190 protein-coding genes, 8 tRNA genes, 1 other RNA gene and 2 pseudogenes are annotated in these 220,695 nt (G+C 64.4%); 68 read left to right on the top strand and 133 right to left on the bottom strand.

The features are described from left to right. Position 1: 1 nt before the first annotated feature. The 9 genes from K3181_RS14170 (at position 2) to phoB (ending at position 8,837) form a co-directional block, all read left to right on the top strand. Positions 2-76, top strand: a tRNA-Glu gene (locus K3181_RS14170). Positions 77-139: 63 nt separating this feature from the next. Beyond that, a complete protein-coding gene (locus K3181_RS14165; RefSeq protein ID WP_221603762.1) occupies positions 140-1,327 on the top strand; it encodes an ATP-binding protein in 1,188 nt (395 codons plus the stop codon). Between the two features lie 130 nt (positions 1,328-1,457). Then, on the top strand, positions 1,458-2,798 hold the full coding sequence (locus K3181_RS14160) for an OprO/OprP family phosphate-selective porin (RefSeq protein ID WP_221603761.1): 1,341 nt from the start codon (positions 1,458-1,460) through the stop codon (positions 2,796-2,798). A gap of 120 nt (positions 2,799-2,918) precedes the next feature. Continuing rightward, a complete protein-coding gene (locus K3181_RS14155; RefSeq protein ID WP_221603760.1) occupies positions 2,919-3,965 on the top strand; it encodes a substrate-binding domain-containing protein in 1,047 nt (348 codons plus the stop codon). Between the two features lie 16 nt (positions 3,966-3,981). Next, complete coding sequence (gene pstC / locus K3181_RS14150) at positions 3,982-5,367, top strand: phosphate ABC transporter permease subunit PstC (protein ID WP_221603759.1); 1,386 nt, start codon at positions 3,982-3,984, stop codon at positions 5,365-5,367. Next, positions 5,360-6,610, top strand: coding sequence for a phosphate ABC transporter permease PstA (gene pstA, locus K3181_RS14145; protein ID WP_221603758.1), 1,251 nt, complete (start codon positions 5,360-5,362; stop codon positions 6,608-6,610). The genes pstC and pstA overlap by 8 nt, the downstream gene beginning before the upstream one ends. Before the next feature lie 38 nt (positions 6,611-6,648). After that, entirely contained in the window at positions 6,649-7,395 is a 747-nt protein-coding gene (pstB, locus tag K3181_RS14140; protein ID WP_221603782.1) for a phosphate ABC transporter ATP-binding protein PstB, read from the top strand. Between the two features lie 13 nt (positions 7,396-7,408). Beyond that, the gene (gene phoU / locus K3181_RS14135; protein WP_221603757.1) at positions 7,409-8,080 is read left to right on the top strand and encodes a phosphate signaling complex protein PhoU; all 672 of its coding nucleotides are present in this window, start codon (positions 7,409-7,411) and stop codon (positions 8,078-8,080) included. Between the two features lie 70 nt (positions 8,081-8,150). After that, positions 8,151-8,837 (top strand): phosphate regulon transcriptional regulator PhoB, encoded by a 687-nt coding sequence (phoB, locus tag K3181_RS14130; protein ID WP_221603756.1) that lies wholly within the window; start codon positions 8,151-8,153, stop codon positions 8,835-8,837. Between the two features lies 1 nt (position 8,838). Here the strand turns inward: phoB and K3181_RS14125 are convergent, their stop codons facing one another. Genes K3181_RS14125 through K3181_RS14105 form a run of 5 tightly spaced genes read right to left on the bottom strand, consistent with a single transcriptional unit; the run spans position 8,839 to position 16,510 of the window. After that, positions 8,839-9,528 (bottom strand): extensin-like domain-containing protein, encoded by a 690-nt coding sequence (locus K3181_RS14125; protein WP_345725513.1) that lies wholly within the window; start codon positions 9,526-9,528, stop codon positions 8,839-8,841. A gap of 32 nt (positions 9,529-9,560) precedes the next feature. Further along, a complete protein-coding gene (locus K3181_RS14120) occupies positions 9,561-10,196 on the bottom strand; it encodes a LysE family translocator (protein WP_221603754.1) in 636 nt (211 codons plus the stop codon). An 11-nt stretch (positions 10,197-10,207) separates the two neighbouring features. After that, the gene (locus tag K3181_RS14115) at positions 10,208-13,807 is read right to left on the bottom strand and encodes an error-prone DNA polymerase (RefSeq protein WP_221603753.1); all 3,600 of its coding nucleotides are present in this window, start codon (positions 13,805-13,807) and stop codon (positions 10,208-10,210) included. A gap of 4 nt (positions 13,808-13,811) precedes the next feature. Beyond that, positions 13,812-15,269, bottom strand: a complete 1,458-nt coding sequence (locus K3181_RS14110; RefSeq protein ID WP_221603752.1) for a UdgX family uracil-DNA binding protein — start codon at positions 15,267-15,269, stop codon at positions 13,812-13,814. After that, positions 15,266-16,510: a putative DNA modification/repair radical SAM protein gene (locus K3181_RS14105; protein ID WP_221603751.1), complete on the bottom strand. Its 1,245-nt coding sequence runs from the start codon at positions 16,508-16,510 to the stop codon at positions 15,266-15,268. The genes K3181_RS14110 and K3181_RS14105 overlap by 4 nt, the downstream gene beginning before the upstream one ends. A 192-nt stretch (positions 16,511-16,702) precedes the next feature. Here K3181_RS14105 and K3181_RS14100 point away from each other — a divergent pair, with 192 nt between their 5' ends. Beyond that, on the top strand, positions 16,703-17,050 hold the full coding sequence (locus tag K3181_RS14100) for a PilZ domain-containing protein (RefSeq protein ID WP_221603750.1): 348 nt from the start codon (positions 16,703-16,705) through the stop codon (positions 17,048-17,050). On the opposite strand, the gene K3181_RS14095 is transcribed toward K3181_RS14100, so the two are convergent. Next, positions 17,047-18,552: a DUF6504 family protein gene (locus K3181_RS14095; RefSeq protein WP_221603781.1), complete on the bottom strand. Its 1,506-nt coding sequence runs from the start codon at positions 18,550-18,552 to the stop codon at positions 17,047-17,049. The genes K3181_RS14100 and K3181_RS14095 overlap by 4 nt on opposite strands. Positions 18,553-18,614: 62 nt before the next feature. Beyond that, positions 18,615-19,397 carry a hypothetical protein gene (locus tag K3181_RS14090; RefSeq protein ID WP_221603749.1) on the bottom strand — a complete coding sequence of 261 codons (783 nt, stop codon included), beginning with the start codon at positions 19,395-19,397 and terminating at the stop codon, positions 18,615-18,617. A gap of 149 nt (positions 19,398-19,546) precedes the next feature. Here K3181_RS14090 and K3181_RS14085 point away from each other — a divergent pair, with 149 nt between their 5' ends. Then, positions 19,547-20,032, top strand: a complete 486-nt coding sequence (locus K3181_RS14085; RefSeq protein ID WP_221603748.1) for a pyridoxamine 5'-phosphate oxidase family protein — start codon at positions 19,547-19,549, stop codon at positions 20,030-20,032. A 76-nt stretch (positions 20,033-20,108) separates the two neighbouring features. On the opposite strand, the gene K3181_RS14080 is transcribed toward K3181_RS14085, so the two are convergent. Next, entirely contained in the window at positions 20,109-21,677 is a 1,569-nt protein-coding gene (locus tag K3181_RS14080) for an amino acid permease (RefSeq protein WP_221603747.1), read from the bottom strand. 104 nt (positions 21,678-21,781) lie between these two features. Beyond that, a complete protein-coding gene (locus tag K3181_RS14075; protein ID WP_221603746.1) occupies positions 21,782-23,212 on the bottom strand; it encodes a sodium-dependent transporter in 1,431 nt (476 codons plus the stop codon). A gap of 128 nt (positions 23,213-23,340) precedes the next feature. On the opposite strand from K3181_RS14075, the gene panB reads away from it, so the two are divergent. Then, entirely contained in the window at positions 23,341-24,213 is an 873-nt protein-coding gene (gene panB, locus K3181_RS14070) for a 3-methyl-2-oxobutanoate hydroxymethyltransferase (protein WP_221603745.1), read from the top strand. 17 nt (positions 24,214-24,230) lie between these two features. Further along, positions 24,231-25,298 (top strand): DUF475 domain-containing protein, encoded by a 1,068-nt coding sequence (locus K3181_RS14065; protein ID WP_247715161.1) that lies wholly within the window; start codon positions 24,231-24,233, stop codon positions 25,296-25,298. Here the strand turns inward: K3181_RS14065 and K3181_RS14060 are convergent. From K3181_RS14060 to K3181_RS14030, 7 genes are all read right to left on the bottom strand, one after another. Continuing rightward, positions 25,231-26,232 (bottom strand): bile acid:sodium symporter family protein, encoded by a 1,002-nt coding sequence (locus K3181_RS14060; protein WP_221603744.1) that lies wholly within the window; start codon positions 26,230-26,232, stop codon positions 25,231-25,233. The two genes, K3181_RS14065 and K3181_RS14060, sit on opposite strands and share 68 nt — an antisense overlap. Before the next feature lie 41 nt (positions 26,233-26,273). Further along, a complete protein-coding gene (locus K3181_RS14055) occupies positions 26,274-28,034 on the bottom strand; it encodes a tetratricopeptide repeat protein (protein WP_221603743.1) in 1,761 nt (586 codons plus the stop codon). Next, positions 28,018-29,385: a PEP-CTERM-box response regulator transcription factor gene (gene prsR, locus K3181_RS14050; protein WP_221603742.1), complete on the bottom strand. Its 1,368-nt coding sequence runs from the start codon at positions 29,383-29,385 to the stop codon at positions 28,018-28,020. The genes K3181_RS14055 and prsR overlap by 17 nt, the downstream gene beginning before the upstream one ends. After that, positions 29,385-31,493 carry an XrtA/PEP-CTERM system histidine kinase PrsK gene (prsK, locus tag K3181_RS14045; protein ID WP_221603741.1) on the bottom strand — a complete coding sequence of 703 codons (2,109 nt, stop codon included), beginning with the start codon at positions 31,491-31,493 and terminating at the stop codon, positions 29,385-29,387. The genes prsR and prsK overlap by 1 nt, the downstream gene beginning before the upstream one ends. Continuing rightward, entirely contained in the window at positions 31,493-32,878 is a 1,386-nt protein-coding gene (locus K3181_RS14040) for a TIGR03013 family XrtA/PEP-CTERM system glycosyltransferase (protein WP_221603740.1), read from the bottom strand. The genes prsK and K3181_RS14040 overlap by 1 nt, the downstream gene beginning before the upstream one ends. Before the next feature lie 137 nt (positions 32,879-33,015). Continuing rightward, positions 33,016-33,309, bottom strand: a complete 294-nt coding sequence (locus tag K3181_RS14035) for a hypothetical protein (protein WP_221603739.1) — start codon at positions 33,307-33,309, stop codon at positions 33,016-33,018. Between the two features lie 83 nt (positions 33,310-33,392). Further along, positions 33,393-34,775, bottom strand: coding sequence for a helix-turn-helix domain-containing protein (locus K3181_RS14030; protein WP_221603738.1), 1,383 nt, complete (start codon positions 34,773-34,775; stop codon positions 33,393-33,395). 148 nt (positions 34,776-34,923) lie between these two features. On the opposite strand from K3181_RS14030, the gene K3181_RS14025 reads away from it, so the two are divergent. Continuing rightward, positions 34,924-36,522 (top strand): isocitrate lyase, encoded by a 1,599-nt coding sequence (locus tag K3181_RS14025; RefSeq protein ID WP_221603737.1) that lies wholly within the window; start codon positions 34,924-34,926, stop codon positions 36,520-36,522. Between the two features lie 19 nt (positions 36,523-36,541). Further along, positions 36,542-36,730 (top strand): hypothetical protein, encoded by a 189-nt coding sequence (locus K3181_RS14020; protein ID WP_370034073.1) that lies wholly within the window; start codon positions 36,542-36,544, stop codon positions 36,728-36,730. Positions 36,731-36,814: 84 nt separating this feature from the next. On the opposite strand, the gene K3181_RS14015 is transcribed toward K3181_RS14020, so the two are convergent. The 3 genes from K3181_RS14015 to K3181_RS14005 all read right to left on the bottom strand — a co-directional run bounded on the left by K3181_RS14015 (position 36,815) and on the right by K3181_RS14005 (position 40,933). Further along, positions 36,815-38,140, bottom strand: coding sequence for an amidohydrolase (locus K3181_RS14015; RefSeq protein WP_221603736.1), 1,326 nt, complete (start codon positions 38,138-38,140; stop codon positions 36,815-36,817). A 122-nt stretch (positions 38,141-38,262) separates the two neighbouring features. After that, positions 38,263-40,062 carry an SLC13 family permease gene (locus tag K3181_RS14010; protein WP_221603735.1) on the bottom strand — a complete coding sequence of 600 codons (1,800 nt, stop codon included), beginning with the start codon at positions 40,060-40,062 and terminating at the stop codon, positions 38,263-38,265. Between the two features lie 277 nt (positions 40,063-40,339). Next, positions 40,340-40,933 (bottom strand): hypothetical protein, encoded by a 594-nt coding sequence (locus K3181_RS14005; RefSeq protein WP_221603734.1) that lies wholly within the window; start codon positions 40,931-40,933, stop codon positions 40,340-40,342. 203 nt (positions 40,934-41,136) lie between these two features. Between K3181_RS14005 and K3181_RS14000 the strand changes: the two genes are divergently transcribed. Then, the gene (locus K3181_RS14000; protein ID WP_221603733.1) at positions 41,137-41,826 is read left to right on the top strand and encodes a winged helix-turn-helix transcriptional regulator; all 690 of its coding nucleotides are present in this window, start codon (positions 41,137-41,139) and stop codon (positions 41,824-41,826) included. A gap of 95 nt (positions 41,827-41,921) precedes the next feature. Here K3181_RS14000 and K3181_RS13995 read toward each other — a convergent pair whose 3' ends face one another. From K3181_RS13995 to efp, 6 genes are all read right to left on the bottom strand, one after another. After that, the gene (locus tag K3181_RS13995; RefSeq protein ID WP_221603732.1) at positions 41,922-42,218 is read right to left on the bottom strand and encodes a hypothetical protein; all 297 of its coding nucleotides are present in this window, start codon (positions 42,216-42,218) and stop codon (positions 41,922-41,924) included. Positions 42,219-42,389: 171 nt separating this feature from the next. Continuing rightward, positions 42,390-42,474: transfer RNA gene (locus K3181_RS13990), tRNA-Leu, on the bottom strand. Positions 42,475-42,540: 66 nt separating this feature from the next. Beyond that, on the bottom strand, positions 42,541-42,876 hold the full coding sequence (locus K3181_RS13985; RefSeq protein ID WP_221603731.1) for a hypothetical protein: 336 nt from the start codon (positions 42,874-42,876) through the stop codon (positions 42,541-42,543). Positions 42,877-42,969: 93 nt separating this feature from the next. Then, on the bottom strand, positions 42,970-43,791 hold the full coding sequence (locus K3181_RS13980; protein WP_221603730.1) for an inositol monophosphatase family protein: 822 nt from the start codon (positions 43,789-43,791) through the stop codon (positions 42,970-42,972). A gap of 10 nt (positions 43,792-43,801) precedes the next feature. Next, a complete protein-coding gene (locus tag K3181_RS13975; protein WP_221603729.1) occupies positions 43,802-44,152 on the bottom strand; it encodes a hypothetical protein in 351 nt (116 codons plus the stop codon). A 4-nt stretch (positions 44,153-44,156) separates the two neighbouring features. After that, entirely contained in the window at positions 44,157-44,720 is a 564-nt protein-coding gene (gene efp / locus K3181_RS13970) for an elongation factor P (RefSeq protein ID WP_221603728.1), read from the bottom strand. Positions 44,721-44,861: 141 nt separating this feature from the next. Here efp and K3181_RS13965 point away from each other — a divergent pair, with 141 nt between their 5' ends. Then, positions 44,862-45,230 (top strand): elongation factor P, encoded by a 369-nt coding sequence (locus K3181_RS13965; protein WP_221603727.1) that lies wholly within the window; start codon positions 44,862-44,864, stop codon positions 45,228-45,230. Between the two features lie 4 nt (positions 45,231-45,234). On the opposite strand, the gene K3181_RS13960 is transcribed toward K3181_RS13965, so the two are convergent. Genes K3181_RS13960 through thiE form a run of 3 tightly spaced genes read right to left on the bottom strand, consistent with a single transcriptional unit; the run spans position 45,235 to position 47,833 of the window. Continuing rightward, a complete protein-coding gene (locus K3181_RS13960) occupies positions 45,235-45,897 on the bottom strand; it encodes a M23 family metallopeptidase (protein WP_221603726.1) in 663 nt (220 codons plus the stop codon). Between the two features lie 17 nt (positions 45,898-45,914). Then, positions 45,915-47,144, bottom strand: coding sequence for a L,D-transpeptidase family protein (locus tag K3181_RS13955; RefSeq protein ID WP_221603725.1), 1,230 nt, complete (start codon positions 47,142-47,144; stop codon positions 45,915-45,917). A 53-nt stretch (positions 47,145-47,197) separates the two neighbouring features. Beyond that, positions 47,198-47,833 carry a thiamine phosphate synthase gene (gene thiE / locus K3181_RS13950; RefSeq protein WP_221603724.1) on the bottom strand — a complete coding sequence of 212 codons (636 nt, stop codon included), beginning with the start codon at positions 47,831-47,833 and terminating at the stop codon, positions 47,198-47,200. 81 nt (positions 47,834-47,914) lie between these two features. Between thiE and K3181_RS13945 the strand changes: the two genes are divergently transcribed. Further along, complete coding sequence (locus K3181_RS13945; RefSeq protein WP_221603783.1) at positions 47,915-48,304, top strand: hypothetical protein; 390 nt, start codon at positions 47,915-47,917, stop codon at positions 48,302-48,304. Positions 48,305-48,307: 3 nt separating this feature from the next. On the opposite strand, the gene K3181_RS13940 is transcribed toward K3181_RS13945, so the two are convergent. The 8 genes from K3181_RS13940 to tkt all read right to left on the bottom strand — a co-directional run bounded on the left by K3181_RS13940 (position 48,308) and on the right by tkt (position 57,932). Further along, entirely contained in the window at positions 48,308-49,195 is an 888-nt protein-coding gene (locus tag K3181_RS13940; RefSeq protein ID WP_221603723.1) for a fructose bisphosphate aldolase, read from the bottom strand. A 107-nt stretch (positions 49,196-49,302) separates the two neighbouring features. Continuing rightward, positions 49,303-50,649, bottom strand: a complete 1,347-nt coding sequence (locus K3181_RS13935; protein WP_221603722.1) for a tryptophan 7-halogenase — start codon at positions 50,647-50,649, stop codon at positions 49,303-49,305. Then, on the bottom strand, positions 50,646-52,169 hold the full coding sequence (locus K3181_RS13930) for a tryptophan halogenase family protein (protein WP_221603721.1): 1,524 nt from the start codon (positions 52,167-52,169) through the stop codon (positions 50,646-50,648). The genes K3181_RS13935 and K3181_RS13930 overlap by 4 nt, the downstream gene beginning before the upstream one ends. A gap of 12 nt (positions 52,170-52,181) precedes the next feature. Then, positions 52,182-53,261 carry a serine hydrolase domain-containing protein gene (locus K3181_RS13925; RefSeq protein ID WP_221603720.1) on the bottom strand — a complete coding sequence of 360 codons (1,080 nt, stop codon included), beginning with the start codon at positions 53,259-53,261 and terminating at the stop codon, positions 52,182-52,184. A 5-nt stretch (positions 53,262-53,266) separates the two neighbouring features. Then, entirely contained in the window at positions 53,267-53,722 is a 456-nt protein-coding gene (locus K3181_RS13920; RefSeq protein WP_221603719.1) for a PaaI family thioesterase, read from the bottom strand. Next, entirely contained in the window at positions 53,719-54,918 is a 1,200-nt protein-coding gene (locus K3181_RS13915) for a phosphoglycerate kinase (RefSeq protein WP_221603718.1), read from the bottom strand. The genes K3181_RS13920 and K3181_RS13915 overlap by 4 nt, the downstream gene beginning before the upstream one ends. A 10-nt stretch (positions 54,919-54,928) precedes the next feature. After that, positions 54,929-55,936, bottom strand: a complete 1,008-nt coding sequence (gene gap, locus K3181_RS13910) for a type I glyceraldehyde-3-phosphate dehydrogenase (protein ID WP_221603717.1) — start codon at positions 55,934-55,936, stop codon at positions 54,929-54,931. 16 nt (positions 55,937-55,952) lie between these two features. Continuing rightward, positions 55,953-57,932, bottom strand: a complete 1,980-nt coding sequence (tkt, locus tag K3181_RS13905) for a transketolase (RefSeq protein ID WP_221603716.1) — start codon at positions 57,930-57,932, stop codon at positions 55,953-55,955. A 179-nt stretch (positions 57,933-58,111) separates the two neighbouring features. Here tkt and K3181_RS13900 point away from each other — a divergent pair, with 179 nt between their 5' ends. From K3181_RS13900 to K3181_RS13875, 7 genes are all read left to right on the top strand, one after another. Continuing rightward, entirely contained in the window at positions 58,112-58,318 is a 207-nt protein-coding gene (locus K3181_RS13900; protein WP_221603715.1) for a hypothetical protein, read from the top strand. Next, positions 58,315-58,638 (top strand): cell division protein ZapA, encoded by a 324-nt coding sequence (locus tag K3181_RS13895; RefSeq protein WP_221603714.1) that lies wholly within the window; start codon positions 58,315-58,317, stop codon positions 58,636-58,638. The genes K3181_RS13900 and K3181_RS13895 overlap by 4 nt, the downstream gene beginning before the upstream one ends. Positions 58,639-58,649: 11 nt before the next feature. Next, positions 58,650-58,818: non-coding RNA, 6S RNA (ssrS, locus tag K3181_RS15860), on the top strand. A 63-nt stretch (positions 58,819-58,881) separates the two neighbouring features. Further along, complete coding sequence (locus tag K3181_RS13890; RefSeq protein ID WP_345725512.1) at positions 58,882-59,454, top strand: 5-formyltetrahydrofolate cyclo-ligase; 573 nt, start codon at positions 58,882-58,884, stop codon at positions 59,452-59,454. Then, positions 59,451-59,666 carry a DUF2842 domain-containing protein gene (locus K3181_RS13885; protein WP_221603712.1) on the top strand — a complete coding sequence of 72 codons (216 nt, stop codon included), beginning with the start codon at positions 59,451-59,453 and terminating at the stop codon, positions 59,664-59,666. The genes K3181_RS13890 and K3181_RS13885 overlap by 4 nt, the downstream gene beginning before the upstream one ends. Before the next feature lie 52 nt (positions 59,667-59,718). Continuing rightward, on the top strand, positions 59,719-61,143 hold the full coding sequence (locus tag K3181_RS13880) for an MFS transporter (protein WP_221603711.1): 1,425 nt from the start codon (positions 59,719-59,721) through the stop codon (positions 61,141-61,143). A gap of 4 nt (positions 61,144-61,147) precedes the next feature. Continuing rightward, complete coding sequence (locus K3181_RS13875; RefSeq protein ID WP_221603710.1) at positions 61,148-62,227, top strand: MBL fold metallo-hydrolase; 1,080 nt, start codon at positions 61,148-61,150, stop codon at positions 62,225-62,227. An 11-nt stretch (positions 62,228-62,238) separates the two neighbouring features. On the opposite strand, the gene K3181_RS13870 is transcribed toward K3181_RS13875, so the two are convergent. Then, positions 62,239-62,315: transfer RNA gene (locus K3181_RS13870), tRNA-Asp, on the bottom strand. 182 nt (positions 62,316-62,497) lie between these two features. Between K3181_RS13870 and K3181_RS15755 the strand changes: the two genes are divergently transcribed. Beyond that, on the top strand, positions 62,498-62,632 hold the full coding sequence (locus K3181_RS15755; RefSeq protein ID WP_282099818.1) for a hypothetical protein: 135 nt from the start codon (positions 62,498-62,500) through the stop codon (positions 62,630-62,632). A gap of 42 nt (positions 62,633-62,674) precedes the next feature. On the opposite strand, the gene K3181_RS13865 is transcribed toward K3181_RS15755, so the two are convergent. From K3181_RS13865 to thyA, 5 genes are all read right to left on the bottom strand, one after another. Next, positions 62,675-63,262: a YdeI/OmpD-associated family protein gene (locus K3181_RS13865; RefSeq protein ID WP_221603709.1), complete on the bottom strand. Its 588-nt coding sequence runs from the start codon at positions 63,260-63,262 to the stop codon at positions 62,675-62,677. A 34-nt stretch (positions 63,263-63,296) separates the two neighbouring features. Further along, the gene (locus tag K3181_RS13860) at positions 63,297-64,598 is read right to left on the bottom strand and encodes a dihydrolipoamide acetyltransferase family protein (RefSeq protein ID WP_221603708.1); all 1,302 of its coding nucleotides are present in this window, start codon (positions 64,596-64,598) and stop codon (positions 63,297-63,299) included. 5 nt (positions 64,599-64,603) lie between these two features. Then, positions 64,604-65,602 carry an alpha-ketoacid dehydrogenase subunit beta gene (locus K3181_RS13855; protein ID WP_221603778.1) on the bottom strand — a complete coding sequence of 333 codons (999 nt, stop codon included), beginning with the start codon at positions 65,600-65,602 and terminating at the stop codon, positions 64,604-64,606. 56 nt (positions 65,603-65,658) lie between these two features. Then, a complete protein-coding gene (locus K3181_RS13850) occupies positions 65,659-66,960 on the bottom strand; it encodes a 3-methyl-2-oxobutanoate dehydrogenase (2-methylpropanoyl-transferring) subunit alpha (protein WP_221603707.1) in 1,302 nt (433 codons plus the stop codon). A gap of 79 nt (positions 66,961-67,039) precedes the next feature. After that, positions 67,040-68,014, bottom strand: coding sequence for a thymidylate synthase (gene thyA / locus K3181_RS13845; protein WP_221603706.1), 975 nt, complete (start codon positions 68,012-68,014; stop codon positions 67,040-67,042). A 107-nt stretch (positions 68,015-68,121) separates the two neighbouring features. Here thyA and K3181_RS13840 point away from each other — a divergent pair. After that, positions 68,122-68,198 (top strand) — tRNA-Pro (locus tag K3181_RS13840). Between the two features lie 96 nt (positions 68,199-68,294). On the opposite strand, the gene K3181_RS13835 is transcribed toward K3181_RS13840, so the two are convergent. The 13 genes from K3181_RS13835 to K3181_RS13775 all read right to left on the bottom strand — a co-directional run bounded on the left by K3181_RS13835 (position 68,295) and on the right by K3181_RS13775 (position 81,001). Then, a complete protein-coding gene (locus K3181_RS13835) occupies positions 68,295-69,437 on the bottom strand; it encodes a DSD1 family PLP-dependent enzyme (RefSeq protein ID WP_247715160.1) in 1,143 nt (380 codons plus the stop codon). Next, the gene (locus K3181_RS13830) at positions 69,437-70,864 is read right to left on the bottom strand and encodes a D-arabinono-1,4-lactone oxidase (protein ID WP_345725511.1); all 1,428 of its coding nucleotides are present in this window, start codon (positions 70,862-70,864) and stop codon (positions 69,437-69,439) included. Before K3181_RS13830 ends, K3181_RS13835 begins: the two co-directional genes overlap by 1 nt. Positions 70,865-70,892: 28 nt before the next feature. Further along, complete coding sequence (gene hemN, locus K3181_RS13825; protein ID WP_221603775.1) at positions 70,893-72,206, bottom strand: oxygen-independent coproporphyrinogen III oxidase; 1,314 nt, start codon at positions 72,204-72,206, stop codon at positions 70,893-70,895. A 31-nt stretch (positions 72,207-72,237) separates the two neighbouring features. Then, complete coding sequence (locus K3181_RS13820; RefSeq protein WP_221603705.1) at positions 72,238-72,447, bottom strand: hypothetical protein; 210 nt, start codon at positions 72,445-72,447, stop codon at positions 72,238-72,240. Next, positions 72,444-72,596 (bottom strand): cbb3-type cytochrome oxidase assembly protein CcoS, encoded by a 153-nt coding sequence (gene ccoS / locus K3181_RS13815; RefSeq protein WP_221603704.1) that lies wholly within the window; start codon positions 72,594-72,596, stop codon positions 72,444-72,446. Before ccoS ends, K3181_RS13820 begins: the two co-directional genes overlap by 4 nt. Continuing rightward, the gene (locus tag K3181_RS13810) at positions 72,593-74,716 is read right to left on the bottom strand and encodes a heavy metal translocating P-type ATPase (RefSeq protein WP_221603703.1); all 2,124 of its coding nucleotides are present in this window, start codon (positions 74,714-74,716) and stop codon (positions 72,593-72,595) included. The genes ccoS and K3181_RS13810 overlap by 4 nt, the downstream gene beginning before the upstream one ends. Next, positions 74,713-75,159, bottom strand: a complete 447-nt coding sequence (locus K3181_RS13805) for a FixH family protein (protein ID WP_221603702.1) — start codon at positions 75,157-75,159, stop codon at positions 74,713-74,715. Before K3181_RS13805 ends, K3181_RS13810 begins: the two co-directional genes overlap by 4 nt. Before the next feature lies 1 nt (position 75,160). Next, a complete protein-coding gene (gene ccoG, locus K3181_RS13800; protein WP_221603701.1) occupies positions 75,161-76,741 on the bottom strand; it encodes a cytochrome c oxidase accessory protein CcoG in 1,581 nt (526 codons plus the stop codon). Continuing rightward, positions 76,728-77,651 (bottom strand): cytochrome-c oxidase, cbb3-type subunit III, encoded by a 924-nt coding sequence (gene ccoP / locus K3181_RS13795; protein ID WP_221603700.1) that lies wholly within the window; start codon positions 77,649-77,651, stop codon positions 76,728-76,730. The genes ccoG and ccoP overlap by 14 nt, the downstream gene beginning before the upstream one ends. Further along, positions 77,641-77,805, bottom strand: coding sequence for a cbb3-type cytochrome c oxidase subunit 3 (locus tag K3181_RS13790; protein WP_221603699.1), 165 nt, complete (start codon positions 77,803-77,805; stop codon positions 77,641-77,643). Before K3181_RS13790 ends, ccoP begins: the two co-directional genes overlap by 11 nt. After that, on the bottom strand, positions 77,802-78,548 hold the full coding sequence (gene ccoO, locus K3181_RS13785; RefSeq protein WP_221603698.1) for a cytochrome-c oxidase, cbb3-type subunit II: 747 nt from the start codon (positions 78,546-78,548) through the stop codon (positions 77,802-77,804). The genes K3181_RS13790 and ccoO overlap by 4 nt, the downstream gene beginning before the upstream one ends. Positions 78,549-78,556: 8 nt before the next feature. Then, complete coding sequence (gene ccoN / locus K3181_RS13780; protein WP_221603697.1) at positions 78,557-80,218, bottom strand: cytochrome-c oxidase, cbb3-type subunit I; 1,662 nt, start codon at positions 80,216-80,218, stop codon at positions 78,557-78,559. 81 nt (positions 80,219-80,299) lie between these two features. After that, the gene (locus tag K3181_RS13775) at positions 80,300-81,001 is read right to left on the bottom strand and encodes a helix-turn-helix domain-containing protein (RefSeq protein ID WP_221603696.1); all 702 of its coding nucleotides are present in this window, start codon (positions 80,999-81,001) and stop codon (positions 80,300-80,302) included. Between the two features lie 143 nt (positions 81,002-81,144). Between K3181_RS13775 and K3181_RS13770 the strand changes: the two genes are divergently transcribed. Further along, positions 81,145-81,816, top strand: coding sequence for an OmpW/AlkL family protein (locus tag K3181_RS13770; RefSeq protein WP_221603695.1), 672 nt, complete (start codon positions 81,145-81,147; stop codon positions 81,814-81,816). 63 nt (positions 81,817-81,879) lie between these two features. Here K3181_RS13770 and K3181_RS13765 read toward each other — a convergent pair whose 3' ends face one another. Beyond that, positions 81,880-83,844, bottom strand: a complete 1,965-nt coding sequence (locus K3181_RS13765) for a TonB-dependent receptor (RefSeq protein ID WP_247715159.1) — start codon at positions 83,842-83,844, stop codon at positions 81,880-81,882. A 154-nt stretch (positions 83,845-83,998) separates the two neighbouring features. Here K3181_RS13765 and acs point away from each other — a divergent pair, with 154 nt between their 5' ends. The 4 genes from acs to K3181_RS13745 all read left to right on the top strand — a co-directional run bounded on the left by acs (position 83,999) and on the right by K3181_RS13745 (position 88,543). Continuing rightward, positions 83,999-85,948 carry an acetate--CoA ligase gene (acs, locus tag K3181_RS13760; RefSeq protein WP_221603693.1) on the top strand — a complete coding sequence of 650 codons (1,950 nt, stop codon included), beginning with the start codon at positions 83,999-84,001 and terminating at the stop codon, positions 85,946-85,948. An 89-nt stretch (positions 85,949-86,037) separates the two neighbouring features. Beyond that, positions 86,038-87,237 (top strand): sensor domain-containing diguanylate cyclase, encoded by a 1,200-nt coding sequence (locus K3181_RS13755; RefSeq protein ID WP_221603692.1) that lies wholly within the window; start codon positions 86,038-86,040, stop codon positions 87,235-87,237. Between the two features lie 39 nt (positions 87,238-87,276). Then, complete coding sequence (locus tag K3181_RS13750) at positions 87,277-87,750, top strand: low molecular weight protein-tyrosine-phosphatase (protein ID WP_221603691.1); 474 nt, start codon at positions 87,277-87,279, stop codon at positions 87,748-87,750. After that, positions 87,737-88,543, top strand: coding sequence for a fructosamine kinase family protein (locus K3181_RS13745; protein WP_221603690.1), 807 nt, complete (start codon positions 87,737-87,739; stop codon positions 88,541-88,543). Before K3181_RS13750 ends, K3181_RS13745 begins: the two co-directional genes overlap by 14 nt. Here the strand turns inward: K3181_RS13745 and recG are convergent. Next, positions 88,540-90,603 (bottom strand): ATP-dependent DNA helicase RecG, encoded by a 2,064-nt coding sequence (recG, locus tag K3181_RS13740; RefSeq protein WP_221603689.1) that lies wholly within the window; start codon positions 90,601-90,603, stop codon positions 88,540-88,542. The two genes, K3181_RS13745 and recG, sit on opposite strands and share 4 nt — an antisense overlap. Positions 90,604-90,742: 139 nt before the next feature. Here recG and K3181_RS13735 point away from each other — a divergent pair, with 139 nt between their 5' ends. Together K3181_RS13735 and mfd are read left to right on the top strand one after the other, a co-directional pair. After that, the gene (locus K3181_RS13735; protein ID WP_221603688.1) at positions 90,743-91,021 is read left to right on the top strand and encodes an FAD assembly factor SdhE; all 279 of its coding nucleotides are present in this window, start codon (positions 90,743-90,745) and stop codon (positions 91,019-91,021) included. 116 nt (positions 91,022-91,137) lie between these two features. Continuing rightward, the gene (mfd, locus tag K3181_RS13730) at positions 91,138-94,629 is read left to right on the top strand and encodes a transcription-repair coupling factor (RefSeq protein ID WP_221603687.1); all 3,492 of its coding nucleotides are present in this window, start codon (positions 91,138-91,140) and stop codon (positions 94,627-94,629) included. Here the strand turns inward: mfd and K3181_RS13725 are convergent. Then, on the bottom strand, positions 94,626-95,939 hold the full coding sequence (locus tag K3181_RS13725; RefSeq protein WP_247715158.1) for a bifunctional diguanylate cyclase/phosphodiesterase: 1,314 nt from the start codon (positions 95,937-95,939) through the stop codon (positions 94,626-94,628). The genes mfd and K3181_RS13725 overlap by 4 nt on opposite strands. A gap of 137 nt (positions 95,940-96,076) precedes the next feature. Here K3181_RS13725 and K3181_RS13720 point away from each other — a divergent pair, with 137 nt between their 5' ends. Together K3181_RS13720 and K3181_RS13715 are read left to right on the top strand one after the other, a co-directional pair. Continuing rightward, entirely contained in the window at positions 96,077-96,859 is a 783-nt protein-coding gene (locus tag K3181_RS13720; RefSeq protein WP_221603685.1) for an NAD kinase, read from the top strand. A 97-nt stretch (positions 96,860-96,956) separates the two neighbouring features. Beyond that, positions 96,957-97,031: transfer RNA gene (locus tag K3181_RS13715), tRNA-Asn, on the top strand. Positions 97,032-97,037: 6 nt separating this feature from the next. Here the strand turns inward: K3181_RS13715 and K3181_RS13710 are convergent. Next, positions 97,038-97,778, bottom strand: a complete 741-nt coding sequence (locus K3181_RS13710) for a sulfite exporter TauE/SafE family protein (protein ID WP_221603684.1) — start codon at positions 97,776-97,778, stop codon at positions 97,038-97,040. 64 nt (positions 97,779-97,842) lie between these two features. Here K3181_RS13710 and K3181_RS13705 point away from each other — a divergent pair, with 64 nt between their 5' ends. Next, complete coding sequence (locus K3181_RS13705; RefSeq protein ID WP_221603683.1) at positions 97,843-98,460, top strand: GNAT family N-acetyltransferase; 618 nt, start codon at positions 97,843-97,845, stop codon at positions 98,458-98,460. Positions 98,461-98,481: 21 nt separating this feature from the next. Here the strand turns inward: K3181_RS13705 and secA are convergent, their stop codons facing one another. Both secA and K3181_RS13695 read right to left on the bottom strand, forming a co-directional pair. After that, entirely contained in the window at positions 98,482-101,235 is a 2,754-nt protein-coding gene (gene secA / locus K3181_RS13700) for a preprotein translocase subunit SecA (RefSeq protein ID WP_221603682.1), read from the bottom strand. Positions 101,236-101,334: 99 nt separating this feature from the next. After that, positions 101,335-101,604: a hypothetical protein gene (locus K3181_RS13695; protein ID WP_221603681.1), complete on the bottom strand. Its 270-nt coding sequence runs from the start codon at positions 101,602-101,604 to the stop codon at positions 101,335-101,337. 150 nt (positions 101,605-101,754) lie between these two features. Here K3181_RS13695 and K3181_RS13690 point away from each other — a divergent pair, with 150 nt between their 5' ends. Continuing rightward, complete coding sequence (locus tag K3181_RS13690; protein WP_345725510.1) at positions 101,755-103,797, top strand: spermine/spermidine synthase domain-containing protein; 2,043 nt, start codon at positions 101,755-101,757, stop codon at positions 103,795-103,797. Positions 103,798-103,890: 93 nt separating this feature from the next. Here K3181_RS13690 and K3181_RS13685 read toward each other — a convergent pair whose 3' ends face one another. Then, positions 103,891-104,325, bottom strand: a complete 435-nt coding sequence (locus K3181_RS13685) for an energy transducer TonB (RefSeq protein WP_221603680.1) — start codon at positions 104,323-104,325, stop codon at positions 103,891-103,893. Positions 104,326-104,400: 75 nt separating this feature from the next. Between K3181_RS13685 and argJ the strand changes: the two genes are divergently transcribed. Both argJ and K3181_RS13675 read left to right on the top strand, forming a co-directional pair. Continuing rightward, positions 104,401-105,627, top strand: coding sequence for a bifunctional glutamate N-acetyltransferase/amino-acid acetyltransferase ArgJ (gene argJ / locus K3181_RS13680; protein ID WP_221603679.1), 1,227 nt, complete (start codon positions 104,401-104,403; stop codon positions 105,625-105,627). Positions 105,628-105,680: 53 nt separating this feature from the next. Next, positions 105,681-106,448 (top strand): inositol monophosphatase family protein, encoded by a 768-nt coding sequence (locus tag K3181_RS13675; protein ID WP_221603773.1) that lies wholly within the window; start codon positions 105,681-105,683, stop codon positions 106,446-106,448. Here K3181_RS13675 and trxA read toward each other — a convergent pair. The 9 genes from trxA to K3181_RS13630 form a co-directional block, all read right to left on the bottom strand. After that, positions 106,445-106,765: a thioredoxin gene (trxA, locus tag K3181_RS13670; RefSeq protein WP_221603678.1), complete on the bottom strand. Its 321-nt coding sequence runs from the start codon at positions 106,763-106,765 to the stop codon at positions 106,445-106,447. The two genes, K3181_RS13675 and trxA, sit on opposite strands and share 4 nt — an antisense overlap. A gap of 50 nt (positions 106,766-106,815) precedes the next feature. Then, positions 106,816-110,301, bottom strand: coding sequence for a double-strand break repair helicase AddA (gene addA, locus K3181_RS13665; protein ID WP_221603677.1), 3,486 nt, complete (start codon positions 110,299-110,301; stop codon positions 106,816-106,818). Further along, the gene (addB, locus tag K3181_RS13660; RefSeq protein ID WP_221603676.1) at positions 110,298-113,309 is read right to left on the bottom strand and encodes a double-strand break repair protein AddB; all 3,012 of its coding nucleotides are present in this window, start codon (positions 113,307-113,309) and stop codon (positions 110,298-110,300) included. Before addB ends, addA begins: the two co-directional genes overlap by 4 nt. Then, positions 113,302-114,024: a nucleotidyltransferase family protein gene (locus tag K3181_RS13655; RefSeq protein ID WP_221603675.1), complete on the bottom strand. Its 723-nt coding sequence runs from the start codon at positions 114,022-114,024 to the stop codon at positions 113,302-113,304. Before K3181_RS13655 ends, addB begins: the two co-directional genes overlap by 8 nt. Continuing rightward, positions 114,021-115,010 (bottom strand): aminoglycoside phosphotransferase family protein, encoded by a 990-nt coding sequence (locus K3181_RS13650; protein ID WP_221603674.1) that lies wholly within the window; start codon positions 115,008-115,010, stop codon positions 114,021-114,023. Before K3181_RS13650 ends, K3181_RS13655 begins: the two co-directional genes overlap by 4 nt. Then, positions 115,007-115,444, bottom strand: coding sequence for a tRNA (adenosine(37)-N6)-threonylcarbamoyltransferase complex ATPase subunit type 1 TsaE (gene tsaE, locus K3181_RS13645; protein ID WP_221603673.1), 438 nt, complete (start codon positions 115,442-115,444; stop codon positions 115,007-115,009). The genes K3181_RS13650 and tsaE overlap by 4 nt, the downstream gene beginning before the upstream one ends. Then, positions 115,441-117,786 carry a sensor histidine kinase gene (locus K3181_RS13640; protein WP_221603672.1) on the bottom strand — a complete coding sequence of 782 codons (2,346 nt, stop codon included), beginning with the start codon at positions 117,784-117,786 and terminating at the stop codon, positions 115,441-115,443. Before K3181_RS13640 ends, tsaE begins: the two co-directional genes overlap by 4 nt. Before the next feature lie 83 nt (positions 117,787-117,869). Next, a complete protein-coding gene (gene ahcY, locus K3181_RS13635; RefSeq protein ID WP_221603671.1) occupies positions 117,870-119,276 on the bottom strand; it encodes an adenosylhomocysteinase in 1,407 nt (468 codons plus the stop codon). 127 nt (positions 119,277-119,403) lie between these two features. Next, on the bottom strand, positions 119,404-119,868 hold the full coding sequence (locus K3181_RS13630) for an S-adenosyl-L-homocysteine hydrolase (RefSeq protein WP_221603670.1): 465 nt from the start codon (positions 119,866-119,868) through the stop codon (positions 119,404-119,406). Positions 119,869-120,043: 175 nt separating this feature from the next. On the opposite strand from K3181_RS13630, the gene K3181_RS13625 reads away from it, so the two are divergent. After that, positions 120,044-120,523, top strand: a complete 480-nt coding sequence (locus K3181_RS13625) for a peroxiredoxin (RefSeq protein ID WP_221603669.1) — start codon at positions 120,044-120,046, stop codon at positions 120,521-120,523. A gap of 123 nt (positions 120,524-120,646) precedes the next feature. Here K3181_RS13625 and folE read toward each other — a convergent pair whose 3' ends face one another. The 3 genes from folE to K3181_RS13610 are packed head-to-tail and all read right to left on the bottom strand — an operon-like array spanning position 120,647 to position 123,307. Then, the gene (folE, locus tag K3181_RS13620; RefSeq protein WP_221603668.1) at positions 120,647-121,258 is read right to left on the bottom strand and encodes a GTP cyclohydrolase I FolE; all 612 of its coding nucleotides are present in this window, start codon (positions 121,256-121,258) and stop codon (positions 120,647-120,649) included. Then, positions 121,255-122,796, bottom strand: coding sequence for a phospholipase D-like domain-containing protein (locus K3181_RS13615; RefSeq protein WP_345725509.1), 1,542 nt, complete (start codon positions 122,794-122,796; stop codon positions 121,255-121,257). Before K3181_RS13615 ends, folE begins: the two co-directional genes overlap by 4 nt. Positions 122,797-122,815: 19 nt before the next feature. After that, positions 122,816-123,307, bottom strand: a complete 492-nt coding sequence (locus K3181_RS13610; protein WP_221603667.1) for a hemerythrin domain-containing protein — start codon at positions 123,305-123,307, stop codon at positions 122,816-122,818. Between the two features lie 92 nt (positions 123,308-123,399). On the opposite strand from K3181_RS13610, the gene K3181_RS13605 reads away from it, so the two are divergent. Next, the gene (locus K3181_RS13605) at positions 123,400-123,795 is read left to right on the top strand and encodes a metallopeptidase family protein (protein WP_221603666.1); all 396 of its coding nucleotides are present in this window, start codon (positions 123,400-123,402) and stop codon (positions 123,793-123,795) included. 80 nt (positions 123,796-123,875) lie between these two features. Here K3181_RS13605 and K3181_RS13600 read toward each other — a convergent pair. Continuing rightward, positions 123,876-123,952 (bottom strand) — tRNA-Arg (locus tag K3181_RS13600). A 50-nt stretch (positions 123,953-124,002) separates the two neighbouring features. Then, entirely contained in the window at positions 124,003-124,419 is a 417-nt protein-coding gene (locus tag K3181_RS13595) for a (deoxy)nucleoside triphosphate pyrophosphohydrolase (protein WP_282099816.1), read from the bottom strand. Positions 124,420-124,509: 90 nt separating this feature from the next. Here K3181_RS13595 and K3181_RS13590 point away from each other — a divergent pair, with 90 nt between their 5' ends. Both K3181_RS13590 and K3181_RS13585 read left to right on the top strand, forming a co-directional pair. Further along, on the top strand, positions 124,510-124,689 hold the full coding sequence (locus K3181_RS13590) for a Flp family type IVb pilin (RefSeq protein WP_221603665.1): 180 nt from the start codon (positions 124,510-124,512) through the stop codon (positions 124,687-124,689). 124 nt (positions 124,690-124,813) lie between these two features. After that, the gene (locus tag K3181_RS13585; protein ID WP_221603664.1) at positions 124,814-124,984 is read left to right on the top strand and encodes a Flp family type IVb pilin; all 171 of its coding nucleotides are present in this window, start codon (positions 124,814-124,816) and stop codon (positions 124,982-124,984) included. Between the two features lie 78 nt (positions 124,985-125,062). Here K3181_RS13585 and K3181_RS13580 read toward each other — a convergent pair whose 3' ends face one another. The 5 genes from K3181_RS13580 to K3181_RS15750 all read right to left on the bottom strand — a co-directional run bounded on the left by K3181_RS13580 (position 125,063) and on the right by K3181_RS15750 (position 130,487). Continuing rightward, positions 125,063-126,541, bottom strand: coding sequence for a M48 family metalloprotease (locus tag K3181_RS13580; RefSeq protein WP_221603663.1), 1,479 nt, complete (start codon positions 126,539-126,541; stop codon positions 125,063-125,065). A 123-nt stretch (positions 126,542-126,664) separates the two neighbouring features. Next, the gene (locus tag K3181_RS13575; RefSeq protein ID WP_221603662.1) at positions 126,665-127,609 is read right to left on the bottom strand and encodes an acetyl-CoA carboxylase carboxyltransferase subunit alpha; all 945 of its coding nucleotides are present in this window, start codon (positions 127,607-127,609) and stop codon (positions 126,665-126,667) included. A gap of 10 nt (positions 127,610-127,619) precedes the next feature. Further along, positions 127,620-128,510 (bottom strand): tyrosine recombinase, encoded by an 891-nt coding sequence (locus K3181_RS13570; RefSeq protein ID WP_345725507.1) that lies wholly within the window; start codon positions 128,508-128,510, stop codon positions 127,620-127,622. Position 128,511: 1 nt separating this feature from the next. Continuing rightward, on the bottom strand, positions 128,512-130,356 hold the full coding sequence (locus K3181_RS13565) for a hypothetical protein (RefSeq protein WP_221603661.1): 1,845 nt from the start codon (positions 130,354-130,356) through the stop codon (positions 128,512-128,514). Further along, entirely contained in the window at positions 130,353-130,487 is a 135-nt protein-coding gene (locus tag K3181_RS15750) for a hypothetical protein (protein WP_282099815.1), read from the bottom strand. Before K3181_RS15750 ends, K3181_RS13565 begins: the two co-directional genes overlap by 4 nt. 75 nt (positions 130,488-130,562) lie before the next feature. Between K3181_RS15750 and K3181_RS13560 the strand changes: the two genes are divergently transcribed. The 5 genes from K3181_RS13560 to K3181_RS13540 all read left to right on the top strand — a co-directional run bounded on the left by K3181_RS13560 (position 130,563) and on the right by K3181_RS13540 (position 134,972). Beyond that, positions 130,563-131,129, top strand: a complete 567-nt coding sequence (locus K3181_RS13560; protein WP_221603660.1) for a shikimate kinase — start codon at positions 130,563-130,565, stop codon at positions 131,127-131,129. After that, positions 131,120-132,229: a 3-dehydroquinate synthase gene (gene aroB / locus K3181_RS13555; RefSeq protein WP_221603659.1), complete on the top strand. Its 1,110-nt coding sequence runs from the start codon at positions 131,120-131,122 to the stop codon at positions 132,227-132,229. The genes K3181_RS13560 and aroB overlap by 10 nt, the downstream gene beginning before the upstream one ends. 117 nt (positions 132,230-132,346) lie before the next feature. Further along, entirely contained in the window at positions 132,347-133,747 is a 1,401-nt protein-coding gene (locus K3181_RS13550) for a peptide MFS transporter (RefSeq protein WP_221603658.1), read from the top strand. Beyond that, positions 133,744-134,514 carry a cyclase family protein gene (locus K3181_RS13545; protein ID WP_221603657.1) on the top strand — a complete coding sequence of 257 codons (771 nt, stop codon included), beginning with the start codon at positions 133,744-133,746 and terminating at the stop codon, positions 134,512-134,514. The genes K3181_RS13550 and K3181_RS13545 overlap by 4 nt, the downstream gene beginning before the upstream one ends. Before the next feature lie 2 nt (positions 134,515-134,516). Further along, positions 134,517-134,972 (top strand): GNAT family N-acetyltransferase, encoded by a 456-nt coding sequence (locus K3181_RS13540; protein ID WP_221603656.1) that lies wholly within the window; start codon positions 134,517-134,519, stop codon positions 134,970-134,972. 9 nt (positions 134,973-134,981) lie between these two features. Here the strand turns inward: K3181_RS13540 and K3181_RS13535 are convergent, their stop codons facing one another. From K3181_RS13535 to K3181_RS13490, 10 genes are all read right to left on the bottom strand, one after another. After that, positions 134,982-137,033 carry an acetyl-CoA carboxylase biotin carboxylase subunit gene (locus K3181_RS13535; protein WP_221603655.1) on the bottom strand — a complete coding sequence of 684 codons (2,052 nt, stop codon included), beginning with the start codon at positions 137,031-137,033 and terminating at the stop codon, positions 134,982-134,984. A gap of 122 nt (positions 137,034-137,155) precedes the next feature. Next, positions 137,156-138,166, bottom strand: a complete 1,011-nt coding sequence (gene bioB / locus K3181_RS13530) for a biotin synthase BioB (RefSeq protein ID WP_221603654.1) — start codon at positions 138,164-138,166, stop codon at positions 137,156-137,158. Between the two features lie 228 nt (positions 138,167-138,394). Further along, positions 138,395-140,551, bottom strand: a complete 2,157-nt coding sequence (scpA, locus tag K3181_RS13525) for a methylmalonyl-CoA mutase (RefSeq protein WP_221603653.1) — start codon at positions 140,549-140,551, stop codon at positions 138,395-138,397. Between the two features lie 49 nt (positions 140,552-140,600). Beyond that, positions 140,601-141,386 (bottom strand): enoyl-CoA hydratase-related protein, encoded by a 786-nt coding sequence (locus tag K3181_RS13520; RefSeq protein ID WP_221603652.1) that lies wholly within the window; start codon positions 141,384-141,386, stop codon positions 140,601-140,603. Positions 141,387-141,484: 98 nt separating this feature from the next. Then, entirely contained in the window at positions 141,485-142,096 is a 612-nt protein-coding gene (locus K3181_RS13515) for a glutathione S-transferase family protein (protein ID WP_221603651.1), read from the bottom strand. A gap of 14 nt (positions 142,097-142,110) precedes the next feature. After that, positions 142,111-142,275 (bottom strand): hypothetical protein, encoded by a 165-nt coding sequence (locus K3181_RS13510; protein ID WP_221603650.1) that lies wholly within the window; start codon positions 142,273-142,275, stop codon positions 142,111-142,113. A 14-nt stretch (positions 142,276-142,289) separates the two neighbouring features. Further along, on the bottom strand, positions 142,290-142,739 hold the full coding sequence (gene mce, locus K3181_RS13505) for a methylmalonyl-CoA epimerase (RefSeq protein WP_221603649.1): 450 nt from the start codon (positions 142,737-142,739) through the stop codon (positions 142,290-142,292). 4 nt (positions 142,740-142,743) lie between these two features. Further along, on the bottom strand, positions 142,744-142,983 hold the full coding sequence (locus tag K3181_RS13500) for a hypothetical protein (protein WP_221603648.1): 240 nt from the start codon (positions 142,981-142,983) through the stop codon (positions 142,744-142,746). Further along, positions 142,980-144,512: an acyl-CoA carboxylase subunit beta gene (locus K3181_RS13495; RefSeq protein WP_221603647.1), complete on the bottom strand. Its 1,533-nt coding sequence runs from the start codon at positions 144,510-144,512 to the stop codon at positions 142,980-142,982. The genes K3181_RS13500 and K3181_RS13495 overlap by 4 nt, the downstream gene beginning before the upstream one ends. 66 nt (positions 144,513-144,578) lie before the next feature. Then, entirely contained in the window at positions 144,579-145,316 is a 738-nt protein-coding gene (locus K3181_RS13490) for a TlyA family RNA methyltransferase (protein ID WP_221603646.1), read from the bottom strand. A 34-nt stretch (positions 145,317-145,350) separates the two neighbouring features. Between K3181_RS13490 and K3181_RS13485 the strand changes: the two genes are divergently transcribed. Further along, positions 145,351-145,899: a hypothetical protein gene (locus tag K3181_RS13485; protein ID WP_221603645.1), complete on the top strand. Its 549-nt coding sequence runs from the start codon at positions 145,351-145,353 to the stop codon at positions 145,897-145,899. 514 nt (positions 145,900-146,413) lie between these two features. Beyond that, positions 146,414-147,496, top strand: coding sequence for a branched-chain amino acid aminotransferase (locus K3181_RS13480; RefSeq protein ID WP_221603644.1), 1,083 nt, complete (start codon positions 146,414-146,416; stop codon positions 147,494-147,496). 363 nt (positions 147,497-147,859) lie between these two features. Here K3181_RS13480 and K3181_RS13475 read toward each other — a convergent pair whose 3' ends face one another. The 4 genes from K3181_RS13475 to K3181_RS13460 form a co-directional block, all read right to left on the bottom strand. Further along, positions 147,860-148,723 carry a DMT family transporter gene (locus K3181_RS13475; RefSeq protein ID WP_247715156.1) on the bottom strand — a complete coding sequence of 288 codons (864 nt, stop codon included), beginning with the start codon at positions 148,721-148,723 and terminating at the stop codon, positions 147,860-147,862. A gap of 26 nt (positions 148,724-148,749) precedes the next feature. Continuing rightward, complete coding sequence (locus K3181_RS13470) at positions 148,750-150,819, bottom strand: NAD(+) synthase (RefSeq protein ID WP_221603769.1); 2,070 nt, start codon at positions 150,817-150,819, stop codon at positions 148,750-148,752. 277 nt (positions 150,820-151,096) lie between these two features. Continuing rightward, positions 151,097-152,113: a sensor histidine kinase gene (locus tag K3181_RS13465; protein WP_221603642.1), complete on the bottom strand. Its 1,017-nt coding sequence runs from the start codon at positions 152,111-152,113 to the stop codon at positions 151,097-151,099. A gap of 136 nt (positions 152,114-152,249) precedes the next feature. Beyond that, on the bottom strand, positions 152,250-153,251 hold the full coding sequence (locus tag K3181_RS13460; protein WP_221603641.1) for a DNA topoisomerase IB: 1,002 nt from the start codon (positions 153,249-153,251) through the stop codon (positions 152,250-152,252). Between the two features lie 93 nt (positions 153,252-153,344). Between K3181_RS13460 and yghU the strand changes: the two genes are divergently transcribed. The 3 genes from yghU (at position 153,345) to K3181_RS13445 (ending at position 155,769) form a co-directional block, all read left to right on the top strand. Further along, complete coding sequence (gene yghU / locus K3181_RS13455) at positions 153,345-154,196, top strand: glutathione-dependent disulfide-bond oxidoreductase (RefSeq protein WP_221603640.1); 852 nt, start codon at positions 153,345-153,347, stop codon at positions 154,194-154,196. Between the two features lie 74 nt (positions 154,197-154,270). Continuing rightward, complete coding sequence (locus K3181_RS13450) at positions 154,271-155,680, top strand: MFS transporter (protein WP_221603639.1); 1,410 nt, start codon at positions 154,271-154,273, stop codon at positions 155,678-155,680. 14 nt (positions 155,681-155,694) lie between these two features. Then, a tRNA-Gln gene (locus tag K3181_RS13445) sits at positions 155,695-155,769 on the top strand. A gap of 74 nt (positions 155,770-155,843) precedes the next feature. On the opposite strand, the gene K3181_RS13440 is transcribed toward K3181_RS13445, so the two are convergent. Then, the gene (locus K3181_RS13440) at positions 155,844-157,829 is read right to left on the bottom strand and encodes a putative bifunctional diguanylate cyclase/phosphodiesterase (protein WP_221603638.1); all 1,986 of its coding nucleotides are present in this window, start codon (positions 157,827-157,829) and stop codon (positions 155,844-155,846) included. Between the two features lie 170 nt (positions 157,830-157,999). On the opposite strand from K3181_RS13440, the gene K3181_RS13435 reads away from it, so the two are divergent. Together K3181_RS13435 and K3181_RS13430 are read left to right on the top strand one after the other, a co-directional pair. Beyond that, entirely contained in the window at positions 158,000-159,505 is a 1,506-nt protein-coding gene (locus tag K3181_RS13435; protein WP_221603637.1) for an acetyl-CoA acetyltransferase, read from the top strand. A gap of 313 nt (positions 159,506-159,818) precedes the next feature. Continuing rightward, positions 159,819-160,607, top strand: coding sequence for an N-acetylmuramidase domain-containing protein (locus K3181_RS13430; RefSeq protein WP_221603636.1), 789 nt, complete (start codon positions 159,819-159,821; stop codon positions 160,605-160,607). 60 nt (positions 160,608-160,667) lie between these two features. Here K3181_RS13430 and K3181_RS13425 read toward each other — a convergent pair whose 3' ends face one another. Next, a complete protein-coding gene (locus K3181_RS13425; RefSeq protein WP_221603635.1) occupies positions 160,668-162,728 on the bottom strand; it encodes a putative bifunctional diguanylate cyclase/phosphodiesterase in 2,061 nt (686 codons plus the stop codon). 582 nt (positions 162,729-163,310) lie between these two features. On the opposite strand from K3181_RS13425, the gene K3181_RS13420 reads away from it, so the two are divergent. Next, positions 163,311-163,868: an ECF-type sigma factor gene (locus tag K3181_RS13420; RefSeq protein ID WP_221603634.1), complete on the top strand. Its 558-nt coding sequence runs from the start codon at positions 163,311-163,313 to the stop codon at positions 163,866-163,868. Next, entirely contained in the window at positions 163,865-166,210 is a 2,346-nt protein-coding gene (locus K3181_RS13415; protein ID WP_221603633.1) for a serine/threonine-protein kinase, read from the top strand. Before K3181_RS13420 ends, K3181_RS13415 begins: the two co-directional genes overlap by 4 nt. Before the next feature lie 22 nt (positions 166,211-166,232). On the opposite strand, the gene K3181_RS13410 is transcribed toward K3181_RS13415, so the two are convergent. The 6 genes from K3181_RS13410 to K3181_RS13385 are packed head-to-tail and all read right to left on the bottom strand — an operon-like array spanning position 166,233 to position 175,632. Then, positions 166,233-167,174 carry a porin family protein gene (locus tag K3181_RS13410; protein WP_221603632.1) on the bottom strand — a complete coding sequence of 314 codons (942 nt, stop codon included), beginning with the start codon at positions 167,172-167,174 and terminating at the stop codon, positions 166,233-166,235. Next, the gene (locus K3181_RS13405) at positions 167,171-171,220 is read right to left on the bottom strand and encodes a hypothetical protein (RefSeq protein WP_221603631.1); all 4,050 of its coding nucleotides are present in this window, start codon (positions 171,218-171,220) and stop codon (positions 167,171-167,173) included. Before K3181_RS13405 ends, K3181_RS13410 begins: the two co-directional genes overlap by 4 nt. A gap of 47 nt (positions 171,221-171,267) precedes the next feature. Further along, complete coding sequence (locus K3181_RS13400; RefSeq protein WP_221603630.1) at positions 171,268-172,170, bottom strand: hypothetical protein; 903 nt, start codon at positions 172,168-172,170, stop codon at positions 171,268-171,270. A 52-nt stretch (positions 172,171-172,222) separates the two neighbouring features. Next, positions 172,223-172,423, bottom strand: a complete 201-nt coding sequence (locus tag K3181_RS13395; RefSeq protein ID WP_221603629.1) for a hypothetical protein — start codon at positions 172,421-172,423, stop codon at positions 172,223-172,225. Beyond that, positions 172,424-173,500, bottom strand: a complete 1,077-nt coding sequence (locus K3181_RS13390) for a PepSY-associated TM helix domain-containing protein (RefSeq protein WP_221603628.1) — start codon at positions 173,498-173,500, stop codon at positions 172,424-172,426. Next, on the bottom strand, positions 173,500-175,632 hold the full coding sequence (locus K3181_RS13385) for a TonB-dependent receptor (protein WP_221603627.1): 2,133 nt from the start codon (positions 175,630-175,632) through the stop codon (positions 173,500-173,502). Before K3181_RS13385 ends, K3181_RS13390 begins: the two co-directional genes overlap by 1 nt. A gap of 263 nt (positions 175,633-175,895) precedes the next feature. Here K3181_RS13385 and K3181_RS13380 point away from each other — a divergent pair, with 263 nt between their 5' ends. Next, positions 175,896-176,591: an Ig-like domain-containing protein gene (locus tag K3181_RS13380; RefSeq protein ID WP_221603626.1), complete on the top strand. Its 696-nt coding sequence runs from the start codon at positions 175,896-175,898 to the stop codon at positions 176,589-176,591. On the opposite strand, the gene K3181_RS13375 is transcribed toward K3181_RS13380, so the two are convergent. From K3181_RS13375 to K3181_RS13355, 5 genes are all read right to left on the bottom strand, one after another. Beyond that, positions 176,588-177,304: an NlpC/P60 family protein gene (locus tag K3181_RS13375; RefSeq protein ID WP_221603625.1), complete on the bottom strand. Its 717-nt coding sequence runs from the start codon at positions 177,302-177,304 to the stop codon at positions 176,588-176,590. The two genes, K3181_RS13380 and K3181_RS13375, sit on opposite strands and share 4 nt — an antisense overlap. A 28-nt stretch (positions 177,305-177,332) precedes the next feature. Further along, positions 177,333-178,505 (bottom strand): ComEC/Rec2 family competence protein, encoded by a 1,173-nt coding sequence (locus K3181_RS13370; RefSeq protein ID WP_221603624.1) that lies wholly within the window; start codon positions 178,503-178,505, stop codon positions 177,333-177,335. Between the two features lie 19 nt (positions 178,506-178,524). After that, a complete protein-coding gene (locus K3181_RS13365) occupies positions 178,525-180,408 on the bottom strand; it encodes a S8 family serine peptidase (RefSeq protein ID WP_221603623.1) in 1,884 nt (627 codons plus the stop codon). Positions 180,409-180,411: 3 nt separating this feature from the next. Then, positions 180,412-181,518, bottom strand: coding sequence for a patatin-like phospholipase family protein (locus K3181_RS13360; RefSeq protein WP_221603622.1), 1,107 nt, complete (start codon positions 181,516-181,518; stop codon positions 180,412-180,414). A gap of 1,268 nt (positions 181,519-182,786) precedes the next feature. After that, the gene (locus tag K3181_RS13355; RefSeq protein WP_221603621.1) at positions 182,787-183,920 is read right to left on the bottom strand and encodes an adenylate/guanylate cyclase domain-containing protein; all 1,134 of its coding nucleotides are present in this window, start codon (positions 183,918-183,920) and stop codon (positions 182,787-182,789) included. Between the two features lie 1,034 nt (positions 183,921-184,954). On the opposite strand from K3181_RS13355, the gene K3181_RS13350 reads away from it, so the two are divergent. Then, positions 184,955-185,368, top strand: a complete 414-nt coding sequence (locus K3181_RS13350) for a Ros/MucR family transcriptional regulator (protein ID WP_221603620.1) — start codon at positions 184,955-184,957, stop codon at positions 185,366-185,368. A 471-nt stretch (positions 185,369-185,839) separates the two neighbouring features. On the opposite strand, the gene K3181_RS13345 is transcribed toward K3181_RS13350, so the two are convergent. The 3 genes from K3181_RS13345 to K3181_RS13335 form a co-directional block, all read right to left on the bottom strand. Then, a complete protein-coding gene (locus tag K3181_RS13345; RefSeq protein ID WP_221603619.1) occupies positions 185,840-186,787 on the bottom strand; it encodes a tyrosine-type recombinase/integrase in 948 nt (315 codons plus the stop codon). 75 nt (positions 186,788-186,862) lie between these two features. Beyond that, positions 186,863-187,159 carry a hypothetical protein gene (locus tag K3181_RS13340; protein WP_221603618.1) on the bottom strand — a complete coding sequence of 99 codons (297 nt, stop codon included), beginning with the start codon at positions 187,157-187,159 and terminating at the stop codon, positions 186,863-186,865. Between the two features lie 1,173 nt (positions 187,160-188,332). Next, on the bottom strand, positions 188,333-188,650 hold the full coding sequence (locus tag K3181_RS13335; RefSeq protein ID WP_221603617.1) for a hypothetical protein: 318 nt from the start codon (positions 188,648-188,650) through the stop codon (positions 188,333-188,335). 189 nt (positions 188,651-188,839) lie between these two features. Here K3181_RS13335 and K3181_RS13330 point away from each other — a divergent pair, with 189 nt between their 5' ends. Both K3181_RS13330 and K3181_RS13325 read left to right on the top strand, forming a co-directional pair. After that, entirely contained in the window at positions 188,840-189,583 is a 744-nt protein-coding gene (locus K3181_RS13330; protein ID WP_221603616.1) for a recombinase family protein, read from the top strand. A gap of 91 nt (positions 189,584-189,674) precedes the next feature. Further along, entirely contained in the window at positions 189,675-190,202 is a 528-nt protein-coding gene (locus K3181_RS13325) for a hypothetical protein (protein WP_221603615.1), read from the top strand. A 5-nt stretch (positions 190,203-190,207) separates the two neighbouring features. On the opposite strand, the gene K3181_RS13320 is transcribed toward K3181_RS13325, so the two are convergent. The 4 genes from K3181_RS13320 to K3181_RS13305 form a co-directional block, all read right to left on the bottom strand. Next, entirely contained in the window at positions 190,208-190,408 is a 201-nt protein-coding gene (locus K3181_RS13320; RefSeq protein ID WP_425594555.1) for a DUF6961 family protein, read from the bottom strand. A gap of 194 nt (positions 190,409-190,602) precedes the next feature. After that, the gene (locus K3181_RS13315; protein ID WP_221603613.1) at positions 190,603-191,355 is read right to left on the bottom strand and encodes a hypothetical protein; all 753 of its coding nucleotides are present in this window, start codon (positions 191,353-191,355) and stop codon (positions 190,603-190,605) included. 238 nt (positions 191,356-191,593) lie between these two features. Further along, on the bottom strand, positions 191,594-192,319 hold the full coding sequence (locus tag K3181_RS13310; protein ID WP_221603612.1) for an excalibur calcium-binding domain-containing protein: 726 nt from the start codon (positions 192,317-192,319) through the stop codon (positions 191,594-191,596). A gap of 616 nt (positions 192,320-192,935) precedes the next feature. After that, positions 192,936-193,238, bottom strand: a complete 303-nt coding sequence (locus K3181_RS13305) for a hypothetical protein (RefSeq protein WP_221603611.1) — start codon at positions 193,236-193,238, stop codon at positions 192,936-192,938. A 739-nt stretch (positions 193,239-193,977) separates the two neighbouring features. Between K3181_RS13305 and K3181_RS13300 the strand changes: the two genes are divergently transcribed. Beyond that, positions 193,978-194,400, top strand: coding sequence for a hypothetical protein (locus K3181_RS13300; RefSeq protein ID WP_247715155.1), 423 nt, complete (start codon positions 193,978-193,980; stop codon positions 194,398-194,400). 274 nt (positions 194,401-194,674) lie between these two features. Next, on the top strand, positions 194,675-195,223 hold the full coding sequence (locus K3181_RS13295) for a recombinase family protein (RefSeq protein ID WP_221603610.1): 549 nt from the start codon (positions 194,675-194,677) through the stop codon (positions 195,221-195,223). 321 nt (positions 195,224-195,544) lie between these two features. Here K3181_RS13295 and K3181_RS13290 read toward each other — a convergent pair whose 3' ends face one another. The 11 genes from K3181_RS13290 to aspS form a co-directional block, all read right to left on the bottom strand. Beyond that, complete coding sequence (locus K3181_RS13290) at positions 195,545-196,825, bottom strand: hypothetical protein (RefSeq protein WP_221603609.1); 1,281 nt, start codon at positions 196,823-196,825, stop codon at positions 195,545-195,547. A gap of 526 nt (positions 196,826-197,351) precedes the next feature. Next, complete coding sequence (locus tag K3181_RS13285) at positions 197,352-197,864, bottom strand: PIN domain-containing protein (protein ID WP_221603608.1); 513 nt, start codon at positions 197,862-197,864, stop codon at positions 197,352-197,354. Further along, entirely contained in the window at positions 197,861-198,610 is a 750-nt protein-coding gene (locus tag K3181_RS13280) for a hypothetical protein (protein WP_221603607.1), read from the bottom strand. The genes K3181_RS13285 and K3181_RS13280 overlap by 4 nt, the downstream gene beginning before the upstream one ends. A gap of 93 nt (positions 198,611-198,703) precedes the next feature. Next, the gene (locus tag K3181_RS13275; protein ID WP_221603606.1) at positions 198,704-199,081 is read right to left on the bottom strand and encodes a hypothetical protein; all 378 of its coding nucleotides are present in this window, start codon (positions 199,079-199,081) and stop codon (positions 198,704-198,706) included. A gap of 153 nt (positions 199,082-199,234) precedes the next feature. Continuing rightward, positions 199,235-199,311, bottom strand: a tRNA-Met gene (locus K3181_RS13270). A gap of 80 nt (positions 199,312-199,391) precedes the next feature. After that, a complete protein-coding gene (locus tag K3181_RS13265) occupies positions 199,392-200,018 on the bottom strand; it encodes a cyclic nucleotide-binding domain-containing protein (protein ID WP_221603605.1) in 627 nt (208 codons plus the stop codon). A gap of 85 nt (positions 200,019-200,103) precedes the next feature. Continuing rightward, a complete protein-coding gene (locus tag K3181_RS13260; RefSeq protein ID WP_345725506.1) occupies positions 200,104-200,634 on the bottom strand; it encodes a 2'-5' RNA ligase family protein in 531 nt (176 codons plus the stop codon). Beyond that, positions 200,631-201,602: an endolytic transglycosylase MltG gene (mltG, locus tag K3181_RS13255; RefSeq protein WP_221603603.1), complete on the bottom strand. Its 972-nt coding sequence runs from the start codon at positions 201,600-201,602 to the stop codon at positions 200,631-200,633. Before mltG ends, K3181_RS13260 begins: the two co-directional genes overlap by 4 nt. A 1-nt stretch (position 201,603) precedes the next feature. Beyond that, a complete protein-coding gene (fabF, locus tag K3181_RS13250; protein ID WP_221603602.1) occupies positions 201,604-202,863 on the bottom strand; it encodes a beta-ketoacyl-ACP synthase II in 1,260 nt (419 codons plus the stop codon). 93 nt (positions 202,864-202,956) lie between these two features. After that, complete coding sequence (locus tag K3181_RS13245) at positions 202,957-203,193, bottom strand: acyl carrier protein (RefSeq protein WP_006834437.1); 237 nt, start codon at positions 203,191-203,193, stop codon at positions 202,957-202,959. Positions 203,194-203,316: 123 nt separating this feature from the next. Further along, positions 203,317-205,134: an aspartate--tRNA ligase gene (gene aspS / locus K3181_RS13240; RefSeq protein ID WP_221603601.1), complete on the bottom strand. Its 1,818-nt coding sequence runs from the start codon at positions 205,132-205,134 to the stop codon at positions 203,317-203,319. A 181-nt stretch (positions 205,135-205,315) separates the two neighbouring features. Between aspS and rnd the strand changes: the two genes are divergently transcribed. Beyond that, positions 205,316-206,518: a ribonuclease D gene (rnd, locus tag K3181_RS13235; protein ID WP_221603600.1), complete on the top strand. Its 1,203-nt coding sequence runs from the start codon at positions 205,316-205,318 to the stop codon at positions 206,516-206,518. A gap of 7 nt (positions 206,519-206,525) precedes the next feature. Beyond that, positions 206,526-207,422 (top strand): LysR substrate-binding domain-containing protein, encoded by an 897-nt coding sequence (locus K3181_RS13230; RefSeq protein ID WP_221603599.1) that lies wholly within the window; start codon positions 206,526-206,528, stop codon positions 207,420-207,422. A gap of 12 nt (positions 207,423-207,434) precedes the next feature. On the opposite strand, the gene K3181_RS13225 is transcribed toward K3181_RS13230, so the two are convergent. The 5 genes and pseudogenes from K3181_RS13225 to K3181_RS13205 all read right to left on the bottom strand — a co-directional run bounded on the left by K3181_RS13225 (position 207,435) and on the right by K3181_RS13205 (position 210,592). Further along, entirely contained in the window at positions 207,435-208,175 is a 741-nt protein-coding gene (locus K3181_RS13225; protein WP_221603598.1) for a hypothetical protein, read from the bottom strand. Positions 208,176-208,255: 80 nt separating this feature from the next. Next, positions 208,256-208,750: a hypothetical protein gene (locus tag K3181_RS13220; protein WP_221603597.1), complete on the bottom strand. Its 495-nt coding sequence runs from the start codon at positions 208,748-208,750 to the stop codon at positions 208,256-208,258. A 486-nt stretch (positions 208,751-209,236) separates the two neighbouring features. After that, a pseudogene (locus K3181_RS13215) lies at positions 209,237-209,494 on the bottom strand (CDP-alcohol phosphatidyltransferase family protein); the annotation flags it as partial. A gap of 112 nt (positions 209,495-209,606) precedes the next feature. Next, a pseudogene (locus K3181_RS13210) lies at positions 209,607-209,846 on the bottom strand (heavy metal translocating P-type ATPase); the annotation flags it as partial. 20 nt (positions 209,847-209,866) lie between these two features. Further along, entirely contained in the window at positions 209,867-210,592 is a 726-nt protein-coding gene (locus K3181_RS13205) for an alpha/beta fold hydrolase (protein WP_221603596.1), read from the bottom strand. A gap of 293 nt (positions 210,593-210,885) precedes the next feature. Here K3181_RS13205 and K3181_RS13200 point away from each other — a divergent pair, with 293 nt between their 5' ends. Continuing rightward, positions 210,886-212,145, top strand: a complete 1,260-nt coding sequence (locus K3181_RS13200; RefSeq protein ID WP_221603595.1) for an MFS transporter — start codon at positions 210,886-210,888, stop codon at positions 212,143-212,145. Positions 212,146-212,231: 86 nt separating this feature from the next. On the opposite strand, the gene K3181_RS13195 is transcribed toward K3181_RS13200, so the two are convergent. After that, on the bottom strand, positions 212,232-212,579 hold the full coding sequence (locus K3181_RS13195; RefSeq protein ID WP_221603594.1) for a hypothetical protein: 348 nt from the start codon (positions 212,577-212,579) through the stop codon (positions 212,232-212,234). Positions 212,580-212,634: 55 nt separating this feature from the next. Next, a complete protein-coding gene (locus K3181_RS13190; RefSeq protein WP_221603593.1) occupies positions 212,635-218,682 on the bottom strand; it encodes an autotransporter outer membrane beta-barrel domain-containing protein in 6,048 nt (2,015 codons plus the stop codon). A gap of 345 nt (positions 218,683-219,027) precedes the next feature. On the opposite strand from K3181_RS13190, the gene K3181_RS13185 reads away from it, so the two are divergent. Further along, entirely contained in the window at positions 219,028-220,581 is a 1,554-nt protein-coding gene (locus K3181_RS13185; RefSeq protein WP_221603592.1) for a winged helix-turn-helix domain-containing protein, read from the top strand. Positions 220,582-220,695: the final 114 nt, after the last annotated feature.

Genomic DNA, 220,695 nt, shown 5'->3' with positions numbered 1-220,695 from the left:
TGGCCCGTTCGTCTAGCGGTTAGGACGCGGCCCTTTCACGGCTGAAACACGGGTTCGATTCCCGTACGGGTCACCACTTCCTCGCATGTCATGAAAAGCAGGTGGCGCGCCGCGGCGCGCCTCGCTAAGCCGCCCCGCAATGACCGAGCGTAGCTTTCCCTGGTCCGGATTCGTGCTGGCGCTGGTCGCCTGCGTCACCCTCGCGACGCTGGGCACCGACTTCCTCCTCGTCGCCCTCGTCCTGCTTGTCTGGTCGGGTTCGCTCTATCTCGTCGCCGGACGCCCTGCCGAAGCCCGGTCCGCCCCCACAGGGCCGGCCTTCTCGCGCGACAGCATGGCCGACCTGTTCGAACATTCGGAAACCCCGGTCGTCATCACCGAGCGCGACCGCGTGATCATCGCCAATCTCGCGGCGCGCAAGCTGCTCGGCGCCCATATCCTCGGCCAGGACGTGCGCATGGCGCTCCGCCAGCCCGAAGCGATCCGCCTGCTCGAGCGCGGCAGCGATGGCGGCGCGGTGGTCCGGGGCCTCGCGCGGCGGACCGACATCTGGCGCATCAACCGCAAGACCTTGCCCGGCGAGCTCGCGGTGATCGAGTTCGTCAACCGCACGGCCGAGGCGGACATCGCCCGCGCGCATACCGATTTCGTCGCCAATGCCAGCCACGAGCTGCGCACCCCCCTCGCCTCCATCATCGGCTATGTCGAGACGCTGCGCGAAGATGTCGAGAACCTCGATCCGAAGATGGCCGACAAGTTCCTCGCCACGATCCAGCGCGAGGCCAAGCGGCTGCAGGACCTGGTCAGCGACCTGATGTCGCTGTCGCGGATCGAGGCTGAAAAACACGATCTCCCGAGCGAGCATCTCGACCTCGGCAAGCTGGTCGAGCGGGCCGCGCACGATGTCGCGGCGGGTGAGCGCACGGCGCGGCTCGACTACGAGGCCACGGGCGAATTCGTCGTCCAGGGCGACCATCAACAACTCGAACAGCTCGTCCGCAATCTCGTCGACAATGCCTTCAAATACGGGGGGTCAGAAGAGACCGTGACCGTCCGCCTGCATCCGCGCGGCGAATCGCGCGTCCGCCTTACTGTCACCGACCGCGGCGACGGGATCGCGCCCGAACATATCCCGCATCTTACCCGCCGCTTCTATCGCACCGACCCGGGCCGTAGCCGCGCTTCGGGGGGCACCGGGCTGGGCCTCGCAATCGTCAAGCATATCGTCGAGCGCCATCGCGGACGGCTCGATATCGAGAGCACGCTCGGCGAAGGGACGCGGGTCACCGTCACTCTGCCGGTCGACAGCGAAGAGCGTCCCGAATAGGATTTCCCCTGCCTGCCCACAGCTTATCCACAGCTGGGAAATGCCTGCGGGGCGAATGTCACAATAGTGTAATTTGCCGGTCATAGTGGCGTCGCCAGCACGTAACCTCACGTTCAAAGGATTCGTAACGATGACCCGCACCTACCGCCTTTCCGTGGCGGCGGCCGCGCTTTGCTGCACCATGGCAACCCCGCTGTTCGCCCAGGACGTCACTGTCTCGGCCGATGAACTGGCCGCAATGCGCGCCCAGCTTTCGGCGATGAACGCCCGTATCGACCAGCTCGAGGGCGAACTTGCCAGTGCCAAGGCTGCCAACGAAGCGCAGGACACCGCAATCGCCGCCCAGGCCGAAGCGACCTCCGCCAAGCCCACCCCGGTCGGCGAACTCGCCAAGAAGGACGGCTGGAGCTTCAAGCCCCGCGGCCGTCTGATGTTCGATGCCGGCTTCACCAACGCTCCCGATTCGACCGGCGCCAGCGAAGGCTTCGGCAACGAGGTCCGCCGCGCCCGTCTCGGCGCCTCGGGCGACATACCGGGCGGCTTCGGCTACAAGTTCGAACTCGATTTCGCCGGCAACGAGGTCGAGGCGGCCGACGCCTACCTGTCCTATGCAGACGGACCGGTCGAAGTGATCGTCGGCCATCACAACAACTTCCAGTCGCTCGAAGAGCTCACCAGCAGCCTCCACACGACCTTCATCGAGCGCGCGGCCTTCACCGACGCCTTCGGTTTCGAACGCCGCATCGGTGCCTCGATCCAGTACGCCGATGGCCCGATCCTCGCCCAGGCCGGTGTCTTTACCGACAATTTCGACGACACTTCGAGCAAGAACCGCGGCGCCGACGCGCGCGTCGTGTTCATGCCCAAGATCGGCGACACCCAGCTGCACTTCGGTGGCTCGGTCCATTACAACGACCTCGACGATCCCGCCGCGACGGTCCGCTATCGCCAGCGCCCGCTGGTCCACTTCACCTCGCAGCGTTTCATCGACACCGGCAGCATGGGTGCCGACAGCGAGACCGGCTACGGCCTCGAAGCCGCCGCCATCTCGGGCCGCTTCCATGCTGCAGGCGAAGCTTACTGGCAGTCGGTCGACATGCCGGCGACCTCGAACGATCCGACCTTCTTCGGCGGCTATGTCGAAGCGGGCGTGTTCCTCACCGACGACACGCGTGGTTACAAGGGCGGCAAGTTCGACCGCACCAAGCCGGTCAAGCCGGTCGGCAAGGGCGGCTTCGGTTCGCTCCAGTTCAACCTGCGCTACGACTATCTCGACCTCAACGATGCGGGGATCGTCGGCGGGAAGCAGGACGGCTATTTCGCCTCGCTGATCTGGAAGCCGACCGACTACACCGCCCTCGCGGTCAACTATGGTCGCCTGCAGTACACCGATACCATCATTCCGACGGCGACTGGCGACACCAGCTATGGCGTCGATGCCTTCGGTGTTCGCGCACAGGTCGATTTCTGATCCGGTCTGCGCTAGGGGCCGGTGAAATCCGGCCCCCGGCAACGCAGGTCAAACTCTTGTCGCAAGCATGTAACATTGAGGCGCTTTGGCGCCGCTAGCTATCAACCCAAGAGGCTTACCATGACCAAGTTCAAATCCCTCGTCTTCGCTGCCGTTTCGTCCGCTGCTCTCGCCGCTTGCGGCAGCGCCGGGGGCGACGCCGCCTCGCGCGATTCTATCCGCGCCGTCGGTTCGTCGACCGTCTTCCCCTTCGCCAAAGCCGTTTCGGAAGCTTTCGTACGCGCCAATCCCGACTTCAAGTCGCCGATCATCGAATCGACCGGTACCGGCGGCGGCATGAAGCTGTTCTGCGCCGGCGTCGGCGCCGAAACGCCCGACATGGCCAATGCCTCGCGCCGGATGAAGGCAAGCGAATTCGCCGACTGCCAGGCCAATGGCGTGACCGACGTGATCGAGATCCAGGTCGGCCTCGACGGCATCGCCTTCGCTTCGACCAAGGGCGGCATCACCATGAACCTCACCCCGCAGCACATCTACGAGGCACTCGCCGCCAAGCCCTATGGCAAGGACCAGACCGCCAAGACCTGGTCTGACGTCGACCCCTCGCTGCCCAACGATCCGATCCTCGTCTACGGTCCGCCCAGCACCTCGGGCACCCGTGACGCGCTCAAGGAGCTGATCCTCGAAGCCGGTTGCAAGAGTGACCCGGAGATGAAGGCGCTCAAGGAAACCGACGAGGACAAGTACAGCCAGATCTGCACCGAAGTGCGTTCGGACGGCGCCTATGTCGACCAGGGGGAGCAGGACAATCTGATCGTCCAGAAGATCGAAGGCAATCCCAAGGCCGTCGGCGTCTTCGGCTACAGCTACCTCGAAGAGAACCTCGACAAGCTCCAGGACCTTCCGATCAACGGTGTCGAAGCCACCTACGAGAACATCTCGAGCTTCGCCTACCCGGGTGCCCGTCCGCTCTACGTCTACGTCAAAAAGGCGCACCTCGCTGCGATCCCGGGGCTGAAGGAATATCTCGCCCAGTGGACCAAGATGTGGGCAAAGGGTGGCGATCTGGCCAAGATCGGCCTTGTGGCTTCGCCCGATGACGTTATGGCGACCAGCCAGAAAGCCGCCACCGAGTACACGACCCTCGACGGCAGCACCCTCAAGTAAGGCCAGAATGTAACGCATGTCGCCAGCCATCCTGTTCCTCCTGGCCCTCGGGCTCGGGCTCGCCGGATGGTTGGCGGCTCGCGCGCGTGCATGGACCTTCCGGCGCGAAAGCGCCGACGGTCGGCTGCCCAGCCTGCCGACCTATCACGCGTGGTACGTTGCGCTGTGGATCGTGCTGCCGATGGCAGCCTTCATCGCCCTGTGGAGCGCGATCGCGCCCGGCCTCGTCACCCAGCAGGTGCTCGCCGCCCCGGCTGCGGCCGAACTGCCCGAATTCGGCTTCCAGCGCCAGACGATGCTCAACGAAGCACGGGCAGTCGCTACCGGCGCATCGAATGCAGTCTTCAATCCGCAGGCGGCTGCGCTCGTCGAACCCTACCGCGAGGCGCTGTCACACTACAATGTCATAGGCATCGTGGTGGCGCTGCTGATCGCCTTTCTCGGCGGCACCTTCGCCTTCCTCCGGCTCAAGCCCGATTTCGCCGCCCGCACGCGGGTCGAACGGATCGTGATGGCGATCCTCCTCGGCGCCTCGCTGGTGGCGATCCTGACTACCATCGGCATTTTCGCCAGCCTCGTGTTCGAAACCGTGCGCTTCTTCGGCATGGTTTCGCCGCTCGACTTCCTCTTCGGCACGCATTGGGGGCCCGACCCCATGGCCAATGCTGCCAATCCCGACGCCAGTCGCTACGGCGCCATACCGCTGTTCTGGGGAACGCTGTTCATCGGCGCGATCATCGCCATGGTGGTGGCCATTCCGCTCGGATTGATGAGCGCGATCTACCTCACACAATATGCAAATCCGGCCTTGCGCAAGTGGATCAAGCCGGCGCTCGAGATCCTCGCCGGCGTGCCGACCGTGGTCTACGGCTATTTCGCCGCGCTCACCATCGCGCCCGCGATCCGCGATCTCGCACTGTCGCTCGGCGCAGCCAATCCCTCCAGCGAGAGCGCGCTCGCCGCGGGCCTTGTCATGGGGGTGATGATCATTCCCTTCGTTTCCTCGATGGCCGACGACAGCATTGCCGCGGTGCCGCAGGCGATGCGCGATGGCAGCCTGGCGATGGGCGCGACCAAGAGCGAGACTATCCGCCGCGTGCTCGTCCCCGCCGCCCTGCCGGGGATCGTCGCCGGCATCATGCTCGCGGTCAGCCGCGCAATCGGCGAGACCATGATCGTGGTGATGGCCGCCTCCACCGCAGCCAATCTTTCGGCCAACCCGCTCGAGGCGATGACCACGGTCACCGTCCAGATCGTCGCCATGCTGACCGGCGAAGGCAGCTTCGACCATCCCGCGACGCTCAGCGCCTTCGCGCTCGGTTTCGTGCTCTTCATGGTCACCCTTGGCCTCAACTTCGTCGCGCTGCGTGTCGTCAAAAGGTATCGCGAAGCTTATGAGTGAGCGCATCGCCCCCACGCGCACCCCCGCCTTCGAGGCCCGGCTGAAGAAGCGCTATGCCGCAGAACGACGCTTCAGGGCGCTCGGCCTGGGCGCGATCCTGTTCTCGGTCGCCGTGCTGGTCTTCCTGCTCGGCACCATGGCGCTGAACGGGCTCGGCGGCTTCCAGCGCGTCGAGCTGGAAATCCCCATCGACTTCACCGAAGCGGGCATTGCCGCCGATCCGGCGACGATGCAGCAGCCGGGCGCAGTGCAATCGCTCGAGGCGCAGGGCCTGCGGGAAGTGGTCCAGTTCTTCGCGCAGCAGGAACTTGGCGAAGAGGCGGCTCCCGAGTTGGGCGGACAGGCGTGGCGCGATGTCGCCGCCGCCATCATGGCCGATCCGTCGATCCTGCGCGAAACGGTAACCTTCTCGCTGCCCGCCTCGGCCGATCTCGCCTCGGGCTACGAGGGCGAAGGTTCGCCCGAGATGCAGGCACTTGCCCAGCGACTCTACGCCGAAGGGCAAATCGCCAAGAATTTCGACCCCGGCTTCCTCTCGCGCTCGGATGCCACCAATCCGCAGCAAGTGGGGATCTGGGGCGCGCTCAAGGGCTCGATGCTGACCATGCTGGTGACGCTGCTGCTGGCCTTCCCGATCGGGGTGCTTGCCGCGCTCTACCTCGAGGAATACGCGCCCAAGAACCGTTGGACCGACATGATCGAACTGTCGATCAACAACCTCGCCGCGGTGCCTTCGATCATCTTCGGCCTGCTCGGCCTGGCGGTGTTCCTGACGCTGTTTCCCAATCTCCGCTCCGCCCCGGTCATCGGCGGGATGACGCTGGCGTTGATGACCATGCCGGTGATCGTCATCGCCGGGCGCAATGCCATCAAGGCGGTGCCGCCGAGCATTCGCGACGGCGCGCTGGCGATCGGCGCGTCGCCCGTCCAGGTTGTGTTCCACCACGTCCTGCCGCTTGCCCTGCCCGGCATTCTCACCGGCACCATCATCGGCATGGCGCGCGCGCTGGGCGAGACCGCCCCGCTGTTGATGATCGGCATGCGCGCCTTCGTCGCCACCCCGCCGGAGGGATTCACTTCGCCCGCGACGGTGCTCCCGATGCAGATCTTCCTGTGGTCGGATGAAATCGATCGCGGTTTCGTCGAACGCACCAGCGCGGCGATCATCGTGCTATTGCTGTTCCTGCTCGTCATGAACGGGCTCGCAATCTACCTGCGTAACAAATTCGAGAAAACCTGGTGACCTTAGTCCACGACAACCTCGAGCAGACCGAAGCCAAGATGAGCGCCAAGGACGTCTCCGTGTTCTACGGAGACAAGAAGGCCATCGATGGCGTGTCGATCGACATCCCGACCGAATATGTCACTGCCTTCATCGGCCCCTCTGGCTGCGGCAAGTCGACCTTCCTGCGCACGCTCAACCGGATGAACGACACCATCCCGTCGGCACGCGTCGAAGGCGCCATCGAACTCGACGGGCAGGATATCTACCGTTCGGGCATGGACGTGGTGCAACTCCGCGCGCGCGTCGGCATGGTGTTCCAGAAGCCCAATCCTTTCCCCAAGTCGATCTACGAGAACATCTCCTACGGCCCCAAAATCCATGGCCTCGCCGAGGGCAAGGACGAACTCGACGCGATCGTCGAGAAGTCGCTCCGGCGCGCCGGCCTGTGGGAAGAGGTCAAGGACCGCCTGCAGGACAGCGGTACCGCGCTTTCGGGCGGCCAGCAGCAGCGCCTCTGCATCGCCCGCGCGATCGCGGTCGATCCCGAAGTGATCCTGATGGACGAACCCTGTTCGGCGCTCGATCCGATCGCTACCGCCAAGATCGAGGAACTGATCGCCGAGCTCAACGGCCGCTATGCCATCGTCATCGTGACCCACTCGATGCAGCAGGCCGCCCGCGTCAGCCAGCGTACCGCCTTCTTCCACCTCGGGAAAATGGTGGAATATGGCCGGACTTCTGACATATTTACCAATCCGCTCGAACAGCGCACCCAGGATTACATCACGGGACGCTACGGATAAGGCCATGAATTCTATGCACGAACATACCGTAAAGGCCTTCGACGAAGACATCACCCGCCTGCGCGGCCTGATCGCCGAAATGGGCGGCCTGTCCGAGGCCGCGATCGCCCAGGCGCTCGAGGCGCTGGTCAAGGGCGACGACGATCTCGCCGACAAGGTGGTCAAGGGCGACAAGCGCATCGACGCGCTCGAAAGCGAGATCGACAAGCTCGCCGTGCGCATCATCGCGCTGCGCGCGCCGATGGCCGACGACCTTCGCGAGGTCATCGCCGCGCTCAAGATCGCCGGCGTGGTCGAACGCATCGGCGACTATTCGAAGAACATCGCCAAGGCGAGCAAGGAAATCGGCCCCAACCGCAAGCAGTTCGAGCCGCTCACGCTGCTGCCCGCCATGGCCGACGTCGCCGCCGAAATGGTCCATGACGTGCTCACCGCCTACGCCGCGCGCGATGCCGAACTGGCGCGCGAAGTGATCGCGGCGGACGAGAAGGTCGACGCCTTCTACAACTCGATTTTCCGCAACCTCGTCAGCCATATGGTCGAAAACCCCTCGACCATTTCGAGCGCGGCACAAATGCTGTTTATTGCGCGCAATCTCGAACGCATCGGCGACCATGCTACCAATGTTGCCGAAATGGTGCATTTCGCGGCAACCGGCACTTATCCGGTCGACGACGACGGCTGACACAAAACTGTAGCGCGGGGGTCATAAAGCCTTGTCGACCGAGACGGACAATTCCCGGAAAGGCAAGGACTTGCACGCTGCGAAACTGCTTCTGGTAGAGGACGATCCCGCCCTCTCCGAACTGCTCGAATATCGCTTCGCCAACGAAGGCTACCAGGTTCGCACCACCGCCGATGGCGACGAGGCGCTGCTGCTGGCGGCCGAGGACGTGCCCGATCTCGTCATCCTCGACTGGATGATCGAAGGTACCAGCGGGATCGAGGTCTGTCGCCGCCTGCGCCGCGACAAGGATACCGCGCACGTCCCGATCATCATGCTGACCGCGCGCGAAGCGGAGGACGACCGTGTCCGCGGGCTCGACACCGGCGCCGACGACTATCTGACCAAGCCCTTCTCCCCGCGCGAACTGCTCGCGCGCGTAGCGGCGGTTATGCGCCGCATCCGCCCGGCGCTGGCCGGCGAGAGCATCGAGGTCGGCGACATCACGCTCGACCCGGTGGCGCACAAGGTATCGCGCCGCGGCCGCACGCTGCAGCTCGGCCCCACCGAATACCGCCTGCTCAAGTTCTTCATGGAGAGCCCCGGTCGCGTGTTCAGCCGCGGGCAGCTGCTCGACGGCGTCTGGGGCACCGAGAGCGAGATCGAACTGCGCACGGTCGACGTCCATATCCGCCGCCTGCGCAAGGCGATCGAGATCGAGGGCGCGAAGGACCCTGTCCGCACCGTCCGCAGCGCAGGCTATTCGCTCGAGGCCTGAGCTAGCGACACACGCCGCGCCAGCGCGGACTCATGTCGAGATGCAGATGGTCGGCATGCGCCGCGTTGTAGTCGGGCGAAAGGACCGTGGCGAAGCTGTTGCATGCGCCGTCGCGCACCGCGTGCAGGAACCGTGCCTTCGGACCCTCGCCGTCCCAGTCCCGTAGCACGCTGATGCGCGTTCCGTCCTCGAGCACGAAACCGGCAATGTCGATGGCGTTGGCCGTCGCATGTTCGCTCCAGGGCCCCGTGTCGCGGCCATAAAGGCGGCGGCAGGAATAGGCACCGAGGTGCTCGATCCGGGCGATCGGCGATCCGAAGCTAGTCTGCGCCGCCGGCTCCAGCACGTCGCGTTGCCACAGCAGCAGCGCAATCGAGGCGGGGCAGGTGACCGCTGGAGTGTCGGGCGCCAGCGGGAATTCTCCGAGTCGCGTCCGGTCCTCGCGCCGGCAGGCCCCTTCGCCGACGGGATCGAGCACCTGATGGGCGATGCTGCTGCGGTCGAGCACGGCGCGGCATGCCGGCACATCGTCGCGCAGCGCCAGCAGCTTGGCCTCGGTCGCCCATCCGGGCGGATCGCGCAGGTCGAGCGGTGCCCAGGGATCGTGCTCGGGATGCTCGGCAAGCCAGACCCTCCCGATGAGCAGTATGGCAAGCAGAACGAGCAGCAGCGCGGCGCGCCTGTCGGCCACGAAGGTTCCGATATGCCGCGATATGGCCGGTCTCACACTCCGCGCTCCAGGAGCTCTGCGAGGACCAGCACCGCAATCAGCAGGAACAGCGTGCCGATGACGCGGTCGATCCAGCGGCGCGCGGCGGCACGCTGCATCACGCGTGCAAGGCTCTGTCCCGCGCCGATGTAGAGTGCCCCGACCACGAGGTCGATCACCAGCGCCACCGCCGCGAGGACGAGGATCTGCCAGCCCACGGGCGCGGAGGCGTCGACGAAGGGCGGGATGATCGCGACCATGTAGATCAGCGACTTGGGATTGCCGATGGCGACGAATATCCCGTCGCGAAAGGCATGGTGCGAGGGCTCGCGGGGCGGCCTCGCCGGATCGTCGAGCGGGTGGAAGGAATGACGGATCGCGGCCACGCCGAGCCAGGCGAGATAGGCGATGCCCGCTAGCGCCAGCAGGTGGAAGGCGAACGGATAGGCCTTCGCCAGCGTCCCGAGCCCGAAGGCCGCGAGCAGCCACCAGGCGATGTAGCCGATCTGCATTCCGAGCAGTGCCGCCCAGCCCGATCGCGCCCCGCGCCAGATCGCCTGTCCCATGACGAACAGCATCGACTGACCCGGGACCAGGCTGGTGGTAGCGGTCACCAACGCGAAGGCGGCGAGTTTCTCGGCATCGATCATGCGGCCAGCCCCTAGTGGAAGTCGCGGCTCGGGGGAATGATCCGCACGTCGCGCGGATGCCCGCCGGCACTCGGCCCGAACCATCCGCACTCGCGATTGCCCGGCGGCGGTTCCTCCCACGGCTCGACCGGGCGATATGGGTCTGCGGTGCCGTCCTGCAGAGTGCCGCGCGGCCCGGACTTGGCCGGCAGCGGTGAGACAACATGGTCGGCGCGCGCCACCGGTGCGTTGAGCATGTCGTCCGACAGGCGGTAGAGCTGGTGCGAGGCATCCTCCATGTGATGCGCGATGACGTGGATCACCTCGTCATCGTATTCGACGCGGCCGCGTACCTCCATCAGCCGTGAACCCATCACCACACGGCGTTGTTTTTCCTTGAGATCGGGCCAGACGACGAGGTTGACCACCCCGGTCTCGTCCTCGAGCGTGATGAAGCACACGCCCTTGGCGCTGCCCGGCTGCTGGCGGATGAGTACCACCCCCGCGACGTTGACGGTCGAACGGAACTTGCGGCTGCGCAGATCGCAGGCGCGCACGAAACCGCGCTCGGTCAGATCGTCGCGCAGGAAGGACATCGGATGCGCCTTCAGACTCAGGCGGGTGGTCTGGTAATCCGCCACGACCTCTTCCGAATGCGGCATGATCGGCAGCGCGGCGGGAGAGGTTTCGGCGCCTTCGTCGCGCTGCGCCGCAGCGGCGAAGAGCGGCAGGTCGGGGCTGGCGATCAGGCTGCGCGCATCCCACAGCGCCTGGCGCCGCCCCAGCCCGATCGAACCGAAGCAGTCGGCACTCGCGAGCCGCTCGACCTGCGAAGGCGCAATGCGGGCACGGTCGCGCACCGCCGTGACGTCATCGTAAGGTCCGTTGGCCTCGCGCTCGGCGATCAGCTTCGCCGCCACGTTTTCGGGCAATCCGTCGACCTGGCGCAGGCCGAGCCGCAGCGCCATCGTCCCCTCGACATCTTCCAGCGTACAATCCCAGTCGGACAGATTGGCGTCGGCGGGGAGCACCGTGACGCCATGATCCGCTGCATCGCGCACGATCTGCGCCGGGGCATAGAAGCCCATCGGCTGCGAATTGAGCAGCGCGCAGGCGAAGGCCGCCGGATAGTGGCACTTCATCCAGCTCGAGATATAGACGAGATGCGCGAAACTGGCCGCGTGGCTTTCGGGAAAGCCGTATTCGCCGAACCCCTTGATCTGGTCGAAGCAACGCTCGGCAAATGCGGGATCGTACCCCCGCGCGATCATGCGTCCGACCATCATCTCCTGGTGTTCGTGCACCATCCCGCGACTGCGGAAAGTGGCCATCGCCTTGCGCAACCGGTTGGCCTCCACGGGCGAGAACTTGGCCGCGTCGATGGCGATCTTCATCGCCTGCTCCTGGAAGATCGGCACGCCATAGGTCCGCTTGAGGATCGAGGAGAGCTCGTCCGTCGGGCCATGCTCGGGAGATGGCGAAGGCAGGCTGAAATCGGTCCTACCCTCGCGCGCGCGGCGGCGCTGCTTGAGATAGGGATGAACCATGTCGCCCTGGATCGGCCCCGGGCGGACGATCGCCACCTGGACTACCAGATCGTAGAATTCGCGCGGCCTGAGCCGGGGCAGCATGTTCATCTGCGCGCGGCTTTCGACCTGGAACACGCCCAGCGAATCGCCCTTGCAGAGCATGTCGTAGACGGCGGGATCCTCGCGCGGGACGGTGGCCAGATCGTAGCTCTGCCCATGGTGGTCCTCGAGCAGTTTCAGTCCCTTTCGGATACAGGTGAGCATTCCGAGGGCGAGCACGTCCACCTTGAGAATGCCGAGATCGTCGATGTCGTCCTTGTCCCATTCGATGAAACTACGATCGGGCATCGCGCCATTGCCGATCGGCACGGTTTCGGTCAGCGGGCCGTCGGTGAGGATGAAGCCCCCGACATGCTGGCTGAGATGGCGGGGCATGCCGATCATCTGCTCGGTCAGCCTGAGCACGCGGCGCAGATGCGGATCGGCCAGGTCGAGACCCGTTTCCTCGCGAATGTGCCGCTCATCGATATTCTTGCCCCACGAGCCCCATACGGTGCGGGCGAGAACCGCCGTGACATCCTCCGACAGGCCCATCGCCTTGCCCACCTCGCGGATCGCCATGCGGGGGCGGTAATGGATCACCGTCGCGCACAGACCGGCGCGGTGGCGACCGTAGTGTTCGTAAATGTGCTGGATCACTTCCTCGCGCCGCTCATGCTCGAAATCGACGTCGATATCGGGCGGCTCGCGGCGCTCCTTCGAGATGAAGCGGTCGAACAGAAGCTGGTGCTTGGCCGGATCCACCGAGGTAATGCCGAGGCAGAAGCACACCGCCGAATTGGCCGCCGATCCCCGGCCCTGGCACAGGATATCCCTGCTGCGCGCGAAATCGACGATGTCCTTGATCGTGAGGAAATAGGGCGCCAGCTCGAGTTCCCCGATAAGCTTCAGCTCGCGCTTGAGCGTCTTCTTCACAGCAGGCGGCAAGCCTTTGGGGTATCGATCTTTCTTGGCTCCCGACCAGACCTGCTGTTCGAGATAGCGCTGCGGGCTCAGATTGTCGGGATAGATCTCTTGCGGATATTCGTATCGAAGTTCGTCGAGACTGAAATTACAGGCATCGGCCACTTCGCGCGTCGCGGCGATGGCATGCGGCCAGCGTTCGAACAGTTTCACCATGGTTTCGGGAGGCTTGAGGTAGCGCTCGCCATTGCCGTGGAGCAGGTGCCCGGCGGCGGCGACGGTGGTCCTGTGCCGGATCGCGGTCATCACGTCTTGCAGCGGGCGCTTGTCGGGCGTGGCATAATGCACGTCGTTGGTGGCGAGGAGTGAAAGGCTATTGGCCTTCGCCAGAGCATCGAGGCGGGTGATCCGGGCAATGTCGTCGCCGATGTAGAGGTAGCTCGCGGCGATATGGCGCAATGTCGGGAGCGCGGCAGCGAGATGCGGGAGGATCTCCTCGAAGGTCCCGGTGAAGTCAGTCCTTTCCTCCACGTCACCCCGGCCCCCGAGCCGGGGTCCCACTTCTTCCGGCACGGCGCTGGAAGGAAAGCGGGACCCCGGATCAAGTCCGGGGTGACGGAAGAGAATGACGTTGTTTTCGACTTGAATGGTGAATGGCTGGTCCAGGTCGCGCGGCGGGAGCAGGATCAGCTGCACGTCCTCGGCATGCGCGGCGAGCATGGCGAAATCGATGTCGCAGGCGCCCTTGTCCTGCCATCCCCCGTCGAGCCTCCGCATGCGCCCTGCCGAAATCAGCTGACAAAGCCGGCCATAGGCAGCGCGATCGCGGGGGTAAGCGAGGAAGACCAGACCTTCGACCGTTTCTATCCTGCATCCAATAAGTGGTTTCAGCTTAAGTTTTTTTGCTTCCGTATGGATGCGCACCACACCCGCCATGCTGTTGGCGTCGGCAACCCCTATCGCATCGTAGCCGAGCGCCCGCGCTCGCAGCACGAGATCGACCGCATCGGAGGCGCCGCGCAGGAAGCTGAAGCAGGAGACGAGCCCGAGTTCGACAAAGCGTGCTCGCTGGGGCGGCGCGATGCTGTCGGAATCGAGCTCGATCGTCCGCTTGGGGATCTGATGGTCGTTTTCGGGCATTGGCTCACCCGGCGAGTTCCGCAAGTCGCTCGCGTACCGCGGCAAGGTCGGCATCGAACAACCGCGTCTGCTCCTCGCGCGCCGCGCCCTCGAGCCGCAGCAGGTACGAGGGATGCGCGGTGACCCACAGCTCGCTGCCGTCCTCGAGCGCGATCGGCGCGCCGCGGACCCGAGAGATGCTCACCGTCTTGCCGAGCAGACTGCGCGCCGCGCTCGCCCCCATGGCGAGCACCAGCTTCGGCCCGACGATCGCGCGCTCGCTCTCGATCCACCAGCGGCAGGTGTCGATTTCCTTCGCGCCCGGATTCTGGTGCAGCCGCCGCTTGCCGCGCTGGACATATTTGAAATGCTTCACCGCATTGGTGACATAGGCGGCGCGGCGATCGATCCCGGCCTTTTCCAGATGCGCATCGAGCAATTGCCCTGCGGGGCCGACGAAGGGCCGCCCCGCCTGGTCTTCCTGGTCGCCCGGCTGTTCGCCGACGATCATCAGTGCGGCATCCTGCGGCCCCTCGCCCATCACCGCATGGTTGTCGAGCTGGCCGATGGGGCATTTGCGGCAGGCACGGATCGCCTTGTCGATCGCCGCGAGCGTGTCGGGCCGCTCCTCGAATTCGAGCGCCCCCTTCTCGACCATGGCGCTCTCGCGCTTCTGCGCCCCCGCGACCAGCCCAGGGATGAGCGCGGCCTCGGGCATGTCCTTCCAGTATTTCCTCGGCATCTCCTTGAGCATCGCGCCGACCTTCAATCGCGCAGGATTGAAGATCGAAGCGTAATAGCCGCGCCAGAGCTCCTCCATCGGATCGCCGCCGGGCGCGTCGCTGCGTTGCGCGGGCGGGCCTTCGGACATGGTCGCGCCGTCCCAGTGGAGGCTCCCGCGCGGAGTCAGGATCGACCAGCGCATATTGGCGAAGCGGCGCATGAAGAAGCCGGCATTGGCGCGCAGGATGTGATGCTCGGGCTCGAACCAGGCGACGTAGTGCTCGCGCGTCTCGCTCTCCTCGTCCCCGGCCTCGACGAGGCGGAAGCGGACGAAGGCGTGCATCTTGTGGCTGTCGCGCCGCACCGCCTTGTCGAGCTCCTCCGCCCGCCGCACGTCGGGATCGGCCTTGTCCTCCATGATGCGCGGGGTCGCCTGCAAGCGCCACAGCAGGCGATAGAGCAGCCCGAAGCGCTCGGGGTCCGAATGGAGGATGGCGTTGCGCGCAAGGCTGACGAAGCGCTTGCTGGCGCGCACCGGGCGGGCATCCGCGGTGGGCAAGGGCAAAGGCTGCTCACCGGGCGCGGCCGCGGCAGCGAACAGATCGCCGCTGCCGCCGGGCTCGACCCAGGCGATATGTTCGGGCGCGACCCCGCACTGGACCAGCGCTCGTGCGGCTTCGCGCCAGAAGTCGAAATCGTCGGGCTCGGGCAGGTTCACCACGTAGTGGCTCGCGAGCCGGGTCTGCGGAAGCGTGCTCATGCCGCGAACAGCTCGAGCTGCTCGGTCTTCGGCGCGAGCAGGCTCCTCAGGTCGGCGCGGTCGGTCAGCGTGATGGGCCGCCAATCGACGGTGCAGATGAACGGCCGCACCTTGGTGACCGACTGGGTGAGCAGCGCGACATCGTCGAGCCGGAGCGCGCGGTGGCGACGGCTGGCGAGGATCCTGCCCACCGCTGTCACCCCGAGCCCGGGCACGCGCAGCAATTGCTCCTTGCTCGCGCGGTTGACGTCGACCGGGAAAGCCTCGCGGAATTTCAGGGCCCAGGCGAGCTTGGGATCGATGTCGAGCGGCAGGTTCCCGTCAGCCTCGGTGGCCTGCATCACTTCGGCGGGCTTGTAGCCGTAGAAGCGCATCAGCCAGTCGGACTGGTAGAGCCGGTGCTCGCGGATCAGCGGCGGGCGCTTCAAGGGCAGCACCGCGCTGGCATCGGGGATCGGCGAGAAGGCGCTGTAATAGACCCGCCGCAACCCGAAGCTGTCGTAGAGCCGGCTGGCCTTGCCGACGATATCGACATCGGTCGCGGCATCGGCCCCGACGATCATCTGCGTCGACTGGCCCGCGGGGGCGAAGCGCGGGGCGTGCTTGAACCTTTTGTGCGCGTCCTTGAGCTCGGTTATGTCGTTCTTGACCCGTCCCATCGCGCCTTCGATCTGGCGCGCGTCCTTGTCGGGCGCGAGACGGGTGAGCCCGCTGTCGGTCGGCAGTTCGACATTGATCGAGACACGGTCGGCATAGAGCCCCGCTTGGTGGACGATTTCGGCATCCGCCTCGGGGATGGCCTTGAGGTGGATGTAGCCGCGAAAATCGTGTTCTTCCCGCAGGATACGGGCGACTTCTACGAGCTGTTCCATCGTGTGGTTCGAGCTCTTGACGATGCCCGAGGAGAGGAACAGCCCCTCGATATAATTGCGCCGGTAGAAGGCCAGCGTGAGGTCGACCACCTCCTGCGGGCTGAACCGCGCGCGCGCCACATTCGAGCTCTTGCGGTTGACGCAGTAGTGGCAGTCGAACACGCAATGGTTGGTCAACAGTATCTTGAGCAGCGAGATACACCGCCCATCGGGCGCATAGGCGTGGCAGATGCCCATCCCCTCGGTCGACCCCAGCCCCTTCCCGCCGAGCGAGTTGCGCCTGGCCGTCCCCGAAGAGGCGCAGGAGGCATCGTATTTCGCCGCATCGGCGAGAATCTCGAGCTTCTGCAGAGTGGTGAGAACAGCCATATGTTCTTTATATGTTCCACCTCCCCTCCTGCCAATATCGAATGATGCATCGGACGGGAATTTGCGATGGTTTCCGCCCCGTTTACCTTGTGCAGGAAATCGCGCTTAACCCTCAAGCGCCCAAGACCGTGCGATACAAGAGGACGCACAGTGGGATTGTTCCAGAAAAAGCAGGTCGCTTCCCAACCAGAGATGCGCAGCGCCAAACGTCATCCGGTCGACTGCCCGGCCAGCCTTACGCTGCTCGGTCGCGAATGCGAGGGAAGGCTTTCGGACCTTTCGGAAACCGGTGCCCGCTTCGACACGCCAACACCACCTGCCAAGGGCGTATCGGGCCTCCTCTCGTGGCGCGGCCACGAGTTCTTCGGCAAGGTTGTCTGGTCCAACGAAGATGGCTGCGGGATCGCGTTCGAGCGCCCGCTTCCCGCGTCGATCCTCCAGGATTCGGTTCACCGGATAGAGAAGGCGACGGGCCCGGCCGCCAAGTTCGGCAATATCCCGATCGCCACGCGTGGTCGGCGCGGGCTCGTCGCGAGCTAGGCGTACAATCCCTGCAGGTACCAGTCGGGTACCCCGCCGCGCCCGTCGCCGATGAGGCCTTGGCGGTAGATCCAGTAGCGGCGTCCCTGTCCGTCCTCTATCCGGTAATAGTCGCGCAGCCGCGCGGCGCCGCGCTCGCGCCACCATTCGGGGGCGATGCGTTCGGGGCCCTCCACCCGCGCAACATCGTGCACCTCGCCGCGCCAGCGGAAGCGCTGCGGATAGCCGTCTGGGGTAGCATAGAGCACCGCGATCTTCTCGGGCTTGTCGAGCAATTTCCGAGGCCTGGAATGGAATTCCAATAGTCCTTGCGAAGTCGGTTCGGGCTCCAGCGGAGGCTGCCAGCGCTGCGCCCGTTCGGGGAGATGGCTGGCGTAGGGGACCGGCCGGCTGACCGCCTTCGCACCGAGCCGCACGATCAGCCGGTCGATGCAGCCGGCCAAGCTGGTGCCGTGGCTTTCGGCGCGCGCCTCGATATCGTTTTGGTCGAGCGCCAGCGGCTCGGCCCAGCTCGCGCGCAGGCGCAGCATCTCGATCCCGAAACCGGCATCGACATCGTCGAGTCGCGCAGCGAAGAGGCGCAACATGTGCGCCGGATCGCGCGTGGCGGCGGCCAGTTCGAGCCGCCGGACAACGACCTCGCCATCGACCCGCCACAGGCCCAGTTCGAGCCGCCGGGCGCCCTGCCCCTGCGCTTCGAGTTCGCGCGCCATGTCCCTGGCGAGATCGGCGACCACTCGGTCGAGCAGCTGCCGGTGACGGATTGGTTCGAGCAGCCGCCGCTGCACCAATGGCACGGCCTCTTGGATCACCGGCAGCAGCGGCTCGGACACACGGCCGAGCAATTGGTCGAGCCGGATCAGAGGATTGGCGGTGCGCAATTTGCGGTTGCGGAAACGCCGCTGGATCGCGTCGCGCCCGATGCCGGCGATGTCGCCGATCCGCTTGAGGCCGAGCCGGCGCAGCACGGTGACGACGTCCTGGTCGAGCCGCAGCGCCGCCACCGGCAGTTCGGCCAAAACACGCATGATCCCGGCACGCCCCTCCACGATCGCGCGCTCGGGGCCGTAATGCGCCAGCGCCCAGGCCGCCCCGGCAGTCGGAGCGATGGCCGCGCGCAGGGCCAGTCCGCGCTGTGCGAAGGCGGCGTGGACGTCGGCCAGCAGCGCCTCCTCGCCGCCGAACAGGTGCGCGACGGCGGTGACATCGACCAGCAGCCCCTCGGGTGCATCGAGCGCGGACCACGGCCCCCAGCGCTGTGCCCAGAGAGCAAGCTGTTCGAGGAAGGCGAGATCGCCCGCCGGGTCTGCGGGGGCGGTAGCGATCTCGGGGCACAATGCACGTGCATCGGCGAGCATCATGCCCTTGCGCGCACCCGCGGCCGCTGCGGGGCGATCGACCGCTTCGATCCGCGGGCCGTGCGCGGTGTCGGCGATCAGCACCAGCGGCCCCGCAGCGGGCACCCCGCCCCGCTCCGCTATCGTCAGGTGCCAGCGATCCATCGCCAGCGCTGGAAGCCAGAGCGAAAGGATGCGGCGCGGCCGCGCCTCTGTCACTTCCACGCTCACGCCCGGCGCGGCGACCGCCTGAGGCGCAATCCCGCCGTCCAGCCCGCCACCGCCTCGTCGGCCTCGCGCTGCGCCTTGCTCGCTACGAGCCTGCCGGCTTCCTCGCCCAGGGTCCATTCGCCCGGCGCATGCGCGCGGGCGCGGAACAGCTCCGCCCGCCAGCGCGGCGGACCGGGGGCCTGGGCATTCCAGCGCGGTGCAGACGACGGCATCGAGGCGACCTCCCACCGCATCCGTGCCGAGGAGAGATCGCGCGCGGCATCGAGCCGGACGAGGAACAGCGGCACGCCGTGCTTCTCGCTCGCCAGCGTCAACCGGCGCGAGGCGGTGAAATCGAGCGCCCGGGGATTGCCCGCGATCTCTCCCACGACGAAGGCAAGGTCGCGGCAGCGCAGCCCCTCCTCGAGCGCGAAGAGCGCATCCTCCGCCTTTTCGGCCAGCACATGGATCACCCGTGCCGGGAGGTCCCCGGGCAGTCCGGCACGATAGGGACGCCCCCCGCGTCGCGCGGCCTCGCGCGTCTGGACCCACAGCACGCTGCGCGGATGCCGCACCTCGCCGGCGTCTTGCTGAGGGAGGCTGCGCCAGTCGTCGAGCGCCAGCGCCAGCGCGGCACCCGCCCCCGCTCCATCGCGCGAGGAGGCGAAAATCTCGCTATGCAGTGCCGGCCCCTGTCGCGCCGCCAGACCGGGGCGCCAGCGCGCGCTGCGCCGCGCGGAAAGCGCGGCAAGGTCTTCGAAGGCCGCGAGCGGCAGTGAGGCGAGATCGGGTGAAGGCATAGGGGGAACGACTTTTCTGTTCCCATTATGTTCCATTTGAGCGCGATTCGCAATTCGTCCTTCGCCGCCCTCGCCCCGACGTATCGCGCGGAACGGCAGGAGGCCCTCAGCCGTTTGAAAATCAAACGCAATTCGAAAGGCTCTGACCCATGAAATATTCGCAAGGCAACCCCGACGCGCTCAAGCAGAAGTTCTGGCAGGCGCTGGCCGACTCGCCCTTCCTGTTCCTCGAACTCGATGGACGCTCCAACACCTCGGTGCCGATGACCGCCCAGCTCGACAAGGATGCGAACAGCGCGATCTGGTTCTTCACGCAGAAGAAGTCGGACTTCGCCCAGCTGGGTAAGGTCAAGGCGAGCTTCGCCGGCAAGGACCACGATATCTTCGCCCGCTTCGACGGCACGCTGTCGGTCGAGACCAGCCAAGAGCGCTTCGACCAGTTCTGGAACAATTTCGTCGAGGCCTGGTACGATGGCGGCAAGGACGATCCCGACATCCTGTTCCTGCGCATGGACTTGGGCGATGCGGAGATCTGGAGCGGCGACTTGGGCCTGCTCAACACCGCCAAGATGGCGCTCGGCATGCATGTCCATGACGAGGCCGAGAAACGCCATGTCGAAGCAGTGGACATCTGATCCGACGAATGGCGCAAAAAAATGAAAAGGGCCGCCCCACCGGGAGCGGCCCTTTCCTATTGCCCCATTCGGGATTTCACTCGGGCGCCATCGGCACCATGGTCTCCTGGCCGGCGACATCGTCGACAACCTCGACAATGCCCTTGCCGAGATGGCTGCGGCTGCGGCTGTAGGCAAAGTAGATCACCACGCCGAGCGCGCCCCAGCCGGGCAGGAACAGCATCGCCGCAGTCGGCAGGTTGAAGAACAACAGCACGCAGCCGATGATCGTCGCGGGTGCGACGAGCCACACCAGCGGCACCCGGAAATGCCGCCTGCGCGCGGGATCCTTCACCCTCAGCACCATCACCGCGATCGCCACCATTGCGAAGGCGTAGAGCGTCCCGGCATTCGATATGTCGGCGAGCTGCCCGACCGGGAAGAAGGCCGCCCCGATGGCAACCGCGAGCCCGGTAATGATGGTCACGATATGCGGGGTGTGGAAGCGCGGATGCACCCGGCTCAGGCGTTCGGGCAGCAGCCCGTCGCGGCTCATCACGAAAAAGATGCGCGTCTGCCCGAAAATCAGCACCAGGATCACCGAGGGAAGCGCGACGAAAGCTGCGAGCCCGATCGCGTTGCCGACCGCGGTGAAGCCCAGCACCTTGAGGACATGCGCCAGCGGCTCGTTCGAGCAGACCAGCGCATCGGCGAATTGCGGCAGCGCGCACTGGCGCGCCAGTTCGGGCGATCCCGCCTCGAGTGGGAGGCCCATCGCATCCATGAGCGGCTGGCCGCCGAGCGTCCCGATCGCACCCGCCGCGACGAGGATGTAGAACACCGTGCAGAACAACAGCGAACCGACCAGGCCGATCGGTACGTTACGCTGCGGGTCCTTGGTCTCCTCGGCGGCGGTGGAGACTGCGTCGAAGCCGACATAGGCGAAGAACATCGTCGCCGCGGCACCGACCGCACCGACCCCGGTGCCCCAGCCGCCGAAGATGCCGGCGGGGAGGAAGGGGTTGAAGTGGCTGGTGTCGAATTCGGCGCTGGTCAGGGTCAGCGCAACGAAGGCGGTCAGCGCAGTGACCTTGATCATGACCAGCACGGCATTGACCTTGGCGCTCTCGCTCGTGCCGATCACCAGAAGGCCGGTGACGAGCAGCGCGATGAGCAATGCGGGCAGGTTGATCAAACCGCCTTCAACGCCCCCCAGGGCGAGCGGACCGGCGCTGAGCCATACCGGCAAGTGGATACCCAAGCCGCCGAGTACAGTCCCGCTGAAATAGCCCGACCATCCGACCGAGACGGCGCTCGCAGCGATCGCATATTCCATGATGAGCGCCCAGCCGACCGTCCAGGCGAAGAATTCGCCGATCGTCGCATAGCTGTAAGTATAGGCGCTGCCAGCGACCGGTATCATCGCGGCGATCTCGGCATAGCAGAGTGCGGCGACGATGCAGACCGCGCCGGCGATCGCGAAGGCCACCATCAGGCCAGGGCCCGCCTTCTGGGCACCCACCGCGGTAAGGACGAAAATCCCCGTCCCGATGACGCACCCAATGCCGAGAAGTGTCAGTTGCAGCCAACCGAGGCTGCGATGCAACGACTTCTTCTGCGCCGTTGCCAAGATGGCATCGAGCGGCTTCACTCTGTCCAAGATCATCAGGCGCGGTGCCTCCCTCCACGGCCCGCCACGGGACTCCCCGCTCCGCCAGCCGGATCGGCGCTAGTTAGTCCGCAATCCACCCCTGTAAAAGCGAATTTGGATCAAGCGCCCAGAATGCCGGGGAAAAGCCCTGTGACGAGGATGATCGCGACTGCGAGCGGGCACAGCCACGCGATCAGAAAGCGCCACAGGGTGAAGGCCCAAGGCGACAGGCCGGTGGTAGTGCGCAACAGGTTCTCATCGGCCTTCCAGCCGATGAAGAGCGACGTCAGCAGCGCGCCGACCGGCAACATCACCTTGCCCGTGAAACCGTCGACCGTATCGAGGATGTCGGTATTCTCGAACAGTGGCCAGAACCACAGCGGGCGCACGTCGGCCCAGACATTGTAGCCGAGCAGGCAGGCGATGCCGATGAGGAAGGCCCCGCCGCCGAAGATCAGCGCCGACTTCGGGCGACTCCAGCCGCGTTCGCCGATACCGTAGGCGGTCGGTACCTCAAGCAGCGAGATCGAGCTGGTGATCGCCGCGACGAGGATGAGGACGAAGAACAGGAAGCCGAACAGCGCGCCGGCAGGCATTGTCTGGAAGGCGAAGGGGAGCGTCTGGAACACCAGCGTTGGACCCGCAGCCGGGTCGAGACCGACTGCGAGCACGATCGGGAAGATCATCAGACCGGCGAGCAGCGCCACGCCGGTATCGGCGATGGCGATCATCGCCGAGGTGGGCCCGAGCCCACTGCCTTCCTTGATATAGGACCCGTAGGTGATCAGGCCCGCCACTCCGAGCGAGAGCGAGAACAGCGCCTGCCCCAACGCTGCGTTCATCACCTGCGGGGTCAGCTTCGACCAGTCGGGAGTGAACAGGAAGCTCATGGCTCCGCCCATGTCGCCCTCGACCGAACCGTAGATTACCAGGCCGACCAGAAGCACGAAGAAGGCTGGCATGAGATAGGTCGCAACCTTCTCGATGCCCGAATGGACGCCACGCGCGATGATGTAGAGCGTCGCCCCCATAAACAGGAAATGCATCGTGATCAGCAGCCCGGGATTAGCGAACATGTCGCCGAGCCTTTGCTGGATCTGGGCCTGGCTTTCGCCCGCCAGTGCGCCGCGGAAAGGATCCCCCTCCATGACCGCCTGAACGAGATCGGCTCCCATGATCCCCGCATAGTAAAGCACCCAGCCCGCCACGACGGAGTAGAAGGATAGGATCAGGAAGGCCGCAAGCGCGCCGATCGCGCCGAAGATCGACCAGCTTTGCGACGACTGCGACTGCGCTGCCACTCGCCGGATCGAGCCGACGGCATCGGTTTGCCCGACGCGCCCGATGAAAATCTCCGACAAGACCAGCGGCAACCCAAGGAGGAAAACGCAGGCAATATAGAAAATCACGAAGGCACCGCCCCCGCTCTCGCCGGCCAGCGTCGGGAACCGCCAGATATTGCCGAGGCCGACTGCGGCCCCGATCGCTGCGAGTATGAAGGCGGAACGCGAGGACCAGCCCTCGCTTGTAGACGTCGTGGTAGCGACCATGCTCAGATCATTCCTCTCCTGACGCGGCGACCCCTGCGCGCATCTCATATGCGCGCCCTTAGACACGCAAAACCGCGCAATTCCAAGCTTCGCTTTGCCATCGCCCACGCGCTTGCTAGTGCAACGCCATGTCGACCACCTTCCAGCTCGATACGAGCACCAGCCGCGCCAATCCGACTCCGCAGCCGATGCGGCGCCTTACCGTACCCAAGATCCGCGCGCACAAGACCGGTGGCGAAACCCGCGAGCCGCTGGTCATGCTGACCGCCTATACCGCGCGGCAGGCGCAGCTGCTCGATGCGCATTGCGACATCCTGCTGGTCGGCGATTCGCTGGCGCAGGTCATCTACGGCCTGCCGACGACCATCCCGGTTACGCTCGACATGATGGCCAACCATGCCGCCGCGGTGGTGCGCGGCAGCTACCACGCGGTGGTGGTGGTCGACATGCCCTTCGGATCCTACGAACAATCGCCGCAGCAGGCCTTCGAAAGCGCCGCCTACCTGCTCAAGCAGTCAGGCGCGGCGGCGGTGAAACTCGAGGGCGGCGAACAGATGGCCGAGACCGTCGCCTTCCTCAATCAGCGCGGGATCCCGGTGATGGGCCATGTCGGCCTGACCCCGCAGGCGGTCAACGTGCTGGGCGGCTATGCCGCACGCGGGCGCGACGATGCCGAGGCGAAGAAGATCGTCGGCGATGCCAAGGCGCTCGACGAGGCCGGGGCTTTCGCGATCGTTCTGGAAGGGGTGCTCGAGCCGATCGCGATAGAGGCGACTCAAGGCGTATCCTGCCCAACGATCGGCATCGGCGCCTCGGCGCAATGCGACGGGCAGGTGCTGGTTACCGAAGACATGCTCGGCATGTTCGAACGCGTCCCGCGCTTCGTGAAGAAATACGAGGACATTGCCGCGGTGATCGAGAAGACTGTCGCGCAATATGCCGAGGAAGTGCGCGCGCGCAGCTTCCCGACCTCCGATCAGACCTACCAGCCCAAGGGCTGAAGAAGGACACCAGCGCCATGTCCACGATGATCCGCTTCTACGGATTTTCCTTCATCTTCACGCTCGTCTGCCTGAGCCTTGCCGCATGGTATGGCTGGGCCAGCACCGGCACGATCACGGGCACGTTGTCGCTCCTGTGGATTGTCGTTGTGCTGTCGGTGCTCGAGGTGTCGCTGAGCTTCGACAACGCCGTGGTCAACGCCAGCGTCCTCAAGGAAATGGACGAAGTCTGGCAGCACCGCTTCCTCACCTGGGGCATCGCCTTCGCAGTCTTCGGTATGCGCGTGATCTTCCCACTCGCCATCGTGGCTATTGCGGCCGGGCTGGGGCCCATGGAAACGGTCGACCTCTCGCTCAACAATCCGCAGGAATACGAAAGAATCGTCTCGTCCGCACATGTCGGCATTGCGGGATTCGGCGGGGCCTTCCTCGCCATGGTCGGGCTGAAATTCTTTTTCGATCTCGACAAGGAGATTCACTGGATTCGGGCGATCGAGGAATGGCTGAGCAAGTTCGCCGCCTTGCCTGCCGCCGAAATTGCGCTTCTCCTCCTCGCACTCTGGGGCATTTCAACCATGCTCGAACCCGACGAAGCGCTGACCTTTCTGGTCGCCGGTATCCTTGGCCTCGTCACGTTCATCGCCGTCGAGGGGATCAATGCGATCCTCGAGATGAAGGAGGAGGCTGCGAAATTGCAGGGCGCGGTGGTGCGCAGCGGGCTTGGCGGGTTCCTCTATCTCAATGTTCTCGACGCCAGCTTCAGTTTCGACGGCGTGATCGGTGCCTTCGCGCTCTCGAACAACATGATCGTGATCGCCTTGGGCCTGTCGATCGGCGCGATGTTCGTGCGCTCGATGACGATCCACCTTGTGCGCAAGGGTACCCTGGCGGCTTACCGCTTCCTCGAACACGGCGCGTTCTGGGCGATCATCGTTCTGGGCGCGATCATGCTCATGTCCGCCAAGTTCCATATTCCCGAGACTGTGACCGGGCTGATCGGCGCGATCCTGATCGGGCTCAGCTTCTGGTGGTCGGTGCGCTATAACCAACGGCATCCGGACGAGACGGCCGCTTCAGCCGACTAGCGATCGGCGCGGCCACCACCAGTTGGAAGAAATGGTAGAGCAATAGCGCGATCACCACGAAGCCTGCCTCGGCAGGCGGAAACAGGATGGTGGCAAGTGGGGCTCCGACAGCGGCGCTCTTCTGCGCACCGGCGAAGAGGAAAGCGATCCGGTCGGGCCGCGACAGGCGCAAGGCTCCGCTCGCCATCCACGCCCCGAGATTGCCGATCAGCAGGAATCCCGCGACCAGCGCACCGATCACGAGCCAGTCGCCCGGGTCGACGCGCGACCAGATCCCCTGCTCGACCGCGCCCGAGAAGGCGACATAGATCGCCGCTGCGATTGCGAAGCGGTCGATCCAGACGATCTTGGGGCGATGGCGCGCGGTGAAGGCGAGCGTGTAGTCCTGGATCGCCTGGCCGATGGCGAAGGGCAGGATCAGCAAGAGCATGATCTTGATCACCACGTCCATGCCCACCGCACCGGCTCCGCTACCCCCGAGGGCGAGGAACAGCGGCACGGTCACGAAGACGCCTAGAATGTTGAGCAGCGCCGCCCCCACCACCGACAGCGCCACATTCCCCCCGGAGAGCGAAGTGTAGGACGTCGCCGATTGCACGGTCGAAGGCAGCGTACCGAGGTAGAGAAAGCCGAGCGCCACCGAAGGGGCGAGCACGCGGGCACCGAGCGCAGCGATGCCAAGGCCTGCCAGCGCCATGGCCCCGAACACCCACAGCACCAGCGGGAGGAGGAACCGCCAATTCCCGAATCCCGCAGCGATATCGCGGCGGGCAATGCGCATGCCGTTGAGCAGGAAGAGGATGAAGATCGCCGCGTTCGCGATCGCCTGTGCAGCACCGCGTGCCTCGCCCGTCGCGGGCAGCACTATTGCCAGCACGATCGCCGCGACCAGCATGCGTACCATCGGGTCGGCAAAAACGGATCGCAGCGCCATCATCCACCCCTGCCCGGACCGGCGCCCCTTGTCGAGATGTCTCAGCCTGCCGTCAGCGACTGCAGCTTCGCTTCGAGCTCGACCTTCGCCGCTGCCTCGGTGTCGGGCAAGGCTGCGAGCAGCGCGGAGATCGCCAGCGGGTTCATCGGCTGGAGTTCGTGCGCCGCTAGCGCATAGTCGAGCGCATCTTCGCGATCGTCGAGCTGGAGCGCCGCGATGCTGCGCGCCGCAAGCACCCAGGGCACGCGGGCCTGTCCCAGCATGATCGCATGATCGAGCAATTGCGCGGCCCGATCCCATTTGCCCTGCGCTGCAACCGCGTCGGCCAGCACCGCAGCGGCTTCGCCGTTCATCGGATTGTTGCGGACATAGTGCGCGAGCATCTGGCGCGCCCGCGCCGGATCGTCCTGGACACCGGCGATGCGCAGCGCCAACGGCCAGGGTCGCCGAACCTTCGCGGATCGCTCGTAGGCCGCTCTCGCCGCTGCCTTGTTGCCCTGCGCCAACTCGGCATCGCCCAACAGCGCCTGGGCGTCGGCCGAGCCGGGGAAGCGCTGCGCGAAGGCGCGCGCGCGCTTCACCGCCGCGGCCGTCTCGCGCCCGGCGATCGCCGCCCGGACGTAATCACGCAGCTGTGCGCCGCCGAGCGTGGCGGGCGCAGTCCGGGCAGCTTGCGGGCTCCTGCTCGGCAGCACGGTCAGGCCGGTCCCGTCGAGCGCCGCCAAATCGATGAAGAATGCCGCTCGCTGACGATCGCCGAGCGTCTCGCAGGCACGGCCGACCAGCAGCTGGAGATAGGCTGACCCCGCCCTTCCCTTGGCCACCTCGGCAAACCGATGGACGAGCTCGCGCTCACCCCCGCTGCGCGACAACGCATAGGCAAGCAGTTCGCGCACGCGGCGATTGTCGGGCTGGCGCGAATAGAGCCGGTCGAGCGCCAGGGCCGCGCTCGCGTAGTTCTCTTCCGCGAGATCGATGATTGCCGACAGCAGCTGTGCCGAGGCCAGTTCGGACCTCTCCAGATCGGACTTTTCGAGGAGGTTTCGAGCGAGGCGGAAGTCGTCCCCCCGCGCGGCGATGATCGCCTGGACGAATAGGCCGCGCGGCGTGACCGCCGCATGTCCGCCTGCAGCACGGAGCGCCTCGAGGGCCTCCCTCGGGCGCCCGGCATCGCTCAGCGTCGCGGCATATTCGACGCGCAGTTCGAGATCGTCGGGCTGGCGCTCGAGTGCCTTCGCCAAGAGCGCGGCGCCCGCCTCCATTCCCTCGGAATCGCGCGCGAGCTGGCCGCGAAACTGCAGCGCCTCGCCACTGTCGGGATCGAGCGCCAGCGCGCGATCGGCGGCCTCGATCGCCTGAACCTGTTCGCCGCCGCGATAACGCAATCGCCCGATATCGACCCACAGATCGGAACTGTCCGGCTCGACACGATAGGACCGATCGAAGGCCGCGCCCGCCGCGGGCAGATTGCCCTGCGCCATTTCGAGGCGTCCAAGCAGCCTGAAGCCGATCGCGCGGGTGCCTTCGGAGAACTTGCCCGGGCCAAGCCACTTGCGCGCCGCCGGGAGATCACCAGCCACCAGCGCGGCTTCGCCGAACAGCGCCGCGACGTCCTCGCGCGGCGTCCCCTGCTCAAGCGCCCGTTCGAGAAACACGCGCGCCGCCAGCGCATCGCCGCGCGCCAGCTGGGCACGCGCAGCGTCTACCGGCGAATGGTCCGGCGCCGGCTCCCCGCATCCCCCCAAGATCGCCAGCCCCAGCAGAAGACCCGCGACCGGTCCCAGATCACGTCTGAAGATCATACTGTTTGAGGAGATCGTACAAAGTCGGGCGGCTGATCCCAAGCAGCTTGGCGGTATTGGAGATATTTCCCTCGCTGCGTGCCAGCGCCTGGCGGATCATCCGCCGGTCGGCCTGCTCGCGCGCGGCCTTGAGATTGAGTGCCAGATCGCCCCCGTCCTTGTCGGACTGCGGCAGGTCGAGATCCTCGGCGCTTACAAGCTTGCCGTCGGCCATGATCACCGCGCGCTTCACCCGGTTCTCGAGCTCGCGGACATTGCCCGGCCAGCCCCACCCGTCGATGGCGGCGAGCGCATCGGCCGCGAAGCCCTTGACCTGGGGGTTCATCTCCTTGGCGAAGCGGGTGAGGAAATGCTTGGCCAGCAACACCGCATCGCCCGCCCGTTCGGCGAGCGTCGGCACCTTCACCACGATCTCCGCGAGCCGATAGAACAGATCCTCGCGGAAGGTTCCCTCGCCGATCATCGCCTCGAGGTTCTGATGCGTGGCGCAGACGATCCGCGTATCGACCGCGATCGGCTTGCGACCGCCGATCCGCTCGATCGTCCGTTCCTGGAGGAAACGCAGCAGCTTGACCTGCAACGGCAGCGGAATGTCGCCGACCTCGTCGAGGAACAGCGTGCCCCCATGGGCCATCTCGATCTTGCCCTCGGTCATCTTGACCGCGCCGGTGAAGGCGCCGCGCTCGTGCCCGAAAAGCTCACTTTCGAGGAGGTTCTCAGGGATCGCCGCGCAATTGATTGCGACAAAGGCGCCGTCTTTCCGATCGCTCGATTCGTGGACCCCGCGGGCGAGCAATTCCTTGCCAGTGCCGCTGGCGCCGAGCAGCATGACCGAGACATTCGTCGGGGCGACACGCTCGATGGTGCGCGCCACCTTGGCCATCTCCGGCGCGGCGGTAACCATCGAACCGAGTACGGTCCGGTCCTCGCCGACCTTTTGGGCGAGGCTCCGGTTCTCCTGCTCGAGGCGGTGCAGCCGGTAGGCGCGCTGTACGATCAGCCCCAGCGTGTCGATGTCGACCGGCTTCTGGTAGAAGTCGTAGGCGCCCTGTTCGACCGCGCGCAGCGCGCTCTCGCGGGCACCATGCCCTGATGCGACGATCACCTTGGTGTCGGGCTTGAGCGCCATGACCGCTTCGAGCACTGCGAAACCTTCGCTCGTGCCGTCAGGATCGGGTGGTAATCCGAGGTCGAGCGTGACCACGGCGGGTTCCTCGGCGCGCAGGGCGGCCAGTGCGGCCTCGCGCGTGCCCGCGAGCACGACGTCGAAATCCTCATAGGCCCATTTGAGCTGGGCCTGCAGGCCTTCGTCGTCCTCGACGACCAGCAATTTGGGCTTGGTATCTGCCATTATGCGACCTCGTTTTCGATACCCGGCGAACCCCGGCGGAGCACCGAGTTCGCCGATTGGAGCTGCAGACTGACGGTGAAGCGCGTGCCGAGGCCCTCGCGCGATTCGACGTCGATGCGACCGCCCATCGAACGGATCAGCTCGCGCGCCTCGAAGGCACCGATTCCGAAACCGCCGCTTTTCGAGGACACGAAAGGCTTGAACAGGCCCTTCCGCAGGAATTGCTGCGACATGCCGCAGCCATTGTCGATGATGTGGATCTTGCCCGAAATGCCGTCTCGCACGACCTCCAGCATGACCGGGCTGGATGGGTCGCTGGCTTCGATCGCGTTCTGGATGAGGTGGACGAGCGCCTGGTCGAGCGCTTCGGGATTGCCTTCGACGATCACCTCCTCGCTGTGTAAGAGCGCCACCGGATGGACGGTACTAAGGCGCTCCGCCACCTGCCGCGTTGACTCGGCGAGATTGAATTCGCGCGCCGCAAAGTTTTCCGGTGCGCCATATCGTCCCAGTCTCGCCAACAGCGTGTTGAGCTTGTCGACGCTGTTCCTCAGCGTGACGAGCATGTCCTTGCGAAATTCGAGCTTGTCGGCGTGCTTCTCGGCGTTGCGAAGCAACAGGGCCATCTGACTCGAGAGATTCTTGATGTCGTGCATGACGAAGGCCATGCGCCGGTTGAACTCGTCGAACCGTCCCGCCTCGAGCAGGGCTGTCTGGCTGGCCTGTTCGGCAAGGTAGCTGGCAAGCTGGCGTCCGACGACGCCGAGAAGGTCGAAATCCTCCCAGTCGAGTTTTCGCTCGATGACCGGCCGGGAGAGGAGCACCAGACCGACCAGCCGGTCGAAGTGGAGCAAGGGGACGGCCGCCCAAGCCCGCGGGTCTTCGCGCATCCAGCCGGGCACCAGTGCCTGTTCCCCGTCGCGGTCGATGCCTGCGCGAAGCTCGTCGAAGTCGATGATCAACTCGCTGCGTTCGAGCACGCCCGCAAGCCCTGTCGGTGCTGCCTGCGAGGGGACTTCGATGCCCGTCCAGCGCCAGTTCGCAGCCAGTTCGAGCGCGCCCTCCTCGTCCGCTACGAGCAGGATGCCCGAGGGGCTGTCGGTGATATCGGCCAACGCCTTTACTGCGCGTTCCTGTAAAGAGATATTGTCGAAGCCGGTGGTCCCGATCGTCTCGGTGAAGCGGATCCACTCGGTACGATAGTCGTAGCGATGCTTGAACAGGTGCTTGATCGCAGTGACCCGCAGCCACCCGCGCAGGCGGTCGGAGGGGAGCCAGATCAGCGCCAGCGCGCCGGCGGCGATGATCAGGCCGACTTGGGTCATCCGCGTCAGATCGCCGGTCAGCATGTCGAGCGAGCGGGCCAGGGCCAACATCAGGGCGAAGTAGCCACCGATGACCAGCAGAGAGAGGAACCGGAAGGTGACCGCGCGCGAAGGGCGGAATGCGAGGTGCGATGAGTGGCGGTTGAACCCGATGGCGAAGGGAATCGCGAAGACGGCGGCGGCAATGCCCCTCAGCGCCGCGAGTTCGGGCGGATAGGCGCCGGTGATGTAGCCGATGGTGAAATAGTTGAGGTCGAAGGCCCACATGCCCGCCAGCGATGCCGCGCTCCAGCGCAGGATCTGGCGCGACGACGTAGCTGCACCGGCATAGAGGTTGTGCAGCAGCACCAGCGCGCCGACCGCGACCATCACCCGGAACAGTGCCGCGGTTTCGTAGGTCAGTTCGGCCAGATCGGTCGTTACCGCATAACGCCGCGCGATCACCAGCAGCACGAATTGCAGCACTTCGACGAAGGCGAGCGAGAAGACCGCCGGACGCACCAGCCGCAGCGTCTCGTCACGACCGTCATTGCCGAACAGGCGAAACAGCATGAACAGCCATGCGAGATTGCGCGCGATTTCGGTCAACTCGACGATCGCCCGTCCGGGCTCGAAACTGGCAGCGGCAAAGCACCAGTTGGCAGTCAGCGCTACCGCAAGTACCGCCGGGATGCGGTCGCCGCGCGTCGCATCTCCCTTGCGGGCGATCCAGATCGCGGCGAGCGCGCAGATGATCGCTCCGGTGGTATAGGCGATGTAGGAAAGGCTTCCGATCCAATCCACTACCGCGCTCCTTCCGGCCAGAGAATGACCCGCGCGGTCTGCAGCAGGATCAGTATGTCGAGGAACGGCGTGTAGTTCTTGGCATAATAGAGGTCGTATTCGAGCTTGTGACGCGCATCCTCGATGCTGGCACCATAGGGGTAGTTGATCTGCGCCCAGCCGGTGATGCCGGGTTTGACGACATGCCGCTCGGCATAGAAGGGCATTTCCCGCTCGAGATCGACCACGATGGCGGGGACTTCGGGGCGCGGCCCGACGAAGCTCATGTCGCCTTTGAGGACGCTCCATACCTGCGGCAGTTCATCGATCCGTACCTTGCGGATCAGACGACCCACGCCGGTGATTCGCGGATCGTCCTTTTCCGCCCATTTCGCTCCCGCGCTCTCCGCATCGGTCCGCATCGAACGCAGCTTGGTCAGGGTGAAATTCTGCCCATAGAGTCCGACCCGCTTCTGACTGAAGAAGGCGGGTCCCGGGCTGTCGAGCTTCACCAGCAGCGCGAAGATCGCGATCAGCGGCAGGCCAACGATCAGGATCGCGAGGCTGACCACGACATCGAACAGACGCTTGCCGATGCTCGACAGGCGTCGCCCGGCGGAAAATCCATCGGAGAAGATCAGCCAGCTGGGATTGAGCGTGTCGAGATCGACACGGCCCATCTCGCGTTCGAGAAAACTGGAGAAGTCGTAGACATAGACACCCTGCGTCTTGACCCGCAGCAGGTCCTTCAGCGGCAGGGAATTGCGCCGTTCCTGGAGCGCGAGCACCACTTCGGTCGCCCCCGCACGGTCGACGAACCGCCCGAGATCGGCAATCGACTCACGCGGCACGGCGGTTTCGATGACCGGTGTGGAATCGCCCATGGCGACGAAGGCCCCGACAACAAATCCGCTCTCCGGTCGCTGGGAAAGCCGCCGCAGTCGCTGCGCGCGTTCACCCGCGCCGAGCACGATGACCGTCCGGCGAAATGCTTCGACCCCGAGAAGCTTGCCCGCCACGAGCCGGTTGGCGACGAGCACGAAGATCGCAATCCCCATCGCGTAGAGCAGCACCGAGCGCCACAGCGCCGATCCGGGAAGAATGAAATCCATCAGCGAAATCGCCAGCACGCCCAGGCTGACGGCGACCAGCAGCCGCGCGGTGGCGAAACGGATCGATCGCAACGCCAGCGGCCCGTAGGTCCCGACGGAGATCATGCCGAGCCAGATGACGCCGGCGAAAATGCCGATCTCCAGCGCACGATCCGAGACCTGCCCGACGCCGACATCGATCTGCATCACCCGCAGGCGCCAGGCCGCCTCGCCCGCCAGCGCGAGCAAGATGAGATCGATCAGGGACAGCAGCACGACATTGTAGGAGATGTAGTGCTTGAACAGACGGATCATTCGGTCCGGCTCGCGAATTGCTGGTGTCGGAATCCTTAACTAGCAGAGAGGGGTGAACCGTCGGTAAATTTTACACCGTACCAAAAAAGGGACGACACGCAGAGCGCATCGTCCCCATTCTCCGGGAGCTCGAAAGCTCAGTTGTTGACGGCGTTTTCAACCGCTTCGCCGGCGCCCTGCGCGGCTTCACCGACCTGGTTGGCCGCTTCGCCCACCTCGTCGGCGGCGCCGGCGATGGCATTGTCCTTGGCGACCTCGGCGCTGTTCATCTGGGTAAGGAAGAAAATGCCCACCACGGCGATGACAAGCACCAATAGGATCAGGACCCAATTGGTCCCGCCCGAACGGGTCTCGCCATCGCTGACGACTGTGTGCGTGGTGTGGGTGTTACCCACCGCATCGGTGGTTTCGGTAATGCGTTCCTCGGTCATGTCATTTCGTCCCCGAAATTTGGATCATGGCCGTGAAAACGCCGTTTGCGGGCAGTGGGTTCCACCAGCAAGCTCGCGAATGGTTAACCCTCCTCGAATTCGAAGGGGGTCACTCCCCGACGGATCCTGTCGAAGGCCAGTTTCCGGCCGCGCGGCGGGAGCGAACGCTGCCTGCAGCCGCTGCGATGGCATCGCGCACAGCCGGGCCCGATCGGTTGCGCATCGGCGGGCCGCAGCGAGATGTCGTACGCCTGAGCGAGGTCTCCGGCGAGGACTGCCTCGACCCCCACGGCGACGACGAATTGCGCTTCACCGGGTGCGCCGCTCCCCTCGACCGTGCGTGCCATCGTCAGCCAGCCACCGTCGCGCTCGCCGCTTTCGTCGAGCGCGACGAACTGGACCTGCAGTTCGCCCGCGCGATCGAAGGCGCGGTGCGCGTGCCACAGCGGGCAACTCGCGTCCGATTCGACGAAGCGCGCAGTGCTCGCCCCGGTGAAGGTCTTGGAGAACTGCCCCGCCCGGTCGAGCCGGACCATGAAGAAGGGCAGCCCGCGCTGGCCGACGCGCTGCAAAGTCGTGAGGCGATGGGCGAGCTGTTCGAAGCTGACCCCGAAGCGCCGTTCGAGCACCGGGAGGTCGTAGCCCGTTGCCTCGCAGGCACGCAGAAAGCGCCCGTAGGGCATGATCAGCGCCGCAGCGACATAGCCGGTCAGATGGCGTGCGAAGAGCGCACGGGCCGCCTCGTCGTCGAATTTCGCGCCCTTGGCGACCGCATCGATCGCGTCGGCGAATTCGAGCTGCGCGATCTGCAGCGCCAACTGGAAGTTGCGCGACGGAATGCTGAGCATTTCCGAAAGCTGGATCTGGCGCGCGTGCAGGTCGAGCCGCCTGAGGCTGTCGGGCATGATCTCGCGCGGCAGGATACGGACAGAGAGCTGGTGACGCTCGCGCAGGCGCTCGACGAGCGCGAGACCGATGTCGCCGCGCGACAGGCGCATGTCGTCGGCAAGGTCCTCCGCGGCCGCATCGAGATCGGCGAAATGGTTGCGCCAGCGCTCGATCTCGCGCCGCGAGGCGGTCAGGGGGTCCTCGCTCCCTCTCGCAGCGGGTGCGGCATTGTCGTAGAGCCGCGCGAAAGCCGCCGCGACCTGCGGCGACGACGCAAGGAATTCCTGCAATTCCTCGCGGTCGATGCCGAGATCGGCAAAGCGCTTGTCGGCAAAGCGCCGCACGAGGCCGTCCATCCCGCCGATCGCCTCGTCCTCGCGCAGCGAACGCGGATCGAAATCGAACTGTTCGACGAGCTGCATCATCACCCGCGCGCTGACCGGGCGCTGGTTGCGTTCGATGAGGTTGAGATAGCTCGGTGAGATGTCGAGACGCGCTGCAGCGGCAGCCTGCGTCAGCCCCTCGCGCTTGCGCAGGCGACGGACAGCCGGTCCGGCAAAGAGTGCGTCCTCAGTCATTTGTAACTTTCTTGACTACTTTACACGTCATCTAGCCACATCTTGCCAATCGAGACAAGATATTTTGTAAATATTCCTGTCAGTCGTGCCTTTCCGTCTCCACAAGAGGGTCAGGCGATCACGCCACACGACGACAAGGAGCTACCCCGTGACCTATTCGGCCCGGATCAACGAACTGAACGAAACCATCGCCGCCAACGGTGCGCCCTGGGCCGCGATCGATGCCGAGAGCGCCGCGCGTATGGTCGTCCAGAACCGCTTCCGCACGGGGCTCGACATCGCGCGCTACACCGCCAAGATCATGCGCGCGGACATGGAAGCCTACGACCGCGACCCGGCGAACTACACCCAGTCGCTCGGTACCTGGCACGGCTTCATCGCCCAGCAGAAGATGATTTCGATCAAGAAGCATTTTGGCAGCACCAAGCGCCGGTACCTCTACCTTTCGGGCTGGATGGTCGCCGCGCTGCGCAGCGAATTCGGCCCGCTGCCCGACCAGTCGATGCACGAGAAGACCAGCGTGCCCGCGCTGATCGGCGAACTCTACACCTTCCTCAAGCAAGCCGACGCGCGCGAACTGGGCGGTCTCTTCCGCCAACTCGACGACGCCAAGGCAGCCGGCGACGCGGTCAACACGCATCGCCTGCTGAAGGAAATCGACGAGCATGAAACGCATGTCGTGCCGATCATCGCCGACATCGATGCCGGTTTCGGCAATGCCGAGGCGACCTACCTCCTCGCCAAGAAGATGATCGAAGCCGGTGCCTGTGCGCTGCAGATCGAGAACCAGGTTTCGGACGAGAAGCAGTGCGGCCACCAGGACGGCAAGGTCACCGTACCGCATGAGGACTTCCTCCAGAAGATTCGTGCGATCCGCTACGCCTTCCTCGAGCTCGGCATCCCCGAAGGCATCATCGTTGCCCGCACCGACAGCCTCGGCGCAGGCCTGACCAAGCAGATCGCCTATTCGACCGAACCCGGCGATCTCGGTGATCAGTACAACGCCTTCCTCGATTGCGACGAGGTCGATCCGGCGAACATCACCAACGGCCAGGTCTTCATCAGCCGCGACGGCAAGCTGCTGGCGCCCAAGCGCCTGCCTTCGAACCTCTACCAGTTTCGCAAGGGAACCGGCGAGGACCGCTGCGTGCTCGACTGCATCACCGCGCTCCAGAACGGTGCGGATCTGCTGTGGATCGAAACCGAGAAACCGCATGTCGAGCAGATCGCCGGCATGGTCGACCGGGTGCGCGAGGTGATCCCCAACGCCAAGCTGGTCTACAACAACTCGCCCAGCTTCAACTGGACGCTCAACTTCCGCCAACAAGTCTATGATGCATGGACCGAAGCCGGGAAGGACGTATCGGCATACGAACGCGACAAGCTGATGAGCGTCGATTACGACGGCACCGATCTTGCCGCCGAGGCCGACGAGAAGATCCGCACCTTCCAGGCCGATGCCGCGAAGCGCGCGGGCATCTTCCACCACCTCATCACGCTGCCGACCTATCACACGGCCGCGCTGAGCACCGACAATCTCGCCCGCGAGTATTTCGGCGAGCAGGCCATGCTCGGCTACGTCAAGAACGTCCAGCGCGAGGAGATCCGCCAGGGCATCGCCTGCGTGAAGCACCAGAACATGGCCGGGTCGGACATCGGCGACGACCACAAGGAATACTTTGCCGGCGAAGCCGCGCTCAAGGCGGGCGGCAAGGACAACACGATGAATCAGTTCGCTGCGGCGTAACACCCGGGAGGAAGAGAGGATGACGACGATGACTGACGACATGCCCAAGACCGAGCCCGGCCGCGCCCGCGCGCTGTTCTCGACCGCCGATTTCCGCCTGCTGCGTACCGCCCTGACGCATTATGCCAAGGCGACCGACGACCGCGAGGAACTGGCGAAGATCAATGCCCTGCACCACCGGCTGGGGACTTACGTCCCCGCCGAGTGACCCCGTTTCACGATTTCTCCTGGGGAGGAGAATACGGCCGTCGGAGCGCCCCCAACGCTCCGGCGGCCACTTTTGTGCGCGGCGTCAGCTCGCGGGCATCAACCCCATCGCCGCGCTCGCGAGCGCCTCGGCGCCGGTGGCGATGACCTTCTCCGCATCGGGCGCCCAGAAGGGCGAATGCAGCGAGGGCAGCGGCTTGCCCTCCTTCTCGAGCGCCTCGAGCATCGGTGCCGGCGTGCCGCTGATCCAGAAGATCGCCGACTTGATATGGTCGGGGTCGGCGCGACGGTACTCGCTGAAATCCTCGCCCCCCATCACCGGCGGCATGGTCGCGACGCGGTCTTCGCCGAAGCGCTCGCCGAAGCTCGCCAGCAGCTGTTCGGTGAAGTCGGGATCGTTATAGGTCGAGGGGGTGAAGTCCTCCTGTACCTCGATCACCGGCATCAGGTCTTCGGGAAGCCCCGCCGCGATCGCCTCGCCCTTGGCGATGCGCGCGATCCCGTCGAGCAGCAGCTTGCGGCTCTCGTCCGAATAGCTGCGCACGGTCAGCTGGAGCTTGGCCTCGTCCGAGATGATGTTGTGCTTGGCCCCCGACAGGAAGCTGCCCACGGTCACCACGCCCGGTTCGAGCGGCGACAGCTCGCGGCTGACCAGCGTCTGCAACCGCATGACGATGGCGCTGGCGAGCACGATCGGGTCCTTGGTGGTGTGCGGATAGGCGCCGTGCCCGCCGATGCCCTTCACCTGGATATTGACGCTGTCGACATTGGCGAGCGCATAGCCCGGCGTGATGCCGATGGTTCCGGCGGGCGCCGGAGCCGCGGCGTCGTGGAAGGCGAGCGCGTAATCGGGCTTGGGAAAGCGCGTGTAGAGCCCGTCGGCGAGCATCGCCCGTGCGCCGCCCCCCGCCTCTTCGGCGGGCTGGAGGATCATCACCAGCGTGCCCTGCCATTCATCCTTGCGATCGACCAGCAGCTGCGCCGCGCCGATGAAACCGGTCATGTGCGTATCGTGGCCGCAGGCGTGCATCACCCCGGTGGTGACGCCGCTGGCGGGAGTCGCGGTTTCCTTGCTGGCGAAGGGCAGCCCGGTCTGTTCGACCACCGGCAGCCCGTCCATGTCGGCGCGGATGAGCACGGTCGGGCCGTCGCCGTTCTTCATCACCGAGACGACGCCGGTCTTGCCCACGCCCTCGGTCACTTCGAAGCCGAGCTTGCGCATGCGTTCGGCCAGTTTGGCGGCGGTCTTGTGTTCCTGGAAGCTGAGTTCGGGATGCGCGTGCAGGTCGCGGTACAATTCCATCAACTCGGGCATGTCCGCCGCGACATCGGTGCGCAGATCGTCGGCCTGGGCCGGTGCGGCGAGAACCATCGCCAGCGCAGCGAGGCTTGTTGGAACGGCTTTGTGCATACCCTTTGTTCTCCCGAGACATGGACCGCATGGACCACTGTCCATGGGCAAAAGCGCACCTGCCCGCTGAGGGCCGGTTTCGTCACACCCTGTGTTGCAGAGCCGCGCGCTGTAGGAAAGCCCTAGAGCCCGTAGGTCACAACCAGCGCAAGCGACAGCATGGTGACCATGATCAGGACCAGCGGCACGCCCGTGCGAACATAGTCGCGGAACTCATAGGAGCCCTCGGCCATGATCAGCATGTTGGTCTGGTAGGCGATCGGCGTCGCGTAACACAAATTGCAACCGAACAGCACCGCCAGCACCAGCGGTTCGGGCGGCAGGCCCAGCTTGGTGGCGATGGCGAAGGCGATCGGCGTCCCGACCGTGGCCGCGGTCGCGTTCGACGCGAAATTGGTCAGGAAGGTCATCGCCAGCATGATCGCGGCGAGCGCCGCTGCGGGCGAGAGATAGTCGAGCCCCGTCGCCATCACCGTGCCGACCCAGTCGGCCGCGCCGCTGTCGAGGATGATCCGCCCCAGCGCGATGCTCGCCGCCACCAGCACGATCACGCTGCCGGACAGCCCCCGGCCGACGCGGTCGAACTTCACGCAGCCGGTGACGAACATCAGAATCGCGCCGGCGAGCGAGGTGATGGCGATCGGCACCAGCCCGACCGAGGCGACGGCGATCGAACCGCCCATGATCGCGGCGGACAGCGCCGCCTTGGAGCGACGCGGCAGTTCGCGCATGCCTTCGAGCAGGAGCAGGCTGTCGGCGCGGGCGAAATGCTCCATGTCGTCGGGCAAGCCCATGACCAGCAGCACGTCGCCTTCGGCGAAGCGGTGGTCGCCGCCTTCGGAGAACTTCTCCTTCTCGCCAACGAGGCGATCGGGACGATGCGTGCCGATGACCGCGACGCCATAGAGGTCGGCGATACCCGAACTCGGCAACGTCCGCCCGATCAGGCGCGAATCGGCAGTGACGATCATCTCGCCCACGGCAATGTCGGCGCCTGTTTCGGATGACCGGCGACGGATGCGATCGATCACCCAGCTCGGCGCGGCATCGCCACGCAGAACGTTCATCGCTTCCTCGATCGCCTCGTGCGTGCCGGTCATCCGCAGGCGGTGCTGCGGGCGCATCAGGCCGGGCGGCACGTCGTGGAACTCGATTCCGGCGGGCAGGCGCGAGGCGAGCTCGGACAGTTCGCGACCGTTAAGCACCGAGTTCTCGGTCACCCGCAGGCGGGTCTCGAAGAGGCGCTGGGCATGGACCGTCTCGACCCTGTTGTCGCCGAGCATGCGCGGCATCACGATCCAGACGAAGGGCAGCGCGACGAGCGAGGCGATCAGCACGATCGGGGTGAAATGGAACACGTCCATTTCCTTCATCCCCAGATCGACCGCGATCGAGACGACGAGGATGTTGGTCGAGGTGCCGATCGTGGTCGCCATGCCGCCCATCAGCGAGGCGGCGTTGATCGGGATCAGCGTCTTCGAGGCGGGCATAGCGCCGCGCATGGCGAGCTGGACGAAAATCGGCATCAGCAGCACCAGAACGGGCGTGTTGTTGACGAACATCGAGAGGATGAAGGTCACCGCCAGCGAGAACAGCAGGCCGAGTTGCAGATTGACCTTGAACAGCCGCTCGAGGAAGCGCGCCGCGGGCTCGAGCGCGCCCGTCACCACCAGACCCCGCCCCATGATCATCAGCGCACAGATCGTGATCAGCGCGTAATGGCCGAAGCCCGAGAAGGCGAGGCTGAGCCCGTCGATCGGCTGGGTGTCGGGGAGCGGGAAGAAATAGAGCCCGACCGCGATCACCGCGATCGTCAGCAGCGAGATGATCTCGACCGACATCCGCCCGCGGGCGAAGGCGACGAACATGGCGATGGTCACCGCCATCGCCGCAATCGCGTGGTATGAAGGAACCCCGATCATCCGGCGCCGGAACTCCCAGTTTATCCCGCGATGCGCAAGGCTTTAGTTGGGCACCCCTGGCCGAAGTGCCTGAATTCTATCGAACCAGTGCTTCGCTGATGCCCCCCTTGAAAACCCGCGGTATCTCGCACGGCGATGTTCAGTCGTTTGTGGTTACGATTTGACGTATTGCCAGGCTCGAATTCGAATGTCGGCTTTCCTGCAGGCACCGATGCAGCTCTTTGACTGGAATTGGGTGGAAGACGGACAATCCAATCATCCCATCAGAAAGGAGGCTTCAGTTGCTGTCCCTCCCAAAAAGCCGCTCGTTCTCCGCGGCGAACATCGCCTTGATCGCTTCCCCATCAGAGGGCGCTTCCGCCAGAGTCTCAGGGTCCCACTGATGTCTCTCTGTTGCAAAGAAATCGCCGTCGTAAATATGGATGCCGCCGGTGAATCTCTGCAGCGGATTAGTAACAGAGTGGATTGCATGCGAGGGTAGCGCCGCAATATCACCTTCGAACAGACAATTGGCTTCATAAGCCTCGATGCCCTCCTCACCGTGCCGCCACAAGATGTTGTCCTCGCGTCCGGTGTAGATGCCGATCAAGGCTTTCATCATGTGATCGTGCGGCAACAAGTTCATCTGGGGCGTCCAATGCGCAGCAAAGATGGTGAAGTCTGGAGACGTGTGCATAACGTCGAGCCCGGCTTTGGTCGGCCCTCCAAGCGTTTTCAGCACTGCGCGGTGATCGCGGATCGCTTCTGCAAGTACTTCGCGAACGGCCTCCATGCCAGTGGATCGGTGGGCACTTACACAATCCTCTATGAAGCGGTCGCGATCAAATAAGCGCTGGTGCCCTGTGGTCTGGCTCCTTGCTGAGGTGTTCATCGAAAGTGCCTTCCTTCCCGAAGCCGCGGCCAGGATCGCGGTTCCCCCAGCCATAACAGCCCTGCGCGAAAGGTGAGAACTGATCGTTTTGCCTACCATGAGGTCGAGCATAATGTGCAGTTATTTCACGACTAGTCACAAATCTGGACCGCTAGTCGCCATTTGCAGCAAGCTGTGACACAGTGAGGCTGAAGGGAATGCTCATGTCATCCCAATTCGGTCAGTTTTGTCCCATTGCGCTTGCTTCAGAAGTGCTGACGCAAAAATGGATGTTGTTGGTTTTGCGCGAGATGAATGCGGGGGCGACCCGCTTCAATGAAATTCGCCGCGGTGTGCCGCGCATTTCCGCCACCCTCTTGAAGAACAGGCTGCTTCATCTCGAAAGTGCGGGAATTGTCACGCGACGACCCTCACGGCCGAAAGGGTACGAAGAGTACTTCCTGACCGAGGCCGGGACGGAACTAAAGCCAATCCTGTCGGCCATCGGCACGTGGGGACAAAGGTGGGCACGCGAGATCGACGACGAAGACCTTGATCCTGCTTGGTTGGTTTGGGCGATGCACAGGCGCATTGACACCGCTGCCATGCCAGATGGGAGGACCGTACTGGCGATCTACTTTACCGACGCACCAAGCCACCATCGCCTGTTCTGGCTGGTTTGCGACCATCCCCGCGTAGACGTCTGCGTCAAGCCTCCGGGATTTGACGAAGACCTTCGCATCGAAGTCGATGTTAGAACTATGGCTGAAATCTGGCGCGGTATTCACCCGATTGGTCACGCATTGGCGAGCGGAGCGCTGACAATCGAAGGTACACCAACTCTAGTTGAGCGAGCACCAAGCTGGCTCATGTTGAGTGTCTTCGCCGAGACCAAGCGTGCTGCTGGCAAATGACTGCAGGCGGGTCGTTGACCGCTGATCCGCTTTTGGCAGTTCGCTAGCCCAGCAAAGCGGTCGAGAAATGGGTGGGAAGCCGGACCCTGCAAAGGTCAGGATATCCGTTCGGAATTCAAAAGGGCAAAGAAACCCGAAGCTGAGAAGGCGATCAACGCCAAGCACCAGATGTGCCAACGTTTCCTCTCTACCCCAGCAGGAGGGCGACCAAGCAAAAAGGGTGCAGGCGGCGAGATTGAATGTCCCAGCACCATAAAAAACACCCAGTTCGCGATCATCAAAAAAACGATCTGGACGTTCGGAATGAGCAGTGGGGTAATTGCCAGGGCAACAGAAGCTAGAAGTGATAGAGATGCCGCAAACGGGAACAATCTAGTGCGTTTTAATACCATAGCCCTCTCGCAATACACACTTGGAAAACGTCCGCAATCGGGTCGCTATCTTAACGAGCGCTTCTGTCCGGGCTGGAGCGCATCTGCGAGCAAGCGGCCTGACCTTGCTTTGACCTACCTGCGACCTCGGTGGATTCTCCGAGCTTTTGAAAATCCCGGCAAGTACAGGCGTGGTACCCCTGGCCGGACTCGAACCGGCACTTCGTAAGAAACTCGATTTTGAGTCGAGCGCGTCTACCAATTCCGCCACAGGGGCACTGGGTCGGGAGCGCGGCGGATAGCTCGTGCGGGGGACGCGTTCAAGCGGCGCGTTGCGCTTGGCTCAGAAATCCATGAACACCGCGACATGCGCGAGGCGCGGTGCATCCTTGTGCTTCGCGCCGAGCGCGCCGAGCGCGAGCACGGGGCCGCCGCGCTCGTCGGACAGCGACAGCTCGAGCGTGGGCGGCGTGAAGTCGCGCGTATCGACCAGGCGCGGCAGGACGGGATCGGGAGGGCAGGCATCCTCGCGCGCCATCTCTCCGCTGCGCGGAATGCTGGCGAGGTCGAAATCATGCGGCATGGGGGCGACCGGCGGCTTCGCCTTCGCGCGCTGCCCCGCCAGCGCGGGGGAAGCGCAGACGGCACAACACGCCGCAATTCCCAATGCCTTGAACATGCGCGACCTTCCAAGTCTCTCTTATGCAAGAAAGACGTGTGGAGGCCGCAGTCGGTTCCCGCCCTGCCCAGCCTCGCGGCCGGATGGCCCCGGTCAGGCCTTGAGCGCGCCCGCCAGCAATTTGTGCAGCTTCGAATGCAGCGCGTCGTTCGCGGCGAGCACCTGCTTCGCATGGATCGGCTGCGACCGCCCGCGGAAGTCGGAGACGAAGCCGCCCGCTTCGCGCACGATCAGGCAGCCTGCCGCCGTGTCCCAATCCTTGAGGTCGCTTTCCCAGAAGCCGTCGAAGCGGCCGGCAGCGAGCCAGGCGAGGTCGAGCGAGGCCGCACCGAACCGGCGGATGCCCGCGACCTGCGGGGCGATGGCGCTGAAGATCCTGGTCCAGTCGGCGAAATCGCCATGGCCCTGGAAGGGAATGCCCGTGGCGATCAGCGCCTCGGACAAATGGCGCCGCGAGGAGACGCGCAGGCGGCCGTCGTGCAGCCATGCGCCGCGGCTCTTTTCGGCCCAGAAGGTCTCGTCGGTCACCGGATTGTAGACCACCGCGGCGGTCACGTCGTCCCAGCCGCCGCCGCCGAGCTTGGGTTCCTGCACCGCGATGCTGATCGCGAAATGCGGGATGCCGTGGAGGAAGTTGCTGGTGCCGTCGAGCGGGTCGACGATCCAGCGCGGCTTGGACTCGTCGCCCTCGATGATCCCGGCCTCTTCCATCACGAAGCCCCAGTCGGGCCGCGCGGCGAGCAGTTCGTCGTAGATCGTGCGTTCGGCGATGCGGTCGGCCTTCGACACGAAGTCGGCCGGGCCCTTGTGGCTCACCTGGAGGTGTTCGACTTCGCCGAAATCGCGACGCAGCCGGCCGCCCGCCTTGCGCGCGGCCTTCTCCATAACGCGGATGACACCCGATAGAACGGCCATGAAAACTCTCTTATTCGGTGAGGACGCGGATCGAACGCGCCTGCAGGTGGATGGTGCCCCAGTCGCAGGCCATGTCGAACTTGCTGCCCTCGATATGGAACGACTGGATGGCGTAGCGGCGCACGGCCTCGGGCGAATGCTCCGCGCGCTCGAGGCTGAGCTTCGAAATCCCGGCGAATTTCAGCAGGCCGGGGTGAAAGCAGCAGTCCTCGCCCACGCCCGGTGCCTCGTAATCGGGATGGGCTTCCTCGAGGCAGAAGTCCATTTCCAGCGTCAGCTCGTCGTCGTTGATGATCACCGCGCGCAGCTCGCTGCGGACGAGATCGACGTTTTCGAACCGGCTGGCGATGGACTTGCCCATCCGATCAGCTGGCCTTGCCGACGTAGGTCTGTTCGTAGACGTCGACGACGATCCGCGTGCCGCTTTCGATATGCGGTGGGACCATGATGCGTACGCCGTTGTCGAGCACCGCGGGCTTGTAGCTGGACGAGGCGGTCTGCCCCTTCACCACGGCATCGGCCTCGACGATGGTCGCTTCGACCTGCTGCGGCAGTTCGACCGAGATCGGCTTTTCGTCCCACAGCTCGAGCATGACTTCCATCCCGTCCTGCAGGAACGGGCGGGCATCGCCGAGGAGGTCGGACGGCAGGTGGATTTGCTCGTAGGTATCCTTGTCCATGAACACCAGCATGTCGCCGTCCTCGTAGAGGAACTGGTAGTCCTTGGTATCGAGCCGGACCTTCTCGACCGTGTCGGCGCTGCGGAAGCGGACATTGGTCTTGCGTCCGTCCTGCAGGTTCTTCATCTCGACCTGCATGTAGGCGCCGCCCTTGCCCGGCTGGGTGTGCTGAATCTTGGCGACCTTCCAGATGCCGCCTTCGTATTCGATGATGTTGCCCGGACGGATGTCCACGCCGCTGATCTTCATGGGAAGCTACCTTCGACTTGTAAAAGAGCCAGTCCGCCCGCGGGGTGGACATGTGCGGCGCGCCTTAGCCGAGCGAGGCCGTGCGGGCAAGCGAGTGGAAAAACGCCGCAGGCATCGCTATGTAGGTCGCGGACGGAATTGATGATCGACCTGAAGAAACTCACGCTGCTCGCCGCGCTGGCGGGCCTCGCCTCGCCTCCTGCCATGGCGCAGGGGCGTCTCTCGCTGCTTGCGCAGGGCGAATATGTCTGCGCCCTGCCAGGCGACGCCACGGGCGCCGCATGGATAGTCCAGGAGGGCCGCGAATTCGCCGTGACCGGCGGATCGAGCTATCGCACCGCGCAGGGCAGCGGGACCTATCTGATGGAAGGCAAGCTGGTAACCTTCACCCGCGGGCCCATGCGCGGGGCCAAGTTCATGCTGCTGGGATCGGGCCTGCTCCAGCAGGTGGGGCGTGACGGCAAGCTCGGCCGGATGCGCTGCCATCGCGCGGGCCCGGTCGAGGACTGAGGCCCTATCGACCGGACAGAAGCGGGTAGGGATTGACCGCGTTTGCGGGCTCCCACCACTCGGCATCCTCGGTCGTCTGCAGGATCGCGAAATGGAGGTGCGGGGCCTCATCCGAGGCATTGCCCGAACTGCCTACCGTGCCCAACCGCTGGCCGCGCCGGACGCGCTGCCCTTCCTTGAGGCCCTTCGCATAGCCATCCAGATGGGCGTAATAGTAGATCGTCTCGCCATCGGTGGAGCGAACGTAGATCGTCTTGCCGCCGGCATCCGAACGGAACAGCTTTTCGACCACCCCCGGCGCCGCCGAGAGCACGGTGGTGCCCTTGGGCGCCATGATGTCGATCGCCTCGTGCAAACGCGATCCGCCGCCACGCGAATCGCTGTAGGTATCGGTGAGGTCGCTGGGACGGATGTTCTGCACCGGGATCAGCAATTGTCGCGCCTGGGCATCGCTCGGCGCTTCGACACCGGCGGTATCGAGCTGGTCGACCGTAGCAGCGGTGCTGTCGCTGGGCGACGGGCTCGGCGCAGCCTCGGCCGGGCGCGTGACCTCGCGCTGGCTCACGCCGGTCGCATTTTCGATCAGGCTCCCGCCGAGCACGATCCAGACCGCACTGGTCAGTGTGGCGGTAATGACGATGGTGAGGATGCGATCGACGAGCTTCATGCGCGCAGCCTACCCTGTCACGCCTCGAAAATCACTTGCGTCGATTGCGAGACCATTCCGGCGAGCCGCGCAGCATCCCAATTGGTCAGCCGGACGCAGCCGCTCGACTGTGCGCGACCGATCGTTTCCGGGTCGGGCGTGCCGTGGATGCCGTAGTGCTCCTTGCTGAGGTCGATCCACACGACACCCACCGGTGAATTGGGCCCCGGCGGAAGCTGGTGAGTCTCGTTCTTGCCGTCCTTCTTGCCCAGCACTTCGGGATCGTAGCTATAGGGCGGGTTGTAGGCTTCGCCGACAATCTTCCATTCGCCCAGCGGAAGCGGGAATTCGCTCGAGCCCGAGCTCACCGTGAACAGCGCCACCAGCTTGTCGCCCTGATAGGCCTTGAGCGTCTTGCCCGCCTTGCTCACGACGATGCGGTCGACCTCGGTCTGCTCGGTCCCGACACCGAGCGAGGCGAGCGTGCGCTGCCAGTCGCCGTTGTCCACCTCGCCCGGAGCAATTCGATCGCCGCCGATATTGGGGACGCGCACCTGCTGCCCTGCGGTGAAGAAGCTTTTCGGCGTTTCCGACGTGGTAGGAGTAGCGCTCGGGGTGGCCGTCGCGCCGCGGGCCGCGGAGCCGGAGCCCTGCTCCATCCCAGCAGGCCTGCCTCCGGGATTGAGCTGCTTGAGCACCTCGACGGTCGTATGGAAGCGTTCGGCGAGCCGCTCGTCGAGCGAAGTGTAGCCGAGCCGGTCGAGCTCGGCCTTCTCGGCCACGTCCTCGGGCATGTCGGTATAGTCGGCATCGCCCCAGCTCGCCGGGATCGTCACCACGCGGGTCGCGGGAATGCGCTCCCACTCGGCCAGCGCGGCCTTGGTCGCTTCGTCGAGCTTGCCGGTTACGTCGAGATCGCTGGCTTCCTGGAAGCCCTTGAGCGCATTGGTCGTGCTCATGCCCATCTTGCCGTCGATGACCCCGGGGCCGAAGCCCACCCGATCAAGTACTACTTGTGCCTGCATGATCGGGCGCTCTTCGGGATCCTCGATCTCGGCAAGCTGGGCGTCGCCGGTTTCGCCCATATAGCGATCGTCGTTCGAGGCCATGGTGTCGGCGAGATTGTCTTCGCCATAGGTCTCGTAGCCGTAGTCCGTGCCGACCTCCGCGCTCGCGACCGTATCGCCCTCGCGTTCGTTGTCCTGCCCCTGCATGCCGCAGGCAGCGAGGGCGAGCGAGGAAACCGCAGCGAGGACGAGATTGCGCATGAAAAAGTGCTCCTGAACCACGGGACGCCTAACCGTCCCTTCAGGCACCCAACTCACGCTGCGGCGATTTGCTCCGCGAAGGCTTTGATTGCAGCCACTTCGTCGCCGTTCCACACGGCGCCCGACACGGCGAGGAAGTCCGCCCCGGCATCGACCAGCGGGCGGCAATTTTCCGGCGTAATCCCGCCGATCGCGACCGAGGGCAGCTCGACCATCTCACTCCACCATTCGAGCAGATCGAGTTCCGCGCGGTGCTCGGTTTCCTTGGTCGTGCTGGGAAAGAAGGCGCCGAAGGCGACGTAGTCCGCGCCCGCTTCGCCCGCTTCGAGCGCGAGATGGCGTGAAGCATGGCACGTCACGCCGATCTGCGCCTCGCGGCCCAGTTCCTCGCGCGCTTCCTGCGGGTCGCCGTCGCCCTGCCCCAGATGGACACCATCCGCCCCGAGCCGCTTCGCCAGGCCGATGTCATCGTTGACGATGAAGGCGACCTCGCGCGCCGCACAGATCGCCTGCAGCGGTTCGGCGAGCGCCGCAGCCTCGTGCTGGTCGACGCCCTTCACGCGGAACTGGAAGGCGGTCACGAGGCCGGGACCCGCATCGAGCGCGCGCTCGAGCCGCTGGGGAAAATCGCCCGTAACATCGAGTGGCGAGATCAGGTAGAGCTGGGTAGGAGGCAGGATATCGGTCATCGGTCGCGCTCTCTAATATGCCGATCGCATTTCGTCACGCGTTCAGAACCGCGAAAGCGTGACGAGCGTCTAGCAGCCGATATGAAAGCCTATCTCGCCGCCGCGCTCCTCGTCCCGCTCTCCGCCTGTGCGATCATTCCCGATACGCCGATGGCGAATGGCGATGCCGCCGCGCAGGGCACTGCGGTCGGTATCGATCAGCCGGTCTGGGCGGGCGACACCATCGTCACCCCGCTCGCGGTCACCGAAGACAGCCGCTGCCCGATGAACGCGCGCTGCGTCTGGGCGGGGAAACTGACCGTGTCGACGAGGATCGCCGCCACGCACTGGACGCAGACCGCCCCGCTCACGCTGGGCGAACCCTATACGGTGATGGGGCGCAGCTACGTGCTGGTTTCGGCGACGCCAGAGAAGACCACGGACCGGGAAATCCCGGCCCGCGAATATCGCTTCGTCATCGAGCGCCGCTAGGCGTCACGCCACGCTGGCGGCGTGGATCTGGTCGATCGCGCCCGACAGCGTGCCGTCGAATTCCTCGTCGCTCTGCGTCGCGCGCAGGTCCTGCAACAGCCCGCGGCTGAAGCTGGCGATCATGCCGGGGTTCTTGGCCAGTTCGGCACAGGCCTCGTCGGTCGAATAGCCACCCGAGAGCGCCACCACGCGCAGCACCTTGGGGTGACCGATCAGCCCGCTGTAGAGGCCGGCTTCCTTCGGGATCGAAAGCTTGAGCATGACCTGCTGGCCCTCTGGCAGCGCGTCGAGGCCTTCCTCGATCGCTTCGAGCAGTATCTTTTCCCCCTCGGCGCGATCCGCCGCGGTGATGTCGTATTCGGGCTCGAGGATCGGGACGAGACCGCAGGACAGGATACGCGCGCCTTCGGCGAACTGCTGGCGCACCACTTCCTTGATCCCGACCGGGTTGGCCGATTTGATGACGCTGCGCATCTTGGTGCCGAAGACGCCCAGTTCGCGCGCGCGGTTGCACATGTCTTCGAGACCGGGATTGGGCTTCATCAGCTGCGCGCCGTCGCGCTCGTCTTCCAGACCCTTGTCGACCTTGAGGAAGGGCACGATGCCGCGTTCCTTGAGCCGCGCGGGCACACTCTTGCCGCCGCTCGCACCTTCCATGGTCTTTTCGAACAGGATCGCGCCGAGGACCTTGCCATTGCCGAAACAGGGCGCTTCGATGATACGCTGGCGCATCTCGTGGATCAGGCCGAACATCTCTTCCTCGCTCGACCACGCGCCGTCCTCGATGCCGTAACCCTTCAAGGCCTTCGGGGTCGAACCGCCCGACTGGTCGAGCGCCGCGATAAAGCCCTGGCCCTCGGCGATACGCGCCGTCATCTCATCGAAAGTCATCTGGAAAACCCCGTCGCTTGGTGGTGGTCGTGCATTCGTATGCGCGGCGCATACAAAAGCCCTTTCGCACCTGCAACGGGGACGGGCAACTTATTGTCAGGGCGCGGTCAAGCGTTGCCGAAACGCTGCATGAATTGCGCCTGCGTGGGCATGGCGGCCAGCGCTTGCTCGATCTGGCCCCGAACGGCGCCAAGCGCAGCGTCGAGCTGTCGCGGGTCGAATGCCTCGGCCCGCCGGTCGTGGCGACCGGGCAGGACGCTGAACCCGATGAGCAGGTCGATCCAGAACTGGCGGTCGGCCACCTCGCCGTCGAATTCGGGCATGCGCCCGCGGCTGCGAAACTGCTCGATACGCAAGGCGAGGCCTTCGGGTGGTGCGATGGCGCGCAGATCCTGCCACGCCTCCTCGTCACGTCGGTTGAGATGGAGCGGGGCCCCGACCAATTCGTAGAGGCGCTCGACCGAGCGGGCGTGGAGCCGGTTGAAGCGCCGCGCCTCGACTGTCATCTCCGCCGTCGCGGGGAGGCATTCGGCCAGATGCGTGGCCTGTAGGAACAAAAGACGCGCATCGGCCGAGAAGAGCGGTCCGAGGGCAGCCGAGGCGGGACCGAGCCGGATCAAATTGGCGGCCCAGGGCGCTTCGAGCGCATAGGGTGTCAACGCGGGGGCCGCGCTGGATGAGGCAGAAAAGGTGGGCATGACGCCCGCAATGGGATCGGTAACGATGCCAATATCCGACATCGCCAGGGCTTCGAGCAGAGGCAGGGGAGAGCGTTCACCCTCATCAGGCCCCTCGCTTGACCTGCGCAGGTCGACGAAGACATCGGCCTCCAGCTGTCTGCCGTCCGCGAGCCGGGCGGAGGACACATGGCCGCACCCATCGCGGAGAAGGTCGGCAACCTCGCCCTCCAACCTCTCGATGCGACCGCCCGCAATTCGATCGCGCAGCAATCGGGCCAGCGCCATGCGGTCGATGATCGCCAGGGGGCCGAGCATGGCGAAGGGCGAGTCCGGCGCATCCTCGGGGAGCGCCATCCGCCCCCCAGCCGCGGCACGGGCGCAGAGGCGGAAACCCTCGTAATGCTCGCCGAAGCGGTCGAGTGCCCCGGCCTTTTCGGCCACGCAGCGCAGCACCTGGTGCAATGCCAGGCCAGCGATCGCCGGAAGGTCGCCCGTGGGTGCTGCGATCATGTGCGTTCCTGCTCCCCGAAATCCCTCGAGGGTATATCCGAGCGCGAAACGCGCACCCGCCTCTGCCAGTTCGGGCGCGCCGATCTCTAGGGCGCGGAAATAGGGATCCTGTAGCGGAAGCGCGATGGGACTGGCTTGGCCATGCCCGGTCTCGACGACCGTGATCTCGACGCCTGCGGGAAGCTGCGCCGCCAGCAGGGCAGCGACCGGCCACACATCGACCGTGTCACCGAACAGGAGGTACGAACCAGCGGCGCGGGTCATGCCCTTGCCTCCTGTCCGACGAAGGAGGCACCCGACGCACGGAGGAAATCGCGATGGTCGGGCATGGCCGCCGCCTCGCGCGCGATCCGCGACCGGATCTGCGCGAGCCCTTCGCCCAGCTCGTCCCCGTCCATCGCCTCGACGCGCGGGTCCCAGCCCTGCGGCAGGATGTTCTGGCCGAGTAAGACCGCGATCCAGCTGACCGGCTGGAACAGGCCATGCGCATAATCGGGCAGGATTGCCCGCGCGCGGAAGTCTTCGATCTTCTCGGCGAGGCTGTCGGGAATAGGCATGGCGCGCATCGCCCGCCAGAACTCCTCCTCGCGCTGGTTGGCGACGTAGTGGAGCACGAGAAAATCGCGGATGCGCTCGAATTCGAGCGCCATCAGCCGGTCGTATTCGCGCCGGTCGGAATCTTCGATGCCCGCGCCGGGAAAGAGGTCGATCAGGTTGAGGATGCCGCTCTGGATCAGGTCGATACTGGTCGATTCGAGCGGTTCGAGGAAGCCGCCCGACAGGCCGATGGCGACGCAATTTCCCCGCCACAGCGATTGGCGTCGACCGGTTGTGAAACGGAGCTTGCGCGGTTCGCCCCTCGCCTCGCCCTCGAGATTGGCCATGAGGACATCGCGCGCAGCGTGGTCGTCCCAGAAGGCGTCGCAATAGACCAGCCCGTTGCCAACGCGATGCTGCAGCGGGATGCGCCATTGCCAGCCCGCCCCGCGCGCGGTGGCGCGGGTGTAGGGCCCGTGCTCGCCGCCATTGGCGCAAGGCACCGCAAAGGCCCGGTTGCAGGGGAGCCAGCGGCTCCAGTCCTCGAATGGGGCGTCGAGCGTCTCGCCGATCAGCAGCGCACGAAAGCCCGAGCAGTCGACGAAGAGATCGCCCGCGATCTCCTCGCCGCTTTCGAGCACCACGGCTGCAATATCGCCGCTCGTGCCATCGCGCCGGACGTCGACGATCCGGCCCTCGCGCCGAACCACCCCCGCAGCCTGCGCCAGCTCGGCGAGCCAGGCGGCATAGAGCCCCGCGTCGAACTGGAAGGCGTAGTCGTAGGGCTGGCGCTCGTCGCCCTCGCGTGGCGGCTCGAAGCGCTCCTGCCACGCCGCGACGATCGGTAGCGAGTATTCGCCGATCGGCGCTGCCTCGCCCGAGCCATTGGCCCGCGCCCAGTAATGGATGAAGTCCGCCGGGCCGATCGCCTCCCCATAGGTCCCGAAGGGGTGGACGTAGCGATCACCCGCCCGGCCCCAGTCGCGGAACTCGATCCCCAGCTTGATGGTCGCCGCGGTGCGCGCCATCATTTCGCGTTCGTCGATGCCGAGCAGGCGGTTGAAGCTGCGGATCTGCGGCAGCGTCGCCTCGCCCACGCCGACGGTGCCGATGGCGGCGGATTCGACCAGTGTGATCGACAGCCCGCTCCGCCCCAGCATTCGGGCAAGCGCGGCGGCGGTCATCCAGCCGGCGGTCCCCCCGCCGACGATCACGACCTTGCGGATCGGTTCGCCCCCTTCCCCCATCGGCGAACCGCGCTAGCGCGCGAACTCCTCGAGGAAGCGCCGTGCGATGGGGCTTTGGACGACCTCGGCCTTGACCAGCGAATTGCCCCACCAAAGCGCCTCGGTGTTGGCGAGCACGATCAGCGTCAGGTGCTTGTCGGGGACCTTGAGATAGAGTGCCGAGCCCTTCTGCTCGTTCCAGCCCGAATGCCACATGAGCCGCTGGCCTTCCCAGTCCTCGAGCCACCAGCCGCGACGATAGTCGCCCAGCGGGCTGATGTCGGCCTCGACCAGTTCGCGGATCATCGTCGGGGGGACCAGCACGCCCGTGTCGAAGGCGATGTCGAAAGCCGCCATCTGGCGCGGGCTGGCGATGATGCCCGCCGCGGCGCGAAAATCGTCGTCGGGCAGCACCTGCTTGACCGGCCGCCCGTCGATCACGTGGAATGGCGGGGCGAGGAAGCGCAAGGCATCGCCGCCCTCGGGATCGCGCCAGCCGAGCGCGGTGTCGCGCATGCCCGCGGGCTCGGCGACCCGGTCGCGCACGATCGCGCGCAAGTCCCGGCCCCCGGCACCGCTGATCGCGCGGTCGATCCGCGCATAGGCGATCGGATTGTAGACGAAGGCGTCGCCATTGGCGCGCATGTCGAGCATCTGCGCGAGAGTCAGCGGTTTGGCGCAATCCATCGCAGGGATGGCATTGCCATGGCGGTCTTCCCCGCCACTGCCGAAGGGTATCGGCGACGCCCTCAGCCATTCGCAGGTCTCGGCAAAACCGTCGTCGGACGACATCGGAAGGGCGAGCGACAAGCCGCCAGCCAGCGCCTCGGCAATGATCGCGGTCGCGGCGATCGGCTTGGTGGTCGAGGCGATCTTGTAGGTGGTATCGGCAGAGGTCGGCACCTCGCCCTCGTCGTCGGACCAGCCGTAATAACCTTCCCAGGCAATCTGGCCGTCGCGGACGATCACCGCGCTCAGCGCGGGTGTCCCGGTCTCCTTGCGGAAGCCGGAGAGGAAGGCGTCGAAGTCTGCGAATTCGTCCACCGGTTCCCTCGTCTGGGCCCCCGCGACCGAGGACAGCAGCAAGAGAGCGAACAGGCAGAGGAAACGCAAGGGGCCTATCTCCTGGTGATTTTCCGGATGATGCCGTTGAAGCTCAGTACCGGGGCGCCATCGGCGCGGATCATGCCAACGACATAGATCGTCTTGCCGCCCGCGCGCACGACCTCGCCGCGCGCCTCGATCAGCTGGCCCACTCGCGCAGGATCGAGGAAATCGCCCGCGAGATGCATGGTCACGCCGTGCGAACCGGCCAGTGCATCGGTGGCGATGGTGAACAGCGCGCTGTCCGCAAAGGTCATCATGCAGCCGCCGTGCATGAAGCCGGCGCCGTTCATGTGGCGCTCTTCGGCGCGGAAGGCGGCGACCATCTGACCGTCATCCTCGCGACGTTCGTAGAAGGGGCCTGCGCGCTGCTCGAAAGCGTCGCTCTGCCAAGTCGACCAGCCGGCCCATTCGCCTTCGGTAATGGGCGCGAGCCCGCCACTCGACCCGACGGCTTCGTTCTCGCTCATGCTTTCAGCGCCGCGACGCCCGGGAGGTCCTTGCCCTCCATCCATTCGAGGAAGGCCCCGCCGGCGGTCGAAACGAAAGTGAAGTCGTCCTTGACCCCGGCATGCGCCAGCGCGGCGACGGTGTCGCCGCCACCCGCGACCGAGATCAGCGAGCCGTCCTCGGTCAACGCCGCGGCGGTGCGTGCGAGCGCGACAGTGGCCGCATCGAAGGGTTCGATCTCGAAGGCGCCGAGCGGGCCGTTCCACACCAGCGTGCGGCAGGTCTTGAGCACGTCGCCCAATGCCTCGACCGCGAGCGGGCCCACATCGAGGATCATCTCGTCTTCGGCGACCTCGTGAACGTTGCAGGTGCGCAAGGACGGCGGGTTGGCGGCGAATTCCTTCGCCACGACGACATCATAGGGCAGGTGGACGGTGCAGCCGGCATGGTCGGCTTCGTCCATGATGCGGTTGGCCGTCGCGGTGAGGTCGTGCTCGCACAGCGACTTGCCGACATCGACTCCCTTGGCGGCGAGGAAGGTGTTGGCCATGCCCCCGCCGATGATGAGGTGCTGGACCTTGCCGACGAGGTTTTCGAGCACGTCGAGCTTGGTCGAAACCTTGGCCCCGCCGACCACCGCAGCGACGGGCGGTTCGGGATTGCCGAGCGCGGCGTCGAGCGCCTTCAGTTCGGCTTCCATCGCGCGGCCCGCATAGGCGGGGAGGAAATGCGCCAGCCCCTCGGTCGAGGCATGCGCGCGGTGCGCAGCGGAAAAAGCGTCGTTGACGTAGAAATCGCCGTGGGCGGCGATGCCCTTGGCGAACTCGGGATCATTGGCCTCTTCGCCCGGCCAGAAGCGGACATTGTCGAGCAGGCCGATGTCGCCATTGCCGAGGATGCCGATCGACTGTTCGACCACCGGGCCCATGACCTCGGGGATGAACATGATCTCCTTGCCCAGCACGCGCTCGACATCGCCCTGCACCATGCTCGTACTCATGGTCGAATGGCGCTGGCCCTTGGGTCGCCCGAAGTGGGCGAGCAGCAGGACCTTGGCGCCCTTGTCGGCGAGCTCGAGGATAGTGGATTTCACCGCCTCGACCCGCGTCACGTCGCTGGCGCGACCTTCCTGCATCGGCAGGTTGAGATCGACGCGCACCAGCGCGACCTTGCCGGTGGCATCGCCAAGGTCGTCCAGGGTCCTGAAACTGCTCATTTTTCCGTCCTCAGAGGAACTTCGCCATCACACCGGCGGTGTCTATCATGCGGTTCGAGAAGCCCCATTCATTGTCGTACCAGCTGACGACGCGGCAGAGCTTGCCTTCCATCACGCTGGTTTCGAGGCTGTCGATGGTCGAGCTGGCCGGATAGTGGTTGAAGTCGCTGCTGACGAGCGGCTGGTCGGTGTAGTCGAGCACGCCCTTCATCTTACCTTCCGCGGCTGCCTTCAATGCAGCGTTGAGTTCCTCTGCGCTGGTGTCGCGGCCGGGGGTGAAGACGAGGTCGACCAGGCTCACGTTCGGCGTCGGCACGCGAACCGAGCTGCCATCGAGCTTACCGGCCAGTTCGGGCAGGACGAGGCCGACCGCGCGCGCGGCGCCGGTGGTGGTCGGGATCATGTTCTGCGCACCGCCGCGGGCCCGGCGCATGTCCGAATGCATCTGGTCGAGCATGCGCTGGTCGTTGGTGTAGCTGTGGATCGTGGTCATGAAGCCGCGCTCGATGCCCACGGTTTCGTGCAGCACCTTGGCCATCGGCGAGAGGCAGTTGGTGGTGCAGCTGGCGTTCGAGACGATCACGTCCTCGGCGGTCAGCACCTCGTGGTTCACGCCGTAGACGATGGTCGCCGAAACGCCCTTCGCCGGGGCCGAGATCAGCACGCGCTTGGCGCCTGCGGCGAGGTGTGGGCGGCAGGCTTCGTCCGACTGGAAGAAGCCGGTGCATTCGAGCACGATGTCCACGCCCTGCTCGCCGTGCGGCAGGTCGCCGGGATTGCGTTCGCTGGTGACCGCGATCGACTTGCCGTTCACGATGATGGCGTTGTCGCCGACCTCGACCGTGCCGGGGAAGCGGCCATGGGTCGAATCGTACTGGAACAGGATCGCATTCGACTTGGTGTCGGCCAGGTCGTTGATGCTGACGAGCTCGAGATCGTGGTCGTCACGTTCGAGAATGGCACGCGCTACGAGGCGCCCGATACGTCCGAAACCGTTGATTGCAACCTTGGTCGCCATGGGTAAGAACTCCTGCTTAACCGTTCAATTTGTTCATGATTTGCGGAACGATGGCGTCCGCCGTGAGGCCGAATTTGCGGTACAGATCCTCGGCCGGGGCGCTCGCTCCGAAGCGGTCGATGCCGATCGTCAGCCCGTCGCTGCCGACATAGCGTTCCCAGCCGAAAGTGGTGCCAGCCTCGACCGAGACCTTGAGCGCATCGGAGGGCAGCATTTCGGCGCGATAGGCCGCGTCCTGCTCGTCGAACAGCGCGGTGCAAACCATCGAGACGACATCCGCGCCGACGCCCTGCTTTTCGAGCGCGGCGGCGGCTTCGAGCGCGATATGCACTTCCGAGCCGGTGGCGACGAGCACGACCTGGCGCTTCGCCCCCGCCTTCTTGAGGCGATAGGCGCCCTTGGAGGACATGTCGGTCTCGTCGGGCGCGTTGCGGAGCTGCGGCAGGTTCTGGCGGCTCAGCGCGAGCACGGTCGGGCGATCGGTCTGGCGCAGTGCAATCTCCCAGCATTCGGCGGTCTCGACCGCATCGGCCGGACGCATGACGAGGAGGTTGGGCATCATCCGCAGCGACTGGACGTGCTCGACCGGCTGGTGCGTCGGACCGTCCTCGCCCAGCCCGATGCTGTCATGCGTCATCACATAGATCACGCGCAGTTCCTGCAGCGCCGACAGGCGGATCGCCGCGCGGCAATAGTCGGTGAAGACGAGGAAGGTGCCGCCATAGGGGATCACCCCGCCATGCAGCGCCATACCGTTCATCGCCGCGGCCATGCCGAATTCGCGGATGCCCCAATAGACGTAACGGCCCGAGTAATCGTCGGCCGTGAAAGGCCCGATGCCGCCCGCCTTGGTGTTGTTCGACCCCGTCAGATCGGCGCTGCCGCCGATGGTTTCGGGCAGCTTGGCGTTGATCTGCGCCAGTGCCATTTCGCTCGCCTTGCGGGTTGCGACCTTTACCGGCTCCTTCATCAACGACTGGATGTAATTGTCGAGGCTGAAACCCTTGGGCAGTTCGCCCGCCATACGGCGTTCGAATTCGCCCTTCTGCGCATGACCGGCAAAGCGCGTTTCCCATTCGGCATGCGCCTTGGCACCGCGATCGGCCGTGCCGCGCCAGTCGGCGAGGACCTGCTCGGGAACTTCGAACGGCTTGGCATCCCAGCCGAGGACCTTGCGCGCGGCGGAGATTTCGTCCTCGCCGAGCGGGGCGCCATGCGTGGCGCTGGTGCCCTGCTTGTTGGGCGAGCCCTTGCCGATCACCGTCCGGCAGGCAACGAGCGAGGGGCGTTCGTGGGCGAGTGCCTCGTCGATCGCGCGGCGGATATCGTCGAAATCATGGCCGTCGCAGCTCACCACGTGCCAGCCGGTCGCCTCGTAGCGCGCCTTGATGTCCTCGCTGGTCGACAGGTCGGTCGAGCCGTCGATGGTGATGTTGTTGTCGTCCCACAGCACGATCATCCGGCCGAGCTTCAGATGCCCGGCAAGGCCGATCGCCTCGTGGTTGATGCCTTCCATCAGGCAGCCGTCTCCGGCGATCACCCAGGTGCGGTGATCGACCATGTCCGTACCGAATTCGGCGTTGAGATGACGCTCTGCCATCGCCATGCCGACCGCCATGGCCAGGCCTTGGCCGAGCGGGCCGGTAGTGCTTTCGACGCCTTCGAGGAGGAAGTTTTCCGGATGGCCCGCGCAGGGGCTGCCGATCTGGCGGAAGTTGCGGATGTCCTCCATCGTCGGCTGTGCGTAGCCAGACAGGTGGAGCAGCGAGTAGATCAGCATCGAGCCGTGACCGGCCGAGAGCACGAAGCGGTCGCGATCGGCCCACTTGGGCGCCGCGGGATCGTGCTTGAGATATTCGCTCCACAGGACGGTCGCGACATCGGCCATGCCCATCGGCATGCCGGGATGTCCCGAATTGGCCGCCTGCACCGCATCCATCGAAAGCGCCCTGATGGCATTGGCCATCTGGACCATGCGAGCGGTGTCGAGACTCATAGGAAATATTCTCCGGGAAAAGGGGCCGATTCGACGCGCGCGAAGCCTTCGCGGAGCGCGCGCGCGAGGTCAACCCGGGCCCGCCGCCATGCACAGCTGCCCCTGCCCTCATCCCACTTATCAACAGAGCGGCTCAAACCTTTGCCATGCCGCAGCTATTTTGGTATTCCAGCGCGGTCATGAGTTCCGAACGCATCCAAAATGCCATCGACCGGATCGATCGCGCGCTGGCCCGGATCGAAACGCAGGCGGCGCTCGCCACGCACGCCCAACAGACTGGCGGCTCAAACAACGCCCAGCTCGTCGCCCGTCATGAGGCGCTGCGCGAAAAGGTTTCGTCGAGCATCGCCCAGCTCGATGCGCTGATCGAGGGGTTCGATACATGAGCGACGTCAAGCTCGACGTGGGCGGGCGCACATACACCGTCTCCTGCGCCGACGGACAGGAAGACAATGTGCAGCGGCTCGCCCGCATGGTCGACGACAAGCTCACCTCGATGGGCGCCAATCTCTCGACCAACGAGGCGAAGAACCTGCTTTTCGCCGCCTTGCTGCTGGCCGATGAACTCGACGAGGCGAGGAAGGGTCCGAGCGCGCCTCCGCAACCCGTGTTCGACACCGGACGCCTCTCGGCGCAGCTAGAACATATCGCGGCCGCGCTGGAGAATGCCGCATCGACCCTTGAGGGCGGGGCGCAGGGCTCCTAAATACAGCATCGGCGGGGCTGCTCGGCACGAGCCATACGAAAATCCCTGAGGCTATAAGCAATCCATGGGAGCTGTCCCTGCCTGGGCTGACGGGTTCGTCCTGGCGGTTCGGGCATACGGCGCCCACCTGACGTTGAGGCGTCAGAGGATTTCACGGAAACGACCCATGGTGGTCCCGCCACTTTCCTGCAACATAGATGCCGCGGATGGACGCCCATGATCCCACGAGTTAGGAGCGCCTCCGTGACCAAATCCGATCTTCGCAAGCAGTTGCGCGCCGCCCGTCGCGAGCATGTGAATGCGCTGCCCGAGAGCATGCGCACGCTGGTGTTCATGCGTCCGCCCGCCCCGCTGCTCGACCTCGTGCCCGAGGGCGCCACGATCGGCCTCTATCGCGCCGATCCCATCGAGGCACCCACCTCCGCCTATGCCCGGCACTTCTTCGAACAGGGTCACGAGCTTGCACTGCCGCGCTTCGCCCACAAGGGCGCGGCGATGGAGTTTGCACGCTTCACCGATCCGTTCGAGGAAAGCGATCTCGAGGTGGGGCCGTTCGGACTGCTCCAGCCCAAGGCCGAGGCTGCGGTGCTCGAACCGCAGGTGCTGTTCCTTCCGCTGGTCGGCTTCGGCGCGGACGGCGCGCGGCTCGGCCAGGGCGGCGGCCACTACGATCGCTGGCTCGCCGGGCAGCCCGGCACCACCGCCATCGGGCTTGCCTGGGACTGCCAGTTGGTCGACGACTTGCCGACCGAGCCGCACGACATGCCGCTCGCCGCAGTGGTCACCCCCACCCGCATCTACGGACCCTTCGCATGAGAAAAGAGCCCACCTGGCGCATCCCGGTCGGCATCCTCGGCCTGCTGCTAGCGCTGGCGATCTACGGCCTCGTGATCGCGCGCTATGCCCCCGACCTGATCGGCAACTGGCCGACCTTGGTGCAGACGCTCGTCTATGTTGCGCTGGGGGTGGTCTGGCTGCTCCCGCTACGCCGCTTCCTGATCTGGATGGAAACCGGCCGCTGGGGTTGATTGCCAAGCCACCAAGCCTGCCCTAGCCTCCACTCCGGGAGAGGGAGAGGGCATGGCAACACAGGCGGCGATGGCCGAAAAACCATCGGTATGGCTCAAGCTGGCGCACGGATCAGGCGCTGCAGCTTTCGGCATCAAGAACAACGGCTTCGACTATTTCCTCCTGCTGTTCTACGGCACGGTCATCGGGCTCGAGCCGGGCCTCGTCGGTCTCGCCATCCTGATCGCGCTGGTGGCCGATGCGATCAGCGACCCCCTGGTCGGTTACTGGTCGGACAATTTGCGCAGCCGCTGGGGCCGCCGCCATCCGTTCATGTACGCCGCCGCACTGCCCGTGGCGCTGAGCTATTTCCTGCTGTGGAACCCGCCCGACTGGGGACAGACGGGACTGTTCCTCTATCTCACCGCGCTGGCGGTGCTGATCCGCACCTTCATCACCTTCTACGAGACCCCCAGTTCGGCGCTGATCCCAGAGCTCACGAGCGATTACGAGGAGCGCACCAGCCTCCAGGCCTATCGCCTGTTCTTCGGCTGGTCGGGCGGCAATCTGATGAGCATCGTGATGTTCGGTGCGCTGCTGACCGGGCCGCTCGGCATGCGCGACACGCAGGCCTACGCGACTTACGGGATCGTCGCCTCGCTGCTGATCTTCGCCGCCATCATGATCTCCGCGCTCGGCACGCATAGCCGGATCCCCTACCTCCACCGCCCGGTCGAGACGGGCGAGCGCTACAGCCTGCGACGGATCTTCCGCGAGATGGTGGAGACACTGAGCGAAAGGAGCTTCCTCGCGCTGTTCTTCGCCACCGTGCTGTTCGCCATCGCCACCGGCCTTTCGGCCGCGCTGGCCTTCCTGATGCTCAACTATTTCTGGGGCTTCAGCGAATTCCAGATCTTCATCTGGACCTGCACCGTGTTCTTCTCGGCGCTGCTCGGCTTCCTGCTGGCGCCCTGGACGACGCGGAAGCTCGGCAAGAAGCGCGCGACGATCGTGCTCGGCCTGTTCGCCTTCACCATCCAGCCCGCCCCCGTGCTACTGCGGCTGGTCGGGCTGATGCCTGACAATGGCGATCCGCTGCTCTTCCCGCTCGTGCTGGGGATCAACGTGATCGACCTCGCACTGATCATCGCGGTACAGGCGGTGGCCTATTCGATGATCGCCGACCTCGTCGAATCGAACCAGCTGCGCACCGGGCGGCGTTCCGAAGGCGTCTATTATGCCGCGATGACCTTCACGCGGAAGACGACGCAGGGGCTCGGCGTGCTCGCCGCCGGACTGATCCTGTCGCTGATCGACTTCCCCGAAGGGGCCGATCCCGCGACGGTCGATCCCGCTACGCTGTGGCGCCTCGGCGCCCTCTATGCTCCCGCGCTGCTGTTCCTGTGGCTGGCCGCACTCGCCTTCGTGACGCGTTACCGGATCGACAAGCAGGGCCATGAGGATAATCTCCGCAGACTCGCCGAACAGGGAGGATAGGGGCATGGGCAGGAAGATCGCCATCGCGCTGGGAGTGGCGGTCATCGCCATCCTGCTGGCCTATTTCCTCGCCCAGCGACAGATCGGCGAACGCCTGTTCGATCGCGCGGTCGAGGCCAATGCGGGCGTCGATCGTGTCGCGGGCTGGCCAGACGGACTCCACGCCTATGTCTGCGGCAGCGGCTCGCCCCTGCCCGACGCGCAGCGTGCGGGACCGTGCATCGCGGTGATCGCGGGCCAGCGCGCCTTCATCTTCGACGCCGGCTCTGGCGCGATCCGCAAACTCCAGCCGATGGCATTCCCGATGGACCGGCTCGATGCAGCCTTTCTCACCCACCTCCATTCGGACCATATCGACGGCCTCGGCGAGCTGATGCTGCAGGCCTGGATCGCTGGTCGGCGTGCGCAGCCGCTGCCGATCTACGGCCCCGAGGGCACCGCCCGCGTGGTGGCGGGATTTGCCGATGCCTATGCCATCGATCGTGGCTTTCGCATCGCACACCATGGACCGGAAGTTGCGCGCCCCGGGGGCTTCGGCGGCGACGCCCGGATCGTGAGACCCGCGCTTGGCAGCGATGACGGCACGCTGGTCTATGCCGGCGACGAGGTCACCATACGTGCGATCGCGGTCGACCACCGCCCTGTCGAGCATGCGCTGGCCTATCGCGTCGACTATCGCGGGCGTTCGCTGGTGATCAGCGGCGACACAAAGCACAGCGCTGCCTTGGTGCGCTTTGCGAAGGGCACCGACGTGCTGTTCCACGAGGCACTCAATCCGCAGATGGTCGCGCGGATCGGCAAGGCACTGGCTGCGCGCGGCAATGTCGACGCCGCACAGATCATGGCCGATATTCCCGATTATCATACGACACCCGGGGAGGCGGCGCAGGTGGCGCAGTCTTCCGGGGCCGGAGCGCTGGTTCTGTACCACCTCGTTCCAGCCCAGCCCGCCGCGATCATTGGACCTGCGTTCCTGGGCGACGCAGGGAAGAAGTTCGACGGAAGGCTGGAGCTGGCGGAGGACGGAATGCTGGTTTCCCTGCCCGCAAAGGGCAGGGAAATCACATTCGACAATCTCTTGTGAATTGTCCCAAGTGGCGCGAGTGACGGGGCTCGAACCCGCGACCTCCGGCGTGACAGGCCGGCACTCTAACCAACTGAGCTACACCCGCTTGAAGCGTTGCACCGCTTGGGAGCCGCGCCACTAAGGCAGGGTCCGATTCCTGTCAATGGAAGATATTGCGCTTTTTTTGCACTTTTCCAGCAAGCCGTTTTGGCGCGCCGATTTTACCCCAATTTCACATTTTTCGGCGAGAATTGGATGGCTGCTCCTCCATCGGGAACGGCACGGGGGGTGACCATGCTGACGAAGCTGTTTCTCGGTTTTTCGATCGCCATGCTGGGTGCGGGCGGCTGCGCCACGCAATCGGCCATGGCCATCCAGCAGTCGGCCTATTCGGTGCCCGTCATCGCGCCGATCGCACGCTAGCCCGCCGACGCAGGCCGACCGTCACAGCGCATTCCGACCGCGCTAGCAGTTCTCGTATTTCCAGTTGCGCCGCTTGCCTTCGGCGATCCACTCGACCGCCTGCGCCAGCCGGTTGGCGCGCGTCGTCTCGCGTTTGGCTTCCGTGATCCACTCGATGTAGTCGCGCCTGTGCGAGGGTGCGAAATCGGTGAACACGGTCTTCGCCTCGGGACGTTCCTCGAGTGCCGCAGCGAGATCGTCGGGTACGGGCAGTTCGGGCTTCGGTGTACGCTTGGTCCCGGCCGTCGCACTCCCTTGGGTCGCTACCCTTTCGGCCGCGGCGGCGATGCTAGCGATCATCTCCTCGCGCGGCGGCAGATCGTCGAGATCGGCGATCTTGCCGTGCCCCCCCATGCCCTCTTTCGCGCCCTTCCGCCCTTCACCATGGACGACGAAGGCGCAATGCGCCTTGAACGCGCTCATCCCGGCGACGTTCTTCCCGCCGAGCATGAAGTGCGGCATGCCCCATTTGATCCCCTCCTCGCCCTCGGGAAGCGCCGCATGCGCGACCTCGCGAATGCGCGTGAGGATCGGCTGCGCGAAAGGCGCAGCCTTGGCGATATAGGCATCGACTCGCGGATCGGACTTCATGGCACCCTCCCAATGGGATGCCATGCTAGCCCAATCAGGCGACGAGGATAAGCGCCGGGCTTTCGAGCAGTTTCCTCAGCGCCTGAACGAAGCTCGCCGCATCCCAGCCGTCGACCACGCGATGGTCGCAGCTGATGGAGATGTTCATCAGCTTGCGCTTCTCGATCCGCTCGATCCCGTCGCTGCCGGTGACGTACATCGGCCGCTCGATGATCCGGTTGGGGCCGATGATCGCGACTTCGGGGCGGTTGATGACCGGCGTCGTCGCGACACCGCCGAGCGGGCCGAGCGAGGTCACGGTCAGCGTGCCGCCCTGCAGTTCCTCGCTCTTCGCCTTGCCGGTGCGTGCCGCCTCGGCGAGACGCGCGATCTCGTTGGCGAGCTGCCACAGGTTCTTCGCCTGCGCGTCCTTGATCACCGGGACCATCAGCCCGGCATCGGTCTGCGCGGCCATGCCCATGTGCACCGAGCCGTGACGCGTGACCACGCCCGCCTCGTCGTCGTAGCGGGCATTGATCATCGGGAAGTCGGGCAGCGTCTTGCAGATTGCGGTGATCAGCAACGGCAGGATGGTCAGCTTGGGCCGGTCGCCGCGCTCGCGGTTGAGCTGGGCGCGCAGCGCCTCGAGCTCGGTCACGTCGCATTCCTCGACATAGGAGAAATGCGGGATGTTGCGCTTCGATGCGGCCATGTTCTCGGCGATCCGGCGGCGCATGCCGATGACCTTGACCTGTTCGTCGCCGCGCGGGGCGGCGGCGGGGGCATAGCCGCCGCTGTAGGACAGGAATGCGTCGAGATCGCCGTGGCGGATCCGGCCATCCTCGGCCGGCTTCACCTGCGCGAGGTCGATACCGAGATCCTTGGCACGCTTGCGCACGGCGGGAGTGGCGAGGACCTTGGCATGCGCCGCGGGCTCGGGCGCCGGGGTCGGCGCGGGCAGCGGTTCGGGTTCGGGATCGGCGGCCAGTGCATCGTCGGCATCGCTGGCGTCGGAAGTCTCGACCTCTATCCGCTGCTCGACTTCGACATCCTTCGGCGCGGGGGCGGCTTCGGCCGCCGCCTCGTTCTCCTCGATGACCTCGTCGGGGACTTCTCCGTCGACCTCGATCACCACCAGCATCGAGCCGATCGAGACCATCTCGCCCTCGCTGCCGGCGATCTCGAGGATCTTGCCGGTGACCGGGCTTTCCATCGGGACGGTCGCCTTGTCGGTCATCATGTCGACGAATTCTTCGTCCTCGTTGACCGTGTCGCCGACAGCCTTGTGCCACTGCACGATCTCGGCCTCGGCGATGCCTTCGCCGATATCGGGCATTTTGAAGGTGAATTTCGCCATGTGCGTTACTCGCTCAGAATCTTGTCGATGGCCCCGCCGATGCGGATCGGGCCGGGGAAATAGGCCCATTCGAGGCTGTGGGGATAGGGCGTGTCGAAGCCGGTGACGCGCTCGACCGGCGCTTCGAGATGGAAGAAGCAGCGCTCGGTGACGAGCGCCGAAAGCTCCGCGCCGAAGCCGCTGGTGCGGGTGGCCTCGTGGACGATCAGGCAGCGCCCGGTGCGCTCGACCGAGGCCTCGATCGCCTCGATGTCGAGCGGGACCAGCGTGCGCAGGTCGAGGATGTCGGCCTCGACGCCCTTCTCGCGGCACACCGCCTCGACCACATGGACCATGGTGCCATAGGCGAGGATGGTCAGCTGTTCGCCCTCGGTCACCCGCCGCGCCTTGCCCAGCGGGATCGTGTAATGACCCTCGGGCACCAGGCTCGCGTCGAACTTCTTCCACGGCTGGACCGGCTTGTCGTAATAGCCGGAGAACGGACCGTTGTAGATCCGCTTGGGCTCGAAGAAGATGACCGGATCGTTGTCCTCGATGCACGAGATCAGCAAGCCCTTGGCGTCATAGGGCGTCGCCGGGATGACCGTCTTGAGGCCCGAGACATGGGTGAAGATCGCCTCGGGACTCTGGCTGTGCGTCTGCCCGCCGAAGATGCCGCCGCCGAAGGGCGAGCGCACCGTCATCGGCGCGATATATTCCCCCGCCGAGCGATAGCGCAGCCGCGCCGCCTCGCTGATCAACTGGTCGAGCCCGGGATAGATATAGTCGGCGAACTGGATTTCGGGGACCGGACGCAGGCCATAGGCCCCCATCCCGACCGCCACCGCAATGATCCCGCATTCGGAAATCGGCGTGTCGAACACGCGGGTCTTTCCGTATTTTTCCTGCAGGCCCGCGGTGCAGCGGAACACGCCGCCGAAATAGCCGACGTCTTCGCCCATCACCACGACATCGGGGTCGCGGCTCATCGTCACGTCGAGCGCGTCGTTGATCGCCTCGATCATGTTGAGGCGGCGTTCGGTGCCCTGCGGCACAGCTTCGGTTTCCTTGACCTCGGTGCTCACAGGTCGAGCCCTCCCGGGAACTTGGTCTCGCGCTCGCGGATCGCCTGCGCGCTCTGCTCCTTCAGGTGCCAGGGCAACTCTTCGAACACGTCTTCGAACATGGTGCGGAACGGATGGTGCAGGCCGTGGCCGAGAATGCCGTTGGCTTCGGCTTCCTTGGTGACCTTCTTGACGTGCTCCGCCGCCTCCAGGTCCATCTTTTCCTGCCGCTCCTCGTCCCACTCGCCGATAGCTATGAGGTGGTTCTTGAGCCGCATCACCGGATCACCCAACGGCCATTCGCTGCGCTCCTGCGCGCTGCGGTAGCCGCTTGGATCGTCCGAGGTCGAATGCCCTTCGGCGCGGTAGGTGAAGAATTCGATCAGCGTCGGCCCGGCGTTGGCGCGGGCGCGATTGGCAGCCCATTGCTCGGCGGCATAGCAGGCGAGCGGATCGTTGCCGTCGACCCGCAGCCCAGCCAGACCGTAGCCCAGCGCGCGCGCGGCGAAGGTGGTGCGTTCGGCCCCGGCGAAGCCGCTGAAGCTCGAGATCGCCCACTGGTTGTTGACCACGTTGAGGATCACCGGCGCATTGTAGACGGTGGCGAAGGTGCAGGCCGAATGGAAGTCGCCCTCCGCGGTGCTGCCCTCGCCCACCCAGGTTGCGGCAATGCGGCTGTCGCCCTTGATCGCGCTGGCCATCGCCCAGCCCACCGCCTGCGGAGTCTGCGTGGCAAGGTTGCCGCTGATGGTGAAGAAGCTGTGCTCGCGGCTCGAATACATGATCGGCAGCTGGCGACCCTTCAGCTTGTCGCCCTTGTTCGAGTAGATCTGGTTGATCATCTCGATCATCGGATAGCCGCGCTGGATCAATATGCCCTGCTGGCGATAGCTGGGGAAGACCATGTCGTCAGCGGCGAGCGCCATGCTGGCGGAAACGCTGGTCGCCTCCTCGCCGGTACACTTCATGTAGAAGCTGGTCTTGCCCTGCCGCTGGCCGCGGAACATGCGCTCGTCGAAGGCGCGGGTCATCGCCATGTGGCCGAGCATGGCGCGCAGCGTATCGGGATCGAGCTTGGGGTCCCAGGGCCCGTGCGCTTGGTCGTCCTCGCCCAGCACGCGCACCAGGCCATAGGCCATGTCGCGCATCTCGGCGGGGTTGCAGGTCTCGTCGGGACGCGCCATGCTGCCCGCCTCGGGCACATCGATATGCGAGAAATCGACCGTGTCGCCCGGCCGGAACTTGGGTTCGGGAACATGCAGCGAAAGCTTGGGGCGGTTGTCGCCCTTCGCTGCACTACCCTCGGGCCTGTCGGCCATAGAATCGTCTCCCAGACGCAATCTTACGCTTGCGCGTTATTTTATTTCACGAGTGGGATGCGGTCAAGGTGGCGCCGGATCACACCGCGACGGGCGCGCTGATGGGCCCGTGCGGCGTGTAGTCGTGAACCGCGAAATCCTCAATTGCATAGTCGAAGATCGTGGGTGGACGCCGCATGATCTCAAGCCGCGGGTGGCCGCGTGGTTCCCGCGCGAGCTGCTCCTCCACCAGGTGCCGGTGGTTGAGATACAGATGCGTGTCGCCGCCGGTCCACACCAGTTCGCCCGGCTCGAGATCGGCCTGCTGCGCGATCATCCGCGTCAGCAGCGCCGCCGACCACAGGTTGAAAGGCAGGCCCAGCGCGACGTCGCAGCTGCGCTGGTAGAGCAGGCAGTTGAGCCGCCCGGTCCCGGTCTCGCTGCCCGCGACATGGAACTGGTAGGTCTTGTGGCACGGAGGCAGCGCCATCGCGTCGAGCTCGGCGACGTTCCATCCCTCGATGATGTGGCGCCGGCTGCCCGGGTTGGCCTTGAGCGATTCGATCACTTCGGCGACCTGGTTGACGCCGCGCCCCCGGCGGAACAGCCCGCCCGCGACCGGCTTGTAGGTCGGCCAGTCGACCCATTGCTTGCCGTAGACCGGGCCGAGATCGCCCCAGCGTTCGGCGAAAGCCTCGTCCTGGGCGATCCGCTGGACGAAATCCTCGATCGCGAGTTGCTCGCCGGTCTCTGCGACGTAGCGGGCGTGCGGCCACTCGTTCCAGATCTTCACCCCCTGCAGCACCAGCGGGCGGATGTTGGTGTTGCCGGTGAGAAACCACAGCAGCTCGCGCGTGGCGGTCTTCCAATAGACGCGCTTGGTGGTGATCAGCGGCATAGCGCCTTCGGTCAGGTCGAATCGCAGCATGGCGCCGAAGACCGAGCGCGTGCCCACCCCGGTGCGGTCCTCGCGCTGATCGCCCTCGCGCCAGATGCGCTCCATCAGGTCGAGATATTGCTGTTCGTAATGCGGCTGGGACACGGCTTCGGGGCTCACTTGGTCGATGCCGGGCATCTAACCCGAAATTGTCGCAAATGCCCGCTTGCGTGCCTCGCAATCCACACCTATAGGGCGCGCCTGCTTCGCACCCGCAGCGGCAAAACGCGGCGGGCCGATCCGGTCGGGGAGTAGCTCAGCCTGGTAGAGCACTGTCTTCGGGAGGCAGGGGCCGGAGGTTCGAATCCTCTCTCCCCGACCACTTCGTCGCGCAAGCGACGGTTTTCGCCTTTTGGCATGATGTATCGCGCTGTCCGAACTAGATGGTCGGCACAGACGAGCGGTAAACATGCGGTCGCTAACGCGCGCGCCCGCGCGCGCTGACAGGCCAGATGTCCACAAGCGTCTCGCCCCGGACCACGTGGTAGTTGTCATAGAGGTTCACTGTCGGGTCGCAGTGGGGCACCACCAGGCTCACAAGGTCACCCGAACGCAGGCGCGAGCCGATCTCCGGCCCCACGAGCGCGCCGTGCTCATCGCCCATGAACGCGAAGACGGTGTCGGGCGATGCGCCCCTGGTGACGCGCGGGCTTCCTCCGTCGGTCGACAGCGACTTGAACCCGGAATCGATCGTGACGAGCGCGCTGTGGTTGGCGCTGACGACGCGCGCATCGACCGCAAGCGAGGTCTCGAAGGGAACCTCGCCGCTGCCGTCGAGATCGCAGTCGAGATACTGCGCGTCCATGAAGACATACGAGCCGGTCTGGAGTTCGGTAAAGGTGCCCAGCGCGAGGTCGATCGCGTGGGTGCCGGTGCCCGAACCGGTTACGATCTCGGGCGGAAAGCCTGCGTCGCAAAGAGCCCCTACGACACTTCGGAGGTATTGTGTGCGCTCCTCGATCGCGGTTCGGCGGGCCGGGAACTCCTCGATATGCTGCTGCGCTCCGCAGTAGAACTGCAGCCCGCGCAGGCGCAGCCGTTCGCAATCGGCGATCGTCCGCGCGAGTTCGACCGCCGCCTCTGGCGATGCCACTCCCGTGCGCCGAATGCCGGGGTCGACATCGATGACCACATCGAGCATCGCATCGCTGCGCGCCAGAACATCATCGATGCTTCGGGCGATCTGCGGGTCGTCGACGGTGGCCATCAGGCCGTCAGCGCGAAGGGCGAGCTTCGCCAGCCGGACGATCGCGGCAGGTGCCGCCACGGGTGACGTGATCAGCACGCCCGCTACCCCGCCGTCGATCATGACCTCGGCCTCGCCGATCTTGGCGCAGCAGACGCCCACCGCGCCCGCCGCTATCTGCCGCTGGGCGATATCGACGCTCTTGTGTGTCTTGGCGTGAGGGCGCAAGGCCACGCCCTTCTCACTCGCCTTCGCCTGCATCGCAGCGATGTTGCGATCGAGCCGGTCGAGGTCGAGCACCAGGACAGGCGTGTTGAGCGCCGCACGCGACCCCTGCTGGCCGATCAGGTGTTGATGGAGTTCACGGTCGTCCATCAGCCGAACAATTCCTCGAGATGGGGGTTGAGGAACTTTCCGGCAGGATCGACCGCCCGCCGCACCGCGCGATAGCGCTCCGCCATCGGATAGAGCGCGTCGACGTCGTCGCGCCCCAGTCTATGGCGCTTTGCCCAGTGCGGCCGTCCTCCATGGGCGCGGAAGATCGCTTCCGCATCCGCAAACAGGCTGCGCCATGGCATCTTCGCATATTGATGCATCGATATGGCCGCGACCGGGCCGGCATTCATCGGACTCATCCAGATGTCGTCGGCAGCGACGATGCGGAATTCGAAGGGGAATGACACCGGCAAGCGCTTCTTGCGGATCCAGCTGACCACTTCATCCAGGGTTTCCAGCCCTGCCGACTGCGGCATCTCGTACTCCATCTCTTCGAACGGAATGGTGCGATCGGACGGAAAGATCGTGTGCGCGGGTCCTCTGCGTCCACCACTCATATCGACTCGCATCATCAGCCGTTGCAGCGTGGGCACGAGCGGGGGAAACAGCGCGCCGAGGTTGAGCAGACGGCGGAAGCTGGCTTCCTCCATGTCCGTCGTGGTGGGCGGCGGGTCGCAGGGATCGCACGGCTCCAGCGTTTTCAGTATCACCGTGTCGGCATGGGGAAAGAGCCAGAACTCGACGTGGCGCAGTTCGTCCGCCAGCTCGAAATATCTCTCGCGAACTTCGCCCCACGAACGCTTCTCGATCCGCTCCACGAGGTGGTAGGCCGGGACCACGTCGCACTCGATCTCGGTCGCTATGCCGAACATCCCTAGCGACAGCCGCTGGGCCTCGAACAGATCGACCTCGGTGCTTGCGTCGCACCAGGTCGCTTGCCCATCCGGCCCGACAAGGCGGAAACCGCGGGCGAATGAGGCGAGATTGCCCAGCTCTCGGCCCGTCCCATGTGTTCCGGTGGCCATCGCCCCGGCAAGCGACTGCGGATTGACGTCGCCCTGGTTCGCCAGCGCGAGCCCGTTTTCCCAGAGTTCTTGCGTCAGGCGCTTGATGCTCCAGCCCGCGGGGATTCGCGCGGTTTTCCTGTCGGACGCGATCGCGAGCCGGGATTCCATCTCGGCCAGACTGACGATGACATCGTCACTGGCACAGAGCGGCATGAACGAATGTCCCGCGCCGGTGGGCCTGACTGTCCTCGCCGCGCGCACCAGCGCGCCGAGTTCTTCCTCGGTCCGCGGCAGGTGGACCGCCCCGTCTGCCTTCACGCTGCCTGACCAGTTGGACCAACCCATCCCGCCCGACACTATCACGCAAGGTTGTCGAAGCCAGCTTTTTCCAATGTTCGTACGGTTCCGGCAGCTGACCGTCGCACAATCATGCTCAACAGCAGGCAAATCGACAGCGGCGAGGCTGTGGATCGGGAGGGGGGCATGGCCGATGTTGCTGCCGCAGGACGGCCGCGTCACCCGGGCGTGGATTGCGCAGGCAAGTGGACTAGACCGCCGAGCTGAACCGCCGCCGGGTGAGCGGGCGATACCCGTCAAACAGAGCCGCGATCGTGCGGGCATAGGGCAGACCGTCGGGCAGGATCGTCAGCCATTCGCGATCAACCGAGGCCAGCCCGAGTGTGACGAAGGGTTCGAGCTGCGGCTGGGCTTCGCGCATCAACGCCGTTCCGAGCCGGGCGCGACTGTGGCACAGCAGCCGTTCGATGACCGCGCCGCGATAGCGATCCTCCGCGCTGCGCATCACGCCGCGATTGGCCGATAGCTGCCCCTGCGAGGACAGCATGCGATAGCGCCCGCTATTCTTCTCGTTCTGCGCCAGCAGGTGCGGGAAACTGCTGATTGCCGAGGCGCCGAGCCCGATCAGCACTTCGCTGCGATCATCGGTGAAGCCTTGGAAATTTCGCCGCAATTTCCCCTCCAGCGCCGCCTTGGCCAGCGGATCGCCCCCCGGTCGCGCGAAGTGGTCGAAACCGATCGGCAGATAGCCATGCGTGGCGAAATAGGCGTAACCGGCCTCGGCCATGGCGAACCGCTGTGCCTGATCCGGAAGGGCCGAGCCATCTATCGCGCGCTGGCGCGGGACGACATGCGGCACATGCGCATAGCCGAACAGCGCGACCCGGTCGGCGCCGAGCACACGGGTTCGCTGGAGGCTGTCTTCCAGATCGTGCATCGTCTGGCCGGGCAGGCCGTACATGAGATCGAAATTGAGCGAGGCGACGCCCGCCTCGCGCAATCCGTCCACCGCGCGCACGATACAGTCCTCGGGCTGCACGCGCCCGATCGCTTGCTGGCAATGCGCGGCGAAGGTCTGGACGCCGAGGCTGGCGCGGGAAATGCCCAGCGCCGCGACAACCGCCATCCATTCGGGTGTCAGCGTGCGCGGGTCGAGCTCGATCGAGAGCGTCGGATTGTCGAGAGCGAAACTCCGCTCGAGCGCTGCGAAGAGCGTGCGAAAATCATCCGGCGTGATCGCGTTGGGACTGCCGCCGCCGAAAGCAATCGAGGTGACCCGCACGTCGGCGGGCAATTCGCGCGCGACCGTCTCGATTTCGTCATGGAGCGCCGCAAGGTAGGATTCCAGTCGCTGGCGGCGGTTGGCGCGACCGGTATTGCAGCCGCAATAGAAGCAGATCTTCTCGCAGAAGGGGATATGGACATAGAGCGAAACATCGCCCTGCGTCCGCTGCAGCGCGCTGCGGTAGAGGTTGCCATCGATCGCATCGAATTCGGCGGCGGTGGGATAGCTGGTGTAGCGCGGTACCGGCGTCGCCAGCAGCTCGGGGTAGTAGGTCCACATGCGCCGCTGTTCGGGCATGCGGCGGCCGTGGTCATTGACGCAGATCAATTCGCTTGCGGCACGAACCCGCGTGGCAACCTTTCATGGTGCACGGCGGGGTCGGGTCGCCATCGCGCCTGATCGGAATTTCGACGGTGCCGCCACCGCAGAATTTCGCGGTGATGTTCGTTGCGGACGCCGGCGAGGGGCCGATCGCCAGCGGCAGCAGTGCGGCCAGTCCAAGGGCTAGCGAATGGATCAAGCCTGGTCATCCTCGTCCTCGATCAGGATGCGGTGCGCGGCGCCGTCGAGATCGTCGAACTGCCCCTTGCGCATGGCCCAGAAGAACGCCCCCAGGCCGACCAGACCCATGCCCAGCGCAATCGGGATGAGGAACGCCAGACCGCTCATCGCGCCGCCCTTGCGAGCCGCAGCGAATTGCCCACGACCACCAGCGAACTGAGCGACATCGCCACGGCGGCGATCAGCGGCGTGACCATCCCCGCCAGCGCCAGCGGCACGGCAAGGATGTTGTAAAGCACGGCGAAAGCGAAATTCTGGCGCACGATCACCATCGTCCTGCGGGCAACGCGGACCGCGAGCGCCACCGGCATCAGCGAGCGCCCCAGGAAGACCGCATCGGCCGCCTGCTGGCTGGCGTCGCTGGCGCTACCCGGGGCGATCGAAGCATGCGCGGCTGCGAGCGCGGGTCCATCATTGATTCCGTCGCCGACCATCAGCGGATAGTGGCCCGATGCCTTGAGATCTTCGAGCAGCTTCAGCTTGGCATCGGGCAGGAGTTCGGCCTGCCATCCGATGCCCAACTCACCGGCCATCGCGGCGACCGGAGCTGCGCGATCGCCCGAAAGGATGCTCGCCTGGATACCCTCGGCTTCGAGAGCCCGGAGTGCCGGGCCAGCATCGTCGCGGATCGGGTCGGAATAGGCGATGGTGACTGCATCGGTGCCGATCCGCAGGCTCGTCGAGAGCGCCGCGCTGGTCGTCGCGGGCCTTTCCAGTGAGACCGGCACATCATCGAGCCAACCGGTGACGCCCTTCCCCGGATGCTCCCGCACCCTCTCGACTGAGGCGGCCGCTACGCCCTGCTCCACTAACGCTTGGGCGATCCCCCTGCTCAGCGGATGGCGACTGGTCCGCGCGAGGGCCAGCGCCACCGAAGCCTGCTGCGCCGACAGGTGGCCGAGCTGCGGCACCGGCTCGCCGAGCGTGAGCGTTCCGGTCTTGTCGAACAGCGCGACATCGACCTCGGCGAGCCGTTCGAGCGCGCTGCCATCCTTGACCAGCAAGCCGTGGCGGGCGAGCGCCCCCGAGGCGACCACCTGCGCCGCCGGCACCGCGAGACCCATGGCGCAGGGACAGGTGATGATAAGCACGGCAATGGCAATCACCAGCGCATGGTGCCAGCCCGCGCCTGCGATCATCCAACCCACGAAAGCCAGCAGCGCCAGCGTATGCACCGCTGGGGCGTAGAGGCGCGAAGCGCGGTCGGCGATTCTCACATAGCTACTGCGCGACTGCCCCGCCTCGTCCATCAACCGGGCGATTTCGGCTAGCGCCGTGTCCGAAGCCGCAGCGGTCACGCGCACGCGCACCGCGCTACCGAGATTGATCGCCCCGGCATAGACCGTGTCGCCTTCTTCGGCGACTTGCGGCGTGCTTTCGCCTGTCAGCATGGCGTTGTCGAGCGCGGTGGAGCCGTCTTCGACCACCCCGTCCGCAGCCAGCGCCTCGCCTGCCGCGACCAGCATCAGCATTCCCGGTTCGATCTCTTCGGCGGCGATCACGCGGCTCGTCCCCGACGCATCGAGCACGGTCGCACTCTTGCCCATGCGCGAGAGGAGCGCACCGATTCCGGCCCGTGTCTTGTTGCGCATGGTGGCGTCGAGCGCGCGGCCCGCAAGCAGGAAGAACAGCAGCATGACCGCGCCGTCGAAATAGGCGTGCGCGCCGCCGGTCAGCGTCTCGTAAAAGCTGAGTCCGGTCGCCAACAGCACGCCGATCGAGATCGGCACATCCATATTGGTCCGCCGGTAGCGCAGCGCCATCGCCGCGCTGGCGAAGAAGGGACGCCCGGCATAGGCGATCACCGGAATCGCGATCAGGGCGGAGAGCCAGTGAAACAGCTCACGCGTGACCCCGCCCGCCCCCGACCACACGCTGACCGACAGCAGCATGATGTTCATCATGCCGAAGCCCGCCACCGCCAAAGCGCGGAGCAGCGCCTTCGCCTCGCGGTCGTCCTGCGCCAGCGGATTGTCGACCACGGCCTGCGCCTCGAACCCGAGATGCGCGAGGGCCTCGACGACGTCGCGCGTGCTCAGCGAGGCGACATGGCGCACCGCGACGCGCTTGGCCGAGAAATTGACCCGCGCCACCTCGACGCCATCGAGTTCGGAGAGCCCGCGCTCGATCTTGGCGATACACCCGGCGCAGCGCATGCCGGGTACGGTGAAGCGACTGTCCGCCAGAGCGCTCAAGGGGACCGGGTCAATGGCGGCAGAAGCGTTCATCCCAGCGGCCTCTCGATCCGCATGGTGTCGGCACCATTCTGGAGCTCGAGACGCGCAAGCCAGCGCCCCTCGGGAAGCCTCTCAGGGCTCACATAGCGGCCCGCACCATTCGGTACGAGGTCGAATTCCATGGTTTCGGTCTTTCCCAATGGGTGACGCAAGACGACCTTGGCGCGGGCGGTAGGCGGCACGCCCTGGGTCGCGACTATCAGGCGACCGTCGCCGTCCCGACCCATCCGTGCAGTCCAGCCGAGGTGATTCTGGCGCTCGGCCTCCGCAAGCCAGTCGTTGAACTTCTGGCTGGCGACATAGGAATTGTCGACGACGACCCCGCCGAAGCTGCCGACCGCGAAGCTTGCCATCAGGAGGTTGACGGCAATGACCACGCCGAAGCCGCCGACAAGGATGCCGGTCATGTGCCAACCGGAAAATCGCTTCGTCATCTTATTCCTCCGGTGCATCGAAGCGAGTTTCGGCTCGATCGCTCTCGGGACGCTCTCCACCCCCGCTGAGGAGGAATGCGAAATCCTGTGTGGTCGTGCCATCAGGTGCGCGCACGTACGCCCGGACCGTTCGGGTCTCGTCGGCAGGGACGGTGACGTCCTGCACGCGCGACGCCTGGTCCATAGCGGTGCTGTCGGTCCACATGACCCCGCCATCGAGACCCTCGATTGCGATATGCATGTCGCGCGGCTCACTGCTCATGTTGCGCAGCTTTAGCGTATAGGAATTGCGCACCGCCCCATCGCTCATCAGCATATAGGGCGGATTGCGATCTGCGGCCACCGTGAGGTCGAGCCGTGAACGGGTGCCGAGTGCGAAGAGCATCGCCGCGCCGATCGCTGACCAGATGCCGAGATACACCAGCGTACGCGGGCGAAAGAGGGCCTTCCAGGGCGAGCGGACTTCGCCGCCTGCGGCCTCGGCCTGACAATCCTCGAGCGTCGCATAGTCGATCAGCCCTCTCGGGCGACCGATATCCTTCATCACCCGGTCACAGGCGTCGATGCACAGCGCGCAGGTAATGCATCCGATCTGCGGTCCTTCACGGATGTCGATACCGGTCGGGCAGACCTGCACGCACATGGTGCAATCGATGCAATCGCCGAACTCGCCCGGGTGCTTTTCGGACTTCTTCACGCTGCCGCGCGGTTCGCCGCGCCAGTCCTTGTAGGTCACCAGCAACGACTTTTCGTCCATCATGGCGGTCTGGATGCGGGGCCAGGGACACATGTAGATGCACACCTGCTCGCGCATGAAGCCGCCCAGCGTCACGGTGGTGAGCGTCAGCACGGCGACGGTAATATAGGCGACGGGTGCCGCTTCGCCCCGCCAGAAGTCGTGCACCAGGGTCGGGGCATCTGCGAAGTACATGATCCATGCACCCCCGGTCCAGAAACCGATGATCAGATAGATCGTCCACTTGAAGCCGCGCCGCAGCACCTTTCCCCAGGTCCAGGGTGCGGCGTCGAGACGCATGCGGGCGTTGCGGTCGCCGTCGACGAAGCGGTCGATATGCTGGAAGAGATCGGTCCACACCGTCTGGGGGCAGGCATAGCCGCACCAGGCCCGCCCCACCGCACTGGTGACGAGGAACAGTCCGATCCCAGCCATGATCAGCAGGCCTGCGACGAAATAGAACTCCTGCGGCCAGATCTCGATCGAGAACATGTAGAAGCGCCGGTTCGCCAGATCGACAAGCACCGCCTGGTCGGGCGCGTAGGCCCCACGGTCCCAGCGGATCCACGGCGTGATATAATAGATCGCCAGTGTGACGAGCATGACGAACCACTTGAACCGGCGGAAAGGGCCGTCGATCCGCTTGTTGTGTACCTGCCGCCTCGGCTCGTAGAGCTTCTCCGGCAGGTGCTGGCGCGAAGGTTCGTGCGGTTCGTGTCGGCGCGTCGCCGCCTCGGCATCGGCGACCGCGCTCGACACGGGTTCGTTGACCTTGGCAACACCGTCCTCGACCACGAGCGACCAGTCGCGCTCGCCATCGCCCCGGGGTTCGTCAGGGTTGCTCATCGACCTCGTCCCCGGGTTCGGCCGCGACCTCCACGAAGTCTTCGCCTCCCCCGAGCGAATGGACATAGACCGTCAACATCTTGATGGTCATCGGATCGAGGCGTTCGCCCCATGCCGGCATGGCCCCCATTTTCGGATTGAGCATCTGGGCCTTGATGGCCTCGGCCGTATTCCCACGCAGCCAGATCGCATCGTTGAGACGCGGAGCTCCAAGTTCGCGATTGCCGTCGCCGCGCGAGCCGTGACAGACGGCACAATTGTCAGCGAACAGTTGCGCGCCGGCCCTATTGGGCTTGGCCTTGCCGCTTAGCGAGAGGACATGCTGCGCCACTGCGTCGAGCTGTGCACTGTCAAACATGCCCTCGAAGGACGGCATCTGGCTTTGTCGACGGTCGGAGCCCGGCTGGCGAATGCCATGCTCGATGGTATATTCGATCGAAGCCATGTCGCCCCCCCACAGCCAATCGTCGTCGTTCAGGTTGGGGTAGCCGAGATTCTGGTTACCTCCGGCTCCCGCCCCGTGACACTGTACACAATTGACCTTGAATGCTGCTGCACCGCCCGCGCGGGCCTGCTGCATCAGCGCGTCATTGGCCGGAACCTTGTTGATGTCGATCGCTGCCAGCCGTTCGCCCACGCTGACGCGCGCCAGGTCGGCCGCGCTCATTTCCTCGGCCAGCTGGCCGCGACTGGACCATCCAAGCACGCCTTCGGTTGCCTTGTGCAGCATTGGCCAAGCCGGATAGGCGATGACATATGCGATTGCCCAGACGATGGTCAGATACAAAGTCCACAGCCACCAGCGGGGCATGGGTGTATCGAGTTCCTCGATCCCGTCCCATTCATGACCAACGGTTTCGGTGCCGGTTGGCTCGTCGATCCTTTTCCCGTCCGACTGCTTATTCGCCATCGTCTTGCCCCTTGAAAATCATGTTGGCCGCGGCGTCATTGCGGTCGCGGGCACCAGGACGGAATGGCCAGGCAGCCATACCCAGGAAAACGACCATCATGACCGCGAGGCCATAGCTGTCGGCGAAGTGTCGCAGCGTATCGTATGTGCTCACCGGCCTTGCTCCTGTGCCAGTTCTTCCTGCGCCGCAGCGTTATTCACATCGACCAATGTGCCGAGCATTTGGAGATATGCGACCAGCGCATCCATTTCACTCAAGCGCGCCGGATTGCCGTCGTAGTCCCGGATCTGGGCCTTCGGATAACGCTGCTCGAGATCTCCGGCATCGGCGAACGGGTCGCCCTGCGCCTTCATGTCGAGTTCCGCCTTCTCGATATCGGCATCGCTGTAGGGAACGCCTGTGCGCCGCAGGGCCGTAAGCTTCGCCGCAGCATCGTCAGTCTTGAGCGGGGTTTCGCTCAGGAAAGCGTAGGTCGGCATCACGCTTTCCGGGACCACCGAGCGCGGATCGTGAAGATGTTGCACGTGCCATTCGTCGGAATAGCGCCCACCGACGCGGGCAAGATCCGGTCCGGTGCGCTTCGATCCCCACTGGAAGGGATGGTCATACATGCTCTCGGCCGCCAGCGAGTAGTGGCCATAGCGTTCGACCTCATCGCGGAAGGGGCGGATCATCTGGCTGTGGCAGACATAGCAGCCTTCGCGGACGTAGATATCGCGTCCGGCCTGCTCGAGCGGTGTGTAAGGCCGCATCCCGTCGACTTTCTCGATCGTGTTGTCGATCCAGAACAGGGGGGCGATTTCGACCGCGCCGCCGATTGCCACCGCGACAAAGGCGAAGACGCCCAGCATGGTGATGTTGCGTTCGAGTTTCTTGTGTTGCTCGGTAAAGCTCATGATCGATCCTACTCGGCCGGCTGGGCTACGATGGGCCGGTCGGCCTCGGGGTCGTACGGCGCATCATGCAACGGAGCTTCGGCGCGTTGCCTCCCGACGATCGTCAACCAGACATTGGCAACCATCAGGATGACGCCTGCGAGATACAGCGACCCACCGAAGGCGCGCAGAAGGTACATGGGGTGAAGGGCGGCTACGGTGTCGGCGAAGCTGTTCACGAGGTAACCGTCCGACCCGTATTCGCGCCACATCAGACCTTGGGTAATGCCCGACACCCACATGCTCGCGGCGTAGAAGACGATTCCGATGGTCGCCATCCAGAAGTGCCAGTTGACCCAGCGCAGCGAATAGAGCCGCTCACGCCTCCATAGTCGGGGCACGAGGAAATATACCGCGGCGAAGGAAATCATCCCGTTCCAGCCGAGCGCGCCGGCGTGGACGTGGCCGATGGTCCAGTCGGTGTAGTGCGAAAGCGAATTCACCGCCTTGATCGACAGCATCGGTCCTTCGAAGGTGGCCATCCCATAGAAGGCCAGGGCCATCACCATCATGCGGATGATCGGGTCGGTGCGGACCTTGTCCCAAGCGCCGTTGAGCGTCATGAGGCCGTTTATCATACCGCCCCAACTGGGCATCCACAGCACCACCGAGAACACCATGCCGAGCGTCTGCGCCCAGTCGGGCAACGCGGTGTAAAGCAGGTGGTGCGGGCCGGCCCAGATGTAGAGGAAGATCAGCGACCAGAAGTGGAGGATCGACAGGCGGTAGCTGTAGATCGGCCGCTCGGCCTGCTTGGGCACGAAGTAGTACATCATCGCCAGGAACGGCACGGTCAGGAAGAACGCCACCGCGTTGTGCCCGTACCACCACTGCGTCAGCGCATCCTGCACGCCCGCGAACAGCGAATAGGAATGCGATCCGAGGATGTGAACCGGTATCGCCAGATTGTTGACGATATGGAGCATGGCGATGGTGATGATGAACGAGAGGTAGAACCAGTTCGCGACATAGATGTGCGGTTCGGTTCGGCGCGCGAGCGTGCCGACGAAGACGATCAGGTACGCGACCCAGACGATCGTCAACCAAAGATCGACGTACCATTCAGGCTCTGCGTACTCACGGCTTTGCGTCACCCCGAGGACATACCCACTGGCCGCCAGCACGAGGAAGAGCTGATAACCCCAGAAGACGAACCGGGCGAGGCTCGGGAAAGCGAGGCGAGCACGGCTGGTGCGCTGAACCACGTAATAACTGGAGGCAATGAGGATATTGCCGCCGAACGCAAAGATCACTCCCGAGGTGTGAAGCGGGCGGAGCCTGCCGAAGTTCAACCAGGGCTCCATGTTGAGCAACGGATAGGCAAGCTGGAGAGCGATGATCAGCCCGACGAGCATTCCCACGACCGCCCAAAAGACCGTGGCGATGACGCCCCAGCGGATAGGTTCGTCGTCATAACGCGAAGGACCCTCGGGCATCCTGAAGAAGCCCTGCGCCTTGCCCAGCGGATCGAAGCGCGAGGCACTGATCCAGATCATTGCGAAGGCAATGACTGCGACGATCGTGGCATGGGCGGCAAAACCGCTGTCGGCGGCGGCAACGGCTGCCGCGATGGCAGCCAGCATGATCAGGAACCACAGGCCGATTCGGCCCAGTGCAGCTTCCGCTTGCATCAAAATTCTCCGTCCGTTTCTTGCTGGTTAGGCGGCACGGCCACCGCTCGCATTGATCCAGATCAATTTTTGGAAAAGAAGTCAGGCGGTGCGTTTCAGGAACCCGGCGCGCCGCTGGAGATCGGGGCAATCCAGCAGGACGATTCCCGAGCGACCCGTCGTCTCGATCACACCATCGTCCTTGAGCTTGCTCAATTGCCGACTGACTGTCTCGATGGTCAGACCAAGGCTCTCAGAGATGTCTCGGCGAGACATAGGCAGTTCGAGTGCAACCCTCCCGTCCTGCTCGACCCCAATCCGGCGAGCCATGCCGAGCAAAAAGACCGCGACCCGCTCGCCTGCGGTCTTGCGCCCCAGCGCAATTGTCTTTTCCCGGCAGCGACGCAGCGAAAGCTTCGTGCTGTCGAGAAGCTGCCGCATGATCTCCGCCTCCCCTTCAGCCAGGCGGAGAAACTCGGGCGAGGCGAAGGTGAGCAGCTCGCATTCGCGCAGGGCGCAGACCGAATAGGAGTAATTGTCGGGCTCGGGGACGGTGAAGACCTCGCCGGCGAAGTGGAAGGCCACGACCTGGTCGCGCGATTCGGAAGCGTGCGCCACCAGCTTGGTCGCGCCCCGAACGACGAAGACGATCTGCTCGCTCCGCTCCGCGAAATCGAGCGAGGCCTCACGGGCAAGGGGATGGCATCGGGCGAGCATGTGGAAGCCGCACCGCACGTCCTCGCCCAGAGTCGACGGCAGCACACGCTCGGCAAATTGTTCGAAGGGATGGGAGAGAGTGGTCATGACTTTCCCTCTCGCCGGTTCGCCCGGTGAACTCCTTGATCCAGATCAATGCCGCGCGAATTTTAGCGCGTTAGCCCGACACTCGACGCTGCAAACATCCTGGGCCGCATAGGGCGGCCGCTGCGGCGCGAAGGAAGATCGAAATGAAAAAGGTGCTCGCGGCGGCATTCGCCGGAGTCGCAACGCTCGCCGCACCCGCAGCGCAAGCTCGGGACGACGAGGGCAAGGTGCAGGTCAAGCTGCTCGGGACCTATGTCGCGACCGACGGGAAGATCACCGCCGTCAACACCGACCTCGTCGGCCTGCCCGCAGGTACGCAGACCGAGGCGAGCGACAATTTCGTGCCGACGTTCGCAGTCGAATATTTCGTCAGCCCGAACTTCTCGATCGAGACGATCTGCTGCGTCACTCAGCACGATGTCGACGCGGTCGCTGGGCTGCCGGGTGCGCAACTGGTATCCGACGCCAAGGTCATCCCTGCCACCCTCACCGCGAAGTATCATTTCGACCTCGGCGGGGTGAAACCCTATCTCGGCGCGGGTGCGACCTATTTCTGGTGGATCGATGTCGAGCCGGGCGCGGCCACCATCCCGCTCGGCGTCACGCGGACAACGCTGTCGGACGAATTCGGCCTCGTGCTGCAGGGCGGCGCCGACATCGCCATTGGCGACAGCGGGCTCGGCATCACGGTGGATGCCAAGCGCTATTTCATCGACACCACCGCGCGCTGGTACGCCGGCAACACGCTGGCAATCGAGACCGAGCACAAGCTCGATCCCTGGGTGCTCAGCGCGGGCGTGTCCTACCGCTTCTGATCGGGCCATGGGGGGCCCGATGCGTTCCCCGGCCCGACCGCCGGGGAACGCAGCCACCCGAGGCTAGAGACCGAGCTTCAGTCCGGCCCACAGCGTGCGCGGCACGCCGAGGTCGATCGACCCGCCCTGGTTGCGCGTCACGATGGTTTCGTCGGTCAGGTTCTCGCCGCGCAGCACCAGTGCGACCTGCCGCCCGAGCGGGATCTGCGCATAAGCGTCGAACGTGGTCGCGGAGGGCAGGATGTCGGTCTCGAGATCGTCCTCGAACTGCGCCCCGACGTGCCGCAGCGTCGCCGAGAACAGCCAGTCCTCGGACGGGCGATAGGATAGCGTCGCCCCGGCCAAAAAACGGGGCGTTTGTGCCGGCCGATTGCAATCAAGCGCGGCGGCGAAGCCCGAGCCCTGCGCCTCGGCATCGGTCCAGGCGACCGACGCATTGAGCCCGAGCCTGCCGAATTCGGCCTTTAGCCCCGCCTCGACCCCGCGCGCATGGATCGCGTCGATATTCTGCCGCTGGCGCAAATTGGTACCGATCGTGACGTTGGCGATCGCATCCTTCACGCGGTTGTCGAAGCCGGTCAGCGAAAGCGTGACCTGTCGGGCAGGAGAGAGTTCGATCCCCGCCTCGAAACCTTCGAGCGTTTCGTTCTGCAGCGCGGAATTAGCCTGTGTGACCACGGGAAAGACGACGAAGGGGCGGTAGAGCTCGTTGAGCGTGGGGAGGCGGAGTCCGGTATAGGCCGCAGCGCGCAGCGCAAGCGCATCGCTCGCGCGATAGAGCAAGCCGCCGCGGAAGGACCCCTTCCAGCCGGTCCTGTCCGGATAGGTCTCCGCCACGACCGGCAGCCCGTCCGCATCGCGCTCGCTGTAGAAGCCGTCGCGGATCGTCCAGCGGTCGAGCCGCGCCCCGGCAGTCAGCGTCAGCGCACCGAGGAGGCTCCAGTCGTCCTCGACGAAGAGACCGAGATCGGTGTTGGCGCCCCCGGCATGGCGGCGCGCGGTGACCTGGCCCGAAAATGCGCTGATAGCGGTCTCGAACAATTCGCCGTCCGCGCGTCGGTAGTCGACACCCAGCCGGAGCACATGGTCCTCCCCCACCGGTGGGCGCAGCTCGAACTTGCCGCCGAGGCCGGTAGCGGGAGTGTTGCGCTGGTCGAGCACGGACACGAAGCGCGTCGAACTCACCACCACATTGGTGAAGTTGCGCGCCTGGACATAGGCCAGCGCATCGAAGGCCCATTCGCCCCGCCCGACCAGCCGCAGGCTCGCATCCTGACCCTCGATGCTGCTGTCCGCACCTTCGAAGCGCAAAGTCCGTTCGTCGCGAAAGGCTAAGCCCCTCACCTGCAGCTCGATGTCTTCCGACAGCGGGGCGACGCCGCGGAGCTGCGCCGACCAGCCATCGAAGGCGGCGCGCGCCGATTGCGGCACGCGGTCGGCCTCGGGCGTCGTGAAGAAGCCCTCGCCGCGATCCCAGCGAGCGGAGACTACGGCGAAGCCGCTACCGAGCCGCGTACCCACACTGGCGGACGCCTCGCTCTCGCCGCGATCGTTGACAAGCGCGTGCCCGGCGACCCCCGCCAGGTCCTCGATCCCTGCGCTGGTAAGTTCGATCGTCCCCGCTAGCGCGCCTGCCCCGAAGGGTCCCGATCCCCCGCCACGCGTCACGCGGACCTGCGCCATCCGCTCGGGCGCGAGCGCACTGAACGGGATGTAGCCGAAGAAGGGATCGCTCATCGGTACGCCGTCGAGCAGCACCAGCGCGCGGCTGGTGGCATTGCCGCCCAGTGCCCGCAGCGTCACCCCTTGCGCCGAGGCATTGGCCGAACGGCTGTCCGACCGGCGGAACTGCTGGAACCCTGCAACGGAGGAAAGCGCATCCTCGATCCGTCCCGACGGGACCGAAAGCAATTGCTCGCGGTCGATGGTCTGGCTGTCGTAAGCGGGAAGCGCGGGAGTCTCGTCCAGCCCCTCGCCCGTCACAACGATCACCGGATCGCCCTCCTGTGCGAACGCAGGCTGTGCCATCGCCAGGACGAGAATACCGACAGGCTGCAGTTTTCGTGAAATCACCATCGTCGCATGCCTAACGCGTCCATTTCCGGAAGGCGAGGCAAAGCTAGGCGTTTGCACTGCGGCGCCGAATGCCTAGAGATGGCCTCCGGAAGAGGAGAAATACGGCATGACCGAGGCGACGGATCGTTCGGAATGGGTACGGCGTCCCCAGGCGGCGATCGAGGGCACCAATTGCACACTCGAGGATTATCAGGCGCTCTACGCCCGCAGCATCGAGGACAGTGACGCCTTCTGGGCGGGGCAAGCCGAACGACTGGACTGGTTCACTCCGCCGACGACCGTGGCCGACTGGTCCTTCGACCCCGTCTCGATCAAGTGGTTCGAGGACGGCGTCCTCAACATCTGCCACAATGCCGTCGACCGCCATGTCGCGGCCGGCCATGGCGATCGCCTCGCGCTGATCTTCGAGCCAGACGATCCGCAGGGCGAGGTCCGCCGGATCACCTATGCCGAGCTTCAGGCGGAAGTCGTCCGCATGGCGAACACGCTCAAGAAGATGGGTGTCGCGAAGGGCGACCGCGTCACTATCTACATGCCGATGGTGCCCGAGGGTGCCTTCGCCATGCTCGCCTGTGCGCGGATCGGAGCGGTGCATTCGGTCATCTTCGGCGGCTTCAGCCCCGAGGCGATCGCCGGCCGGGTCGAGGATTGCGCGAGCGACTGGATCGTAACTGCCGACGAGGGGCTGCGCGGCGGCAAGCGCATTCCGCTCAAGGCCAATGTCGATGTCGCGCTGAAGAAAGTCTCCGCCAAGGCTGTACTCGTGCTGCGCCACACCGGCGGCGAAATTGCGATGACCGAAGGCCGCGATCACTGGTATCACGAGCTGTCCGCCGACGTTTCCGACACCTGCCCCTGCGAACCGATGAAGGCGGAGGACCCGCTCTTCATCCTTTATACCTCGGGATCGACCGGCAAGCCCAAGGGCGTGCTCCACACCACGGGCGGCTACGCGGTATGGACCGAAACCACTTTCCGCTACATCTTCGACTATCGCGAGGGCGAAATCTTCTGGTGCACCGCCGATATCGGTTGGGTCACCGGGCACAGCTACATCGTCTACGGTCCGCTGCAGAACGGTGCGACCGCGCTGATGTTCGAGGGCGTGCCCAACTATCCCGACCACGACCGCTTCTGGGCGGTGTGCGAGAAGCACAAGGTCAACATCTTCTACACCGCCCCCACCGCCATCCGCGCGCTGATGCGCGAGGGCGACAGCCACGTCACCAGGCACGACCTCTCGAGCCTGCGCCTGCTCGGCAGCGTGGGCGAGCCGATCAATCCCGAGGCCTGGCGCTGGTATCACGAGACCGTCGGCAAGGGTAAGCTGCCGGTGATCGACACCTGGTGGCAAACCGAGACCGGCGGTTGCATGATCACCACGCTGCCCGGCGCGCACGACATGAAACCGGGCAGCGCGGGCCGCCCCTTCTTCGGTGTCTGCCCGCAGCTGGTCGACAATGAAGGTACGATCCTGGACGGCGCGACCGAGGGAAATCTGTGCATCACTCGCAGCTGGCCTGGCCAGGCGCGCACCGTCTACGGCGATCACGAGCGCTTCGTGCAGACCTATTTCAGCACCTACAAGGGCAAGTATTTCACCGGCGACGGCTGCCGCCGCGACGAGGACGGCTACTATTGGATCACCGGGCGGGTCGACGATGTCATCAACGTCTCGGGCCACCGCATGGGTACCGCCGAGGTGGAAAGCGCGCTGGTGCTCCATCCCAAGGTCAGCGAGGCGGCAGTCGTCGGCTTCCCGCACGACATCAAGGGCCAGGGTATCTACTGCTACGTCACGCTCAATGCCGGAGAGGAGGAGAACGAGGATCTTACCGCCGAATTGCGCGCGCATGTGCGCAGCGAAATCGGCCCGATCGCAACGCCCGATCACCTTCACTTCACCCCGGCCCTGCCCAAGACCCGCAGCGGCAAGATCATGCGCCGCATCCTCCGCAAGATCGCCGAGAACGAGTTCGGCTCGCTCGGCGATACGTCGACGCTGGCCGATCCCGGTGTGGTGGACGCGCTGATCGAGGGGCGGCACAATCGCTGAGCGTGCCCACCCGGCCCTCCGCCGGCGAAGTTAGCGCGATCTTAACCACGTCGCGTCCACGGTAGTCGCATGCCCGGGATTTTCATCTGATGTGGCTCGCGAAACAGGTTGCGCGACGCTCGCAGCGGTCGGACTGGCGGAGCTATTTCCTCATCGCCTGCGTCGGGCTGCTGGCGATCCTGCTCGCCGGTGCAAGCCTCAGCGCCATGCGCTCCGCAAAGGAGCGCGGTATTGCCGAGCAGTGGCAGGTCCACACGCTCGAAGTCCTGATCGAGACCGATCGCCTGCGCACGGCCTCGCTGTCCAAGCTGCGCGGCGAGCGCGGCTTCCTGCTGACCGACGACGAACGCTTCCTCGAACCCTATTTCCAAGGGGTTGCGCAAGGTGAAACTAGCCTGGCAAGGCTGGTGACATTGACCGCCGACAATCCCGAGCAACTGTTGCGCATCGACGCGCTCGAGCGCGAACTCACATCGTTCGATACGAGGTTGCAAGCGCTGCTCGCGCTCCAACGCAGCGGGCGCAAGGCCGACGCGATCGCGAGCGTGAAGCAAGGCGAGGGCAAGACTTCGCTCGACCGGATTCTCTCTGTCCTCGACGCCATCGAGCTCACCGAACGCCGGTTGCTGGCCGAACGGACCTTGAAGGCAAGACGGCTTGCTGTGGCGAACGAGCGCTACCAATATGTGCTGACGGCCATCGGTGTCCTCCTGCTCGCCCTGACCGTGGTGGCCACCATCTATGTGCGCCAAGCACTCGATGCGGAAGCCGACGCCCGGCGTGCGTTGCAGCGCAGCGCGTCCACCGACGCGCTGACCGGACTGCCCAACCGGAGGAGCTTCATCGACGCGCTCGAGCGCTCGATCGAACGCGCCGTGACCGACCCCGCACGCCCGCTCAGCCTGGCCATTTTCGACATCGATCATTTCAAGCAGATCAACGATCGCTTCGGCCATCCGGCGGGCGACGGTGTCATCCGCGAGGTCGCCCGGCGTGCTGGCCAGAGCCTGCGCAAGCGCGACCTCGTCGGGCGGATCGGCGGCGAGGAATTCGCGGTCATCTTCCCGCGGGCCGACCTGGAGACGGCGGCGATGGTGTGCGAGCGGCTGCGTCACGGGATCGCCGATCGCCCGGTCGTCCACGGCGACGCGATCATCCCCTTCACTGTCAGCGTCGGAGTCGCCGCCTTCCAGCCAGGCGACGACCTCGACCACCTTCTCGCGCGCGCCGACGCGGCGCTCTACGAAGCCAAGACTGGCGGTCGCAACCAGGTCCGTCGCGCCGCCTGAGGCTTGCGCTTCGCGGTGCTGGCAGACAAGGTCGGCGCCATGCCCACCCCGCGTGTCCTGTTCGTCTGCCTCGGCAACATCTGCCGCTCTCCCCTCGCCGAAGCGGCATTCCGCGATGCGGCGAAAAACGCCGGCGTCGAGGTCGAGGTCGATAGCGCGGGGACCGCCGACTATCATGTCGGCGAAGCGCCCGATCCGCGCAGTATCGAAGAGGCGCAGAGCCACGGGATCGACATCTCGGGTTATCGGGGACGGCAGCTTACCGCGCGGGATTTCCACGAGTTCGACTTCATCTTCGGCATGGATCGCCAGAACATGGCCAATATCGCGCGGGTCGACCCGGGCGACGGCAAGGCGAAGACCGCGATGCTGCTGGATATCGTGCCGGGACAGGAGGGTCGGGAACTGTCCGATCCCTGGTACGGCGGCGAGGACAATTTCAAGGCGACCTGGCTCGACGTGAAGGCCGGAGCGGAGGCACTCGTCGCAATCCTGATCGATGCCGACGCTTGAGCAAGCCGTAGCGGACATTTGCGGGCGCACGGTCCGTAGCTCGGAAAGGCTCGCCGGGGGCGACATTTCGGGAGCCAGCCGGATAGTCCTGTCCGACGGAAGCACATTGGTCGCAAAAGGAGGACCTCTGGTGGATTGCGAAGCCCGGATGCTCGAGGAGATCCGTGCGCTGGGCGCGCCTGTGCCAACCATCGTCGGCCAGAAGGACGGCTGGCTGGTGCTGGGGGACGTCGGTCCATCACAGCCCTTCAACGGACGCGCCTGGGATGCGATCGCCGAGGCGCTCGACCCACTCCGCGGAGCCGCCCAGCACGAGGATTTCGGTTGGCCGGAAGATTACGGCTTCCATCGCGTGACGGTGTCGAACACGCGTCATTCCAATTGGATAGACTTCTGGCGGGAGAACCGGCTGCTCTGCCACCTCTCCGAACTCGCTCCCGAGGTGGCGCGGCGGGTCGAAGCGCTGGCAGCCCGGCTCGGCGACCTCATTCCAGATCGTCCGCCGGTGGCGCTCGTTCATGGCGATTTGTGGGGCGGCAACGTAGTCTGGAATGGCACCAGGGCCTCGCTGATCGACCCCTGCGCCTATTACGGCGACCGCGAGGTCGATGCCGCGGCGATGACCGTCTTCGACGGGCCGCCCAGGGCGCTGTTCGATCGTCTCGACCTCTCCCCAGGCTGGCGCGAGCGGCTGCCGGTCTATCGCCTGTGGATGTGGCTCATCCACATTCGTCTCTTCGGCGAGGGTTATCGTCCCGCGGCCGAGAGCGATCTGGACAGGCTCGGGTTCTAGCCCCCGCGCAGCGTCTTCACGCCGAAATCGCGCTCGAAGAGATAGAGCAGCACGCGTGCCGCCTCGCCGCGCTTGCCCTCCAGCCCGCCGTCGCGTTCCATCAGCAGGCGGGCGTCGTCATAGGCCTTGGGCAGCAGCGCGGTGATCTGCTCCAGGCTGGCGACGCTGAACGGCGTGTCGCCCGACTGCCGTGTGCCGAGCAGTTCCCCCCCACCGCGCAGACGCAGATCCTCCTCCGCGAGGAAGAAGCCGTCTTGGGATTCGCGCATCAGGGCGAGGCGTTTCTGCGCGGTTTCGGAGAGCATCTCGCCATGCAGGAGCACACAAAAGCTCTTTTCGCTCCCGCGACCCACGCGACCGCGCAACTGATGCAATTGCGCGAGGCCGAAGCGTTCGGCCTGTTCGATCACCATCAGCGTCGCATTGGGCACGTCGACCCCGACCTCGATCACCGTGGTTGCGACCAGCAGCTTGGCCTCGCCGCGCGCGAAACGCTCCATCGCGGCATCCTTCACTTCAGGCGCGAGCTGGCCATGGACCATCACGACGTCGTCGCCGAACCGCTCCTTCAAGGCCGCGTAGCGCGCCTCGGCAGCGGCGATTTCCTCGGGGCCGTCCATCTCGCGGACCATCGGGCAGACCCAATAGGCCTGCCGCCCCTCGGCGATCTGTGCGGCCAGCCGCTCGACCAGCGCGCCAATCCTCGCCTGCCCCATTACCACCGTGTCGATCGCCTGCCGGCCGGGCGGGAGTTCGTCGAGCTTGCTCACGTCGAGCTCGCCATACTGCGCCAGTGTCAGCGTGCGCGGGATCGGCGTCGCGGTCATGGCGAGGACGTGTGGTGCGCGCCTGCCCTTGCTCGCCAGCATCAGCCGCTGGCCGACCCCGAAGCGATGCTGTTCGTCGATCACCACCATGGCGAGATTGCGATAGGCGACCTTGTCCTGGAAGATCGCATGCGTGCCGACGACGATGTCTACACTGCCGTCGAGCAGGCCCATCAGCGTCGCCTCGCGTGTCCGGCCCTTGTCGCGTCCCGTCAGCAGCGCGACGCGCGCGCCGGTGGGCTCGGCGAGGCGGCGCAGGCTCTCGTAATGTTGCCGCGCGAGAATCTCGGTAGGCGCGAGCAGCGCCGCCTGCGCCCCGGCCTCGACCGCGATCAGCATGGCTTCAAGTGCGACCACGGTCTTGCCCGCGCCGACATCGCCCTGGAGCAGCCGCAACATCGGCGCTTCCTGCGCCATGTCGCCCTCGATTTCGGCGATCGAGCGCTTTTGTGCGCCCGTCAGCGGGAACGGCAGCGAGAGCCGGCTGCGATAGCTGCCATCGCCGGCGAGCGGCTGGCCCTTGCGCTTGCGGTTGTCGGCGCGCACCAGCATCAGCGCGAGGCTGTTGGCGAGCAGTTCGTCATAGGCCAACCGGTCGCGCGCGGTGGCGTTCTCGCCCTTGTGCGCCAGCGCCAGCGCATTGCGCCATGCTGGCCAACCTTCCTTGTCCAGCTGCGAGGGCTCGATCCACTCGGGCAGCTCGGGCGTACGCGCGAGCGCCTGCTCGATCAGCCCCGCCACTCTCGGCTGCGTCAACCCCTCCGATAGGCGATAGACCGGCTCGCGCAACCGCTGGAGCGTCTCGCCGCCCTCCTCGACCACGTGGTCGGGGTGGACGATCTGGAGCATGTCGCCGAAGCGTTCGAGCTTGCCCGCCACCCAGCGCACCTCGCCCACCGGCAGCTCCTTCTTCGCCGTGTAGGACGCGCGCCCGAAATAGGTCAGCGCGACGATATTGCCCACGCCATCCTGCGCCAGCACGCGGTAGGGCGCGCGTGGGGAACGGCCGCCGCGATGCTCGGTCACGGTGAGCTTGACCACGATCTGCTCGCCCTCGCCCGCCTCGTCGACATTCGCGACCGCGCGGCGGGTCACGAAGCGTTCGGGCAGGTGGTAGACGAGATCGCGCACGCGCGTCAGCCCGAGCCGGTCGAGCGGCTTCTTGAGCTTGGGCCCGACGCCGTCGAGCGTCTCGGTCTCGGCGAACAGCGGGTTGAGGATGTCGGGGCGCATGGCGTGGCTATGCCCAATCTCAAAAGTCATTGCGAGCGCAGCGAAGCATTCCAGATAGCCGAGCTGTGGATTGCCGCGGAGCCTGCGGCTCCTCGCAATGACGGTTGAAAGGCGCGCGTGCCTGCACTACCCGCCTGCCATGCCCGATCTCCTCACCATCGAAGGCCGCAAGCAGCGCGCCAAGTTCCGCGCCTGGCACCGCGGCACGCGCGAGGCCGACTACATGATCGGCGGCTTCTTCGATCGCTATCACGCCGCGTGGGGCGAGGAAGAACTCGCCTGGTTCGAGGCGCTGCTCGAGGAAGACGATGTCGACGTGATGGCCTGGGCGCTCAAGACCCAGCCGACGCCGCCGCGCTTCCAGGGCCGGCTGATCGAGGCGATGCAGCAGCTCGACTACGTCGACATTCCGCGTTGACGCACCGGCGCTAGCGCCTATTTCGCTCTCCATATCCCCCGCACCCCCTTCCCGTTCGGGCAGGGGGCAATGCCGTGTGTGCGGAACGCCGCGCACCCTCGAACGCTAGGAACACCATGCCCGACCTCTCCCGCATCCTGAAAGCCAAGCATCCGCTCACGCTGGCGCAGGTCGCGCGCGGGGCGCAGCCGCTGGTCATGGCCGACCTTGCGCGGGCAAGCAGCGGCCGGGCGGTGTTCATCGCGCCCGACGATGCGGCGATGCGCGGCGTGGTCGATGCCGCCACCTTTTTCGCCCCCGAGCTCGAAGTGATCGAATTTCCCGCCTGGGATTCGCTGCCCTACGACCGCGCCAGCCCGGCGCTGTCGATCAGCGCGCGGCGGCTTGCCGCGCTGCATCGCCTGCAGGCGGGCAAGGCCAAGGCGCAGCTGGTCGTCACCACCGCCAACGCCGTACTCCAGCGCGTGCTCACGCCCTTCCGCATTCGCGAGAGCGTACGCGAGTTCCGCCCTGGCACCGAGATCGGGCGCGAGAGCCTTTCGCTGCTGCTGCAGAAGCAGGGCTACAGCCGCACCGACACGGTGATCGACAAGGGCGAATACGCCGTGCGCGGTTCGATCGTCGACATCTTCCCCAGCGGAATGGAGGAAGCGCTGCGGCTCGACTTCTTCGGCGACGAGCTGGAGAGCCTGCGCAGCTTCGATCCGACCACGCAGATGAGCACCGGGCGGCTCGACTCGCACCTGCTGCTGCCCGCCAGCGAGGCGCTGCTCGACGAAGGCAGCATAAAGCTTTTCCGCAGCCGGTACCGCGAGATGTTCGGCGCGCATGCGACGCAGGACCCGCTCTACGAAGCGGTCAGCGAGGGGCGTCGCCTCGCCGGCATGGAACACTGGCTGCCGCTGTTCGAGGACAAGCTGGCCACGCTGTTCGACCATCTCGGCAAGGATGATCTGGTGGTGGTCGACCAGGCCGCCCTCGCCGCAGCTGACGAGCGGGTGAAAGACGTCACCGACTATTACGAGCAGCGCAAGGCGATCACCGGGCAGGCGAAGGGCAACTACCGCCCCCTGAAACCCGACGCGCTCTATCTGACCGGCGAGGAGCTCAAGGCCGCGCTCGCCGCCGCTCCCGCGCATCGCGCCACGCCGTTCGACGAACCCGAAAGCGATACAGTCGTCAGCTTCGGTTTCCGCTCGGGCCGCGATTTCGCGCCAGAGCGCGCGCGCGGCGACAATGTCTATCCAGTGCTCGCCGAGCATCTCAAATCGCTCGCCAAGGCCGGCAAGCGGCCGCTGCTCGCCGCCTATTCGACCGGCAGCCGGTCGCGTATCGCCTCGATCCTCGATGAAGCGGGCACGCCGGTGCAACTGGCCGAGACCTGGCAGGAAGCCCTCGGCCTTTCAGCCAAGGGCAAGCCGGTGGCGATGGTGCTGCCAATCGAGGCGAGCTTCGCCAATGACGAGATGGAGCTGCTCACCGAGCAGGACGTGCTCGGCGACCGGCTCGTCCGGCGGAAGAAGAAGCGCCGCGATGCCGACGCCTTCCTCGCCGAACTCCAGGCGCTCAGCGTCGGCGATCTGATCGTCCATACCGAACACGGCATCGGCCGCTATCTCGGGCTCGAGGCCATACCGGTGGGCAAGTCGAAACACGACTGCGTCCAGCTCGAATATCGTGGCGGCGACAAGCTGTTCATCCCGGTAGAGAACATCGACGTGCTCAGCCGCTACGGAAGCAGCGAGGAAGCCGTCCAGCTCGACAAGCTCGGCGGCGAGGCCTGGCAAAAGCGCCGCGCGCGCCTCAAGGAACGCATCCGCGAGATCGCCGGCGAACTGCTCAAGGTCGCCGCGCAGCGCGCGCTCCGCAAGGCACCCGTGCTCGAGGTCGAGGACGGAGCCTACAACCAGTTCCTCGATCGCTTCCAGTACGAGGAAACCGACGACCAGGAACGCGCGATCGAGGACGTGCTGCGCGATCTCGAGAGCGGCAAGCCGATGGACCGGCTGGTCTGCGGGGATGTCGGCTTCGGCAAGACCGAGGTCGCCCTGCGCGCCGCCTTCGTCGCGGCGATGAACGGCCAACAGGTCGCTGTGGTCGCCCCCACCACCCTGCTTGCCCGCCAGCACTTCGAAAACTTCGCCAATCGCTTCAAGGGCTTCCCGCTCAAGATTGGCAGGCTTTCGCGGCTGGTTCTGGCGCGCGAGATGAAGGAAACGCGCGAGGGGCTGGAAAACGGCCAGGTCGATATCGTGGTCGGCACGCATGCGATCCTGTCGAAGCAGACCAGGTTCAAGAACCTCGGCCTCGTGATCGTCGACGAGGAACAGCGTTTCGGCGTCACGCACAAGGAAAAGCTCAAGCAGCTGCGCGCCGACGTGCACATGCTGACGCTCACCGCGACGCCGATCCCTCGCACGCTGCAGATGGCGATGACGGGCCTGCGCGAACTCTCGACCATCCAGACCCCGCCGGTCGACCGCCTCGCGGTGCGCACCTACGTGATGGAATGGGACGACATGGTGATGCGCGAGGCGCTGCTGCGCGAACACCATCGCGGCGGGCAGAGCTTCATCGTCGTCCCGCGCATTTCCGACATGGAACAGATCTCCGACTGGCTGCACGAGAACGTGCCCGAGGTGAAATTCGTCGCCGCACACGGCCAGATGTCGGCCGGCGAGATCGAGGAGCGCATGAGCGCCTTCTACGAGGGCAAGTACGAGGTGCTGCTCGCCACTACCATTGTCGAAAGCGGCCTCGACCTGCCGAGCGCGAATACGATCATCATCCACCGTGCCGACATCTTCGGCCTCGCCCAGCTTTACCAGCTGCGTGGTCGCGTGGGCCGCTCGAAGCTGCGCGCCTATGCCTACCTTACCTATGGCGTCGACACGCAGCTGTCAGAGGTGGCGGAAAAGCGCCTCAAAGTGCTCGGCGATCTCGACAGCCTCGGCGCGGGCTTCCAGCTGGCCAGCCACGATCTCGACATCCGCGGCGCGGGCAACCTGCTTGGCGACGAGCAGTCGGGCCATATCCGCGAGGTCGGCTTCGAACTCTACCAGTCGATGCTCGAGGACGCGATCCTCGCCGCCAAGGCCGGCGAGCTGGGCCTCGAACCGAAGCGCGAGACCGTCAGCCCGCAGATCACAGTCGATGCGCCGATCATGATCCCCGAGGACTACGTGCCCGATCTCGCGGTGCGCATGGCGCTCTATCGCCGCCTCAACGATGCCGCCGACAAGGCCGAGATCGAGGCGCTTGCAGCCGAGATGATCGACCGCTTCGGCGAACTGCCGCCCGCCACCGCCAACCTCGTCCGCCTGATCGAGATCAAGCACCAGGCGATCGAGGCCAACATCGCCAAGATCGACGTCGGTGCGCAGGGCACGCTGGTGACCTTCCACCGGGACGATTTCCCCGATCCGGTCGGCCTGCTCGGCTATGTCGACCGGCTGCAGGGGACCGCCAAGCTGCGCCCGGACATGAAGCTGGTGATTTCGCGCGCCTGGAATTCGCCCGAGAGCCGCCTCAACGGGCTGTTCCAGCTAACGAAGGGGCTGTCGGGGATCGTGCGCAAGGCGCGCAAGGGCGTGAAGCAGGCAGCCTAGCGCGTCGCGAGCGCGAGGAAATCATCCGCGGTCATGGGCTCCGCGCGTAGGAAGCCCTGATAATATTCGCAGCCCTCGCTGCGCAGCAACTCGCGCTGCGCCTCGGTTTCGACACCTTCGGCGAGCACCTTTAGGCCCAGCGCATCAGCCATCGCCACAATCGCGCGGATCACCGCGAGGTCGCGCTCGTCCTCGATCACGCCGTCGAGCATCGAACGATCGAGCTTGATGCAGTCGATCGGCAGGACCTTTAGGTAGCGGAAATTGCAGAAACCGGCGCCGAAATCGTCGAGCGCGATGCGGATGCCGAACAGCTTGAGCTGGTCGAGCACGCGACTGACTCGGTCGAGATCGGCGAGCAACACCTGCTCGATAATTTCGAGCGTGATGCGGTCGAGCGGAAAGCCCGCCATTTCCGCCAGATTCGCAAAGTCGATGGCGAAATTCTCCGCCGCGAGATCGGCCGGGGTGATATTGACCGACAGGCGCAGATCCTCCGGCCACTGGACCGCCTGGATGAGCGCGCGCGTGGCGATGTGCCGCGACATATGCGCCACCTGGTCGGCACGTTCGGCGATCTGGAATAGCGTGCCCCCGCCGATCCGTCCGATCAGAGGATGGTCCCAGCGCGCCAGCGCCTCCGCCCCGATGAGCCGGTCATCATCGAGCGCATATTGGGGCTGAAACAGGATCTCGATCTCGTTGCGGTCGATCGCTTCGAGCAGGTCCGCCTCGAGTTGCTGGTTGGAGCGGCCCAGGCGCGCCTGCTCGCCCGTCGACCAGTCGATCCGCCGGCGATTGCTCTCGCGCATGCGGGTGGCGAGTTCGGATAACCGGTCGAGCATACTGTCGGGATCATCGGCGGGGGTCATCCGCATCAGTGCGATGCGCGGCCAGAGCCGCAGGCTCGCGCCGCCTTCGGGATTGGGGATGGGCACGGCGATCGCATCGGCCAGCGCCTCGGCCAGCCACTGCCAGCGTTCGCGGCTGCATTGCTGCCGCGCGACGAGGAGGAAGTTGCCGCCGTTCAGTCGCGCAGCCAGCCAGGCATTGCTGCTTTCCAGCTCGTCGCCGGCGAAGTGCTTGATCCGCTGTGCCACCTCGACCAGCGCCCCGTCGCCCGCCGATTCGCCGAAAGCGACATTGACCGTGTCGATCCGTCCGAGCGTGATCAGCATCGCCTGGATCGGGCAGGCAATCGTATCGGGCGGCCAGTCGCGCTGCCACCGCGCGATCGTTTCGCGCGCGAGCGGCTGGTTGCCCAGACCGGTCAGCGCGTCGCGCATATCGTCGAAAGTATCGTCGGGCATGCTCGCCATGGGACGGCCCTTATCGCGCTGGATGCAAAGAGTTACCAGTTTTTCCGTGCTGTTGCCAAATGGGACGCGCGATCATAGGTAGCGCCTTGCCCGGCGCCTCGGCCGGGCCGAAGCGATGCAGAGGGACCATGTCCGAATTCAGCCGCCTGGCCCTGCTCGTCTCCGATGCTCCGCGCGCGCAGGAAGCCGCGATGCGCGATTTCGCCGACATCGCCGACTGGGTCCCGCTCGATCAGGCGGATGCCGTCGTCGTGCTCGGCGGGGACGGGTTCATGCTGCAGACGCTGCATGCCATGCTCGACAGCGGCCGGATCGTTCCCGCCTACGGGCTCAACCTTGGGACGGTCGGTTTCCTGATGAACCGCAACCGCAATCCCGAAACGCTGGTCAAGCGGATCGGCAAGGCCAAGCCGCATCATATCGCTCCGTTGCGGATGCGCGCTGTGACCCAGGACGGCGAGGAACACACTTTCTGCGCGATCAACGAGGTCAGCCTGCTGCGCGAAACGCGCCAGACGGCGAAACTCGAGGTCATGGTCGACGACAAGGTACGGATTCCCGAGCTCGTCTGCGACGGCGTGCTGCTGGCGACTCCCGCGGGTTCGACCGCTTACAACCTCTCCGCCGACGGGCCGATCCTGCCGCTCGATTCGAATCTCCTCGCGCTCACCCCGATCAGCCCCTTCCGACCGCGCCGGTGGCATGGCGCGATCCTGCCCGATCGCAGCCGCGTCTCGTTGCGCGTGCTCGAGGAGCACAAGCGCCCGGTGTCGGTCGTGGCCGACCAGCGCGAGCTGCGCGATGTCGCCCAGGTCGACCTGGAAATCGCCCGCGACAGCGAACTGACGCTGCTGTTCGACCCCGGCCACGCGCTCGACGAACGCATCGTCGCCGAGCAATTCGTGGTCTGATCGCCCACGCCGCGCGGCGCCGCACAATTTTTGCCAATTGCCCGCTTGCCAAACCCGAATCGCGCCCATATAGGCGCACCCCTGCCCAGCGGGCTGCTCCCCGATAGCTCAGCGGTAGAGTAGGTGACTGTTAATCACTTGGTCGTTGGTTCGAATCCAACTCGGGGAGCCACTTTTCTCATAAAATCAGCAGCAAGCGCACGCCCACCCAGGTGGTGAGCGCCGCCGTGCCGAGGCGAATCCAGCGCTGCGGCAGGTATTTGAGCGCCAGCAGGCTGCCGAGCTGTCCGCCGATGGCGACCGCGACGAGCAGCGGTAGGCCGAAATCGACCGCCGCGCTCAATCGCCCCGCCCCGCCCTTGAGCATTTGCCCCGCAAGGCCGAAGAGCGAATTGACCAGAATGAACAGGCTCGCAGTCGCGGCGATGGCGCGCGCACCCTGCCAACGCGCGAGGTGCAGAAAGGGGGCGAGGAATATCCCCCCGCCTATGCCCACCAGCCCGGCGAGATAGCCGAGCGGCATGGCGACGATCGGCATCAGGCGCGCCCAGCGGGCAGGCTTGGCCACTTCGTCTTCGCGCGCAGGGAGAATCAGACTCAACCCGGTCAGCACGAGGCAGGCTCCGAGGATGCCGAGAAAGGCCTTCTCGCCGATCGGCGTCAGGCCGCCGAGGAAGGCCGCCGGCGCTGCCGTGGCCGTGAGCAGCAGCGCGTCCCGCCACGGCGTGACCCGCGCGCGGGCGAAGCGCAGGGTGCTGCCCGCCACGACCACGATGTTGCAGGCGAGGGAGAGCAGCGGGAGGAGGCGGTAGTCGACCCCGCCCAGCGCCAGCAGCGCTGTATAGGTCGACCCGCCGCCGAAGCCGACGCTGGCATACAGGAGGGCGGTGACTAGGAACGCAGCAGCGAGAAGGATCATGCCGCTGCCTAGACCGGTCGCGCCGCGCGGGCTAGCACTGCGACGAGGGAAAGGATCGGGGGCTATGCAGGCAGAAGATATCCTGTTGGGAGAGGGGCTCCGGCATGCCGGCCCCACCGACGCGCACCGCCTGGGCGCAATCACCGCCGATGCCTTTCGCGCCGATCCCTTCAACCTATGGCTGTTCGGTCGCTTCGCGGGCATCCGCAACCTGTTCCACCTGCAGGCGCGGCGTATCTACGCACCGCGCGGCTATTGCTACACGCTCGGCGACGCGGGCGCCTGCATGTGGATGCTTCCGGGCGGCGACGCCAGCTTCTCGTTGAGGGATTATGCCGCCTTCGCTATCCGCACGGTTGTCACCTGCGGCGCCGGCGCGGTGCGCCGCGGGATACGCACCGGCGAGGCTATGGAGGCGCGCCATCCCGACTTCGAGCACGCCTATCTCTTCAGCATCGGCGTGCGGCCGAGCGCGCAGGGCAAAGGGCTCGGCCGCAAGCTGATCCGGCCGGTGCTCGACGCATGCGACCGCGCCGCCCTTCCCGCCTATCTCGAGAATTCCAACCCGGCGAACACCGGCTTCTACATGTCATGCGGCTTCGAGCCGCTGGGCGAGCCGATCCTTCCGGAGCCGGACAGTCCGCCGCTGCAACCCATGGTCAGGAAGCCCCGCCGCAGCTAGCAGCGGAGCCGCCCGCCCGGCTCAGCCGCCGAGCGCGCCGTGGCAATGCTTGTATTTGTTGCCCGAGCCGCAGGGGCACGGTGCATTGCGACTGATCTCCATGCCGGCATAGGGATTTTCGGCCACTGCGCCACCCGGGCCCACCGCGGCACGCGGACTCCCGGCGAGCGCGCCGAACAGCGCCGCGCGCGCCGCCGAGCCGTCACCGTCGTTCGAATCCTCGAGCCCGGTCAGCGGATCGATATGTCCGGTGAGAAAATCGGGTAGCTCGGGCAGGTCGATCTGCGGCAGCGGAGCAGGCTCGACGAGCTCGAGACGGATGAGCTTGCTGGTCACCTCCTCGCGCAACTTGTCGAGCATGGTTTCGAACAGGCTGAAGGCTTCCTGCTTGTACTCGTTGAGCGGCTGCTTCTGCGCATGTGCGCGCAGGCCCACGACCTGGCGCAGCGCGTCGAGCGTGGCGAGGTGATCCTTCCACTGGCCGTCGAGTTCCTGCAGCAGGACGCTCTTCTCGATCCGGCGCCACAGCGAAGGATCAGCAGCGGCGATCTTCCGGTCCATGATCGCATCGGCCTGCTCGGCGAGGCGCTCCTCGATGATCTCGGGTTCGACCTGGTCTTCCTCGATCCACTGTTCAACCGGGGCATCGATGCCGAGCATTTCGGCGATCCGGGTCTTGAGGCCGGCGACGTCCCACTGTTCGGGATAGGAGCCGGGAGGGCAGGCTTCGGCGACCAGCGAATTGATCGCATCGTGGCGCATCGCGACGACCACATCGTCGACCGCTTCCGAATCCATGATCTCGGCGCGCTGCTCGTAGATGACCTTGCGCTGGTCGTTCATCACGTCGTCGTACTGCACGACCTGCTTGCGGATCTCGTAGTTGCGCGCCTCGACCTTCTTCTGCGCGGTCTCGATCGCCTTCGAGAGCCACTTCGAGCCGATCGCCTCGCCATCCTCGAGATTCGAGTTCATCATCTTGGCGAACAGCGTGTCGGGCCCGAAGATGCGCAGCAGGTCGTCTTCGAGGCAAAGGTAGAACCGGCTCAGGCCCAGATCGCCCTGGCGGCCCGAACGACCACGCAGCTGGTTGTCGATGCGACGGCTTTCGTGCCGCTCGGTACCAAGCACGAACAGGCCGCCCGCCTCGAGTACCTTCTGTCGCTCGGCCGCGACCTCGGCCTTGATGCGGTCGATCTCGAGGTCCTTCTTGGCGCCATCCTCCATCTCGCCGAGCTCGTCGTCGATGCGGAAGTCGACATTGCCGCCGAGCTGGATGTCGGTGCCGCGCCCGGCCATGTTGGTCGCAATCGTCACCGCGCCCAGGCGGCCGGCCTGCGCCACGATATGCGCCTCGCGCTCGTGCTGCCGGGCGTTGAGGACCTCGTGCTTCACGCCTTCCTTCTCGAGGAAGGCGCTCAGCATCTCGCTCTTTTCGATCGACACCGTGCCGACCAGCACGGGCTGGCCGTTCTTCGACTTCTCGGCGATCGCCTTGGCGATGGCCTGGAACTTGTCCTGCGTGTTCTTGTAGAACTCGTCGTCCTCGTCGATGCGTTGAACGGGCACGTTGGTCGGGATCTCGACCACGTTCATCTTGTAGATGTCCCAGAACTCGGCGGCCTCGGTGGCGGCGGTGCCGGTCATGCCCGAAAGCTTGGGATACATGCGGAAGTAGTTCTGGAAGGTGATCGAGGCGAGCGTCTGGTTCTCGGGCTCGATTTTGACGCCTTCCTTGGCCTCGACCGCCTGGTGCAGGCCGTTCGACCAGCGCCGGCCGTCCATCATGCGACCGGTGAACTCGTCGATGATGACGACCTTGTCGTCCTTGACGATGTAGTCGATGTCGCGCTTGAACATGTGCACTGCGCGTAGCGCCTGGTCCAGGTGGTGGACGACCTGCGTGTTCTCGACATCGTAGAGGTTCTCGGTCTCGAGCAGGCCCTTCTCGATCAGCAGCTTCTCGACTTCCTCGGTGCCTTCCTCGGTCAGCTGGATGCTGCGCTGTTTCTCGTCCTTCTCGTACCAGTCGTCGGGGAAGGTCTTCACCACCTCGTCGATGGAGATGTAGAGGTCGGACTTGTCCTCGGTCGGGCCCGAGATGATCAGCGGCGTCCGCGCCTCGTCGATCAGGATCGAGTCGACCTCGTCGACGATCGCGAAGTTGAAGGGGCGCTGTACCATTTGCGCGCGCTCGTGCTTCATGTTGTCGCGCAGATAGTCGAAGCCGAGTTCGTTGTTGGTCGAATAGGTGATGTCGGCATTATAGGCCTCGCGGCGCTCGTATTCCGACAGATTGGGCACGATCACGCCGATGGTCAGGCCGAGGAAGCGGTGCAGGCGCCCCATCCATTCGGCGTCGCGCGCGGCAAGGTAATCGTTGACCGTGACGACGTGCACGCCCTTGCCTTCGATCGCGTTGAGATAGGTCGCGAGCGTCGCCACCAGCGTCTTGCCCTCGCCCGTACGCATTTCGGCGATTTCACCGCGATGGAGCACGATACCGCCGACCATCTGCACGTCGAAATGGCGCATGCCGAGCACGCGAACCGAGGCTTCGCGTACCGTGGCGAAGGCTTCGGGGAGGATATCGTCGAGCGTCTTGCCGTCGGCGAGCTGCGCGCGGAACTTGTCGGTCTGCGCGGCGAGTTCCTCGTCGGTCAGCGCCTGAAGTTGGGGCTCGAGTGCGTTGATCTGGTTGACGATCTTGCCGAGCGACTTGACGTAGCGGTCGTTCGACGAACCGAAGACGGCTTTCATGATGGAATTGAGCATGTGCGGGGCCTTCGAGCCTTCCTGATGAATTCTATGGTGTGAACGCCCGCGCACGCTGACCGTGCCGGGCAGAAACGGGGTGCTTTTGGAAAGCGGGCGCTATTCGTAGGCGCGGTCCGCACCCAGCTGCACGGTCGGGATAACGACCGTGATGACCGGGGCGGGCTTGCAAGGCTTCGCGATGCGCCGACTGGCGAGCGACTGGCGCACGGTACCGGGACATTCGCAGGTGTCGCTCTTGCACGGCTTTTCCGCGCGTGCGGCGAGTTCGACGCCCGCTCCCGCGTCGTACACCAGCGCATGCGCAGGAGCCCCCGCGGCCGCGAGGCCGGTGAGCAGTGCGAGCAAGGTGATCAGGCGACGAAGCATGGCCGGACCGATAGGCATTCGCGGGCCGATTGTCCATCCGCGAGCGCGCATGTGGGCGGCCCGGCGGCAAGGCTTTACTAATCACGAGCGCGATAGCAGACCGTCAGTGGGTGGTTGCGAGGGCGGCACAGGGTCAGGACGGGGAAATTCGTGAACGAGCAGACCATGGACGCGTCGGCGGCCGCCGATCGTAACGAGAAGACGATACTCGAAGGCGACGCAGCGAGGCCGGTCGAACGGCGGCTGGCACTGGCGGCATTTCTGATGCTGTTCCTCGAGCTGGCACTGATCCGCTGGCTCGGGTCGAATGTCGTCCACCTGTCCTACTTCTCGAACTTCGTCCTGCTCGGCTCGTTTCTCGGCATCGGGGCGGGTTTCCTGATCAGCCGGAAAAGCTGGTCGGTCTGGCCGATCACACTGCCCCTGCTCGCGCTGCTGGTGATCCTCGTGATCGTCTTTCCGGTTTCGATCGAGCGTACCGGCTCCGATATCATCTATTTCACTTCGCTCGAGATAAGCGGCCCGCCCGCCTGGCTGGCGCTCCCCTTCGTCTTCCTGCTGGTCGCCGTCATCCTTGCCGGGCCGGCCGAGGTGGTCGGGCGCTGCTTCGCGCATTTGGCGCCCCTCACATCCTATCGAAACGATCTTCTCGGCTCGCTTGCCGGCATCCTCGCCTTCACCGCGCTCAGCTTCCTCCAGGCCCCTTCGCTGGTCTGGGGGGTGGTCGCGCTCATCCCGATGATGATCCTGACCGCCAGGGATCGAAAGCTGCGGGCAGCGCTGTGGTCGGTGGGGCTGCTGATCGGGCTGGCCGTCGAGACGCTGCAGCCGGGGGTCGCCTGGTCGCCCTACTACAAGGTCGAGACCGAGGTCGTGGTCCAGGACGAGCAAGAGCTTCTCCTGATCAAGGCCAATGGCGTCCCCCACCAGCTGATGGCACCGGCGCGCTGGAAGCTCCAACAGGGAGAGCGGATCTACGAAACGCCCTACCTGCGCCTGCCCCACAAGCTCGACGACGTCCTGATCATCGGGGCGGGATCGGGCTCGGATGTGGCGATCGCGCTGAGCAAGGGCGCGAAGCGTATCGATGCCGTCGATATCGACCCGCTCATCATGTCGATCGGCGCGCGGTTCAATCCCGACCATCCCTATGCCGATCCGAAAGTGACCCGCCACGTCAACGATGGCCGGGCGTTCCTCGAGAATACCGATCGGCGCTACGATCTCGTCCTCTTCGCCCTCCCCGATTCGCTGACACTGGTGAGCGGGGCGTCGCAAATCCGGCTCGAAAGCTTCCTCTTCACCGAGGAGGCCATTGCCTCGGTCCGCCGCGTGCTCAAGCCCGACGGCGCCTTCGCCATGTACAATTACTACCGCGAGCCCTGGCTGATCGACCGCCTTGCAGGGACCGTGCACAAGGTCTTTGGGCACGAGCCCTGCGTCGATACATGGGCCGACGCGCAGGCGGTCGTCAGCGTGGCGATGCAGCAAGGATCGCAGACCTGCGGCGATCCGTGGGTACCCTCTTCGAAGATCAGCACCGTCAGCGACGATGCCCCCTTCCTCTATTTCCGCGGCACCAATTTCCCGCCGGTCTACGCGATCACCATCGCCACGATCCTGCTCGCCTCGCTGCTGACCGTGCGCGTGCTGGGCGGTCCGCTGGGTACGATGCGTCCCTATGCCGACCTGTTCTTCATGGGCGCGGCGTTCCTGCTGCTCGAAACCAAGAACATCGCCACTTTCGCGCTGCTGTTCGGCACGACCTGGTTCGTCAATGCGCTGGTCTTTGCCGGCGTATTGCTGATCGTCCTCGCGGCGGTGGAAACCGAGAGACGCGTCAAGACCCCGCCGCTCAAGATCGTATTCCTGGCGATGGCGGCTTCTCTCGCGGCCGCTTGGATCATCAAGCCCGAATGGCTGCTCTCGCTGGCGTTCTGGCCGCGGCTGGCGGCTGCGACAGTGCTCGCCTTCCTCCCGATCTACCTGGCCAATATCGCCTTCGCGAAGCGCTTCCGCGAGAGCGGCGATTCGCAGTCGGCCTTCGCCGTCAACCTGCTCGGCACGATCGTCGGAGGATGCCTCGAATATGCGGCACTGTTCACCGGCTACAACAACCTGCTGCTGGTAACAGGCCTGCTCTATCTGGTGGCGTTCCTGCTGGTGCCGAGGGGAAGCGCGCGAGCGGCCTGATGCTTGCCATGAGCGCAAGCGAGACGATCACGCGAAACGCATCGTGCGAACCAATGGGCGAGGATGCGCGATTCCGCTCGCTATGTGGCTCGATCAGAGCGCAAATTTGAAGCTCATTTCGTGAAAGCTCTCGACCGGCCTACCTTCGTCATCCGTCGCCGGGCTGAACCTGGCGTAGTCTAGCATGTTGTCGCACCCCGCCTTGTCGAGCACATCGTGCCCGGACGATTTCAACACGGTGCAATCCTTGACCTTGCCGTCGCAGCCGATGAGCAGCCGCATGTGGACTTCGCCCGTCCAGCCCCGACGTTCCGCCTCGCGCGGATAATTCGCCCGCAGCCTTCGGCTGCCATTCGCCGCAATCGCGCTTTCCGACGCGCTCAGTGGTGGGCCGTTCGGACAGCGATCGACCGGCGTCTCCACTGCGGCATATGGATCGCCCCCCGGCGCCGAGATCGGCGGCAGCTCCTGCGCGGCGAGATTCGAAGCGCACAGCGCGAGGACGGGAATTAGACGAGCGATCTTCATATCTTGCGAGATACGAGCCGCCCGGCTGCCCGGCAAGCATTGCGGGGCGGCTGTGGGAAAACTACAGGAGCGGTGATGGATATCGCCCGCTCACCGCTCGCCCGCCCCTTCCCCGAGATGCCGCCGATCGCCGGCGTCACGCTGCGCGTCGCGCGGGCCGGATACAAGGCGTGGGACCGCGCCGACCTGACTCTCGTCGAGCTCACCGAAGGCACCTCGGTAGCTGGTGTGTTAACCACCAGCGCCTGTGCCTCGAGCGAAGTCGAGATGGGGCGAGACCAGGTCAAGCGGGGCCATGCACGCGCGCTGGTGGTCAATGCCGGCAATTCGAATGCCTTCACCGGGCTGCGCGGGCGAGAGGCGGTCGAGCAGATCGTCGGGCAAGTCGCGGAAGCGCTCGGCTGCGGCACCCACGAGGTCTTCGTATCCTCGACCGGCGTGATCGGCGTCCCGCTCCCCAAGGACAAGGCGCGCGCCGGGGTGGAGGCGGCACTCGCCGCCGAGCCCTGCGGCTGGGAAGACGCCGCGCGTGCGATCGGCACGACCGACACCTTCACCAAGGGCGCCGGAGCTGCGGCGATGCTCGGCCAGACCCGCGTCGAGCTCGCCGGTTTCATCAAGGGCAGCGGCATGATCGCGCCCGACATGGCAACCATGCTCGGCTATATCTTCACCGACGCAGCAGTGGTGCCCGGATTCCTGCAGGAGATGTTGGAGAAGGCAAATGCCGCCACCTTCTCCTGCATCACGGTCGACGGCGACACCTCGACCAGCGACACGGTGCTCGCCTTCGCCACCGGCAAGGCGGGGAATCGGCCGCTCGCCTCTTGGCACGATGCCGGGGCCGACGCATTCTACGCCGCGCTGCTCGAAGTCTGCCGCGAGCTTGCACAGCTCGTCGTCCGAGACGGCGAAGGGGCACAGAAATTCATCGAGATCGCGGTGACGGGTGCGGAGAGCGACGACAGCGCCCGCCGCGTCGGGCTCGCCATCGCCAATTCGCCGCTAGTCAAGACCGCGATCGCCGGGGGCGATGCCAATTGGGGCCGCGTGGTCATGGCGGTGGGCAAGGCGGGCGAACCCGCCGACCGCGACCGCCTCTCGATCGGCTTCGGCGGAACCTGGGCGGCCAGGGATGGCCAGCCGCTGCCCGATTACGACGAGGCACCGGTCGCGAAGCATCTCCAAGGCGAGGATGTCCGTATCGATGTCGATCTCGGCATCGGATCGGGCCGCGCAACCGTGTGGACCTGCGATCTCACGCACGGCTATATCGCGATCAACGCGGACTACCGCTCTTGACCCTTCGGCAAGCTCTGGATGATCGGGCGCTCGATCGCGAGATTCTCGCGCTGATGGAGCGCGTGACCGAGCAGGCGATCCTTCCGCGCTACCGCAATCTTTCGGCGGGCGAGGTCGAGGACAAGGGCGGCAACGATCCGGTCACCATCGCCGACAAGGAAAGCGAGGCGCTGCTGCGCGAAGGGCTCGCTGCCATCGACGGCTCGCTCGCCTTCGTCGGCGAAGAGGCGGCCCATGCCGACCCTTCGATCCTCGAGCGGCTCGACCGTCCCTGCTGGATCGTCGATCCGATCGACGGCACCCGCAATTTCGCGCATGGCAAGCCGCCCTTCGGCATCATCGTCGCGCGTGCCGATGGGGGGATCGCACGCTCGGGCTGGATCTACGATTGCCTCTCGGGACGGTTCTGCGTCGCGCACGAGGATCAGGGCGCGACAGTGGATGGCAAACGCATCTCGGCCCGACCGACAGGCCAGACTCCGCCGATCGGCGCGATATCGCTGATCTTCATGCAGGAAGAGCGGCGCGAGGCGACCAGGCGGCACATCTCGCCCAATTACGAACTGGTCGACATTCCCTTCTGCGCGGCGGAGCAATATCCGCGCCTGGCGCTGGGCGTGAACGACGTCTCGATCTTCGAGCGCACGCTCGCATGGGACCATGCGGCGGGCGTGCTGTGGCTCAACGAGGCGGGCGGAAAAGCGGCAAGGCCCGACGGGTCCCCCTATCGCGTCGACGATTGGGACCGGCCGGGCCTGCTCGGTGCGGCGAGCCCCGCCCTGTGGGAAGAACTCGCCGAACTATATGGAAAAATGGATTAAAGCGCGCCTTCAAGCCACTGCTTGAGCTGGCCTTTCGGAGCTGCGCCGCGCATCTGCGCTGCCGGTTCGCCATTCTTGAACAGCACGAGGAAGGGGATCGACTGGACGCCCATCGCGCCGGGCACGTCGGGGTTTTCCATGATGTCCATCTTGGCGATGGTCACCTTGTCGCCCAGCTCGTCGCTCAGTTCCTCGAGCGCGGGGGCGATCATCTTGCACGGACCGCACCAGTCGGCCCAGAAATCGACCAGCACGGGCTTGTCGCTTTCGAGCACGTCGGACTTGAAGCTGGCATCGGTGACGGCGGTGGTGGCCATGGGGTATCTCCTGAAATTCCTTCGGCTGCCGATGTGGGCAGCCGGTCCGATTACACAACGGGAGGCAGGACAAAACTTTCCTGCGGCGCCGCAAACGCGCTCTTGTAGGCAGCCATGCACGCGGGCGGCAAGACGAAGAGTTGCGGCGTCTGGGTATAGAGCACCGCCGCCTCGATCCGGCGACCGGGATAGATGACCTTCAGCGCAGCCACATAGGCCGCCATCTGCTTCATCGTGGCATCGGGAATGGCGTCGAGCGTAGCGGGCGGGCGGCGCGCGGTCTTGAAGTCGACCACGCGGACTGCCTCGGGCGTGACCAGAAGGCGGTCGGCGGTGCCCATCACCACCTGCCCCTCCACGGTGGCGGCCAGCGGGACTTCGGCGAGCGCATCGGGACCGAAAACCGCGGCGAAACCGGGATCGTCGAGCACCGCCACGGCGCTGGCGAGCATCTCCTCGCGCTCGGCGACGGCGAGATCGTGCGCCTGGCGTGCGAGCCAGGCGCCTGCCTTCTCCATCCGCTCGGTAGGCGCGACCAGCGGCAGGCGCTCGAGCAGCGCGTGGATCAGCGTGCCGCGGCGTGCCGCCTCACTCGCGCTGCCCGGGGGAAGCGGCGGATCGCTGCCCTCGACCTCGCCCAGCCCCGAAGGTGCCAGCGGGCGCGGAGGGCGCGGCTCTGGCCCGACCGGACGCGTCGCCCAAGCGGGCAGCAGCGGCAGCTCGTCCACCAAGCCGCCCTTCTCGACTGCCGGGACCGGCGGGGTGCGCTCACCCACTTCCCAGCGCGCCCCCCAGATCGGGTCGGCCAGCCCCTCGTCCCCGCCGAACAGCGGCTTCAGCCGCGCATACCAGCTGTCTTCATGTGGGCCGTTGCGCGCGTCTCGGGGCCCGAGCGAGCCGGTAATGAACAGCGCCTCCTGCGCGCGGGTCAGCGCGACATAGAGCAACCGCCAGTGCTCCTGCATCGCCTTCGCCGCCTCGACCTCGTCGGCATTCGCAATTGGGCCGACCTTGTCCTCCTTGCCCAGCGCGGGCAGCGGAATTTCGCGGGGGCGGTCTATGCCGGGCAAGTCCTCGCGCAGCACCAGCTCGCCGGCGCCATCGGGGCGGATCGCGGAATCGGCTAGGATCACGATCGGCGCCTCGAGCCCCTTCGAGCCGTGGACCGTCATCACGCGGACCTGGTCGCCGCCCGCGCCCGCCTCGCGTTTCAGTTCGCCGTCGCCCGCATCGAACCAGCGGATGAAGCCCTGCAGGCTGGCGGTATGCGCGCTTGCGTAAGCGTTGGCGGCGTTGAGAAGTTCGTCGATCGGGTCGTTCGCCTCGCGTCCCAGCCGCGCGACCAGTCGCCGGCGTCCGTCGAGCGGACCGAGCAGGATCCAGTGGAGCAATTGTTGCGGACTGTCGAAATCGGCGCGGCGCAGGATTTCGAGCAGCGAAGCGACAGTCGCGACGACGAAGGGATCGTCGCTTGCGCGGAGATGCTCCCACAGCCGGACGCCGCGGGGGCGGTAGCCATGTTCGAGCAGATCTTCTTGGCTCCAGCCGAGCAGCGGCGAGACAAGCAGGCTGGCCAGCGTCAGATCGTCGAGCGGCTGCGCCGCGAAGCGCAGCGCGGCCATGAGATCCTTCACCGCCAGCGGATTGCCCAGCCGCAAGCGGTCGACCCCGGCCACGGGCACGCCGTGCCGGTAGAGCCGCGCAACGATCAGCGAGGCGAGTTCGCGGCGTTTCTGGACGAGGATCATGACATCGCCCGCCGTGGCGCGACGCTGCCCGCCCTTCGACAGGGTGAAGCCCTCGCCATTGGGATCGAGCCATTGTGCGACCTGCTGCGCGATGCGATCGGCGAGCAGCCGGTCGTGGCGCGCGAGCCAGCCCTCCGCCTCGCCCTCCCCGTCGTCGTGCTCCGCCTCCGCGACGCGAACCACCTGCCACAGGCCGACCAGACCCGGCTCGCCGCTGCCGCTGTGCGGGTCGGCGGGCGTATCTAGGCCGAAGCCCTCGTAGCCGATCGCCCCGATCGCGCGGTCAACGAAGCCAAGCACCTCCTGGTTGGTGCGATAGCTGCGCCCGAGGCCGTATTTCTCGAGCGGGCGAATGCGCGGACCGCCGCGGATAGAGCCCGCCGCCTCCGCCGCGCCGCTGATCTTCGCATCGAAATAGTCGCGCGCCTCGCGGAAATTCTCCGGGCTTGTACCCTGGAAACCGAAGATCGCCTGCTTGTAGTCCCCCACCGCGAAGATCGTGCGGACCGCATCGCCGCGCGCGCCCTCGCCGTCGAAATAGTCGCTCGTCAGCGCCTTCACGATCGCCCATTGCGCGGCATTGGTGTCCTGCGCCTCGTCGACGAGGATATGGTCGAAGCTGCGGTCGAGCTTGTATCGGATCCACTCGGCTATCGTGCTGTCGGACAGCAGCGTGGCCGCGCGGGCGATGAGGTCGTCGAAATCGACCAACCCCTCGCGCTCCTTTGCCTTGTCCCAGGCCAGGGCAAATGCGCGCCCCGCCTCGAGTTGCTGCGCGAGGAAAGCGGCGAGGTTCAGCAGTGCGGCGCGTTCGCGCACCATCGCCACGGCTTCGGCCACGCGATCCTGATTGGCCGGTAGGCCAGGATCGATCTTTTCGGCGCCCGCCATCTTTCGCGGCGTACCGTCCTTCTTGAGCAGCGTGTCGAGAAATCCGTCGAGCCGGTCGAGCCTTGTCCCGACGTCGCTGGCGAGCCAGCTTTCGAGGAAGTCGGCACACTGCTGCCCGGTCTTGGCCGACCACCCGCGCGTCGCCGCGAAGCAGGCGCGCAGGGAGGCGACCGGGAAAGCCTCGTCCGAACATGCCTCGGCCACCCATGCCGCGCCGGCATCGGCGGGAATGCCGAGCAGGCGGTGGACGCGCGGGCGCATCGGCGGCTGCCAGCTTCCCGGGCCGCGCCACAGGTCGCCGTGCCGGGCGCAGCGCATCAGCCAGCCGCGCACCGCGTCGGGCCCCTTGCGCTTGCTCATCTCGGCGATCGCCCCGGTAACGCGCGGATCGCCTTGTGCCAGCAGGTCGGCGAGCACTTCGCGGCTCAAGAGGTCGCGTTCGCGATCCTCCATCGGGCGCGTCCCGGGCAATATCCCCGCCTCGCCCGGGAAGGCGGCGAGCAGATATTGCGCGAAAGCGTGAATCGTATCGATCCGCAGGCCGCCGCCGGGGCAGTCGAGCACGCGCGCGAACAGCGCGCGGGCGCGGGACCGTGTCGCGGGATCGGCGGGGGCACCGAGGAAAGCCAGCTCGCGCCCCAGCTGTGCGTCCTCCATCCGTACCCAGCGCGCGAGCACCGCATTGACGCGCACCGCCATCTCGGCCGCGCCCGCCTTGGTGAAGGTAAGGCACAGCACCTGCGAGGGATCGGCCCCGGGCTCGAGCAGCAGCCGCAGCACGCGCGCCGAGAGCACCTGTGTCTTGCCCGTTCCCGCGCTTGCCGAGAGCCACACGCTGCCGAGCGGATCGACCGCGAGTCGCTGCTTGTCCTGCAGTTCGTAGACCGCCCCGCTCATGCCGCTTCCCCGCCGTCCTGATGCGCGATCCACTCGTCGAGCCGCATGAGCTGGTCGTAGGTGTCGTAGCCTTCGTAATTGGGGTTCTCGCGCGCGGTGAAGGCATCTCCGCCCTTGATGAAGCGGGTGATCGCCAGCGCCAGCTTCTCCGCGGTCAGCGGCAGGAAATCCTCGGGCGCCACGCCCGATCGCTTGTTGCCCACTTTCAGCGGCACCTCGACATAGCCGAAGCCGTACGGATTGTCGGACTTGGCCTTGCCCAGCGACCAGTATTCATAGGCGGCCGGATCGCCGGCGAGCCCGTCGAACCCGCCCCGGTCGGCGATCAGGCCGAGAATGCCGAGCTGGAGCGCGAAGCCCGCCTCGACTCGCGCGGCGCTCGGCGGCGTGCCGGTCTTGTAATCAACGATCGCGAGGCTGCCGTCGGCGAGCCGGTCGATCCGGTCGGCGCGGCCGTGGACATGCACGCCCTCGAAGCTCATCGCGCCCTTCTTCTCGACCGCCAGCACACGCCGGTCCTCGTAGGCCGACACGGTGTCCTCGATCCAGCGAAGCGCGGCCTCGAGCCGCGGCTGCCACAGGCCGCGCATCAGCGGATCGGCATTCTCCTCGTCGAGCACCGCTTCCATGATCGGCGCGAGCCTGGCGGCATCGTCCTTCTCACGCGCCTCATGCCAGCGTTGCAGGATCTTGTGCGCGACCGTGCCCTGCCACGGCGCCGAGGGTTCGGCATCGAGCGCATCGAGATCCTTCAGCCCCATGATCCGGTCGGCGTAGAATTGGTAGGGATCGCCCAGCAGCCGGTCGAGCGCGGTGGCGGAGATGTCAACGTCGCGCTGCTCGGGTGCGGGATCGGGCGCGGGCCGGACATAACGCGGGGCGGTGGGTGCACGCGTCATGGCGCGGGCGAGTTCGATCGCCGCGGTCTCTTCATGACCCTCGAGCTGTTCGCCCAGCAGCGCCTGCACGCGGAGCAGGAAGCGCGAGGGAATCGCCGGCCCCGCCTCGTCGCGCTGCGCATGCGAGAGCACCACTTCGGGCGCGCCCATCGCCCCTGCGAGGTCGTGGGCAGAGAGGCCGATACGGAAATCGGCGCCCGGGACCCCTAGCGCACGCAGCACCGGTGGGGCGAGCAAGGCGTCGACACCGCCACGGGTGGGCCAGACACCTTCGTTGAGATCGGCACAGATGACCAGCTCGGCGCGGTTCATCCGGCTTTCGAGCAGACCGAGCACCTGGACGCGCGCATGCCCGCCATAGGGCGGACGCACCGCGACCTGCTCCATCGCATCGCGCAGCGCGATGGCCGCTTCGCCCGGCGCCAGCGTGAACCCGGCCTCGCGCGCGTGGAGACGCAGATCCTCGACGAAAGTGGCGAGCGAACGCCCGTCCTCCCGGCCCCACAGCTTCTCGCCGCACAGCGCTTCGCCGCTCGTGACGAGCGCGTCGAGCAATTCGGCGAGCGCCACGCTCTCCTCATCGGCCAGCGCAAGCAATGGCGCGAGCGCCGCCTCGACCATCGCATACCATTCGGCCACGCGCGGATGGCGCTCGGCGAGTTTCGCCGCGATGGCCGCGACGGGCGCAAGTCCGCCTGCCTTGCGCGGTCCGCGCAGTGCGCGTTCGACCCGACGCAACTGGCGCAGCCATGCACCGCGCTCCATCCCGCCATCGACCAGCGGGTGGCCGAGCAGTCCCATCAGCGGCACTGGCGTGGCACGATCGGCCCTGACCTCGGCGAGCAGCAGCAACAACCGCCCCGCCGCGGTCTGCGACAGCGGGCGCCCCGCCGAATCGTCGGTGGCGATGTTCCAGCGGTCGAGATGATGCACCACGCGTCGCGCCAGCGCGCGGTCGGGTGTGACCAGCGCGACGCGCCTCTCCGGCTGCTCGACCGCTTCGCGCACCAGAAGGGCGATCGCCTGCGCTTCCTCTTCGGGATTGGCCGCCGTCATGATCCGCACGCCTGAAAGGCGGCGCTTCTCCGGCGGCAGCGCGACCCAGCTCTTGCTCGCCTCGGGTGGCAGGAAGAGCGAACCGATCGCATGGCTGCGCGCGGGTGGTGCGGCAGCAAGCCCCTTGCGATGCCATGGTTGCACTTCCTCGCGCGCGACGCCCATGCGGTTGAGCAGAAGCTTGAGATGGTATTGCGGATGGGTGACCGCATCCTCGCGCGCAAACGGCGTGTCGCCCGGTCCGGGCGCCGCTCCCGCACGACCGAGTTCGTCCCACACAGCCTGCGGCATCGTCAGGTCGAAATCGGGGAGGATCACCGCCCCGTTGTCCAGATCGGCAATCACGCGCAGCAGCTTTGCCAGGGTCGGCGCCGCGCTGGTTACGCCGGCGGCCACGATAGGCGTGGCGGGAGGCTGCTCCTTCCACTGGCGTGCCGCCCAGTCGAACAGGCGATTGCGCCGCGCCGCCGAGTCGAGCGCATCCCATTGTTGCAATTGCGCCAACCACTTGGACTGCACAGTTGCGAAAAGATGGAGACTTCGCTGCCAGTGGTCCGACAGTGAGCCGAACAGATCTAGCACGGGCTCGCCCACGAGTTCCTCGGGGCCCACGCCCTCGACCAGCAGCCGGTCCATGGTCGCCCCGGTTTCGCGTGCAAGCCGTAGTAAGGTCGCCCCGCCGGGCGCATCATCGCCCATTGTGTCGGCAATCAGCCGGGCCAGTGCGAACAGCCGACGCTGCGGGTCGACAGCGGGTGGGATGTCGGCCGCGCCGAGCGGATCGAGCAGCGGCCCCAGCGTCTCGTCGAGGTCGAGGTCGCCGACCACGGCCATGCGCGGCATCAGCAGGCCGGGCGAACCGGTCTCGCCCGCGTGGCGGATAAAGGCCTCGGAAATCGTCCGTCGCGCGCGGCTGCTGGGGACCAGCAGCGTCAGACGCGCAAGCCCGAATTCGGGATCGGCGTAGCGCGGGACGAGTCCCGCCACCAGCGCATCGGCGAAACCGCGATGCGCGGCGATGGAATAGAGCTTGGGCCCTGCCCGCTCAGCCACCCGTCAGGGCCTGTTCGGTGGGCCGGATGTGTTCCGGCGTGCCGACTTCGTACCACTGACCGGTGAAGGCCACGCCGAAGAGGCGCCCTTCCTCGATCGCGCGATCCCACAGGACATTGGTCGAAAAGGCCCCGTCGGGCGCATCGCGCAGCAACCGGTGCGAGACCAGCTGGATACCGGTGTAGATGAAGGGCGCGATGCGGCCCGGCTTCTTGCGGCTGAGGCGCCCCGCCCCATCCATGTAGAAATCGCCGGTGCCTTCGAAGTTGAACGCCCGCGCGTGGGTCACCACAAGCAGCAGGGCATCCATCCGTTCAGGGTCCCAGCATGTCGAGAGATCGGCAAAGGCGTTGCGCGGACCGTCGAGCCAGATGCTGTCGGCATTGCAGGCAAAGAAGGGATCGGGAAGCTGCCCGGCAGCCTGCGCCTTGACCATGCCGCCGCCGGTCTCGAGCAGATGATCGCGCTCGTCGGAAAACTCCACCTTGGGAAGCGCGCGAGGACCGATATGCGCCTCGATCGCGTCGGCGAGATAGTGGGTATTCACCACTGCCTTCGCGACGCCCGCCTCCTCCAGCCGGTCGAGTGTCCGGTCGATCAGGGGCTTCCCCGCGACGCGCACGAGCGGCTTGGGCGTCGCCGCCGTGAGCGGGCGCATGCGCTTGCCCAGCCCGGCGGCCATCACCATGGCGGTATCGGAAGCAAGCTCGGTCACCGGATTTCCCCACCGAAGCTGTCGCGAATCTGCTGCGGGATATTCGCGGCGAACCAGTCGGCAACCGACTGCAGTGCCGGATGCGCAAGGTCGCGCTCCATCGCTTCCCACACGCGCGGTATCATCGCGAGGTAGCGATCCTTGCCGTCACGCTTCCACAGGCGGGTGAAGATGCCGACGATCTTGGCGTTCCGCTGCGCGCCGAGCCGGGCGTAGTCGGCCTCGAAATGCTCGCCCGGATCGGCAGCCGCACGGTAGCGACCGAGCATTTCGTGTTCGAGATCGAACGATACATCGCGGCGCGCGTCCTGCAGCAGGCTGACGAGGTCGTAGGCCGGGTGCCCGACCAGCGCGTCCTGGAAATCGATCAGCCCCTGCTCGCCGGCCAGCTTGCCGGGCTCGAGCAGCATGATGTTCTCGGCATGGTAGTCGCGCAGCACGGTGACGCCGGGCGTCTGGCGCGCCCACAACGGCTCGAGGGCCGCGATCCACGCCGCGCGAAAGCCCTGCTCGTCGACCTCAAGCCCCATCGCCGGGCAATACCATTCGGTCAGCAGCAGCGCCTCGCGCAGGTAGGTCGCCATATCGTAGGGTTCGAAGGGCCCGGGCGGCAGGCGATGCAGCTGCACGAGCGTATCGATCGCCTTGGCATAGATGTCGCGCTCGTCTTCGGGATTCTCGTCGATCCACTCGCGCATGCGCTGGTCGCCGAAATCCTCAGTCAGCACCCAGCCCGCGGTGGCATCCTCGATAAGGATGTGCGGCGCGCGCAGGCCGTTCTCCTCGAGCCAGTGCGCGACATGGAGGAAGGGCCCCGGGTCCTCGTGCGGGGGCGGCGCATGCATCAGCATGGCACTCTTGCCGCCCAGCCTGATGCGGAAATAGCGGCGGAAGCTGGCATCGCCGATCAGCGGCGCGATCTCCGCGCCCTCCCAATCGGTGTCGCCCAGGAAGTGATGAATATCGTCGATTAGTGCGTCGCTCATGGCCAGCGGCCTTGCCAAGATGCGCCCGGGGTTACAACGGCCTCGCGCCCGTCACCCACTTTTTCGAGATCGATCGACAGACAACCCGCCTCATGCGCAAACCCGCCCGCATGATCGGGCCATTCCGCCAGCAGCGCCGCGCCCTCGCGGTAGTCGTCGAGCCCCAGTTCCTCGACCTCGCGCGGGTCCTCGAGGCGATAGAAATCGGCATGCACAACGGGCAGCCGCAAACCGTCATAGGTTTCGACGATGGTGTAGGTCGGTGAAGGCACCTCGCCCCGATGGCCGAGCGCGGCGAGGATCGCGCGAACGAGCGTGGTCTTGCCGGTCCCCAGCGCACCCGACAGCGCCACGACGTCGCCGGGAGCGAGCCGCTCCGCAATCCGCCGCCCGAAGGCCTCCATTGCCGCGAGGTCGGGCAACGCAATCCTCACGGCAGGACGATCGTGGCGCTGGTGCCGGCATCCTTGCGGCTCTGGATTTCGAGCGTACCGCCATGCGCTTCGATCAACTGGCGGGCGAGCGGAATGCCTAGCCCCTGACGCCGCTCGATCCCCTTGCCGTCGGGGGACATGCGGATTCCCTCGAGCGCGCGGGCGAGTTCGTGCTGGCTCATCCCGCGGCCGTTGTCGGAGATGACGATCCGGGTCTCGTCGCGCTTGCGCCCGATCTCGACCACGATCCGGCCGCCGCGCGGCGTGCCGTTGATGGCATTGTCGAGCAGTTGCGAAATCGCCCGGCGCAACTGGTGGGGGTCGGCCGTGACCGACTTGTCCGGATTGCCCTTGAGGTCGAGCGTCAGTCCGCTGTCGAGAATCCGCCGCTCCTGCTGGCGGACGATCTGGGTGACGAAGGGCATGAGCTCCAGCTTGCTCTTGCGCAGCGGCATGAGGCCGGCCTCGGATTGCGAGAGATCGAGCACATTCTCGACCTGCTCGGTCAGCTTGCCCACCGAGAGCGAGATCGCCTGCGCATATTCCTTCGCCTGCGGCGTGAGTTCGCCGGCGATGCCGCTGGTCAGCAATTCGGCGAAGCCGCCGATCGAGGTCAGCGGGGTGCGGAATTCGTAGCTCATGTTGGCGAGGAAGCGGGTCATCACCGCGTCGGCTTCCTCGAGCGCCCGATTGCGTTCGCGCAGCGCCTCTTCGGCCTGTCGCGAGGCGGTGACATCGAGCACCGTCAGCATGCCGTTGCCGTCGGGCAGTGGAACCCCGGTGAAATCGAGCGTCCGCCCGTCGGCGAGCTCGATCCGGCCGTCGCTCTTCTTGCGATCGAGCGTCGCCGCGCGAATGACCTGGTTGACCCGCGAGATGGCCGCTGGCTCTGCGAGATTGGCGGCGATGGCGGCAAGCAGGTCTTCGGCCTGCGGATGACCGTCGAGAACCTCGGGATCGATTCCCCAGGCGCCCGGGAAGCCGCGGTTCCACAGTTCGAGGTGTCCGTCGGGCGCGAACACGGCCAGCGCCTCGAACAGATTGTCGAAGGTCGCAGTGCGGGTCCGCAGCAGCGTGTCGCGCATCGCCGACAGCGCGAGCTGCTCGGTGCGGTCCTCGGCGATCATCACCAGCCCGCCATCGGGCAGCGGCTGCGCGACGATACGCATATGCGTGCCGTCCGAGAGCGGCCAGGGCTCTTCATGCGGCTCGTCGCGCAGGAACCATTCGGCCAGCTCGCTCCGCCAGGCCGGGAAGTCGCGCACCTCGGGAATGCGGCCGTTTTCGCGTGCGATGAGCAGCATCTGCTCGAAAGTGGTGCGATCGTTGACCACGCCGGGAGGCAGCGAGAACACGCGGTGGAACGGCTGGTTGGCGAAGGTCATCCGATGCCCGGCGTCGAACTGCGCCACGCCGATCGAGAGCTGGTCGAGCATCGAGCGCTGGGCTTCGCGGAAGGCGCGGAATTCGCGTGCCTGCTCCTCCATTTCCTCGATGTCGACCGCATAGCCGGCGATGCCCTCGCCCATCAGCGGGAGATCGGTGACGCGGATGGTGCGCCGCGCGCGGTCGATCGTCGCGCTGACGATGCGCTCGATCGGCTGGCGGCGGTCGGCAGCCTGCTGCGCGACCTGCGCGGCGGTGCGCCCGTTGACCGTCTCGACCAGCTCGACCTGGTCGGCGACCACCTGATCGGCGCTTTCCGCGCCCACTGCGGCGACATAGGCCTGGTTGACCAGCCGCAGGTGCATGTCGCCGCCGCGGAACCACATCGGCATGGGCGCAGCCTCGATCAGGCCAACCAGCGCGCCGAAATCCTCGCGCGCGCGCGCCGCCTCTTCGCGCAGCAGCGCCAGTTCGGTCTCGCTCTCGCTGAAGTCGAACACCCAGACCAGGGCCGCGCCTCCGGGCGAGACGGCCGGATCGGCGAGCGTTCCGTGGAGCGCGAGCGACTTGCCCGATCCCGGCGACAGCGTGATCGCCATGCGGAACGGTTTGGCGGTCTTCTGGGTACGCCGCACCGCGCGGGTGAGATTCTCGACCTGCTGCTCGGACAGGCCGCGGCCGTCCAGTCCGGACAATTCGCTGAGATATTCGGGGACCTTGTCGAGCCCGATCCAGCGCGCCAGCCGGTCGGGCGCCTCGATCCGCCCGTCGGCGCGGACCAGCAGGGGGATCGCCGGACCTTCCTCGATCAGCCGCGACAGACGCTGGGCGGTCTTGCGGGAGGAGAGCGATTTCTGCTCGCGCGTGCTGGCGCGCAGCATCACCCACACCGCCCCCGCGGTCCACAAGGCCAGCAGGAGGCCGAGAACGGCCATCAGTGCGGGTGAGCTTTCCATCACCCGCCAGCTATGCGGACGCGCGCGGGAGTGCAATGCCCCCGCGCGCGTTCATGCGCTTGTATTTCCGCCGATTGGCGCAATCAGTAGCGGTAATGCTCGGGCTTGAACGGGCCTTCGACCGGCACGCCGATATAGTCGGCCTGCTTCTGGCTGAGCTGGGTCAGCTTCACGCCGAGCTTGTCGAGATGCAGCGCCGCGACCTTCTCGTCGAGGTGCTTGGGCAGGACGTAGACGTCGTTCTCGTATTCGTCGCCCTTGGTCCACAGCTCGATCTGCGCCAGCGTCTGGTTGGTGAAGGAGAAGCTCATCACGAAGCTCGGGTGCCCGGTAGCGCAGGCGAGGTTCACCAGCCGGCCCTTGCCGAGCACGATGATTTCCTTGCCGTCGGGGAACTTCACCAGGTCGGTGCCCGGCTTGAGCTCGTTCCACTCGTAATTGTCGAGCGCCGAAATCTGGATCTCGCTGTCGAAGTGGCCGATGTTGCAGACGATCGCCTTGTCCTTCATCGCCTTCATGTGCTCGGCAGTGATGACGTGTTCGTTGCCCGTCGCGGTGACGAAGATGTCGGCGACCTTCACCGCCTCTTCCATGGTCACGACTTCGAATCCGTCCATCGCCGCCTGCAGCGCGCAGATCGGGTCGATTTCGGTTACCAGCACGCGTGCACCGCCGTTGCGGAGCGACTGGGCGCTGCCCTTGCCGACATCACCGAAGCCGGCGACGCAGGCGACCTTGCCCGAGAGCATGACGTCGGTCGCGCGGCGGATCGCGTCGACCAGCGATTCGCGGCAGCCGTAGAGATTGTCGAACTTCGACTTGGTGACGCTGTCGTTCACGTTGATCGCGGGGAACGGCAGCTTGCCCTGCTTGGCAAGGTGATAGAGGCGGTGGACGCCGGTGGTGGTTTCTTCCGAAACGCCCACGATGTTCTTCACCGACTTGCTCAGGTAGCCCGGCTTCGCCTTCACGAAGGCCTTCAGCGCGCGCTGGAATTCGATCTCTTCCGCATTCTGAGGCTCGGGCAGTTCCTCGCCCGCTTCGATGCGCGCGCCCCACAGGGCGAACATGGTCGCGTCGCCGCCGTCGTCGAGAATGATGTTGGCGGTCCGGTCGGCGTCGTCATCGGTCGACCAGTCGAAGATCTTGCCGACGTAATCCCAATAGTCGGCGAGGCTCTCGCCCTTGATCGCGAAGACCGGAATGTCCTGCGCGGCGATCGCGGCGGCGGCGTGATCCTGCGTCGAGAAAATGTTGCAGGTCGCCCAGCGCACGTCGGCGCCCAAAGCCACGAGAGTCTCGATCAGCACCGCGGTCTGGATGGTCATGTGCAGCGAACCGGTGATCCGAGCACCTTTGAGCGGCTTGCTGGCGTATTCTTCGCGCAGCGCCATCAGGCCCGGCATTTCGGTTTCGGCAATGGCGATTTCGGCGCGGCCATATTCGGCGAGCGCAATGTCCTTGACGACGTAATCGGTAAATTCGGTCACGAAAAAAGTCCTCGGCTGGCGGGATGGAAGCCGCGCAGGAAAAGGGGCGGCCACTTGTTGTCGCCGCCCCTAGCCCGTGATCGAAGAGAGGGCAACAGCCCCCGGTCGCGCCGCTTCGACAGGCGCCTCAGTGAGCCGCGAACCGCCCCCCGCGGCTGGGCGCCGTAGCCAGCAGTTCGACCGCCGCGATACGCAGGTCGAGAGGATCGCGCGAGGCGGCGAGATCCGTCGTGATCTGCTTGAGTTCGCGGCAGCCGAGCCAAGGATGCCCCTGGCCGTATTCGTTGGCCATGCCCACGCTGATACGGTCGAGCGCGCGCTTGGCGCCCTTGGCGCCGTGCTGGTTCACGAGGCCCGCCTCGAGCTGCTTGGCGGCGCCGTTCAGCGTCGCGAGGTGGTTGGCCGAGAACTGGCGGTACTGTGGCTGGAAATTGTCCGCCCCCATGCGGCAGCGCAGCGATGTCACCATCAACATGATGTCGAGGCGGCGCAGGTTCTCTGCGTCGCTCGAACCCGTAGCACTGGCCGAAGCGGGCGCGAGGAGAAGTGCCGCGGCGCTAGCCGCAGCGGCGAAAGTCTTGACGAAATGCATGTCCCTGGTCTCCCTGGCGGGCCGATCCCTTGACCCGCAGGACGCCAGCATCGCTCCAGAGATTTACGGTAAATTAAAGCGGCGCGGTAAAGCGAAATTAACCACGTCATCGAGGTTGCGAACGCAGTCGTGCAGGCCTACCTCACCCACGGACGGGAAAGACGGAGTTTCCAGCATGACGATTTCGGTGGGTGACAAGCTGCCCGATGTGACACTGGTCAAGGCGACCGAGAACGGCCCCGAAAAGGTCAGTTCGTCGGATTATTTCAAGGGCAAGAAGGTGGCCCTGTTTTCGGTGCCCGGCGCCTTTACCCCGACCTGCTCGGCACGCCACCTGCCCGGCTATGTCGAGAAGGCCGACGAGCTGAAGGGCAAGGGTGTCGACGAAATCGTCGCCACCGCGGTCAACGATGCCTTCGTCATGGGCGCGTGGAAGAGCGCTGCGGGCAGCGACGACATCACCATGCTGGCCGACGGCAATGGCGAGTTCGCCGAAGCGGTGGGCCTGACCATGGACGGGTCCGGTTTCGGCATGGGCAAGCGCGCCCAGCGCTATTCGATGGTGGTCGAGGATGGGGTGGTCACCCAGCTCAACGTCGAAGCGCCGGGCGATTTCTCGGTCTCGAGCGCGGAGCACATGCTCGGCCAGCTCTAGGTACGACGAATTCCTAGACGCGGATGCGCCCCGCCCGGCCCTGTGCCGCGCGGGGCGTTTTCGTCCCGGCTCGCCGCCCGAACACTCTGCCCCCTTCGGGTCGCCGAGGGGAATCGCGAGCGGTCAGCCGTAGCCCATCAGCTTGAGCACTTCCTCGCGGCTGCGATGGTCGTCGAGGAAGGTGCCCATCATGCGGCTGGTAACCATGCCCACGCCGGGCGTGCGCACGCCGCGCGCGGTCATGCAGCTGTGCGCGGCCTCGATCACCACGGCGACACCCTGCGGCTGGAGGTTCTCCCAGATACAGTCCGCCACCTCCGCGGTCAGGCGTTCCTGCACCTGCAGACGGCGGGCAAAGCCATGCAGCACCCGCGCCAGCTTGGAAATGCCGACCACGCGATCGTTGGGCAGGTAGGCGATCGCCGCCTTGCCGATGATCGGCGCCATGTGGTGCTCGCAATGCGACTGGAAGGGGATGTCCTTGAGCAGCACGATCTCGTTGTAGCCGCCGACTTCCTCGAACACGCGGCTCAGGTGATGGGCCGGGTCCTCTTCGTAGCCGACGCAATATTCCTTCCACGCGCGCGCAACGCGCGCCGGGGTATCGAGCAGCCCCTCGCGCGAGGGATCGTCGCCCGTCCATTCGATGAGCGTGCGGATCGCGTCCTGGACATGTTCGGGCACCGGCGGCTTGCCGCGCGGATCGTCCTCGTCGGGGCCGACTAGGCTGCTCACGTTTTCCTTTTCCTCCTGAACCTCTCGCGAAAGCGCGCGAGTCTGCTCCCCTTGCGGAAAAGGCCGCCCTTTGCAAATGGCTCGAACATGTCGTCGGGATTCTCGGGATCGAGCAGGGCGCTATCGGCCAGCGTTTCCTCGACCTCGTTGAGTTCGGGAGGGTGGTAGCGACGCAGGTTGCGCGGCCCGTCGTCCTGAGATTGATCGATCAGTTCCGCCATCGAGCCATGGCGTGCCAGCAGGTCCGCCACTTCCTCCTCTTCGAGGCCGCAGTGCTCGGCCAGCAGCGAGTGGCGCAGCGCCGCAATTCCTGTGGCAGCATGAGCATTGCCCGGACGCGTCGCATCGATGAACACGTCGCATTCGCTGTCGAGTCCCATCGAACGGTTGTTGAGATTGGCCGATCCGATCCGCACGATCTCGTCGTCGACGATCATGATCTTGGCATGGACGTAGATTGGCGTGTCCTCGACGAAGGGCGACCAGAGCGAGAAGCGCCCCTTGGTGTCCGCCTCCTCGATCGCGCGCATGAGTTCAGCCCGCGCGTGATCCATCGCCTGCTGCTCGAGCCAGCCGTCCGCATTGCTGGGATGGACGATCACGATTTCGGGAGGATCGTCCTCCTGCAAGCGGGCGATGATCGCTTCCGCCACCGCGCGCGAGGCGAAATACTGGCTCTCGGCATAGATGAACCGCTTCGCCTCGGCGATCTGGCGCAGATAGAGCTGCTTTATCTCGTCGACCGCGTCCCAGTCGCGATAGGCGGCACGGGTGCGCGCGATGCCAATCTCGACGTCCTCGAACTGAGCTTTCAGCGCATCGGGCCACGGCGTGCCCGGTCGCTCGTCGCAGTCGGGCAGAGCCGTCCCGCCCGCGCAGATCCAGCGGTCTTCGCCCAGTTCGGCGAGAACCGGGGCAATCTCGCCTTCCATCATCATCGCCGCGTCGTGCCATGGGCCATAGGGGTGCCCGCGCGGCGTCTTGCGGCGCGGGTCGTCGAGCTTGTGTTCGCGCGTGTCCCAGCGCTGGTCGGTCATGTCGATGCCGCCGCACACTGCGACGCGGTTGTCGAGCACGGCGATCTTCTGGTGGTGCGTGCATCCCACCGGATGCGCGGTGTCGAATTTGAAAGTGATCTGGCGATGGCGCATCCAGCGCAGGATGTCCCACCACATCGAGGCGCGCCCGATGGTCGACAACGCCCCGACGCTCCACTTGAGGATGCGCACGTCGAGCTGTTTGCGATGCCGGACGAGCCAGGCGATGAAGCTCCCGAGCCGCGAGGGATAGCCGCGTTTCCAAGGGCGCTGCCACCAGCGGCGCCCACGGCCGAGATGGATGCGCGTATCGAAGTCCCACCCGATCAGCAGGATGCGACTGCGCGAATTGAGCATCGCCTCCTGCATCAGGGCGAAATAGTCGGCCGCGTCGACGATCACGCTTGCCCGGCTCGCCCGGGCATAGCGCCAGATCCCCGGTTCGACCGAAGGCTCGAGCCGCGAAATGCGGCTCGGATCGCAATCCTGCTTCGCGTTCACGCGCCCTCCCCGGCCTGGCTTATTCCTTGGCGTCTTCCTTCTTCTCGGGCGTCACCTCGGCATCGGCCTTTTCGTCCTGCTTGCGGCGCTCGAAGACCTTTTCCATGTGGCGCATGTCGTCCTCGTCGAGATAGTTCGCGAAGTCGGGGAAGTGCTCGTCTTCCTCCTCGTCGATGTGATGGCGATACTGGTGGTCGAAACTCTTGAACTTGGTCAGCCAGCCGCCGCTCGACATATCGGTCGCGGCGAGATCATTGAGCGCTTCCTCGATTTCGTGGTGCTCGGCGACCGAATGGCGCGTTTCGCCGGTGGTCGGCGGCTTGCGCATCATGGTCGAATAGAGCGCCTGCTCTTCCGCCGCGGCATGCGCCTTGAGCTCCTTGGTCAATACCTCGAACAGGCTCTCGCGTTCGTCGCTGTCGCCACTCGTCTGCATCAATCTGTCGAGCAGTTCGCGATGCTTGTCGTGATCCTGCTTGAGGCGGTCGAAGATGGCACTGGCGTCGGTCATGGTGGAAAGGTCTCCTTTCCCGAATGAACCTGCCACCCGCTGCGCGGTTCCGAGCTTGTGTGCCGACGCGGATCGCCCCATGTCTGCCTGCGATGCACGATCGACAGGCCCCCACCCAGACGCAGATGCAATTGCTTGCCGAGGAGGCGCTCGCCGCGCTGCCCGACGCGTTCCGCGAGCAATTGGGCGACGTCGTCATGCGGGTCGAGGATTTCGCCACGCCCGAACAGCTGGCATCGGTCGGCATCGCCGATCGCTGGCACCTCTCCGGCCTCTACGAAGGCGAACCGCTGCCCGACCGGTCGATCTGGGAGAGCGGCCGAATGCCGCCGCGCATCTGGCTGTTCCGCGAACCCCTGATCGCCGAATGGCGCGAGACCGGCGTGCGGATGGACGATCTCGTGCGCCATGTGGTGGTGCACGAGGCAGGCCATCATTTCGGCTTCAGCGACGAGGACATGCACGGGCTCGAGGACGAGTCCGACTAGGCCAGCAGCACGCCGCAGATCGGCTGCTCCGGAGCCCAGAACCACAAAAGGCCACCCCTCTTGCGAAGGATGGCCTTTTATGGCGCGCCCGGAAGGATTCGAACCTCCGGCCCCCAGATTCGTAGTCTGGTGCTCTATCCAGCTGAGCTACGGGCGCGCTTGGAGGGCGGCCAATAGGCAGGTGCCATGGGCTTGGCAATCCCTAAATCACGTTTTTTCGAACAAGTCCGCCGCCAGCGCGACATCGAGCGGCGGTTTGTCGAGCCGTGCAACTTCCTGGGCCGTGAACCAGCCGATCTCGCCGCCCTCGAGCGCCGCGAGCGAACTGCCATTCCAGACCGATGTGTAAAGCATTATGACAATCGGCGCGCGCGCCTCGGCCCGCGTCTCCTCGGCAAAACCCGCCGGCGAAAGCCCCTCCACCGCAAGCGCCAAGCCGAGCTCTTCGCGAATCTCGCGAATCAGCGCCTCGCGCGGCGTTTCACCTGCGTCGACCTTGCCACCGGGAAATTCCCACAGGCCCGCATGGTGCTTGCCCGGCGGGCGGCGATGCATCAGCCAGCGCCCCTCGCCGTCGGCCAGCGCAAGGGCAACCACACAAATCCATGTCGGAAATTTTTCCAACTCCGCGCGATCCTTCAACGATTCCTTAACCGCGTTGCTCGTAAGTCCTTGAAGTCAGCCAAGGCAAGCGACGATTGGGGCATACAGAGAATGGGCAAATTCCTGCGCAATTTGGGACGCGATACCCGCGGTGCCACGGCTGTCGAATACGGGCTTATCCTCGCTCTCATCTTTCTAGCGATGGTGGGGGCGATCCAGTCGTTCGGCACCACGGCGACCTCGATGTGGTCTAACATCGAGACTGCCGTCGTCGCGGTAACGAGTGTCTGAGGCATGAGCCGGGACTTTCGGAGCGGTTAGGGTTTTCTCAACCACTTCGATGCAGAAAGCAAAGTCGCTCGAACCAGGATTGTCGGGACGGGCCGGGTACGAAGACTGAACCAGGAGACGACACATGAAGTTTTTCCGCAAGCTGCGCCGCAATGAAGAAGGTGCAACCGCCATCGAATACGGCCTCATCGCCGCTCTGATCGCCGTCGCCGCGATCACCGCGATGCAGAGCCTCGGCAAGGAACTGAGCACGACCTTCAACAAGGTTTCAACCACGATGAGCTCGAGCGTCTAAGTTCACGCCAGCTGAAAAAAAGAGGGCGGCGGGTCGATCCCGCCGCCCTTTTTCTATGCGCGCGCGGCGCAGACCCGATCAGCGCCCCCGGACGACGATCTTGACCTTCTGACCCGCGGTCAGGCTTTCGTTCGATTCGAGCCCGTTGAGCACGCGGAAGCGTTCGACCTGATTGCTCGAATAGGCCATCCGGCTCGCCAGCGAGGCGACCGTATCGCCGCTGCCGACAGTGACCACATCGATCACACGCGGGATGACATTGGCCGCGGTCTGCGCATCGATCCGCCGCATCGAGCCGAACATCTGGTTAAAGGGCGAGGTCTGGCCCGCCGGGCTGATCGCGAGGAAGTGATAGGCCTGGTTGTTGCTGAATTCATAGGCGAATACGGTCACATCGACCTGTCCGTTGTTCGACGAAACGCGCGCCGTGCCATAGGCGGCGGGCAGCCCGTTCACCGTGGTCTTCTGGATCGACTGCGGGCGGATCTGTTGCTGCTGGCTCAGCGCCCCGAAGATGCTGGTGACATAGCTGTCGAGATTGCCGTTGTAAGGAGCCGTCGAGAATTGCGCCTGGCCGCTCTGTCCGTTGATGGAGACCGCGCGGGTGCCGTTGACCATGTAGAAGCCCTGCGGCGCGGTAAAGGCGAGCCGCAGTTCGGGATGGATGAACTGGCGGCCTTCGACCACGCCCTGCTTGGGGTCGTCGCCATAGGTAAGGCCGTCGATCCGCGTCAGGAAGGTGTCGCGATTGGTCACGCCGCCCGTGGCGCCGGTTGCCTGTGCGGTGGTCAGCGCGGATTGCACTCGGCTGGCCGGATCGGGGTGGGTCGAAGCCCATTCGGGAATATTGGCGTTGTCGCGCCCCTGGAGCTGCGCATCGAGCGCATTCTGCAGCGCCAGGCTGCGGAGGACGGTCGCCATCGCGCGGGGATCGTAGCCGGCATCGACCAGATAGCGGATGCCGAGCCCGTCGGCCTCGAGCTCCTGCGAGCGCGAGAACTTGAGCGTCAGCAATTGCGAGCCTTGCAGCGCCGCCTGGCCGATCTGCTGACCGAGCCCGCTGTTGCCGAGCAGGATGCCCGACAGGATCGCGCCTGCCGCACCGAGCAGCGTGTTGCGCTGGGCAGCGGCTTGGCGGCGCTGCGAATGGCGCGCGGCGACGTGTCCGACCTCGTGCCCCAGCACGCCGGCCAGTTCGGCCTCGTTGTTCATCAACGCGACGAGCTGGCGGGTGGTGTAGATATAGCCGCCGGGGATCGCGAAGGCGTTGTTGACCGGGCTGTTGAGCAGCGAGACGGTGAAGGAATCGCGCGCGTTGCCGAGGCCCGAATGGACCGCGATGTTCTTGCCCACCTGTTCGACATATTGCGCCTGGCTGCCGCTCATCGCACCGCCGAATTCGGCGAGCAACTGCGGGTGGGCCTCGGCCCCCGCCTGCGCTTCGCTCTGGGTGATCGGCGCCGAAGCGCTGGGAATGTTGCCCGTGCCCATGCAGCCGGCCAGGGCCAGCGAAAGCGCGGTTACGGACGAGGCGGCGGCAAGTTTGAAGCGCGACATGAAGGGCTCTCCCCGATTGGCAGCCGACGCGGCCCGCACCGGGCGAGCCGCGGGGCCGTGTCTGATTACGCTAGGGAGAACAGCGACCGGCGGTGCTTGGTTCCCGCCAGCCTTTTCCGGCACTTATCCAGCGATGGCGAGAAAACGTTCTTCGCGCATGCGTTTGAGCTCGTGCGGAGCGAAACGACCGAGCTTGTCGAGTTCCTCACCGATGGCTTCACCGAGCGTGGTTGCCGCCAGCCTTGGGTCGCGATGTGCGCCGCCGACCGGTTCGGGCACGATCCGGTCGATCACGCCGAGCTTTTCGAGATCCTGCGCGGTCACCTTCATTGCCTCGGCCGCATCGGGCGCCTTCTCGGCGGTCCGCCAGAGGATCGAGGCGCAGCCTTCGGGTGAGATCACCGAATAGACCGCATGCTCCATCATCAGCACGCGTTCGGCACTGGCGAGCGCCACCGCGCCGCCCGAACCGCCCTCGCCCACGATCGCCGCGACCATCGGAACGGGCAGCGCGAGGCAGGCTTCGGTCGAACGGGCAATGGCTTCGGCCTGGCCACGTTCTTCCGCCTCGACCCCGGGGAACGCGCCCGACGTATCGACCAGAGTGACGACCGGCAGGCCGAACCGCCCGGCCATCTCCATCAGGCGGATCGCCTTGCGATAGCCCTCGGGCTTGCCCATGCCGAAATTGTGACGGATGCGGCTGGCGGTGTCGTTGCCTTTCTCATGGCCGATCAGCACCACCTTGCGGCCGTTGAGCTTGGCAAAACCGCCGAGGATCGCCTCGTCGTCGCCATAGCAGCGATCGCCACCCAGCGGCACGAACTCCTCGAAGGCCTGTGCGACATAGTCGCGGAAGTGCGGACGCGAGGGATGCCGGGCGACCTGCGTCTTTTGCCACGGGCTGAGCGATTCGTAAGTGCTCGCCAGCAGGCTCGAGCTTTTCTCCTCGAGCCGCTGGAGTTCGGCGGAAATGTCGACGTCGTCGCCATCGGCTGCGCTGCGCAGTTCGGCGATCCGCTGTTCGAGCTCGGCAACCGGCTTCTCGAATTCGAGATAGGAAATCATGGCGCCCGCGCTAGTCCGAAGATCGCGGTCGCGCAAGCGGATGGCGTTCGTTGACCAGTTTCACCAGCCGCGCGGCATCGACATGCGTGTAGATCTGCGTGGTCGAAATATCGGCATGGCCGAGCAGCGTCTGCAGCGCCCGCAGGTCCGCCCCCCCCTCGAGCAGATGGGTGGCGAAGGCATGGCGCAGGACATGCGGACTGAGCTTCTCGGGCGGCAGGTCGGCCCGCGTCGCGAGTTCCTTGAGCAGTTGAAACAGGCGGACGCGCGACAGATGGCCCTTGCGCGAGGGGAACAGCCACGGCGACCCCGCTTCGCGCAGGGCCAGCCAGCGCGACAATGCGGCGCGAGCGCGCTGGCTCACCGGGACCATGCGCGCCTGGCCGCCCTTCCCGACGACCGTCAGGAAAGGGGCATCGCGCGGCACGGCGGAGAGCGGCAGCGAGACGAGTTCGCTCGCACGCAGGCCCGAGCCATAGAGCATTTCGAGCAGCGCCAGCAGCCGAACCGCTTGCGGCGCATCGCCGCTGGCCGCCTCTTCGGCCGTGGCGAACAACGCCTCGACCTCGTCATGCGAGAGGATTTTCGGCAAGGGTCGCCGCGCGGCGGGGCGCGGCAGGGCGTGCGTCGGATCGTCCTCGCGCAGCCCCTCGTCGATGAGAAAGCCGAAAAATTGCCTGAGCGCCGAGACCTTGCGCGCGACTGTCGACGGCGCGAGCGCGGACCAGCCCTGGGCGATCCTGGCGAGCTGTGCGGGACTGGCCCCGGCGAGCGCGCCGCCGAGCATGTCCTCGGCCTGCTCGAGATCGCGGCCATAGGCGAGGATGGTGTTGCGTGCCGCGCCGCGTTCGGCGGCGAGCATGGCCAGGAAATCCTCGATCGAGGCGCCCGGAGCGCTCACCTCAGGCGCGCGCGACCGCCTCCGCGGCGATCATCCGGGCTTCGGCCTCGAGCCCCACCCCGCGCAGCGCGGCGACGATGTGGTAGAGGTGCCGCGCGGTCATCCGGTCCCAGCCCGATCCCTGCATGCCGAGCCCTGCGAGCATGGCGACGAGCGCGCGGTTGTCGACCTCTGCCGCGCGGTCGATCATCCGCGTCCAGCGCGTCGGGGTGGCAAGGTTGATACCCAGCCGTTCGCTGTATTCGGCGATTTCCGCATCACCCACCCGGCCGAGACCGGCCAGACCCGCAAGCAGCATGCGCGACTTGCGCTGGCCCGCCGAATCGTCGTCGTCGGTGAAACTGTCGAGTTCGCCGTCGGTCACGGCCTGCGCACGTCGGGGAGACGCCAGGGCGAGCAGCATCGCCGCTTCGCTGCCATCGTCGACCACGCCCGCCCAGCGCATCGCGTCGCGGTCGAGACCCGCGGCAAGCATCGAGGCGATCAGGCCAGCCGCATCGTCGGCATAGGCTTCGTCGGCGGGCATGCGCGCCGCGGCATAGGCGGTCAACACGACCCGGCCATAGGCATAGTCGCCGCCGCCAGCCCATATGTCCTTGATCGCCGCCAGCCGCGCGGCAGGGTCGCCGACATAGGCTTCGCGCAGGCGTGCGGCTGTCTGCACCCCATCGCCTTCGGCGCCCTCCTCGGCGAAGATCTGGCTGTAGAGATCGACCATCGCGGCGGAGGATAGGATCCCGCCTGCGGCCGCTATCCCCGCCCCTTGCGCTCGCTGGAACGGCGTCAGGGCGGGGATCAGCGCCGACCGGCTGATCAGCTCCGGTGCGGCCTTGCCGAGCAAATCGTCCGGAATCGGCTCGCCCAGCGCATTGGCCAGCGCGAAGCGCCAGGGCGAAAGCGTCTCGATCCCGTCCCACTCGATCGTCACCGCGCGCCGTCCGCGCCCCGCCGCACCGGCGAAGCGCTGGGCCAGCAGCACGTCGATGCGGTCGTCCTGGGTGCGATTGAGCAGGCGGCGAAGATCGTTCTGGGCGCGCGTTTCCTCGCCCGCATAGGCATTGCAGATGCCCGCGAGCATCTGCCACTGGGCATCGTCGCGCCCGGCTTCGGCGAGCCTCACGGCGGGACAGGCCCCGACGATGTCGGCGCTGGCGACATAGGCCTCGATCGCGGCATCGGTCAGCGCGGGGGAATAATTGCCCGTGTCGACATCCTGCACCAGCGCGCGCGAGACACCGTATTCGCCCATCGCGTTCAGCGCCTGCGCGCGCAGGGTCGCGAATTCGACGGGGTCCATGCCTTCGGGCGCATCGAGCCGGCTGGCGAGCGCGCGGCGCAGGAGGATATGTCCCCAGCGCGAGACCAGCGGCCCCTTGGTTCCGGCGAGCACGGCGCGGACCAGGTCCGCGGGCTGGCGCGCGAGCGAGGCCGATGGCAGCCCGCCCTCCTCCGCCCCGAGCACGCCGACGCGTTCCAGCGCGCGGCGCGCGGCGGGGGGAATGTCGTATTTGGGCTTGAGCCCGAACAATTCGTCGAGCTCGTCGGTCGACATCGCCTCGAGTTCCTCGAGCGTCGGCAGGTTCGAGAGGTCGAGATCGGCGGTCGCGGGCACCTGTTCCTGCGGCAGCGGCTGGACCACTTCGCCCGATTGGGTGGGGACCGCCTGCGGTGCGCCCGGTTGCGCCGGTGCCGGGGCAGGCGCCTGCGTCGAGCGCGGGGCCGGCGCCGGGGTCGGGGCCGGCTTGTCGAATCCCGGCGGCAGCAGGTCGACCGGCGCTTCCTGCGCCCACACCACCGCGGAAGTCAGCGCTAGCGCCGCGCCGCCGATCAGCCAGGCCGATTTCATCGCGCGGCCTCCGGCAGTTCGACGGCCTGTTCGATCGGGCGCAGCGGTTCCTCGCCGCCATCGACCAGCGCCGCGACCAGCACCGCCACGACGATCACTGCCAATGCTCCGCCCATCTTCCTGCCGCTCATCGCCAAGTTTTTCGCGTCCCGCTTCAAGTGCTGATACCTTGCCCGCGCCCTAGCCCAGTTCTAGGCACGGCGGCAATGACCCATGCGACCACCCTCACCCCGGCCGAGATCGGCGGCATCGCGCGGCGGATCGACCGCCCGGTGGTGCTGGTCGGGCTGATGGGCGTGGGCAAGTCGACCGTCGGCCGCCGGCTCGCCGCCGTGCTCGGGACCGATTTCGTCGATGTCGACGAGGAAATCGAACGCGCCGCCGACCGCACGGTGAGCGAGATCTTCGCGGCGCATGGCGAGGCCTATTTCCGCGACGGCGAACGCCGCGTGATCGCGCGGCTGATGGAGGAACGGCACGGCGTCATCGCCACCGGCGGCGGCGCCTTCGTCGATCCCGCCACGCGCGCGCTGATCCTCGAGCGCGGCATCGCCGTATGGCTCGACTGCGATGTCGAGACGCTGGTCGAACGCACCGGACGGCGCGACAACCGCCCACTGCTGCGCACCGGCGATCCGCGCGCGATCCTCGCCGACCTCAAGCAGCAGCGCGGTGCCTTCTATGCCGAGGCACCGATCCATGTCGTGACGGACAACGGCCCGCATGGCGAGACCGTGCAGCACATTCTGGAGGCGATCGACGCATGGCTGTGATTCCCGTCGACCTGGCCGGGCGCGGTTACGAAGTTCGCGTGGCCGGCGGCCTGCTCGCGGACATCGCATGCGAGGCGGCGCCGTTCCTGCGCAAACCCCACGCCTGCATCGTCGCCGATGCCAATGCCCGCGCGCACTGGGGCGCGGTAGTGGCAGCCTCGCTCGAGGCCGCGGGAATCGAGCCGCGCTGGTACGAAGTCGCCCCCGGCGAAGGCTCGAAGAGCTGGAACAGCCTCGCGCGGCTGACCGACTGGCTGCTCGAACAGAGCGTCGAGCGCGGCGACCATGTCCTCGCGCTGGGCGGCGGGGTGGTCGGCGACCTCACCGGCTTCGCCTGCGCCATCCTCAAGCGCGGCTGCGGTTTCGTGCAATTGCCGACCACTTTGCTCGCGCAGGTCGACAGCTCGGTCGGCGGCAAGACCGCGATCAACACGCCCGCGGGCAAGAACCTCGTCGGCGCCTTCCACCAGCCCGCGCTGGTGCTCGCCGACCTCGCCACGCTCGCCACGCTCCCCCCGCGCGAGCTGCGCGCCGGCTATGCCGAGGTGCTCAAATACGGCGTGCTCGGCAATGCGGAATTCTTCGACTGGCTCGAGGCGCATGGCCCGGCCGTGCTCGCGCTAGAGCCGAACCCGCTCGAACACGCAGTCTCCGCCAGCGTCGCCGCCAAGGCGCGGATCGTCGCCGAGGACGAACGCGAAACCAGCGGCGCGCGCGCGCTGCTCAATCTCGGCCACACCTTCGGCCACGCGCTCGAGGCCGAGACCGGCTTTTCGGACCGGCTGCTCCATGGCGAAGGCGTCGCGCTCGGCATGGTGCTGGCCGCGCGCTATTCGGCGCGGCGCGGCGCCATCACCCTCGACGATGCCGCACGCGTCACCCGCGCGGTCGATGCAGCCGGGCTGCCGTCCGAAATTTCCGCGCTCGGTCTCGATTGCGACGGCGCCAGGCTCTCCGCGCATATGCTGCACGACAAGAAGATGGATGCGGGCATGCTGCCCTTCATCCTGCTGCGCGGCATCGGCGACGCGCATCTCGCGCGCGACGTTGAACTTTCGGACGTGGCCGCCTTCCTCGACGAACAATTGCAGGCACACTGACCGGTCTTCGTGCTGCGGCGATGCTGCGCAGCATTTTTCCACCAACGACTTCCAAAATTGCGCGACACTGATGCGACGCGCGGCTATCCCTCGCCCCGGACAGGAGAGGAGCCGCCCATGACCGTCGCCGAAGCGACCCCCGAACCCCGTTTTTCCGAACCCGAGGACCGCAGCTTCCTCGGCCACCCCAAGGGGCTCGGTTACCTCGCCTTCACCGAGGCATGGGAGCGCTTCAGTTTCTACGGCATGCAGGCACTGCTGGTGCTCTACATGACCAAGTCCTTGCTGCTGCCCGGCGAAGTCGAACAGGTCGCGGGCATCGAGCAGCTACGCGCTCTCTATGGCGGGATCGACGGCCAGCCCTTCGCCAGCGCGATCTTCGGCACCTATGCCGCCAGCGTCTATTTGACGCCGATCCTCGGCGGCTGGATCGCCGACCGCCTGCTGGGCAAGCGGCGCACCGTCCTGCTCGGTGCGGTGACCATGGCGGCAGGCCATTTCCTGATGGCCTTCAACGTCACCTTCCTCCTCGCGCTGCTGTGCCTGATCCTCGGCTCGGGCATGTTCAAGGGCAATATCGCGAGCCAGGTCGGCAGCCTCTACAAGCCCGAAGACCTGCGCCGCGCGGACGCCTTCCAGATCTTCTACCTCGCCATCAATGCCGGCGTCATCGCCAGCCCGCTGATCGTCGGCACGCTGGGCGAGACCATGGGCTGGCATTATGGTTTCGGCGCGGCAGGCGTCGGGATGCTGCTGGGCCTGGGCATCTATGTCGCGGGCCAGAAATACCTGCCCGCCGAGCATTTCGACGTGGCCGAGAAGAAGCCCGAGGAGAAGGCACCGATGTCGCGCCAGGACTGGCTCGCGACCGCGGCGTTGATCCTGCTGATCCCCGTACTCGCGGTGGCGATCGTGCCCAACAACCAGATCTTCAACGCCTATCTCGTTTGGGGCGACCGCGATTTCGCGCTCTATTGGAGCGGGGACAAGCTCCCCACGACATGGCTGATCACGCTCGACGCCGTGGTGTCGGTCAGCTTCCTCGCCATCGTCGCGGGCTTCTATCGCTGGTGGAAGACCAAGTGGGCCGAGCCCGACGAACTGACCAAGATCATCATCGGCTCGGTCTTCTCGATCGGCGGCATGGCCTGTCTCTACCTTGCCGCCGCGACCACCCCGGCTGGCGAGAAGATCGGCCTGTTCTGGCCGGTCATGTTCCATGTGGTGAACTCGATCGGCTTCGCGCACATGCTGCCCGTCAGCCTGGCGCTCTTCGCACGGCTTGCGCCCAAGCAGATCAACGCGACCGTGATCGGCCTCTATTACCTCGCCTTCTTCGGGGCCAATTCGATGGTCGGCTGGGTCGGCGGCTGGTTCGAGACGATGCCGGTGCCGCAGTTCTGGCTGATACACATGGGCTTTGCGGCCGGTGCCGGCGCGGTCTTCGTGCTGTTCAAGCTTCTCCTCGCGCCGCGACTGATGCATGATGCGCATCCGGAGGACGCAGCGCTCGCATGACCCGTTTCATCGACCTTTCGATCCCGATCACCAATAACGTGATTTCGGACCCGGAGGTGATGCGGCCCAAGGTCACCTACATGACCCACGAGAGCACATGGCAGCAGATCGCCATGTTCTTCCCGGGGCTCGAAAAGGACGATCTGCCCGACGGCGAAGGCTGGGCGGTCGAGATGCTCGAGCTCTCGACGCACAACGGCACGCATATGGATGCGCCGTGGCACTACCACTCGACCACGGATGACGGCGCGAGCCCCGCCCCGAGTATCGACGAGGCCCCGCTCGACCGCTTCTTCCGCCCCGGCGTGAAGCTCGATTTCAGCCATCTGCCGCACGGCCATGTGGTGAGTGCTGTGGAGGTCGAGGAATCGTTCGCTGCGATCGGCTACGAGCTTCAGCCGCTTGACATCGTGCTGGTCCAGTCGGGCGCGGTCTACGGGACCGAGAACTTCACCGACCAGGGCGTCGGGCTCGGCGCCGAGGCGACGCTGTGGCTGACCGAACGCGGGGTCGAGGTGGTCGGGACCGACGCCTGGAGCTGGGATGCGCCGTTCAGCCACACGGCGAAGCGTTGGGCCGAAACCAGGGACCCGTCGATCATCTGGGAAGGCCACAAGGCGGGGCGCATCCGCCCTTATTATCAAATCGAAAAGCTCACCAATCTCGGCAGCCTGCCCAGCCACGGTTTCACCTTCAGTTGCTTCCCGGTGAAGATCGAGCGCGCCAGCGCGGGCTGGATCCGCGCGGTGGCGCTGGTCGAGGACTGAGCATGCGCATCGAAACGGCCGACCTCGCCGACGCCGCGGTGCGTGCCATGATCGAATTCCACCAGCGCGACATGCTCGCGGTCTCGCCACCCGGCACCAGCTTCGCGCTCGACGTCAGCGGGCTGTCGGGGCCCGCGGTGACGCTGCTCGGCGCATGGGACGGCGAGCACCTGCTCGGCATCGGTGCGATGAAGCGCCTGTCGACCGACACCGCCGAGCTCAAGTCGATGCGCACGCATCCCGACCATCTCGGCAAGGGCGTCGCGCGCGCGCTGCTCGAGGCGCTGATCGCAATCGCACGCGACGAGGGCTTTGCCCGGCTAAGCCTCGAAACGGGCACCAGCGCGGAATTCGCGCCTGCCATCGGCCTCTACACCGCGCGCGGTTTCGTCCCGGGCGACGGCTTCGCGGACTACGCAAACGGCCCGCACAACCAGTGCTACCACCTCGCGCTCTAACGCGCGGCCCTATTCGAGTTCGAGGATCACCGCGTCGACCGCGAGGCTGTCGCCCTCGGCGGCGTTGATCTTGCCGACCACCGCTTCCTTCTCGGCGCGGAGGATGTTCTCCATCTTCATCGCCTCGACCGTGGCGAGCGGCTGGCCCGGCTGGACCTCCTCGCCTTCCTCGACATGCAGCTTCACCAGCAGGCCCGGCATCGGGCAGATCAGCAGCTTGGAAAGGTCGGGCGGGATCTTCTCGATCATGTGCTCGGCGAGATGGGCGATGCGCGTCGGCAGCACGCGCAGCTCGTGCTTCGCGCCGCGCGTGGTCATGCGATAGCCACTGCGCGTGGGCTCGATCTGGATGCCGTAGCTTTCGATCGCCGCCTCGTCCTCCTCCGCGCCGTTATCGAACAACTCGACCGCGATGAAGCGGTCGCCCGGCGTGTATTCGAAGGCCAGCGTGACCTGTTCGCCGTCGACATGGACGCCGTCTTCCTCGAGCACGACCGCATGGTCCTCGCCGTCGATGCGCACGGTCCAGTCGCCCGGCGGCAGCAGCGGGCCGTTGAGCTGGCCCTCGATCCGGCGCGAGCGGTCGGCGTCGGCGGTGGAGACGAGGCCCGCGACCGCGGCGAGTACGCCGATCGTGCGCTCGGGCGTGGCGGCGCCTTCAAACCCCTCGGGATATTCCTCGGCGATGAAGCCGGTGGTCAGCTCGCCCGAACGGAAGCGCGGATGCTGCATGATGGCGCTGAGGAAATCGACATTGTGCCCCAGCCCCTCGATACGGAAGGCGTCGAGCGCGGCGACCTGCAGATCGGCGGCCTCGTCGCGCGTTGCGCCCCAGGTCACCAGCTTGGCGATCATCGGGTCGTAGAACATCGAAACCTCGCCGCCTTCGAACACGCCGTCGTCGACACGGATGCCGTCGACGCCGCGGCGACCGTTCTCGGAACCGTCATCGGCCCAGGGCTCGACCGGCGGCTGGTAACGGACCAGGCGCCCGGTGGAAGGCAGGAAGCCGCGATAGGGATCTTCGGCGTAGACGCGGTTCTCGATCGCCCAGCCGTCGATCTTCACGTCGTCCTGCGTCATGGCGAGCTTCTCGCCCGCTGCGACGCGGATCATCTGCTCGACCAGGTCCACCCCGGTGATCGCCTCGGTCACCGGGTGTTCCACCTGCAGCCGGGTGTTCATTTCGAGGAAGTAGAAGCTCTCGCCGGTCTTGTCGGCGCCGCTGACGATCAGCTCGACCGTGCCCGCGCTGTAATAGCCGACCGCCTTCGACAGCGCGACGCACTGCTCGCCCATGCTCTGGCGCATCTTAGGGGTGACGAAGGGCGAAGGCGCTTCCTCGACCACCTTCTGGTGGCGGCGCTGGATCGAGCATTCGCGCTCGTTGAGGTAGATGACGTTGCCGTGCTTGTCGCCGAGGATCTGGATCTCGATGTGGCGCGGGTCCTCGATGAACTTCTCAATGAAGACGCGGTCGTCGCCGAAGCTGTTGAGCCCCTCGCGCTTCACGCTCTCGAAGCCTTCGCGCACGTCCTTTTCCGAGTACGCGAGGCGCATGCCCTTGCCACCGCCGCCGGCGCTGGCCTTCATCATCACCGGATAGCCGATATCGTTGCTGATCTCGACCGCATGGTCGGTATCGCGGATCTCGCCGACGAAACCGGGGACGACGTTCACGCCCGCCTCGCGCGCGATCTTCTTCGATTCAATCTTGTCGCCCATCGCTGCAATCGCCTTTGCAGGCGGGCCGATGAAGGCGATGTTCTCCTTGGCCAGCGCCTCGACGAAACTCGCACGCTCGGACAGGAATCCATAACCGGGATGCACCGCCTCGGCGCCGGTCTGCTTGCACGCGGCGACGATCTTGTCGGCGACGAGATAGCTCTCCGCCGCCTGCGCCGGGCCGATATGCACCGCCTCGTCGGCCATGCGCACGAAGGGCGCCCGCGCGTCGGCGTCGGAATAAACCGCGACGGTCGCGATACCCATGCGCCGCGCGGTCTTGATGACGCGACAGGCGATTTCGCCGCGATTGGCGATGAGGATTTTCTTGAACATCTAGCCCCCAAGAACTTCGTCACCCTGAACTTGTTTCAGGGTCCATCGAACCTTTGCGGCCGACGGTGCTATTTGAGAAATGGATGCTGAAACAAGTTCAGCATGACGGGATTGGTGCGTGATCATTCCGCTGGTTCCATCGCCTTGCACGTCCGCATCGGCTCCTCGCCCTTGAGCGCGGTCAGCCCCAGCTTGGCGAAGAGCGCGGCGTCGCTGTCGTCGCCCGCATTGGGCGCGGTGAGGAGCTTGTCGCCGGTGAAGATCGAGTTCGCGCCCGCCATGAAGCACAGCGCCTGCGTCGCCTCGCTCATGCTCTCGCGACCGGCGGAGAGGCGCACCATGCTCATCGGCATGCAGATGCGCGCCACCGCGACGGTGCGGACGAATTCGATATCGTCGATCTTGGCGAGCGGCGTGTCGGCGAGCATGTCGCCCAGCACCGTGCCCTTGACCGGCACCAACGCATTGACCGGCACGCTTTCGGGATGGCGTTCGAGCGTGGCGAGCGTGTGGACGAAGCCCACCCGGTCCGCGCGCGTTTCGCCCATGCCGACGATGCCGCCGCTGCACACGTTGATGCCCGCGTCGCGGACGTTCTGCAGCGTATCGAGCCGGTCCTGATAATTGCGCGTCGAGATCACCCGCTCGTAATATTCGGGCCCGGTGTCGACATTGTGGTTGTAATAGTCGAGCCCGGCTTCCTTGAGCATGTCCGCCTGTTTCGGCGTCAGCATGCCCAGCGTCATGCAGGTCTCGAGCCCCATGGCGCGCACCCCCTTCACGATCTCGACGATCGCGGGCATGTCGCGGTCCTTGGGATTGCGCCACGCCGCGCCCATGCAGAAGCGCTGGCTGCCCGCATCCTTCGCCTGCGCCGCGCGCTGGAGGACCGATTGCACCTCCATCAGCTTGGTCGCCTCGACGCCGGAATCGGCCTTCACCGACTGCGAGCAATAGCCGCAATCCTCGGGGCACCCGCCGGTCTTGATGCTGAGCAGCGTGCAGAGCTGCACCTGCTCGGGCGGATGGAACTCGCGGTGGACCGTGGCGGCTTGGAAGAGCAGCTCGGTGAACGGGAGATCGAACAGCGCCGCGATTTCCTCGCGGGTCCAGTCGGTGCGGATGTCAGTCATTAGGATCTCGATTCAAGCTTGGAGAAAACAGGCTGAGCACAATCAGCATTAGCCCAAGTGTCACTACGGCATAGCCCCACGGCCAGTGGGCCTCCTTGAAAGCATGGCACTCGGCTTCCAACCATCCCCACGGATTTGATCGGCAGCGCAAAGCCCATTCCTTCACCGGCGAAATCAGAATTCCAACCAAGAGAGTAAAAAAGCCGACAAATCGAACGCGACGCTTCCTCACTCCGCCGCCTCGTCCAGGTCCTCACCCGCAGGCGGCATGTTGTGGCCTAGCAGGCGCAGCACGTCGGCCGCGCATTCGACGACATTGCTGCCCGGCCCGTAGATGCCCTGGACCCCGGCATCGCGGAGGAAATCGTAGTCCTTCTGCGGGATCACGCCGCCGGCGATGACCTTGATGTCGGCGCGGCCCGCTTCTTTCAGCAGGCCGACCAGTTCGGGGATGAGCGTCTTGTGCCCCGCCGCGAGGCTGCTGGCGCCGATCGCGTCGACATCGTGTTCGAGCGCCATGTCGCGGGTTTCCTCGGGCGTCTGGAACAGCGGGCCGGAAATGACCTCGAAGCCCATGTCGGCGAAGGCGCTGGCGATGACGTTGGCGCCGCGATCGTGCCCGTCCTGGCCCATCTTGGCGACCATCAGCCTCGGCGCGCGGCCCAGGCGGCGCTCGACCGCCTTCACGCCCGCGACGACCTGCCGGTAGCGGTCGTCCTCGGCATAGGCGGAGGAATAGACCCCGCGCACCGGCTTGGGCATGGTGTCGTAGCGGCCCCAGGCATCCTCCATCGCGGTGGAGATCTCGCCCAGCGTCGCATCGTGGCGCGCCGCCTCGACCGCCAGCGCGAGCAAATTGCCCTCGCGCTGCGCCGCACCGCGCGCCAGCGCGTCGAGCGCGGCCTTGCAGGCGAATTCGTCGCGGCCCGCGCGGACCTTCTCCAACCGCGCGATCTGGCTCTGGCGGACCTTGTGGTTGTCGATATCGAGCGTGTCGATCTCGTCTTCCTTGTCGCGGCGGTACTTGTTGACGCCGACGATCACCGTCTCGCCCTTGTCGACGCTGGCCTGCTTGGCGGCGGCGGCCTCCTCGATCTGCGCCTTGGGCTTGCCGCTGGCGACATAGGCGGTCATCCCGCCCGTCGCCTCGACCTCGTCGAGCAGGGCCTGCGCCTTCTCGACCAGCGCCGCGGTGAGGCTCTCGATATAGTAGCTTCCGCCCAGCGGATCGGCGACATTGGTGATGCCGGTCTCTTCCTGGATCACCAGCTGCGTGTTGCGCGCGATGCGGGCGCTGAAATCGGTCGGCAGCGCGATCGCCTCGTCGAGCGCATTGGTGTGGAGCGACTGCGTGCCGCCCAGCACCGCGGCCATCGCTTCCACCGTGGTGCGGATGACGTTGTTGTAGGGATCCTGTTCCTGCAGCGACACACCGCTCGTCTGGCAGTGCGTGCGGAGCATCTTCGACTTCTCGTTCTGCGCGCCCAGACCGCTCATCACGTCATGCCACAGTGCACGAGCGGCGCGCATCTTCGCGATCTCCATGAAGAAGTTCATGCCGATGCCCCAGAAGAAGGACAGGCGCGGCGCGAAGGCATCGATGTCGAGCCCGGCCTCCATCGCGCGCTTGGCGTATTCCTTGCCGTCGGCGATGGTGAAGGCGAGTTCCTGCACCGCGGTCGCACCGGCCTCGTGCATGTGATAGCCCGAGATCGAAATGCTGTTGAATTTCGGCATGTTGGCCGAAGTATATGCGATGATGTCCGAAACGATCCGCATGCTCGGCTCGGGCGGGTAGATATAGGTGTTGCGGACCATGAACTCCTTGAGGATGTCGTTCTGGATGGTCCCCGAAAGCTTGTCCTGCGCAACGCCCTGCCGCTCCGCCGCTACGATGTAGAACGCCATGACCGGGATCACCGCGCCGTTCATCGTCATCGACACACTCATCTGGTCGAGCGGGATCTGGTCGAACAGGATTTCCATGTCGCGCACGGTGTCGATCGCGACGCCCGCCTTGCCGACATCGCCGACGACACGCGGGTGGTCACTGTCATAGCCGCGATGTGTGGCAAGGTCGAAAGCGACCGACAGCCCCTTCTGACCCGCGGCGAGGTTGCGACGATAGAAGGCGTTCGATTCCTCGGCGGTGGAGAAACCGGCATACTGGCGGATGGTCCACGGGCGCCCGGTGTACATCGAGGCGTAGGGCCCGCGCGTGAAGGGCGCGATGCCGGGCACGCCCGGATCCAGGCCGTCGGTGTCCGCGCTCGTATAGAGCGGCTTCACATCGATCCCCTCGGGCGTGTGCCAGGTGAGATCGCGCCCCTTCACTTCCTTGTCGGCGAGAGGCTTCCAGTCGTCGTAGCTCGGCGTGTCACTCATGCCCTGCCCCTAAACACAATCGTATGCAGAGGGGAAGAGGTGGCCGCGATTACTCGCCCTTGAAGGCGGGCTTGCGCTTCTGGAGGAAGGCCATGCCGCCTTCCATCGCATCCTTGCTCGCGCCCGCCAGCCGCTGGCCCTCTGCCTCGGCGAGGAAGACCTCGGTCAGCGTGCCGTCGAGCGCCTTGCCGATATTCGCCTTCATCGTGGCGTAGGCGAGCGTCGGGCCGTTGGCGAGCTTCTCGGCCAGCGCCCTCGCCTCGTCGAGCAGTGCATCGTCGTCGCAGGCCTTGTAGATCAGGCCCCAGTCCTCTGCCTGCTCCGCCCCGATCTTCTCGCCCAGCATCATCATCCGCGTGGCGCGCGCACGGCCGATCGCTCGCGAAAGGAGCCAGGTCGAACCGCCATCGGGCACCAGGCCGATATTGACGAATGCCTGGAGGAAATAGGCGCTCTTGCCCGCGAGGACGAAGTCTCCGGCCAAGGCGAGCGAACAGCCGACGCCCGCCGCGGGGCCATTGACCGCGCAGATCACCGGCACCGGCGCGCGCAGCACCATGTTGACCGCCGGGTTGTAGTGGTTCTGCAGCGCGCGGTGGCTGCCGCCCTTGTTCTGCAGCGCGCTGCCCTCGCCGCGCGCGGCGAGATCGGCGCCCGAGCAGAAGCCCTTGCCCGCGCCGGTGATCAGCACCGCGCGGCTGTCGCCGAGGTCGTAGAAGGCCGCGCCGATCTCGTCCGCCATCTGCGGCGGCATCGCGTTCAGCCGGTCGGGCCGGTTAAGCGTGATGGTGGTCAGCGGGCCGTCCTTCTCGACGATGATGGTTTCGTAGCTCACGCGTCTCTCCCCAAGGTGCGTTTGTCTGGTTTTATTTCGCAACCGAGATTGGCCGCGAACAGGGCGCGGCGCAAGTCCGTTACGGCGCGCTGCGGAATTCAGGCCGCGGCGCTGGGCCGCGCCGAGACGCGCGCGTGCCAGGCTGCGAGGTTGCCGCATTCCTCGGGCATCTCCAGCCCGACGAACTTCGCGAAATCGACCGTGGTCAGCAGCAGGATATCGGCGGCGGAATAGGCATCGCCCGCGAGGTAGTCGCGTCCGTCGAGCGACTCGTCGAAGAAGCGCATGGCGTCGGCGACGCGCGGACGATTGGACTCGCCCCAATCGGCGTTGCGGCCCGGAAGCGCGGCGGTGAAGGGATGCGTGTGGACCCACACCGCGCCCACCGGCGGCATGAGGATCATCTCGACCCTGCGGCTCCACATCTCGATTTCGGCGATTTCGCGAGAGGACGTGCCGAACAGCGGCGGCTCGGGATGCTCGGCCTCGAGATAGCGCATGATCGCGACGCTCTCGGCGATCACCGTGCCGTCATCCAACTCGAGGATCGGCGTCTGCCCGCGCGGGTTCTTCGCGACGAAGTCGGGCGCCTTCTGCTCGCGCTTGGGGATCGACACTTCCTGCATCGGAAGCTCGATGCCCTTTTCGGCCGCGAAGATGCGCACGCGGCGCGGATTGGGCGCCGGATTGGGGCTGTCGTAGAAAAGCATGGGTCGATCCTTGGTCAGCGCGTGGACACGAAGACGAGTAGTACGAAACCGGCGACGGCCAAGGCCAGCACCACTTCCTTCCAGTGATTGAAGCGCAGCTCCTTGCTCCCTGCGTCGATCCGCCAGTTGTCGGGATCACGCCGCGCATTGCGTATCAGCAGCGCAGCCCCCACTGCCACCAGCGTCAGAAGCGTCAGTTCGACCAGTGGCTGTCGTCCTTGGGCGTTTCCATGATCTCGGTCAGCTGGCCCATCATGTCCTTGGGGTGGAGGAAGAAGATCGGCGTGCCATGCGCGCCGATGCGCGTGGGGCCGAGGATGCGCTTGCCCAGCCCCTCGAACCAGTTGCGCGCCTCCTCGATATCCTCGACCTCGTAGCACAGGTGGTGCTGCCCCCCGGCGGGGTTCTTGGCGAGGAAGCCGGTCAGCGTCGAGCTCTCGCCCAGCGGCTCGATCAGCTCGATCTGCGTGCCGTGCGTGCCCTCCTGGCCGGGCGTGTCGACGAAGCAGACCTTCACGCCCTGCTCCTCGAGATCGAAAGGCTCATGCGTGAGTGTCGCGCCCATGACATCGCGATAATAGCGCAGCGATTCCTCGATCGAGGGCGTCGCGACGCCGATATGGTTGAGACGGCCGAGTTTCATAAGATCACCCAAGTCTTCCAGGAATTAAGCTCAATATGAGCACAAAGAACAAACACGCGAGGTAGACGATATTCAACGCGGTCCCCGTCCACCAGCTGAACGAATAGCGCTCGGATTGATGCCATCCGAAACGCCCGATGACGCGAAACTCGTCACGAGCGAACCCGCGCCATGCCGTCCTGCCCCACAGGGCAATCAGCGCCACAATGAAGGCGCGGAAGGCCCAGAGCTGCCACTCACTCACAGCGGAATATTATCATGCTTCTTCCACGGGTTCTCGAGCTGCTTCGTCCGCAGCTTGCGGAGACCCAGCGCGATACGCCGCCGCGTCGAGTGCGGGTAGATAACCTCGTCGATATAGCCGCGCTGCGCCGCCACGAAGGGGTTGGCGAAGCGGTCTTCGTATTCCTTGGTTTTCTCGGCGATCTTGTCGGGATCGTCGCGGTCCTGGCGGAAGATGATCTCGACCGCGCCCTTGGCGCCCATCACGGCGATCTCGGCGGTGGGCCAGGCATAGTTGAGGTCCCCGCGCAAATGCTTGGACGCCATCACGTCATAGGCGCCGCCATAGGCCTTGCGGGTGATGACGGTGATCTTGGGCACGGTCGCCTCGGCATAGGCGAACAGCAGCTTGGCGCCGTGCTTGATGATGCCATTGTGCTCCTGCGCGGTGCCGGGAAGGAAGCCGGGCACGTCGACGAAGGTCAGGATCGGAATTTCGAAGGCGTCGCAGAAACGCACGAAACGCGCGGCCTTCTTCGAAGAGTTGATGTCGAGCACGCCGGCTAGCACCATCGGCTGGTTGGCGACCACGCCCACCGTGCGCCCCTCGACCCGGCCGAAGCCGCAGATGATATTGGCGGCGTGGTTGGGCTGGATTTCGAAGAAGTCGCCCTCGTCCAGCGTCTTCCGGATGACCTCGTGCATGTCATAGGGCTGGTTGGCGTTGTCGGGGATCAGCGTGTCGAGGCTCGGCTCCTCGCGGTCCCAAGCGTCCGAGGTCGGGCGCTCGGGCACATCCTCGCGGTTCGAGAGCGGGAGGAAGTCGACAAAGTCGCGCGTTGCGAGCAGCGTCTCGATGTCGTTTTCGAAGCTGTTGTCGGCAACCGAGGTCTTGGTGGTGTGCGTTTTCGCTCCGCCGAGTTCCTCCTGCGTGACGACCTCGTTGGTCACCGTCTTGACCACGTCGGGGCCGGTGACGAACATGTAGGAGGAATCCTCGACCATGAAGATGAAGTCGGTCATCGCCGGGGAATAGACCGCGCCGCCGGCGCAGGGGCCCATGATCAGGCTGATCTGCGGCACCACGCCCGATGCGAGCACGTTGCGCTGGAACACCTCGGCATAGCCGCCCAATGACGCGACGCCTTCCTGGATGCGCGCACCGCCGGAGTCGTTGAGGCCGATCACCGGCGCGCCGACCTTCATCGCCGTGTCCATCACCTTGCAGATCTTTTCCGCATGGCGCTTCGACAGCGAGCCGCCGAAGACGGTGAAATCCTGGCTGAAGACATAGACCAGCCGCCCGTTGATCGTGCCGCTGCCGGTGACGACGCCGTCGCCGGGAATCTTCTGCTCCTGCATGCCGAAATCGACGCAGTCATGCTCGACATAGGTGTCGAGTTCCTCGAAGCTGCCCTCGTCGAGCAGCACGTCGAGCCGCTCGCGCGCGGTCAGCTTGCCCTTGGCATGCTGCGCGGCGATGCGCTTCTCGCCCCCGCCCAGTTTGGCGGCTGCGCGGCGACGTTCCATTTCGGCGATATTGGCGGACATGCTCTCTCCGTACATACGTTTGCACGAGCGCCTAGGGCGAAGCGGGCCGCGAGGTCAATTGCGCCGCTACGTTCTCATTGCGCTGATGAGGAATTCGACATTGCCCTCGGGCCCCTTGATGGGGCTTTCGACGATCCCCTGCACTTCGAAGCCGAGTCCCTCGACCCATGCACGAACCTCGTCGCACACGCGCCGATGGAGCGCCGGATCGCTGACCACGCCCTTCTTGCCGACCTCTTCGCGCCCGACTTCGAACTGCGGCTTGATCAGCGCGACGAGCCGACAGGGCGATTGAGCCAATTGTAACGGCGTTTCGAGTACCTTTGCGAGGCCGATGAAGCTCGCATCGCACACCACCCAGCCCACCGGACGGTCGATCATGGCCGGGGTGAGCACCCGCGCGCTGGTCTGTTCGAGCACCGTGACGCGAGGGTCCTGCCGCAGTTTCCACGCAAGCTGGTTGGTGCCGCTGTCGACCGCGAAGACATGTTCCGCCCCGCCCTGCAGCAGCACGTCGGTGAAGCCGCCGGTCGAACTGCCGATGTCCATCGCGGTGACGCCGCTGGGGTCGAGCCCGAAGTGCTCGATCGCGTGCGCGAGTTTGATTCCCCCACGCGAAACCCACGGATGGTCGCGCCCGCGCACGTCGAGCGGGGCGTCCTCGGGCAATTGCTGTCCTGGCTTGGCGAGCTTCTGCTCGCCGCTGAACACCAGCCCCGCCATGACCAGTGCCTGCGCCCGCGTTCGGCTCTCGACGAGCCCGCGGTCCACCAGCATCTGATCGAGGCGCTTCTTCTTTGCCATTGGAAACATGGGCGTTAGCGATCATTGTCACGGCATGAAACCGCTCTATTGCCATCTCGGCGGCGCATTGGCGCTCAGCTTCACCATCGCCGCCTGCGTCCCGGCGCCGGATTCGACTCCCGCGCCCACACCGACACCGACGCCCGTAGCGAGCGCTCCGGCGCCAACGCCAGCGGCACCGCCGCCCGCGAAGAACTGGATCGACAACCCCCGCACTCCGGGCGACTGGAGCTATCGCGCGGAGGCCGATGGAGGCATCGCGCTCTATGGCGAGCGGGCCAGCGAGGCGCGGTTCTCGGTGGACTGCGACCGTGGCTCGGGCCGCGTCACGCTGACGCGCAGCGGATCGGGTAGCGCACCCGCCGCAATGACGATCCGCACCGAGACGGTCGACCGCACCCTGGCGGCACAGGCGACGAGCACGCAGCTGCCATCGGTGAGGGCGACGCTTGCCGCCAGCGATCCCCTGCTCGACGCAATGGCGATCACGCGCGGACGATTCGCTGTGGAAACGCCCGGCTTGTCCACACTCTACCTGCCGCCCTGGGCCGAATTGACGCGCGTGATCGAGGATTGCCGCTGACCGGAGTCGGCGGGAGTATCACCCTCGTGATGCCCGCCAGCGATGGGTACGAAAAAGGCCCGGAAAACCTTCCGGGCCACAAACGACAATTCTGACGTGGGAAAACTTTTTTTCAAGGGTTGTTTTGCGGGCGCGAAAGACTCAAATATAACACCAAGATCAGCGGCGAAACGCGGTCTTGTTCCCCGGAGACGGGGTACTTTGGCTCTTAACAGCGCGAAAGGAGGTGATCCGATGTCTCATGGTTCAGCAGAGAGGTCGGCAAGTTTCCGCGCGGGGTACTATCGGTAAGCAGAGCCGATAGAGACCTCGTGAGCGGCACTTCCCGCCGCTGACCATGCGAAGGGCAGCATCACCCCAGGGTGGCGCTGCCCTTCTCATTTTGTGGTGTGCGTGAAGTGCCTCCGCGCCTCCGTTCCGGCTGTTCCAGCAAGCCTTCGACGGAGGTCGGAGGCGTACCCTACAAGGACACACTCCCTTGCGCGCCGTCGTCCATGCGATTACCCGCGCATCCATGGATTTCGAGCATCTCCCCCACCCCGCCCCGGTTCCCGGCGAGACCCGCCAGCAGGCGCTTCAGGACCCCGGATTCGGCAAGCTGTTCACCGATCACATGGTCGTGATCGATTACGATGCCGACAAGGGAGGCTGGCACAGGGCGACGCTCGGCCCGCGTGAACCGATCGCTCTCGATCCCGCTGCAGCGGTGTTGCACTACGCGCAGGAAATCTTCGAGGGCATGAAGGCCTACAAGCGCGAGGATGGCAGCCTCGCCCTGTTCCGGCCCGAGCAGAACGCGCGCCGCTTCAACGACAGCGCCCGCCGGATGGCGATGCCCGAACTCCCCGAAGAACTGTTCCTCGAATCGATCCGCCAGCTGGTCGCCAGGGACCGCGACTGGGTGCCGGGCGATCCCGACGGCTCGCTCTACCTGCGTCCCTTCATGTTCGCCTCGGAAGCCTTTCTCGGCGTCCGCCCGGCGCGGCAGTACAAATACATCCTCATCGCCAGCCCGGTCGGCCCCTATTTCAAGGGCGGCGCCAAGCCGGTGAAGATCTGGGTCAGCCGCAACTACACCCGCGCGGCGCCCGGCGGCACCGGCGCGGCCAAGACCGGCGGCAATTATGCCGCATCGCTCGTGCCGCAGGCCGAAGGCATCGCCAATGGCTGCGACCAGGTGGTCTTCCTCGACGCGGTCGAGAAGAAATGGGTCGAGGAACTGGGCGGGATGAACCTGTTCTTCGTCTTCGACGACGGCAGCGTCGTGACCCCGCCGCTCACCGGCACGATCCTTCCCGGGATCACCCGCGACAGCCTCATCCAGCTTCTCCGCGAAGAGGGCCTGCAGGTGCGCGAGGAGCCCTACAGCATCGACCAGTGGCGCGCCGATGCCACGAGTGGCAAGCTGCTCGAGACGATGGCCTGCGGCACCGCTGCGGTGGTCACGCCGGTCGGAACCGTGCTCGGACCCGACGGCGAATTCACCATCGGCAGCGGCGGTACCGGACAGATGACTAACAAGATCCGCGAGCGACTGGTTGGCATCCAGAAGGGCACCGTCGAGGACACGCACGGCTGGACGGTCGAGCTGGGCTAGTGGGCCAGTTGCTGCGGCACCTACGCTCTGGGAGTTTCGGTGCCGCTCTCTTTGTTACTTTCCTTCTATTATTCGCATTCTTCCTGCAAAACGTTGGAAGTTGGCGAGACAAGGACTTGCGAAAGACCGAACCAACCGAGGTTTATGGCCGAGTGCGATCAATCAACCTGATCCCATCGAACACCACGACATCATATCTGGTGGTGGTCGAGACAGATGGTGGCCGCAAAGTAGACCTTGTCAGTTCCGCTCGGCGGATTCGAGAGTGCAAGATCGGTGCACGCGCTAAGCTGCACCGCCGAGGTCTGGCCTACTGGTGGGCGAGCGACAATTGCGACAACCAAGGTTTGAACAAGTAAGGCGTCAGAAACGTGGCCTGACGAGAAAGCGGCGGGTGAAGGTCGCGCTCGGGCGCAGCACGATGATGGCCACGCCGAGCAGGGCGATCGCCCCACCCACCAGCAGGCGCCCGCCGATGGCATCGCCGGTCAACCAGGCACCGAAGACAATCGTCAGGATCGGCGTGAACAGCGTCAGCGGTACGATCAGATTGGCGTCATGCTCCTGCAACAGCCGGTAATAGGCGGTATGCGCACCCACCGAGACGACGACCGAGGCGAAGAACAGGCAGGCGATCAGTTCGAGGGGTGCATTGCTCAATGACGCGACCTGTCCGCCTTCCATCGTCGCCGTCAGCGGCAGCAGTACCGCGATCGAGGCGACCGCGGCCCAGGCCTGAAGACGGATCGAGGGCAGTTCCAGGCGCTTGACGAAGACCGAGCCCAAGGCGCCGACCAGCGCCGATACGAACACCAGCAGCAGGCCGGTGCTCGTCTCCATCTGGTTGTCACCCGCCATCGCGAACAGCACCCCGCCGAAGGCGAGACCGATGCCCATCCCGCGCCGCCAGCGGACCCGCTCGCCGAGGAAGAGGATAGCGAAGAGTACGGTCATCGGGGCGCCGGTCAGGCTCACCACGCCGGCGGCCGAGGGACTCGCCGTTGCCAAGCCCATAAACAGCAATGCGAAGGAGCCGCCGCTGATCGCCAGCCCGATCAGCAGAACCTGCCACAACTTTGCCGGAAGCGGGCGCAGCAGCGGGACCAGAACGAGCGCGACGATCACAGATCGCAGCAGCGCGTAGAACAACGGCGGTGCGCCGAGGTCGGCGATGGCGATCTTGCTCACCACGACATTGAGCGCCCAGACGATGTTGCACGCCATCATGATCACAAGCGCGCGGGCGGGCATGCTCAGGCGTCCAGCGGCGGCAGGGCGGCCGCAAGTTCGGCCAGCCAGGTGTCAGCGACAGCGTCGCTCGGCGCGCGCCAGTCACCGCGCGGGCTGAGCGCGCCACCCGCCGAGACCTTCGGCCCGTTAGGCATGGCGCTACGCTTGAACTGGCTGAAGCCGAAGAACCGCTTGAGGAATTTCTCGAGCCAGTCGGCGATGGTGACGAGGTCGTAGGCGTTCTTCGCATCATCCGGGAAGTCGATCGGCCAAAGCCCTGATTTCGCATCCTTCCAGGCATGCCAGGCAAGGAAGGCGACATGGCTCGGCTTCTGCCCCCAGCGGATGACATGATGGAGGAAGAAGTCGTTGAGCTCGTAGGGCCCGATGATCGATTGCGTGCTCTGGATCTGGCCGTCTGCTCCCGCGGGGACCAGCTCGGGGCTGATTTCTGTGTCGAGCACGTCGCCCAGAACCGCATCGACGCCGGGATCGAATTGCCCGGTCTGGATGGTCCAGCGGATGAGATACTGGATCAGCGTCTTGGGCACGCCCGCATTGACGCCGTAGTGGCTCATCTGGTCGCCCACGCCATAGGTGCACCAGCCGAGCGCGAGTTCGCTGAGATCGCCCGTCCCGATCACCCAGCCGCCATGCTGACCGGCAAGGCGGAAGAGATAGTCGGTCCGCAGCCCCGCCTGCACGTTCTCGAAGGTGGTGTCATAGACCGGCTGACCATCGGCGAAGGCGTGACCGATGTTCTCGAGCATCAGCGTGGCGCTGGGGCGGATATCGATTTCCACGGCGGTGGTCCCGAAGGCCTCCATCAGACGCCAGGCGTTGCTCTTCGTAGTGTCTGAGGTGGCGAAGCCGGGCATGGTAAAGCCGCGTATATCGCTGCGCGGGCGCCCGAGCCGGTCCATCGCCTTGGCCGCCACGATCAGCGCATGCGTGCTGTCGAGTCCGCCCGAAATCCCGATCACGAGGCACTTGGGTTTCGTAGCCTCGATCCGCCGCATCAGCGCATCGACCTGGATATTGAAGGCTTCGTAGCAATCCTCGTCGAGCTTGTGCGCGCGGTTGGGTACGAAGGGGAAGCGACGGATCGGGCGTCGTAACCCATAGTCTCCGCGCGGCGCGGCATGTTCGAAGCCGATCCGGCGATAGCGATCCTCGGGCCGCCCCGCGGCCTCCGCGGCGTCGTTGAAGGTCTGCATGCGCATGCGCTCGGCAAGGATGCGCTGGGTATCGACATCGGCAACGCACAGCTCGGGCGCCAGATCGAAGCGCTCGCTCTCGACCAGCAGGTCGCCCAGCTCGTAGATCATGCCCTGCCCGTCCCAGGCCAGATCGGTCGTGCTCTCCCCATGGCCGCTCGCCGAATAGGCATAGGCGCAGATCGAGCGGCTCGAACTCGCCCGGTTGAGCAGGTGGCGTTCGTCGGCCTTGCCGATGGTGATGTTCGAGGCGGACAGGTTGAGCACGATCGTCGCCCCGGCCAGCGCGGCCTGTGTGCCCGGCGGAATGGGTGCCCAGAAGTCCTCGCAGATCTCGATCCCGAAGACGAAGCCGGGAAGGTCCTTTGCCTCGAAGAGCAGGTCGGTACCGAATGGCACTTCGCGCCCGGTGCAGGCAATCGTCAGCCCGACGCAGCCGCGCCCATGCGCGAACCAGCGCTTCTCGTAATATTCGCGGTAGTTCGGCAGGTAGCTCTTGGGCACCACGCCGAGCAGTTCGCCGCGCGCGACCACCACGGCGCAATTGTAAATCCGCCCGTTGCGACGCAGCGGTGCGCCGAAGACCAGCACAGGGGCGAGGTCGCGCGATGCCTTGAGAATGGCCTCGACCTGCGCATCCACCGCATCGAGCAAAGCCGACTGAAGGTGGAGATCGTCGAGTGCGTAGGAGGACAGCGAAAGCTCCGGATAGAGCAGCAGGTCGACATGCTCCTCCGCCGCATCCTTCGCACATTCGAGGATCGCCGCGGCGTTGAAGGCCACGTCCGCGGTGCGCACCTTCGGCGTCGCGGTCGCAACGCGGACGAAGCCATGCGTGTGCAGGTCGTAAAACGGGTGCAAATCGCTGCCGCTCATGCTGGCGGGGCCTTTCTCGTCGGAGGATGGCGGGGCCGGTTCGATCCAGTCGGCCGGTTGGCAGACGCCGAGTTCGGCGAGCCGCTTCTGCACCGAGGCGCGGGCGATCTTGCCCTTGGCCTCCCAGCCATAGACCGTCCGGCTCGGCCAGGCGGCGGGCGCACCATAGCGCGCGCCGAACTCCTCCGCACTGAGCGGGGGATCCTGTGCTTCGCGCCACTGGCGAATCTTGAAGCCGGCCAGATGCATGGCCAGGCAAGTATCCTTTTAGGCTACCCTACGCAACCGCGGCCTGCTCTTCCTTGCGCATTTCGCTACGGAAACCGTTGAGGACGGGGCCGGCGTGGTGCGTGGCCCCAGCCTGCGCGGCAAAGGCCGCCAGCAACTGGCTGCCAAGCCCGCCGTCGGGATCGATGAAGGCATCGTCGCCCACGCCGTCGTCCTCGATGGTGAAGCGCCAGCCATCGTCGCGGACATGGAAGAACACGGCGATGGTCCCCGGACGCCCCTCAGGGAAGGCGTATTTGCACGCATTGGCGACGGCCTCGTTGAGATATAGGCCGATCGCCACGGCTTCCTCGCGGGTCAGCGTGGCAGGGTCGATCTCGCGGAACAGGCGCACTGCGGGAGACAGGCTCGCTCCCTCGATCCGGTCGAGCAGGAATTCGAGATAGGGTTTCATCTCGACATTTGGCTCGTCCGACTGCTCGAGGGCCAGCGCGGAATAGGCATCTGCGAAGGTACGTACGCGGCCCACAGCCTCTTCGAGCGGAGCATGCAGTTCCTGCTGCGGAATGCGGCGCTTCTGCAGTTCGAGCATGCTGGCGACAAGGGCGAAATTGTTCTTGGTACGGTGCTCGAGGTCGGCCAGCAGCGTCAGTCGGCGGTCCGCCCGAGCGCGAATTTCGTCCATCGTCGTATGCGCTGCACGACGAAAGGCCTCGGCAAAGACGAGGACCACCAGCGCACTGACCGCATTGAGCAGCACGCGGGCGGGATCGGTGGGATCGGCGAACAGCAGCGATTGCGAGGGCGGCAGGATGACGAACCACGCCCAGAAGAAGGTCAGCAGGAACGCCACTGCGCCCGCCCGCCAATGGCCATAGAGCGTGGCAAGCAGGATCGTGGGATAGATCAGCGCAAACGGTCCCGAGACAGGCGCCCAGATATCGAACAGCGAGCGCAATCCGATCATCGCGCCCCCGCACATGACACCGAAGATCACTTGCGCTGCGATCTTGCTGCGGCGCGTGAGGAATTCGCGACTGACGTCGAAATTGGCGAGACGCTGCATTGGGGCGACCTTCCAGCGGAAGACTGATGCCAGGCGATCTGCGAATGCAGGGTCGGGCAATCGACGGCTCCGCTCCATCGAACTTACGCCCTTACCCCATTTCGAGCGCGAGCATAACCCTTTGCGGCACTGCCGGTCAGGCGGCGAGCAATTCCTGAGCCTTAGGGCACTCTTGCAGCAGTTCAATCAGCGCACGTTCTTCGCGGGTGAGCCAGCGCGTCGCGCGCGGCATACGCAGGCTTTCGCGCCATTCCTCCTGTCCTTCGAGCAGTTCGAAGACGGCAGGGTGGATGTAGCTCTTGCGCGTCACGGCGGGGGTATTGCCCAGATGCGCAGCAACGCATTCGAGCAGCGCCTTCATCGGCATCGCCCCCTCGCCTTCATTGAGGCAGGTCAGGGCCCTGACGCTGGCGTGCCAAGTGCGAAAGTTCTTGGCGGTGAAGTCCTGCCCCATGGTCTCGCGCAAGTAGTCGTTCACATCGCCCGAGCCGACCGCGTGCAGCTCACCATCCTCATCGATATATTTGAACAGGTTCTGGCCGGGCAGGTCCTGCATCTTGCGGACCATCCGCGCGAGACTGCCGTCGGACAGCGTCACCTCGCGCAATTTGCCGCCCTTGCCCTTGTAGCGCAGGCGGAGCGTCTTGCCGGTCAGCTCGGCATGGCGTTTGCGCAGCGTCGTGGCGCCGAAGCTCTTGTTGGTCTTCGCGTAGCCTTCGTTCCCGACGCGCACCGCACCGAGATCGAGCAACCGGACCACGCTCGCCACCGCGCGTTCACGCGTCAGCTTGTGTCCGCGCAGATCCTCTTCGACGCGCTTGCGTACCAGCGGAAGCAGGCTGCCGAAGGTGATGCAGCTGTCGAATTTTTCCCCTTCGCGCGCGGCGCGGAACTCGGGGTGATAGCGATATTGCTTGCGCCCCTTGGCATCGATTCCGGTGGCGAGAATGTGGCCGTTGGGCGCGGGGCAGAACCAGGCGTCTGTATAGGCGGGCGGCAGCGCGATGGCATTGAGTCGGCGCCTTTCCGCAGGATCGGTGATCAGCCCGCCTTCGGGATCGTAATAGGCCCATCCCCTGCCCGCCCGCTTGCGCGTGATCCCGGGCAGATCGTCGTCGACATAGATGAGCTTCGTCATGGCGAAGGCAAGAACCGTGGGATCGGCGTGACGGTTCCCCACCTTGCGGCGAATGGAGGGGTGGATTAGCCACCCAACCAGAGGAGAACGAGCTTGGCCGACGCAACCTATTCCCCGCCCGAAGTCTGGACCTACGACGCCGAGAACGGCGGACGCTTCGCCAGCATCAATCGCCCAACCGCGGGTGCGCGCGAGCAGAAGGACCTGCCGGTCGGCGAGCACGACTTCCAGCTCTATTCGCTGGCGACGCCCAACGGCGTGAAGGCAACCGTCATGTTCGAGGAACTGCTCGAGGCGGGCCACTCCGGGGCCGAATACGATGCCTGGACGATCAACATCGGCGACGGGAATCAGTTCAGCTCGGGGTTCGTCGATCTCAATCCCAATTCCAAGATCCCAACGCTGCTCGACCGCAGCGGGAAGACCCCGGTTCGCGTGTTCGAAAGCGGCGCCATCCTGATGCATCTCGCCGAAAAGTTCGGCGCCTTCCTCCCCACAGACCACACGCGCGCCGAGGTACTCAGCTGGCTGTTCTGGCAGGTCGGCAGCGCCCCCTTCATCGGCGGCGGTTTTGGCCATTTCTACGCCTATGCACCGGAGAAATACGAATATCCGATCAACCGCTATGCGATGGAAACCAAGCGCCTGTTCGACGTTGCCGACCAGCGTCTCGCCCAGTCCGAATATCTCGGCGGCAAGGACTATACGGTTGCCGACATCGCGACCTTTCCCTGGCTTGCTCCCTTCGTAATCGGAGGCATCTACGGCGAAGCACGTACCTTCCTCTCGATCCACGAATACGAGAATGTCGAACGCTGGGTGAAGCAGATCGCAGAGCGCCCGGCCGTGCGCCGCGGGCGCATCGTCAACAAGGCATGGGGCGAGGAAGACGAGCAATTGCTCGAACGCCATTCGGCTGCCGATTTCGAGGGCAAGAAATACTAGGCCTCTCGCGCGCCAGCGCTTGACTTGCATCTGGGTCTGTCTTCTCATCGCTGACGTGACGAGAGGACACCCGATTGGCTGACGCGCAGCCGCCCGTCTCACGGCTGGAGAAGATCGGCTATGGCGTGGGCGAGCTCGCCTCGTCCTTCTACATCAACTTCTTCAACATCTACCTGCTCTACTTCTTCGTCGAACTCGGCGGAGTCGGCCCTGCGGCGATGGGGCTGATGCTGCTGCTGACCAAGTTCTTCGACGCGGTCACCGATCCGGTGATGGGCGCGATCGGCGACCGGACACGCAGCCGCTGGGGGCGCTATCGCCCGTACCTGCTGTGGGGGGCGGTACCCTTCGGCCTGTTCGGTGCAGCAATCTTCGCCGCCCCTCCCATGTCCCCCGCCGGCATGCTGGTCTGGGCCTATGTCACCTATACGCTGACGATGGTGGCTTTCACTGCAACCAACGTCCCCTACGCGGCGCTCATGGGCGTGATTTCGCCGAGAGCCGACACCCGTGCATCGGTAGCCGCCTATCGCATGATCTTTTCCGCGCTGGCCGTGGTCGCAGTCGCCGTCGTCGCGACCACGCTGGTCCGCGAACTTGGCGCGGGCGACGAACGCTACGGAATCGCCATGACCATGGTCCTGCTCGCGGGTACCAGCACACTCGCCCTGCTCTCTGCTTTCGCTTTCAGCCGCGAGCGCATCCCCCCGGCCGAAACCAACGGCCGTATCCGCGACGATGTGAAGCTGCTCGTGCGAACCCCGGCATGGATCGCCGTCGCCATCGCTGCCGTGCTGACTCCTGTCGCGCTCGCCGCTCGCGCGGGCAGCGCACTGTTCTGGTTCCGCTATGTCGCCGGCGACGATGGGCAGCCGGTCTTCCTGTTCCTCGACCGGATCGGCCTGTTCTACACAGCCTTCGCCCTGGGACAGCTGGGGGGCGTGATCCTGGCCGGGGCCTTGGCACGGCGGTTCGACAAGGGGCACCTCGTTATCTTCGCCGGCGCGCTCAAGGTCTGCGCCATCGGCATCTTCTATATCATGCCGCTCGACGCGATCTGGCCGCAGACCATCGCCCAGGTGTTCGTGGGGGTCGGCCTCGGAATGATCATGCTGCTGGCCTATTCGATGTTCACCGACATCGCCGAATATATCGAATGGACCACCGGGCGCCAGATGACCGGCCTCGCCGTGTCGGGCGCGGTCTTCGCGATCAAGACCGGCATCGCGCTCGGCGCCGCGCTGCCGGGAATGCTGTTCGCTTTGACAGGCTTCGAAGCAGGCATCATCCAGAGCGAGAATGCCAAATTCGGCATCGACCTCGCCTTCGCGATCGTCCCGGCGCTAATGATCGTGCCCGCGGGTGTCGCAATGCTGTTCTATCGACTCGATCGCGCGACCATCGCCGAGCTTGAAAGCGATCTCGCAAAGCGGCGGATGCAAACTGCCCCCACCCCCTTCCCTTCCGCGCGCGACGCGCTATAGGGGCGCGCACCTGCTGGGGTGTAGCCAAGTGGTAAGGCATCGGTTTTTGGTACCGACATTCGCAGGTTCGATCCCTGCCACCCCAGCCAACTCTGCAATTTCTGTCAAATCGGACACGCTGCTGCCTTCTCGGGCGAGGACGCAATCGGACATCGCCGGCCCGTCAATCCTTGGCGAAATGTCCAAAGGGCAGCCTCGTCTGCTTGCTGCCCAAGTCCAACGCAGCCAGCATCTTCGCGCTCGTCGTGGGTTTCCCGAGACAGAAACCTTGCGCGTAATCGCACCCCATGGAGCGCGCCAGCGCGAACTGCTCATAGGTCTCCACGTGCTCCGCGACGCAGCGGGCACCCGCGGCATGACACAGGTCGACCATCCCGAGGAGGATCTGCCGCGACCTCTCGCTGTGGAGCACGTTGTCGATTAGCGAGCCGTCCAGTTTGACCGTATCGAATGACAATTCCCTGAGATATGACACCGAGGCATAACCCGATCCGAAATCGTCCAGCGCGATCGTGAAACCGCTATCCGTGAGCTTCCTCAGCTCGCGCTCGGCCTGGCCGAGATCGGTCAGGAGGACGGTTTCCGTTACCTCGAACTGGATCCGATCAGGGGGCTGCGAATAGGCATCGACGACGCGCTGTATCCGTTCGGCCGCCGCCGGGCGGCTGAGTTGCATCGCGCTGAGATTGAAGGAAAGCGAAAGGGTGGACGGCCAGTCCGCCGCCTCGCTCAGGGCCTTGCCCAGCAGGCATTCGTTCAGCCGGTCGATCACACCGAGCTTCTCGGCGATGCGGATGAACTCGCTGGGACCGACGACACCCAGATCGGGACTGTCCCATCGCGCGAGCGCTTCGGCATATTCGGGCTGGCCCGTCTCCACATTGACGATGGGCTGGAAGACGACATGCATCTGGTCGACCGCGTCACCCGACAGGATGAGCTTTTCGATCCTTGCCCGGCGCTGGTCGGCCTGGAACTGGGGCTGGTCGTAGAGGTGCCAATGCCCGCGTAGCGACTCCTTGGCCTTGTAGAGCGCCGAATCCGCCTGGCGGAAGAATTCGCCGTCGGACCAGGTGAAGGGGCCCGCTTCGGTCAGACCGCAGGAAACCCCGACCGACAATTCCTTGCCGTCCCAATCGACCGGCTCGGCAGCGAGCTCGCAGATCCGGTCGCCGACCTCCTCGATCTCTAGCCCCGACAGGCCATCCTTCCAGAAAATCGAAAACTCGTCCCCCCCCAGGCGCGCGACGAGAGCCTTGTCGGCGAACGCTTCGGTCAGGCGATCGGCAAACTCCTTGAGAATGGCATCCCCCGCGGCGTGACCGAAGGCGTCGTTCGCCGCCTTGAAGCCGTCGAGATCGCAGATCGCCAGCACGCTGCCGCCGCCAGAGGCCGGCCCCCGCACCAAGTGATGACGAATTTCACGGACCAGCCTGCCGCGGTTCGCGAGCCCGGTCAGGACATCTTCGTCGGCCCGTTTGATCGCGTGGGTTTCGGCCGCAACCGCGCGGTTGCGCTCGCGCGCGATGGCGAGCTGCCCGCTCACCAGTTCGGACAGCGCACGGCTGTGGACCTGCAGCAGCCACATGAAGAGGATCAGCACGAGGAACAGGCTGATCCCTATTCCCTGTGCCGACTGGTCGTCGAACAGAAACAGCCGGATGGCGAGGGGCATGCCCAGGATGACCAGCGGAAGCAGCGCTGCACGCGGGAAGCTGCTCAGACCGTAAGCCGCGCCGAGGGCGGCCAACAGACTATAGAGAATGATCGTCAGCGACTGTTCGGGATACTGGGTGATGAGCGATTGCGCCCACAGCGAGAAACCGATGCACAAGAGCGCCGTGAATACTGCCATCTGCACCAGCTCGCGGCGAATTTCGCGGAATTCCCTCGTCGGCTTCTGAAAACCGATCCAGTAAACCATCCGCCACAGGAGAACGAAGGAAAGCACCGTTACGGGCGAAAACCAATCAAGGTGACTCCCGTTCGTGGCTAGATGCATGCCAACCAGATTGACCAGCGACACGCCGTAGAGCAGCGGGATCTGCTTGCGCAGATTCGCGAAGGTTCCAATGATCTGCTCGCGCTGCTCGCGCGAGCTTCTCGCCGGAAAAAGATAGCGCAGGGCCCATTGCATCAAAACGGCCATAACCAATCAGTCTCGCAGCCTGGTTAACGAGCTCTAGCTGACCCCACGCAGGACCGGAAACGAATGAACCGCCAACGCCGTTCCTGTCGGCGGCCGCGCGCAGCTCCGCACCCGAATATGGGTTGCGGCATGAAACTCGCTTGCTAGGCATTGCGCGAGAGGAGAGATGCGTGATCAAACAGGACCCCGAACACGTCCCCGTCATCGTTGGCATCGGCCAGATCAACGATCGGCCCGACGAGCCCGGTGATGGGCTAGACCCGGTCGGGCTGATGGTCGAGGCGCTGCGCCGTGCCGACGCCGATGCGGGTGGCGGTCTGCTGGAGGATTGCGACTCGCTTTCTGTCGTGGCTCAACTCGCCTGGCCGCAGCTCAATCCCGTCGACGGCGCAGTGGCAGAGAGGCTCGGGATCGCCCCCGCACACCGCATGCAGACCGCCATGCCCAATGGGGACAGCCCGATCCTCCTGTTGCACGAGGCTGCCAACCGGATCGGCCGGGGTGAGGCTCGCATTTGCGCCATCACCGGCGGGGAGGCATTGCGCACCGCCGGCCAGCTGGCAGCGCTCAAGACGCGCGACGGTGGTGAAAAGCCCAATGCGCTGCGCGATGCCACGCATCGCGTGCGCAAGGGCTATGCGCAGAGCTATGGCCTCGTGGTGCCGACTGACGTCTACCCGCTCTACGAGAACGCCGGGCGTGCCGCCTATGGACAGACTCTCGCCGAAGGACAGGCCGAGAGCGGTGCCATCTGGTCGCTGATGAGCGAGGTCGCCGCCGAGAGCGACGGTGCGTGGATCCGCAAGCCAGTGAGTGCCGAGGATGTCATCACCCCGTCGGAGAGCAATCGCCCGATCGCCTTTCCTTACACGAAACTCCAGGTCGCCAATTCCTCGGTCAATCAGGGTGCCGGCTTCATCGTCACCTCGCTCACCGAGGCGCGCCGGCGCGGCATTGCCGAAGCCCGCATGGTCTGGGTCGGACACGGGGCAGCGGCGCACGAAAGCGGCAATTTTCTAGCCCGCGATCGCTACGATGCCTCACCCAGCCTTGCTACCTCGATCGAACGAACGTTGAAGCTCAACGGCCTTGCCGCCGAAGATCTGGCGCATGTCGAGCTCTACAGCTGCTTCCCTTGCGTGCCCAAGATGGCGCGCCGCGTACTCGGCTGGCCGCTCGAGAAACCGTCCACCGTCTTCGGTGGCCTCACCTTCGGCGGCGGACCGATCGGGAATTACATGAGTCATGCGGTGGTCGCGATGGTCGAGAAGCTGCGCGGCACGCGCGAGAAGGGCCTGCTTTTCGCCAATGGCGGATATGCCACGCACAACCACACGATCCTGCTATCCGGAGCACCGACCGGCGCCGTTTTTCCGCAGGATTTCGACTATCAGGCTGAAGCCGATGCGCGCCGGGGCGCGGTCCCCAGGCTCGACGAGGACTACACCGGCCCAGCGACGATCGAGAGCTATACGGTGCACTACGGTCGCGACGGATTGCCGCGATCGGGTGTCGTCGTCGCCCGCACGCCCACCGGCGCGCGTACGCTTGCCAGCGTTCCTGCCGAGGACGACGAGACGATCGGCTTCCTTACCGATGGACGGCATGAACCAGTCGGAACGGCGGGAACGGTCGCCCGCGAAGGCGAGGACCTCGCGATCTGGCGCCGTGGCTGAGCCTTGGAACGGCAGCGCCCGTACGACGGTCCCTGCCTGCCGTTCCGCCCGACCTGGCGCGCAGCGGATCAGTCCGCGCCCGATCTTGCCCGTCAATATGCGATAGTTCAGCCATGTGCCGATCCCTCTTGCATCGTCGCGGGTGGCAGCATTTTCCTACACCGGTGTCGAGCGCCATCATGGCGCGACCAGTCGATGGCGTAGGCATCCTATATCCTCGCCCGAAGCGCTGGTAGAACCTTGTCGACATTCGAACTGGGTGTCGGGGGTCGTTTCCATCTCCGCGCGGAGAGGGTTTTTGGGGAGACGAGACATGCCACTGGAATTTGCAGGACCGGCGACACCTCTGGACGACGAAGCGATCGAAGGCGCCGCCAAGAAGATCGGCTGCCAGGTCGCCGCGGTACGCGCGGTGATCGATGTCGAGAGCCGGGGGGGATTCCTGGCCGACAAGCGCCCGAAGATTCTCTTCGAACGGCACTATTTCTCGCGCCTCACCGGCCACAAGCATGACGGCACACACCCGGCGATCTCGAACCCAAAATGGGGAGGTTACAAAGGCAAGGAAGCCGAATACGACCGCCTCGGCCAGGCTATCGCGCTCGATCGCGACGCCGCCCTGCGCTCGGCAAGCTGGGGCGCTTTCCAGATCATGGGCGATAATTACCGTATTTGCGGCTTCGAGGATGTCGAGGATTTCGTCGCTGCGATGGTCTCGGGCGAAGCTGCGCAACTCGATGCCTTCGTGGCCTTCGTGAAGAAGAACCATCTCGACGACGAGCTGATCCGTACCGACTGGGCGGGTTTCGCACGGGGCTATAACGGTCCGGCCTATCGGGCGAACAAGTATGACGAGAAGCTCGAGGCCGCCTATCGTTTCCATTCGGCGGGCGGTCCGCATGTCCTTTCGCCCCGCCCACTGCTGCGCCAGGGCGACCGTGGTGACGCGGTGAAGGATCTGCAGACGCTTCTCGGCTTAACCGTCGATGGCGATTTCGGACCCAAGACCAAACAGGCCGAGGTCAAGTTCCAGAAATCGCAGAAGCTCTATGCCGACGGGATCGTCGGCAAGAATACTTGGGCTGCGCTGGCAGCCGAATGACATCGCTGTGCTGTCGCATTGGACGCACAGAGGGGCGCGCCCGAGCCGCTCAGTCGCGAACTAGCCTTTGCGTGTCACCGAAAAAGGCCGCGAGTGATCGAACTCGTCGATGCCCTGATAATCCGGGCCGCCGAACTGTCGGGTAAGGAGGCTGCGGATGTTTTCCGATTGCGGCTCGCGGTGCCGTTCAAGCAGCTTCAGCGCGCCTTGTTCGTCAACCGGGCCTCCCAAGTAGAACCCCTGCCCGAATTCGGCTCCTAGCTCGAGTGCGGTTTCGTGGTCGGCAAGGCACTCGATGAACTCGGCAACACATTCGAGCTTCATCGAATTGATCATCTGGATGACCCCGAGCAACATCTCACGGCCTTGCTCCTTGCGAGCGCCGCGGATCAGCGAACCGTCGATCTTCACCTTGTCGAAATTGATCTCTCGCAGGTAGACAAGCGAGGCAAACCCGGCCCCGAAATCGTCGAGCGCCATCCTGCATCCCGCCTCACGCAAAATTTCGACGTTGGCGCGGGCCACGTCGAAATTCACCAGCATGGCGGTTTCGGTGATTTCGAACTGCAGGCGATGAGTGGGAAACCGGCTGCGTTCGATGACTTCGACAATATCGCGAGCGGCTTCCTCGCAACAGATGTGAGCCGCGCTGAGGTTGAAGGACAACCGACATGGCGGATCCCACTCCGCGGCAAATGCCAGTGCCTTTTCCAGCAGGGTGAGGGTTATGGCGCTGATCCTGCCAAGCCGTTCTGCCGCAGGAATGAACAGCGAGGGCGAAATGTCGCCATGGGTGGGGTGGTGCCACCTCGCCAAAGCTTCGAAGGACACGAGTTCACCGGTCCTGATGTTGAGAATTGGCTGATAGACGAGCGACATCTCGTCGACGGTGTCTATCCGCATGAGCTCGACTTCGATCGTATGGAGCCATTCGCTCTCGTCGCGGATGACGTCGTCGAACAGCTTGGTAGCTTCGAGGCCTTCGCGTTTCGCGACATAGAGTGCCGCGTCCGCATCCAGTAGCGCGCGTCCGACGTCGGCCGAATCGGACCCGAGAACCTGGGCACCGGCACTGCCGCCAACGGTAACCAATGCGCTCGACAAGCGCATGGGGCGGCGAATTTGCGCGAGTGCTTTATCGCACAGCGCCACCAGCTCGGCGGTACCGTCGGTGTGTGCGATGCCGCTCAGGAAGAGAGCGAATTCGTCACCCCCGAGCCGCCCCACGATCGTCCCCGAAGGCAGCGCTCGCTTGAGACGACGGGCGACGTGCCGCAGCACAACGTCCCCGGCATGATGGCCGTATACATCGTTGATCGGCTTGAACCGGTCGAGGTCGATGATCGCCAGCAGTCCACATTTTCCGCCTGCGAGTTCCGCCTCGACATCGCGGATGAAGGCAAACCGGCTGCGGACGCCGGTGAGACTGTCCGTTTCCGCCTGACGCTGAGCCTGCCTGCGGGCATTGATCAGTTCGAGATGCGTCTTCTCCATTGCGATGAGTGCCTGGTCGGCGTCATACTGAGCCTTGAACAGACGCAACTGTATTCGGTGACTGGCCTCGCTGAGATAAAGGCTTACGGTCGCCAGAAACACCACTGCGATCGACGCGGGCAAATTGTCTCCCACGAAAAGATAGAGGACTGCGATGACCAGTGGCAGCACAAAGCAGAAGAAAATAACGCGCGACGCGAAGATGATCCCGGTCAATGCTGCGCCCTGGATGAGTGCCGTCAGTATTCCCAGAGCCAGTACCGGTCCCCATGCCAAATCGCCGGGAGATCGATCGGCTTCGAAGAAAGCAAGCGACGTGTAGAAGACGGCCTGCGCGATCGACAGCAGGACAACCATGGCACCGGTTACACGGGCCGCAACCGCATTGACGTCTTCTGACCGCCCTTCCGCCGGCGGCGAACTCCAGTGCCGGAAACGAAGCATGACCGCCAAAAGGAAAATGGTCCCGACGACCTTGGTGACAGCATGATCCCAATAGACCCAGGCGAAGCCTGCGAATGGCGCTAACATCGTGAGGTAATAGAGGTGAATGACGTCGCGGACCGCCTTGATCCGTTCGCGACCGAAAGCGACAGCGACCTGGTTCTCGGATTCGAACCCGATCATCCTGTCGATGCACCGCCAAAGATTCACACGTGCCTCCACTTGGCCGTAAATGCCACTCCGAAGCGAAGCTATGGTAAATCGGGCACCGGTAAAATTACTGTTACCACCAGCTCAGGCACGGACAATCTACCGTCACATCCAATCGACAGTCGGTGACCCTCCTTCAGATTTCATGGGCGCATTCCGACGCACTACCCCTCCAAGAGTCACTCAATATCAGGCCGTCGAAGGAAGTATGGGATCGAAAGACAGACCGAAATCGGCCCCTTCACTATTATTGCGCACCTCCAAAACTCGACTTCTCCATGAAACACTACCTCCGGGAAGGTAGATTGTTCCACCCACAAAGTCGTCCGGGTATCGTTACTATATCGGGCTGTGATGCGCGCTTCCTATGGCAAGAACGACGTCGGCTCGTGCAAGGAGCCCCACTGGAACTCGCGAAGAATGGTAAGGTCGGGCGGCCAACAGACAACTACCCGGGCCTTCTACAGGTGTCGTTGCCCGCTGGGGCGGGAAAACCGTCTTTGACTTCACGGTCGTTTTCGGATCAACCTGCGGGTGGAGGCTGGACACATCGCGATGACATCGCATGCGAAGACCGAGGTGCTCATTCTCGCCTGGCGAGAGGGCGACGATGAATCCCGGAACCGTCTCATCGCCCGCCTTCTGCCCAGCCTCGAAGAGATCGCCGCCGCCCGACTGCGTCGCGAAGGGGGGACGTCGCTCTCCACGCACGAGCTGATCAACGAGGCGGTCGAACGCCTGATCGCCCATGGCGGCGAGAGCCTGGTTGGCAGAGCTCACATGATCGCGCTGTCCTCGCGGCTGATGAGGAATATCCTGGTCGATCGCGCCAGGGCGATGTCGGCAGCCAAGCGCCAGCATCGTCGCGTCGAATTGAACACGCGCGTCGCGGGGACCGGGCCACTTGACCTGTATGAGCTCGATTCCGCGCTAATCAGGTTGCGGGCTATCGAACCCGAGCTGATGGAAGTGGTGGAGATGCGTTATTTCGGGGGAATGACCTTGGCCGAGATCGCGGAAGTGACCGATTGGTCCGAAGCAACGGTCAAGCGGCGCTGGCAGGTCGCAAGGGCCTGGCTTGCTGACGCTCTTAATCCTGCACTGAAGCCATGACCGAAATCGCTTTCGAAAGACGCGCTCTCGCGCTCTTCGAAAGCCTGATCGACTGCGACGCGCCCGAAGTGCAGAGCGCGCTCGAGGCCATCCCCGAGACCGAACCAAAGCTGAGGGAGCGGGTCGAATGCCTGCTCGAAGCCTATCGCACCCGGACGATCCGGACGGGCGGCGCGATAGCGGACTTCGAGGAACCGCCGCCGCCCGAGAGAATCGGCGCCTATCGCATCGGTGAACTGCTCGGGACGGGCGGCATGGGTTCCGTCTATTCCGCATTCCGCGACCGCGGTGATTTCGAGCACGAAGTCGCCATCAAGCTCATCAAGCCCGGCGCGCTGTCGGAAAAACTGGTCGAACGCTTCACGCGCGAGCGCCAGACGCTCGCGCGCTTCAGCCACCCGCATATCGCCCGGCTTTTCGATGGCGGCGAGACCGATCAGCAGCAGCCCTACATCGTCATGGAGAAGATCGACGGCACACTGCTCACCGACTGGCTCGATGAGGTCGATCCGCCGCTTGACGAGCGGTTGAGCCTGTTTCTCCAGATTTGCAGCGCGGTCAGCCATGCCCATCGCAATTTGATCGTTCATCGCGATCTGACACCAGCCAATGTTCTTGTGGACCGGGAGGGACAGGCCAAGCTGATAGACTTCGGCATTGCCCGGCCGGATGGCGATGAACTTGGCGCGGCGGGCGCTGTTCCTCTTCGCAACATGACCCTGACCCCCGGCTACGCGGCGCCGGAGCGGCTGAGCGGCGAGCCCGCCACGACCCTTTCGGACGTCTATTCCGCCGGAAGGCTCCTCGGCGCCCTTCTCCCCAAGCCGCGACCGGTCGAACTTCAAGCTGTCATGGAGATGGCACTCGCGACCGATCCCGACGAGCGCTACCGTTCGATCGATGCGCTTGCCGCGGATATCAGGGCATTCCAGAAGAATGAGCCGGTATCGGCGATGCCGCCCCGCAGGGCCTATCGCTGGCGCAAGTTCGTGCAGCGCAATCTCCTGGCTGTCGCGCTCACCGCATCGCTGGTCACGGCCGTCCTGATCGGCCTCACTCTGACCCTCTGGTATGCGCAGTCCGCCGGGACTGCCCGCAGAGAGGCCGAAGCCCGCTTTGCCGATACGCGCGCGATCGCCAAGACCATGATGTTCGAGGTCTACGACGAGGTGAGCCGGGTTCCCAGGTCGACGGAGGCGCGGCTGCTGCTCGCCGAAAGCGCCCAGCGCTACCTAGAAACGCTGGCAGCCGATGGCGCCTCCGCCGATGTGAGGCTGGATGCCGGCCTTGGCTATTTCCGGCTTGCGCAGGTTGTCGGCGGCCGGACCGGGGGTGGCACCGTGGGCAGGATCGAGGACGGCAAGACCTATTACCAGCGCGCGCGGGAAATCCTCGAGAGCCTGCATCGGGACTATCCCCGAAGGCAGGACATAACCTCCGCCCTGGCACGCGTGCAGACCGTCATGGCCGACAGCTCGCTTTTCACCGACGGCGACCATGCCAGGGCCCGGCGTGATGCGGTTGGCGCGCGCAAGCTGATCGAGAGCCTCGACCAGCTGGACGCCGATACAGGCGAGGCTTTGGCTGCCACCTATCTGCACGAAGGCAACGCCTATGCGTGGGAGGCGAAACCCGAAAGCGCAGGCAAGACCTATGCCCTGGGCAGGAAGCGGATCGGGGCGATGGACGCCGCGCTGCGACGCTCCTTGCCGGTCCGACGCTCCCTCGCCGAATTGTGGCGGATGACCGGCGCCTATCACAGCTATTTCAAGCGCCACGGCGAGGCGCGTGAATCCCTGGACAAAGCACTGGCAATCCACCGTGCGATCGCGGAGGACGAGCGCGCCGGTCCGCAGGATTTCTACCACCTCCTGACCGCGCTCAACATGGCTGCGCAAGTGGCCGAGTCGGCTGGCGATCTGCGGTCGGCCGATCGCTACGCCAAGGAAGGCTGGCAGGTCGCGGAAAGGGCACTGTTGGCCAATCCGTCCGATGCAGGACTGCGCGATGTCGCCGTCATTCCGGCCATCCGCCATGCTGCGGCGCTCGCTCGCGCGGGACAAGAGCTGAAGGCAGTCGAATTGGCCGATCGGGCGATCGCCATGAAACGAGCGCTTTCGCAGGACGCCGGCGAGGTTGTCGCCGCTCGCATGACTCTCGCGGTGAGGCTACAGGAGGCGTCCAAAGTCTATCTGGCGGCAGGTCGGACCCAGCAGGCTTGTTCGGTGATGCGCGAGGCATTGCAGATCATGCAGGAGTACCAACGCACCGCCGAATTGCCCGTCGCCAATGTCGAGGGCAATCTCAAGCCATTGCTGGCCGACCTGGCGCACTGCTCGTAGCTACGAGAAGCCGCTCAGGGCGCTAGAACCGCTTGCGCGCCGTCAGGACAACGCTTGCTGCGACCCCGTCGTAATTGGACAGGAAAAAGCCGGAATCGCGCTTCTCGTAGCCGGCGCTCACGCTCGCGGAAATCCAGTCGTTGATGGCGTAGGTACCCGTCAGGTTTCCGCCATATTGCCAGTCCTTGCGCGCGACGAAGGTGACGTCCTCGAAGAAATCGTCGAACCAGATCCGGCTGACCCTCGCATCGGCGGCGATGGTCAGGTCCGGCGTTACCCTATGGGCGATGCCGACCGACAAATTCGCGTTCCAGGCATTGTTTTCCGAAATGTCGTTCAGCGCGCGACCGCCGCTGAGACTGCCTCTCAACAAGCCGCGTTGTCCCAGCGGCACGGCCGCACTGACACCGATCGACGCCCCATAGAACGCTGTGCCGTTGTCGAAGCCGCCATCGAAGCTGTACCCGCCGTAGGCCGTGAGGCCGAGGTAGAGAGGCGATCTTCCGAGCGGCAGCCCAAGATTCGCCGAAGCCGACACACTGCGCGAGGAGGGCGCGAAGTCTGCTTCATATTCGATCCCGGAAGCGGTCACCGCCAGTCCGGCATCGACCGTGTCGCCGAGCTTCGTCTGAATTCCGGCAGAAACCGCGGCGGTGGCGAAAACGGAATTGCCGACATCGTCTATCGTACGGACGGGGTTCTCCTCCCAGCCGCTGCCGACAGATGCCCCGATGAAAAATATGTCGTTGACGGTCAGGACGTAGACGCCCGCTTCGCCATCGATCTCGCCTTCGTCTTCTGCCGACGGCTGGAGCGACGTGCGGCGTTGTTCGCGCAGCGCATCGTCGATGCTGTTGCCGCGGCTGATGGCGTCCTGGATATCTGGCACCGCCTGTGCAGCCGCGGGATCGTGGATTACGCTCACGGCGAGCAGGCCGGCAAGTACGAGAATGAGGCCGTTCATTGGTTTTGCCCTCCCCGAACGCGTCCTGCCCCCATGGTCGCCCGATCGAACGGACGGTCGATGGAGCGTGACTGAACCGCGCCGCCGATCGCCCCAGCTCCGCTCCGCGAGCGGGAGCCGGAGGAGATGGAATTGTTCGCCGATGAACTGGGCTCCGGTGTCGCATCCGCTTCGATCCGCAACACGGCGGTCTGACCGGTTTCGAGCGAGTAGGTCTGGGTCGCGTCGCCGCGGACCACATTGGCAATCGTCACCTCCGCCGTGTTCGGTCGCAGCGTTCCCTCGTTGAGTGCGGTGATCACCATTTGCGCCACCCCGGGCCTCAACCCGACGTTGAACGGGCTGCCCTCGTTGAGCAGGAAATGCCCTTTCAGGCTGAAGATAACCCGACCGAACTGCGAGATCTCGACATCGATAAGATCGCCATCCTCGACGCCGAAGTCGCGCAGGATGTACATCAGGTTGAACCCGGAAATACCGATGTCGCTGAAACCTCCGGTGGAGAAGATTTCCCGACTCTGCGAGAGGATGTCGCCCAGCTTGACCGTTGCCCAGGCAATCTTCCACGGACCGACCGAACCGGTACAGCCGGTCGTCCCCGCGCAATTGGGCCCGCGATTGACGTACTGCCGATAGCCCTGATCCGATGACAATCGCATGATCCGCTCGGCATCCTGGAGAGCGAACGCCAGACTGGGATAGCCCGCAGCGCGCGCCAGCCGCTCGAGGAAGGCGATATCCTGCGTGGAGAGCCATTCCTCCCATTGCGCCAGATCGGGTTCCTGACCGACCATCGATTCATATGTAAAGGCGGGCATCTCGCCGGTGCCGGGATAGCCGTCGAGGTCATCCGGATCGGTCGGCGGGAAGCGGCTGGCCTCGGGCGGATCGAACGGCGTCATGACGAAGTCGTCCGGGCCCACCTTCTTGAGGTTGCCGTTCTCGTCGAACAGATCGCCAGCTTCATCGAACGTCACAGGATCCCAGTCGACGCCTGTAAAGGTCACGGGATCCATATCGAATACCGAGGTGACGAGATCCGAAGTCTCGAGCGAAGACTGGCGGAAGCTGGTGTCGCCGAAGCCCTTGCCCTCTTCCGCTTTCAGGTCGGCCAGCTTCTGGGCCTGATAGGCGTCCAGCTCCTCGGTGGCGCGGGCGTTGTCCTCGAGATTTTTCTTCAGCCGTGCCTCCGCTTCGGTCAGCGGCGGAGGCGGCGGCGGTTCTTCGGCGGCGGGCCCCGGGGTTGGAGCCGGACTGGGCGGCCGTGGCGGCGCTGTTGGATAGTCCGGTTCCACCGGGATCGGCGAGGGCTTCGGCGGCGACGCGGGCTGCTGCGGCAGTTCCTCTTTCGGGCGATGTTCGGGCCCGATGCCACCAGGCCAACCGCCAACCGGCGCTTCGGGATCGATCCCGAAGCTTGCGAGCAGCGTCGGGTCGTTCTTCTTGAGGTACGCCCAATATTCGGGCTTGGGCAGACCGGTGTCCGGGTCCAGATTGGGATTTTGCCAGTCCGGACTGGAGACGCCGCCCGGCTTCGTTTCCTCGGTATAAATCGGCGAGTCATAGTCTGCCGGGTGCGCCCTATAGAAGGCCTCGACCTCTTCGGTGGTGGCCAGCTTCAGCCACTTGCCGATCAGAAACTCTTCCTCCTCCTTATTGCCGGCGGCGCGTGCGGCCAGGATCCGGTCCTGAAGTTCGTTCACCGACTTCTTCCGGTTGAGCTCGGTGCGCATCAGCGTCTGCTGGGTATCGAGACGAGTTTGCCTCTCGGCTGCGACTACTTTGTAGAGGTCGACGAACTTGCCGCTGGCGAAGGTCGCGACATCGGCGAAGGTGGTGGCCGGATTGCCCGCGGCAGCATTGCCGAGAATGCCGAGCAGATCGAGGGTCAGACTGCTGACGAATGCGCCCGCGGAGTCATAGTCACCCGACAGTTTCAGGTCCTTGTCGGTGGTCTTGAAGGTGCCCAAATCGGTCCCGGTCTGGTAGACCGAGCCGACGTTGCCAACCCCGCCAAGAAACGCCAACGGGCCTTCGATCTTGTCGAGGAACCCGCTGATCTTCGCGAGCGTATTGGCGATCCCGGAACTCGGCGTGAGCTTCGAGAGCTGCTGAATTTTCCTGTACAGCCCAGGCATGCTTTGCTCGACACTTTTCAGATATTGGAGCTTGCGGTCGACGGACTGGATTTCCCGCGTGATCAAGGTCGATTCGCGTTTCAGCTCCTCCAGCCTCATCAACAGCTTCTCGGTCTCGTCGATAGGGAGGTTGCCGAGGTTGGTGTTCACCAGATTTTCGAGCTTGCGTATCTGATCGGCGTTGGCGTTGAGACGACCGGCCAGTGAGGCCAGCTCGCTTTCGACATCGCCGATACCCCTAATCGCCTCCGCGAAACTCGCCGCATCGCTCAGCACATCTTCGAGGTCTTCCTGGAGTGCCGCGATGCCGCCGGCGGCGGCGACGAATTTGTCCGGCGTGCCGTAGAAGTCGATGATATCGTCGAGCTTTTCGCCCAGTCGCTCACCAGCATCGCCACCGTAATACTTGCCGGCGATCGCCCCTAGGCCGGGGTCATCGCCTCCGCCGCCGAACACGGCGGCAGGATCGTTCTGGCCGGCGAGCGATCCGGTAATCCCGGTTCCGTTTTCCGACGACTGCCGGAGTTCGTCGATCGTGCCCGGCGGCACCTCGTCGAGCAGCGATCCGCCGCCATCGCCACCGCGGGTCGTACCGGTCGGAGTCAGGAGCTTGACGACCCTGCCCGAGGACGTGGTGGTGGTAGTGCTGGCGGGCGCAGGAGCCGGTGCCGGAGGAGCCGCGGCAGACGAGGTCGACGAACTGGGAGGAGCTTCGTCACGGAACATCTCGGCTACCTTCGTCTGGGTATCCTTCTCGATCAGTTCCCTCTCGTTCGCGGCTTTCTGCTGATCTGCCGCCATCTGGGCCCCGATTGTCTCGACCATGGCCGCGTCTTGTTGCTGGTCCTGTTGCTGTTGTGCAGCTTGCAGGGTCGCTGCCGCCAAGCCGACGAACTCGGTCCCCCGGTCTTCCGCGCCTTGCGCGGCGGCCGTCGCCGGCACTTCATTCGCGCCATTCTCGCCGACGCTGAGCGCGAGTAGATCGAGCCTCCGGCCGAGTTCGAGCGGCCGATCGTCGAGCTTCTGTCCACTGGTGTCGGCCGGGATCACCTCCACCGCCTCCTTGCCGAACAGCGCCTCCAGATGCGGCTGCAGCTGCGGCACGGTGCGATAGTCGATCATCGCCGACCCGTCAGGATTGGCGGCGACCATCGTCCGGGCCAGGCGATAGGGCGTGGAGGCCGAGCCGTTGCCGCGTGCGACCGCGCGATGCAGCGCCGAGTTGAGATAGATCATCCCGAAACCGGGATCGGTCAGCGACAGGCCGCGCGCCCATTGGACGACAAGGCGGCCCCGGTCATCGCGATAGGTGAACGCCGGAATGGCATAGTGGACCAGCACCATCGGCTTGCCATCGTGGACGAAATATTCGCGGGCCAGCTCGACCCGGATCGCCTGTCCCGCCAGGCCCTTCATCGCGAGCGCCGAGAGCGGGACGGACATGCTCCATTGCACGTCCTGACCCAGCTCCGGGCCACGATCGAGCCATGGGCGGATAACCGCATTGTGGAACGCGGCAATCTCCCGGTCGCCCTGCATCGTCTTGCTGTCGTAATTGTAGACGAGCTGCTTCTCAGTCGCACTGACGTTGACGAACTTGCCCGCCGCCAGGTCGCCCTCTTCCTTGCGGATCACGACGGCGCCATCGCCGTAGTCGAATCGGGTCAGGCTGCGGTTGCCCTTCCGCACCCGCCCGATGCCGAGCAGCTGGGTGTGCGAGAGATCGTCGCGCCCGTCATAGACCTGCATCATCAGCCGCAGGGCATAACTCTGGCGCTCCTCGACAGCGGGGCTGTCTGCTGCCGAGGAGCGCTCCGGCTGCCTGCCTGCGAACTGGCTAGGCGCCGCATCTTCACCATCGCTGGCTGCAAGCGGGACCGGGGACATGGCGATGACCGCGAGCGCCACCCCCGATTTGAGCGAGGCGCGAAAAATGCGGCGACGGGAGTGTGCGCTCATTCTGCGACCTCGATGGATTGGACAAAGGCGAATTCGGTGGTCCGGCGCAGCGCAATCCGGGCTTGCGCTCCATTCCCCTGGACGAGCCAGCTTGCCTCGCCGGCCTTGTCGGCTTGGGCGTCGGCAAATCGACTCCAGTCGTGGGCTTCGATCAAGGCCGCGGCCATCGCTTCGCGTGCCTGTCGTCCCTCGTTGGACGGGCCGGAATAGCCATAGGGCAAAGGATCGAGGAATTGGGCCGACGCCGCGGTATCTCCCCGGGCAAGCGCGGCGAGGAAGCGTTCGACGATGGTCTGCTCGATAGCGATCCCCGGTGCAGGCGGAGCAAAGCGCGCCTCGCGCACGGCAGCTCCGCCGACGCGGTTGCGGCGCCCCATCTCCGCCTCGGCCGAACCCAGCGACGCGACGTTAAAATTGGTCTGAGCCAGGCGTCCCAGGAACATGCCGCGTCGCTGCGCCGCAGCGAGGCGCTCGAGCGACGCGAGCACGTCTGGCGCCAATTCCGCCTCGCCGCCTTCTCCCAGCGCTTCCTGCAGACGAGTGGCATCGAAGCGCTCGCTCGAGATACCGGCGGCGAAAGGGCGGATCAGGAGCATCCTGCCTCGCGCGGCAGTGGTTCCCTCGATCGACGCGCGGCCATCGACTACGATCACGTAGGCGACCTCGCTGGCGTAACCGAAAATGCCGCTGAACCCGTCGAGTTGCACCGGATAGCCGCCAAAGGACACATCGCCATCGGTCGCACCGACCACAAGCTGGTGGCCGGTCTCGATCGTTGCCAGCTGCCGATCGAGGGGTTCGCTCGAGGCGGCGATTGCCCTGGCCAGAACCCCCGAATGCGAAGCAATCGCAGCGCAAGCCAGCACCATGCCGCTGAGAATCCGAAGCCTGCCGACCATCCCCTTCCCCCTTCGATGCGGTCCGTTCGGCGATCGCGCCGAATACGTCCCCTCACTGGCAAAAGCGGGAAATTCCAGAGAAACGGGTCACGCCTATTTTGAGATTCTCAGAAAAGATCGTCGCGGAAGCGAGCGGCGCACTATTGCCGACCAAGCCGTCGAACACGCGAAGCATCGGCTGTCGGGCTCGCAGCGACTGCTCGGTCAATATTGATCCAGCGCGGTTGCGATGCTCACCGCGCGGCTTGTTCAATCAGCGGGTCGCCTCTTTGGCTCGCAAGACAGTGGCAGGCCGACTGCCAATCTTCGCTGTCCAGAAGCTCCAGCTGGCAAGCAGGCCCAAGACGATGAGAGCGAAGCCGGCGAAAGTCAGCGCGATCCGCCATGCAAGCCCCCCGACCTTGGCGGCATGGAGCGGATAGAATTTCTCGACAACAGCTGATGCACGGTCGCCCTTCGCCGGATCGTCCGTTGCAATTATCTCCGCCGTGTCCGGCGCGATCCAGACGTAGCTCCGCCCATTCGGAGTCCACTCGAAGTCCTGCCGGAAGCGAATGGCGATCGGCTGCCCGACTTCTCTCGGTATCATCAATCGACGCGCTGCGGCCGAAGGATAGGCCGATTGCGCATTCACCATCACCCGCCTCCAATCGGTGTTGCGATCGGCAGGCGCGAGCCCCTCCGGGAGCGTCGGCTTGGCGTCTGGCTCGGCAATCGGTGAAAGCAGCACCGATGAAATCGCGGGGAAGACCATCAGTGTGCCGGTCACTGCGATTAGGATCAGGAAAGGCGACGCGACGACGCCGAGATCGCGGTGTTGCCGCACGATCGCGCTGGTGGTGTAACGGGCGGGCCAGAGGCGAAAGCGGAAGGTCTTGCGCGTTCGCCACCACAGGATTGTCCCGGTGATGGCGAACGCCAACAACAGGATTCCGAGCACGCCCGTGATTGTCTTCCCGATTTCGCCGGCAAGCAGATGGTGATGGAGATCGAACAGCCAGAGTTCGGGTCTCCCCCACGGCCCGGCCCAGCGATCGACGACCGTTCCGTCCTGCGCGATGTAGGCGCCGCCCCCATCCGCATAGATCGCCTGATGCAGGCCGATTTCGTCACCCGCAAAAGTTATCCGGGACAGCCCCGGGGCGGTCTCGATAGCAACTTCGATCGCGTCGCCCAGCTCCGCGGCGCTGCTGACCGGTGCATCATTCGCCCCGTCGAGCAGGATCCAGCTGTCCTCCCACAGCAGCGCCGTGCCGGACAGGCCGATGATGGCCAACAGGAGGCCCACCAGTCCGCCCGTCCAGCGATGCAGAAGCGAAAGCAGCTTCATCAGAACTCGCTGCGCAGGCTCAGCGTGAAGGTGCGCCCACGGCCGGCGAAGAAGCGGCTGTTATCCGTCACCCGAACGGTGTCGCTATCGTAGGTGACGTAGAACTCGTCAGTCAGGTTCTGGGCCGCGAGGGCGATCTCGCCGAAATCGGCGCGGTAGGAGATGAAGGCATCGAGCAGCGTGTAGCCATCGAAGTCGGTGGCCGTGGCTGCATCGTTGAATTCACGCGCCAGGTACATGCGCGCCTGCGCCCGCGCACTGAAGCGACCCGAGTTGTAGTCCGCGGCGAGATTGATGCGATCAGGGGAGATATTCGCCCCGTCGAGGTCCTCGTCGACGAGGCCATCGCCATCGCTATCGGTCTGCCCTTCGAGCGCGGCATAGCCTCCGCTGAGCGAAAAGCCGGGCAGCGGGGTCTGCCAGGCGAGGCTGGCTTCGAAGCCCTCGATCTGGATCGGCTGACGTTCGACTTCGAACACGTCGTTGCGCAGCACGAGGAGCGAACCGAAATCGCTCGACGACCAGAAATAGCTCGCCGACGCCTTGAGTGCGCCGCGATCCCATTCGAGACCGAGCTCGCGGTTGTTGGACACCACCGGCTCGAGCGAGAGGAATTCGTCGACATCCACGCCCTGCTCGGTGATCCCGCGCAGGATCCGGCCGACGTCCGCGATGGTGAAGCCCTCGGCATAGCTGCCGTAGGCCCGCAGCCCGTCGATCGGCTCGACGATCACCCCGCCGTTCCACAGCAGATCCTTGAACGATGGGGACCCACCCGCGACGTCCACGGCACCGTAACTGGCCAGGGTGGTGAAGTCGCCGACCTCGAGTTCGACATTCTCGTAGCGCAGGCCGCCCGCAAGGCGGACCAGTCCATCGGCCAGCGCCAGATTGCCCTGGAGGAAGGGGGCGAGGCTGCTGAAGTCGCTCCGCGGCACCCAGATGCGATCGGTCTGGACCAGCGACTGCTGCGTCCGGTCGAACAGGGCATCGAAGCCGGCCGTCAGGACGAGATCCTCGAAGCCCGGAACCGCGCGCTCATAGCTGACCTTGGCGCCGAGCTTGCGCGAGCGATTGGCCGACTGGTCGAACAGATTGCCGCTGGGATCGATGGCCGGATCCTGGAAGGTCCCGAAGACCCCGCCGCCGAACACGTCGTTCGTGCGGCTGTAGAAACCCTGCAGCACGAAGGTCCCGCCGCCGAGATCGGGATCGACCAGCGAGGCCGACAGGAGATGCGCGGTGTTCGAGGGCGGCGCGCCCGGCGTATCGCCGCGGATGCTCGTCGCGGGAGTGTTCGTCGCGCGGTTGCCGGGGACCGAGACGTAGTTGGCGTTGCCTTCCAGCTCGAAGCGGTTGGCGACGAGTTCGAACCGCGCGCCGTTTGCAAGCTCGTAGCCAAGTCGGGCAAAGACCGACCAGCTATCGCTGTCCTGGATTTCGCCCTGCGTGCCGTCGACGCCAATGCGGTTCCCCGAGCCATCGAAGAATGCGCCGCGCTTTTCAAAAGCGGCGCCGAAGCTCGCATCGAAGGGTCCGGCACGATAGCCCACCAGCCCGGCGGTCTTGGCGCCGATGCCTTCGCCGTCGAACCCGTCGGGAAGCGTGACCTGCGACAGGGTGCGGAACCCCACCCCGTCCTCGCGCGGGGCTCCGACGGTGACCTGGTTGACGACGCCACCGGTGGCACCGATGCCCTGCAGCGCGTTGGAGCCGTAGATGACTTCCACCCGGTCGATGAAGAACGGGTCGATCGTGTAACCGTCGCGCGAGCCGTCGCGGACCGGCGTCGACTGCGGGATGCCGTTGATGGCGTAGAGCGGCGCACGGCCACGCAGGCTTTCACCCGCGCCGGAGAGCTTTTCCCGCGTCGGAGAGAACGACGGCAGCAGCGCCGACACGGCGTCGACGGTCGATCCCGAGAGAAGAACCTGCCGCTCGAGCGCTTCGCTGTCGATGACATCCACCGTCAACGGCAGGGCGCTGGCCGGAAGCTGGGTGCGCGCGGCGGTCACCACGATCTTCGCTCCCGCGTCCCCTTCCGGCGCGGCTTCATCCGAAGGTGCGACGTCCTGAGCGAAGGCGGGCGATAGCGGGGCCAGCGCAAGCGCGCCGGCGAGATAGCGGAACATCTGGAACTCCTCGAAGATTCGCCGCCGCCTAACGCTTATGCGACTTACTCGCAATAGCAATCTTGGGTGAGGATCCCATTTTGCCAAATCTCCCGATCGGCTCCACTCGGGGGGCACCGTGACCTGTCGCTCGTAGCCCTTCTATTACAGACCCTTGCGCCTCGTCGGAGGTGCCAAGAGGCGGCGCAGTACAGGGGGCGGGTTCAGGTAGGCGCATCGCTTTATAGTGCGAATGGACGGCGGTCGATTCGAGCCCCTTCATCGTGTCGAAGACGAGCCCACCTTTCGTGAATATCACCATCCGCGTGCCGACAGCTCCCGACGGGGCCCTGCTTCGGATCGTCACGCGCTTCGATCGCGAGGGGATCGAACTGCGCCTCCCCCTGCAACCGATCCTCAAGGTCAGCCTCGATGCCGGTTCGATCGAGGGCTGGGGTATCGGCACGTCCACCGTCACCGTCACGGCGGGCGGAATCGACAATCCGGCGGGCAAGATCGTCAATCTGACCGTTGACCCGTTCGGGTATCTTTCGCCGTCTTCGGTGAAGCTCAACGCCGCCGGTGAGGCCACCGCGGTCTTGCGGTCCGAGTCGACCGGCATGGTCACGGTCAGCGGCTCGATGATCGGCATGCCGGCGAGCGAGGACCGGATCCAGTTCAGCTTTCCGTTCAGGACGCTGTTCGCCAGCCTTCTGGGAGCGCTGATCGGGGCGGCAATCCGCCTCGTCAGGCCGGGCTCGGGCCCGCGCCCGGGGATCGGCGCCTTGCTGCTGTCCGCGCTGGTCGGCGTGGTGATCTGGGGCGCCTACGCGGTAGGGATCAACCTCCTCCCCTTCACCGCAAGCGTGACCGTAGGCTCGCTGCTGGTCGCAGTGATCTCAGCGCTGGGAGCCTACTTCGGCACGGGCCTGCTCGATAGCAAGCCGCGCGCAGAACCCGAAGCTGCCGCCGAGGACTAGGCCTCGTTGGTCGAAAAGAAGGAATCGCCCGCGGCGAGTTCCACCTTCTCGGTCACGCATACCGGAGCGCTCGCGGGCCAGCGCGCTTCCAGCAGCCGATCGCGCGCTATGCGCACGATCGACACGGAATTGCCCTGGTTGCCGCCGAGAACGTGAAAGGCGTCCTTGTCCTCGCCGGCATAGAAGCCGACGTGCCCCTTCCAGCCGTCGATCTTCCCGCGCCAGAAGACGAGGATCGAACCGAGCATAGGGCTGCAGGGGGCACCGAATTTCAGCCAGTTCCGGGCACCGAGTGGATTGCCGGGCAGCAATTCGCCGCTGAGCGTCGAGGACACGCAGTGCGCGACGAACAGCCCGCACCAGGGGATATCGTCGTCGCGATAATCGATGCCGGCCTTCTTGGCCCAGTCGATGATCTTCGGCTCGTTCCCCGGCCCGACAACTTCACGAACGCCCACGAGCCGCCGCGCTTCCTGGAACCATGGGATCGAGGGGTCGTCCGACGGCGCAACGGCCATCTCGTTGCCGAGCAGGACCACGCTCGTCTTCGGCCCGACCACACCATCGGCCACCAGGCCGTGATCGGCCTGGAAATGGCGGACCGCAGCTTCCGTGAGACGCCCCCAGACGCCGTCTACCGGGCCGGGATTGTAGCCCTTGCGTGCCAGCGCGTGCTGGATCTGCTTGATGTTCTCTACCGATTTGCTCGTCATCGATACTCTCCTCGCCATCGAAATTTGCTCAGGCCGTCCGGTCGCTGCCGCCCGCGACGATCTTCACCGCATCGGGGAAGGTCTTTGCCAGCGGCTCGATGCCATGGGTCTCGTCGGACCAATCCTCGCCCTTGAACAGTTCCTCGCGGCGACGGTCGATGCGATCGAGCGGATAGGTGAAGTGCAGCACGGTATGCTGCTTGCCCCGCGCCGCCACGATCCATTCGATACACGGCCGCTCGGGATTGCCGTGCCCGCCGTCGCCGCTCAGGACGTAACGTGTGGCCGGAATGGCTTCGAAGAACTCAGCTGTGACATTGCGATCGCTGCCGTGGTGCGGAACCTTGAGCAGGTCCACTTCGAGCTTCCCCGCGCGATTGGCCAGCCCGCACTGGGCGATGGCATCGAGGATCTTGTCACCCCGTGCATCGCCGGTCAGCAGATAGCGTTCGTCGCGCGACTCGACCAGGAACACCAGGCTCGAGAGGTTGGCGACCGATTCATCGGCAAAGGACGCCAGCAGGGCCTCCCCGCTGTCGCGGCCGCGCTTGGTCCGCTTGAGCCACTCGTCATACTCTTTCTCGAGCGCGGACAGTTCGGATTCGAGCGGACCGAGGACCGTGAATTTCAGATCCTCGATTTCGACTTCCGCACCCCCAGCGGACTTGATCATGGAACCACCGAATTCCGGGTTCACCGGAATCTTGAGGGCTTCCGCAAGTTTGCGGATTGCGTGCCCTTGCGAAACGCTGGCCAGCACCTGCCAGTTGCGAAAGGGCATGTCGCCGCGCGGGATATCCGCCTCTCCCGCGCTCGCCGTACCGAATTGCTTGGTCAGCTGCAGTTGCGTCTCGGATTCCTTGTTGCCGATGATGTCGTCGAAGGAATTGTGCCACAGTCGGCGGACGCGGAACTTTGGCGGTTTTCCCTCCTCCGCCCGTTCGTGCATGTCCTTGAGGAAACGCACGATCCCGTTGACGTGGTCATCGTCGATGTGGCTGACCATCATCAGATCGATCACCAGCGGATCGCCGTCTGCGATGCCCCGTTCCTCGCGCAGTTCCTCCAGGCGCGGGAGCAGGGCTTCGTGGTAGACGCCCGCCGGCCCGCCATCGATCAGCGCGAGGCGCGGATCGTCCTCGCTCCCGAAGTGCAGCAGCATGCAGTCACCGTGACGGGCAGGCAGAACTTCAAGTTCCATTGAGCATCCTTTCTCGTCGTCAGATCGTCTGCATGGCGCGCAGGACGTCGATCAGCCCGACCCCCTGAAAGCTGCGCTCCCGGCCGAGATCGGTGCAGCTGTCCATCAGCACACGCTTGATCTTTCCCGGGCGGCCGATGAATTCGGAATTGCGCGCCATCAGCAGGGCTGCCGCCCCGCTGGCGTGCGGGGCCGCCATGCTGGTTCCGTCGCGCGTGTCGTCGGCCCCCTCCTTCCCGCCGGGGATCGCGCTGAGGATCTTCTCGCCGGGAGCCAGAAGGTCGGGCTTGGCCCGGCCATCGCCCGTGGGTCCGCGGCTCGAGAAGAAGCTCACCCCGTAATTGTGCGGCGACGTCCGATGGGTTGCGCCCACGGTCAGCACCGCTTCGGCATTGCCGGGGTCGGTGATCGACGACGGGGCGTAGCTGTCGAAGCTGCCGCCGCCGCTGAGCTGGTAATTCTGGTATCCCCGGTTACCCGCAGCGGCGACCACGAACACGCCTGACGAAACCAGCCGCTCCGCCTCCTCGCAAACCGGCGTCGCGCCGCAAGCATAGTTGCGGACAGAATGCGGAATGGACAGGCTCAGGTTCGCGCCATGGATGATCTGGTAATTGTTCTGGGTGTTCAGGAAGCGGATGAATTGCATGGCCGCGATCACGTTGAATTCGGTGTCCGCCTCGGTCGCGCCGACCACGCGGAAATCCATCAGCCGGATATCGGGGCAGACACCGGTAAGTCGCTGCTTGGTCTTGGCCGGATCGTTGACGTCGGGCTCGCGCCAATCCGCCGCGAGAATTCCGGCGACATGGGTACCGTGCGCAACATCCGGAGGCGCCGGCGACGCCACCTCGATATACCGCCGGGCGAGGCCCCAATTGACCGGGCGGCCCCTTTCGGCCTCCTCAGCGAGCAATTTGAGGTCGGCCTTGGCCGCCCCCAACGCCTCCTCCGTTCGCGCACTCGCGAAAGTCTTGGCCGCTTCATCGAGCGCTTTCGAGTTGAACAGGTAGTCGGTCGAAATGAGATCGCGCAGTCGCGAAAAATCGAATGTCGCGATGACCCTGCTCGTGCCCGAGGGCGAAGCATGATCGGCGAAGGCCGGGTGCTCGCTATCGATGCCGGAATCGAGGATCGCCCATGTGATTTCGGAGCAGTTGACGGCAAAGAGAAGGCGCGCGCTGTCCGCCTTGACCGTCAGGGCCGAGCGATTGACGGCCATTTCCACCGGCCGATTGAGCGAAACGGCAAACACGAACGGATCGGCCATCGCCGGACAGGTCTTCGTCAAGCGCCGGAATATGCCCGCGCCGGTTTCGGTGAGAGCCTCGAGCGAGACGAATTCGACGATTTCCTCGACCGTGTTCAGCGTTCGCGGCGGCTGGCCTGTTTCGATGACATTGCCCAGCGCCTGGACCGCCCCCAGCAGGGTAAAGAAAACCGCCGCGCGCCGGACGGCGAAAGGTAGGTTTTCGCCATCACTGGCCATGGGCAGGGTCCCCTGCGCCTCTTCCTCGCGCATCAGGGCGATATTGCGCGCGATCGCATAGGAAAGATCGGCGGAGACGATCTCTTCTTCGCACAGGGTCCGGAACCAGCCCGTCGCTGGAAGCACGCTTTCGAGCACGCGCGCGAGACTGAGCCGGGCGACGACGACCCCTTCGAGAAACGAGACTCGCGGCTCCTCGTCGTCGCGGGCAGCGCGCGAAATATAGGCAGCAAGTTCCGAAGCCGGCTGCGATTTGTAAGGAGTGATCAGCAGGTCGAGCCGCCCGCGCGGATTCGATGCAAATGCCGCCAGCACATCGCCGCGGATCGGTGAATCCTGCACCATCCGCCCGTCGGCGCGCGGGCCGAGAAGAAGCCGGTCGATGAGCTGCGGGCCGAGCGAGAGGTCCGCCATGGCTCAAAAGCTCCGATCGGGATAGGGCAGCCTCGAACCGCGCGCTGTGGCCTGCCGGTAATAGGCGCGCACAGCGGCATCGCACTGCACGTAGCCGAGGTTGATCAGCCGCTCCTGCAGATCGGCATCCAACGCCTTGAGACGCGTCGGCGTCTGCGCCAGCCGGAGGACAGCTTCCGCCGATACGGGGAAGGGATCCGCCACGTCGAACCGCTCGATCGGAGTACGGATGCTCCAGAAGGCGCCGGCGCGCGCTCCCGCTAGGTAGTCGCCGACGAGTTGGCGGCTACGCAGCGCGTGGACCTGCGCATGGATGACCGAGAGGACGCGGCTCGTGTGTGTCACCCAGTTTCTCGGCGGATCGGGATCCATGTCCAGCGCAGCGCCACCGTCCGACACCAGCACGTCGCGATAGCGCTTGTAGATCGTCTCCAGTCCGTAATTGTCGTAAATGCCGCCATCGCTGAGCATGATGTCGGAAAAATAGTCCTCCGGCACACCGGGAACCCGGATGTCGAAATCCTCCGGAGAGACCTTGAGGATGTAGGGTGACAGCACCGGGGGAAAGGCCGAGGAGGCCGTGACCGCCTCGGTCAGCGGCAGCTCGGGCCGCGAAATGCGCCCGATCTTCCAGTCGCGCATATGGAACTTGGTGAACCGCCACAGCGCCCCGCTCTCCAGATTGGTTGCGTTGAAGACGAACAGCGGGAAATCGGGGAGGTCCTGCAGCGTCGCGCCGCCGAAAAGGTGCTTGTCGTAGGCCTTCGCCACATAATCGGCTGCATTTCCAGGGAGAAACAGACCGCTAAGCGATGACGACTTGTCGATCGTCCGCCCGGCCATGCTGCGCAGCCTGTCGACGAAGTTTTCGAAAAGGGCATCGCGGGTGGCGATCCTGTCCCAGGCAAGCGCCAGCACGCCGGCGGCGATCGACCCGCCCGAAACGCTGGAGATGCGCTTGATTTCGCCCAGCAGGCCGAATTCGTGGAGGCGGATGATCGCGCCCACGTGATAGAGCATGGCACGATAGCCCCCACCCGACAGCGACAGGCCGATCCCGTCTTCCGGTGTACCTTCGACCTCGTCGTCGACTTCTGCTGGTCCAGCCATTTGCCTGTCCCCTCGAAGGGGCTGGTCGCCCGAGATCGGCGGCATTGCTTGCCGCCAGCCGGGCAATCAGCGGAATTCGCAGCGGCTGCCTTGCGAAGGAATGTGATTCCATCCGGTTTGCCGGGTTCAGATTCCAGGCAGCGCGATGCACTTTCAACTCGCGACTCGAAACTCCACCAAATTGGACCTTTGGCAGGCGAAATATAGGACGAAATCGACGCTACCGCCCCGTGAAACGCGTGCTCCGGTCTCGGGAAGGGGTCGGTTCAATGGCTCGGAAGCCCGAGGGACGTCGGGATGGCGCCGGTACTTCAGAAGGACATGGTCGCGGGAAAACCTGCTTCAAGCAGGAGGATTTGGTAGCGGAGGAGGGACTCGAACCCCCGACACGCGGATTATGATTCCAACGGAAACTGTCGGTAGACGCGTCTACGTAGAGCGTAGAGCGCCGTGGTGTCTAGAAATGAGAGGACCCGAAACCATAAATGCATACGGTTCCAGAAACCTTTAGCAATGGTCATTAACAACTCACCGAGCTTCTCGCAGTGACGATCGGCTGAAAATCCCACTCCATTTTAGTCTGGGAAGCATTCCATCGCGCCTAAATTTTAGCGTCAATTCGCTTTTGGCCGATACGAAACTAGCACATACTGCATGTTTGGTCCCTGATTGCTCAGGTCGCTGCGACGACTCTGGTCTGCCCCTTCACGAGTTGGGTGGCTTACACCACAGTTGGCGTGATGTGGATCGTATTTGAACCCTGACTGGTTCAGATATGCAATCCATCCAGCTTCCGCGCGCTGTGACGCAGGCTTCTCCCAGACCGCTTCTACCGGGAGAGTTATTTCTGAAATCTCGGACAGATAAGCATTCCCCTTCAACCCAGGCGGACTGGCATAGCAGTATACGTAGGCGGTGGAAGTGCGCCCAGACTGCGCGAATACGGGGCCTACCGCCAACAAGATGGCTGCAATCGCCGTTGTCCCGATCAAAATTTTAGTCACCCTCATAGCCTCTCGTCCCCTACTTCTTGCGCCATCTAGCAGCTTAGACAATTGACTAAAATCCATGTCTTACTGAACAAAGGACGCGACGAAAACAACAAAGCATCTAACGAAACACATCAAGCGCAAACCGGATCTTTCTTGACGGCTATCACGCCTCGAAAGTGGGATGCGGTCGCAAGGCGATTAGCCTTTAATTTGAACCTCGGTCCGTCCTTCCCAACGTGCCATCGAGGAGCCACTCACATTTGCTCGTCAGGTATCTCAAATCGAGATCGTCGATGCCTGATCCGCAGTGGGAGTAGAAGGGATGAGATCATAGACTGAAATCTCTCCGATACCCTTCAAACTCGTCATGCGCTTGGGGGCGTAATCAACGACGCTACGGGTCGCGAAGTAAGTCGGTTCGCTGACACAAATGGCGTTGTTGTGCGCTACAGCCTGGATGCGCGCTGCGACGTTCATGGTGTCACCCCAATAGTCATAACCTGCCCGATGTTGGCCTATGACGCCGCCAACCACTGGTCCGCTATGGATGCCAATTCGCAGTGACAACTGAAGGTCAAGCGAGCTCGAAAGCTCAGCCATTCGTCCTAAGAGTTGGGTGGCAAACCTAACGGCGTTCTCGGCGTCGCCGCCACCCTTCGCGCCGGATATGGCTAGGTAGGCATCGCCCAAGGTTTTGACGCGCTCCACACCGCAATCGGCCGCGCAGGCGTCAGCGAGAGCAAAAACTCGACTAAGCATCTGGACGAAGCTTTTCGGAGATAGCTGCCGCGCAATCGCCGACGACCCGACCAAGTCGACGAAAATCACCGTAGCATCGGAGAATGCATCGGCCACGCTTTCGCCGCGCCTCAATCGCTCCGCCACCTCCTCAGGAAGAAGATTGTAGAGGAGCGTTTCACTCTTTCGTTTCTCCTCCGCGAGCTCCTGCTTGAGCCTGAAATTCTCTAGCCCCTCCGACAAGAATGAGTAGTTCCCATAAAGAATCAGAAGGAGCACGGGCACGTAGACGCTTGCTGACTGGATTAGCGCGGATCGGGGTTCATCCATCGCGGACAGAGCGATCGCAAAATTAGCGGCGTGAATGACCGACCAGATCACTAGCCCCACAAAGTTCCCTCTAAAGACAATCCAGATGAAGGCGATCAGCAGGACCGAATTGCCCATCAATGTGACGGACGGGGGAATACTCATGTCCGTGAGCATTGGGTATGAAATGATTTTTCGCAGCTGATCCATCAGGAAGATCAATGGTATAGCAAAAATCAAATCTGCTTCTCGTATGCGAGGGTAGTGCAGCGTTCCGATCCACCAAATCCATCCTGCCAGGACGACGATTAGCGCTAGTGCCCATAGTGTGAACTTTGAGCCAACCTCTGGATCGAAGTTCATGATCGTGTGGACGATGGTGCTCGCAAGTAGTGCAATGACCAAACCTAGAGCGTAGCGAACTGTCCTCGCTGCGCGACGGCGCTCTTCGATTATAGCTTCGCTTGGAGCTCGGAAAAGGCGCCAGCTAATGGCCAAATTACCCCTCCTAGAAACCTCACCCCATAGTGACTTTCTTAATCCAAAATCATCGCATCACAAATACAAAAGGATCTTCGATTTAATTGACGTTCCCTGGACCACATAACGAGCTGATGCTTGCAATCTATCAGCGACTCTGATGAACGGACGGCTACGAACTGGCGAAATCTGCGACCGTTTCGATCCTCAGCTAGTTCCTGCAGGGAGTTACGCTGTTAGTTCACGCTTTGACTTGGGTGACGCCTCAAGTCCTGCGCCCGGCGCGCGTGGAGACCAACCATCAGCACAAATGGCCAGAAAAGAGTGTTGATGATGTCGAGAGAAGTGTCGGGCCATCGCCAGCTTCCATTTGCTAGTCGGTCCATGACCTCATTAGCCAGCTCTGCAACGCAGACCACCGCGAAGGGTATCGGAGTTGCTAACGATCTCCGTGTGATCAAGCGTGCTAGGATCAGGACAACCATTCCGGCGTGAACATGCAGCAATGCATCTGGTGCACCGGTGCCGTCACCTATCCACCTGATCACTCGCTCATATTGCTCGGGTATATTCATGCCGTCCGCCCTTCGCTTTGAGGTGGGGTATCGCTGCGCCCTAGCTCGTCGGCAATCAGAATTGCCAATGCCCCCACTTGCGCCCTGACGGCTGCTTCTGGCCGAGGCATTGAGTGTGCCCCGCCCACGGCTGGCAATTAATGCACTTCGTGCCTGCCAACTCCATTGCTTGAGCTCTATGAACGACGGGGTCTTGAGGAATTCGGTCCAAGTCGCGTTCTTAGAAATACAAAAAAGGCGCTGCATCACACTGAATATTGCACTTCTGAGGGGATTATACGATAAAGTCGGCCTCGGTTTGCATCACCGGTCGAAGCCCCCTCCTTTCAAACAGGATAGGAAATGGACGATTCCAATACCGACATGACCGAGACCCTCATCGCCCTTACCTCGGACATTGTCTCTGCACATGTGAGCAACAACAACGTGGGCGTGGATGACGTTCCGGCACTGATTTCCAGCGTCTACTCCGCTTTGTCTGGTCTCGGCGATGGCACCCCTGCAGCCGAAGAAGTCCCCGAACCTGCGGTGTCCATCCGATCGTCCGTAAAGAGCAACCATCTGGTTTGCCTCGACTGTGGCCAGAAATTGAAGATGCTCAAAAGACATCTAAATTCGGAGCACGGTATGACGCCGGAGGAGTATCGCGCGCGCTGGAATCTCCCAGTGGATTATCCCATGGTCGCCCCTGAATATGCCGAGACCCGTCGCGACCTCGCGCTCAAAATTGGATTGGGTCGAAAGCCGAGGAAATAGAGCGGTCGCGCGCGGAAGGTGAGCAGTGTCGTTGCTTCTGCCGATAGCCTCAAACCAGATTGCACCTCCGAACAGGAGATGGCGCGCATTCAAGGTGGCGCGGTCAAAAACGTGCGCGTTCGGCTCGAAAGTGATCGATGGGCTCATGGCGCATCGCTACCTCTGTCAAAGTGGCGCCAAATCCGCGAAAAGACGTCCTCACCGAACTCGCAAGCTACCTCGCTTCCCACACCGACGAGAGACGTGGTTGTTGCTGGCTCAAGAGAACTCACAGCGGGTGACCCAATCGAAAATAGGCCCCACCGAGGAGGTGGGGCCAAAGTTGAAGGCATGGAATCATTCCAAGCCCTTCGGGTCGCAGCTCGGAAACCTAGCTCGACGGCCAAGGAAGAATTGTAGAAATTCGCCACGATGGAGTATGTCCCACTTCGGGTCATTAGCGGAAGGGCAGCCTTGGGCTGGAGCTCTCTCCTAGGCTGCCAGCAGTCCCCGTTCCATCTCGCCCATGAGGTCCACGTCTTTTGCGGGATCATGAAACAGGTGCCCATAGACGTCATAGGTCATGGTGATCGAGGAATGCCCCAGCATGGTCTGGATCTTTTTCGGCGGCCATCCTTGCTCGATGAAAAGCGACGCAGCTGCATGGCGCATGGCATGCAGTGAGAACCTCGGAGCGCCCTCCCCATCCACAATGCCGCATTTGAGCATCAGCGGCTTGAAGATACGGTTGTAGATGTTGGAGTGCGTCTCGACGTTGCCAACGCCGTTCGGGAACACCAGCTCGAGATCACCCTTCGGGCAGGCGATCTTCCAAGCCTTCAGCACAGTTGCGAGCCCAGGCCCCATCGGGATCTCACGCCGGCCAGATTTGCTCTTTGTGTTGCCCATGTTGCAGTAGCGATCGGCGCGCTTCCGAACCGTGATGATGCTTCTATTGAAGTCGATAGCATCCCAAGTCAGCCCTCGCAGCTCTGACATGCGCATGCCAGTCAGCAGAGCTGTCATGATCAGCGGCTGGTGTCGCTCAGGTGCGTTCTCGATCAGCGCCTTGATCTCGTTCTTAGTCGGAAACACGCGATCGGGGTCATGCCGCTCCGAGCGACGCAGCTTCACGTCACGAGCGACGTTATGGTGCACGAGACCGCGCTCCTGCGCTGCGCTGATGATCGACCGGAGCGTTGTCAGACACTTCTTCGCCATAGCCCGCGTGCTGTCGCGCAGCATGGCATCGAGAAAATCGCGAACGTGGACTGCGCTCAGCTCGGTGAGCATCAGATAACCAATCTTCGGCTCAATGTGGTTCTTCACATGGCCGCGGTAGGAGTGAAGCGTAGCCCGTTCGAGCTGTTCGAGTTCGCACCGAGCGATCCAGAGCTTGGCCGCATCGCTGATGGTAACGGTGGTCGTGGAGGTAGTCATTGAGCATATCCTAGAGCATTGGTTTATCCCGCTATTCTAGGAGACGCGGAGTAAGCTGTCGGGCTGTTTTCCAGCCTACTCGCTGGGTTTTTGTGCCTGCTCGTTCGCGCGCCTGCGCCTCGCCAAATCACCGACGATGCGGGCGACACTAGACCAATTATCGACGATAAAGCGACGCTTCTCAGAAAGGGTTGCGCGCGAGTAGTGATATGAGATTTGATCGGCTTTCGAGGGAGCTCCTCGCTTTTTCCGGTAGCCCATCTCGATCGCAGCGGCGTAGATTGAAATGTCGCCCCGGTCGATCTTGTCGATAAGGTCCTGCCGTCCGTCATGCTTTAGACGCCGGAGGTAATCATCATTCGTGCCTGCCATGCTGCCGCTGTAGACGCGTCTACAGCGATGCGTCAATTTCCCAATCACCGGCAACATGTTGATCGATTTTATGCGGCTTCCGAGTGGCGTCTCCCGCCACTTTTCAGTCCGAGCCGAGGCGGCTCCATGGTATACTGATAGCAAGCCAATTCCGGCCCGCGACAAACGGTTAGCGACCGCACGTTGCCATACGCACAAGGGATCTCGCCGCTTGCCCTGCGGCATATCGGTAGCTGGGAATAAGACCGGAGCCGAGCGAGTGCGCGCAATGGGAAAATCAGCCGTGACGACCGGCTGGTGAAAGCCCCGCTCCTTTCGGAGTGAAAGCTTGCCAAAAAGATGGGGCTGTCGCCCCTGCCCTGTGAGGATTGAAGGAAAGTCCAGCGGGGTGAGCCCAGCAGGTGCTGGGTGACCGAACGGGCCGAGAGGCCGGGGTTTCGGAGCAGATAGGCTGGTAATGCGTTCCGCCAGCCTGATCGTCGCACGATCGATGCTCTCTACCACTTCCCATGGGATAACCAGGAATAACCCCTCCGCTGCCATGCTGACCTCTTTGCATGGTGGCGGGGGGATTGAAGTCTTCCTTGGGATGGTGAATTGGAATCATCAAAGAAATAGGAAATAATCAGAACGAAGCTGCGAAGCAGCTGAGTTCCGCTGCCGGGCGAAGCCCGGTAGCTGCTTAAACATGAAAGCCAGGGAAGCCGCCCAGACCATGACGGTCCCTTCAACCATGAAGTCCCCGACCCCATGAAACCATCAAGCATGCTTACTCTGGTCCGATGGTAGCTGGGATTGCGGAAGCTATGGTCGCATGACGCGGATGGTCATGGACTGAATGGAGATCATGACCCCAATGGGTTGTGGGCCTGCGTTTCTTTATCAACTAGGTTTTGTGTTTTCTGCCCTACACCGGGGATTGGGTAAGTTCCTGTTTTCAGGATAGAACCACACTTCGGAGAGGAACGGACCTTCTTTACTCACTAAACAATTTCAACTTCCATTCCCGCAGAGGGAACCATGATTGAGGTCACCTCCGCAGAGAATGGAAGTCCTAGAAACGGCTGGTCTTAAGGACCCGGATGGCGCCGAAATCCCGGTGGGTTCTTAGTTGGTGCCATCCACCGGAGTTCTATCCATGCCTAGCCGTTGGAGAGACCAATTTGCCGCTCGTCAATCGTCACCTGTCCTCGCAAGTCCAAAGTTGAGCGCCATTTCGCGAATAAGCTTCAACGACTGAAAAAACTGATGGGTAGCCAAGAGAACTTCTCGATCTTCGGCGCTCAGGTCCATCAACGAACCCGAAATTCCATCGATGACGTTGGCAACCGTTTCAGCCGCGAATTTGATGACCCGGTCACCATTGTCCACCAGGTCGTAACAGGCCAGTTCTCCAAGCCACGCTTGAAAATCTCCGCTGGCATCATTCCCGACCGTATACGCAATTCCAATGCCATCGAGGATCGCAAAATAGTGTGGATCTTGACGCATATATTCTCCTTTATCACCTAGCGTCATTGCTAGTGATGGGAGTTTCGGAGATTCTACGCGCCCCGTCCTATGTCTTCGTATTCCGCGGAGAGAGCAATCACGGTAATCCCTGCTGGGCGATATAACCCTTCTTTTTCATATCGTTGTGAAGCCTGCTCGTGCCAGCCTTGAGATTGAGAATTTACGTTTATGGCAACCTTTGGTCTTGATCCGAGCTACTTTCCGAAGGTGCGCGGGAAGTATGTCGTATATTTTCGAGCTTCGCTGCGACCTCACAGCAATCTCGATCGCGAACGTCAGCGCCAAGCAGTCGAGGTGCTTCTAGCAAAGGGTTGGACCCGTCTCGTAGGTGATTTTGAAGAGATCGAACCCCTGACGCTCGGTGCTCGACCAAAACTCGACCAGGCGATCGCCTGCTGCAAGGATCATAACGCGACGCTGATCTTCGGCAAATTTGGGCAAATGCGCGGCGGAAGACGTTGGCTAGAAGAAGTCTTTCGGCATCGTATCAAGGTCCGCGCTGCCGATCTGCCTAACTGGACATACGCCGAATTCTCTCGCTTCATAATCGAAGACAAGCATCGTTGCACTGATGCGGGCAAGAAGGTCCGAGCCGCTTTGGCCATTGCGAAATCACAAGGCGTTGTGCTCGGCGGAGCAAGACCGAATTCGTGGGGACTCGAGATTGGTCCAGCTAAAAGTGCGAGTTCTCGATCAGCCACCGCGCGTCGGCGTGACCAATTCACAATGCGTGAAATCAGATCGATTCAGAAGGAAGGACTCTCATCACTCACAGACATCGCGCTGCGCTTAAATGAGATGGGACTCAAAGCCCCACGCGGCGGGTCGTGGAGTCCTGCGCAGGTTCTCCGCGTCATTCAACGATCTGAGGAGACAAGAATCGCGCAGTCGACCGTTCCATGCACCGATTAGTGCCCATTGTTCCCATGAAATTGCCCACCCGACACCCGTTCGGGGCGCTCGTAGACCTAGCTGACCAACCACAGCAAGAAGGTCTACCGACATGAAATTTCATCTATACGGATGCGTCATCCAGCGTCAGGACGGCGAGGTCCGCGGTCACATCGTCGCGCCATCGAGGGACAGGGCGTGGATGGTTGCTATCGAACACGAAGAAGCGCTTGGCCTCGAACATGTCGACCTGACGGTCACCCGCGTGGACGAGACCCTCACCGGCGATCACCGGCGTGGTCTCGATGCCCTGCTGGAAAGCACCCCGGTGGGCTTTGCGAGCTTCTGTGAACTCGGCTGGGTCGCACACACTGCCCCGGTCCAGCAGCTGAAGCTCTATCGGCTCGTCAACGATGAAGGTGACGACCTCTTCGCGGTCGCGCCCAACATCGACATCGCCGCCTCGGTGTTCACGACGGCCTTGCGGGTCCCGTTGGGCGAGACTCTAACGCTGCGCATCGCCGATGGCATGATGGAGCTTCCTGCGAACCAGGTGCGCAACCTGCCGCGCCTGCTTGAATGCGGACCGATCGGCATCGTGCAATTCGACAAGAGCGTCGACGGCTGGTCGCACCGCTAATCTAGTCAGTTTGGCTCGGCGGCAAGCGTATCCCTCAACTCGACATACCGCCGGGCCACCTGCATCCAGAGATCCTTGCCGCCAGCCTCTCCTGTCGCCTCGAAATGAAGCACTCGCTCGGCGATGAAACGTTCGGCTTCCTCGCCATGCTCGCGATCGACCCATAGCGCCATGGCCCAAATCTCCTGTTCCCGCGAAATGGTCATGAGAAGGCCCAGAAGAGTGCAAGGACGATGGCTACTACGTGGGCGACCAAGAGAGCCGCGAACTCAATCCTGAGGGCCTTCTCGTCGCTCCTGTCGATCATGGCGATGGCATCCTCATCCAGCCCGTCCAGCAGCCAGCTAAAATCGCAACCATGATCGCGAAATCGCCCTGACAGTGCGGGGAAAAAGGAAAGCTATTCGCCGCCCACCTTGATTGCTTTCTCATCGGTAGCCTCTTCCGAACCATTGGCCTCCATCGCAGCGTTGGCCGCATCAATATTGTCCATCGTGTCGGCGTGCGCAGCCTCGGCAGTTTCGCTGGCAGTCATAGCCCGCGCCGGCGTGGCGTAGGTCGCTTGCACTGGCTTGGGCGCGAGACTGGCGCCGGCGGGGAGCGCAACGGGAAGGTCGCTCTCGAGCGTGGCCATGAGCTCGCGTCCGGCCGGAATAGTGCCGCTGCGCCCGGTGATGAACCCGGCGAAGACGCCCGCGGCGATAACGCCGCCCACCGTGGCAAGCGTGGCGCCATTGCCTTCCTGACGATATGTGCCGTCAAGATTGATGCGACGGCCGCCGAGCTCGAGATATTCCATCTCGACGTCCATCTTGCCCGACTTCCCGAAAGCACCCCTGCTGGTGAGCCAGGTGATCCGACCGATTGCTTTGGTGCCCTGCGGGATCACGACGTATTCACCCAGCAGGACAGGCGCGGCGGTGACGAGATTGAACTGATCGCCCTCCTCCCACCCTCGCCCCTTCGTGGTGACCTCCTGCGTCATCTTGAGCATGATCTCAGTTCCGGCAGGCAGCACCGTTTCAGGCTGCGGCGCGGCACGCACGGCCTGCACCGGCACAGCAGAGGCTGGCTGCACTGGAGCGGTATCCTGCGCGGCGGCAGGCACAGCGAAGGCGGCGGCGAAGATTGCCGGGATAGCAGCGAATTTCATGGTTTGACCCCCAGTGACGGAGCGACCCCCTGTCTCTCCGATTGGCTGAGTTATGCGCGACCTATGAAGAAATTGCCAGTTCGCTTGCAAGTTGGTGTTCAGTGACGGGCGAGCACAAGCTTGGCCCGCGCCGGTGTCGGCGTGTGATCAAGAAGACCGCGAGCTCGATTTTACGGGCCTACTTGGCGCGCCTGTCGGAGATTGGAGCGGCATCTACTCTTCGTCAGCACACGCCTGACTATCCCCTATTTCCACGATACGGCTCACAGGCAATACCATCACCGTCGGCGTCCAATCCAGAGCGATACCCCGGCTGGCCACGATAGAGCGGTGCCGCTCCCGCAGCACGCGCGGCCGCACAGTTGCGGTAATATACTCCTGAAGTGCTTGCGGCGGCGCGTCGAGATAGCTCTTGTGCGTTTCGCACTGACTGTCGTCGTTGCTGTTCAGCGAGCATGGCACGCTCTTCGCGAGCGCTTTCCTCATCACCGGCTCTAAACTCAGAGGGTCGCTGAAACTCGGCTGCCCAGATACCCAACCCGCGCTGCCGCGCTAGCTCCTCCCACTCCACATAGTCCGTGGTGAATTCGCGCAATGCGACAGCAAGACCCATGCTCACCATCACCTGCGCAAGGTCTCGACGATTGGCCGTGCAAACGGCCACTATGCGTCCGTAACGGTCGATGTCTTTCTGGTCGCAGCTGACGCTCTCGTCTCGAATGAGCCCGCGCAGCGTCGCCGCAGCCTCCTCCCCGCATTGCCAGGCTTGCTCGCGGCGGGTGCAGGTCTGCCGGGCCTCAAGAGCATCGATCCCAAAGAGACGAAACCGCTTGCTGCCGATTTCGAGAGAGTCGCCGTCAACCGCGACCGCTTGACCGGCGTAGACCTGCGCTGCTGCCGGCGATGCACAGCTGAGGCCGAGAGCCAGCACGAGCGAAAGGATGCGGGCTAGGCTCTGGCTCATCAACGCCCTTTCCTACTTGGAACAAAAAGTGAACTACACCTCCTCCTCAACCCTGATTCGGAGGATGTTTTGATCATCATCGACCCCCTTATCATATCGGCGTTTGCCGCCCTCATCACCGCGCTTTCCACGCTGATCTGGTCGGTCAGACGAAAGCCGTGAGCTCCAAGCGGCTGGATAAAATCTCGGACTATTCGCGCCATGACTACGCCCTGAGGGTGGACTGTCTCAGGTGTAAAAGGGTCGCTGTGTTGAACCCCTTGGAGATCACATTGATTTGTCAGGAGCGCGGCTGGTCGAAGCAAATGGCGTTGGTCGAGAAGAAGCTGATTTGCTCTAGGTGTGGAAGCCGAGATATTCGCCTTGGGCCGGCGTTCCGCAAGTGAGTGCTCGGCTGCCTCTCGATGTCTGAATTCGTAACACCAGCTCGTTGACTGGTTGCTTAGTTTTCAACCTCGATCATTATGAATTTGGAACGGCAAGTCACCCCGGTGGCAATGCGACCCCGCCACCGAATGGAGCCCCATGAAGGTGGCTTGTCGTTTCACCGCCGCCCGACATGCATTTCACCACTAGAAAGCGGACTGGCAGCTAACGACCCGCAAGCGGACGCTTCCTAAGTGTCGTCTTCGTCAGTGAATCGCACTTCGACATTCGTGAAATGCTCTTCATCACCAAACCCCGCACCTAGGTCGTAAAGGTAGAGAGTGACTGGGCAGGATTGGCTCTCTGCCCACTTTATAGCGTCGGACACTGACACGGCTTCAAGCGCCTCGTAATCGACTGCCACCTTCGGGTCGCTTTCAGGCGCTTGGTCGGCATCCGTGCATGAGTTGTCATGCTCTGTTGCCTCAATGATCGCGTTAATTTCGCGCCACCGATAGGGCCGTGTGCGCTTGTCGATTATGTTCCAAAGCATGGCCGGCAACTAACGGTTGGCACAGCTACCGGCAATGTCGGCTTTCCACCCAATAGCTGACTAGCCGTGGCGCTGCGATCCCGGACGGGATAACAGGCGCTAGTCGTCGCAGGCAATGCAAAGGGGAAACTCGGAGTCCGCCTGGGAGGAATCAACTGGTGCGCCACAGTGAGCACATCGGATTTCAGGCGCATGATTCTCGCCAGCACGTCCTGACTTTCGGTCGGCGTGCCACTTGCGCTTTTCTTCTTCCGTAAAAGCCATCACAGTCCTCTTCAGACCTTCGGATAGCAGCAGATTCCTAACGACTGCTTTCCACCCAGTTCGTGACTAATTTGCCGAGCTAGCCATGTGCCAGGAGCCGACCGACAGTTAACGACGCCATTGCGGTCACTTCATTCACGGTTACAGATCATGCAATGCTCCGCTGCCTTGCTAATCAACGACACGTCCGCACCGTCGCCCTAGGCCTCAGCTGGGGCGTTCTGATCGGCGCATGCGTGGCTCTCATTGATGGCGGCCCAATGGCTGAGAGAAAATTCTTCTTCGCGGTAGCATTGTTTGGCGGATTGGCTTTGCTAGTCTCCGTTACTAGCAAGCGTGTTTAAATCCATACTTCCTCGACGGCAGCTTCCCACCCATCTGGAGACGCTTTCACCGAGGTGGCGATTTGCCAGAAGCTGACCGGCGGCGAATTACCCGATTGCGGACATTGAGATTGCGCTGCAAGCTGGCCCCGATGTCATTAGATTTGCCATCTATCCGATTTTGCAGCGCCATGGGGATGGCGGTTTTATTAGCACTGGTCATCGCACCACAAGCCGCAGCAAAGGGCATGCCCGCACACATGGAAGAACGACTAAAGCGAGATGCGCCCCTTCCAACTGAGATGCAGGGTTCTTGGGCTGACCTGGATGATCCTTCGACGGAGCTCGTCGTAAGCGGTGGCGAGGTTGCGTATTCCGGGCAGACCGTCGAATACGATTACAAGCTGGTTGGTCAGGTGGATGGCGCTGTCACGGTCAGCCTCAAGGTCAACGACGAGGCAAAAGACGACACCTTTCAGCGTTCCAATATCACCGAGTTGGTCATTACGCCCGATGGCGAGCTTCACGCATACAACTTGAAGTTTGCCAGCCAGTTCGCGCGAGTGCCTCGCTGACTGGGGGACGGCAGCTTTCCACCCATGATCCGACGTTCGCTTGTTTTCTTCGGACACCCAAGAGCGGACATTCCTTGTCGGGCAAGCGCTTCCCTCCTCTAACGAAGTCGCTCGCCCAACGAGCAAGTGTTTTCCCAGGGCCTCGCGCCCGAAGAGTATACCCATCCGAGGCGTCTCACGGCGTCCACGGAGTGTCTCATACGGGTTCGATCCCGATTGTGAGACGCTATGCTGCGCTAACTCTAGACCCCATTGAGACAGCGAGAACCAGCACATGAGCATAGTCGGATACGCACGCGTCAGTAGCAGCTCCCAGAATCTCGACCTCCAGCTTGAGCAGCTCGCCGACGCGGGGTGCGAAAAGGTCTTCTCGGAGAAGGTCACCGGGACATCGCGCAACGACCGCCTAGCGCTTGAAGAATGCCTCGACTGGCTGCGCGAAGGTGACACGCTCGTGGTCACGCGCCTCGACCGTCTAGCTCGATCCGGTCGCGACCTGCATAACATCATCGCCCAGCTATCAGCGAAGCAAGTCGGGTTCCGGTGTGTTCAGCAAGGTGCGGTCGATACGACCACAAGCATGGGGAAGTTGATCCTCGGCATACTCGGCGCCGTCGCAGAGTTCGAGACCGACATCCGCAAAGAACGTCAACGCGAAGGCATAGAGCGCGCCAAGGCGGCTGGTGTATACAAGGGGCGCAAACCTACCGTTGACGTCGAGCAGGTGCGCTCTCTCCGCGATCAGGGTCTGGGAGCAACCCACATAGCAACGGAGCTGGGGATCGCACGAGCGAGCGTCTATCGGGCGCTGAATAGCGTCTAGGTCACGGTGACCTGATCGCTTTGCTGCCATATGGCGAAGTCCTAGTCATTGCCAGCGCGCGCGACCCTGATGATGCCAATTAGCCGTAGTTGAGGCAATCCAGCCATCCACCGAGGATGGAACCTCAGCCAATGGCTCGGAAGGCGCACCATGGCAAAAATACCGTCGAAGAGCATAACTGCGCGGTCGATCGACTGTCGGGTTCAGCGCTGGGTCGCGCATAGAGCTACCTTCACGCGGTGTCGGGTCCTTACCAATAGCTGTCGGGTTTGGCGGCCGCGGCAAAGTTTGTGAATAAGCGGCCTTGTTTAGCATCGTGCCCTAGTCACCTAGCGAATCTTGCACGAAAAACGCCTCGGCATCGCTGCGAAGCCAACGACGCTCCCCAAACATATAATTGTGCATCTGCGCGACATCGACCGGCTGGAACGGGCCGTAGGTGTTCATCGCCCCCGCGCGGAGTGTTTCCAAACACTTTCGCTGGCAGTCCGCGATCCAGGACAACGATACAAACTCATACGCGACCCGCGCGACGAACTGCTGAGAGATGCCGACCACGCCCCCGGATTCGTGAACACAATGAAGAGCGTAGTCGCTCGCTGGATCGAATGCGATTTGCCATCCTGGTGCGGCCATCTGCCTGCACAGTTCGTCCATGCTCGCGCCAACGATGATAAAGATCCTGCCCTCAATAAAATCTAGAAGGTGCTGGGGGTCGCGGATAGTCAGTATGAAGGGCATATAGGGCGCCCACGCGAAATCGTTCTTGTCGCCGTTCAGCGACCAGAACGCGCCCCGCTCGTCAGCGAACGGCCCGACGATCGCTGCGTAGTCGGGCTGCCCTCCGGCTATTACTGCGTAAGCAACGCCTGGTTCCGGCCGAGAAATTGCGAACCCTGTCCTTTTGGCATCAGCGATGCACGCGTTCAGCGCTTCGACGTTAGTGCGCTCAGGCAGGTTAACTGCTTGTCGCTTCGTTTCACCAGGTGCTCCTCGGTAGCCTACCGCACGATCAGTCTCCAAGAAGCTGCGCAGTTTCTCGATCGCTTCAGCCTGCCTCTTGCCTCGGCCATTTTGCTTCGGGCTGCTTTTCACCTCGATAGGCACAGGATCGGAAGCGCCGAGCAGACAAACATCGCCAAAGCGGATGGTGTTGGTGATGTCGGAAAGGACTGCTGGCACCTTGTGCTCAAGGGCACTGAAGAGGCACGTCAACTCGCCAACCAATCCCACTTTGCCACGGATCATCCCGGCGTCGCGTTTTATGGCGAAGCGGTCGGTGTCAAAGTAGGCGTGCTTGATCGCGAACTTATCAAGGTAGAGAAACGCGAGCGCATCTCCGCAGCATTTCCAGATGTAGATCTGCTTGGCGCATCGATCGATGAACCCTGCAGTGCGCTTTATCTTTGTTCTGAGCGCCCTGCTGACCTCCTTCGTCCCGCGGCCTGTTTTCAGCTGCCGCTTCAATTCTTTGTGCTTAGCGCGATGCTTGTCCTGCCTCAGCTCCGCGAGAATGATTTCCTTCAATATGAGGAGGTTTAGGGCTTTGACCGAAGCAAAGTCGTCCTGATCCGCTTCAATCGCGCGGAGCAGCTCTACCATTTCAAAGAACGGCTTCTGCCGCCGACCCACCATCATTTGCGTAGTTCCGATCTCAGCCTGTGAGAGAACATTGTTATCCTAAGCGCCTCGAGTTGGCGATTGTAGAGGCGGCAATCCGATCAGGATTCGGATGTCGGCATTCAAGAACGCTAACATTGTGGTCGAACGGCTTCGAACGAGACGCAAGGCTGCCAAGGGAGAGCCGTCACCACACAGGTCGTGAACGGCCCCCGTCCGCTTCCGGCGGTCCTATGCCGCTGGGCGGTCATGCGCGCATGCCCCTGGCGGTTTACAGCGATCTCGCAACGCATTGAAAAGAAAAGGGCCGATTTCGGTGGAGTTTACACCGGAAAGCGCAGAAGTCTGCGATTGCTGTCAGCTTGGGAAGCTGACGATTACGCCCTACCGTAGTCCGGTCGCAAACGAACGACGCACTGTATGGATTGCCGTGTCGCTGAAGTTTGGTCCGGTTTGTCAATGCGGTAATGGGCGCGCATCGCGATATCCATGAGTCGATTTGACAGGCCTAGTCCTGATCAGGAAACATGTCTGACTGAGCGGCTTCGGGTGGAAGGTCGAGATCAGCAATACCCCGCACCGCGATCGACGGCGGTGCCAAATTGCGAATATCTTGGTCGTCCGAGAGGATTTCCTCAGCTCGTGCGACTACCGCAATCGCCACAATTTGCTCGTCGAATTTCGACTTGTCTCTACCTGAAGTTGGACGCCGTTGCTTTCGGTTCCGAGCCAGAGCTGCACATTCGACAGCGGCCATTTCATCGAAAGGAGCAATTCGTATCGCTCGCTTACCATGAAGCACTGACAGCCAATCGTTTCCGACATCATCCCCCTTTGTCAGCATCTCCGCGAGGGCGGGCGTTGGCACAACAAGAACGTCACCGCGCTTGGACATCGTGTCCAACAAGTGCTCGATGCGAGCTCGGCAGTTCGAAACCGGATTGCCCCGCTCATCCGGGCGCGTCGGCAAATCCGGATCGATCAGATGAAGGATGACAGACGCATCGGCGGCGACGATCAATGCTCACTCTCCCCGCCCTTGCGTTCGGCAAGAAGCTCCCCGATCGGATCTCTAGACTTAGCCCACCTACCTGGGCCGATTTCACGCAAGGCAGCTACCACTTCGCTCACAGGAGCACGATCAAGCTTGCTTTCGATACGGTCGATCTTGAAGCGGCGAAGTTCCCACCTGCCATCGCCATGCCGCAGCCATGTTCCCTCACCATGGAATCTCACCAGACCAATACGAAATAGTGCTGCGAGCTCACGGCCCATCGCCTCAGGCGCCTCCAGAGAATAACTCTCAGTGCCATCGACTATTCCTACGTGCACGGTGGAATCTCGTCCCTCGACTCGAATAACCTCACCGTCGAGCGCTCCCATCTGCTTGATAGGCCCATATGTCATTTCAGCGGGTCGGTTCCGGCCTTGGAAGTCCACGCGGATCACATTGCCATCTCCACCGACCAGCGACCCTGTCGCATTGTCGCTGCGCAGCATGTCGTCCAGGCGATCGTATGCCTTTCGAGCACTACGCGTCCCCTCCCCCGCCGCAACCATTCGAACCCGACGCTCAACTTTCGGAACTGCGGGAGGCTCGATCCTAGCGTGGACGACGGTTGAGCTCTCGGTAAGGCGGGCAAAATGGACGGAATCTTTCTCGCCGAACAATTCGCCAAGCGCGACCAGGTATTCGCCCAATCGCTCCATAGGAATATCGCTCGGCTTGTAGCTGCCGGCGATCCTGAAGGTAAATTCGGTGTTCATCGCTCACTCAATCCTGTGCGCTAGGATCACTCGTGTCGATTAATTTATGCTTGCCTTGGCAGCGACACGAGAAGGCGCAAATGCGTCTTTCCTTCAATCCGCTCCCTTCGCCATCCTTTGAGTTATTCCCTTCCAATTGCTACCCTCCACGAAGGCCTCAAGGATTTTTGCCTCGACCTCATCTTCGACCCTACCGCTCTCATTCATCTCGACCACTCGCCTGTCGAACTCAGCCAGGACATCGTCTAGAAATTGAGAGCCAAGATGTTTTGTCGCGACCGCAAGGATCGCTGCCGACATTTCATAGGCCAAGACAGCGTTCTCTATAGGCGTGTAGGCATTCTTGGCTTCGATTGATGCAATAGCGTCCTCACTCCAACCAAGTTCCTCGTAGGCCTTGCGGTCCTCCTCAGTGAGCGGTCGCCATCCGAACGGCTTGTCATCGGGTTGGGCCTGCTCGTCGCGCGGCACTGCGGCTCTCCTCGTTCCCGTTTCGTATCAATGTTGCACGGAGCAGCCTGAACGCCAAGGGAAATGGCTGCTAACTGCGAAAATCAGATGAACCGGAAATTGCCTAATTCATGCATGAAGCTCGGCTAACGCTCAAGCTATCATGAAGATTTTTGGTAGCGGAGGAGGGACTCGAACCCCCGACACGCGGATTATGATTCCGCTGCTCTAACCACCTGAGCTACTCCGCCCCAAAGAGGCATGCCGGGGCAGATGGCCGCTCGGCAGGCGGCGCATTTAGGGTGGTCGGGGCACGCGGTCAACCGCGCATTTACGCCTCGCGCGCGTTTTCTGCGAAGCCCTGCGCGGCGGCCTCGTTCATCCGCCTGACCTTGGCCGCAAGACCGCGATTGAGCGCATGCGTCAGGGCGGTATCGACCTCGGGCACCGCACGAGCGTAATGCGCCAGTGCGTCGCGATCGAAGGTCGCCACACGCGAGCGCTGCGCGACGATCACCGTGGCCGAGGCGGTCTGGCCCGACACCAGGCTCATCTCGCCGAGGAATTCCTCCGGGCCGCAGGTCCCGACGATCCGCCCGTCGCATTCGACATGCACCCCGCCCCGCGCGACATAGATCAGCGGCGGATCGGGTTGGTGCTGGCGCATCAGCACCTCGCCCTCCTCGACATCGCGCCAGGTCATGAGATCGCGCAGGCGTTCCTGTCGGCCGGGATCCTCGATGCCGAGAAGGCGGTCGAACAGGCTGGTTTCCTCCTCGAGCATGGCCCCGCGCCGGGCGCGTCGCCGCAGCACCGATATCTGCACCGCATTGACGGCAACGAAGATGAGAGCGACCACCGCCCAGCCGACCTGACCGGTCAGCGCGAAATGTCCGAACACACCCAGTCCGGCGACCAGCATCGCATAACGCAACTGCCTGATCGTCGTGGCGGCCATCGCGACGACGGCCAGAAGCGCGGCCCCATAGGCCAAGATACTGGCAACTCCGGACATATCCGATCCCCCCTGTATCAGGGGTTCCTTATGCCGCGCCCCGCCCGCGAAATGCAAATTCCTTTATCATCTCCCACGGTCCGCCGCGGTAGCGATGCAGCGCCAGGCCGCGAAAGGCGAAGGGCCGCGGCTCGATCGCGTCAGCCAGTTCCACCTGAAGCGCCTTGGCCTCCTTGCCGCTGACCTTGTTCTGCACGGTGACATGGAGGCGCGGACGATGCTGGTCCTGCTGAGTGAGCATCCCGAGAAAATGATCGGCGATCATGTCGCGCAGGTCGAGCATGGCGGGACTGGACAGTTTCACCGCCGTCCCGCGGCCGAGCGACATGATCCCCTCGACGTGTCCGGCAACGGGTGCGAATTCGCCGACAAGCCGCTTGAGATAGCTCGCCGCCTCGTCCTCGCATTGGGCGGGCAAGGCATGGAACAGCGTGACATGCGCGTCGAGATAATTGCGCTCGGGCGGGAAATGCGCGGTGCGCAGCGCGGTGAAACGGGCCTGTAAGTCGCGCGGCAATTGCGCAGTGACGATCAGCGGGGCGTCGCCTTCCCCGCTCACATTTCGCCGCGCTGGCGACGGATTTCGAACCATTTGGCTACGTTGCGATTATGCTCGTCGAGCGTCTCGGCAAAGGCGTGCCCGCCGCTGCCATCGGCAACCATGTAGCGTGCGCTGGTCTTGGCGGGGTTGAGCACCGCAGCGATCGCCTCGCGCCCCGGATTGGTGATCGGCCCCTTGGGCAGGCCGACCATGGTATAGGTGTTGTAATCGTTGATCGCCGCGATCTCCGATTGCTTGATGCGGCGCCCGAGCGGCTTGCCCCTGGTGATCGGGTAGATGATCGTCGGATCGGCCTGCAGCAGCATGCCGTCCTTGACCCGGTTCGAATAGAGCCCGGCGACCATGCGCCGCTCGCTCGGCTTGCCGGTTTCCTTCTCGACGATCGAGGCGAGGGTCACCGCATCCTTCACATTGTCGACCGCAATGCCCTGGGCGCGCTTGGGCCAGGCTTCGGCGAGATAGTTCTGCATCGCCGCCTGCATCCGCGCGAGTACCGCGCTGCGCGCCTCGCCGCGCTCGAAATCATAGGTATCGGGCAGCACCGAGCCTTCGACGGGCACGGGGATTTCGCCGGTCAGGTTCTCTTCCGCCATCAACCGCTCGTGCACCATGATCGAAGGCATGCCTTCGGGAATGGTGACGAAGCGACGGATCACCTCGCCATGCTGGAAGGTGTCGAGGATGGTGGCATTGCTGGCGCCGGCCGGCAGCAGGAATTCGCCCGCCATGATCGGATCGGACGAGCCGAATATCTTGGCGCGCAGCAGGAAGCCGTCGGCATCGCCGATCAAGCCCTCGTCGGAGAGCTTTTCGGCGACCGTGGTCAGGCTCGCGCCCGAGGGGACGATGAAATTGGTGTCCTCCTCGACATTGGCGCCGCCCCACCAGCCCGACAGGAACCAGATCGCGGCCACCGCGAGAACCAGTGACAGCACGCCTGCCAGCAGGCAGCCGGCCTTTTTCACCTCAGTCGACCTTCTTGACGATCAGCGATGCATTGGTGCCGCCGAAGCCGAAGCTGTTGTTGAGCGCGGCCTTGACCTCGCGCTTCTTCGCTTCGTGCGGAACCAGGTCGACGCCTTCGGTGCCCTCGTCGGGATTGTCGAGGTTGAGCGTGGGCGGGACGATCTGGTCGCGAATTGCGAGGATGCAGAAGATCGCCTCGACCGCGCCGGCGCCGCCGAGCAGGTGGCCGATCGCCGACTTGGTCGAGCTCATCGAGGCACCGCCGAGATCGTCACCCAGCACGCGCTTGACCGCGCCGAGCTCGATCGTGTCGGCCATGGTCGAGGTGCCATGGGCGTTGACGTAGTCGATGTCGGTCGTTTCCATCCCGGCCTTGCGCAGCGCCATCTTCATGGCGAGTTCGGCGCCCTTGCCCTCGGGGTGCGGCGCGGTGACGTGATAGGCATCGCCGGAGAGGCCGTAGCCGACAACCTCGGCATAGATCTTTGCGCCGCGCGCCTTGGCGTGTTCGTATTCCTCCAGCACGACCACGCCCGCGCCCTCGCCCATGACGAAACCGTCGCGGTCCTTGTCATAGGGGCGGCTCGCCTCGGTCGGGCGGTCGTTCATGCTCATGTTGAGCGCGCGCGCCTGTGCGAAGCCCGCCACGCCGAGCGGGTTGATGGTCGCTTCCGCGCCGCCCGCCAGCATGACGTCGGCATCGCCGTCCTTGATCATGCGCGCTGCGTCACCGATCGAATGCGCGCCGGTCGAACAGGCGGTCACCACCGCGTGGTTGGGGCCCATCAGGCCGTATTTGATCGAGACCTGGCCGCTGATGAGGTTGATCAGCCGACCGTGGACGAAATGAGGGCTGACGCGGCCCGGACCGCGCTCGTGGAGCACGATGCTCTCGCTCTCGATACCCGGCAGGCCGCCGATGCCCGAACCGATCGAGACGCCGGTGCGCTGCTTGAGGTCGTCGTCCATGTCGACGAGCCCGGCATCCTCCAGCGCCTGGCCGGCGGCATCGATGCCGTAGACGATGAAGGGATCGACCTGCCGCTGGACCTTGTGGTCGACACGCTTGTCGGGATCGAAGCCGAATTCGTGGTCCTTGGGCTTCACCTCGCAGGCGATGGTGCATTTCTGCCCAGTGGTGTCGAAACGGGTGATCGGCCCCGCCCCGCTCTTGCCAGCGATCAGGTTTGTCCACGTTGTTTCGACATCACCGCCGAGGGGGGTGACGAGGCCAAGTCCGGTAACGACCACACGACGCATGTAAATCTCCGCAAAAAGACAACAGGCCCGGCCCGCTATCGGGTCGGGCCTGTCCGGTCCCGCATCATGGGCGGGATTCGAAAAGCGTGAGCCTTAGCCCTTGTGCTCTTCGATGTACTTCGTGGCATCGCCGACGGTGGTGATCTTCTCAGCCGCATCGTCGGGGATTTCGACACCGAATTCCTCTTCGAACGCCATCACCAGCTCGACGATGTCGAGGCTGTCGGCACCGAGATCGTCGATGAAGCTGGCTTCCTGGGTGACCTTGTCGGCCTCGACGCCGAGGTGCTCGACGACAATCTTCTGCACGCGGTCGGCAGTATCGCTCATTTTTGTCCCTCTCAGATTTGGGGGTTTATGAATTGCCTGTCGCCCTAATGAACGGCGCGGCCTTAGGCAAGTGCCACTGACCGGACCGAATATGGGAAGCCCGGCCAGAATTGGTAGGGTCCGTCAGTCGCCCGCCTGGTCGACGCGAGTCGCCTGGGCGCCTTCGGGCTTGGGTGCGTCGACGGTACGAATATGCACGTCGCGCAGCTGGCGCGGGCTGACGAGGCTGGGTGCGCCCATCATCAGGTCCTGCGCCTTCTGGTTGAGCGGGAAGGCGATCACTTCGCGAATGTTGGGCTCGTCGGCCAGCAGCATCACGATGCGGTCGATCCCCGGGGCCGAGCCGCCATGCGGCGGCGCGCCCAGCTTGAACGCCTCGATCATGCCCGAGAAGTTCTCGTCGACATCGGCCTGGCTGTAGCCGGCGATCTCGAAGACCTTGTACATGATGTCCGGGCGGTGGTTCCGGATCGCACCCGAGCTGAGCTCGTAGCCGTTGCAGACGATGTCGTACTGCCACGCCTTGATGTCGAGCGGGTCCTGCGTTTCCAGCGCTTCCATCTCGCCCTGCGGCATCGAGAAGGGGTTGTGGCTGAAATCGACCTTCTTGAGCTCTTCGTCGTATTCGAACATCGGGAAGTCGACGATCCAGCAGAACTTGAAGCAGCCCTCTTCGATCAGGCCCAGTTCCTCGGCGACGCGGGTGCGCGCGGCACCGGCCAGCTTGGCAGCGTCCTTTTCCTTGCCCGCGGCGAAGAACAGGCCGTCGTTCTCGCCCAGACCCAGTTCGGCATAGAGCTTCTCCATGCCTTCGGTGCCGTGGTTCTTGGCGATAGGGCCGCCGAATTCGCCGCCCTTGCGGGTGACGTAGCCGAGACCGGCGAAACCTTCGCGGCGCGCCCAGTCGTTCATCTCGTCGAAGAACTTGCGGCTCTTCTCATGCGTGTCTGGTGCCGGGACCACGCGCACGCGACCGCCCGAACCGACGATCTTCTCGAACAGGCCGAAGCCCGAAGTGGTGAAATGCTCGGTTACGTCGCTGATGATCAGCGGGTTGCGCAGGTCGGGCTTGTCGGTGCCGTACTTCAGCATCGACTCGGCATAGGGAATGCGCGGGAACTCGCCCGCCGGGGTGACGGTCTTGCCGCCCGAGAACTCCTCGAACACGCCTGCGAGCACGGGTTCGATCGCCTGGAAGACGTCTTCCTGCGTGACGAAGCTCATCTCGAAGTCGAGCTGGTAGAATTCGGGGCTGCGGTCGGCGCGCAAATCCTCGTCGCGGAAGCAGGGCGCGATCTGGAAATAGCGGTCGAAGCCGGCCACCATCAGCAGCTGCTTGAACATCTGCGGCGCCTGCGGGAGCGCGTAGAAGCGCCCCGGATGGAGGCGGCTCGGTACGAGATAGTCGCGCGCGCCCTCGGGGCTCGAGGCACCGAGGATCGGGGTCTGGAACTCGCTGAAACCCTGGTCGGTCATGCGGCGGCGCAGCGAGGTGATGACCTTGTTGCGCAGCATGATGTTGGCGTGCACGCGCTCGCGGCGCAGGTCGACGAAGCGGTACTTGAGGCGCGTTTCCTCGGGATAGTCCTCCGCCGAATTGACGATCAGCGGCAGTTCTTCGGCGCGGCTCTGGACGCTCACTTCGCGTGCGAAGACCTCGATCTCGCCGGTCGGCAGGTTCGTGTTCACCGCCACGTCGGCGCGCGCCTTGACCACACCGTCGATCGTGACGACCGATTCCAGCTTGATCTTGTCGAGGACCGGCAGCGCCGCGCTGTCCTCGTCCGCCACGATCTGCGTGATCCCGTAATGGTCGCGCAGGTCGACGAACAGCACACCGCCATGGTCGCGCTTGTTGTGCACCCAGCCCGACAGGCGAACGGTTTCGCCGACGTTTTCCTTGGTCAGCTGTGCGCAGGTGTGGGTACGATAGGCGTGCATCTAAAATCTTTCCATTTTCGGAGCTATGACGCTAGGGGCGCGAGCGTCGCGCTCCTCTAGCAGGAATCGCGCGCGCTAACAGGGCACGGACGGACTTTTGTCAAGTTCACTCGCGCCCGGTTGAATTGGGGCCTCGCCGGCCCGTGGGCGGTACTCCGCCCGACAGAAACGAAAAGATACGATGAAAATACACGAGCTGATTACCGAGATCGAACCGCTGGCGGAATTGTGCGAGCGGCTGGCCCAGAGCGAATTCGTCTGCGTCGACACCGAATTCATGCGCGAGAACACCTATTGGCCCGAACTCTGCCTGGTGCAGATCGGCAATGAGGAGGAAGCCGCGGCGATCGATCCGCTGGCCGACGGCATCGACCTCAAGCCGTTGTGGGACCTGCTGTGCGACAATGAGGACGTGCTCAAGGTCTTCCACGCGGGCGGCCAGGACGTCGAGATCGTCTACAATTTCACCGGCAAGACGCCGCACCCGATCTTCGACACGCAGATCGCGATGATGGCGATCAGCCAGTCCGAACAGATCGGCTATGCCAATCTCGTCGAAAGCTGGCTCGGCCTGACGATCGACAAGGGCGCGCGCTTCACCGACTGGAGCCGCCGCCCGCTGACCGAGCGGCAGATCGAATATGCGATCGGCGACGTCACCCACCTCGCCGACATCTTCCCGCGCATCCTCAAGAAGCTGATCAAGACCGGCCGCGGCGCCTGGCTCGATGCCGAGATGGACAAGCTCGCCGACCCGGACAATTACGCCAACGATGCCGGCAGCGCGTGGCAGCGGATCCGCTCGCCCGGGCGCAATCCCGCGGTGCTCGGGCGTCTGAAGGCCCTCGCCGCCTGGCGCGAGAGCGAGGCGCAGCACAAGAACATCCCGCGCGGCCGCATCATGCGCGACGAGACGCTGGCCGACATCGCCAGCCACCCGCCCAAGAAGCAGGCCGATCTCGCCAAGGTGCGCGGCCTGTCGAACGCCTGGAAGGACAACGACATCGGCAAGCGCCTGATGAAGGTGCTCGACAAGGCCGAGCCGCTGCCCAAGGGCGAAATGCCCGAGAAGCCGCAGCGCGGCGCACCGCTGGGCAAGGAAGGCGCGCTGGTCGCCGACCTGCTCAAGCTGCTGCTCAAGATTCGCGCGCGCGAAATCGACGTCGCCGCGCGGCTGCTGACCAAGGCCGACGAGATGGAAGCGCTCGCCGCAGGCGTGCGCGACCTCAAGATCCTCGAAGGCTGGCGCTACGACGTCTTCGGCAAGGATGCGCTCGAACTGGTCGAGGGGCGGCTCGCCTTTGCGGTCAAGGACGGGCGCCTGCTGATGACCCATGTCGACGATCTCCACGCGGGCATGGTCCAGGCGCAGGCGGCGGAATAGGCCCCGCGTGAGCACCTACCTCCCCACGCTCAAGCAGCTGCAATATCTCGTCGCGCTGCACGAGCACGGCCATTTCGGCCGCGCGGCGGAGGCGAGCTTCGTCTCGCAATCGACGCTGAGCGCCGGGATCCGCGAGCTCGAATCGCTGCTCGGCGTGACGCTGGTCGAACGCAGCCGCCGCGTCGTCCGCTTCACCGCGCTCGGCAACCAGGTGGTCGAGAAGGCACATCGCATCCTGCGCGAGGCGGAGGAACTGGCCGATCTCGTCCAGGCCGCGGGCAAGCCGCTCGCCGGCCAGCTGCGGATGAGCGTGATTCCGACGATCGCCCCATTCCTGATCCCGCGCTTCCTGCCGCGGCTGCGCAAAGAACGGCCCGAACTCGAGCTTTTCCTGCGCGAGGAGACCAGCCACGACGCGGTCGAATCGCTCCAGCACGGGCGCGTCGACTGCGTGCTGCTCGCCCTGCCCTTCGCCACCGGCGAGGTCGAGAAGGCGCATATCGCGGACGACGAGCTCTATGTCGCCTTCCCCAAGGACGACCCGCGCGATCCGCCCGACGTGATCCCGCCGAGCATGATCGACGAGGGCCGGCTGCTGCTGCTCGAGGACGGGCACTGCCTCAAGGACCACGCGCTCGCCGCCTGCAACCGCCCCGAACTGCGCGCCAGCGCGACGATGATCGGCACCAGCCTGCACACGCTGGTGCAGATGGTCGACAACGACCTCGGCCTGACCATGCTGCCCAAGATGGCGGTCGACGCGGGCATTCTCGACGGCACCGAAGTCGTCGCACGCCCGCTCAAGAGCAAGACCGCCACCCGCGAAATCGCGCTGATCTGGCGCAAGAACTCGCCCCGCCGCGATGATTTCGAGCTGCTGGCCGAGGAATTGCGCGCGGGTTAGCCGGAACGGGCCTCAGCCGGGCTGAATGGGGATGCTCATCTTGAAAGGTAGATCCCCAAAGATCTTCGCAGCGTAATTGGAGGCGCGGCGCCCGAAGTCTTCATGATCGAAGTCTATGAATGAGACACCGCCTTCCTTCAAGGCAGTGAAAACGCTGTTGTCGTCCCCCATTACGTATGGCGGTTCCTCAATGACGCCATCAAAGAACAACTGGTAAAGCGGAAGCCAGACACGGTCCACGTCATACTCAGTTAGCCGCCCTTCCTTGAGTTCGTCTTTGAATCTAGTCGCCCAGTCTGAAAATACCCGAAGGGGACGCTTGCGCTTCTTCGCGTATACATATCCCATGAGAACAACCACAGGATCATTCGTTTCCAGACAGCGTTCAGGAAGGTCTTCTTGGGCCTGAGCACTCAACTGCAATAGGTAGTATATGCACCAGACAATATTGTCTGATTGAGCAAGGGCGAAGGACCTGTCCAGCAGCTTGAGCACCCTGCTCTCCACCCGCTGTTCGACGCGGGGGTCGGCGGAGGCCACTCGAGGCAGCCATCGTTGGATCAGAGGAATAATAGTTGGAAAGTAATATGCGTAACGGAGCAGCGCATCTTCAAAGTACCTCTCGGCTGCTTCATCGTCCGCGCCTATCCCTTCATTCACGATGCCGATCTCAATGATTGCCGAGAACGCGTACTTTATGACACTGCCGTCGGGAAACTCTTTGCTCAGTGCAACGGCTTTATCGATGATCAACTTCAGTTGCCTGAATTTTAGTTTCGCACGCGCGCCCCCTTCGTCCGCGACCGCCTCGTCATCGACGCCGAGGAATAGGTTTATATCTGTGATCCAATCGTCGCGATTGAGTACAGGTAGTTTTTCCCAAAATCGGTCAGGGGGTCCTGATCTTCGATTTCTCCATCTGCCGAAACATGGTCGTATCGATGCACGACGATTCGTCCATCGTCATGCAGACCGAACTCCAATTGCGAATTAGGGCTCTGACAAACTTGTGAGATTTCATTCCAATGTTCGGCGATGACGGTCACGAGCTCAGCATAGGCCCTGGGATGAGGGATACCCATCATCCGAGGGATGTTGGGATGCCGCGTCCTTCGGAAGGGCAACAAATCATACCCCCCCTTCCAACGAGCCTTAATTTCGATCAGCTTGGCGACGATCTCAGGCGTGAAAAGGTTAGAATTGAAAATCGGTGGGAGCTCTTCCTTGTGGTCGTGCTGCCGTGGCAAGTAGTTGTGTTGGAGAAGCGCCTTTCGGACAGCCTCTTTGTCTAGACCATTTAGGCTCGCTTCAAAATCCAATGCAGTCATGCGAACTCCTCGACATTTTCATCGGTCTCTCAGCAGCCTATTCTAGGCGATATCGATCGACCAAAGGCAAGTCGCAACGCCGTCATTCTGAGTCATCGATTTTGCGATAATATTTCTCTGATCCCCAAAGTATTTAGTCTCAAGAGACACCACAATCCAAGGCAAAGAGATTGGCGGAAAGTTCACACATCTTCAACGGAAAGTTAGATTCTGCATAGCGAGTTGTGTCTTCTTGTGCCGGAGCTTCAGCCCAGCTGCGGGACATCCCTGCATCTCATGCCGGCTTAGGCCTTTCGGTCCGCCAAATCCTGACAGTCTCTTCCCCCCCCAATCCGGTCATTTCCTACACGCCCTCGCCACGCTAAAATCCGCGCGCTCTTTCTCGCCGTCGAACCAGCCCAACGCGTCCCTTTCGCGCCCTCGCGTTTTTCCCGCTTGGACCGTGTAACACCCGGTCCATGTCTACGGACTGGCCGAGGGCGAATCCTAATCCATGTGCTTGAGGCCGACGCGCAAATAGTCCCAGCCCGTCACCACCGTCAGCACCGCCGCCGCCCAGAGCGTGGTGAGGCCCACCGTGTGCGGGACATTGGCCTCGATGCCGCCGACCATTGTGGTCCAGTGCGGCAGCCCCTCGCCCAGGATGAGCGAGCCCAGCGCGACCATCTGGAAGGTCGTCTTCCACTTGGCGGGCCTGGACACCGGGATCGAGACCTGCAGCGGGCCGAGGAACTCGCGCAGACCGCGCCGATCAGCCCCCGGTGCCCATGGCGACAGCGCCGCCGGGCGGTATGCTTCCCTTTCTGCCGATCCACCGTGTCAATGCTGACCATCGGCGTGGTTTTGGTGCGCTCCGTCACAGCCTTGCCGTTCGCAAGCGCAGGGAGTTGAGGACCACGGAGATCGAAGACGCGCTCATTGCAAAGGCAGCAACCATCGGACTGATGAGCATGCCCATGACCGGATAAAGCACCCCGGCGGCAATCGGCACGCCTGCAGCATTGTAGATCAGTGCAAAGAACAGGTTCTGCCGGATGTTGCGCATGGTCGCCTGGGCAAGTCGTCGCGCACGCACGATCCCGTCGAGATTGCCCCTCTCGTCGCTCCGCCCATCGGCTATCTCGTCGCGAATTCGCGGGCCGAAGCAAGGAGCATTTCTACCAAGACCGACGGAGCAGTGAGCATCGCATCATGGCCCGTGGCGATGTCGCGCGTCGGCCAGCCATAGCTGCGCGCTCGCTCTCTTGCCCAAGCCAGCGGGGCGTACTCTGGGGACGTGCATTGTATATACTCGCACTTCATGCCGGCCCCCGGCTTCCCGGACAATCGTATCGGAGACTCGTATGTCGCAATGGGATGTGGTGTGAGCAACCCTTCGATCTCGTTCCAGAGTTGATCATCCGTGATGCCCAGGTCTGCCTGCGTAGGAAGGGGAATGGCGAGGCCGTCGTGCCGAATCTTGGCGGCGCGCATCCTTTCTTCGACGATTTCTGGGTCCACCATGGCGAAAATGCTTTCCCCGTCTTCCAGAACAGCAGCGTCGAGAAAGACGAGCTTAGCAATACGCCCACGCGCGCATTCGGCGACACCGGGAAGGACTGCTCCGCCGAAGCTATGGCCGACCAGCACGACCTCTTCTAGCCGCTCATACTCCAAGACATTGACCAGGTCCTTTACGAGGATATCGATCGAGATGTCGGGCGATAGGAGGTGCTTCCGCTCCCCAAGGCCAGTCATGGTGGGGGCGAAGGTCCGGTGACCGTGCTCTTCGAGACCCGCACGCACCTCGCGCCAGCACCAACCGCCGTGCCATGCGCCATGGACGAGTACGAAAGTTGCCATCGTGCGATTACTCAACCTCGATTAGATTTTCGCAATAGGGCAGTTTTCCCATCTTGTCGTTGGCCGGGTCACGCATATCGCCAGCCTTCATCCTCCAGAACACTCATCGACGACACCCGCTGTCTCGATTTTGCTGCCGAGGCTAAGAACGATCAACTTTTTCCGGCTAAGCAAACGCTTTGAATGAATAGCCACTTTCGGCAAGCGGACTAGCGGTTCCGAGAGTCGACGACGAGCGTGGTGCGAAAGTGACGGGATCGGCTCGGACGTCGCATGGGCAAGGGAGCAACACGATGGCGACTGGCGTTAGTGGCCAAATTCCGGGGTCGGTAAGCTCGGCGCTCGCGCCGCTGAGATACCGCACCTTTCGTTCGATTTGGCTGGCCAATCTCTTTTCCAATGTGGGCGGCTCCATTCAGGCGATCGCCGCAGCCTGGCTTATGACCGAGTTAACTCAGTCGCATATGATGATCGCCATGGTACAGGCCTCGGTGGCTACGGGGATCATGGGCTTCGGGATGATCGCCGGGGCTATTGCCGACAATTGCGACCGACGCCGGGTCATGTTGACTGCGCAAATGGGCATGTTGACCACGACTTCGTTGCTGGCGCTGCTGGCATTCAGCGACATGCTGACACCGCTTCGCTTGCTGGCTCTTACGCTCTTGGTGGGTATCGGCACTGCGCTGAACTCGCCGGCTTGGCGCGCGGCGCTCCGCGGCGAGGTGGGACTGAAGGATCTTCCGCAGGCGATCGCGCTCAATACGGTCGCTTTCAACGTTGCTCGGACCGCCGGACCCGCCATTGGCGGGCTGCTGATCGCATTCTCGAGCGTGGCGCTGGCCTTCGCGATAAATGCCGCCAGCTATCTCGGTATGGTCGCGGTGTTGCTGCGCTGGAAGCGTCGGCAGGACGCGATGATCCGTACACCGCTGTTCTCAGCTATCGGCTCGGGACTGCGCCGTTGCCTGTCTGATCAGCCGATCCGTCGGGTAATGGCCCGAGTCATGCTCTTCGGCTTCGGGGCTACCTCCTATTCCGCGCTCGCCCCGGTGATAGTTCGCCACCATCTGCAGGGCGACGAGGTTGAATTCGGTATGCTGCTGGGATTGTTCGCTATCGGCGCGGTCGCAATGGCGTTGTTTGTCGGCGGTTTGCGTAAGCGTTTCGGCAGCGAAACCGTGGTCATGGTTGGTACGCTCGGATTTGCCGCCGCGCTCGCTCTGATTGCGCGTGCAGACACCATTTGGGAAGCTCTGCCGGCAGTGTTTATCGGCGGCAGCGCCTGGGTGCTGGTGTTCGCCTCGCTCAACGTCACGATGCAGCTCTTCGCGCCGAGCGAGATGATCGGTCGAAGCCTATCCATCTACCAGACGGCCACATTTGCCGCTTTGGCCGCTGGATCGTGGTTTTGGGGCGCGCTGTCCGACTGGCTCGGCCTCCCCGCTGCGCTCACCGTGGCGGCGGCCTATTTGGTGGTGACGCTCGTAATTGGGCAATTCTTTATGCGCCTGCCGACTTCCGAAGAGCTGACACTCAGCGCGAAACGATAATCGAACTCATGCTCGTCAAAATCGGCCTGAAGGAGAGCGGGTGGGGGAACACCGCGCGGCGACGTTCGGCGGATAGTACAGGCGTCTTATCTCGATGTGCCCGCCAAGTACACGCGCGAACACCAAGACACATAACAGATCCTCTCTATACCCTCCTGTTTGTCGTTGGCCATATTCATGGCGGACGTAGCGACCGATTGGAGTTCGATTAGTTCCGGACGAACGCCCGCCGATCCAAGAGTACGCGTGATCGCAGCCTGGACCGACTGTCGATTGAGGCTCGATGCATTCCGGTCGACGACGATCACCACTTCGGGGACTTCCGTCCCCTCCATGTTCTGAGTGCGCGACAGGCTCATGCTGAACCCGCCGGCGGCAGCGGCCGCCACCGAAATGAACACCGAGAGAGAAACGAAACCGTGACGCCATTTCATCGTGTCATTCCCCTGTGGGAACGGGGCGCCGGCCTTCGCGGCTCCCCAAGTGTATTCAGAACTTGAATGCCATCTTGGCGCTGAACTTCTCCAGCTTGTCCTGGCCGCCTTCTTCGAGATCGTAGCTGAGGCGCATCTCGAGCTTATTCGACAGATCGAGAATCATACCGAGCCCATATGTTGGCAAGGTGTCCTCGCGGTGCGAAGTGACTTTGGCGAGATAGTCGGTGTCATAGCCTTCCGCGAGACCGGCATGGAGGTGCAAATCGCCGAAGCGGACGCGATAGCCCAGCTCGCCAAAGAGACGCACCCCGACATCGCCGAGTGCAATATGCTTGCCGATCTGGACCGCGGGACGGAGGTCGAACACCGTGTTTGTCGACGGACCGACCCGAACGTTCATGCTCCCCGCGCCTTCTTCGGTGTAGCCGAAGTTGTGCAACACGGAGAGGTCTGCATCGAACAGCGGCGTGACGTCGATGGCGCCGAGGTCGAAGAACCGACCGCCGCGCAAACGCGCGGTGAAGACCATCGACTCGTGCTCGGAGATCGCGGTCAGCGTTTCGCCGCCCAGCTCTTCCGTCATGGTGAAGGTGCGCGTGCCGTCGGCCCAGCTATAGGACCCCATGAGCGATAGCGATGCGAAATTGCGATCGGTGTTGTACTTTAGGATCGTGCCGATTCCGACACGCGTGCCTTCGCTCAACGCCGTGGCGCTCCTGTAGCGCGTGTCCTCGTAAAGGCCGGAGAGGCCTAGGTGCAGACGCTCGCCGACAGCGAACTGTCCACCGACGGCTAGGCCCGACGCGCGGTCCTTGTGCGCGCCGCCGAGATGCTCGTTGTCGCGCCAGATATATTTACCCCAGTAGCACTCGCCCTGAACGATCGGGTTAACCGAGGCCCTGGTGGTTCCGCCACAACTCTGAAGATCATTGAGTGCGGCTTGTTGCGCATTCGCATCTGACTGGAGCGCGCCGTAGTGGAGCGTCGGCTCGATCAGCGTCATCTCGTCTGCGAGGTGCTGCAGATTAGTCTCGTTCGCCCCCATTAGGAGGTACTTGAGCAAAGTGTCGTCGGTCGGAGACGACGCCGTCGGATCGGCAATCGCGGCGATCTGCGCATTGGCGACACCCGCGACGTCCAGCAGGTTGTCGGTCAGGCCAGAGCGGGTGAAGTCGATATCGACCCCCTCGAGCCGAGCGGTCGCGCTGCCAGAGCCGTTGAATGACATGGACACGTCGAAGTTCGTTGCCAGCGTTGCTGTCCTGAGCCCGAACAATTGCTCGGCGCTGCCACTGGTACCCATGCCGTTGGCGACTGTGATGATGTCTTGGGCGCTCCAGGCGCTCGTCGGCAGCGACACAAGGTTGATCGTCACGCCCTCGGCGGGGCCGCCGATCTCGTAGCTGTTGACGTCGATGTAGTCGGACTCGCCGCCCGACATCGAAACATTGAGAATATGCGCAGCAACGGGCGAACCGAACTTGTAGTCGAAGGCGCCCGAAATCGCGCCATTGATTGTGCCATGCGAGGTCAGCGACCCTACGGCCGAGCCGATGCCGATGATCCTGCCCGTCACAGCACCGAGGTCGAGCTCGGCATCCTTGGTGTCGACGATGATTGCCCAGCTCTCCGTGTCGGTGCCAATAGATCCGGAGGTGGAATCGAGCGAAATGCTGCCATTCTGGCTAATCATCACGACCGTGCGAGTGATTGTACCCTCGTTGACGAGTCTGAGCGTGCCGCTGCTATCGTCGTCCAGGGCGAGTTCGACAGACCCGTTGACAAAGCCACCGATGAACGCCTCGGCACTGCCGCCCGCATCGATATCGAGTGCTATGCCGCCGCCGGCATCGATGGTCCCAAGGATGTCGACGAGGACATTGCCGTCGTCTTCGATATAGATGCCGCCCCCGGTGCCCGGACCGGCAGCCAACGCCGTGATCGCACCGCCATCCTCGAGGATCACGTGGGTCGTGTATTGGCCGTCAGCTATCGAACCACTGCCGAAGCGGTTGGCGGCGTAGATGCCCCAGGACCCTTCGCCCGACACCGACAGATTGCCGGCGACATCGATCGTCTGCGCACGGTCGTAGCCATAGCTGGTCTCGTTCTGCGAAAGGCTTTGGTCGTTCTCGTTGCCCGCTGCCTTGCCCGAGGCTGTTTCCAAGAGGATGCCGTGCGAATGCGCGCCCGACGTCGAGACCGTCGCGCCACCGCGCAGCGTGACGAAGTTGGCCGCATTGTTGTTCGTGTCGAACTTCGTTGCGTGCCCGTAGATTGTGTATCCTTCGGGGGTCAGCATCGTGAAGGCGTTGCTGAGCGACTGGCCATGGATCGCGCTCGCGTAGTCGCCGCTCGTCGTCACGCTGCCGTAGAGATCGACGAGGACGCCGCCATTGGCATTGGTGGTGCTCGCGGTATCGAAGTCAGAGTTCACGACGTCTGGGGTATGATCGAAGAACAGTGCGCCACCGCCCGAATCAAGCGATTGGGCGAAAATTCCGATCGCGCCGTCACCCTGCGTCGAGACATAAGACTGGCCGTCGATATGATCGGTGATACGAACGTGCCCGCTCGCACCCTGGTTGACGGTCGAATCCTGCAGCGTGACGCTGAAAGTGCCGTTGATCGTCTTCGTCATGTGGAACGTGCCGCCGCCGCCGCCGATCGACTGGGCAAGGATGCCGACCGCACCATCGCCGGTCGTCTCGACCGTGACCGAACAGCTTTCGGTCGAGGAGACTGCAATACTGGCACAGCCGACATTGACATCGCCGCCATTGCCTGCGCCGCCGGCCACGTCGAAACCGACACCGGTAGCGATCGCCTTGCCGAGATCGTCGACCCAATTGTGCCACGAAGCATCGCTGGCAACGCCGGCGCTACCGCCGCCGCCGCCGATCGACTGGGCCAGGATGCCGAAGGCACCGGTACCCGAGGTCTGCGCACGAGCCCACTGCACGTCAACCGTGCCGCCGTGGTTGCCATCGCCGCCGTCGCCGCCGAGCTTGACTTGGAGGACCCCGTCACCGTCCGAGGCACCACCGTCGCCGCCGCCCCCGCCGATCGATTGGACAAAGACACCGTGGGCGTTGGAACCCGACGTCAGGGCGGTGATGTCGCGCACGAGGATGTTGCCGCCAGTGTTGCCGATTCCGCCGTTTCCACCGACGCCGAGGGCGAGATTGAGGCCGGTGAGGCCGTAAATCCCGACCTTCTTGGAGCCGGTCGCACCGCCCGTGCCGCCGCCGCCGCCGATCGACTGGGCGTGGACGCCGTAGCTGTGGTCGCCAGCGGTCGAGACTACGGTGAGGTTACCATTCTCGGCCGCCTTGATGGTGACGTCGCCGCCCGTGCCGCCAGTGCCGCCCGAACCACCAACGGCCACTGCAACGCCGACCGTGCTCAACCCCATGAACCCGTTGGCAACCGCGGAGCCGCCATTGCCGCCCCCGCCGCCGATCGATTGGGCGGAGATACCGGAGGCGAAGTGGCCATTGGTCGTGATCGAGCCGCCATCTAGCAACGCCTGGACAGTGCCACCGACGCCGCCTGTCCCGCCCGAGCCGCCGACATCGACGGTGATGTTCAGGTTAGTCTTGGTGTCGAAGGTTTCCCCGAAATAGCTGGTGATCTCGCCTAAAACGCGATTGCCTAATCCACCGAGCGAACGCGGCATCGAGGTGGCGAAGCTGTAGCTGTGGACGTTCCCGCCATTGCCCCCACCGCCGCCGATCGACTGGAGCAGGAGACCCTTGGAAAGAGCTTCCTCGGTGGTGATGTTACCGCCGAAATTGGCCGTGATGTCGCCGCCATCGGCGCCCGTGCCGCCACTTCCGCCGACATTGACGCTGGCCTGGACCACGCGGCCCTCGGTCTCGCTGATACCCGTGTCGAGCGAGGCGGAGACGTTCAGCGCAAAGATGTGCCCGCCATTGCCGCCGCCGCCGCCGATCGAATGCGCGGCCGCACCCACCGACATGACGCCGTAGGTCTTGATGGTGCCGTCAATGTTCTGTGTGATATTTCCGCCGGTTCCGCCAGCGCCTCCGCTGCCGCCAACATCGACCTTGGCACTCGCGGCCATCCCTTCACCATTTTGGAGCGCGAGAGCATAGCTGTGGATCGAGCCGCCATTGCCGCCACCACCGCCGGTCGATTGGGCCAGGATGCCGGCCGAAAAATCGCCGTGGGTTGCGATCGTCCCAGTCTCGGTCAGTTCGGAGAAAAGTGAACCGCCGTGGCCGCCGCTGCTGCCGCTTCCGCCCAGCGACACGCCGAGGTTGAGACTATTCTCGCCAACCGAACCAGTTGTCGAGACGACATTTCCGCCGGACCCGCCGCCGCCGCCGACTGACTGTGCGTGGACGCCGTTCGACATCTGGCCGACTGTTGTGATGTCACCCGAGACCGAAGTGTAGACTTCCCCGCCGTCGCCGCCCCCACCTGCCGAACCAGCCAGATTGATCGACATGGTACCGGAAAATGCGCCGACCGCAGCGTCGAGCGCCCAGGTATGACCGCCATTGCCGCCACCTCCGCCGATCGACTGGGCCTGGATCCCGCTCGCCATCATCCCGTGGGTGGTAATCGAGCCGAAGTTATAGACCTGGGCCTCGCCGCCGTGGCCGCCGTCGCCGCCGCTGCCACCGATTGCGACATTGGCGGAAAGGCTGACATCCTCTCCTGCAGACGCCGAGACGGTGAAAGCGGTGTGGGCATTGCCGCCACCGCCGCCGACCGACTGCGCAAGGATGCCGGTTGCGAAGTTGCCCGGCAACTGTGCCCCGTCGGTCAGTTCCATGTCGTCGCTTGCGCTGGAACCGGTGATAATGGTGCCGCCGGTATCGTTATCGACATAGGCGAGGTCCGCATCGCCGCCGCGCCCGCCGCTGCCACCCATCGCGAAGGTGAAGGCGATATTGGGGGCGACCGCCACGGCATAGGCCGAACCGCCGTCGCCACCGCCGCCCGCGATCGACTTCGCGCTGATTCCCATCGCGCCCGTGCCGTCGGTCGAAATCGAACCGGTATTGAAGACTTCGACGACACCGGAATCGCCGCCGTATCCGCCCGAGCCGCCGATCGCGACGCCGAACACGGGGCCGACCGCATAGGCACTGCCGCCGTCGCCGCCGCCGCCGCCCTGCGAAAGCGCGTCGATGCCCTTGGCATTATAGCCGGTGGTGGTGATCGAGCCGCTGTTGGCGACAAAGATCGTGCCGCCGATACCGCCAGGGCCGCCATCGCCGCCCATCGCGAAGAACAAACCGACAGTGCGGCCGCCATAGCCGCCGTTTCCGCCGACGCTGTGCATGGCCATGCCGTGGCTCTTGGAACCGATGGTGGTGATCGTGCCCTCGTTTTGACCGGTCACATCGGAACCCGAGTTTCCGCCTGCGCCACCGGTGCCGCCCTTGCCGTCGAACCAACCGCCAGAGCCGCCGTAGCCAGCGGTGCCGCCCTCGGTCAGGCCGAACATGCCAGCCCCCTTGTCGAAGAGGGTCTCTATCGTGCCCAGATTGATGACGTACACATCGCCGCCATTGCCGCCGTTACCGCCGTCGGCGCCGCTGCCGAACGTGGCGGCGCCGCCGCCATTGCCGCCGTCGCCGCCCCTGCTGTGGGCATAGAGTCCCTTGTCCCAGCCGACGATCTTGCCGTCCGCGAGATTTTCAACGATGACGGTTCCGCCATCTCCGCCACGCCCACCGGCACCGGGTTCCTTGGGCCAGGCCGCATTTGCTCCGCCGCCGCCATGGCCGCCAAAGGAACTCGCATCGATATAGCGGAATCCATTTACGGTCCCACAGTTGACGACCGTGATCGAAGGACCCTCGGCCCCATTACCGCCATCGCCGCCGTCGAAGTCCCTGCTTCCGCCGTTCCAGCCCGATCCAGTGTAAACGCCATCCGGGTCGACGCTGTGGGTCTGGTCCGTGGTTGGATATTCCGGGAGCGGCGTACATTCCTGTGCCTGAACTTGAACCGGGATGGCGAGTGCGAGACTCGTAAGACAAGTTGTCGCAAGCAGCTTCGCTCCGCTGCAAGACAGCTTCGCCGGAGGGATGTTACGCGAACGGGCCTTGGGGATGATCATCTCGTTCTTGGTCCTGGAAGCTTTTGATTGAATTCGAGAAGAGGGTTGCACGCCCTCCGCGAGAATGGCTCGGGTCTGGTAGGGATTGCCGAACCGCCGTCCGTGTCGAAAGACCGCTCTGCCCGGCACGTCCGGCCGGACTGGACAAGCACGGAAGCGATAGGCGTTGCACCTGTCGCTCACGACATCCAGTGCTTCGAAAACATGGTTTTTCCATCCCAGAGTCTTTGCGCCCTCAGGGCTCTGCCATTTGGGGCTAGGCCGAAGTCACTAATTTTTTGGGAATGAATTCGGAACAATTCGGAATTCGCTGACAATCGGTCCGCGCTGACATATGCCGAAGCCATGCCGAGCTACCGTTTTGCTAAATACCTTTTCGACCCCGACAGGCTTTGCCTATTGCGCGATGGCGAGGCAGTTCCCGCGCAGCCGCGGGTGCTGGAAATGCTGGCCCTTCTGATCGACCATCGCGACCGTGTGGTTACCCGCGACGAAATGGCCGAAGCCCTGTGGGAACGATCACTGGTGTCCGAGGACGCCATCACCAAACGCATTGGGCTCCTGCGCAAGGTTCTTGGGGACACTGCGCGCGATCGGCGATTCATACAGACGGCGTATGGCAAGGGGGCCAGGTTTGTAGGACGGGTCACAGTTGAAGGAGTTGCACCTCCATCGGTTGCCTCTACTGCAATCGATAGCAACGCTCCGCAAACAGCCCCTCCGACGATCGTAATCCTTCCGTTTCGTACGCTTGGCACGGCAGGTTCGGATTCGCAGATCGCGACCGGTTTACCCGACGACATTACAAGTGCGTTGGTCAAGTTGCGCTCGCTCAGAGTGATCGCGCGCGGCACGGCTTTCCGCTACGCCGGCAGCGAAACGCCGCTCGGCGATTTGCGGGCGGATTTGGGCGTTTCTTATGCCTTGAACGGGACGGTCGAACGCGCTCCAAGGGGAGTGCGAATTTACGTCGAATTGCTGCGGACTGAAGACGAAGGGATCGTATGGTCGGAAAACTTCCGGGTGGCCGAGGAAGAGGTCCATGAGATCCGCGATGAACTGATTCATCAGATCGTCAACCGTACGGAAATTGCCATTCCCAAGGAGGAGGCGGCCCGCGCTGCGCTCAAGATGCCCTCGCACCTTACGACGTGGGAGGCTTACCACCGGGGAGTGAGCCTCGGGGTTGAAACCATGCAACCGGATTTTCCGCGAGCCCGCTTATATCTCGAGCGGGCGATAGCCGGGGCTCCGGATTTTGCGCGAGCGCACGCCGCGCTGGCGTTCGTTCATTGGAATTCTATGAATGAGGGCGACCAAACGGAAGCCTGCCGCACTGCGATGCTGACGGAGGCAGAATGCGCGGTTGCTTTGGATGGCGAAGACCCGATGGCACGGGTGGCACTGGCAACCATGCTCGGTTCTCTCGGTCAAATGGATGCCGGAGCGTTGCATATCGCGCGCGCGCTTCATCTGGCGCCGGGGATGGCCCGAACTCATGCCGTGCGTGCTGGATTTCACACCGCGAAGGGAGAACTGGCGGAAAGTCTCTCGGCTATCGATCAAGCCATATCGCTAAGCCCTCGCGATCCTCATTTGGCGCGATGGCTATCCATTCGGTTGGTAAATCACATTCTTCAGGGCGACTTGGATGCCGTGCATGCCGACGCATGCGAAATCGAAAGGATTGGTTCGGACCAAATCTCTGCGCTCGGTTGGGCTCTAACCGCTTTCTCGATATCGAGTGACGCCGACGGTATTGCTCGCATAAGAACGCGTCTGGTCCACCTTCTCCCCGGCGGACGCGCGGTCGGAATACCCGTCGCATACAAGAGCCTTCCCCCTTTGCTGCAGGCAATGCTCACCAAGACCTTCGTCGATCACGATTTGATGGGATAGGCAGCTAGTTCTCTAGGACTTCACAGAAGGTGGGCGCATCAAACCGCAAGACTCATCCGGTCTAGGAACGTGGGTTTTGTGGCAGGCTATTCATCGCGAGCTGAACGCGCGCTT

The sequence above is a fragment of the Qipengyuania mesophila genome (assembly GCF_019711655.1).
Taxonomy (GTDB): domain Bacteria; phylum Pseudomonadota; class Alphaproteobacteria; order Sphingomonadales; family Sphingomonadaceae; genus Qipengyuania; species Qipengyuania mesophila.
The sequence above is the reverse complement of the archived record's forward strand: the minus strand, read 5'-3'. Positions and strand labels throughout refer to the sequence as shown.

Excerpts from the sequence above, each read along its gene's own strand:
- K3181_RS13440 (WP_221603638.1), bottom strand. The coding sequence starts at position 157,829 with ATGGCCGTTTTGATGCAATGGGCCCTGCGCTATCTTTTTCCGGCGAGA.
- K3181_RS13195 (WP_221603594.1), bottom strand. The coding sequence starts at position 212,579 with ATGAAATGGCGTCACGGTTTCGTTTCTCTCTCGGTGTTCATTTCGGTG.
- secA (WP_221603682.1), bottom strand. The coding sequence starts at position 101,235 with ATGCTCAATTCCATCATGAAAGCCGTCTTCGGTTCGTCGAACGACCGC.
- K3181_RS14075 (WP_221603746.1), bottom strand. The coding sequence starts at position 23,212 with ATGGTCGCTACCACGACGTCTACAAGCGAGGGCTGGTCCTCGCGTTCC.
- K3181_RS13630 (WP_221603670.1), bottom strand. The coding sequence starts at position 119,868 with ATGCATTTCGTCAAGACTTTCGCCGCTGCGGCTAGCGCCGCGGCACTT.
- aroB (WP_221603659.1), top strand. The coding sequence starts at position 131,120 with ATGGCTGTGATTCCCGTCGACCTGGCCGGGCGCGGTTACGAAGTTCGC.
- K3181_RS13835 (WP_247715160.1), bottom strand. The coding sequence starts at position 69,437 with ATGGACGACCGTGAACTCCATCAACACCTGATCGGCCAGCAGGGGTCG.
- K3181_RS13475 (WP_247715156.1), bottom strand. The coding sequence starts at position 148,723 with ATGATGGCGTGCAACATCGTCTGGGCGCTCAATGTCGTGGTGAGCAAG.
- K3181_RS13940 (WP_221603723.1), bottom strand. The coding sequence starts at position 49,195 with ATGACTTTCGATGAGATGACGGCGCGTATCGCCGAGGGCCAGGGCTTT.
- bioB (WP_221603654.1), bottom strand. The coding sequence starts at position 138,166 with ATGACTGACATCCGCACCGACTGGACCCGCGAGGAAATCGCGGCGCTG.
- K3181_RS13695 (WP_221603681.1), bottom strand. The coding sequence starts at position 101,604 with ATGCTTCGTCGCCTGATCACCTTGCTCGCACTGCTCACCGGCCTCGCG.
- K3181_RS14165 (WP_221603762.1), top strand. The coding sequence starts at position 140 with ATGACCGAGCGTAGCTTTCCCTGGTCCGGATTCGTGCTGGCGCTGGTC.
- K3181_RS14085 (WP_221603748.1), top strand. The coding sequence starts at position 19,547 with ATGAAATATTCGCAAGGCAACCCCGACGCGCTCAAGCAGAAGTTCTGG.
- K3181_RS13515 (WP_221603651.1), bottom strand. The coding sequence starts at position 142,096 with ATGCTTTTCTACGACAGCCCCAATCCGGCGCCCAATCCGCGCCGCGTG.
- K3181_RS13430 (WP_221603636.1), top strand. The coding sequence starts at position 159,819 with ATGCCACTGGAATTTGCAGGACCGGCGACACCTCTGGACGACGAAGCG.
- K3181_RS14105 (WP_221603751.1), bottom strand. The coding sequence starts at position 16,510 with ATGGCTGTTCTCACCACTCTGCAGAAGCTCGAGATTCTCGCCGATGCG.
- K3181_RS13565 (WP_221603661.1), bottom strand. The coding sequence starts at position 130,356 with ATGAAATCGGCCTGGCTGATCGGCGGCGCGGCGCTAGCGCTGACTTCC.
- K3181_RS13410 (WP_221603632.1), bottom strand. The coding sequence starts at position 167,174 with ATGAACGGCCTCATTCTCGTACTTGCCGGCCTGCTCGCCGTGAGCGTA.
- K3181_RS13290 (WP_221603609.1), bottom strand. The coding sequence starts at position 196,825 with ATGGTAGAGCTGCTCCGCGCGATTGAAGCGGATCAGGACGACTTTGCT.
- K3181_RS13875 (WP_221603710.1), top strand. The coding sequence starts at position 61,148 with ATGGGCAGGAAGATCGCCATCGCGCTGGGAGTGGCGGTCATCGCCATC.
- K3181_RS13365 (WP_221603623.1), bottom strand. The coding sequence starts at position 180,408 with ATGGCGGACCTCTCGCTCGGCCCGCAGCTCATCGACCGGCTTCTTCTC.
- K3181_RS13610 (WP_221603667.1), bottom strand. The coding sequence starts at position 123,307 with ATGACCGACGCCAGTGCCATCTTCGACCGCCTCAAGCAGGATCACGAC.
- K3181_RS13805 (WP_221603702.1), bottom strand. The coding sequence starts at position 75,159 with ATGACGAAGCGATTTTCCGGTTGGCACATGACCGGCATCCTTGTCGGC.
- ccoP (WP_221603700.1), bottom strand. The coding sequence starts at position 77,651 with ATGGCGAATAAGCAGTCGGACGGGAAAAGGATCGACGAGCCAACCGGC.
- K3181_RS14035 (WP_221603739.1), bottom strand. The coding sequence starts at position 33,309 with ATGACCGAGGAACGCATTACCGAAACCACCGATGCGGTGGGTAACACC.
- K3181_RS13770 (WP_221603695.1), top strand. The coding sequence starts at position 81,145 with ATGAAAAAGGTGCTCGCGGCGGCATTCGCCGGAGTCGCAACGCTCGCC.
- K3181_RS13885 (WP_221603712.1), top strand. The coding sequence starts at position 59,451 with ATGAGAAAAGAGCCCACCTGGCGCATCCCGGTCGGCATCCTCGGCCTG.
- K3181_RS13425 (WP_221603635.1), bottom strand. The coding sequence starts at position 162,728 with ATGATCGGGTTCGAATCCGAGAACCAGGTCGCTGTCGCTTTCGGTCGC.
- K3181_RS13310 (WP_221603612.1), bottom strand. The coding sequence starts at position 192,319 with ATGAGCCAGAGCCTAGCCCGCATCCTTTCGCTCGTGCTGGCTCTCGGC.
- K3181_RS13355 (WP_221603621.1), bottom strand. The coding sequence starts at position 183,920 with ATGAACTTCGATCCAGAGGTTGGCTCAAAGTTCACACTATGGGCACTA.
- K3181_RS13340 (WP_221603618.1), bottom strand. The coding sequence starts at position 187,159 with ATGGCAGGCACGAATGATGATTACCTCCGGCGTCTAAAGCATGACGGA.
- K3181_RS13735 (WP_221603688.1), top strand. The coding sequence starts at position 90,743 with ATGCCCGATCTCCTCACCATCGAAGGCCGCAAGCAGCGCGCCAAGTTC.
- K3181_RS13720 (WP_221603685.1), top strand. The coding sequence starts at position 96,077 with ATGTCCGAATTCAGCCGCCTGGCCCTGCTCGTCTCCGATGCTCCGCGC.
- K3181_RS13370 (WP_221603624.1), bottom strand. The coding sequence starts at position 178,505 with ATGGAACTTGAAGTTCTGCCTGCCCGTCACGGTGACTGCATGCTGCTG.
- K3181_RS13545 (WP_221603657.1), top strand. The coding sequence starts at position 133,744 with ATGACCCGTTTCATCGACCTTTCGATCCCGATCACCAATAACGTGATT.
- K3181_RS13775 (WP_221603696.1), bottom strand. The coding sequence starts at position 81,001 with ATGACCACTCTCTCCCATCCCTTCGAACAATTTGCCGAGCGTGTGCTG.
- K3181_RS13360 (WP_221603622.1), bottom strand. The coding sequence starts at position 181,518 with ATGGCTGGACCAGCAGAAGTCGACGACGAGGTCGAAGGTACACCGGAA.
- K3181_RS13265 (WP_221603605.1), bottom strand. The coding sequence starts at position 200,018 with ATGGCCGCCACGACGATCAGGCAGTTGCGTTATGCGATGCTGGTCGCC.
- K3181_RS14020 (WP_370034073.1), top strand. The coding sequence starts at position 36,542 with ATGACGACGATGACTGACGACATGCCCAAGACCGAGCCCGGCCGCGCC.
- gap (WP_221603717.1), bottom strand. The coding sequence starts at position 55,936 with ATGGCGACCAAGGTTGCAATCAACGGTTTCGGACGTATCGGGCGCCTC.
- K3181_RS14100 (WP_221603750.1), top strand. The coding sequence starts at position 16,703 with ATGCGCAGCGCCAAACGTCATCCGGTCGACTGCCCGGCCAGCCTTACG.
- K3181_RS14110 (WP_221603752.1), bottom strand. The coding sequence starts at position 15,269 with ATGAGCACGCTTCCGCAGACCCGGCTCGCGAGCCACTACGTGGTGAAC.
- tkt (WP_221603716.1), bottom strand. The coding sequence starts at position 57,932 with ATGAGTCTCGACACCGCTCGCATGGTCCAGATGGCCAATGCCATCAGG.
- K3181_RS13765 (WP_247715159.1), bottom strand. The coding sequence starts at position 83,844 with ATGGCACAGCCTGCGTTCGCACAGGAGGGCGATCCGGTGATCGTTGTG.
- K3181_RS13245 (WP_006834437.1), bottom strand. The coding sequence starts at position 203,193 with ATGAGCGATACTGCCGACCGCGTGCAGAAGATTGTCGTCGAGCACCTC.
- K3181_RS13420 (WP_221603634.1), top strand. The coding sequence starts at position 163,311 with ATGACATCGCATGCGAAGACCGAGGTGCTCATTCTCGCCTGGCGAGAG.
- K3181_RS14030 (WP_221603738.1), bottom strand. The coding sequence starts at position 34,775 with ATGACTGAGGACGCACTCTTTGCCGGACCGGCTGTCCGTCGCCTGCGC.
- K3181_RS13345 (WP_221603619.1), bottom strand. The coding sequence starts at position 186,787 with ATGACTACCTCCACGACCACCGTTACCATCAGCGATGCGGCCAAGCTC.
- K3181_RS13920 (WP_221603719.1), bottom strand. The coding sequence starts at position 53,722 with ATGAGCGAGAACGAAGCCGTCGGGTCGAGTGGCGGGCTCGCGCCCATT.
- K3181_RS13985 (WP_221603731.1), bottom strand. The coding sequence starts at position 42,876 with ATGTTCAAGGCATTGGGAATTGCGGCGTGTTGTGCCGTCTGCGCTTCC.
- K3181_RS13490 (WP_221603646.1), bottom strand. The coding sequence starts at position 145,316 with ATGGCAAAGAAGAAGCGCCTCGATCAGATGCTGGTGGACCGCGGGCTC.
- K3181_RS13685 (WP_221603680.1), bottom strand. The coding sequence starts at position 104,325 with ATGAAGATCGCTCGTCTAATTCCCGTCCTCGCGCTGTGCGCTTCGAAT.
- K3181_RS13315 (WP_221603613.1), bottom strand. The coding sequence starts at position 191,355 with ATGAAATTCGCTGCTATCCCGGCAATCTTCGCCGCCGCCTTCGCTGTG.
- K3181_RS13305 (WP_221603611.1), bottom strand. The coding sequence starts at position 193,238 with ATGCTTTGGAACATAATCGACAAGCGCACACGGCCCTATCGGTGGCGC.
- K3181_RS14015 (WP_221603736.1), bottom strand. The coding sequence starts at position 38,140 with ATGCACAAAGCCGTTCCAACAAGCCTCGCTGCGCTGGCGATGGTTCTC.
- hemN (WP_221603775.1), bottom strand. The coding sequence starts at position 72,206 with ATGTGGACCTACTACCCCGAGCTGCTGGCGACGCCGGTACCGCGCTAC.
- K3181_RS13980 (WP_221603730.1), bottom strand. The coding sequence starts at position 43,791 with ATGGCCGTTCTATCGGGTGTCATCCGCGTTATGGAGAAGGCCGCGCGC.
- thyA (WP_221603706.1), bottom strand. The coding sequence starts at position 68,014 with ATGCCCGGCATCGACCAAGTGAGCCCCGAAGCCGTGTCCCAGCCGCAT.
- ccoS (WP_221603704.1), bottom strand. The coding sequence starts at position 72,596 with ATGAGCGGTCTGGCGTTCCTCATCCCGATTGCGCTGGGCATGGGTCTG.
- K3181_RS13590 (WP_221603665.1), top strand. The coding sequence starts at position 124,510 with ATGGGCAAATTCCTGCGCAATTTGGGACGCGATACCCGCGGTGCCACG.
- trxA (WP_221603678.1), bottom strand. The coding sequence starts at position 106,765 with ATGGCCACCACCGCCGTCACCGATGCCAGCTTCAAGTCCGACGTGCTC.
- K3181_RS13495 (WP_221603647.1), bottom strand. The coding sequence starts at position 144,512 with ATGTCCGCCAATATCGCCGAAATGGAACGTCGCCGCGCAGCCGCCAAA.
- K3181_RS13975 (WP_221603729.1), bottom strand. The coding sequence starts at position 44,152 with ATGGGCAAGTCCATCGCCAGCCGGTTCGAAAACGTCGATCTCGTCCGC.
- K3181_RS14095 (WP_221603781.1), bottom strand. The coding sequence starts at position 18,552 with ATGGATCGCTGGCACCTGACGATAGCGGAGCGGGGCGGGGTGCCCGCT.
- K3181_RS13470 (WP_221603769.1), bottom strand. The coding sequence starts at position 150,819 with ATGAGCGGCAGCGATTTGCACCCGTTTTACGACCTGCACACGCATGGC.
- K3181_RS13295 (WP_221603610.1), top strand. The coding sequence starts at position 194,675 with ATGAGCATAGTCGGATACGCACGCGTCAGTAGCAGCTCCCAGAATCTC.
- K3181_RS14005 (WP_221603734.1), bottom strand. The coding sequence starts at position 40,933 with ATGAACACCTCAGCAAGGAGCCAGACCACAGGGCACCAGCGCTTATTT.
- K3181_RS13330 (WP_221603616.1), top strand. The coding sequence starts at position 188,840 with ATGGCAACCTTTGGTCTTGATCCGAGCTACTTTCCGAAGGTGCGCGGG.
- K3181_RS14155 (WP_221603760.1), top strand. The coding sequence starts at position 2,919 with ATGACCAAGTTCAAATCCCTCGTCTTCGCTGCCGTTTCGTCCGCTGCT.
- recG (WP_221603689.1), bottom strand. The coding sequence starts at position 90,603 with ATGCGCCCCGACATCCTCAACCCGCTGTTCGCCGAGACCGAGACGCTC.
- K3181_RS13325 (WP_221603615.1), top strand. The coding sequence starts at position 189,675 with ATGAAATTTCATCTATACGGATGCGTCATCCAGCGTCAGGACGGCGAG.
- K3181_RS13385 (WP_221603627.1), bottom strand. The coding sequence starts at position 175,632 with ATGTTCCGCTATCTCGCCGGCGCGCTTGCGCTGGCCCCGCTATCGCCC.
- K3181_RS13375 (WP_221603625.1), bottom strand. The coding sequence starts at position 177,304 with ATGACGAGCAAATCGGTAGAGAACATCAAGCAGATCCAGCACGCGCTG.
- ccoN (WP_221603697.1), bottom strand. The coding sequence starts at position 80,218 with ATGCAAGCGGAAGCTGCACTGGGCCGAATCGGCCTGTGGTTCCTGATC.
- K3181_RS13930 (WP_221603721.1), bottom strand. The coding sequence starts at position 52,169 with ATGGGGGAAGGGGGCGAACCGATCCGCAAGGTCGTGATCGTCGGCGGG.
- K3181_RS13205 (WP_221603596.1), bottom strand. The coding sequence starts at position 210,592 with ATGGCAACTTTCGTACTCGTCCATGGCGCATGGCACGGCGGTTGGTGC.
- K3181_RS14080 (WP_221603747.1), bottom strand. The coding sequence starts at position 21,677 with ATGATCTTGGACAGAGTGAAGCCGCTCGATGCCATCTTGGCAACGGCG.
- K3181_RS13625 (WP_221603669.1), top strand. The coding sequence starts at position 120,044 with ATGACGATTTCGGTGGGTGACAAGCTGCCCGATGTGACACTGGTCAAG.
- K3181_RS13300 (WP_247715155.1), top strand. The coding sequence starts at position 193,978 with ATGTCATTAGATTTGCCATCTATCCGATTTTGCAGCGCCATGGGGATG.
- K3181_RS13190 (WP_221603593.1), bottom strand. The coding sequence starts at position 218,682 with ATGATCATCCCCAAGGCCCGTTCGCGTAACATCCCTCCGGCGAAGCTG.
- K3181_RS14120 (WP_221603754.1), bottom strand. The coding sequence starts at position 10,196 with ATGATCGATGCCGAGAAACTCGCCGCCTTCGCGTTGGTGACCGCTACC.
- K3181_RS13415 (WP_221603633.1), top strand. The coding sequence starts at position 163,865 with ATGACCGAAATCGCTTTCGAAAGACGCGCTCTCGCGCTCTTCGAAAGC.
- K3181_RS13955 (WP_221603725.1), bottom strand. The coding sequence starts at position 47,144 with ATGCGCAATCTCGTCCTCGCTGCGGTTTCCTCGCTCGCCCTCGCTGCC.
- K3181_RS13705 (WP_221603683.1), top strand. The coding sequence starts at position 97,843 with ATGCAGGCAGAAGATATCCTGTTGGGAGAGGGGCTCCGGCATGCCGGC.
- K3181_RS14115 (WP_221603753.1), bottom strand. The coding sequence starts at position 13,807 with ATGCCCGAAAACGACCATCAGATCCCCAAGCGGACGATCGAGCTCGAT.
- K3181_RS13335 (WP_221603617.1), bottom strand. The coding sequence starts at position 188,650 with ATGCGTCAAGATCCACACTATTTTGCGATCCTCGATGGCATTGGAATT.
- K3181_RS13200 (WP_221603595.1), top strand. The coding sequence starts at position 210,886 with ATGGCGACTGGCGTTAGTGGCCAAATTCCGGGGTCGGTAAGCTCGGCG.
- K3181_RS14065 (WP_247715161.1), top strand. The coding sequence starts at position 24,231 with ATGTCCACGATGATCCGCTTCTACGGATTTTCCTTCATCTTCACGCTC.
- K3181_RS14010 (WP_221603735.1), bottom strand. The coding sequence starts at position 40,062 with ATGATCGGGGTTCCTTCATACCACGCGATTGCGGCGATGGCGGTGACC.
- argJ (WP_221603679.1), top strand. The coding sequence starts at position 104,401 with ATGGATATCGCCCGCTCACCGCTCGCCCGCCCCTTCCCCGAGATGCCG.
- K3181_RS14090 (WP_221603749.1), bottom strand. The coding sequence starts at position 19,397 with ATGCCTTCACCCGATCTCGCCTCACTGCCGCTCGCGGCCTTCGAAGAC.
- K3181_RS13855 (WP_221603778.1), bottom strand. The coding sequence starts at position 65,602 with ATGATCGAGGCGATCAACGACGCGCTCGACGTGACGATGAGCCGCGAC.
- K3181_RS13860 (WP_221603708.1), bottom strand. The coding sequence starts at position 64,598 with ATGGCGAAATTCACCTTCAAAATGCCCGATATCGGCGAAGGCATCGCC.
- phoU (WP_221603757.1), top strand. The coding sequence starts at position 7,409 with ATGCACGAACATACCGTAAAGGCCTTCGACGAAGACATCACCCGCCTG.
- K3181_RS13710 (WP_221603684.1), bottom strand. The coding sequence starts at position 97,778 with ATGATCCTTCTCGCTGCTGCGTTCCTAGTCACCGCCCTCCTGTATGCC.
- scpA (WP_221603653.1), bottom strand. The coding sequence starts at position 140,551 with ATGAGTGACACGCCGAGCTACGACGACTGGAAGCCTCTCGCCGACAAG.
- K3181_RS13965 (WP_221603727.1), top strand. The coding sequence starts at position 44,862 with ATGATCGACCTGAAGAAACTCACGCTGCTCGCCGCGCTGGCGGGCCTC.
- thiE (WP_221603724.1), bottom strand. The coding sequence starts at position 47,833 with ATGACCGATATCCTGCCTCCTACCCAGCTCTACCTGATCTCGCCACTC.
- K3181_RS13480 (WP_221603644.1), top strand. The coding sequence starts at position 146,414 with ATGGATTTCGAGCATCTCCCCCACCCCGCCCCGGTTCCCGGCGAGACC.
- K3181_RS13880 (WP_221603711.1), top strand. The coding sequence starts at position 59,719 with ATGGCAACACAGGCGGCGATGGCCGAAAAACCATCGGTATGGCTCAAG.
- K3181_RS13960 (WP_221603726.1), bottom strand. The coding sequence starts at position 45,897 with ATGAAGCTCGTCGATCGCATCCTCACCATCGTCATTACCGCCACACTG.
- addA (WP_221603677.1), bottom strand. The coding sequence starts at position 110,301 with ATGAGCGGGGCGGTCTACGAACTGCAGGACAAGCAGCGACTCGCGGTC.
- ccoO (WP_221603698.1), bottom strand. The coding sequence starts at position 78,548 with ATGAGCTTTACCGAGCAACACAAGAAACTCGAACGCAACATCACCATG.
- K3181_RS13400 (WP_221603630.1), bottom strand. The coding sequence starts at position 172,170 with ATGGTCGGCAGGCTTCGGATTCTCAGCGGCATGGTGCTGGCTTGCGCT.
- K3181_RS13850 (WP_221603707.1), bottom strand. The coding sequence starts at position 66,960 with ATGGCCGACAGGCCCGAGGGTAGTGCAGCGAAGGGCGACAACCGCCCC.
- K3181_RS13745 (WP_221603690.1), top strand. The coding sequence starts at position 87,737 with ATGCCGACGCTTGAGCAAGCCGTAGCGGACATTTGCGGGCGCACGGTC.
- efp (WP_221603728.1), bottom strand. The coding sequence starts at position 44,720 with ATGAAGATCAGCGGCGTGGACATCCGTCCGGGCAACATCATCGAATAC.
- prsR (WP_221603742.1), bottom strand. The coding sequence starts at position 29,385 with ATGGCAGATACCAAGCCCAAATTGCTGGTCGTCGAGGACGACGAAGGC.
- mce (WP_221603649.1), bottom strand. The coding sequence starts at position 142,739 with ATGAAACTCGGCCGTCTCAACCATATCGGCGTCGCGACGCCCTCGATC.
- K3181_RS13535 (WP_221603655.1), bottom strand. The coding sequence starts at position 137,033 with ATGTTCAAGAAAATCCTCATCGCCAATCGCGGCGAAATCGCCTGTCGC.
- K3181_RS13900 (WP_221603715.1), top strand. The coding sequence starts at position 58,112 with ATGAGTTCCGAACGCATCCAAAATGCCATCGACCGGATCGATCGCGCG.
- K3181_RS13675 (WP_221603773.1), top strand. The coding sequence starts at position 105,681 with ATGGAGCGCGTGACCGAGCAGGCGATCCTTCCGCGCTACCGCAATCTT.
- K3181_RS13945 (WP_221603783.1), top strand. The coding sequence starts at position 47,915 with ATGAAAGCCTATCTCGCCGCCGCGCTCCTCGTCCCGCTCTCCGCCTGT.
- K3181_RS13465 (WP_221603642.1), bottom strand. The coding sequence starts at position 152,113 with ATGCAGCGTCTCGCCAATTTCGACGTCAGTCGCGAATTCCTCACGCGC.
- pstB (WP_221603782.1), top strand. The coding sequence starts at position 6,649 with ATGAGCGCCAAGGACGTCTCCGTGTTCTACGGAGACAAGAAGGCCATC.
- K3181_RS13575 (WP_221603662.1), bottom strand. The coding sequence starts at position 127,609 with ATGATTTCCTATCTCGAATTCGAGAAGCCGGTTGCCGAGCTCGAACAG.
- K3181_RS13755 (WP_221603692.1), top strand. The coding sequence starts at position 86,038 with ATGTGGCTCGCGAAACAGGTTGCGCGACGCTCGCAGCGGTCGGACTGG.
- K3181_RS13895 (WP_221603714.1), top strand. The coding sequence starts at position 58,315 with ATGAGCGACGTCAAGCTCGACGTGGGCGGGCGCACATACACCGTCTCC.
- ccoG (WP_221603701.1), bottom strand. The coding sequence starts at position 76,741 with ATGAGCAACCCTGACGAACCCCGGGGCGATGGCGAGCGCGACTGGTCG.
- aspS (WP_221603601.1), bottom strand. The coding sequence starts at position 205,134 with ATGCACGCCTATCGTACCCACACCTGCGCACAGCTGACCAAGGAAAAC.
- K3181_RS13320 (WP_425594555.1), bottom strand. The coding sequence starts at position 190,408 with ATGACCATTTCGCGGGAACAGGAGATTTGGGCCATGGCGCTATGGGTC.
- pstA (WP_221603758.1), top strand. The coding sequence starts at position 5,360 with ATGAGTGAGCGCATCGCCCCCACGCGCACCCCCGCCTTCGAGGCCCGG.
- pstC (WP_221603759.1), top strand. The coding sequence starts at position 3,982 with ATGTCGCCAGCCATCCTGTTCCTCCTGGCCCTCGGGCTCGGGCTCGCC.
- K3181_RS13350 (WP_221603620.1), top strand. The coding sequence starts at position 184,955 with ATGGACGATTCCAATACCGACATGACCGAGACCCTCATCGCCCTTACC.
- K3181_RS14060 (WP_221603744.1), bottom strand. The coding sequence starts at position 26,232 with ATGGCGCTGCGATCCGTTTTTGCCGACCCGATGGTACGCATGCTGGTC.
- K3181_RS13725 (WP_247715158.1), bottom strand. The coding sequence starts at position 95,939 with ATGCCCGACGATACTTTCGACGATATGCGCGACGCGCTGACCGGTCTG.
- K3181_RS13750 (WP_221603691.1), top strand. The coding sequence starts at position 87,277 with ATGCCCACCCCGCGTGTCCTGTTCGTCTGCCTCGGCAACATCTGCCGC.
- K3181_RS15750 (WP_282099815.1), bottom strand. The coding sequence starts at position 130,487 with ATGAGCGGCAGGAAGATGGGCGGAGCATTGGCAGTGATCGTCGTGGCG.
- K3181_RS13280 (WP_221603607.1), bottom strand. The coding sequence starts at position 198,610 with ATGAACACCGAATTTACCTTCAGGATCGCCGGCAGCTACAAGCCGAGC.
- K3181_RS13585 (WP_221603664.1), top strand. The coding sequence starts at position 124,814 with ATGAAGTTTTTCCGCAAGCTGCGCCGCAATGAAGAAGGTGCAACCGCC.
- K3181_RS13605 (WP_221603666.1), top strand. The coding sequence starts at position 123,400 with ATGCACGATCGACAGGCCCCCACCCAGACGCAGATGCAATTGCTTGCC.
- K3181_RS14000 (WP_221603733.1), top strand. The coding sequence starts at position 41,137 with ATGTCATCCCAATTCGGTCAGTTTTGTCCCATTGCGCTTGCTTCAGAA.
- K3181_RS13935 (WP_221603722.1), bottom strand. The coding sequence starts at position 50,649 with ATGACCCGCGCCGCTGGTTCGTACCTCCTGTTCGGTGACACGGTCGAT.
- panB (WP_221603745.1), top strand. The coding sequence starts at position 23,341 with ATGTCGACCACCTTCCAGCTCGATACGAGCACCAGCCGCGCCAATCCG.
- K3181_RS13485 (WP_221603645.1), top strand. The coding sequence starts at position 145,351 with ATGAAACCGCTCTATTGCCATCTCGGCGGCGCATTGGCGCTCAGCTTC.
- fabF (WP_221603602.1), bottom strand. The coding sequence starts at position 202,863 with ATGCGTCGTGTGGTCGTTACCGGACTTGGCCTCGTCACCCCCCTCGGC.
- K3181_RS14055 (WP_221603743.1), bottom strand. The coding sequence starts at position 28,034 with ATGATCTTCAGACGTGATCTGGGACCGGTCGCGGGTCTTCTGCTGGGG.
- K3181_RS13580 (WP_221603663.1), bottom strand. The coding sequence starts at position 126,541 with ATGTCGCGCTTCAAACTTGCCGCCGCCTCGTCCGTAACCGCGCTTTCG.
- K3181_RS14160 (WP_221603761.1), top strand. The coding sequence starts at position 1,458 with ATGACCCGCACCTACCGCCTTTCCGTGGCGGCGGCCGCGCTTTGCTGC.
- K3181_RS13650 (WP_221603674.1), bottom strand. The coding sequence starts at position 115,010 with ATGAGCGACGCACTAATCGACGATATTCATCACTTCCTGGGCGACACC.
- K3181_RS13220 (WP_221603597.1), bottom strand. The coding sequence starts at position 208,750 with ATGACTGCATTGGATTTTGAAGCGAGCCTAAATGGTCTAGACAAAGAG.
- K3181_RS13810 (WP_221603703.1), bottom strand. The coding sequence starts at position 74,716 with ATGAACGCTTCTGCCGCCATTGACCCGGTCCCCTTGAGCGCTCTGGCG.
- mfd (WP_221603687.1), top strand. The coding sequence starts at position 91,138 with ATGCCCGACCTCTCCCGCATCCTGAAAGCCAAGCATCCGCTCACGCTG.
- K3181_RS14040 (WP_221603740.1), bottom strand. The coding sequence starts at position 32,878 with ATGATCCGTCTGTTCAAGCACTACATCTCCTACAATGTCGTGCTGCTG.
- K3181_RS13460 (WP_221603641.1), bottom strand. The coding sequence starts at position 153,251 with ATGACGAAGCTCATCTATGTCGACGACGATCTGCCCGGGATCACGCGC.
- K3181_RS13390 (WP_221603628.1), bottom strand. The coding sequence starts at position 173,500 with ATGAAGCTGCTTTCGCTTCTGCATCGCTGGACGGGCGGACTGGTGGGC.
- K3181_RS13915 (WP_221603718.1), bottom strand. The coding sequence starts at position 54,918 with ATGAGCAGTTTCAGGACCCTGGACGACCTTGGCGATGCCACCGGCAAG.
- K3181_RS13995 (WP_221603732.1), bottom strand. The coding sequence starts at position 42,218 with ATGGTATTAAAACGCACTAGATTGTTCCCGTTTGCGGCATCTCTATCA.
- acs (WP_221603693.1), top strand. The coding sequence starts at position 83,999 with ATGACCGAGGCGACGGATCGTTCGGAATGGGTACGGCGTCCCCAGGCG.
- K3181_RS13560 (WP_221603660.1), top strand. The coding sequence starts at position 130,563 with ATGACCCATGCGACCACCCTCACCCCGGCCGAGATCGGCGGCATCGCG.
- K3181_RS13540 (WP_221603656.1), top strand. The coding sequence starts at position 134,517 with ATGCGCATCGAAACGGCCGACCTCGCCGACGCCGCGGTGCGTGCCATG.
- K3181_RS13640 (WP_221603672.1), bottom strand. The coding sequence starts at position 117,786 with ATGGAAAGCTCACCCGCACTGATGGCCGTTCTCGGCCTCCTGCTGGCC.
- K3181_RS13185 (WP_221603592.1), top strand. The coding sequence starts at position 219,028 with ATGCCGAGCTACCGTTTTGCTAAATACCTTTTCGACCCCGACAGGCTT.
- K3181_RS13550 (WP_221603658.1), top strand. The coding sequence starts at position 132,347 with ATGACCGTCGCCGAAGCGACCCCCGAACCCCGTTTTTCCGAACCCGAG.
- rnd (WP_221603600.1), top strand. The coding sequence starts at position 205,316 with ATGAAAATACACGAGCTGATTACCGAGATCGAACCGCTGGCGGAATTG.
- K3181_RS13865 (WP_221603709.1), bottom strand. The coding sequence starts at position 63,262 with ATGAAGTCCGATCCGCGAGTCGATGCCTATATCGCCAAGGCTGCGCCT.